Consider the following 230,686-nt stretch of genomic DNA (forward strand, 5'->3'; position numbering starts at 1 on the left):
TAGGATCGTAGTCGATGGCCTCGAGTTCGGTGATCTTGATCCATTTTTCTCGTGCAGCCCTGTTGAATTTGATCATGTAATCACGGTCCATAAACACGTTCGCGGTGCTCTCGCCTTCTAGGCGAGCATTGAGTTCAATCTTGAAAGCATTAATGTCGCCATGAAGCAGGGCGTCACGCATTTTGATTAACCATCGGTAATCAAACGATGACACGAGCAGATCATCAAACAGATCGAGAGCTTGTTTCTCCTCTACGGTCTTGCGGCCGAACTGCTCGCGAACTGCGCGGATGGACTGATCTCTATGACTGTGGAGCGCGCTAGTGAAAGATATGAGCGCTGAACGGATTCGCCGTCGGCGCTCGTCGAAAGCATCTTGATCGGACAGTGAAATTCGCCGACTAGTGACATCGGAAATTACTGCAATAAGCAAATCGCAGAATCTCTCATTTTCATCAGAAATGTGCTGGAGAAGTTCGCTGTCAATCATGCGGCGGAGGCGCTCGTGTGCCGTGCGATACTCTGCGTCTTCATCTGCAGTGAATGAGCAGAGCTTTTTGAAGATGATAGCAGCATCGATACCCGGATCGGAATATCCCAACATTGCTCCGTACGGGTCGGAGGCGGCAGCTGCGTCGTCGTCAGCGTCCTGTTTTATCTGTTGCTCTCCCTGTTCCTGTATCTTATTGAACACCGACAGAGAATTGGTGATTATTTCGCGAATCTCATCTTCTGTCGGGAGCTTTGTAGATAGCCAGTTGCGAGCGCGCTGAGCGACTTCTTGTAGTGCGGTGCGCATTGAGTTCTGGACGTCGTTTCTCGTCATTCGGTCGCGGGCGTCTGGTGTGTTCGCGTAGTCCATTGCCGCGGAGGCCAAGACCTCCGCTTGAGCCCGCATTGTCTCCAGCACAATGACCATGGCCGCGCTCTGAGGCGGTGGCGCGGTTTCCCTGGAGATTAGGTCCCGCCACGCGTCCATGAAGTGTTCGCAGAAGTCAAATGGGCTGTCGCCGTCGAATTCGTCTAACTTGGCGATCAGTCCGTCTAACTTTCGTATCCAGTCTTCCAAACTGGTCTTGGCTTCATCGTCTTCCGGTGGCACACTTCGACTCCTGTCATGCTCGAACTTCGCGGCCTCGTCGTGGACAGCCTGTAAGCATCGCACGTACGCAACTCATTGCGTCTGACATCTGATCCCGCGTGTCGCGCTGATGCGGCAGCTTGGGTAGCACGGGGGTGGCACTGTAATCGTTCGGATGACGCGAGGGAACGGCAATAGTCAATCTACCTGCGGCGATGCGGTGCCCCCAGTCGGACTCGAACCGACACTGTGCCGATTTTAAGTCGGCTGCCTCTGCCAATTGGGCTATGGGGGCGAAGGGTCCGCTCGACGACGGTCCCCACGGTGAGCATAGTCAGCCGCGGCAGCGTGTCCGAATTCGTCCGGCGTTGCCACCGACAGACGTCAACTCGACCGCCAGACCTCGATCGAGGTCTGGCAGTCGAGTCGACGTCTGGGAGTCAGCCGTCCTTGACCGGCCCAGTCGCCGGGGTGATCATGGGGCATGGACGCGGCAGCGGTGACCGGGGCACGCAATTGGGAGGCCGTCCGAGAACGGCATCCCGCCATCGTCGAGCGCCTCGAGGCGGGTCTGACGCAGGGTGATCCGCTCGCCGACACGGTGATCGTCGAGGCCAGAGAACGCGGAATCTCTTTCTCCACACTGGTCGCGCTCTTGGAAGAGCACACCTCCGCCGAGGAGGAGACCGATGTCGAACACCTCGAGATGCCCGCCTCGATGACGCATCTGTTGCAGGTCGCGAGCGCCCCACCTCCGTGGTTCGACCCGGCCTGGGCGGAGGCCGGCGCCCGCGCCTGGTGGCGGTTCGGCACGTTGCAGTCGTCGACGCTGTATCAGTCGCTGATCTACGGGTTCAAGGCGCAGGGATTCGTCCGTCCGCTGGTGGCCACCGGCCGGCTGGGATCGGGGACACGTGATCGAGTCGAGTCGACGGCCCGCTGGGTCGCCGAGGCGACCACGCCCGGATCGATGCTCCCGGGCCGTCCCGGTTGGGTTGCAACGCTTCGTATTCGGCTGCTACATGCCTACATCCGCGACGTCCTGCGGCACCCGCCCGGCGGCGATCCGACGGACGACGCCGGGGCCTGGGACGAAGGGGAGTGGGGCGCACCCATCAACCAGACGTATGCCGTGATGACCATCTCGTGCGGCTTCCTGGCTCTACCTCTCGTCGTCGCACGGGATTTCGGGATCCACTACAGCAGTGCGGAATGTGAGGCGATCACGCATCTGTGGCGCTGGATCGGCTGGGTCATCGGGGTCGACGACGACCTCCTGCCGCCGAGTTACGAGTCGTCGAGCGAATTGTTCCGTATCGCAGGCGAATTCGAGCTGCAGCCCGACGATTCGTCGAAGGTGCTGATCAAGGCGCTGCTTCGCGAGGGGTACGACCTTCCGCGCGTCGTGCACGGGGCCGCGCCGATTCCGGTGCCGGGGTTGCTGGTCTCCGCGGTGGATGCGATCACCAGACCCCTGCTCATGTCGTCGTTCTCGGCCATCAGCACCAGATGGGTCGAGCGCCCGGTCGCCCGGCGGATGGGTCTGCGCCGGACGCCGTTGCACCATCTCGTCGACGTCGCACGGCCCGCCGTCAGGCTGCGCGAGATCGCGCGGGCGACCGGACTGCTCGGATCGGGGTCGACGGTGATCGAGCGCGAACTGCGAACGGTCCGACGCGGACTCGGCATGCCGCACGTCCCTGAATCGTCCTTGACCGCCTAAATTACTGCTGATAACTTAACGCCGTAAAGTCGACCGACGCGACAGGGGTCCGCATGCTGGTCAGATTGACACGGCTGGTCATATCCATGCCCAAACGAGTGCTGCTGGGTGCACTCATCCTGCTGGTGGTGTGCGGCGCGTACGGCGCCACCGCGGCCGAACATCTGCTGGCCGGAGGGTACAGCGATCCGAACTCGGGGTCGGCGCGGGCGGAGAGAACGCTCGACGAGACGTTCAACCGCGGCGGGGTCCAGGTCGTGCTCAAACTGGACGGTCCCGACGGAGTCGACGTCTCCCGCGACCCGACGGCCCGGGCGGTCGGTGAGGACATCGTCGCCGACCTGAATCGCAATCAGTACGTGCAGGACCAGATTTTGTCGGTGTGGGCCAATCCGGCGCTCGACTCCGCGCTCGTCAGTCGCGACCGGACGTCGACGCTGATCATCGCCTCGCTCGACGGTGGCGAGGATTCGGCGCCGGGGCACGCCGAGGAGATCGCCGCGGCCCTGGCCGGTGACCGCGACGGGATCACCGTGCAGGTCGGCGGTCAAGGAATGGTCTTCGCACAGGTCAACGATCAGACCGCGTCCGATCTCCTCGTCGCCGAGGCCATCGCGATCCCGATCACGTTCATCGTGTTGATCTTCATCTTCGGCGGATTGCTCGCCGCGGCCGTCCCGGTCGGCATCGGCATCGTCTCGATCATCCTCACCTTCGCGCTGCTCCGGGCGATCGGATCGGTCACCGACGTCTCGGTCTTCGCGCTCAACCTCACCACCGCACTGGGTCTCGCGCTCGCGATCGACTACACGCTGCTGATCCTGACGCGCTACCGGGAAGAGGTCGGACACGGTCTGAGCCGGCCCGACGCGATCGTCCGGACCCTGGCCACGGCCGGGCGGACGGTCGCCTTCTCCGCGGTGACCGTCGCCCTGTCGCTCAGCGCGCTCGTGCTGTTCCCGCAGTACTTCCTGCGCAGCTTCGCCTTCGCGGGTCTCGGCGTCGTGGTCGTGGCCGCGGTGTCGGCGCTCGTGCTCACGCCGGCCGTGCTCATGCTCCTCGGTGATCGCATCGACGCGTTCGATGCCCGGAAGCCACTCCGGCGCCTGCTTCGGCTGCCGCCGGCGCGGCCCGTCGAACCCGAGGACACCTGGTGGTACCGGCTCGTCCAGTGGGTGCTGCGCCACGCCTTGCCGGTCGCCGCGGTCGTCACGGTTTTCCTACTGGTACTCGGTGCGCCGTTCCTGTCGATGAAACTGGGGTTCCCCGACGACCGGGTGCTCCCCGAGTCGGCGAGCGCCCACGCGATCCAGCAGGAGATCCGAGACGACTACGAGGACGACCTGTCCGCAGCGGTCACCGTCGTCGTGCGGGGGCCGGTGGACGATGCGGCCCTGGCCGACTACACCCGCGCCCTGTCGACGGTCGGAGATGTCAACTCCGTAGGGTCGTCGGCCGGGACGTTCGTCCGGGGTGCGCCGGCCGCGCCCGGCAGCCCGGACGACACCCGGGGCGACGTACACGTCCTGCAGGTGTCGACCGACCGCGACCCGATGAGTGAGTCGGGGATCGCCCAGCTCGACGAGCTGCGGGCGGTGCCACCGCCGGCGGGAACGGAGACCCTGTTCAGCGGGCTCGCCGCCGCCACCGACGACACCGTCGGGTCGATCTACGCGCATCTGCCCTGGGTGCTCGGCCTCATCGCGATCGCGACGTTCGTGCTGCTGTTCCTGTTCACCGGGAGCGTCGTGTTGCCGCTGAAGGCGCTCGTCCTCAACATCCTGTCGCTGTCGGCGACGTTCGGCGCGATGGTCTGGTTCTTCCAGGAGGGGCACCTCGGAGGTTTGGGGACCACCGCCACGGGCACCCTCAGCGCGACCATGCCGGTGCTGCTGTTCTGCGTGGCGTTCGGTCTGTCGATGGACTACGAGGTGTTCCTGTTGGGACGGATCCGCGAGGAGTGGTTGCGATCGGACCGGACGCGCGCGGCCAGCGACCACGCGGTGGCGCTGGGCTTGGCCCGGACCGGCCGGGTCATCACGGCCGCGGCCCTGCTGATGAGCATCGTCTTCGCCGCCATCGCGGCGTCGGAGGTGTCGTTCATGCGGATGTTCGGGGTCGGTCTCACCCTGGCGGTCCTGATGGACGCGACGATCATCCGCATGTTCCTCGTCCCCGCCTACATGCGGCTGGCCGGGCGGGCGAACTGGTGGGCGCCGGGTCCGCTGCGACGGCTACATGATCGGATCGGGTTGTCCGAGGAGGCTCCGGAGGTCGGGCGTCCCGAGAAAGCGGCGCCGGACACCGCGCCGACGAGGGTCTGACACCAAATACGTCATAACGGCGGACGAACAACGGCGGGACAGGTGCAGGAGTGCAGTGACGACACGTAGACGAGCGAGATCACCGCGCGGGTCCGGAGAGATCCTCGCGGAGGAGATCATCGAGGCCGCCGGTGAGTTGCTGGTCGAGAACGGCGACGACACCGCGATGTCGATTCGCGCGGTCGCCAACCGCGTGGGGGTCACACCGCCATCGATCTACCTGCACTTCGCCGACAAGGAAGCCCTGCTCGACGCCGTGTGCGCCCGCTACTTCGAGCGTCTCGACGACGAGATGGCCGCCGCATCGGAAGGCGTCGACGACGCCTTCGAACGAGCGCTGGGCCAGGGGATGGCCTATGTCCGCTTCGCCGTCGCCACGCCCGTGCTCTATCGCGTGGCGTTCGGCAAACCCACTCCCGAAGGGCATCCGTCGAAGGTCGACGAGGTACTCGCCGCCAGTGCGTACTCGCGGTTCGCCGGAACCGTCACCGAGCTGGCCGACGACGGGGTGTTCGATCACGCCGAGATCGCCGACATCGTTCTCGAGTTCTGGGCCGCCGCCCACGGGATCGCGTCGCTGATGCTCGCCAAACCGGGTCTCGCCTGGGGCGACGACTTCGCGCGTGCGGAAGCCATGCTCACCGCCATGTGCCTGGGCCGGGCCTCGCTCGCGACCGACGGCGGCATCGATCAGACCGCACTGGGCCGCCGGTTGAGATCGCTGCGCGACCGGGTGAACTGACCCGGTGGCGGGTGTCTGACGACAGAAGGGTCAAGAGTCGGTAAAGTCGACGTCGACTCGGTCGTTGCGAGCTCCCGTCAGGGAACTCTCAGAAACGGCCCGACGTTGAGACGGCATACATCCGTACCGATGAAGGAGCGCTTCGTGCGAGAAAGCAGCAATCCGGTGATGCGCGGCGTGGTCCGCGACAATCAATCCGGATACGCGGGTTTCGGGGCCGGCATGGCCGGCGCCGGCGCCGCGGCCAACCAGTTCGGTCAGGCCACTGACCCCTACACCCAGCCGGCACCGCCGGCCACTCGTCAGCTCACGATCGACGACGTCGTCACCAAGACCGCGATCACGCTCGGAGTGCTGACGCTGGCCGCCGCTGCCACGTACTTCGCGATCAGCAGCCGCGCCACCGAGGCCGCCCAGGCAGCTCTCGCCACCCCGCTGATGCTGGTCGGCGCCATCGCCGGTCTCGTGCTCGTCCTCGTGGCGAGCTTCGGTCGCAAGCAGGACAACCCGGCCATCGTGCTGGCCTACGCCGCGTTCGAGGGCATCTTCGTCGGTGCCATCTCGTTCGTGTTCGCGAACTGGGCGGTCGCCGGCGACACCTCCGCCGGTGCGCTGATCGGACAGGCCGTCCTCGGCACCTTCGGTGTGTTCTTCGGCATGCTGTTCGTGTACAAGGTCGGCGCCATCCGCGTGACGCCGCGCTTCACCCGCATGCTGTTCGCCGGCATGATCGGTGTCCTGGTCCTGATGCTCGGCAACCTGGTCATCGGTCTGTTCACCGGTGAGGCCGGAGTCCTGCGCGACGGTGGCCCGATCGCCATCATCTTCTCGCTGGTCTGCATCGCCCTCGCCGCGTTCAGCTTCCTGCTGGACTTCGACGCCGCGGATCGCCTGATCCGTGCCGGCGCACCCGACCGGGCCGCCTGGGGCGTGGCACTCGGCCTGACCGTCACCCTGGTCTGGCTGTACGTCGAGATCCTGCGTCTGCTGACCTACTTCAACTCCGACTAGCCAGTCATGTGACAGTGGCCCCGCACCTCGGCAGGTGCGGGGCCACTGTCGTGTCAGGGGTCGGTTGGCGACAAAGTGTGCCACCCGGGTGCGTTTGCGGGAACAACCCCATCACCGCGGTTCTACCGTGCGGACATGGTGTTCTTTATGATCCAGCTGGCGCTGATGATCATCGGCGCCGTCGTACACATACTGGTGGACCGATCGATGCGACGACGCACCGTCGGCCGCGCAGCCGAACTCGTGCTGCTCTGGATACTCGTCCCCGGCGGCGCATTCGGCATCCTCGCCGGGGTCGGCCACGTCGGCCCGAACGCCCCCGAGATCGCCGAGGGCATCGGGCCGGACTTCATCCCGTCCATGTTCCAGTGGGAGCTCGGGTGGAACGACATCGCCGTGGGCGTGCTCGGCGTGCTCTGCTACCGGGTGCGAAATCGTGGCGGATGGCTCGACGCCGCCGTGTGGGCACTGGCGATCAGCTACGGGGGAGACCTCGCCGGTCACATCTCGCAGTACTACATCCACGACAACACCGCGACGAACAACGTCTGGGCGATCCCCGCCGAGATCTACATCGTCGGTGCCGTCGTCATCGCCTGGTTCGTGTACCGACGAACGACCCCCCGCAGCGTCGCGGTCCAGGGACCGAACGCGGCGAGGGGTGTCGACGAGACGGAGACGGCTTCGCTCAGCTGAGGCGCTCCAGCAGTGATCAGCTGAGGCGCTCGAGGACCATGGCCATGCCCTGACCGCCACCCACGCACATCGACTCGATGCCGAAGGTCTTGTCGCGGGTCTGCAGGTTGTTGAGCAGGGTGGTCGTGATGCGGGCGCCTGTCATCCCGAACGGGTGACCCAGGGCGATGGCGCCACCCGACACGTTGAGTTTGTCGTGGTCGATGCCGAGATCACGGGCCGAACCGAGGACCTGCACGGCGAAGGCCTCGTTGATCTCGACGAGGTCGATGTCCGACAGGGACATCCCCGAGACCCGCAGCACCTTGCGGATCGCCTCGATCGGACCGAGCCCCATGATCTCCGGCGACAGGCCGGTGGCCGCGGTGGCGACAACGCGCGCCAGCGGGGTGAGGCCCAGTTCCTTCGCCTTGGTGTCGCTCATGATGACCAGCGCCGCGGCGCCGTCGTTGAGCGGGCACGCGTTGCCCGCGGTGATCGTGCCGTCCGGGCGGAAGACCGGCTTGAGCTGCGAGATCTTCTCGTAGGTCGTGCCCGCGCGGGGGCCGTCGTCGGTGGTGACCAGCGAGCCGTCGGGCAGGGTGACCGGGTCGATCTCCCGCTCGAAGAAACCGGACTTGATGGCTTCTTCGGCGCGGTTCTGGCTCAGCACGCCCCACTTGTCCTGGTCCTCGCGGGAGATGCCGGTGAACGAGGCGACGTTCTCGGCGGTCTGGCCCATCGCGATGTACACGTCCGGGATGACCCCGTCCTTGCGCGGATCGTGCCAGATGCCGGCGTCACCGGCGGCCGCCTTCTCGGTGCGGGCCATCGCGTCGTCGAACAGCGGGTTCTTGGAATTCGGTGCGCCGTCGGCGCCGCCGGAGATGCCGAAGCTCGACACGCTCTCGACACCACCGGAGATGAGGACGTCGGCCTCGCCGGCCTTGATGGCATGCAGCGCCATCCGGGTGGTCTGCAACGACGACGAGCAGTAGCGGTTCACCGTGACGCCGGGGATGTGGTCATGACCCAGCTCGACCGCGATGACCCGGGCGATGTTGTAACCGCCCTGTCCGCCGGGCTGGCCGATGCCCCAGTGGATGTCCTCGATCAGTGCCGGGTCGAGCTCCGGCACCTTGGCGAGCGCGGCTTCGACCATCTGGCGCGACAGTTCGTCGGGTCGGATGTCTTTGAGGGATCCCTTGGCGGCGCGGCCGATCGGGGAACGGGCGTGGGCGACGATGACGGCTTCAGGCATACCTCGAAACTACCGCACCAAGCATCTGCTTGGTCACGAGGTCGGTCAGCCCGGGTCGTGGCTGGTCACCGGTGTGTCAGACGTCTCCTGAGACGTGTGACGAACCGTGTTTCTTCGACGGCCTCGGACACCTTCGGCGGTTCGGGTAGCGGCGTCGGACCCCACTCGCCGATCGAGGCGAGCACCTCGGGCACCAGGATGTCGGCGGCGAGCTCATACCCCGCGGCCGACGGGTGGAATCGATCGGGCGACAGCATGTGCTCGGGGCGCGCGAGGAACTCCTCGGTCAGCAGGTCGGCCAATGGGACCGGCCGCCCCCCGGCGGCCCGGACCGCCGATCGCTGCGCCGCCGCCAGCGTGAGTCCCCAGCGTCGCAACACCATTCGCAGGGGCTGGGGGATCGCGGTCACCACGCCGAAATCCGGGCAGGTGCCGACGACGACCTTCGCGCCTTCGTCGACGAGTGCGTGGACGGCATCTCCGAGCCGGCGCGCCGACGGGAGCGGACTGTTGCGGGCGGTGACGTCGTTGGCGCCGACGAGGATGACGGCCACGTCGGGTCGCTCGTGATGGACGAACATCGCCTCGATCTGGGCCGCGAGCCCCTTCGACGTCGCGCCGACGATGGCCTTGTTGGCGTAGCGGACCACCCGATCGGTCTCCGCGGCCACGCGGCGGGCGATCTGGACTCCTGGCGTCTCGTCCGCGGTCTCGGCACCCAGTCCGGCCGCGGTCGAGTCCCCGAACACCACGAGATACAGGTCGTACACGGTGTCCCGGGTGAAACGTGCGCTGGTGCCGTCGGGGCGGTACACGCCGTCGCCGTCCGGGGCGTTGTCGGTACGGTGCGGGATCACCACGCGGGCCTCGGCGGCCTGACTGTTCAACAGGTTGTAGGCGGCCCAGCCGGCGCCGGCCGCGCCCGCGGTCGCAACCGCTGTCGCGCCGACGTCGCGCACGATCCTGGCGGGGACGATTCCTCGACGACTCGAACCGGACACGAGTGCCAGTTTAGGCGACTTCGACACGACTCCTCGCTGCGCTCGTCGTCGGCTCAGCCAGCGGTAGAACCGACTGCCGACGTCGGGCAGCGGCCGGGTGTCGCTGTTCGCGGTGGCTCTGGGACCATGGACACATGCGCATCGCCAATCACGTCGTCGACCTGGTGGGCAACACCCCGCTGGTCAAGCTGAACTCGGTGACCTCACCCGGATCGGGCCTGGTCGCCGCCAAGGTCGAGTACCTCAATCCCGGTGGCAGCAGCAAGGACCGCATCGCCGTGCGGATGATCGACGCGGCGGAGGCCTCGGGTGAACTGAAGCCGGGCGGGACCATCGTGGAACCGACGTCGGGAAACACCGGCGTCGGCCTGGCGCTCGTCGCCCAGCAGCGCGGCTACAAGTGCGTGTTCGTGTGCCCGGACAAGGTCGGCGAGGACAAGCGCAACGTCCTCCGCGCCTACGGTGCCGAGGTCGTGGTCTGCCCGACCGCGGTGGAGCCGTCCCACCCGGACAGCTATTACAGCGTCTCCGACCGCCTGGTCACCGAGATAGACGGTGCGTGGAAGCCGAACCAGTACGCGAACCCGGCCGGTCCGCAGAGTCACTACGAGACCACCGGTCCCGAGATCTGGGCCGACACCGACGGCAAGGTGACGCACTTCGTGGCCGGCGTCGGCACCGGCGGCACCATCACCGGCACCGGCCGGTACCTCAAGGAGGTGTCCGGCGGCTCGGTGAAGATCGTCGGCGTCGACCCCGAGGGGTCGGTGTACTCCGGCGGGACCGGGCGCCCCTACCTCGTCGAGGGTGTCGGGGAGGACTTCTGGCCGTCGGCCTACGACCCGGACATCCCCGACGAGATCATCGCGGTCTCCGACGCCGACTCGTTCGACATGACCCGGCGTCTCGCCCGCGAGGAAGGGCTGCTCGTCGGCGGCTCGTGCGGGATGGCGGTGGTCGCGGCCCTGCAGGTCGCCGAACGCGAGGGGCCCGACGCCGTCGTCGTCGTACTGCTGCCCGACGGTGGCCGCGGCTACATGGCGAAGATCTTCAACGACCAGTGGATGAGCAGCTACGGCTTCCTGCGCACCCCGCTCGACGCCAACACCAAGGAATCTCTCGTCGGGGATGTGTTGCGCGGCAAGACCGGCGCGCTGCCCGACCTCGTGCACACCCATCCGCAGGAGACCCTGCGCGACGCGATCGAGATCCTGCGCGAGTACGGCGTCTCGCAGATGCCGGTCGTCGGCGCCGAGCCGCCCGTGATGGCCGGTGAGGTCGCGGGTGCGGTCACCGAACGTGACCTCCTCAGCGCGGTCTTCGAAGGTCGTGCCAGCCTCGCCGACCCGGTGTCGGCACACATGGGGGAGCCGTTCCCGCTCATCGGTTCCGGCGAACCGGTGTCGGCGGCCACCAAAGCGCTCGGCGACTGTGACGCGCTGATGGTCGTCGAGGACGGCAAGCCCATCGGCGTGATTACGCGCCACGACCTGCTCGCCTTCGTGTCGAGCCACCCGATCGTCGGATAGGAGCATCACCGTGAGTGAACGACGCAGTGCCGCGGATTCGGTTCGCTGGCAAGGCTTCTCGACCCGCGCCATCCATGCCGGTTACGACCCGGATCCCCAGACGGGCGCGGTGAACGTCCCGATCTACGCCAGTTCGACCTTCGCCCAGGACGGTGTCGGCGGGCTGCGCGACGGCTTCGAGTACGCGCGCACCGGCAATCCGACCCGACGCGCCCTCGAGGCCAATCTCGCCGCTCTCGAGAGCGGCACCTACGGACGGGCTTTCGCCTCTGGCATGGCGGCCACCGACTGCCTGCTGCGCTCGACGCTGCGGCCGGGCGATCATCTGGTGATCCCGAACGACGCCTACGGCGGGACCTTCCGGCTCATCGACAAGGTGTTCAGCCAGTGGGGTATCACCTACTCGGTGGCCCCGGTCTCTGACGTCGCCGCGGTGCGCGACGCCATCCGGCCGGAGACCAAGCTGGTCTGGACCGAGACGCCGACCAACCCGCTGCTCAACGTCGGCGACATCGAGACCCTCGCCGCCGTCGCGCACGAGGTCGGCGCGAAGCTCGTGGTCGACAACACCTTCGCCTCGCCGTACCTGCAGCAGCCGCTCGTCCTGGGCGCCGACGTGGTGCTTCACTCCACGACCAAGTACCTGGGCGGGCATTCGGATGTCGTCGGCGGCGCACTGGTCACCGACAGCGAGGAGCTCGACGAGGCGTTCGCGTTCCTGCAGAACGGCGCCGGGGCGGTCCCCGGACCGTTCGACGGGTTCCTCACCCTGCGCGGCATCAAGACCCTCGGCGTCCGGATGGACCGGCACTGCGACAACGCGGAGAAGGTCGTCGACTACCTGAGCGGCCACGACAAGATCGACGCCGTCCTGTACCCGGGCTTGGAGAACCACCCGGGCCACGAGGTCGCGGGCACGCAGATGAAGCGCTACGGCGGCATGGTGTCGGTGCTGGTCAAGGGCGGGCTCGACGCCGCGAAGGAGTTCTGCGCCCGCACCGAGGTGTTCACGCTCGCCGAATCGCTCGGCGGCATCGAGTCGCTGATCGAACACCCCGGTGCGATGACGCACGCCTCGACGGCCGGATCGCTCCTCGAGGTCCCCGCCAACCTCGTCCGGCTCTCGGTCGGTATCGAGGACATCGACGACCTCCTCGGGGACCTGGAGAACGCGCTGCGCTGAGGAGTCGGGTGGGCGTCAGACCCGCGCCTCGAGGAGCAGGTTCGACGCAGTGGTCGCCGCGACACGCGCCGAGGTCAGACCGGCCGCCCGGAAGGTGTCGAGCAGTCGAGTGGGGCCGGCCTGGGCGCCCAGCGAGGTCGTGCCGTCGGCGATGCTGTGCGGTACGCAGAGGTATGAGCTACCCGAATAGAACAGCAGTGCAACGGGATTGGTCAGATTCTCGGCCAGTGTGTCGTGCGCCAGCGGTTCGACGGCGATCACCTGACCGCCGGGACGCAGTGACGACCGTGCGTGTGCGAGCGCACCCACCGGATCGCCGAAGTCGTGCAGGGCGTCGAAGATCATGATCGCGTCGTGGTCGCCGGCGTACGACTGGGCCGTGGCCACCTCGAAGCGGACCCGGTCGTCGACCCCGGCCGCATGGGCGGCTGCGGTGGCGCGCCGGACGGACTCCTCGTGGCTGTCTACGCCGACGAACGTGGAGTTCGGGAAGGCCTCGGCGAGCAGGATCGTGGGGACCCCGTACCCGCACCCGACGTCGAGAACGCGGATGCCGTCGGTGAGGCGCTGTCCGAGGCCGTCGATCGCCGGAACCCACTCGCTGAGCAACGACGCGCGGTAGATCGTGCCGTAGAACCGTTCGACGCCGGAGAACAGCCGGGAATCGTGGGCGTGCCAGGGCACGCCGTCGCCGGTCGCGTACGCATGCGCGAGCTGGTCGACCGAGGACCACACCGCGGCAGCGACCTCGAAGCCGGCCACGATCGCCGCCGGACTGTTGTCCTCGGCGAGCACCATCGCGTGCTCGGCGGGGAACACGAACACCTCTGGGCCATTCGCGGCGTCATCGCCGGCGTCGTGGAGCAGGACGTATCCGGCCGCGGCCTGCACGCACAACCATTCGTGCACATACCGTTCGGCGAGTCCCGAGCGTTCGGCGAGCTCGGCGCTCGTCGCCGAACCGAGTTGCGCCAGAGCCCGCCACAGTCCCAGGCGGTCGCCGAGGTAGGTGCTGATCGAGTGATAGGCATGGGTGAGATCGGCGCTCACCTGGCCGGCGAAGGCCTCGACCCGAGCGAAGTCGGTCGCGGTGCCGGAACCGGCGGCGTGTGTGGTGGTCATGGGATGAACCTCTCGTGTGCGATGTCGTAACCACGCCGGGCGGCGTGTGCACCGAGCGTGCGCCGGCGTCCTGTCGCGGCGCTGTCATGACCGGACCGTGACCCGCTGGGCGGTGAGCCGATGGTGACAGCCCCGTGACAGCGGGCTCGGAGACCGTCGACGCATGAGAACAACACAGATCAGCGACCTGGGCACCGTGATGTCCATCTGGGCTCACCCCGATGACGAGACCTACCTCGCCGGCGGCGTGATGGCCGCCGTCCGCGACGCGGGTGGGCGCGTGGTGTGCGTGACCGCGACCCGCGGCGAAGCGGCCGACGAGAATGCCACCGCCGCAGAGCGTTCGGAGCTCGCCCTGGTCCGGACCGGCGAGCTTGAGAAGGCTTTTATCGAGCTCGGCATCCAGGAGCACCACTGGTTGGACCTACCCGACGGTTCACTGGCGGCGATCGACGAGAGCGGCCCGGTCGGACGCATCACCGCCCTCCTCGACGACGTGTCACCCGACACCGTCCTGACCTTCGGTCCCGACGGCGTGACCGGGCACCCCGACCACCGCACCGTCAACCGGTGGGTCCGCCTCGCCGTCGACCGTTCGTCGACCTGCCCGCGAATCCTTCACCCGGTGGGCACCGGGCGGGGGATCGAGTTCGACCTCGCCCGTGAGTTCGACATGTGGGCGCTGGGCGGGCCGCGCCAGTGTCCGAAGGAGATGGTCGCGTTGCGAATCGATCTCGACGGGGCCGAACTGGACCGTAAGGTGCGAGCCCTGCTGGCTCAGCGCTCGCAGACCGCGGACCTGGCCGCGGCGATCGGCCTCGAGCGATATCGAACATGGGTGTCGGTGGAGACCTACGCTCATCCTGCATAGGCCGTCGGAGAACAGAGAGCGACGATCGGGATGGTGGTGCGCGAAACCGAAGACGGGCACGTGTCGCCCGCGGTCGAGGTCGGCCTGCTGGGTGCACTGAGGTTGCGGGTCGACGGTGCCGAGGTCGCGGTCCCCGGGGAACGACGACGCGCCCTGCTCGCGCTGTTGACCGTCGCCGGCCGGCACGGCATGGGTATCGGGCGGCTCGTCGACGCGCTGTGGGGCGACGATCTGCCGCGGGAACCGATTGCCGCACTGCACAATCTGGTGTCCCGGCTGCGACGCCATCTCGGCCGACACGCCGATCTGTTGGAACGACGCCCCGACGGCTACCGGCTCCGGGTGTCCGTCGTCGATGTGACGATCGTGCGCGACCTGCTCGCATCCGCCGCCGACACGCCCGATCCCGCCGAGCGTCTCCGTCTGACCGTCCGTGCCCGCGAACTCTGGCGCGGCGAGCCGCTCGGCGAGTTCGCCGGCATCCCGGACCTGGACACCGAACGCGTTGCGTTGGAGGACCTCCACAATCGGCTCGCCGACACCCACGTCGAAGCGCTGGTGGAGTGCCGCGACCCGAGCGCGACCGCGACAGCGAGGGCCGGTGTCGCGTCCGCGCCGCTCCGCGAGAGTTCGGCACGACTGCTCATCCGCGCACTCGCCGCCGACGGGCGTGTCGGCGACGCGATGGCGGTCGCGATGGAGTTCCGCGACCGGTTGCGCGAGCGGACGGGTCTCGATCCGAGCCCGGCCCTCGCGTCGCTCGAGCAGCGGGTGGCGGCGGGCTCCGAATACGGGCAGGCCGAGACGAATCCGGGGCCCGGCGTGACGTCGCGGCGTCGACCTGCTGCGCCGGCCGGGCCTCTGGTGGGGAGGGAGCGAGAACGCGCCGAGATCATCCGGCTGTTGTCGGCGCATCGGGTCGTGACCCTGACCGGTACGGGCGGCGTCGGCAAGACCAGTCTCGCGCTCGACGTCGCCGCCGACCCCGCGGTGTTCCCCGGGTACGGCGTTGCCGTCGTCAACCTCGCCGCGGTCGCGCGAGCCGACCGCGTCCTCCCGTCGGTGGTGTCCACCCTGGGTCTCGAGGTCGGGGTGGGTGCTTCCGTGGACGCGATCGCGCGCGCCGTCGACGGGTCGCTCCTGCTCGTCCTCGACAACTGCGAACATGTGTTGTCGTCCTGCCGCGAATTGGTCGCGGCGATCGTCGAACTGGCTCCTGCAGTGCGGATCCTGGCCACCTCCCGAGTCGTGCTCTCACTCTCCGCCGAGTACGTCCTGCGTCTGCAGCCCCTGACCTTTCCCACCCGCGTCGACGACGTCGACGCGGTCGTTCGGCAGCCTGCAGTGCGCGCGTTCGTCGAGCACGCGCTGCGACGCAATCCGACCTTCGCGGTGTCGAGTCGTGAGCTCACGGACCTCGTCGACGTCGTGCGCCGTGTCGACGGGCTCCCGCTCGGCATCGAGCTGGCGGCGCGTCAGGCCGCCGTGATGCCGATGTCGGCCGTGGCCCGAATGCTCGATGGTGCACTCGATCTCGCGACGGGAACCGGAGCCGACGACCAGCGGCGGCTGACGCTCCGCAGCAGCATCGACATGTCATTCCGACGGCTGAGCGTGGTCGATCAAGCCGTACTCGCCGCCCTCGCACCGTTTCCCGGCGGTGTGTCGCTGCGCACGTTCGAATCCGTCGCACTGAGCGTCGAAGCGGAGGTCGTCGGCGCAGCGGGCATCGGCACGCGAGGTGACGGCGGGCTCGACCCGGTGGAGACCCTGCACCGTCTGATCGACAGCTCGTTGCTCGTCGCCGACGCGTCGGGCGGCAGATACCGTCTCGTGCATCTCATCCGCACCCATCTGCTTGATCACCTCGACCGTGCGGGCGTGCTCGCCGCGGCCGAGGACCGGTTCCTCGACGAATGTGTCGCAACGGTGCGGGACATCGGCGACGAGTGGCTCGGCGTCGCGGAGTTCGAGGCGAATGAGCGTCTCCATGCCGAGATGGACAACCTGCGGTCGGCGCGGGACCTGGCACTGGCGCGCGGACGCGTCGACGTACTCGTGGCGATCACGACATCGCTGTCGCTGATCAGCACATGGCGCAACCTCAACGAATTGTGGACGTGGGCCGTCGAATCGGCGCGTTCGGCGTGGCTCGATGGTCATCCCGATCGCGCCGAGATGCTGTCCGCGGCGGCCGAGGCCGCGCGGCTCGTCGGCGAGTTCGACCTCGCCGTCGACTTCGCGACCTCCGCCCTACGTCCCGATGCCTCCGGGGCACCACCGGATCCGGATGCGCCCGCGTTGGTCGGCGCGCGGGCGGCCAGGGCGGCGGTCGCGCACTTCCGTGGCGACTTCGCGGTGGCGGTACGGGAATGGACCCGCTGCGGCACACACCCGTCCCTGGGGTCGGCGTTCCTCGCGTCTGCGGCGCTCGCCGCGTCGTACTCCGGTGACTCGAGCGGGGCTGCCCGGCTGTTGGCCGAGGCCCGGTCGACGCTGGACCCGTCGGCGGGGCCGTCGCAGCACGCCTTCCTTGACTACGTCCACGGCGAGCTGCTGTCCGCGCACGACCCGTCCAGCGCGCTCGCCCTCTACGAACGCGCCCACGAACGGGCCGCCGGCGTCGGGGCGACGTTCATCGTCGGGGTCGCTCGTGTCGGCGCGGCGGCGTGTCTCGTCCGCGTCGGCGATGTAGCGCGTGCCGCGGAGGCCTACGTCGTCCTGCTCGGGGCATGGCGCGACAGCGGTCAGCCGACGCAGCTGTGGACCACGGCGCGCGACGCCGCCGCACTGCTGCGCGTCCGGGGCCGGATCGACGTGGCCGACGTGCTCGTCGAGTGTGCCGATCTCGACCCCGCCGCGGCCTTCGACACACGCAGAGGTGCCGCGGACCGTGCTTTCGGGGACCTGGTGCACGCCGACAACACGGTCCACGCCGACACCGAAGTCGTGCTCGACCGGGCGATGCGCGAACTCCGAGAGATCAGGGAGTCGACGTCATCGGACGACCGCGGGAGCTCGGCGGCGCGATGACGTCTCCTCGGGTGGCTCCTGCAGGGCGGAGATGGCCGATACTGGTCGCATGCTGCTGACTGCCGACGACGTCGACCGCGCGACCGACGAGCTTGCGTCCGTGATCCGGCGGACCCCGACGATCGCGTCGCGGGTGGTGTCCGAGCGGAGCGGTGCGCAGGTGTGGCTCAAGTGCGAGAACCTGCAACGCACCGGATCTTTCAAGCCACGCGGCGCGTACCTGCGTATCTCGCGGTTGTCGGCGGGGGAACGTGCCCGTGGGGTCGTCGCGGCCAGTGCGGGCAATCATGCGCAGGGAGTCGCCTGGGCGGCATCGGAACTGGGGATCGCCTCACGGGTCTACATGCCGGTCGGAGCCGCGCTGCCGAAGATCGCCGCGACGAAAGCCTATGGCGCAGAGGTGGTGCTCGCCGGATCGACCGTCGACGAGGCGCTCGTCGAGGCGCAGCGTCATGCCGGTACGACGGGCGCGGCTCTGATCCACCCGTTCGATCATCTCGACATCGTTGCCGGACAGTCGACGGTCGGCGTCGAGATCCTGGAGCAGATCCCGGACGTGTCAACGATTCTCGTGCCACTCGGCGGCGGTGGGCTGCTCGCCGGCGTCGCCGCGGCGGCGCGTCTGCGACGACCGGAGGTCGAGGTGATCGGCGTGCAGGCGGCGCAGGCCGCGGCCTGGCCGACATCACTCGCCGAGGAGCGACCGACGCCGGTCGCGGCGATGAACACCATGGCCGACGGCATCGCCGTCGCGACACCCGGGAAGGTCCCGTTCGCGCACGTCTCCGAGTTCGTCGACCGGATCGTCACGGTCAGCGAGGAAGAGTTGAGCACCGCGCTGCTGCTCATGCTGGAGCGGGCGAAGCTGGTGGTCGAGCCTGCCGGGGCCGCGGCGGTGGCGGCGGCGGTGAGCGGTCGGCTCGCGCTGTCCGGGACCGTGTGCGTCGTGTTGTCCGGCGGCAACATCGACCCGCTGCTGCTGCGCCATGTGACGACCCACGGCCTGACCGCCGCCGGACGATTCCTGACCGTGACCGCGACCGTCTCCGACCGGCCCGGTGGACTGGTCGCACTGCTGGAACTGCTCCGCGACCTCGGCGCGAGTGTGCTCGACGTCGTCCATTCCCGCGTCGCCGACGATTTGTATCTCGGCGAGGTGCAGGTGACCGTCAGTGTCGAGACCCGCGGACACGACCACCAGCACGACGTCCGGCGGGCCCTCGCCGACGCGGGGTTCCTGCGGGACTGAGGGCGAACGTCGGCGCTAACCTGTCTGGGTGGCTGCCGACGGACCCGCCCTGATCGGTGTGCTGGGCCCGATCGCGGTCGGCGCGTGCCCGGTGGGCGCCGAGAGCCCCGATCGGCTCGTCGCGGTGCCGGGGCTGCGGGCCCGACGCCTGCTCGTGTCGCTCGCCCTCGCCGACGGGCGCGTGATCTCGGCGGACCGCCTCATCGACCACGTCTGGGCTGACGATCCGCCGCGTTCGCCGCACAGTGCGTTGCACACCCAGGTGTCCCGGCTGCGCAAGCTCCTGCCCGAGGGGGTTCTGGAGGGCACCGAGAACGGTTATCGACTGCGCAACAGCCGCACCGACCTCGACGTGGTCGACACGCTGCTCGCCGAAGGCGGCCGGGATGCCCACGACCGGGCCCGGCAGTGGTGGCGCGGCGTGCCCGGAGACGATCTCGGGGACGGGTCCCCGGTGACGGTGACACTGTCCGCACGCATTCGACGTACCCAGGACGCGCTCGACGGTGCGCAGCTGACGGCCTCGCTCGCCGAGGGTGACTTCGCGACCGCGCGATCCATCGCCGAACAACGCTGCGCGCGAGACCCGTTCGACGAGCCGGCACACACCGCCCTGATGCGGGCGCTCGCCGGGGAAGGCCGCGCCGCCGACGCGCTCGTGGTGTTCGACCGGCTCCGACGGCGGTTGTCGACCGAGCTGGGGACGGACCCGGGTACCGAGATGGCGCGGGTCCACGCCGAGATCCTCACCGCGACATCACCACCTGAGATCAGCGCGCCACGGCCGGTGCGTGCCGTCGGATTGCGCTCGCCCACCACCGAACTCATCGGACGCGGTGCCGACCTCGACGCCGTGGCGAGCATGCTCGACACCGGGCGCGTGGTGACCGTGCTCGGTCCCGGCGGCGTCGGCAAGACGCGGATCGCGACCGAGATCGGCCATCGGCTGCATGCGGCGGGCGCCCCGGTCTACTTCGTGTCGCTCGCCTCGGTGCGGTCCGGCGAGGACGTGATCCCGGCGATCGCCGCGACGCTCGGGGTCGGCGAATCCGATCTCTCCGCAACCGGCCGTCCCCGCATGACCCCCGGAGACCTGACCGCACGTCTCGAGGACGCGCTGCGCGAGCGGGCGTCGGTGGTGATCCTCGACAACTGCGAGCAGATCATCGGCGCGTGCGCCCGGATCGTCGCCGAACTCACCGCGGCCGTGCCCGGCGTCCGCGTCCTGTCCACCAGCCGAACGCCGCTGGCCATCGTCGGCGAGCAGGTGCATCAGCTACCCGTACTTGCGGCGGTGGACGTGAATTCATCTGCGGTGCAATTGTTCCGGACCCGCGCTCGGGCTGTGCGTCCCGACGCGGAGCTGCCCGCGGGGCGCGTCGTCGAGCTGTGCCGCCACCTCGACGGACTGCCGCTGGCCATCGAGCTGGCGGCGGCCCGGATCCGGACGATGACGGTCGAGGAGATCGCCGACCGCCTGGGGGAGAAGTTCGCGCTCCTGCGGTCCGCCGACCGCACGACGCCGGATCGCCATCGCACCCTCTACGCGGTGATCGAGTGGAGCTGGGAACTGCTCGACGACGCCGGCCGGGCAGCGCTGGTGCAGCTGTGCCGCTTTCCCGGTGGGTTCAGCCGATCGGCTGCCCGGGCGGTGACCGGGGCCTCCGGGACGGTTCTCGACGACACCCTCGAGAGTCTGACCAACCAGTCGCTGCTGTCGGTCGTGGAGACCGACGGTTCGGTCCGTTTCCGCATGCTGGAGATGGTTCGTGAGTTCGGCGAGACCCGGATGGCCGCCGACCTGGCGGCCCGGGTCGAGTCGCAAATGCGTGGCTGGGCCATCGAATTCGTTTCCCGTATGCGCGACCTGGCCGAGAACGGCGACCACCCCGCCGGTGCCGGCGGTTTGGCCCGGGAGGCCGACAACCTGACCTGGATTCTCCGGTCGGCCTGCGAGTCCGCGGTCGTGGCGCCCACCGACGACATCGTCGCGGTACTCACGACGCTGTACCCGGCACTGGCGTATCACTGGACGGTTCGTGGTCTGCACGGGGAGACGCGCGCGTGGGGCGCGCGGGTCCTGATGGCGTTACCGCGCCCACCCGCGGCACCCGACGACGCCCTGCGCGAGAACTGGCAGGTGACCGCCATCGTCGGTGCGGTGCACGGCATGATGACGGGCGAACTCCGAGTGCAGGCCACCGCCCGGTTCCTCTTGCGCTCGCTCCATCGTGCCCACCTCACATTCCACCGGGCGAGCGAGTTCCTGTCGGCCGTGGCGCTGGCCTCGACGTCGACGGGCGCGTACCGGATCATCTGCGAGGCGGCCGAGACCGCGGTCGACGACGAGGTCCGGGCACTGGCCCTGACGCTACGGTCACATCTCCGAGAGAATCGCGGGCTGGTCGGTCCGGCACTCCGGGACTCGACGGCTTCCGGCCGATGGCTCGCGGGCAGCCGCTACGCCTCGTGGTTCCAGGGCATGCGGCAGTCGAGCACGGGCGGTCTGTACGGACAGCAGGGCAGGTATTCCGAAGCCGCGGCGACCTATCGAGCCGGAATCGACTTGCTGGCACCACTGGGCGCCGTCGAAGACGTCCGCCAGATCAGGACCATGCTGGTCCTCACCTTGCTCGCCGGCGACTTCCCGGACGACGCGCGTCGCGAACTCCACGTGATCACCGACGACTGGGACCTCGAGGCCGAGGACCCACAGGGCAATCCGGAGGTGATCGGGCCCGCTCTGCTGGGTGTTGCCGAACTCGCCTTCGCAGACGGCGCGTCGAATCCGGAGGTGGCCGCGGGTTTTCTGCGCGCCGCACGGGTCATGCTGCGGGAACACCCCTTCGGCGTCGCCGACCCCGCGGTGCTCATGGTGGTGTCCGCCGCCGTCGCGGGCCTCGTCCGCAGCGGAGATGTCGACGCCGCGTGGGAGCTGGTTCCGGAAATGGTGAAGGGACTCGACGACATGACGTTCGGTCCGGGGTGGCAGGACCTGCCGCAGGCGGGCACGGTGGCATCGGCCTTCACCGTGCTGTGGAACGCCGGCCGCCCCACGGATTCCGTCGGCCGACGCCTCGTCGAGTTGGCGGTGAGTCTGCCCGGACGACGAGACTGCCCGTCGCTGGACTGGGCATGGCACTGGACACAGGAGCAGGCCGGAAAGGACGGGGTGGCGCGACACCCTGCGGTGCCGCGCCACGTGGCCGTCGAGGAGCTGCAGCGACTACTGCACGATCAGGCGTTTCGCATATAGGCCCGCACGGCGAGTGGTGCGAACACCGCGGTGATCACCGCGGCGCCGATCAGGGCCCACACGACGTGGATTCCGGCGTGACCGGAGTTCGTCAGTTCGCGGACCGCCGTGACCAGATGGCTGACCGGGTTGACGTTCACGAAGCCCTGCAGCCAACCGGGCATGCTGTCGACCGGGACGAAGGCATTCGACATGAAGGTCAGGGGGAACATGATCATCATCGAGATGCCCTGCACGGCTGATGCTTTGCTCATGAGGCAGCCCATGAGTGCGAAGATCCACGAGACCGCGAAGCTGCACACGATGATGAGTGCGGCCGAGGCGATGACACCGAGAACATCGGGGCGCCAGCCCATCAGCACGCCCATCACGACGGTCAGTACGGTGGCGATGGAGTAGCGGATGACGTCGGCGAGCAGGGCGCCGGCGAGTGGGCTGATCCGGGCGATCGGTAGCGAACGGAACCGGTCGAAGACGCCCTTGTCCATGTCCTCCCGCAACTGGGTGCCGGTGACGATGGAGGTCATGATCACGGTCTGCACGAGGATGCCCGGAATGATCACCGGGAGATAGGCTTCCACGTTGCCGCTGATCGCGCCGCCGAAGATGTAGGTGAACATCAGCGTGAAGATGATCGGCTGGAAGGTGACGTCGAAGAGCTGTTCGGGGTTGTGCCGGATCTTGAGCACACCGCGGTAGGCCATGCTGAAGGACTGCCGGAACGACTCGGCAAGGCTGATGGAGGTCTTGACCTGCGCGCGTGCGGCGCGGGTTGTGATCGAGGTCGACGGGGGATTGTCGAGGGTCGTGGTCATGAACGGGCCTCCTGGGTGGTGTCGGAAGAATCTGTGTCGGATGGCCGGTGCCCGGGTGCGCCGGTGTCGGCGTCGGATTCCGCGGGCCTACCGGTGATGGTGAGGAACACCTCGTCGAGGCTCGGCTTCTGCACGGTGATCTCTTCGACGCCGATCCCGTTCTCGCGCAGTGCGATCAGGACGTCGGGCACAAGCTCGGCCGAACTCAGCGGCACGGTCGTCCGCGCGGCCTCCGGACTCAACGTGGCCTTCTGCCCGAGGATCGACTCGGCGATCTCGCACACGCGGGGTGCGTCGGCACGGTCGGCCGCGACGAGCTGGAGTGTGCTGGCGCCGATCGAGTGCTTGAGTTCGTCAGCCGTGCCATCGGCGATGACGCGGCCGTGATCGATGACGGCGATCCGGTCGGCCAGCTGATCGGCCTCGTCGAGGTACTGGGTGGTGAGCAGGACTGTCGATCCGCCGGCGACGAGCCGGCGGATCGTGTCCCACATCTGGGCGCGGGTTCGCGGGTCGAGGCCGGTCGTCGGTTCGTCGAGGAACAGCAGCGGCGGGGTGTCGATCAGGCTGGCCGCGAGGTCGAGGCGCCGTCGCATACCGCCGGAGAAGTTCTTCAGCGGTCGAGCCGCGGCGTCGGTGAGGGCGAATGCTTCCAGCAACTCGTCTGCGCGCGAGCGGGCCGCGGTCCGTGAGAAGCCGAGCAGGCGGGCGAAGAGCACCAGGTTCTGGGTGGCGGTGAGGTCCTCGTCGACGGAGGCGTATTGACCGGTGACGCCGACGAGCGAGCGCACGGCGACCGCGTCGTCGACGACGTCGTAGCCGAACACGCGCGCCTCTCCGGCGTCCGGCCGCAGCAGGGTCGCCAGCATGCTGACGGTGGTCGTCTTTCCCGCACCGTTGGGGCCGAGGACGCCGTACACCGATCCGGTCGGCACGGCGAGGTCGACGCCGTTGACCGCGCGGGTCGAACCGAAGTGTTTGACGAGGCCGCGAGCGTCGATCGCGAGGTCGGTGCGGAGGGACCGGGCCGACCCGACGTCGGGCCGGGGAGTGGTTGTCGTTGTCATGCCGACAACTGTGGCGCCGTAGCCTGTCGTCGGGCTTGCGTCGGCTTACGTGGCGCTGTCGTTGGGGCGAAGTGTCCCGCAGAACGCTCCGGAGGGACGTTGAATCACCCTAGGTTCTGTGCCGCCTCCAATGTGGGCTGGTCCTCGGGGCCGAGGCCAGCGTAGTGAAGCGTTTCGAGCTCGGTCGGGGGGATCTGGCCGATACTCGAGTGCAGCCTGCTGTTGTTGTACCAGTCGACCCAACCAGCGGTCGCGAACTCGACGTCGGAGACTGTCTTGTACGGACCGGAGTGGAAGATCGTGGTCCGGATGCACTCGGTCTTGTACAAGCCGTTCACCGACTCGGCCAGCGCGTTGTCGTAGGCGTCCCCGACCGTTCCGATCGACGCGGCGATGTCTTCGAGTCGCAGACGTTCAGTCAGTGTAACCGATGTGTACTGACTTCCGGCATCTGAATGGTGAATCAGCTCAGCAGCTTTCACCGGATGCCCTTCCCGCTTGCGCTGCCACAGCGCCATCCGAAGCGGGACCGTCACCAGCTCGACTGTCTTCGATGTCGATGCGTGCCACGCCACGATTCGACGGGAGAACACGTCGATGATGAACACCACGTACACCCACCCGGCCCATGTCCGGCAGTAGGTGAAATCGGTCACCCAGACCCGGTTGGGTTCGGCGGCACTGAACTGTCGGTTCAGCAAATCCTCCGCGCGTACACCGTCAGCGGAGCGGACGGTCGTGCGGACCCCTTTGGATCTTCGAATTCCGTTGTGGCCTAGCATTTTCATTGCTCGATCAACAGCGCCGTAGGACACCCCAGGCAGTGTTGTGCGGTGCAGATGGGCGCGCATCTTCACCCGCCCGTAGAGGCCCTCGGGAGTCATCTTCCGTCGGCCGTCGTCATCGGTGCGCCAGACGACATTGCGCACCGCATCGACGACGTGAGCGTCGGAGACGGTACGAGCAGCAGGCATTCGTGTTCGCCATGCCCGGTAGGTTCGTGCGGCAACCATGCAGCCCTGCTCACGCAGGACCCGGCAGATCGACTCGACCGCAAAACCGTTGCTGCGCATCTGATCTATGAACGCCACGATCATCGGTTGCGGGGGTCGAGTTCCCCGCGAAGAAAGTTGTCGCCGCCTTCAGAATGGCAACGTCTTCTCGCAACTGCTTGTTCTCCGCCTTGAGACGCTTGATCTCGGCGGACTCCTTCGAGGTGGTCCCGGAGCGGGCGCCGGCATCGACCTGCGCCTGCACTGCCCACCTACGTACCGTCTCCCCGCCGACACCGACCTGCTTAGCGATCGCTTCGGCAGCGGCAGTCAACGACGTGTACTCGCCGCCGTGGGCCTCCAGCAACCGCAGAGCCCTCGAACGGACCTCTGGATCGATCTTTTTAGGCATGAGCTCATCCTTCCTGACTCAGAAGGAAGCGGCATCAAACCAGGGGTGATTCACGTCGCCGCCAACGGGCGACCGGCGTGGATTCGACGCGGCTGACACGAGGAGTTCTGTGGATGAGCGTCTGTGCTGTGGATTCTCGGTGCGGCTGCGATAGCGGGACGGATTACGTTGCCCGCTATGGGACGACGCACACACTCCGCCGAGGCGGCCTGGACACCACGGATTGCTCACCGCGTCCGTCACGAGCTCATGGATGACCTTCATGAGCAACGACGGAAGGCCTACCGGCGGCTGGACGAACTCGAGGCCGAAGCGAGTCTGCTGGCCGAAGATCTCAACGATGCGGACGATGGCTCGCTGCATCTCGATCCGGACGAGTACACCGACAGGGAGGCCGCACTCGAGGAGGCGGACCGACTCCTCAGGCTCATCAACTGGTGGTCTTCGTCCCTCGCGGTGACGGTGTTGCATCTCGCCGACGCGCCGGTGCACTGGGTCACTGCCCCGGCAGTAGAGCTGATCACAGGCGTGCGGAACGAGGAAGCCACCGCCGGGGATGGCGGTGTGGACACCCGCGTCCTACCAACATTGGGTAGCGCCGGTCTCGCCTTGTTCGAGAGGTCCGCCGGACGCCATCGTCCATCGAAGAGATGTCCGGGTCTCGACAATCGCGACGTCGGGATCGACGGCTTGTGCTGGTGGCGAGCAACACTCGGTGGGGAGAACTCGCCGCCCGTCGTGGACATGATCACGCTGCATGTGCTGACCCGCGACCGGAAGCTCTGCCGCTCTGCAGAGGTCGACGGGCGACGCCCGGCGGTCGTCGACGTGGATGCATTCACCGTGGCGGTCGAGCCTGCGTGGACGGGGAGCGCACAAGCGTCTCCATCGGTTCGCGTGCTGATGCGTCTCGCCGATGACCTGGTCCGGGGCACGCTGACTGCCTCGCCTATGCCGACGACGGGTCGAACTTCGGCGGCCGTCGCGGTGGTTGCCTGACAACCGGCCGGTGACTCACTTCGCAGGTTCGAGGTTCGCGAAATGCTTGAGGGTGTCGGCCTCGATGGTCTTGTAGACCGTCGACGACGCGGGACCGGAGAACGCGGTGACCACACGGGACGAGGTGGGCAACTCGAGCGCGAAGGTCCACTTGAGTCGGCAACCCATGTCGGCGGGCAAGATCTCCGTGGCCTCGCCGAAGCGTCGGATGCCGGGGACGTTCGCCCTCAGGACCCGGAAACCGTTGCGGTAGTGACCGTTCGCCGGGTCCTCGGTCCAGTCGAAGAAGTCCTCGTCGAGGGTCACGTAGCCGGGACCGAGGACCGCGCGGCGTTGCGTTCCCACACCGTACGGCGGCGGTGAGACGAACTCGATCTTCTTGATCGCGCGGCACCAGTCCAGCGTGTGCTGACGGGTGAACTCGGCCCACGCGCGCTCCGGCGCGACCGGCAGACGCACGTCGATGACGTGCCGCACCGGCGCATCGTCGAAGAAGTCGAGATCGAAGGACTCCAGCTCATGGGAACGTGCCATGGGTCACATTGAAGCACGGGCGTATGACCGGCGCGTCGGGCGTGCCTCGGTCCCGACGGTGCACGGTGATGCGGCTGGAGGTTCGTCCGTTCGGATGACACTGTGCGGCAACGGTTCTGTCGGACCCCGGTGCGACAGTGCGTGCAGATGCGGGACCGCTTCCCAGGTGCCGCACGGTAGATGAGGACATACGATGACCGACCCCCAGAACCAGAATCCCGACCCCAACGCGGGTCAGCAGCCGCCGTACGGCCAGCCGTATCAAGGGCAGCAGTACGGACAGCCGCCGCAACCCGGGGCTCCGCAACCCGGGGCTCCGCAGTACGGCGCTCCGCAGTACGGCGCTCCGCAGTACGGTGCTCCGCCGCAATCCGGGGCTCCGCAACCCGGGGCTCCGCAGTACGGCGCTCCGCCGCAGCCATACCCGAGCCCACCTGCGAAGAAGAAAAAGAAGTGGCCTTGGATCCTGGGGGCTCTCGTGGTCCTGCTGATCATCATTCTTGCCGCCACCTCCGGCGGAGGGGCGGAGGACACGGACACCACGGCTGATTCGGGTGTTTCGTCCGCCCCTCAGAAACCCACTGCGGCAGAAGATTCCGTGACTGACGAGGCCTCGACGCCGGCACAGGCTACGGAGCCGCAGCCACCCGCTGAGCAGGACCTGTCCTCTGAGCAGAAGAACGCCGTGTCGAAGGCGGAAGACTATCTGTCCCTGTCCGGATTCTCGAAGTCCGGCTTGATCAAGCAACTGGAGTTCGAGGGTTTCTCGAACGCGGATGCCACGGTGGCGGTGGACAAACTGGAGTCTGACGGAGACGTGAACTGGAATGAGCAGGCGGCCAAGAAGGCCGGCGAGTACCAAGCCGTGACACCCATGTCACGCCAGGGACTCGTCCAGCAGTTGGAGTTTGAAGGTTTCACGCCCGAACAGGCTGCATACGGGGCCGACAACGCTGATTCCTGAAGGTCAGGTCGACCGACACGGCGTGAGTCGTCGCAACCGGTGAACGTCAACTCGACTCCTGGACTTCGATCGAAGTCCAGGAGTCGAGTCGAGGTTCGCCGGTCGTGGGGTAAGCGACCCTCGCAAGCGGATCCGATATCGGCCCTGGTGCGTCCTAAAGTCATGACCTCTTTTCCCACCGACAGACACGGGCTGATTCGCCGCACGGCAACGCTGCGACTCGGCATCAACGACGACGCTGTGACAGCCGCCGTACGGCGCGGCGAACTGATTCGTCTTGCCCCGGGGGTCTGCGCACTGGCGGCCGACGAGGCGTCCGCCGAGGACCCGGGTGACCGTCTGTACCGACTGAGATCGATCGCGGTCGCGACGTCTGTTCGAGACTGTGACGCGTCGATCCTGAGTCACGACTCGGCGGCAGCCGTTCACGAGCTGCCGCTGCTGCACCCGGAACGCGAGGTCGTGCATCTGACGAAGAAGTCGAAGGTGGGCGGGTTCGGGCACGGGTTACGGATCGTCCATGCCGGGCCGGTGGCGCCCGACGAGGTGGTCGACATCGGCGGAATCAGGGTCACGTCTCGTGAGCGAACCGCCGTAGATGTTGCGATGTCCGGTGACTTCGCCCAAGCGCTGGCCGTGTTCGATCGCGCGCTAGCGTCCGGCGCCGACATCGCCACGATGACCCGTATCCTCGCGTCGCGGAACCGTTGGCGCGGTGCGGGGACCGCGCGTCGTGCCCTTGCGCATGCGGACGGTGCGTCGGAGAGTGTCGGGGAGTCGTGGAGCCGGGCGCAGATGATCGAGGCCGGGTTGCCGACTCCGCGACTGCAGCACACGTTCCAGACGGACGCCGGAGACGCGCGGACCGACTTCGACTGGGACGGAACACTTGTCGGTGAGTTCGACGGACTACAGAAGTACGGCCGACTGTTGCGCCAGGGTGAGAGCCCGCGCGATGCACTCATCCGGGAGAAGCGTCGGGAGGATGCGCTGCGCGCACAGGGGATCATGGTGATCCGATGGACGTGGGGAACGCTCGAGCGCGGCGGGCTCGCCAATCTGCTCCGGCCGTGGTTGGACAAACTGACCGCGGCTTGACCGATGAACCCCAACTCGACTCCTGGACTTCGATCGAAGTCCAGGAGTCGAGTCGAGGTTCGCCGGTCGGAGCACGACCGTCGTTGGCACGCCGTGTGTGGCCCCGTCTGATTGCCGGCGTGGTCGCGGTGTGCGGAATTGCGTTGGGAGTCAGTACGATCGGCATTCAAAGTGGCGTCGCTGTGACCGCTACCGGTTCGAGCCAGGTGTTCGAGCAGTCACCGACGACCGGGACTCCCGGTGCAGAGTCACTCGCGACCTGGGAGCAGACGAGCGCAGTGGCGAAGGCGAAGGAGTACCTCTCGATCATGGCGTTCTCGAGAGCGGGTCTGATCGATCAGCTGGAGTACGAAGGGTTCTCGACGGCCGACGCGACGTACGCCGTGACCGAGGTCGAGGCTCAGGGCGCCGTCGACTGGAACGAACAGGCGGCGCAGAAGGCCCGCGACTATCGTTCGATGACGGCGTTCTCGCGGCAGGGCTTGATCGAACAGCTCGAGTATGAGGGCTTCACGTCCACGCAGGCGACGTATGGGGTCGACCACGCGTAGGGCACGACCGATGAACCCCAACTCGACTCCTGGACTTCGATCGAAGTCCAGGAGTCGAGTTGAGGTTCGCCGGTCGCGCGACCGGCGGTAGCTCACGGACGAGAACCCCCGAAAACACGAAACCCGGGACGGTCATACCGTCCCGGGTTGTGTTCGTCGTCCGATCAGCCGTGGTAGGGCTCCGCGCTGACCAGGGTCACCTTGATGGTGGCACCGCTGGGCACGGAGTACTCGCGGGTCTCGCCGACCTTGGCGTCGATGAGGGCGGCACCGAGCGGGGAGCTCGGGGAGTAGGTCTCCAGGCCGCCCTGGCCGCTCTCCTCGCGGGTGGCGATGAGGAACGTCTCGGTGTCCTTCTCGTCACCGTCGTAGTAGACGGTCACGACGGAACCGGGCAGTGCGACGCCGGACTGGGTCGGCGCCTCGCCGACCTTCGCGTTGTTCAGCAGTTCCTGCAGCTGGCGGATACGCGCTTCCTGCTGGCCCTGCTCCTCGCGAGCGGCGTGGTAGCCACCGTTCTCCTTGAGGTCGCCTTCTTCGCGACGCTCGTTGATCTCGGCGGCGATGACCGGACGGTTGGCGATCAACGAATCGAGCTCGCTCTTGAGGCGGTCATGCGACTCTTGGGTCAGCCAGGTCACCTGGGTGTCGGTCATCGGTCACTCCTTTGTGTTGTCCGCGCCCCGGGCGACCGTTTACACCAGGGGCATATGGACTGCTGAAAATGCAGCAACACGACCCCTCGCGGAGCCGTGTATCCGTTCAGGGTACCAGGTGGTGAGACCTATGGCACATCGGTACTACCGCGCGACAGCGCGCCGAGAGCGTCCTGATACGTCGGTTCCATCCGTTTTAGCCATCCCACAACGAAATACGTCACAGGCATGAGGATGACCTCGACGAGTGTCTTCCACACGAACCCGACGATCGTGTAATTGATGAAATCTCCCCAGGTCGAGATACCCAGGGCGGTGGCGGCGATCGAACAGAAGACGATGGTGTCGGCCAACTGGCCGACAATCGTCGAACCCAGCAGGCGCGCCCAGAGGCGATTTTCCCCGGCGCGTTCCTTCATTTTCACCAGGACGAAGGAATTGAGGAATTCGCCCACGACGTAACCGGCCAATCCGGCGAGCAGGAATTGTGGGACGACCCCGGCAACCGTCTCGAAAGCCGCCTGGCCTTCGTAGAATTCGGCGGCCGGCAGGTGAATGGTCAACCAGAAACACAACGACGCGAGAATCAGGACCGCGAACCCGGCGAGGATCGTCCGGCGCATGGCACGGAACCCGTAGACCTCGCTGATCACGTCGCCCAGGACGTACGCGAGCGGGAACAGGAAGAAGGCGCCGTCGGTCACCAGGCCGTCCATCTGGATCGGCCCGAGATCGACCTGCAGCCATTCGTCGAACAGCACGACGCCCTTGGTGCCGGTGACGTTGCTGATGAGCATGACGCCGACGAAGACGGCGACCAGAAGGGGGAAGTAGCGGCTGCCGATGGAGGCGAAGGCGGCGCGCGGCGACGGCAGCTCGCTGCCGGTGGACGCGGTCACGAGGCCGAGGGCTTCAGGTAGGCGGGGACATCCAGGGTGCAGCCGAAGACCTCGCCGATGACCGGCGGTTTCGACGTCGTGATCTCGGTGCGGACGCCGATGCGATCTGCGGAGTCGGCGGGGACGAGGATCTCGCGCCGGCCGGTCTCGCTGCCGTCTCGGGAACGTCCGCGCACCACGCAGGCCGCCGGACGGTTCGGGTCGGACCGTTCGACGGTGAACTGCACCGCGACCGTCGAGTCGTCGAGGATCTCGTATCCGGTGGCCTCGCCGGTGACATCGGCCGTGGAGAACCGGTTGTAGCCGATCACCGCGAGCGCCACCCCGGCTGCGACGACCAGGATCGACAGGGCGATGAACCAGCGACGACGCCCAGAGGCGGTCTCCGAACGCTCCGGATAGGTGGCGCGCGGACCGCTGTGCGGTCGCGAGTTGTCGGGTGTCGCGCGCGGCGCGTCACCGGCGTCTGCGGCGCCCCCGTCCGAACTGTTCACGCGTCAATACCTACCATGGGAGGAGTAGCGATCCGAAGGTGAGGAACTGTGACCGAATCCCACGTCGGCGACCCCAAGTCGGGTGTGTTCCGGCTGATGGCGGTGCACGCGCACCCAGACGACGAGTCGAGCAAGGGTGCCGCCACGACCGCGAAGTATGCGGCCGAGGGCAACGAAGTGCTCGTCGTCACACTCACCGGCGGTGAGCGTGGCGACATCCTGAATCCGGCGATGGACCGCCCGGGCATCAAAGAGCGGATGACCGAGGTCCGTCGCGAGGAGATGGCCGAGGCCGCCGAGGCGCTCGGCGTCCGACAGACATGGCTCGGCTTCGTCGACTCGGGCCTCCCCGAGGGCGACCCGCTCCCGCCTGTTCCGGAGGGTTCCTTCGCCACGGTGCCGCTCGACGAGGCCACCGAGGCCTTGGTGCGTGTGGTCCGCGAGTTCCGCCCGCACGTGATCGTCACCTACGACGAGCACGGCGGATATCCGCATCCCGATCACATTCGCTGCCATGAGGTGTCGGTCGCGGCGTACGAGCAGTCCGGCGATCCGGACGCGTTCCCGGACGCCGGCGACCCGTGGACGGTGTCGAAGCTCTACTACACCCACGGGTTCATCCGGGACCGGATGGTCCTGTTCTCCGACGAGTTCGCGCGGCACGGCCAGGAGAGTCCGTTCGCCGAGTGGCTCAGCAAGTGGGACCCGAGCCGTGGCGATCTGATGGGCCGTGTGACGACCCAGGTCGAGTGCTCCAAGTACTTCCCGCAGCGTGACGACGCGCTGCGCGCCCACGCCACGCAGATCGATCCGAACGGGGTGTTCTTCGCGGTGCCGCTGGAGTGGCAACAACGCCTGTGGCCGACGGAGGAGTTCGAGCTCGCCCGGACCCGGGTCAAGACCGCGTTGCCGGAGACCGATCTCTTCGCCGGGATCGAGGCGTGATGGGCACCAGCACCGTCGTGAACGACACCCTGATGGTCCTGGCGCAGGAACCCCAGGGACCGGAGTTCGGCAAGGCCTCTCCGCTGGGCCTTCTTGTGATCCTGTTGCTGCTCGTCGGGACCGCGTTCCTCATCTGGTCGATGAACCGGCAGCTGAAGAAGCTGCCCGCGTCCTTCGACGCCGAACACCCGGAGGCCGACCAGGCCTTCGACGAGGGAACCGATTCGCCGGGCCCGGCCGGTTCGGACGCGGTCGCACCGAACCCGCCCGGGACCCCGGGTGCCACCAGTGCCGCTGGCACCGACGACCGGCGGCCCGCCGACACCTGAGTCGAGGCGTAGAAGTGGAGTCATGCGCATCTCCACTCTGATCGGGACGTCACTCGCGACCGCTGCGGCGGCAGCCATCGGCAGTGTGGTCACCAAGCCGGCGGTCGAGACCTGGTATCCGAAGCTGGCGAAACCGTCCTTCGTGCCGCCGAACTGGGCGTTTCCGCTCGCCTGGACCTCGCTCTACGCCGACCTCGCGGTGACCTCGGCGGTCACCCTCGACGACCTGGCCGACGACGGCGACCACGAACAACGGCAGCGGTATCTCGCGGCGCTCGGCGCCAACCTCGTGCTCAACGGCGGGTGGAGCTGGATCTACTTCGGCCGGGGCGCCCTGGGAACCGCGTCGGTCGCGGCCGCGGCGCTCACCGTGAGCAGTGCCGACCTCGCCCGGCGCACCGCACGGACGAACCGGACGGCAGGTGCCGCGCTGGCCGCCTACCCGGCGTGGTGCGCGTTCGCCACCGTGCTCTCCACGAGCACCTGGTGGCTCAATCGTGGCCGGCGGTCACCGGCGCATGCCTGAGCGTCGCGGCGAATCGATCCATCGCCCAGTCGATCTCGGATTCCGTGACCACGAGCGGCGGTGCGAGTCGCAGCGTCGAGCCGTGGGTGTCCTTGGCGAGGACATTGCGTTCGGACAGCCGCAGGCAGAAGTCCTTGCCGGTGCCGAGCGCGGGGTCGAGATCGATCCCTGCCCACAGGCCGAGGCCGCGCACCGCCACCACCCCGTTCCCGACGAAGTCGCGCAGTCGGGCGTGCAGATGATCGCCCAGTTCCGCCGCCCGTCGTTGCCAGGTCCCGTCGGCGAGCATGTCGACGACGGTGTGACCGACGGCCGCGGCGAGCGGGTTACCGCCGAAGGTCGATCCGTGCTGACCGGGATGCAGGACGCCGAGGACGTCGTGGTCGGCAACCACCGCCGACACCGGTAGGAGCCCGCCGCCGAGTGCCTTCCCCAGCAGGTAGACGTCGGGTTCGACGCCCCAGTGCTCTACTGCGAAGGTCCTACCGGTGCGGCCCAGACCGGACTGGATCTCGTCGGCGATGAACAGCACGCCGCGTTCGGAGCAGAGGGCCCGCGTGCCGGGCAGGTAGTCGTCGGGAGGCACGACGACGCCGGCTTCGCCTTGGACGGGTTCGAGCAGGACGGCCACCGTGTTCTCGTCGATCGCGGCATCGAGGGCAGCCAGGTCGCCGAACGGGACGCGAACGAATCCCGGTGTGTAGGGGCCGAATCCGGCGCGCGCCTCGGGGTCGTCGCTGAACGAGACGATCGTCGTCGTGCGGCCGTGGAAGTTCCCGGAGGCCACCACGATCGTGGCGCGGCCGTCGGGTACGCCTTTGACGTCGTAACCCCACTTGCGGGCGACCTTGATCCCGGATTCGACCGCCTCCGCACCTGTGTTCATCGGCAGGACCATGTCCTTGCCGCACAGGGAAGCCAGTGCGGCGCAGAACGGTTCGAGTCGATCGGACCGAAATGCGCGGCTGGTGAGGGTGACCCGCGCCAGCTGATCGAGTGCGGCGGCGACGATGCGTGGATGGCGGTGGCCGAAATTGACCGCGGAATAGGCCCCGAGACAGTCGAGGTGTCGACGGCCGTCGATGTCGGTGATCCAGGCCCCCTCGGCGGTGGCCACGGTCACCGGGATCGGCGAATAGTTGTGCGCCACATGAGGTTCGACGACGCCGAGCGGTGCGCCCGCGCTGGCGTGGGTGCCGGTGCCGGGGCTCGTCATCGTCATGAATCGAGGGTATCGTCGAGGTCTGGTGCAAACAATCGACGTCGATTGCGTCTGAACGCAACGGATCGCCGGTATGGAAGCGAAGGGGAGCGGTCTGTTGCGGACACTGGACGACCTCGACGAGAGCGTGCTCGCGCACCTCACCCGGGACGCCCGGGCGACCTACCAGCAGATCGGGCAGCAGGTGGGGTTGTCGGCCCCCGCGGTGAAACGACGCGTCGACCGCCTGGTCGCCGACGGCGTCATCCGGGGTTTCACCGCGGTCGTCGACCCGCACGCGATGCAGTGGACCACCGAGGCATACGTGTTGGTCTACTGCCGGGGCAACATCTCGCCCGACGAGTTGAAGGCGGCGTGGGAGCCCATACCGGAGGTCGTGGGCGCGGCGACGGTCACCGGTCAGGCCGACGCCGTCCTGCGCGTGATGGCCCGCGACGTACGGCACCTCGAGCAGGCGCTCGAACGCATCCGGCGGGCGGGCCCGGTGGATCGATCAGAGTCGATTCTCGTGCTCAGCGAGCTGATCGACCGGGGGCACCCGTGAAAATCGGGGTGTCGAAACCGTTGTGCTAGTGTGGTCGCCGTGATCAGCACCGTGCGCGCGTATTGGCGCTTTATCGAGGCTCCGGGTGGGGCCACGATGATGCGTTGACCTGACGCGCGCACGACACACCCGGAGCCCGAGCAGCGACCCCACGGTCGCTGCTCTTGTCATTTGAGCGGGGCTCCGACCACACCCAGGGCATGCCTCGTCACCACAACGACACGGGCATGACCTCGAAAGGCACACAACGTGACCACCTTGCCGGACCTCCCGATCCGATCCGACGACAACGCCGAATCGACCTCCGACCGCCGCATCCGGGCGTTCCGTCCGATCCCGTCGCCCGACACCGTGCGCAGCGAACTGCCCCTCTCGGCACGACGAGCAGTCGCCGTCCAGCGCGACCGGGACGAGATCGCCGACATCCTCGCCGGCCGCGATGACCGGCTGCTCGTCATCGTCGGGCCCTGTTCGGTCCACGATCCGATCGCCGCCATCGACTACGCCCGGCGCCTCGCGCCGCTGGCCGATGCCTACTCCGAGCGACTCAAGATCGTCATGCGCGTCTACTTCGAGAAGCCGCGCACCACCGTCGGGTGGAAGGGCCTGATCAACGACCCCGGGATGGACAACACCTTCGATGTCGAGCGTGGCCTGCGCACCGCCCGGTCGTTGCTGCTCGACATCATCGACCTCGGTCTGCCCGTCGGATGTGAGTTCCTCGAACCGACCAGCCCGCAGTACATCGCCGACGCGGTCGCGTGGGGTGCCATCGGCGCCCGCACCACCGAGTCCCAGGTCCACCGGCAGCTGGCGTCGGGCCTGTCGATGCCGATCGGCTTCAAGAACGGCACCGACGGCAACGTCCAGGTCGCCATCGACGGCGTGAAAGCCGCTGCGGCCGAACACGTCTTCTTCGGAGTCGACGACTTCGGCAACGGCGCCGTGGTGGAGACCGCAGGCAACGAGGACTGCCACATCATCCTGCGCGGCGGCACGCGCGGCCCGAACTTCGACGCGGAGTCGGTGTCGGCGGCCGCCGAGGCGCTCGCCGCGGCCGGCCTGCCCGCCCGGGTCATGATCGACTGCTCGCATGCCAATTCGGGCAAGGATCATGTCCGTCAGGCGGAGGTCGCCACCGAGATCGCGACGCGACTCCGGGCGGCGCGCGAGGCCGGTGAGCCCTCGAACGTCAGCGGCGTGATGCTGGAGAGCTTCCTCGAGCCCGGCGCGCAATCGACCGAGGCCACCCCGCTGGTGTACGGCAAGTCCGTCACCGACAAGTGCATGGGCTGGGAGGCCAGCGCCCAGGTCCTGGCGGCGCTCGCGCGGGGCTGACCCTTCGTGACGCGCCCTCCGCAAGCTCCGGGCGCTCCTCAGGGAGCAGGGGGCAGGGCGTTCTTTCGGATCAGGGAGCGGCGTCAGACGACGTCGACCTCAGACGTCGAGTCCGGGATCGTGATCAGTGCTCGACGACGCAGTGTTCCGCGGGGCGACCGTACCGACGGCGCCACGCGGAACTCGGCCTCCCACCGATCGGAGTGGATCCGGTTGAGCAGGTAGCCGCGTTGCGAGTTGCCGAACCGGACGTGGGGTGACGCTTCCTTGAGGCGGCGGTCGCCGTCGTCGCTGTCCTCCCCGTCCCCGCCGGAGGTGATCGACGTCGCGGCCAATTCGACGCCGCGCGTGGGCGATTCATCGGTGTAGGAGGTCCGGAGGTCGGCGACCACGCTGCGATGGATGTCGCCGGCGAGGGACACCAGATTGCGCACGCCCCGGTCGGCGGCGCCGCCGAGGATGCGGGAGCGCGAGGCCTCGTAGCCGCTCCACCCGTCCATGCTGACCGCCCGGGTCGAGCCGACGGTTCGGGCGAGGTCGGCCATCGGTACCTGCTGGGCGAGGACGTTCCACCGGTGCCGGGACGAGGCGAAACCGTCGAGCACCCATCGCTCCTGTTCGGCGCCGAGGATGGTGCGGGAGACGTCCGCGGTGCGCGCGTTCTGCCCGGTGTCGTTGTCCCCGTTGGCCTGATCGCTGCGGTGACTGCGGGTGTCGAGGAGGGTGAGGTCGACGAGATCGCCGAAACCGAGCCGCCGATGCGCGCGGATGACGGTTCCGTTCGGTCGGGCCGCCACCCGCACCGGCGTGTTCTCCCACCAGGCGCGCAGCGCGCGGGCGCGACGCAGCGCGAACGCGGTGAGTGGGGTGTGGTCCTCGGGAATCGCTGCGGCCCAGTTGTTGTCGACCTCATGATCGTCGAAGGTGATCACGAACGGTGCCATCGCGTGGGCGAGTTGGAGGTCGGGGTCGGACTTGTACAGCGCGTAGCGCTCGCGGTAGTCGTCGAGGTCGACTGCTTCCCGTGTTGCCGAGAGAGGAAGCACCGCATCGGGTCTCGCACCACCATGAACCGGGATCGGCTTCTCGTAGATGTAGTCACCGAGGTGGAGCACCACGTCGGGTGCATGCGCCGCCAGGTCGGCGTACGCATGGTAGTAGCCGTCGGACCAGTTCTGGCAGGACGCGACGGCGACCGTCATCTTCTCGACGCGTGCGAAAGATGCTGGTGCCGTTCGGGTCCGGCCGATCGTCGAGACCTCGCCGAGTGCCCGGAACCGATAGAAGTAGTCGGCGGCGGGCGCGAGACCGCGGACATCGACGTGCACGCTGTGCCCCCAGTCCGCGGTGGCGTGGACCGTACCCCGACGCACGATGCGGGTCATGGATTCGTCGGCGGCGATCTCCCAGTCGACTCGCACCGGGCGTGGTCCCATGCCGCCACCGGGCGCGAACGGGTTGCGCGACAATCGCGTCCACAGCACGACGCCGTCGGAGAGGGGGTCACCGGACGCCACCCCGAGTCCGAACACGCCGGCGGGGTGAGCCGGTGTGGGTAGGGCCGGCGAGGTGCCGCCGAGGAGGCCGGGTGTGAACGCGAGACCGGCGACGAGTGCCGACCAGGTGAGGAAGCGGCGTCGGGAAGTGCCGCCGCGGAGCGTGAGGTCGGGATGACAACGGATGGTCGACGGTGTGAGAAGGGCCGGTGATGCGTCGGCCGGGTTTCCCCGCATGGCCTCAGCCGACCAGGATCACCTGACCTGGGCTCCACCTGCAGACGGCGGGGACATGATGCGGAGGTGAAGTCTCCGACCTCCACGCGTACGTCCCCGCCGCCTGCCCGACGGGCTACCGCGAGTCGATCGACCCGCTCGACTCGCTCCCGGCGCCGGTGACGACGCCGACTCGCTTGCGACGGGCGCGGATTCCGAGTGCGGCGTCGACCACGAGGAAGCCGAGGAGGCTGAGTCCGAGCAACGGCACGAACCAGCCCACCACCGCGGCCACCACCACGATCGCGACCGCGCCGGCCACCGGCACCCGACGCAGTGCACCCCGTGCCGGTGGGCGACCCACCGCGACCGCGCCGCCACGCTTCGGCCGCCGTTGCCACCACATCTGATAGCCGCGGACGATCAGCACCACGAGCGCGATCGCCAGGAGCAGGAGAACCAGCTGGCTCACCCAGCCGAACAGGATGCCCATGTGCAGTGCGATGCCCCAGGTCGTGAGTTTCGCGGCGAGCGGCCAGTCGGCGAACCGCAGTTCGTCGACAATGGCACCGGTCTCGCCGTTCACGGTGACGGTGTCCTGGGCGAACTGCCAGGGCTGCCTGGTCTCGGCGACGGTAAGGCGGTGTCCGCATCGGTCGGGATCGAGACCTCCACCTGGCCGTCCACACCGGCGGCCCGAGCGGTGCCCAGCACCCGGTCGAGCTGCGCGATCGTCTGGCCGGACGTTTCCGGAACGCGCTGCTCGTGACCCGCGCCGCCGTGATCGCCGTGCCCGCTGTGATCACCCAGCCCGTCCGATCCGGACGTCGATCCGGACAGCGAGGTGTCGACCGTCGGGGTCGTCCAGCTCAGCGCCGTGCGCACATCGGAGACGTGCTCACCGGCGTACTTCGACCAAGTCAGACCGGTGGCCGACAAGAACACCAACCCCACCGCGATCCAGACGCCGATCACGCCGTGCCGGTTGCGGGTGCGGTTGCGTCCGGTCGCCGATCGGTCGAAGGCGACCAGGTCGGCGGCGCGTCGTTTTCGGCGCGCGCGATACGCGGAGATCCACAGCGTGAGGCCGGCCACGGCGATGACCCACAGCCAGGAGGCGGCGAGCTCGCTGTAGATCCGGCCGGGCTCGCCGAGATGGAGGTGACGGTGCAGTTCGCTGATCCAGGTGCGCATCGGCAACGCCGCGCTGCTGCCGTAGGACACCAGCTCTCCGTTCGATTCCAGGGTCACCGGATCGATGAACACGGCCTGGCGCTTCGACGCCCCGAGGGAGGGATCGTCGAACAGGACGCGGGTCGTGTCGCCGGCCTCGGCGGCCGGGCGCACCGCGGACAGGGTGAGGTCCGGCCGGAGCCGGGCCGCCGCCTCGACCTGTTCGGAGATCGGACGTGCGTCGCCGGTGCTGTCGGTGGAGAGTTGATCGCGGTAGACGACCTGTTCCAGCGACGGGGAGATCGCGTAGAGCCCGCCACTGACCGCCGCAACGATCAGGAACGGCGCGATGAAGATGCCTGCGTAGAAGTGCAAGCGGCGCAGCAGAGGTTGCCAGCTGTTCGGGGTCACCCGCCGGTCTGGTGCGGCGGCTGGTGGAGTGGGGTTGTCGTCGGATGCTTCGGGACGGGGGTCGGGCGGCCCGGTGGGTTCACCGGGGCGGGACAGGTTCGACAGGGACACGGTGGGCCTCTCATGCGGAAGACGGCGCGCGGCATCGACCGCGGTCAGGCGGGATGGCAGACGCGCACCGACCGGCCCGTCGGGTGACGGGTCGGCGGAGTAGGGAATCAGCGCGTGAGGGCCGGGGGTCCGCGGGTGTCGAGAGCGGCGATGGCGCGCAGGCGGGGCCGCGCGTCGTCGTGGGTCGCCCGCGGGGCGCGCAGGATCGCGTCGTCAGCGGGCGGGTCGAGGACGGCCCGGATGAGTGCGACGACCGCGGTCAGGACGCTGAGCAGGGCGGGTTCGACGACGTGGATGGCGGCGGCGGTGAGCAGAGTCGCCACCGCGTGGACGAACAGCATGGTCCCGCTCGGCGCGTGTGCAAGCGCACTCACACCGGCGTGGTGCGCCGACGAGGCATCGAGCGCGTTGAGGGACACGTGTGCGAGCACCTGTCCGGCCGCGAGGAGCCCGATCGTGCCGAGCCACCCGGGACGACGACGGGCCGTCGCGCCGATCGTCCAGCCGAGTACGGTGCACGCCGCGATCATGAACACCAGAGATGAGGTGGCGGGGAGAGAACCGGTCGCGAGCCCGTGCGCGGCCACCGCGGTGCTCGCCGACAGCGCGCCGACGACCCCACCGCGAAGGCGGTGGAGGGCGCGCACGTCCGGGTTCACGGAAGGAGCATAGCGACGGCGGTCATGCCCGAACCGCGCGCGGTCAGCGAACGGGCAGGTCAGCCCAACACCAGGAGCCAGGCGGCGACGTAGTGCAGCAGGGCCGCGACTGCGGTGCATGCATGGAACACCTCGTGATGACCGAAGGTCTCCGGCCAGGGGTCGGGCCAGCGTGCCGCATAGAGGACGCCACCGACGCTGTAGAAGACACCGCCGAGCGCGAGCAGGATCAGAACGGGCAGACCGGTCTCGCCGACGAGCGCCGGGGCGACGGCCACGATCACCCAGCCCAGCACGATGTAGAGGGTGACCCCGAGCCAGCGGGGTGCGCCGGGCCACGCGATCTTGAGGGTCGCACCGGCGGCTGCGCCGGCCCAGACGATGCCGAGGACCCACCAACTGGTCGGCGAGGGAAGCCCGAGGGCGCAGAACGGCGTGTAGGTGCCGGCGATGAACAGGAAGATCATCGCGTGGTCGGCACGTTTCATCCGGGTCCGCGCGCGGGCGGTCTTCCACGGAATCCGGTGGTAGCCGGCGCTGATCGCGAAGAGTCCGAGCACGGTGACCGCGTAGACGGCACACGGGACGACGGCGACGGGGTCGCCGACCGTGGCCGCGCCGATCACCAGAGCCAGCCCCGCGACCGCGGCCACATAGGCGGAGTAGTGGTGGATGACCCCGCGCAGTCGTGGGCGGACGTCAGCCGGCGGGTTCAGCAACGTGCTCACCGAACCTACGGTACCGTAACTTCGCGCGTCCACAGCGTCACCGGCAAGGCGCGATGCGACGCGTAAGGTGTCCTGCGTGACACGAGGCCGACACGACGCGGGAACGACGCGAGGATGAAGCTCCTGCCGGACCGGCTTCGACGACCCGTTCTCTCCGTCTACGAACGGCGGCTCATCCAGCTCCTCGACACCGAGCGCCTGCCGCGTCACGTGGCGATCATCTGCGACGGCAACCGGCGGTGGGCGCGTGAGGCTGGTTTCGAGGACGTCAGCCACGGACATCGCGTGGGTGCCCAGCGCATCGCGGACATGCTCGGCTGGTGCGCCGGCCTGGGCATCGAAGCCGTCACGATCTACCTGTTGTCGACCGAGAACCTCAACCGGTCGTCGGACGAGCTCGACGCACTCCTCGAGATCGTGCCGGACATCGTCGACGAGATCTCCGCGCCCGAGGGCGAGTGGCGGATCCGCATCGTCGGCACCCTCGACGCACTGCCCGAGCCGGTGGCCGGACGTCTGCGGGCGGCCGCCGACCGCACCGCCGAACGGCAGGGGATGAACGTCAACGTCGCCGTCGGATACGGCGGGCGCCAGGAGATCGTGGACGCGGTTCGCGCACTCCTGGAGGAGAAGGTGACCGCCGGGGCGACTGCGGCCGAGATGGTGGATGCGGTCACCGTGGAGGCGATCGACGCCAATCTCTACACCAAGGGTCAGCCCGACCCGGATCTCGTGATCCGGACCTCCGGAGAGCAGCGGCTGTCGGGATTCCTGTTGTGGCAGAGCGCCTATTCGGAGATCTGGTTCACCGACGCCTACTGGCCGGAGTTCCGTCGGGTGGACTTCCTGCGCGCCTTGCGCGACTACTCCGCGCGGAGCCGGCGGTTCGGCAAGTGACTCCGCCGGTGTCGATCCGCACCGGGTTCAGCGTGCGGCGGAGTCGGCCAGGAGCCCGGTCAATGCGGTGAGATCGGCGCCGAAGGTCGACGCCGCGGGAGTGCCGAAGCCGACGCCGATCCCGCCGGAGGGCAGCGGGTCGGCGTCGGGATGCCGGAACAGGGACTGTCCGGTCACCGCGATTCCGCGTTCGTAGGCCCGGTGGACGATGGTTCCCTCGTCGGCATGGTCGACGGGGATCAACGCGTGCAGTCCGGCGGCGATGCCGGGGAGTTCGAGTCCGATTCCGGCCAGGGCCGACACCAGCGCATCGCGCCGGGTCCGGTAGGCCTGACGGCTGCGCCGGATGTGCCGGTCGTAGGCTCCGGAACCGATCAGTTCGGCCAGCGTGAGCTGATCGACGATGCTCGCGTCGGCCTCACGGAAGCCTTTGCCGCGCAACACCGGTTCGACCAGGTGGGCGGGAGTGGCCAGCCAGCCCGCGCGTACCGCCGGCGACAGGCTCTTGCTCAGCGAGCCGGTGTGGACGACGACGTCGGGGCCGAGCGCCTGCAACGCACCGACCGGTTCGCGGTCGTAGCGGAACTCGCCGTCGTAGTCGTCCTCCACGATGACCGCGCCGGTCCGCCGCGCCCAGTCGACGACCTGCATCCGGCGCGCCGGCGAAAGAGCGACACCGGTGGGGAACTGGTGGCTGGGGGTCAGCACGACCGCGGCCGCCCCGGTGCGTTCGAGCTCGTCGATCACCATGCCGTCGGCGTCGATGCGCACCGGTACGACCCGCGCGCCGCCGCGCTCGAGGGCGTGCCGATGAAAGGGCAGACCGTGGCTCTCGACCGCGACGACACCACCGATCACCGTGCGCGCCAACAACTCCAGTGCCGACAGCACCGACGTCCCGAGAACGATCAGGTCCGGTGCGGTGCGGACGCCCCGCGTGCGGGCCAGGTAACCGGTGAGGGCGTTCCGCAGCTCGAGGCGCCCGCGGGGGTGAGCCGGTCCGAAGGCGTCGTCGGGGGTCTCGGTCAGGGCGCGTCGGGTGGCGCGGATCCAGTCGTTGCGCGGGAACATCCCGGCGCAGGGTCGTCCCAGCGAGAAGTCGTGACGCAGGGCCGGCAAGGCGGTGGACGCACCGGGATCGTCGATGGCCGGTGGCCGTGCCGCACCGTCGGCGACCCGGGTGGCCGAGCCCTGGCGCGCGGTCAGCCACCCTTCCGCGATCAGTTCGGAGTAGACCGCCGACACGGTGCCGCGAGCGAGACCGAGGTCCGCGGCGAGGGATCGGTACGGCGGCAATGCGGTGCCCGCGGGCAGCCGGTTGTCGAGGATGGCCGAGCGCAGCGCCTCGGTGAGGGCCCGGCGCAGGGTGGCACCGCGCCCGCGTGCACCCGCGCCCGGATCGGGCTGCAGATCGAGGAAAAGGTCCGCGCCCAGCCGCTCGGCTACTTCGGCCCAGGGATCCGCCATCGAATTGACCCGCTTTTCTGCCATCGGATTGGACCACTTTCTTGAGCTAATTGCGGCATAGCCTAAACCCACAACACAGAGCTGTCCGTCCTTGAGGAGGAACGAGATGAAGATCGTGGTCGTGGGTGCCAGCGGTGCGCTGGGAAGTCGGGTCGCCGACCTGCTCGTCGAGCGGGGCCACGAGGTGGTGCGCGCCAGCCGGGCGACCGGCGTCGACGCCTACACCGGAACGGGTCTGGCGGCGGCGTTCGACGGTGCCGACGCCGTCGTCGACTGCCTCAGTCTCCAGACGCTGAAGGCGAAGGAGGCGATCGAATTCTTCGAGACCACGGCGACCAAGATCGGCCGCGCCGCGACGACGGCAGGCGTCGCGCACGTCGTCGTGGTGTCGATCGTCAACGCCGGCGATCCGGCGGTCAACGCCAAATTCGGTTACTACCAGGGCAAAGCGGCACAGGAGGCCGCCTACGGCGAGGTCGTCGACCCCGCGGCACTCACCATCCTGGCGTCGGTGCAGTGGTTCGAGCTCGCCGAGCAGATGATGTCGTCGATGGGGTTCGGTCCGATCGCCGCGGTGCCCAGGATGCGGTGCGCCCCGGCCGCGGTCGCCGACGTGGCCGTGGCGGTCGCCGACGTGGTGACCGCGGGTCCGACCGGGAAGCGGACGATCGAGGTGAGCGGACCGGTGGAGATGGACCTGGTCGATGTGGCGAAAGCGGTTGCTGCGCAGACCGGCTCACCACGATGGATATTCGGCGTCCGGTTCGGGGGGCCGGCGATCCGCGGGGGCGGACTCGTGCCCGCCGATCCCGACGTCGTCACGTCGACGACGCTCGACGGGTGGCTGGCCGGTCGCGAGAGTGCGAATGCCGGGGAACGGCGATGAGCGCCGCCGCCCGGCCCGCGACGAGAATGTGGATACCGCAGGACAATCCGTCCGTGTACAAGGCCCTCGTGGCGCTGCAGCGGGCATCGTCGGCCGGCGTTGACCCAGAACTCGCCGAACTGATCGTCATCCGGGCCTCGCAACTCAACGGGTGCGCCTACTGCCTGCACATGCACACCTCCGATGCCCTCGCCAAGGACATCGACCCGCACAAACTGATGCTGATCGCCGCGTGGCGGGAGGCCGGATCGGCGTTCACCCCGGCCGAACGGGCGGCGCTGGCTCTCACCGAGAGCGTCACGCTGATCGGCGAGAACGGTGTCCCCGACGACGTGTTCGATTCCGCACGAGCCCATTTCGACGCCGCCGCGATGGGTCAGCTGGTCGCGTCGATCGTGATGATCAACGCGTGGAACCGCATCGCGCTGGCCGGCGGGTACCCGGCCGGACTCGACGAACGCCGGGCCGCGTCGTCGGTCAGAGCTTCCGCAGGCGCACCCGGTTGATGGAGTGGTCGTAGTCCTTGCGCAGCACCAGTGACGCCCGCGGCCGGGTGGGCAGGATGTTCTCGATCAGATTCGGACGGTTGATCGAGGTCCACAGATCCCGGGCCGCGGCGGTCGCCTGATCGTCGGTCAGCGACGCGTACGCGTGGAAGTGCGAGTCCGGGTTGGCGAACGAGGTGGTCCGCATCTGCAGGAAGCGCGAGATGTACCAGGATTCGATGTCGTCGATCTTGGCGTCGACGTAGATGGAGAAGTCGAACAGGTCCGAGACCATCAGCGTCGCTCCGGTCTGGAGCACGTTGAGGCCCTCGAGGATCAGGATGTCGGGCTGGCGCACATAGTGATAGACGTCGGGCACGATGTCGTAGGCGAGGTGCGAGTAGACCGGCGCGGCGACCTCGCGCGCACCCGACTTCACCTCGGTGACGAAGCGCAGAAGGGCCCGGCGATCGTAGGACTCGGGAAATCCCTTGCGGTGCAGAATGCCCCGACGCTGCATCTCCGCGGTGCGCAGCAGAAAACCGTCGGTGGTGATCAGGTCCACCTTCGGGTGGGACTCCCAGCGGGCGAGCAGGGCGGCGAGCACGCGGGCCGTCGTCGACTTCCCGACCGCCACACTGCCCGCGATCCCGATGACGAAGGGCACCTGCCGATTGGTCTGCCGCTCACCGAGGAAGGTCGAGGTCGCGGCGAACAACCGTTGCCGCGCAGCGACTTGCAGGTGGATCAGACGAGAGAGCGGCAGATACACGTCGGCGACCTCGTCGAGGTCGATCTGCTCACCGAGGCCGACGAGCTCGGCCAGTTCGTCCTCGTTGAGGACCAGGGGCATCGACTCGCGGAGTTCGCGCCACTGCCTCCGGTCGAGTTCCAGGTACAGACTGGGATCCCGATCGGTGGCGTTGCGGGCCATCAGGGCAGCTCCGCCGATGTCGGTTCCGCCGCTCCCTGAGTGATCATGCGTACAGCTTAGGGCGACGTGTGACAGCGTCGATCGGTAGCCTGCCGGTATGCCGTCCCCGACCGTCGCCGACGCCGACCACGCCTCGGACCCGCTGGTGGCCGAGTACCTCCGTCTCGGCCTCGCCTTCGATCGCCTCGAACGGGGCTTCGTCGACGCCTACACCGGTGATCCCGCGCTGAAGGCGGAGGTCGAGAACGCGCCCGCACCCGATCCCGCCCGGCTCGCCGACCGCGCGCGCGGGCTGCTCGCCGACCTGCCCGGCGCGCTCGACGCGGCGCGCGCCGAGTTCATCGGCGCCCACCTGCGCGCGCTGGAGTGCTCGGCGCGCAAGTTCGCCGGCGACGACGTCGGATTCATCGACGAGGTCCGCGCCTACTTCGACGTCGACATCGCGATGGCCGATCCGGACCGGTATCGGCAGGCGCACGCCGACCTGGCGGAGGCCCTCGGCGTCCCGGGCGCCACCGGCGACGAGCTCCGGGACATCTACGCCGCGCACCGGCGTGCCGACGAGATCCCACCCGAGCGGGTCGACGAGTGCGTCCGCGCGTTCAGCAGCGCGCTCCGCGAACGAGTACGGTCCGCATATCCGTTGCCGGACAACGAGATCGTCGAGTTCGAGGTCGTCACCGACAAGCCGTGGTCGGGATTCAACTACTACCTCGGCAACTATCGCTCACGCGTCGCCATCAACGCCGATCTCACGCAGTACATGTCCTCCCTGCCGGCCCTCATCGCGCACGAGGCATACCCCGGTCACCACACCGAGCACTGCCGTAAAGAGCAGTTGCTCGTCGGCGCGGGGCACGACGAGCAGTCGATCTTCCTGGTCAACACCCCACAGTGCCTGATGGCCGAGGGCCTCGCCGACCACGCGCTGGCCGCGATCGTCGGTCCCGAGTGGGGAACGTGGGCACAGGAGATCTACGCCGACCTCGGACTCCGCTTCGACGCCGGGCGGGCGATGGGCGTCGGACGCGCCACCGCCGGGCTCCTCGGCGTTCGTCAGGACGCCGCGCTGCTGCTGCACGACCGCCACGCCGACGCCGACACCGTCGCCGAACATCTCCGGCGCTGGCTTCTCGCACCCGAGGAACGGGCCCGACAGATGCTGCGATTCCTCACCTCGCCGCTCTGGCGCGCGTACATCAGCACCTACGTCGAGGGATACCGATTGCTCGAGGCGTGGCTCGAGCAGGCCGACGACCGCGCGGCCGCCTTCGGACGCCTGCTCGACGAACCACTCATCCCGGCGAGTCTGCGGCGCGAACTGCTGTAGACACTCGGCCCGCTCGCTTCGCTCCCGGCGCCTGGTACCTAGAATCGGGGTATGACCGCGAACCCGTCATCCCTGAACTCGATGTCCCTGGCCGAGCTCGACCCCGACGTCGCCGCCGCCATGAACGGTGAACTCAGCCGGCAGCGGGACACCCTCGAGATGATCGCCTCGGAGAACTTCGTGCCGCGTGCGGTGCTGCAGGCCCAGGGCAGCGTGCTGACCAACAAGTACGCCGAGGGATATCCGGGACGTCGCTACTACGGCGGGTGCGAGTACGTCGACGTCGTCGAGGACATCGCCCGCAACCGGGCGAAGGAGCTGTTCGGCGCCGACTTCGCCAACGTGCAACCGCATTCGGGCGCCCAGGCCAACGCCGCGGTGCTGCAGGCCCTGATGGCGCCGGGGGAGACCATGCTCGGTCTCGACCTCGCGCACGGCGGTCACCTCACCCACGGCATGCGCCTGAACTTCTCCGGCAAGCTCTACGAGAACGCCTTCTACGGCGTGAGCAAAGAGGACTTCCGCATCGACATGGACGAGGTGCGCAAGATCGCCCTCGACGTCAAACCGGAGGTCATCGTCGCCGGGTGGTCGGCCTACCCGCGCACGCTCGACTTCGAGGCGTTCCGCTCCGTCGCCGACGAGGTCGGCGCACACCTCTGGGTCGACATGGCCCACTTCGCCGGTCTCGTCGCCGCCGGCCTGCATCCGTCGCCGGTCCCGCATGCCGACGTCGTGTCCTCGACCGTGCACAAGACCCTCGGCGGCCCGCGTTCGGGGATCATCCTGGCCAAGCAGGAGTGGGCCAAGAAGCTGAACTCGGCGGTGTTCCCCGGTCAGCAGGGCGGGCCGCTCATGCACGCGATCGCCGGTAAGGCGGTGGCCCTGAAGATCGCCGCCACCGACGAATTCGCCGAGCGCCAGCGGCGCACCCTGTCCGGGGCGCGGCTCCTCGCCGAACGCCTCAACGGCTCGGATGTGGCCGGGGCCGGCGTCTCGGTCCTGACCGGCGGTACCGACGTCCACCTCGTGCTCGTCGATCTGCGGAACAGCGCCCTCGACGGCCAGCAGGCCGAGGATCTGCTGCATCAGGTCGGCATCACCGTCAACCGCAATGCGGTGCCGTTCGATCCGCGACCGCCGATGGTCACCTCGGGTCTACGTATCGGCACCCCGGCACTGGCCACCCGCGGCTTCGGCGACGAACAGTTCACCGAGGTCGCCGACATCATCGCCACCGCGCTCGCGGCCGGCGATGCCGCCGACGTCTCGGCCCTGCGCGGGCGCGTGTCCAAGCTCGCCCTCGACTTCCCGCTCTACGACGGTCTCGAGGAGTGGGGCCTGATGAGCCGGATCTGACCTGGATTGCCTGTCCCGGCGGCGCGTCCGTATCCTTTCAGCGATGAACGCCCTCACTGAAGACGACCTGATCATCGCGCTCGAGAAGGCTCTTCCCGAGATCGCCGAAGACCACCAGTCGGCCGCGGCTCCATGGAATCCGCACGACTGGGTGCCGTGGGACGACGGACGCAACTTCGGGTTCCTCGGCGGAGCGGATTTCGATCCGTCGGAGGCCTTCCTGTCAGATGAGGCACGTGCGGGACTGCTCGCCCTCCTGCTGACCAAGGACAACCTGCCGTCGTACCACCGGGTGCTGGCCAAGCACTTCCCGGCCTTCTCCGACTGGCGGCAGCTCGTGGGCGTGTGGACCGCCGAGGACAACCGCCACGCGATCGTCCTGCGCGACTACCTCGTCGTCCGGCGCGCGATCGATCCGGTGGACGCCGAGGAGCGCCGTCGCATCCACGTCACGCAGGGGTATCGGCAGACGCCGGAGCAGGTCGAGCCGCTCGGACCGCTCGACGTGCTCGCGCTGATGGCGGTCCACGAGAACCAGTGCGTCCACTTCATCAAGCGCCTGTCGGCGGTCGCCGGCGACGAGGCACTCGTGGAGATCCTGACGAAGATCTCCAACGACGACGCGGGCCAGGCCACCACCTTCGGCGCGTTCCTCAACGCCGGCATTGTCGCCGACCAGGACGCCACCGTCCTCGCCATCGACCGGGCGCTGGCCCTCGACGAGCCGATCGGCCACGACATCGCCGACTTCGACGCCGAGCGCGCACTCATCGCCGACTACGAGAACGCCGAGGTGAAGGCGGCCATCGCGGCGGCCCTGGCCGACGCGGTCAAGCTCGACACCGTCTCCGGTCTCGGTGAGGAGGCGGAGGCCGCGCGCACCCGCATCCTCGCGCGCACCGGCCGCTGACGACTCGCGCCCCAGTACGAACACGGCGCCACCGGGACGACGAAAGTCCTGGTGGCGCCGTGTTGCGTCTCCGGTGGAAACGATACGGCGGTTTACCCACAATTCACGCCGACACACCGGATTCCGGCGCGCCGCCAACGATTTTCGCGCGTACGTTGGCGAGTGACGGACCGCGGGGAAGCGGTTCGTTCGGGAGGTTCAATTCGTGGTTTGTGCGAGCAACGCGAGGGGGCCGGCCCCGGTCCTCGTCCACCTCGGCTGACGCCGGGACAACGGACAACTGGACCGGCCGGTCGACCAACACTGGTTTGTGCGGGAGCCGCACGAACGTAGGAGCCCCACGTGACCACACGCACCTACGTCCTCGATACCTCCGTGCTGCTGTCCGATCCCTGGGCGGTCATGCGTTTCGCCGAACACCACGTCGTGCTGCCACTGGTGGTCATCAGCGAACTCGAGGGCAAACGTCACCACCACGAACTCGGCTGGTTCGCGCGTGAGGCGCTGCGCATGCTCGACGACATGCGACTCGAACACGGCCGGCTCGACCTGCCGCTCGAGATCGGCGACGAGGGCGGCACCCTCCAGGTGGAGCTCAACCACACCGACCCCGCCGTACTGCCCGCCGGCTTCCGCACCGATTCGAACGACTCCCGGATCCTCGCCTGTGCACTGAACCTGCGCGCCGAGGGCAAGGACGTGACCCTGGTCTCGAAGGACACACCGCTGCGGGTGAAGGCCGGCGCGGTGGGCCTGGCCGCCGACGAGTACCACGCCCAGGATGTCGTGGTCTCGGGGTGGTCGGGCATGACCGAACTCGATGTCGTCACCGCCACGGTCGACACGTTGTTCGCCGAGGGCGTCGTCGACCTCGACGAGGCACGCGAACTGCCGTGTCACACCGGTGTTCGACTGCTCAGCGCCACGTCGAGTGCCCTGGGCCGGGTGAACGCGGACAAGCGGGTGCAACTGGTCCGCGGCGACCGCGAGGCCTTCGGACTGCACGGACGGTCGGCCGAGCAGCGGGTCGCCCTCGACCTGCTCCTCGACGAGAGCGTGGGAATCGTCTCGCTCGGCGGCAAGGCCGGTACCGGAAAATCGGCGCTCGCGCTTTGTGCGGGACTGGAAGCGGTCCTGGAACGGCGTACCCAGCGGAAGGTCGTCGTGTTCCGGCCGCTGTACGCAGTCGGCGGACAACAGCTCGGCTATTTGCCCGGTAGTGAGTCCGACAAGATGGGTCCGTGGGCGCAGGCGGTCTTCGACACGCTGGAGGGGCTCGCGTCGCCGGAGGTCATCGACGAGGTCTTGAGCCGCGGCATGCTGGAGGTGCTGCCCCTGACGCACATCCGCGGGCGGTCGCTGCACGATTCGTTCGTCATCGTCGACGAGGCGCAGTCGCTGGAGCGCAACGTGTTGCTCACCGTTCTGTCCCGCCTGGGATCGGGATCTCGCGTGGTGCTGACCCACGATGTCGCGCAACGTGACAATCTCCGCGTGGGCCGCCACGACGGCGTCGCCGCGGTCATCGAGAAGCTGAAGGGACACCCGCTCTTCGCGCACATCACGCTCACCCGCAGCGAGCGGTCGCCGATCGCCGCACTCGTGACCGAGATGCTCGAGGAGTTCGCGCCGTAGGGTCGGCGCCGACCTCTGGGTTCCAATTGCTCGGTGGCCGTAAGGATTTCGCCGCCGGAAACTCGAAGGCCGCGTCGACACCGGAAGGGAGTCGACGCGGCCCTCGTGTGTCAGATCAGGCGGTCGGCGGTTCGATCGGGGTGAAGTCGCGGAGCGAATTCAAGAGGTCGACGATGGCGGTGAGCAGTTCGACGTTCTCCAAGGATGTCATTGTTCTCCCTTAATCGAATGGCTATCCGTTTCGACGGCCGCCTTTATTCGACGCCGTCGTTCGCAACAGTAATGATCTGATAACAAACGCGCAAACAAAGTCCAAGAGAATTCGACCCATTTCTCAGATTGATTCGTCGAATGCGTTTTTGTACTGCATCTCGAATCATGGCAATTCTGTGTTTTCGTATCGAGAAATCGACCTCGACCGCGTGAATCCGGCTTCTGTCCATACGCCGACCGGCTCGTCGCCGACACCTGATCCGAACCGCACCGTGACCAGGGCGTGACTCATGGTCTCTTGCGCACTGTCAGACTGGCATGGTGCAGAAGTTACTGATGAGGCGAATGAGACTGTTGGGACTGTTGGTGATCGCGGTGCTCGCCGCGATTGTCGGCGGCGCCGGGCAGTCGGTCGCCGCCCCAGAGACAACTACACCCGAGACATCCACGCCGGGGACGTCCACACCTAGTCCGGGAACGACGCCCGGGTCGGGCATGCCGCTGCTCGACGGCATTCTCGACCAGCTCGCCGGTGGGACCGGGTCGGACGACGGCACCGGCGGTGCCGGTGCACCCGGGGCGGGTGGGCCGACGAGCCAGATGATCGTGGTGACCGCGCCGAAGGCGTCCGACACCACCGCCACCCTGACGGCCTTCGACCGGGGCGCCGACGGCAGTTGGAAACCCGTCATCGGCCCGACGAAGGCCTACCTCGGTTCGCTGGGCATGGGCGAGCCGAAGGACAACGTCCACCGGACCCCGCAGGGCACCTTCCCGCTCGACCAGGCCTTCGGCCGTGCGGAGAATCCCGGGACCAAGATGCCGTATCGCAAGGTCGACCAGCAGGACTGGTGGGACTCGAACATGAAGTCGCCGACCTACAACACGCACGTGCGTCAGCCGCAGAGCCCCGGTGGGGACAGTGAGAACCTCTACAACTCCGGTCCGGTCTACGACTACGCGGTCAACATCGCGCACAACCCGCAACGCACCCCGGGTCGGGCGTCGGCGATGTTCCTCCACGTGACGAACGGTGAACCGACGATGGGCTGCGTCGCGATCGAACGCGAGCTGATGAAACAGATCCTCGTGTGGCTCGATCCGGCCAAGAGCCCGAAGATCACCATCGGTGTCAACCAGGGTGCACCCGCGGGCGACGCGCCCGGAGCAACCCCTCAAACCGCTCCGGACACGACGCCGGGGACGACGCCTCCCACCACCTCGGGTGTTCCGGGTGCCGACGTCCTGACCGGTCTGCTCTCGCAGCTCGTCGGCGTGGTTCCGGCCCTCTTCGGGCTCGGCGGTCAGGCGGGCTGATCGGTGCGGGCCGGGCCGGGCGCGAACGTCGGACAAACTCATCCGGGCACATCGGCAGCCGGGGCACCACGTGGCCTCGGTGCTGATGTGCCACCCGTTGACCCGGGCGAGATCGTCCAGATCGGACTGGCGGAGCGGCGTACGGATCGCGAACGCGCGTCCGCAACTACCGCAGTGCCGGTCGGAGGGGGAAGTTCCGGTTTCCACGAATGCGGAAACAACTGTTATCTCGATGGACCTTCTCTGTCACTTGTTGGGGCGTCGGGCCGCACTCGTCCGAGAGCCCTCCCTGTCGGACGAGCGACCATTTCAGTGTCAGCTTATGTGACGTAGATCTCAAGAGTCGAATGACACATCGTTCGATCGACCCTCCGCGTGGCGCTTCAGCGTCGTCGGTCGCGGTTCGCGGTCTTCGCCGCGTACACCGCCGCTTGGGTCCGACGCTCCATGCCGAGCCTGCCGAGCAGTCGCGAGACGTAGTTCTTGACGGTCTTCTCGGCGAGATGCATCCGCGCGGCGATCTGCCGGTTGGTCAGGCCCTCGCCGAGAAGGGCCAGTAGCGTCCGATCCTGCTCGCTGAGTCCGTCGTCCGCCGGTTCCGCGGCGTCCTGCCGGGCGCGTAGCCGATCCATCAACGCCGCCGCGGCGCGGTTGTCGAGCAGAGACCGGCCGGCGCCCACCTCGGCGATCGCACGCGCCAGTTCCATCCCGGTGATGTCCTTGATGACGTATCCGCTGGCCCCGGCCAGGATGGCGTCCATCATCGCCTCGTCGTCGGTCAGTGAGGTCAGCATGAGGCAACGCAGGCCGTCCACCCTGCTGAGGAGCTCACGGCACAATTCGATGCCGTTGCCGTCCGGAAGCCGGACGTCGAGCACGGCGACATCCGGAGACACCGCGGGAATGCGCGCGAGCGCCTGCGCGACGCTGGCGGCCTCGCCGACGACCTCCACGTCGGAAACGGAGTCGAGCAACTCGACGAGTCCCCGTCGGACGATTTCGTGGTCGTCCACCAGGAAAACCCTGATCATGCCGTCTCCCTCCGGATCGGACACCTGAATCGGATTGTAGGACGGGCCGGACGAATTCGACGAATGTGTGCAGGCCTAATTAAAGGTCATCGCACGATCCAAAACCGGTGCGAAACCGCGTTCGAGCCCGAAGCGCAGCACCCGGAAATGAACCTGACTATGATCCGGTACATGGTTTCCGAATTCTCGGAACTGGATCCGAGATCGCTCGAATTGCAGAAAGCGCTGTCGCAGATGCGTTTGCGCGAACTGCTCGACGAGGTCTCCGACCGGATCAGCCAGATCGCCGACGTACGCGATCAGACCGACGGACTCCTGCAGGCGATGCTGGTCGTCAGTTCCGGACTCGATCTGGAAACCACCCTCGAATCGATCGTGGCGTCGGCGATCCGTCTCGTCGACGCCGAGTACGGGGCGCTGGGCGTGCTCGGGAGCGGGCATCATCTGTCCGCGTTCCTCTCCCAGGGCATCGACGCCGAGACCCGGGTACTCATCGGCGACCTGCCCACCGGCGGTGGCGTCCTCGGTCAGCTCATCGACCAGCCCGAGCTCCTGCGGTTGTCCGATTTGTCCGAGCACCCCGAATCGGTGGGTTTCCCCGCCAACCACCCGCCGATGACGAGTTTCCTGGGCACGCCGATCCGGGTCCGCGACGAGGTCTTCGGCAATCTCTATCTGACCGAGAAGAGGAATGGCGGCGTCTTCACCGAGGACGACGAGGTGGTCATCCAGGCGCTGGCGTCGGCTGCCGGGATCGCGATCGACAACGCCCGGCTCTACGCGCAGGCGCAGAACCAGCTGGCCTGGATCGAGGCCAACCGCGACGTGATGACCGAGTTGCTGACCGGCGCCGATCATCAAGACGTCCTCGAGCAGATCGCGCGGAAGGTGCTGACCCTGGCCGATGCCGACCTGGTCTTCATCGCCGAGCCCCACGACACCGAAGAGCCTGTGGAGCTGATCGACGAACTGGTGATCACGGTCGCCGAGGGAGAGGACGGACACGTCTTCCGCGGCCAGAGCATCCCCATCACCGGGTCGACCTCGGGGACGGCATTCGTCCAGCGCCGGCCCGTGCTCCGGAATCACCTGGAGTACGACGTCGGCGATTCGACGCGCTACGGGCCGGTCATGGCCGCGCCGCTGCGGACCGTCGATTCCACACGAGGCGTGTTGATCGCCATGCGGGCCGACGGGCGGGAGCCGTTCGCCCGGGATCTCCTCAGGCTGTGCGCCGACTTCGCCGACCAGGCCGCACTCGCGATGCAGCTGGCCACCGCGACGTTGCAGGCCCATCACATGCGCGTGCTCGAAGACCGTGAGCGCATCGCGCGCGACCTCCACGATCACGTGATCCAGCGGATCTTCGCCGAGGGGCTCAGCCTGCAGGCGACGCTGCAGCGCACCCACTCACCCGATATCCGCTCGCGGCTCACCCGCTCGATCAACAACCTCCAGGACATCGTCCAGGAGGTGCGCTCGACCATCTTCGACCTGCAGACCGAGGACATGACGGTCACGCGGTTGCGGCAGCGCGTGCAGGAGGTCATCGACCAGCAGATCGACGATCTGCCGATCCAGATGCACGTGCGGACCTCGGGTCCGCTGTCCGTGGTCGATCGCCCCTTGGCCGAGAACGTCGTCGCGGTGATACGCGAGGCGGTCAGCAACGTCGTGAAGCACGCCCGGGCCACGACGGTGACGGTGTCGATCACGGTCGCCGACGAGCTGGTCGTCGAGGTCATCGACAACGGCATCGGGCTGCCGGCGGACGTGACTCCGAGCGGTCTGGCCAACCTCGCGCTCCGGGCCGAGAAGGCCGGTGGGACGTTCACGACGACCCCGCCGCCGGGCGGCGGTCTCGCGCTGCGGTGGTCGGCGCAGCTCTAGTGGTGTGCCTCGGAAATAGGTGGCCGGTATCCGGTGGAGCGATCGGTGGCCTGGCAAGGCGGAGGAGGGAGGGATAGCGGAGCTATCTCGACCGACGACAACGCAGCCAGGCGCCGATCGAGCGCCGGAGGCCAGTCGCTTATTTCCGAGACACACCACTAGGGGGTGTCCGCTTCGGCCGGTAGTCGCCATGCCGACATGTGCTCGGTCAGCCAGGCGACCGATTGGAGTCCGGTGAGCACGCCGAAGAGCACGAGCAGCCACACGGACAATCCGATGACCGCGCAGACGGCGAATGCGGCGAGGAAAGCGACGAGAACGGCCGAGAGAGTGATGACGGTCCCCCTGGGAGAGCTTGCTCCGAACGGTGTGCGGAGAAAATGACCCTCACACCATCCACCGACGGCACGCCCGCCGGGAGGGGCCGAAGGTCACCGATCCGAGGGGCCAAGGAAACGTCGGGTCGTCGCCGCTGCCGCTGCTGATGCGCGGCGGGTCGTGCCGACTCAGGCGGGCCGACCCCGTTTGAGCTCGAAGCCGGTCACATGACGGGCATCGCCGTCCCGCGGCGCGGTCGCCATCTCGATCTGCGCCCGCGCCTGGTCGAGGACCGGGGTGTCCGGATCGAGGACGGAGAGGTAGCGGTCGTGGGCGGCCAGTGCGCGAACGGCCGTGTCGAGTTGTTCCTCGACCTCGACGCCGTGGGTCGCCGCCGGACCGTTCTCGAACAACCACGACGGCGGGGCTTCCAGGGCGTCGTAGGCCTCGACGACCGCCGCGGCGAACTCCATGTGGTCGCGCTGGTTGGGCATGCCCGGCGCCCACTCGGGCCCACCGAAGAGCGAGACGATCACCTGCGGCCGCACCCGTTCGACGGTCTCGGTGATCTTGTCCCGCAACTCCGGCACGTTGCGGATGTCACTGTCGGGGAACCCCCAGAACTCCACCTCGTCCACGCCGACGATCGACGCGGACGCGCGCTGCTCCGCTTCCCGCAGGGGGCCGCACTCGGCGGGTGGCAGACCTTCGATGCCCCGCTCGCCGCTGGAGGCCAGCGCGTAGACGACGCGGCGGCCCTCGCCGGTCCAGCGGGCGACGGCCGCCGACATCCCGTACTCGGGGTCGTCGGGGTGGGCGACGAGCACGAGCGCGGTCTGCCAGTCGGTGGGGAAGGGGAGCAGTTGCGCCGTCACGGTTGTCAGCGCTCCCGGTCGAGATTGGCCATCTTCAGCACGTCGAGCCGGGCGTCCAGTTCGTCCTCGGTCAGCTTGTCGCCGACCAGGCCGCGGTCGAGGACGGTCTCGCGGATGGTCTTGCCCTCCTTCAGCGCCTGCTTGGCGACGGCCGCTGCCTCCTCGTAGCCGATGGCGCTGTTGAGGGGGGTGACGATCGACGGCGAACTCTCCGCGAGCGTGCGCAACCGCTCGGTGTTGGCCTGCAGACCGGTAATACAGCGGTCGGCGAACAACCGCGAGACGTTCGCGAGCAGCTTCAGGGACTCGAGGACGTTGCGCGCCATCATCGGGATGTAGACGTTGAGTTCGAAGGCGCCGTTGCCGCCGCCCCAGGTGACTGCGGCGTCGTTGCCGATGACCTGCGCCGCCACCTGCGTGACAGCTTCGGGCAGAACGGGATTGACCTTGCCCGGCATGATGGAACTGCCCGGCTGCAGGTCGGGGAGCAGGATCTCGCCGAGCCCGGTGAGCGGACCCGAGCCCATCCAACGGACGTCGTTGGCGATCTTGGTCAGCGACACCGCGACGGTCTTCAACTGGCCGGAGAGTTCGACGAGCCCGTCACGGGCCGCCTGCGCCTCGAAGTTGTCCTTCGCGAGGGTGAGTGACTCGACGCCGGTGAGCGACACGAGTTCGGCGACCACCTTGGTGCCGAAGCCATCTGGCGCATTGAGGCCGGTGCCGACCGCGGTACCGCCGATGGGCAGTTCGCCGACGCGCGGGAGGGCGGCGGTGATGCGCTCGATGCCGGCCTCGACCTGACGCGCGTAACCGCCGAATTCCTGTCCGAGCGTGACCGGTACCGCGTCCATCAAATGCGTGCGCCCGCTCTTGACGACCTCACGCCATTCGGTTGCCTTGTCGGCCAACGTCTTCTGCAGATGTTCGAGCGCCGGGATCAGGTCGGTGACGGCGGCCTCGGTGGCGGCGACGTGCGTCGCCGTCGGGAAGGTGTCGTTGGACGACTGGGACATGTTGACGTGGTCGTTCGGATGCACCTCGACGCCGTTGGACTTGGCGATCGACGCGATGACCTCGTTGGTGTTCATGTTCGAGCTGGTGCCCGAACCGGTCTGGAACACGTCGATCGGGAACTGGTCGTCGTGGCGTCCGTCCGCGATCTCGGTGGCCGCGGCGACGATCGCGTCGGCCTTCTCCTTGTCGAGCAGACCGAGGTCGGCGTTGACGGTGGCGCAGGCCGCCTTCAGCAGTCCCATCGCCCGGATCTGGGTCCGTTCGAGGGGGCGTCCGCTGATCGGGAAGTTCTCCACGGCACGCTGCGTCTGTGCCCGCCACAGGGCGTCGACGGGTACCCGGACCTCGCCCATGGTGTCGTGCTCGATGCGGTATTGCTCGCCCTGCGCGTCGGTCTGTGTGTCCTCGGTCATCGGCGTGCCTACTCCTTCGATCGAATCCTTATGCCGCTCAGCGGGACGTTGACGGCCCCACTCGGGTCGGTGAAAAAGTCGTTGCCCTTGTCGTCAACGACGATGAAGGCGGGAAAATTCTCGACCTCGATCTTCCACACGGCCTCCATGCCGAGTTCGGGGTACTCGATGATCTCCTGGCTCTTGATGCAGTCGAGCGCGAGACGTGCCGCGGGCCCGCCGATGGAGCCGAGGTAGAAACCGCCGTGCGCGCCGCACGCCTCGGTGACCTGCTTGGATCGATTCCCCTTGGCCAGCATGACCATCGAGCCCCCGGCGGCCTGGAACTGCTCGACATAGCTGTCCATCCGGCCTGCCGTCGTCGGACCGAACGATCCGGAGGCCATGCCTTCGGGGGTCTTCGCCGGCCCGGCGTAGTAGACCGGGTGGTCGCGCAGGTAGTCGGGCATCGGCTCGCCGGCATCGAGGCGTTCCTTGATCTTGGCGTGGGCGATGTCGCGCGCGACGACCAGCGGTCCGGTCAGCGACAGGCGCGTCTTGACCGGATACTGCGAGAGTTGCGCGAGGATCTCCGGCATCGGGCGGTTGAGGTCGACCTCGACCACCTCGCCACCCGAGATGTCCTCGGCCACACCGGCTGCGGGCATGTAGCGGGCCGGATCGGTCTCGAGCTGCTCGAGGAACACGCCGTCGGCGGTGATCTTGCCGAGGGCCTGACGGTCGGCCGAGCAGGAGACCGCGATCGCCACCGGGCACGACGCACCGTGGCGGGGCAGCCGGACCACGCGCACATCGTGACAGAAGTACTTGCCGCCGAACTGCGCCCCGATGCCGAACGACTGGGTCAGCCGGAAGACCTCCTCCTCGAGCTCGAGATCGCGGAAACCGTGCGCCGACATCGAACCCTGCGTGGGCAGGTTGTCGAGGTAGTGCGCCGACGCGTACTTGGCGGTCTTGAGCGCGAATTCGGCTGAGGTGCCGCCGATCACGACGGCCAGGTGGTACGGCGGGCAGGCCGCGGTGCCCAGCGAGCGGATCTTCTCGTCGAGGAACTCCAGGATGCTCGTCGGGTTCAGGATCGCCTTCGTCTCCTGGAACAGGAACGACTTGTTGGCGCTGCCACCGCCCTTGGCCATGAACAGGAACTTGTACTCCGGACCCTTGGGCCCCTGCTCGGTGGCGTAGATCTCGACCTGGGCGGGCAGGTTCGAGCCGGTGTTCTTCTCCTCGTACGTCGTCAGCGGGGCGAGCTGCGAGTACCGCAGGTTGAGCTGCGTGTAGGCGTCGTAGACACCGCGGGAGATGGCCTCGGCGTCGTCGGTGCCGGTCAGGACCCCTTCGCTCTTCTTGCCCATCACGATGGCGGTGCCGGTGTCCTGGCACATCGGCAGCACGCCGCCGGCGGAGATGTTGACGTTCTTCAGCAGGTCAAGGGCGACGAACCGGTCGTTGCCCGAGGCCTCCGGGTCGTCGATGATCTTGCGCAACTGCGCGAGATGAGCCGGGCGGAGATAGTGGCTGATGTCGTGCATGGCCTCCGCGGTGAGCCTCCGGATGGCCTCCGGGTCGACCTTCAGGAAGGTCCGACCGTCGACGGAGAACGTGGACACACCCTCGGTCGTGATCAACCGGTACGGGGTCTCGTCGGCGCCGGTCGGGAGCAGATCGGAGTAGAGAAACTCGGGGGCTGAGGCTGGTTTACTCACGGACCGCATCGTATCGCCCACGACATCGGCCCCACGCCAGAGGTTGACTCGTGAAGTCACCGGTGTTGGTGTGGGGCCGATGTCGTGTCTCAGAGATCGATTCGGGAGTAGCCGCGAAGCTTGGCCGGCTTGTGGACGGCCTCGATGCGGCGGACGGTGCCGGACTTCGAGCGCATCACCAGCGACCGGGTCGTCGCGCCATTGGGCCGGTAGGTGACGCCGCGCAGCATGTCGCCGTTGGTGACCCCGGTGGCGCAGAAGAAGGCGTTCTCGCCGCTGACCAGGATGTCGTTGGTCAGCACCCGGTCCAGGTCGTGGCCGGCATCGATGGCCTTCTGACGCTCTTCGTCGTTGCGCGGCCACAGCTTGCCCTGGATCTCGCCGCCCATGCACTTCATCGCGACGGCGGTGATGATGCCCTCGGGAGTGCCACCGACGCCCATCAGCATGTCGACGGTGGAGTAGTCGTCGGCGGCGGCGACCGCACCGGCGACGTCACCATCGGAGATGAGGCGGATCTTGGCGCCGGCCTGCCGGATCTCACCGATGAGATCGGCATGACGAGGACGGTCGAGGACGATCACGGTCAGATCGGCGACGTCGATGCCCTTCGCCTTCGCGACCGAGTTGATGTTCCACTCGACGGACTCGTTGATGTTGATGGCGCCCTTGGCCTCGGGCCCGACAGCGATCTTGTCCATGTAGAAGACCGCCGACGGGTCGTACATCGTGCCGCGCTCGCTGACCGCGATCACCGAGATCGAGTTGGGGCGGCCCTCCGCCATCAGCGTGGTGCCGTCGATGGGATCCACGGCGACGTCACAGTCGGGGCCTTCGCCGTTGCCCACCTCTTCGCCGTTGTAGAGCATCGGCGCCTCGTCCTTCTCGCCCTCACCGATGACCACGACACCGCGCATCGACACCGACGACAACAGTTCGCGCATCGCGTCGACCGCCGCGCCGTCGCCGCCGTTCTTGTCGCCACGACCGACCCAACGACCGGCCGCGAGTGCAGCCGACTCGGTCACGCGGACCAACTCCATCGCGAGGTTGCGGTCCGGGGCCTGCTGGGTGCTGACGGTCATGGGCAATCGACTCCTCTGTTCGGCGCGGGTCGACTCCAGCGGCGCCGAGTGATGGTGGCGGTGGTCTCGACCACCATCCTTGCATGTCACACCGGGCATTCGGTCAGTGACCCTGCTGGTGGGATACTCGGCGCCATGGCTGACAAACCCCGCATTCTGAACAACGGCAAGGACATGTTCTGGTCGTTGGTCCCGTTGCTCGCGCTGTGTGCGCTGGTGGCGATCGCGTCGGGGAACTGCTCGATCGGGGCCTCCAAGGACGTGGCCGACAGCAAGCTACCGCCGTTCGACGTGGTCAGCGCATTGAACGCCGACGCCGCCCAGCTCCCGTTCCCGATCCGCCGCCCGCCGACGCCGGAGGGCTGGCGGCCCAACTCCGGTTCGTCGGACGCGATCGAGGGGCACCGGGTCAGCACGGTGGGATGGCTCAGCCGCGACGGCGCCTACGTCCAGCTCAGTCAGTCCGATGCGCCCGAGGACGTGTTCGTCCCCTACCTCGGCGGCGGCAGCGGGGGTGATTTCGCCGACATCTCCGGTACCGGTACACGCCAGGCGGGCGGGCGGCAGTGGGTGACCTACGAGACGTCGGAGGGCAAGCGGTTCTGGATCACGGACCTGGGCAAGGTACGCATCGCGGTCCTGTCGCGCGGCAGCGACGCCGACATCGAGACGATCGCGTCGTCGGTCGTCGCCCAGCAGCCGCTGCAATTGGGGTAGCGCACTACTCGTGAGAACCCGGCCCGCGGTTCCTAGCGTCTTCGGCAGGAGGCGCTCATGGATGGGGGATCGGGGTTCGGCTTGCACCTCGTGTGGGCCAGGCTCGTGCTCGTCGCGGTCCTCGTGCTGCTCGTGGTGACCGTTCCGGTGCAACAGGCGGGCGCCATCGATGCGCCGACCGACCCGCGATCCGGGGCCGCGACCGCATCCGGTCTTCCGTACATCGTCGGGCCGCCTCCGGATTCCGCTGTGGGGCGGCCGCTTTCCTCCTCATCGAGGGGTGGGGAGGATCGTCGGCCGGTCCTCGCGCGGGCCGGTGCGCGACCGACCGCCGAGCACACGCGCATCAGTGTTCTCGACCGCGAGGCGCTCACCCGGTTCGACTGATCGGTCTCAGTCGTCCTCGGGGTCATCGGGGTCGGAGCCGGTGCTGATGACCGCCTCGATGCGCTCGCGGGCACCGCGCAGGTGCTCCTCGCAGCGGGTCGCGAGGGCCTCGCCACGCTCCCAGAGCGCCAGCGAGGCGTCGAGGTCGAGTCCGCCGTGCTCGAGGGTGGTGACGATCTCGGCGAGTTCGTCGCGTGCTTCCTCGTAGCCGAGTTCCTCGATCGGAGTGGATGATTCGTCGGTGCTCACGCATTTCCTCCGTGTTCCGGCATGGTCGTGGGTTCGTCGACCCGGGCGGTTGCGGCGCCGTCGGCGACCCGGATGCGCAGGGGTGCACCCGGCGGCAGGTCCGCGAGCGTGCCGACCACTTGGGGCGGGTCGGTGTCGGTGCGCTGTACCACCGCGTAGCCGCGCGCCAGGGTCTGCGCGGGACCGAGTGTCGCCAGGCGCGCACCGAGATGGTCGGTACGTCGTTCCTCGGAGTCGATGTGGCGCAACACATCTCGGCGCAGGGCGCGGACCAGCTCGGCCACCTGCCCGGCTTCGGAGTCCACGAGCACCCCGGGTCGGGCGAGCACCGGCCGCGCCCGCAGCGCGGCGACGACGCCGGACTCGCGGCGCACCCAGTTGCGCAGGGCCTGCGCGCTGCGTCGACGCAGTTCCGCGATGCCCGCGAGTTCGGCCTCGACGTCGGGAACGACCCGCTTCGCCGCATCCGTCGGAGTGGCGGCGCGCAGATCCGCGACGAGATCGAGCAGTGGATTGTCGGGTTCGTGCCCGATCGCGCTGACGACCGGGGTCCGGCACCGCGACACCGCGCGCAGCAACGCCTCGTCGGAGAACGGGAGCAGGTCTTCGACGCTGCCCCCGCCGCGCGCGATGATGATGACGTCGACATCGGGGTGGGCATCGAGGTCGGCCAGGTGGGTCAGGATGCGGGCGACCGCCGTCGGCCCCTGCACGGGGGCCTCCCGGATGTCGAAGCGCACGTTCGACCATCGAGCGGTGGCGACACTCACGACGTCGTGCTGCGCTGCGCTCGCGCGGCCACTGATCAGGCCGACGGCGCGCGGCAGGAACGGCAGCGGCCGTTTGAGCCGTGAATCGAAGAGGCCCTCGGCGGCCATGAGCTGCCGCAGCCGTTCGATACGCAGCAACAGCTCGCCGATGCCCACGGCCCGGATCTCGCTGACCCGCAGCGACACCGTGCCGCGCCCGGTGTAGTAACTCGGCCGGCCAAGGACCACCACGGAGCTGCCGTCCGTCAGCGGGACCTCGGTGCGTGCCAGCAGGTCGGGGCTGCACGTCACCGAGATCGAGATGTCGGCAGCGGGATCGCGCAGGGTGAGGAACGCAGTGCGGGTCCCCGGCCGCCGGCTGATCTGGGTGACCTGTCCCTCGACCCAGATCTGTCCGAGCCGATGGATCCAGTCGGCGATCTTGGTGTTCACCGTCCGGACCGGCCAGGGATGCTCGGCCGAGTTCGGTGACGAGGAACGTCGCGGTGTGTCGCTCGTGTCGGCCCCGGTCACGCTTCGGTGGAGCGCTTGTTCTGCGCGGCGATCCGGTTCTCGAGCATCGTCACGAACGGCGCGCGGTCGCGGTGGGATTTCTCATAGTCGACGAGTGCGATCAGGTCCTCGACGGCGACCGACCGCAGGCGGGCCCGGAGTTGCGCGAGGGTGAGGGTGTCGTAGTCGATGAGCTCGACGATCTCGGGCCCCGAGCCGTCGGCGGAACCCACCGCCTCGGTGCCCGGCACCTCGGCCGCGACGACCTCGTCGGGGGTCGAGCTGTACAGCGCGAACCGCCCGGCATCGGCGCGCGGCGGTGCGGCGAGATCGGCGTCGGCGGCCGCCTCCTCGATCTCCTCGTCGATGGTCGTGGGCGACGGGGTCGTCGCGGCGGCCTTCGGCTTCTCGTCCTGCACAGACGTGTCGGTGACCGCCGCGGGCGCGACCGGGTCGGGACCCGCTGCGTCGTCCTCGTCGAAACGTGCCCACTCGGGCTGTTCGTCGGGCCGGTCGAAGAGCATCTCCAGGGCGGCGTCGCCTTTGATGGCCAGTTCGGCGATGTTCTGTTGCGCTCGCATACCGGCCTGGAGGGTCTGGCTGATGGCGGTCATCGGCAACGTGATGAGCAGCGCCGGGAGTTTGCGTGTCTCCTCGAGGGCGGTGACGATCAGACCTGCGGCTATCCGGGCGGGGTACGGTGCGCGATCCATGCCAACACTCTGCCATCACGGGCAACGCCGCGTAACCCGTACCCTGGGAAGCATGTCTGAGACGAAGCGTGTCCTGCTCGCCGAACCCCGCGGCTACTGCGCTGGTGTCGACCGTGCGGTGGAGACGGTCGAGCGTGCCCTGGACAAGCACGGCGCTCCGGTCTACGTGCGCAAGGAGATCGTGCACAACCGGCACGTCGTGGAGACCCTGGCCGAGCGCGGGGCGATCTTCGTCGGCGAGACCGACGAGGTGCCCGAGGGCGCGTTGGTCGTGTTCTCCGCGCACGGGGTGTCCCCGCTGGTGCACCAGACCGCCGCGGAGCGCAACCTGCGCACCATCGATGCCACGTGTCCGCTGGTCACGAAGGTCCATCAAGAGGCGAAGCGATTCGCGCGCGACGACTACGACATCCTCCTGATCGGCCATGAGGGCCACGAGGAAGTCGAGGGCACCGCCGGCGAGGCCCCACAGCACATCCAGCTCGTCGACGGTCCCGACAGCGTGGACGCGGTCGAGGTCCGTGACGAGTCGAAGCTCGTCTGGTTGTCGCAGACCACCCTGTCCGTCGACGAGACCATGGAGACGGTCCGTCGACTCCGCGAGAAGTTCCCGCTACTCAACGACCCGCCCAGCGACGACATCTGTTACGCCACCCAGAACCGGCAGGTCGCGGTCAAGGCGATGGCTCCCGAATGCGACCTGGTGATCGTCGTCGGATCGCAGAACTCCTCGAACTCGGTGCGCCTCGTCGAGGTGGCCCTGCAGGCCGGCGCGAAGGCCGGCCACCTGGTCGACTACGCCCGCGAGATCGACGACTCGTGGCTCGAGGGTGTGACGACGGTCGGCGTCACCTCCGGCGCGTCGGTGCCCGAGGTGCTGGTCCGCGGGGTTCTCGACTACCTCGCCGAACGCGGCTACGGCACGGTCGAGACGGTCAACACGGCCAACGAGACGCTGACCTTCGCGCTCCCGCGCGAGCTGCGCCCCGCACGTTCATCCAGCTGACCTCCGGCCACGATCCGGCCTCGGCTGCTCAGAACTCGTCCGGGTCGAGCTTGCGCACCCGCCGGTGGGGTAGTGCGATCGCGAGAACGGCGGCGATGACGATCGCCGCGACGGCGCTGCCGATGATCGCGACGTTGCGCGCGGAATCGTCCGGTGGCTGCGCCACGGGAGGTGCGGCGATGGGCGCCGAGGCCCGGTCCGGCTGCTGATCGGCCGGCACTTCGGCGGTCAGGGCGGCGACCGGATCGATGACACCGTGTCCGATCCGCTGATCGCGCCCGGTTCCCGGGGAATGGGCGGTGGCGATGATGCGGTCCATCACCTCGCGCGCGGTCAGATCCGGGAAGCGGGCCCGGATCAGCGCGGCGGTGCCCGCGACGTACGGCGCGGCGAAACTCGTGCCGATCAAGGGCACCGGCCCGCCGTCGCTCTGCTGGGCCGACGCCAGCCGGCTCGAACCGCGCTTGCTGTCCAGGCTCACGATGTCGGTGCCCGGCGCTGCGACGCTCACCCACGGGCCATGCAGGCTGAAATCGCTCGGTGAGCCGGTGTCGGCGTCCACCGAGCCGACCGTGAGGACGTACGGCGAGTACCAGGCGGGACTGGCGACGGTCGCGACCGACCGCCATCCGTCGGGGTCGTCGGCGGCGGGAGCCGGATTCTGGTTCTGGCAGGCGCCGTCGCGCGTCAGGTTGCCGGCTGCCACGACGACCACGACGTTCCGGTCGTAGGCGTGCCGGATGGCCGCACCGAGCGCCCGGTCGTCGACCGAATCCGCCGCCGACGCGCACGCCACCTCGGAGATGTTGATGACGGTGGCGCGTAGATCGACCGCGCGCACGATGGCGTGCGCCAGCGTCCGGACGGACCCGTAACCCGAGCCGACCACCGGTGCGGCGTAGTCCCGGGCGCGGTCGTTCTTCTTCTGGAAAGCGCTGCTGGACTGGCGGATCGCGATGATGGATGCCGCGGGCGCGACGCCGACGAACGCGTCGGCGGTGCTGGGCCGGGCGGCGATGATCCCGGCGACCAGGGTGCCGTGGGCGTCGCAGTCGTCGAGTCCGTTGCCGCCCGAGACGTAATCGCCACCGGCGACGACGCGACCGAGCCGAGGATGGGGCGTCACCCCGGTGTCGATGACGGCCACTCGCTGACCCTGTCCGCGACTGAACCGCCACGCCTCCGGGAGATTCATCATCGCCTGCGCCGCGGTCGGTTTCGTCACGGTGCGCGTCAGTTCCGGGATGTTGCACAGGTGCCGCTGCTCGGTCGGTTCGAGCGGGGCGACCGGGGCCGACCGGACGAGGGCGCCGGGATCGATCCGAGGCGGGGTCACCGCCGCGGCGGGCGTCGCCGAGGCCCCGACGGGTGCCGCGACGAGGGTCGCGACGAGGGTCGCGACGAGGGTCGTCGCGAATACTCCACTACCACGGACACGGTTGTCGCGCATCAGATCTCGCGGACCATTCGGTACAGGTCGAGCAGCCACAACAGCAGGGGCACGATGAGGGCGACGAGGATGTACTCGCCGATCTCGGCCCACCGACGCATCACGGGTGAGAAGTCCTGGTTCGGTGCGACGACCCCGAAGACGAGGGCGCCGATCACCACGAGGATGCCGAGGGCGAAACCGATCACCGGCCACTGGTCGTCGCCGAACGCGAGACCGGTGATCAGGGTGATCACCACGAGCGATCCGCCGATGACGAGGATTCCCGCCTGGAACAGGTCGCTGTGAGAGCGGCCCCGCAGACACAGCACGACGCCGATGATCGCGGCGTAGACGGCGTTGCGCCATTCGAACCCGGCGAGCGGGGCGGCGGTGAGCACGGCCGCGATGGCGGTGACGATCGTGAGCCCGCCGACGATTCCGGTCAGGTACGCGTTGGCGAGGTAGGAACGACGTTCCAGCGCATCGGCGTTGGGAAGGGCGGTCGCGCCGATCGCCCCGATGCCCTCGATGGCCGGTCGCGGTTCGATGTCCTTGACGTCGATGGCGGCACCCGCGGTCGGCACCGGGGGCAGCGGCAGTTTCGCGAGCAGGATCGTCGTGCGGGGAGCCAGACCGATGCACAGCAGACCGACCGCGGCGATGACGGCGGCGACATCGGCCACCGGCGCATCGATGAGGAGTCGCGCCCCACAACCGGTGGCGCCGAGCAGCGCCGCGCTGGTCACAGCGCTGTGTGCGGTCGCCCCGGCCGCGGTCATGCGATAACTGACGACCGCGGCGACGAGTGCGAACGCGAAGCCCAGGGTGAGGTGTGCGGCGCCGTATGACCCGGGCGTCACGATCATCCCGGTCACGAAGGCCATCGGTGCGGCACACAGGGACAGCACCGTCGAACTCTGCTCGTCGCGGTAGTAGCGGGACACGATCGTCGAGGCGGTGACGAATCCGACGACCGCCAGCCCGGACAACCCGGCGAACCACAGGGCGCCGGTGCCGGAGCGGACCGCGGCCAGGGACGCCGCCGCCGCGATCGCGGCGACGAGTGCCAGTGCGTAACCGACCTTCCGGGCGGACGCCGCGGTCCAGTCGACGAACTGCGATTCGTTCAATCGGGCGACAGCGTCGACCACATCGTCGAACAGCACCGGGGACTCCCCGGTTCGCGTGGAGGTCAACAGCAGCAGGTCGCCGTCACGGATACCCGACTCCGACAGCGACCGGTGCAGGGGCAGTGGGTCCTGTCCGACGAGCGCGAGCGTCCACTTGTTCTGCCGGTCGTGCGGTCGGCCGGGATTGCGGGCGTCGGCATCCGGGTCGTCGGGGTCCGACCTCGAGGGATTGCGCGATTCGATCTGGGCGACAAGGTCACCGATGAGTCCGGCGATGGGGATGCCGGCCGGCAGTCCGACGTCGAGCTGGGTGTTGCCGCCCAGCACGGACACCCGTACGAGTTGCGGCTCGACGGCCCCCTCACCCCGCCGGCGATCCCCGGTGTCCGCGTCGGCAGCGGTGGCCGGGTACCCCGGTGCGAATCCGTCCACAGACGACATCAGGTCAATCCTCCCCCTAGATTCAGCAGCTAACATAGCCAACCGCGGCGGGTTCGACCGCCCGGGGATACACAGCGCGACATGTCAGGGGGGACGTGTGGTCACGACGACGGAGGGCTTTGTGCGTCGCCCGCGCATCACGCCCCCACGCACGCCCGGAGGCGAGGTCAACATCCAGGCGCCGCCGGATGTGCCGCGGGTGGTGCCCGGCGGCCTCCTGATGAAACTGCTGCCGGTGGTGATGGTCGTCGCCGTCGTCGGCATGGTGGCACTGATGGTCGTCACCGGTGGGCGCAACATCCTGACCAACCCGCTGTTCATGATGTTCCCGCTGATGATGCTGATGTCGATGTTCGGCATGTTCGCCGCCGGCGGCCGTGGCGGGGGCAAACGCGCCGGAGAACTCAACGAGGAACGCAAGGACTACTTCCGCTATCTCGGCCAGCTGCGCGGCCAGGTCTTCGAGACCGTCGACAACCAGCGCGCAGCACGCACCTGGAGCCACCCGGACCCGCGTGCGCTGCTCGACGTGATCGGCAGCAGGCGCATGTGGGAACGCCGCCCCAGCGACGCCGACTTCGCCCATGTGCGCGTCGGGGTGGGTGTCCAGCGACTCGCCACGCGGCTCATGCCGCCGGAGACCGGGCCCCTCGAGGACATCGAGCCGGTGTCGATGGTGGCCCTTCGTCGGTTCGTGCGCACGCACTCCGCGGTGTACCGCCTGCCCACCTCGATCTCGCTGCGCGGCTTCCCCGCCATCAACATCGAGGGTGCGCGGCAGGAGACCCGCGAACTCATCCGGTCGATGGTCGTGGAGCTGTGTGCGTTCCACGGTCCCGATCACCTGCACATCGGCATCGTGACCGGCGATCCGGCGGGGGAGGCCTGGGACTGGGCGAAATGGCTTCCGCACGTGGGACATCCGACGCTGCGCGACGGCGTCGGGGCGATGCGGATGATCTACCCGACGCTGGCGGACCTCGAGAACTCGATGGCCGCGGACCTCCTCGAGCGCGGCCGGTTCAGCCGGTCGGCGCCGCCGAACGCCAACCGTGCACACCTCGTGGTGATCATCGACGACGGTTACGTCGCCGGCGACGAGCGGATCATCAACGACGCCGGCATGGAAGGCGTCACGATCCTCGACCTGACCGCGCCGCCGGACGGTCTCGCGGTGCGGCGCGGGCTGCAACTCGTCGTGCGCGGGGGCAAGGTCTCCGCACGCAGCGCCGCCGGCGTCGAGGAGTTCGCCGACATGGACTCGCTGACGATTCCCGAGGCGGAGGCGATCGCCCGGCGCATGGCGCGCTACCGGCTGGCCACCGCGGCGACGCTGGCCCACCTCGAGTCCGAGGCGACCTCGGCCGACCCCGGCCTGCCCGCGCTGCTGGGCATCGACGACGCCGCACGCTTCGATCCCTCGACGGCCTGGCGCGGTCGTACCGGCCGGGAGCGCCTGCGCGTGCCGATCGGTTACACGCCGACGGGCGCGCCCGTGGAGATCGACATCAAGGAGAGCGCGCACGGCGGCATGGGTCCGCACGGGCTGTGCATCGGCGCCACCGGATCGGGGAAGTCGGAGTTCCTGCGCACGCTGGTCCTGGCGATGCTGGCGACTCATTCGCCGTCGGAGCTGAATCTCGTGCTCGTGGACTTCAAGGGCGGTGCGACGTTCCTGGGCCTGGAATCCGCGCCGCACGTCGCCGCGATCATCACGAACCTCGAGCAGGAACTCTCGATGGTCGACCGGATGAAGGACGCGCTCTCGGGCGAGATGAACCGGCGCCAGGAGGTGTTGCGGGCGGCGGGCAACTACGCGAACGTCGCCGACTACGAGCGCGCCCGCGCCTCGGGGGTGCGCCTCGATCCGCTGCCGGCACTGTTCATCGTCGTCGACGAGTTCTCCGAACTGCTCTCGCAGAAGCCCGATTTCGCCGAACTGTTCGTCGCCATCGGTCGTCTGGGTCGCTCGCTGCACATCCATCTGCTGCTCGCCTCGCAGCGGCTGGAAGAAGGCAAACTCCGGGGCCTGGACTCGCACCTGTCGTATCGGATCGGCCTGAAGACGTTCTCCGCCAACGAGTCCCGCTCGGTTCTCGGTGTTCCCGACGCCTATCACCTGCCGAGCGTCCCGGGTTCGGCGTACCTCAAGTGCGATTCGGCGGACCCGATCAGGTTCAACACCTCCTACGTGTCGGGGGCCTACTACTCGCCGACGGTCACCGAGTCGGTCGATCCGACGACCACGGCGTCATCGCGTCGCGGAAACCTCAAGGTGTTCACCGCACTTCCGGTGCCGCTGGAGGAGGGCGCGTCGCGTTCGCTGCTCGATCAGGCCGAGAGCCTGCTCGACGAGGAACCGCCGGCACCCGAGGCGCCCACCGAGTTCGAGCCGGTCTCGGCGCAGGTGCCCACGCTCATGGAGACCATCGTCGAACGCATGGAGCACGCGGGCCCGCCGGCCCACCGCGTGTGGCTGCCGCCGCTGGACGACTCGCCCACCGTGGAACATCTTCTCGGCGAGCGGGACTGGTCCCACCCGGCGGTGCCGGGGCATCTCACGGTTCCGATCGGTGTCGTCGACCGGCCCTACGACCAGCGACGCGACCCGCTCGTCATCGACCTCGCGGGGGCCGCGGGCAACGTGGCGGTGGTCGGCGGTCCGCAGTCGGGCAAGTCGACGACGCTGCGCACGATCATCATGTCGGCCGCCGCGTCCCACACGCCCGAACAGGTGCAGTTCTACTGTCTGGACTTCGGCGGCGGCAGTCTGGCCGGTCTCGCCGGGCTCCCGCATGTCGGCTCGGTCGCCTCGCGCGGCGACATGGACGCGGTCCGCCGTACGGTCGCCGAGGTGGCGGCCGTGGTCCGGTCGCGCGAACTGCTGTTCACCCGGCTGGGCATCGAGTCGATGCGCGACTACCGGTCCCGCCGGGAAGCGTGGTTCCGGTCCGGCGTCACCTCGCCGGCGTCGGACCCGCTGGCGCAGGACCGGTTCGGCGACGTGTTCCTCGTCCTCGACGGCATGAACGTGCTGCGGACGGAACTGGAATCGCTCGAGGAACAGATCACCGCGATCGTGGCCCAGGGGTTGAGCTACGGCGTCCACGTCATGGTCACCGCATCCCGGTGGGCCGAGGTGCGCCCGGCGGTCCGCGATCTCATGGGTACCCGGATCGAGCTGCGGCTGGGCGACCCGATGGATTCCGACATGGGTCGTCGCGCCGCCGCGCTGGTCCCGCAGAACCGACCCGGCCGCGGCCTGACCGGGCAGGAGCTGCACATGCTGATCGCGCTGCCCCGGCTCGATTCGGTCAGCAGTGCCGAGTCGTTGCCCGCGGGGGTCGCCCAGTCGGTCGAGAAGCTCACCGCCGCCTATCCGGGCCGCTCGGCGATGGCCGTGCGCAAGCTGAGCACCGAGATCGGCTACGCATCGGTGCAGCGCGCGGTTGCCGCCGCCGGGCTGACGCTGGCACCCAATCAGGTGGCGATCGGTGTCGGTGAGCTCGAACTCGCCCCGGTGGTCCTCGATTTCACCGCCCAACCGCATTTCATGGCGTTCGCCGACGTCGAACACGGCAAGACCAACCTGCTGCGGACGATCGTCACCGGGCTGGTCGCGGGTGCCACACCCGAGCAGGTGCGCATCGTCTTCGTCGACTACCGCCGCACGATGCTGGGGATCATCGACGGCGATCATCTTGCCGGCTACGCGAGTTCGCCCGACCGCGCGGCGTCGATGATGACGGAGCTGGCGGCGTATCTGAAGAACCGGATGCCGCCCGAGGACGTGACGGTCCAGCAACTGCGGGACCGCACCTGGCTCGACGGCCAGCCCGAGGTGTACGTGGTGGTCGACGACTACGACATGGTCGTCACCTCGACCGGCAATCCGATGCTGCCGATCGTCGAACTGGCCTCCCATGCACGCGACATCGGGCTGCACATCGTGCTCGCCCGACGTTCCGGCGGCCTCGGTCGGGCGATGTTCGATCCGCTGATCGCGCGCCTCAAGGACCTGTCGTCGGACATCCTGCTGATGAGCGGCGACCGGGACGAGGGATTCATCACCGGCCGGTCGAGGCTGCAGACGCTGGTGCCCGGCCGCGGCGAACTGGTGTCGCGCGTCCGGCCGCAGGAGATGATCCAGGTCGCCCATCTCCCGATCGGCGACTAGGGGTGGGTCGGGCCGGATGACACAGCCGGGCGAGGTGCAACCGATCGGCGACGGGAACCGTCCGACGGTGGTCGATCTCGCGTTCGGGACGCCGCTGGTCCACGACCCGGAGCGCGGGCTGCGCCGGGTGGATCGCGATGTGCGGCCGCTGCTCGAGTCGGTGGACCAGATGAGTGTCGTGGCCGACGGTCGGCGCGAACACCTGCGCCAGGTGTGGCGACGGGTCTTCGCCGGCCTCGACTTGCCCGCGGGCCGACCCCTCGTCGTCGGGCACCCGAGCACCTGGGGACCCCGTCGGGCATCGGCCCTCGCCGACCTCGCCGACGGCCGCGCGCCGGTGGCTCTCCTACCGCGGGCGGTGCTCGTCGCGCGCAGTCACGCCGACCTCACCGTGCGACGGTGCGCCGTCGTCGAGACCACTCATCTCCCGCGGCCGCCCGCCGATCCCGGCCACCCGCGACCAGCGTGGTGGGACGTGCAGATCGTGGGGCGCGGTCCGGACGGCTGGGTGATCGAGCGCTCCGGGCTCATCCGTCCCGGTGCCGGCCGTGCGCCGCGCTCCTCGCCGAATGCGGACGGGCTCGACATCATCGACGACTCGGTCGAGGCGGTGTTCGTCGACGGGGACCGCCCGGACGAGGTGTCCGCGGCGATCGGCGTCATCGCCGGGCACGCGGTCGCGGGACGCGTGGTCGCCGTCGACCGCGAGCTCGTGGTCCGGCTCGGCCACCGCACCGGGGGTGCGGACGAGGACACGATGGCCCCGGCCCCTGATCCCGGGCCCCCGGACCCGCTCCCGGTCGGCGCCGCCCGGCGCCGGTCGGGGACGCTGCTCGCCGCGGCGGTGATGGCGATCCTGGTCGTGAGCGGCGCGATCGGGGTGGGACTCTGGCAGCGCGGCACCGCACCGGACGCGGCGTCGACGGAGGTCGGCCTCGGGCGTGCGACGCTGACGGTGCCCGGCGACTGGCGGCAGTCCGAACAGCGGACCCCGAGCGGTTCTGCCGACGACCCGTCGACCACTCGCGCGGTGTTCGTCGATCCCGACGACGGCCGGCGCATCATCGCCGTCCTCACCGAGGTGCGCGCCGGCTCGACCCGGGAATCGGTCGCGGGGAGCCTGCGCAACCGGATCGAGCAGCGCGGCGACGACGTCGTCACCGAGTTCTCCGCCGCCACCCGCTTCGGCGGGCGGGACGTGATCGGCTACCGCGAGTCACCGGCCTCGGGCGGCGCGATCCGCTGGTACGTCGTGGTCGACGACGGTCTGCAGGTCTCGATCGGCTGTCAGGCGGGTACCGCGGCCGAATCCGCCGACGACGAATGCGCGGCGGCGGTGCGGTCGGTCCGGGTGTCGCCGTCGTCGTGAGGCCGAGTCCGTTTTGACCCTGACCAGCGCGGTCGCGTAGCCTGGATCGCTGGTGCTCGGCGCCTGGCGCACAGCTGTGTGTCCAGGTCAGCGGAGGCCCGGGTCCCCACTGGTCGCCGGGAACAACCTCTGCCGTGCACCCGACCAGCATCCATTCGACAAGAGTTGAGGACAACTGTGCCTACCTACACCCCGAAGGCCGGTGACATCACGCGTACGTGGCATGTCATCGACGCCGAGAACGTGGTGCTCGGCCGGCTGGCCGTGCAGGTCGCGAACCTGCTTCGCGGCAAGCACAAGCCGACCTACGCCCCGCACATGGACGGCGGCGACTTCGTCGTCATCATCAACGCCGAAAAGGTCGCGCTGACCAGCAACAAGGCTGATCGCAAGCTGAACTACACCCACTCGGGGCACCCCGGTGGCCTGAAGTCCCGCACCACCACCGAGCTGCTCGCGACCTACCCCGAGCGGGTCATCGAGAAGGCCGTCAAGGGCATGCTGCCGTCGACCAAGCTCGGCCGCGCCATGGCCTCGAAGCTGAAGGTCTACGCCGGCCCGAACCATCCGCACGCGGCCCAGCGCCCCGTCCCCTTCGAGATCAAGCAGGTGGCCCAGTGAGCAACGAGAACATCAACGACGCCGTCGAGGCCGTCGACGAGGCTGCCGTCGAGGTCGTGGAGGCCGTCGAGGTCGCCGCTGACGACTACGACGCCGCTGTGGTCGAAGAGGTCCGCGAGCCGGTCGTCATCGACCGTCCGATCCAGACCGTCGGCCGCCGCAAGGAGGCCGTCGTCCGCGTTCGCCTGGCCCCGGGTTCCGGTGAGTTCACCCTCAACGGCCGGTCGCTGGAGGACTACTTCCCCAACAAGGTGCACCAGCAGCTGATCAAGGCCCCGCTGGTCACCGTCGAGCGCACCGAGTCGTTCGACATCTACGCCAAGCTCGTCGGCGGAGGCCCCTCGGGCCAGGCCGGCGCGCTGCGTCTCGCCATCGCGCGTGCGCTCATCGAGGTCACCCCGGAGGATCGTCCCGCCCTGAAGAAGGCCGGCTTCCTCACCCGTGACCCGCGTGCGGTCGAGCGCAAGAAGTACGGCCTCAAGAAGGCCCGCAAGGCGTCGCAGTACTCCAAGCGCTGATCTTGGCACGCCTTTTCGGAACCGACGGCGTCCGAGGCCTGGCCAACGACGAGCTCACCCCCGAGCTCGCGTTGCGCCTGGCCTCGGCCGCCGCGGTCGTTTTCGCAGAGAGTTCGGCGACCGAGTCGCACCGGCGTCCGCGCGCGGTCGTCGGACGTGATCCGCGCGCATCCGGCGAGATGCTGGAAGCCGCGGTGTGTGCGGGGCTCGCCGCCACCGGAGTCGACGCCATCTGCGTCGGCACCGTGCCGACCCCGGCGGTCGCCTTCCTGACCGCGGACTACCACGCCGACTTCGGCGTGATGATCTCCGCGTCGCACAACCCCATGCCCGACAACGGGATCAAGTTCTTCTCCGGCGGCGGGCACAAGCTCGACGACGCTGTCGAGGACCGCATCGAAGCGACCATGGACGGCGAGTTCATCCGCCCGATCGGGGCTGCGGTGGGCCGGATCGTCGCTGCGCCGGACGCCGGCGACCGCTACCGGCGCCACCTCGCACAGGCCGTCGACACCCGCCTCGACGGATTGACCGTGGTCGTCGACTGCGCGCACGGCGCGGCGTCGGAGCTCGCTCCGCAGGCCTACGCCGACGCCGGGGCGACGGTCATCGCGATCCACGCCGAGCCGGACGGCCTCAACATCAACGCCGACTGCGGGTCCACGCACATGGACAAGTTGCAGGCGGCCGTGCTCGAGCACGGAGCCGACCTCGGACTCGCTCACGACGGTGACGCAGACCGTTGTCTCGCAGTCGATTCCACGGGTCAGATCGTCGACGGCGATGCCATCATGGCCGTGCTGGCGACGTCCCTGAAAGACCAGGGCAAGCTCCACGACGATGTGCTCGTCGCGACCGTCATGAGCAATCTCGGACTGCACATCGCCATGCGCGAGGCCGGGATCACCGTGCACACCACCGGGGTCGGGGACCGGTACGTCCTCGAGGAACTGCGGCGGGGCGGTTATTCGATCGGCGGGGAACAGTCCGGTCACATCGTCGTCCCGGGTTCGGGCACGACGGGTGACGGCATCCTGACCGGGCTGATGCTGATGGCGCGGATGGCCGCCACGTCGACGCGGCTCGCCGACCTGGCCGGCATCGTGACGGTGCTGCCGCAGGAGCTCATCAACGTGCGCGTGGGCGACAAACACGCAGTGGCCCAATCACAATCGGTGAAAGAAGCGGTCGTGGCCGCCGAAGCCGAACTGGGGGAGACCGGTCGCGTCCTGCTGCGCCCGTCGGGAACCGAGCAGCTCGTCCGCGTGATGGTCGAAGCCGCGACCGCCGATCAGGCGCTGGCGGTGGCCGGCCGTCTGGCCGACGTCGTCCAGGGGGCCGGGGCATGACCGGTGGGGCACCGCGCGCGGTCCTGTTCGACTTCTCCGGCACCCTGTTCCGCTTCGAGGCGCGCGACGAGTGGTTCGCCGACCTGCGCGACGACACCGGTGCCGAGTTCGACCGCGACCGTCAGGCGGACATGATCCGGCGCATGGTCGCACCCGTCGGTCTGCCCGACGGCGTCGTCGGTGCCGACCAGGATGCCTGGGAACGTCGTGATCTCGACCCGGCGCTGCATCGGACCGGTTACCTGGCGTTGCTGCGCACGGTCGGGATGAGCAATGCCGACCACGCGAACGCTCTCTACAACCGGGTGCTCGACCCGTCCTCGTGGGTTCCGTTCGCCGACACCGTCGCGGTGCTGCAGAAGCTCGGTGCGGTAGGGGTTCCGGTCGGCATCGTCAGCAACATCGCCTTCGACCTGCGCAAGGTGCTGGCCCTGCACGGCGTCGAGGACCTCGTCGCCGCGTTCGCGCTGTCCTACGAGGTCGGGGCGATCAAACCCGACCCCCGGATCTTCCACGCCGCGCTCGATCCGCTGGGTGTGCCGGCCGACGAGGTGCTGATGGTCGGGGACAGCGAGACCGCCGACGGCGGGGCGCGCGCCCTCGGCTGCTCGTTCGCGCTGGTCCACGACGTCCCGGCCGCCGACCGGCCCACCGCTCTGCTCGACGCCGTGACCTCGCACGGCATCGAACTGCCCGACTGACCGCTCGCCTGATGGCGCACTGGCGCCTCGCCCCTCCGTACGCGACAATTCCCTGCGTGTCCGGAGAATTCCCGGGAACCGGCGGCCGCTGCCGTGCGTCCAAGAATGCAGGGCCGCTCGGAGGATGGCAGTGAACTGGCGGACGCGCGTCGGGGAGGGGTGACATGAACGGCGACGGTGCGGACGGTGTCGGGTCGCGCCCGATCTCGATGGACACCGCCCAGGTGTCCGCGGTGTCGGCGTACTACCGCAGGTCCTCGCTGGTGTTGTCGGCGGTCGCCGACGATCTGGCCGCACACGACTTCGGGACCTGGGCTCGGGAGTCGATCGCAGGAGACGAGAACACGGTCGCCTTCGGGCCGTCGGCCGCGGCGTACGCCGAGATGAGCGCGACCCTGTCGCGCCGGTTACGGGTGCAGGCCACGGCCGCTGCGGCGCTCGCGGACACTCTCCGCAACAGTGCGCTGACCATGGCGGACGGGGATCGGCGCGTGGCGGACGAGATCTCGCGAGCGCTGCCGCCCTCGGGGGTGGACGGCCGGTGAGGCGCGGCGCGGACTCGTTGTCGGTGCTGAGGTCCGACGCCCGGGGTGGCGTCGAGACGTTGATCGAACTCGTGGCGGCCGGGCGTCTGATGGGGGTCGCCGCCCCCGACGATGCCACCCTCCGCAACGGACTCCGCGTGGTCGACGGATTCGACATCGCGGCCTTGTCCGCGGACAGCCGCGCCCTGGTGTCGGCGCACCGGGCCGTGTCCGAACAACTCCACCATCTCCCCGAACAGCAGGTCCGCCTCGACGACGGTTGGAACAGCGAGTCCGCGACTGTCGCCCTCACGACGGTCATCGACCATCAGCGTCGCGCCGAATCGGACCTGCACATCCTGCGCACCCTCACCGACGCCACCTCGGCCGCGGCGTCGGGCATCGACCGCCTGCTGCGCACCTTCTATCTGACCGTCGCCCGGTTGTCGGCACCGACCGCGGCCGGGGTGCCGCCGGCGGAACTGCCGCAGGCGGTGCTCACCGGTCGCGTGCCGATCGGGGTGGCGGTCGAGGACATCTCGTCCCGGCTGGCCCTGTTCAGCACCTCGCTCGAGACGACGACCCGCGGGATCGCCGGAATCCTCGACCTCCTGAACCGGTCCGTCGACGGCATCGACGACGAGGCTTATCCGGTCGACGCCGGGCACCCGGGCGCCGTCCCGGTCGTGTCGCCGGGATCACCGTCCGCGGCGGCACCGGCGCAGACCGTCGCCGCGCCCGCACCGGGACCCCAGACCTGGATGGCCGAATCGACCACCGATGCCCGACCGGCGGAAACCGGGGCGGCGACCGCCGCGGCACGATCAGAGCCCCCGGTGTCGATGTCAGGTGTCGCCGCGTCCGAGCCCCCGGCGTCCGTACGGTCGTCGGAGCCCGACGAGTCGGCGCGCGCATCCCGCGACGACGGCGTCGACGTCCCGTTCCGGCTGGGCGGCGCCGAGGGACACGACGCGCCCGTCGCGTCGGGGCCGACGGCCTCGGCCACCGTCGAGGCGGCAACCGGGGCGGTCGCCGAAACCGAAGCCGCGGAACCGAATCGGTCGGAACAGAATCGGTCGGGGCCGGAACCGGAGGCATCGCCGGACCGATCGTCGGGTGATCTGGCGTTGGCGGGTGACCAGTGAACCTCGCCGACCAGATCGAGGCCCTCGCCCGCACCGCGACCGCCGGCGTCGCCGAGGCGTCACACGTGTTCTCCGCTCGACAGCGGGACCTCGAACTCGCGATGGACGAGCATGGCCGCAACGCGGTGCGGTCGGAGACGCAGCAACTCCGGGACGACCTCGAGAACGCCGCCGACGCCGCGGACGCCACCCCGGGCATCATGTTGCCGGCCGACGTGGCCGACGCCAGTCCCCATCTGCCGCCGCGCAACACATAGGCTGTCTGCTGTGCCAGGCAAGAAGCAGCAGAAGCCGACGCAGTCGCCCGCGAAGCTGATGAAGGCGCTCGCCCGACGCGGCCCCCATCGCGTGTTGCGCGGCGACCTCGGGATCGTCGGGACCCCGGGTGTCGTGTTCACTCCCGCCGAGGGCGAACGACTCCCCGCCATCGCGTTCGGGCACGGGTGGATGACGTCGGTCGAGCGCTACCGCGACCTGTGCCACCACCTCGCGTCCTGGGGCATCGTCGTCGCCGTCCCGGCGGGTCAGCGAGGCCTGCTCGCGTCCGACGACACGATGGCCGCCCAGCTCCGTTCAGCGCTGTCGATCGTGACCCGGGTCCCGCTCGGCTTCGGCGAGATCACCGTCGACCCGCGCAAGATCGGGTTCGCCGGCCACGGCTTCGGTGCCGCCGCAGCGGTATTGGCCGCGTCGGAAGGCGTGCTGCACGGTCAGCCGCAACCGTCGGCCCGGGGGGTGGTCGCACTGTTCCCTGCGCCGACGACTGCGCAACTCCTGCCCGCGGCCCGCCGGGTGAGTGCTCCGGGACTCATCGTGTCGGCGATCGGCGAACTCGACACCATCGACGGCAACGCCCTGCCCCTGGCACAGGCGTACGGGTCGGAGTCGGCCGCCGATCCCCGTCCCGGTGTGGTGCTGCGTACCCCGCCGGCCGCGACGTCCCGCGGGCTGATCGAGCACCGGTCGATCAAATCACTCCTCGGCGGCAACGGCGCCGACAAGAAGACGCACACCGCCGCACGCGCCCTGACCACGGGATTCCTGCTGCACACCCTCGACGACGACAGCCGGTACGAGGCCTTCGCCGACGCCGACACCGAGCTCGGCAAGGTGCCCGCGGTGGACCTCGACGATCCGCCGGAGATCCAGGACAAGATCGCCAAGTTGCTCGGCGCGAAAGAGCGCAAACGCCGCCGTGCGGCGAGTCCGGTGCCGTCCCGGGCCCCGAACGCGGTGGTGCCCGACACCATCGAGTGACGTCCGTGCCGCGGTACCCGGTGGCGGCCTGCTGTGACCCCCGCTCGGCACCCGACGCGCCGCGCTGCCGCTCGCGCGTCCGCAGGTACCCTGACTAGCTATGTGTGGAATCGTGGGATACGTGGGGCGGCGCGATGCCCTGGACATCGTCGTCGACGCGCTGCGGCGGATGGAATACCGCGGGTACGACTCGGCGGGCGTCGCGATCCTCGACGGCGAGGGAAGCACCGCGATCCAGAAGAAGGCACTCCGGCTGGAGAACCTCGAGAAGCAGATCGCCACGGTCGGGCGCGAGTCGCTGTCGGGCACGACCGGCATCGGACACACGCGGTGGGCCACACACGGCAAGCCGACCGATCGGAACGCGCATCCGCACGCCAGTGACGACGGCAAGCTCGCCGTCGTCCACAACGGCATCATCGAGAACTACGCCGAGCTACGTGCCGAACTCGAGGACGACGGCATCGAGTTCGTGTCCGAGACCGACACCGAGACCGCCGTGCACCTCGTGTCGAAGTACTACGCGTTCGGGCCGACCGCCGGCGACTTCGTGGCGAGCGCGTATGCGGCGCTGCGTCGCCTCGAAGGTGCGTTCACGCTCGTGTTCACCCATGCCGACCACGCGGACACCATCGTCGCCGCGCGGCGGTCGACCCCGCTCGTGGTGGGTGTCGGGCAGGGCGAGATGTTCCTCGCGTCGGACGTCACGGCCTTCATCGAACACACCCGGGACGCGGTCGAGCTCGGCCAGGACGAGGTCGTGGTGATCACCGCCGACTCGTACACGGTCACCGACTTCGACGAGAACGCCCGGGACGGCAAGCCGTTCCACATCGACTGGGATCTCGCGGCCGCGGAGAAGGGCGGCTACGACTTCTTCATGCTCAAGGAGATCGCCGAGCAGCCGCGCGCGATCGCCGACACCCTCCTCGGGCACCTGCAGAACGGTCGCATCGTGCTCGACGAGCAACGCCTGACCGACGACGATCTGCGCGACGTCGACAAGGTGTTCGTGGTGGCCTGCGGCACCGCCTACCACGCCGGGCTGCTGGCCAAGTACGCGATCGAGCACTGGACGCGCCTCCCGGTCGAGATCGAACTCGCCAGTGAGTTCCGCTACCGCGACCCGGTTCTCGACCGGTCGACCCTGGTGGTGGCCATCTCGCAGTCCGGTGAGACCGCCGACACGCTCGAGGCGGTCCGGCACGCGAAGGACCAGAAGGCACGCGTCCTCGCGATCTGCAACACCAACGGGGCACAGATCCCCCGGGAATCCGACGCGGTTCTCTACACCCACGCGGGCCCCGAGATCGGCGTCGCGTCGACGAAGTGCTTCCTCGCGCAGATCGTCGCCGCCTATCTCGTGGGGCTCGCGCTTGCGCAGGCACGCGGCACGAAGTACGCCGACGAGGTCGCCCGCGAGTTCGCGGCCATCGAGGCGATGACCGACTCGGTCGCGCAGGTGTTGGACACGATGGAGCCGGTCCGGGAGCTGGCGCGTTCGCTGGCGCACCACAACACGGTGCTGTTCATCGGCCGGCATGTCGGGTATCCGGTGGCGCTCGAGGGCGCTCTCAAACTCAAGGAACTCGCGTACATGCACGCCGAGGGGTTCGCGGCCGGCGAGCTCAAGCACGGGCCGATCGCGCTGATCGAGGACGGGCTCCCGGTGATCACGGTCATGCCCTCGCCGGACGGCCGCGCCGTGCTGCACTCGAAGATGGTCAGCAACATCCGCGAGATCCAGGCCCGCGGAGCCCGCACGATCGTCATCGCCGAGCCCGACGACGCGGCCGCCCGTGCCGTCGCCGACGAGTTCATCCCCATCCCGAAGACGCCGACGCTCCTGCAACCGCTGGTGTCGACCGTGCCGCTGCAGGTGTTCGCGGCGAGCGTCGCGCAGGCCCGTGGCTACGACGTCGACAAACCGCGGAACCTGGCCAAGTCGGTGACCGTCGAATAGCGGTTCCGCATGCCGATCCGGTACCTGACGGCCGATGAGGTCCGCGCCGCCGAGCGGGCGACGGGGAACCTGCTCAGCGACGGCGTGCTGATGCGCCGGGCGTCGCACGGCGTCGCCCGGGTGATCGCGGCAGAGCTGAGCCGGACCGGCGGATGTTATGGACGGTCGGTCGGGCTGGTCGTCGGTGCGGGGGACAACGGCGGCGACGCGCTGTTCGCCGGTGCCGAGCTGTGCCGCCGCGGCGTGCGGGTCGACGCGGTCCTGCTCGCCCCGGACCGCGCCCACGCCGCCGGGCTGCGGGCATTCCGCGCCGCCGGCGGACGGATCGGCGAGCGGCTACCCGACGGCCTCGAGGTGATCGTCGACGGCGTGGTCGGACTCGGTGGCCGGGGGCCGCTGCGGGCGAACGCCGCCGAGGTCTTCGCGGTGGTCGGTCCGGAAACCACCGTCGTCGCGGTCGACCTGCCGTCTGGCGTCGACGCCGACACCGGTGAGGTCCACGACCCGGCGGTGCGTGCCGACATCACCGTCACCTTCGGCTTCCGTCGCCGCGCGCACTTGCTCGCCGCCCCACAGTGCGGGCGGGTCGTCCTCGTCGACATCGGCCTCGGCGACCCCGCCGATTCGGCGCTCGCCACCTTGACCGACGACGAGATCGATTGGCCGACACCGGGTCCCGGGGACGACAAGTACACGCAGGGGGTGGTCGGGGTGATCGCCGGGTCGCATCGGTACCCCGGTGCGGCCGTCCTCGCCACCGGCGCGGCGGTGACCGCCACCTCGGGAATGACCCGGTTCGTCGGCTCCGCCCACGCCGAGGTGGTGGCGCAGTGGCCGGAGGTCGTCGCCACGCCCGACCTCGCCGGTGCCGGACGCGTGCAGGCGTGGGTCCTCGGCCCCGGCATGGGTACCGACGATGCGGCCGCGACGACCCTGCGTACCGTCCTGGACACCGATCTGCCGGTCCTGGCCGACGCCGACGCGCTCACCCTGATCGCCCGCGACCCCGGGCTCGTCGACGGGCGGACGGCACCGACGCTGCTGACCCCGCACGCCGGCGAATTCGCCCGCTTGACCGGTACCGAACTGGGCGCCGACCGTCTGACCGCCGTCTCCGGTCTCGCCGCGCGGTGGGGCGTCACGGTGCTGCTCAAGGGACGTATCACGCTGGTCGCCGACCCGACGGGTCACGTCCTGGGCAACGACGCCGTGTCGTCGTGGGCGGCGACCGCCGGGGCCGGCGACGTCCTGTCGGGGATCGCCGGGGCCCTGCTTGCCGCCGGGAGGTCGCCGCTGGTCGCCGGTGCGTCGGCCGCGCGCGTCCACGCCCGGGCGGCGCAGCTCGCGAGTGGCGGCGCGCCGATCGGGGCGTCGACGCTGCTGGGGGCGCTGCGGCCGGCGATCCGCGAGTTCACCACGCCGCCAGCACGAACGCGAGCGGGTACAGCGCCGTCAGCACGCTGAACGCGGTGACCGACGACAGCACGATCGCGTCGGCGATGACGCCCGGGCGCCGAAAGGCGCCGTGCCTGACCCGCTGGACGAATGACACGACGAGACCCGCGCAGGCGACGATCGTCATGAGTACTCCCACGCCGAAGGCGACGAGAGCCGCGACCCCGTACCCGTCGGCGGGTTCGCCCGCCATGGCGTGCCCGAGGGCGAGAAGGAAGAGCACCGCGGCCGTGGCGAACGCCACCCACCCGATCGTGTTGGCGGCCCACGACGTCAGCGATGCGCGCAGGCCCGGCCGACCGGGAGGCGCGGGCGGGACGACCGGGTCGACGGGCACGAAGCCGGCGGGCGTGAAGCCGGCGAGGTCGTGGGCTGGGCGCAGGCCGACCGGGGTGAGAACGGCGGGGTCCTGCGGATTCGAGTTCGTGTACATGGTGACTTCCGGTGGATGCGGCGGTTCGGGATCAGCGTCGGGGTCCACTCAACCGTCCTGCCCGACGCCGCGCATCGGTGTGACTACTCAGACCATCTCCGCAGAACGACGCGCACCTCACGCCGGAGGCAGCCGGGACGAGCCGCACCCGGCGATCTGGGACAATGGTCGACGATGACTTCCCCTGCTCTGACCGCGACCGTGGATCTCGGCGCGATCGCCCACAACGTCGGCGTGCTGCGCGCCGCTTCGGGCGCTGACGTGATGGCGGTCGTGAAGGCCGACGCCTACGGCCATGGCGCCCTGCCGGTGGCCCGCGCCGTGCTCGCGGCCGGCGCCGCCGAACTCGGGGTCGCGCACCTCACCGAGGCCGCCGCGCTCCGCGCCGCCGGCATCGACGCCCCGATCACCGCGTGGCTGCACACGCCGGGAGCCGACTTCGCCGGAGCGATCGTCGACGGCATCGACATCGCACTCTCGTCGATCTCCCAGCTCGACGCGGTGATTGCGGCGGCACACCGCACCGGTCGGTCGGCGGTCGTCACCGCGAAGGTGGACACCGGCCTCAATCGCAGCGGCGTCGCGGTGGACGAGTGGGCGGATTTCGCCGAGCGGGTGGCGAAGGCGCACGTCGACGGCTCGGTGACCCTGCGTGCGGCGATGTGCCACCTCGCGCGCGGCGACGAACCCGAGCACCCGCTGAACGACGCGCAGGCGCAGCGGCTCGACGCCGCGGTCGCCGACCTGGCCCGCCTCGGCGCTGCACCGCAGGTGGTCCACATCGCCAATTCGCCTGCGGCGCTGACCCGTCCGGATCTCGCCCGCGACCTGGTACGGCCGGGGATCGCCGTCTACGGCCGGACCCCGGTACCGGCACGCGGCGACTTCGGGCTGATCCCGGCGATGACCCTGACCGCGACCATCGCGCTCGTGAAGAAGGTCGCCGCTGGGCAGGGTGTGTCCTACAGCGAGACGTGGATCGCGCCGCGCGACACGGTGGTGGCCGTGGTCGCCGCGGGGTACGCCGACGGCGTGCCGCGACTGCTGTCGGGCCGGATCCGGGTCCGGATCGGCGAGCGGATGTTCGACGGGGTGGGCCGGATCTGCATGGATCAGCTGGTCGTCGACCTCGGACCCGACGGCGCGGGTGTCCGCGAGGGGGACCAGGCCGAACTGTTCGGCACCGGCGCCTCGGGCGGCCCCACCGCGAAGGACTGGGCGGACGCGATCGGCACCATCGACTACGAGATCGTCTCCCAGGTCGGGACGCGCGTGGTCCGTCGTTACCTCGGCGAGAGGCAGGTCGGGCTCGCCGCCGAGACAACGGCAACCACGAAGTCTATGGGGACCGGACAGTGAGCGAGGCAGCAGTGGTGGAATCCGACCGGGTCGGACTGCTGGCCGGGGTGGCGGGGGTCGCCGCCCTGGGCGGCATGGCAGCCGTCGGGGCAGCGCGCAACATCGCCCGCAAGAGCGTGGTGGGCCGTCCGGACCCGCACGCCGATGTCGATCTCACCGCGCTCTACCGCGAGCGGGGGACCACGGTCACCGCCGACGACGGGCTGGATCTCGCGGTGCGGATCGTCGACCTCGGGACGGTGTCGGAAGGCTCCGTGCCCGACCTCACGATCGTGTTCGTGCACGGCTTCAGCCTCCGGCTGTCGAGCTGGCATTTCCAGCGCGAGCAACTCGCCGCCGAGTGGCACGATCGCAACTACCGGCTGGTGTTCTTCGATCACCGGGGGCACGGGGAGAGCGACCCGGCCCCGACCGAGACCTGCACGATCGCGCAGCTGGCCGACGACGCGGCGGCGGTGATCCGTGCCACCGTACCCGTGGGACCCGTTGTCCTCGTGGGTCATTCGATGGGCGGGATGACGCTGATGGGGCTCGCGCGCCGGCACCCGGCATTGTTCTCATCGCACGGTCCGGTCGCCGGGGTGGCGCTGGTGGCGACGGCGTCGCGCGGTGTCACCGACGCCGGACTCGGTGAGGGACTGCGCAATCCGGTGGTGGATGCCTTCCGGATGAGTGTGCGCCGCGCGCCGCGACTGGTCCAGGCGGGCCGCGGACTGACCCGCGCCGCCCTCGAACCGGTGCTGGTCGCGGCGAGTTTCGGGCCGACGTTCTACAGCCCGGCCCTCGGCGCCGCGGTGGACACGATGATCCAGAGCACGCCGATCGAGACCATCGTGAACTTCTTGCACGCCTTGGAGATCCACGACGAGTCGACCGCCCTGCCGGTGGTCGCCCAGGTGCCGACCACGGTCGTGTGCGGAGACCGGGACCGGCTCACGCCGTTGCGCAATTCGGTCCGGATGTACTCCCAACTGGGCGCCGATTCCCGCCTGGTCGTCGCCAAGGGCGCCGGCCACATGGTCCAGATGGAGGAGCCCCGGCTCGTCAGCGACGCGATCGCCGAACTGGTGGATCGCGCGCGGATCGCTCTGCCGGCCCCTCGTCGGCGCTGGTGGAAGCGAGGCCGCCGATGAGCGGCGTGGGTCCCCGGGGTACGCGCGACCTCCGCGAGGTCGAGGACACCGAGGCCTTCGGCGCCGAGCTGGCGTCGACCCTGTCCGCAGGTGACGTGGTCATCCTCGACGGTCCGTTGGGCGCGGGAAAGACGGCGCTGGCCCGCGGGATCGGTGCCGGTCTCGGCGTCGAGGGGCGGGTGACCTCGCCGACGTTCATCATCGCCCGCGAGCACCGGCCGGGCCGGCCCGACCGCCCGGGGATGGTCCACGTCGACGCCTATCGGCTCGGCGGTACGGGATGCGGTTCCGGGATGCTCGACGAACTGGATGCCCTGGACCTGGACTCCGACCTGGACGAGGCGGTCGTCGTCGTCGAGTGGGGCGAAGGTGTGGCCGAGCGGCTCGCCGACCGGCATCTGGTCGTGCGGCTGCGACGGGACACCGAAACCGATGTGCGACACGCCGAGTGGGAGTGGGTGAGCGCGGAATGAGTCAGGGTCTGGTGCTGGCGGTCGACACCGCCACCGATTCGGTGGTGGCCGGAGTGGCCGAACTGCGCGACGGTGAGGTGCGCGTGCTGGCCGAACGGGTGGTCGCCGACCACCGGCGGCACGCCGAACTGCTCACCACCCTGGTCGCCGAGTGTCTTGCCGAATCCGGCACGGCCCGAACCGAACTGACCGCGGTTGTCGTCGGCTGCGGGCCCGGGCCGTTCACCGGACTCCGGGTGGGGATGGCGACCGGCGCCGCCTTCGCCGACGCGCTGGGGATACCGGCGTACGGCGTGTGCTCCCTCGATGCGCTTGCCGTCGACGCCGGTCCGGACGACGCAGGATCGCGAGCTCTGGTGGTGACCGACGCGCGCCGGCGCGAGGTCTACTGGGCGCTCTACGAGGGTGGCCGCCGTGTGCGCGGGCCCGAGGTGACCGCGCCCGGGGTGGTCGCCGAGGAGCTCGCCCCCGATGTCGCCGGGGGGCGGATCGGTGCGGTGGCGGGTTCGGCGGTCCACCTCGAACTCGCCGGCTGGACCGGTGATCCACCCGCGGCCGGCGTCCCGACCGTACGCGGGGTGGTCATGGCGGCCGCCGCCGACATCGTCGCGGGCGCCGAACCCGAACCCCTTGTGCCGCTGTATCTACGACGCCCCGACGCGGTCGAGCAGAAGGCCCGCCGGGCGGGTGTGGCGCGATGACCACACCGGAGCTGGTCATCGACGCGCTCACCTTCGGTGACATCCCGCGCTGCGCCGCGCTGGAACGGCGGATGTTCGCCGACGACTCGCCCTGGCCCGCCGCGGCTTTCCGCGCCGAACTCAACGCCCCGTACAACACCTATTTCGCGGCTCGGGAGCGCCTCGGCGCCGACGTCATCGGTTACGCCGGGATCTCCACGCTCGGGCAACCCGACGCCTGGGAGTGCGAGATCCACACCATCGCCGTCGATCCGGACCATCGGGGACGGGGAGTGGGCCGGGCGCTGCTCGAGGCCATGCTCGCCGTCGCGGACGAGAACGACGCCGCGGTGTTCCTGGAGGTACGCACCGACAACGAGGTGGCGATCGGGCTGTACTCACATCACGGGTTCAGCACCGCGGGTCTTCGCCGCAACTACTATCAGCCGTCCGGCGCGGATGCCTACACGATGTTGCGGCTCCCGGTGTCGGGCCGGCCGCTCGAACCGGAGGAGGGCCCGGCGTGATCGTTCTCGGTATCGAAAGCTCCTGCGACGAAACGGGTGTCGGCATCGTCCGGTGGACGCCGGGCGACGGCGACACACCCGGATTCGCGACGATGCTGGCCGACGAGGTCGCGTCGAGCGTGGACGAACACGCCCGGTTCGGCGGCGTGGTCCCCGAGATCGCCTCCCGAGCGCACCTGGAGGCGATCGTCCCCACGATGCGTCGGGCGCGGGAGGCGGCCGGGATCGACCGCCCCGACGCCATCGCGGTCACCATCGGGCCGGGACTCGCCGGCGCGTTGCTCGTCGGGGTGGCCGCGGCGAAGGCCTATGCACTCGCCTGGGACGTACCGCTGTACGCGATGAACCATCTCGGCGGGCACGTCGCGGTGGACACCCTCGAGCACGGACCGATGCCGGAGTGCGTCGCACTGCTGGTCTCCGGTGGACATACGCACCTGCTGCACGTCACCGATCTCGCCGAGCCCATCGTCGAACTGGGCACCACGGTCGACGACGCGGCCGGGGAGGCCTTCGACAAGGTCGCCCGCCTGCTCGATCTCGGTTTTCCCGGGGGGCCGGCGCTGGACCGCGTCGCCCGTGAGGGTGACCCGGGTGCGATCGCCTTCCCACGCGGTATGACCGGTCCCCGCGACTCGCGGCACGACTTCTCCTTCAGCGGACTCAAGACCGCGGTCGCACGGTATGTCGAGAAATGCGTGCGCGACGGTGTGGAGGTACCGGTGGCGGACGTCGCGGCCTCGTTCCAGGAGGCGGTGGCGGACGTGCTGACGATGAAGGCGGTCCGGGCCTGCGGTGACCTCGGGGTGGACACCCTGGTCCTCGGCGGCGGTGCCACCGCCAATTCGCGCATCCGATCGCTGGCGGAGGAACGATGCGCGGCGGCCGGGATCGACCTGCGGGTTCCGAAGCCGCGCCTGTGCACCGACAACGGCGTCATGATCGCGACGCTCGGCGCTCATGTGATCGGCGGGGGCGCGGCGCCCTCGCCGCTGACCGTGGCGTCGGACCCGGCGATGTCGGTGCGTGTCAGTCAGCTGTAGCGGACGGAGCCCGGCCGTCTTCGCGGGGAGCGAACACGGCCGGGTTTTTGCAGCCTCCACCCTTGAGTGCTGGCACTCGCATGTATAGAGTGCTAGATGGCGCTGACCGAAGCCTCGGACACCCGCGACGACGGGGTTTTGCAGGGCCGTGAACGTGCAGATTCTTTCTCAGTACGAAAGTTGAGGACTCACATCGTGGCGAGCGTGAACATCAAGCCGCTTGAGGACAAGATCCTGGTGCAGGCCGTCGAGGCCGAGACGACCACCGCGTCGGGCCTGGTCATCCCGGACTCCGCCAAGGAGAAGCCGCAGGAAGGCACCGTCATCGCCGTCGGCGAGGGTCGGGTCACCGAGCAGGGCAACCGCGTCCCCGTGGACGTCAAGGAAGGTGACACCGTCATCTACAGCAAGTACGGCGGCACCGAGATCAAGTACGCCGGCGAGGAGTACCTGATCCTCTCGGCGCGCGACGTCCTCGCCGTCATCGGCAAGTAGGACCGGCACCGAACTCCGGCCGAGTTAGACCCCGCGAGCCTTCATCGCGTCTCACATCGCCCCGGCGCCCCGTGCAGGGGTACCGGGGCGATGTGCGTTACGCCGACAGGCTCCCGTTGCAGAAAGTGATTCATGGCCAAGCAGATTGAATTCAACGAAACCGCGCGCCGGGCGCTCGAGCGAGGCATCGACCAGCTCGCCGACACCGTGAAGGTCACCCTCGGCCCGCGCGGACGGCACGTGGTCCTCGCCAAGGCGTTCGGCGGACCGAGTGTCACCAACGACGGCGTCACCATCGCGCGCGACATCGAGCTCGACGATCCGTTCGAGAACCTCGGCGCGCAATTGGTGAAGTCCGTCGCCACCAAGACCAACGACGTGGCGGGCGACGGCACCACCACCGCGACCGTGCTGGCACAGGCGATGGTCAAGGCCGGCCTGCGCAACGTCGCCGCCGGGTCCAACCCGATCGCTCTCGGGCAGGGCATCAGCAAGGCCGCCGATGCGCTGAGCGAGGCCCTGCTCGCCGCTGCGACCCCCGTCGCCGGTGAACAGGCCATCGCCCAGATCGCCACCGTGTCCTCCCGCGACGAGGAGATCGGCGAGATGGTCGGCAAGGCGATGACCGCGGTCGGCGCCGATGGTGTCGTGACCGTCGAGGAGAGCTCGGGGCTGAGCACCGACCTCGAGATCACCGAGGGCGTCCAGTTCGACAAGGGCTTCCTCTCGCCCTACTTCGTCACCGATCTCGACAGCCAGGAAGCGGTTCTCGAGGACGCGCTGGTCCTGCTCTACCGCGACAAGATCAGCTCCCTGCCGGACTTCCTGCCGCTGCTGGAGAAGGTCGTCGAAGCAGGCAAGTCGCTGCTGATCATCGCCGAGGATGTCGAGGGCGAGCCGCTGTCGACCCTCGTCGTGAACTCGATCCGCAAGACGATCCGCGCCGTCGCCGTCAAGGCGCCGTTCTTCGGCGACCGCCGCAAGGCCTTCCTCGAAGACCTCGCGATCGTCACCGGCGGAACCGTCGTCTCCTCCGACATCGGCCTGAGCCTGCCGACGGTCGGTCTCGACGTGCTCGGCTCGGTCCGTCGCGTCGTCGTCACCAAGGACGCCACCACCCTCGTCGAGGGTGCCGGCACCAAGGACGCGATCGCGGACCGTTCGGCGCAGCTGCGTCGGGAGATCGAGCAGTCCGACTCCGACTGGGACAAGGAGAAGCTCGCCGAGCGTCTGGCGAAGCTCTCCGGTGGTGTCGCGGTGATCCGCGTGGGTGCGGCCACCGAGACCGCGCTCAAGGAGCGCAAGCACCGCGTCGAGGACGCCGTCGCGGCGGCCAAGGCCGCCGTCGAGGAGGGGATCATCCCCGGTGGTGGCTCGGCCATCGTGCAGGCGTCGAAGAAGCTCGACGCCCTCGCCGAGTCCCTGACCGGTGACGAAGCCCTCGGCGTGCGGGTCGTCCGCGACTCCGCGCGGGCGCCGCTCTACTGGATCGCCGCGAACGCCGGACTCGACGGCGCGGTCGTGGTCGACAAGGTCGCCGGTGGGGCCGAGGGCTCGGGGTTCAACGCCGCGAGCCTGTCCTACGGCGACCTCGTCGCCGAAGGCATCATCGACCCGGTGAAGGTCACCCGGTCGGCGGTCGTCAACGCCGCGTCGGTGGCCCGCATGGTGCTGACCACCGAGACGGCGATTACCGATCAGCCGGCCGACGAACCGGCCGGTCACGCCGGACACGGGCACGCGCACTGACGTAACTCCGCGCAGTTCGACGAACACGAGAGCCGGGCATCCTCGCAGGGATGCCCGGCTCTCGGGGTCGTGGTCTGGTCGGGTTCGACGCCCCTGGCCTCAGCTGGCCATCCGGCGGCCGACGCCCCGCTTCATCAAGATGCTGCGCTCGGATTCGGACAGTCCGCCCCAGATGCCGTACGGCTCCGCCACCGCGAGTGCGTGCTCCCGGCATTGCGCGATGACCGGGCACTGGTGGCACATCTCTTTGGCGCGTCGCTCACGCTGCGCTCGGGCGCGGCCGCGTTCGCCGTCCGGATGGAAGAACATCGACGAGTCGACGCCGCGGCAGAGTCCTGACATCTGCCAGTCCCAGATGTCAGCGTTGGGGCCGGGGAGATGATTGGGCTGAGGCATGACAGCTACTCCTTGTCGTGGGCCGCACCGGGGTGCTTCGGTGGGAAACGTCGATTTCCTGCAACGCTGAACTCACATTAAGCGGGCCTGAGAAATTGCGTCAATAGCCCTGAAATGGGACAGGATTGCTGCGAAAGTCTCAGAAATGTTAACGGCGGGTTAGGTGATCGCGGTTGGATAGCACAGCGCGGATGCGTCGTTGCGGTACCCCCTGAACCGGGGCGACCGACCCGGTGTGACCTGCAATGATGGCTGCCTAGTCCAGGTCTCCGTCCAGCGCGTCGGACGTAGGGGTGTGGTGACGTCGATCGAACCGATTTACACGGCGGAAATCTTCCGATGATGCACCCGTGATCTGTCCAGAGAATTAACGTTGGGAATCGTTCGTTAAATTCATGCAAACCGAAAAAGATCGAGTGACCAAGAACACCTCCTCGACGCTCGACAAAGCCGTTGAGCTGCGTCGACACCCCTCGATGCGACCTTCGGTGGTCCCGCTGCTGTATGCGTGGGCCGCGGCGGTCTCCGTCGGCGGGGACGGGAACTACGCCCGCGCGCTCACCGAACTCGCGTCCCTCGAACGGGTCGCCGGTGTACGGGCGCGGGTATCCGCGCCCACCGACCCCCACCTCGCCGTGCTGTCGCTGTGTCAGAGCACGCGGGCCTCTCTGATCCGCCAGGCCGGGCGACACCACATCTCGCATGGGGTCGACGGTCGAGCCCTCCTCACCGTCGGCATCTCCGGCGCCCGGGCCGAGCCGGGTGCACCGGGCCCCGGGCCACGCGAGGTCTCGCTCATCCGAGCGGCGGTCGCGGACGGACTCGTCGGGCTCGCGGCCGACAATCTGGGTCTGCTGCGGTTCGATGCGTCCCGTCGGCTGCTCGACCGGGCGCGAACGGTCCTCGATCCCACGGACGAGCGGCCGGTCGGGGCGAACCCCGAACAGTGGTCCTGGCGGCCGGCGGACGCGGACTGGATGACGGCCACGCGCTGCCGCCTGCGCTGGGAATGGGTGAGCGCCGAACTCGGTCTGTACCGCGGTGACGTGGCGTCCGGGCTCGAACACGCCCGAGCGGGGGCACTGCTGGTGCGGGAGATGCACGACGCGGCGACTCCGGTCCCGGCCCGCCATCGAGTGAAGACCGCGTTGATTGCCGCGGCTGCCGCCGCGGGCGCGGGGGATCGGGGTGGCACCGCGAACGCGGCGCGGGACGTCGTCGCCGACGCTCGCGACGAGGCCCTCCTGCCCCTGGAGTGGGCGGCGATGAGCCTGCTGCTGGGCACCGGAGCCGCGTCCGGCGACGAGGCCGTTCACCACCGCCGGCTCCGCGCCACGCTGATCGGCAAGGGCATGGCGCTGATGCCGGACGGTTGATCGCTAAGGTGTGTTGGGGTCTGCCACGTCGTCGCCGCCGGAGACGTCGCCGGAACGCGCTCTCCAGCCGCGTCCGTGCCACGACGATCGCCACCGGCGGCGTCACCGTGCCGGGGCCCGGACCAGGACCGGCAATTAGACCGGTTGGCCGACTTGTAACACGGGGATTCCTACGCGCGATGAAGTTGACAGGTGGTGAGTTGAACGACGCCGTCCGGGCCGCGGGCCAAGGCGATCGGGCAGCTCTCACGTCAGTTCTCGAAAGCGTGCAGGAACCGATCTTGCGCTACTGCCGAGGACGCATCGGGGTAGGGGAACGGCATCTGTTCTCCGCCGACGACATCGCGCAGGAGGCATTGATGGCGGTGATGACCGCGTTGCCACGGTACCGTGACCAGGGCAAACCGTTCATGGCCTTCGTCTACGGCATCGCCTCGCACAAGGTCGCCGACGCCATGCGGGTGGCGGCACGGGTGAAGTCGGACCCGGTCGAGGAGATCCCCGAGGTCTCACACGTCACCGGGGGTCCCGAGCAGTTCGCGATCGATGCCGACGGCAGCAGGCGGATGAGAGCCCTGCTGGGCATCCTCCCCGAGAAGCAACGCGAGGTACTGGTCCTGCGGTTGATCGTCGGAATGTCGGCGGAGGAGACCGCGCAGGCGATCGGCAGCACCGCGGGAGCAGTACGAGTCGCCCAGCATCGAGCGCTGGCGAAATTGAAAGACGAGTTGAGACGGACAGGAGGTCACGATGAGCGGACAGTCTGATTGGCGTAGACGCCGTGTCGCCGGTGGTGACCAGCCGAATCGACCCGGTCAGCCGCCGGCGCACCGTCGCGCGCCCGGTTCGAGCGGCCCGGCGCCCGCCGGGCCCGGACCCCGCCCGGTTGACCCGTTCTCCTCGAACGCGGAGTCCGGACTCGACGCGTTCGATCTCTCCGCTTCCGACGACGCGCTCGACCTCTCCGAACTGAACTTCGACGAGAACTTCCTCGACGCGCTGACCCGGGATGTACCGGTGCCGACCCGCGACGCGGCCGAGTATCAGCTGGCCGAGATGCTGTCCGGCTGGCGGTCGGAGATCGTGTCCACCCCGGAGCCCGAGTTGCTGTCCGTCGACGACGTCGAGCGGGCCATCGGGACCAGCGAGCGCGCGAGTCGCGGCCGCCGCATGGTTCGTCACCTGCGCGTCGTCTCGGGTGCCGCCGCGATCGTCATCGTCGCCGCAGCCGGCCTGACCGTGCTCTCCGAGGGCTCGCAACCCGGCGACCCGCTGTGGGGCATCAAGCAGGTCGTGTTCGCCGAGGCCGCGTCGCAGACGCAGGCGGCACACGACGTCCGGAACAACCTCGAGCGTGCCGAGGCCGCGATCGCTGCCGGTGATCCGGGTGCGGCGGCCAGCCTGCTGGCCGAGGCGCAGGAGCGCATGGGTCCGATGGACAACGAGATGCGCGACGAGATGACGGACTGGATGAACCGCATCCGCGCGGGTGCGGGTCTGCCGACCGAGACCACCGATCCCGCACCGTCGACCGGTGCGGAACAGCCCGGGACGATCGACCCGACCCGACCCGATCTCCGGAGCTCCGAGGACGAGCCCGCGCCCGACGCGTCGAATCCGCCGGGTGGCGGGACGGATGAACCGACCACGCCGTCCGAGCAGACGAGCGAACCGCAGGAGCCGTCGTCGGTCCCGCCCTCGAGCGAGCCGACAGAACCGTCGACGCCGTCGTCGAGCACGAAGGTCACCCGTTTCCCGGCCGAGTTCCCCGAGATCCCGTGGACGCCGCCGCCGGGCGTGGACGCCGGTCGGCCGATCGGCTGACGCGACCGCACCATCGCCGGCCCGAACGGTCGGTGGAGATCATGAGCGAGGCCCCGCACCGGATCGGTGCGGGGCCTCGCTCATGTCGTTGCGCCGGAGAGTCGGCGACAGTTACCGCTGCGTCCGTGGAGGGTCAGCGCTCGTCGTCGAGATGACTACGGGCGTCGGCGTAACCGCGGCAGTAATCCCACGTGACGTAGGCGTCCGGACGGGGATCCACCGCGGGCTCGTGCGGCCGGACGGTGCCGTCGATGAGAAGCTGGATCAGGTTGGCGCGCAACATGTCCCAGTCGTGGTAGTGGTCCTCGCGGCAGTCCTCGCACACGACGACCAGGCCGCGTACACCGCGATTGGCCAGCAAGGCCTCGTAGAGTGCGAGATCGGCGAGATCTTCCTCGACCGCGAGCCGCTCGTTCTCGTCCAACGGGATACCCGGCTCCACGCTGTCCAATGCGGATGCGGGATCGCTGGGATCGTCGGCGAACGGATCCGGCGGGAGGCCGGGTGGCAGGTGGTCACGCACCACACCACCGTAGCCGATCCGCGGGTGCGCGCGCCGCAGGCGTTCACCGGTCGAGCGCACCTGTTGAGAGTGGGTCGGGCGACCTCATCGGCGCGAAGACTCCTGTGTGACGATCGCCGCAACAAGGGACTCGATACCATGGTCCGATGACTGCTGTTCGTACCGGTGGAGACGATCCCGGCAAGGTCGCGATGCTCGGCCTGACCTTCGACGACGTCCTGTTGCTGCCCTCGGCGTCGGACGTGATACCCAGCGAGGTCGACACCTCGTCGCGGGTGACCAAGAACGTGACGCTGCGGGTCCCGCTGGTGAGTTCGGCGATGGACACCGTGACCGAGTCCCGGATGGCGATCGCGATGGCGCGCGCCGGGGGTATGGGTGTCCTCCACCGCAATCTGTCGATCGAGGACCAGGCCGGTCAGGTCGAGACCGTCAAGCGGTCCGAGGCGGGCATGGTCACCGATCCGGTGACGTGCACCCCCACGCACACGCTCGCCGAGGTGGACGCCATGTGTGCGCGCTACCGCATCTCCGGCCTTCCGGTGGTCGACGACAAGGGTGAGCTCGTCGGCATCATCACCAACCGCGACATGCGGTTCGAGGTCGACCAGAGCCGTCCGGTCGCCGAGGTGATGACCAAGGCCCCGCTCATCACCGCCCAGGAGGGCGTCTCCGCAGAGGCCGCGCTGGGACTGCTCCGCCGGCACAAGATCGAGAAGCTGCCGATCGTCGACGGCAACGGTCGCCTGACCGGACTCATCACCGTCAAGGACTTCGTCAAGACCGAACAGCATCCGCTGGCGACCAAGGACTCCGACGGACGGTTGCTCGTCGGGGCGGCCGTCGGCACCGGTGACCCGCAGTGGGACCGGGCGATGGCGTTGGCCGACGCCGGGGCCGACGTGATCATCGTCGACACCGCCCACGCGCACAACCGGCTCGTGCTCGACATGGTGGCCAAGTTGAAGGCCGAGGTCGGCGATCGGGTGGATGTGGTCGGCGGCAACGTCGCGACCCGCGAGGCCGCGCAGGCCCTCGTCGACGCCGGCGCCGATGCGGTGAAGGTCGGCGTCGGACCGGGCTCGATCTGCACCACCCGCGTCGTGGCGGGTGTCGGTGCCCCGCAGATCACCGCCATCCTCGAAGCCGTGGCGGTCTGTCAGAAGGCGGGAGTGCCCGTGATCGCCGACGGTGGTCTGCAGTACTCCGGCGACATCGCCAAGGCCCTCGCGGCGGGGGCGTCGACCGCGATGCTCGGTTCGCTCCTCGCCGGCACCGCCGAGGCCCCCGGCGAGCTGGTCCTGGTCAACGGCAAGCAGTTCAAGAGCTACCGCGGCATGGGTTCGCTGGGTGCGATGCAGGGTCGCGGACAGGCGAAGTCGTACTCCAAGGACCGCTACTTCCAGGACGACGTCCTCAAAGAGGAGAAGCTGGTTCCCGAGGGCATCGAGGGACGGGTGCCGTTCCGCGGTCCGCTGTCGCAGGTGATACATCAGCTCGTCGGCGGCCTTCGTGCCGCGATGGGCTACACCGGCGCGTCGACGATCCCGGATCTGCAGACCGCGCGGTTCGTCCAGATCACCGCGGCCGGCCTGAAGGAATCCCACCCGCACGACATCACGCTGACCGCAGAGGCACCCAACTACTATTCCCGCTGAACTCCCCGAGGTCGTTCCCGCCGGACTCGTCCGGCGGGCCAGGCCGTAGGGTCGTTGTGCAGCTGAACTCCGCAGAAAGGCGCAGTGGTGCGTGACCTCGTCGAAATCGGCATGGGCCGGACAGCCCGACGGACCTACGAGCTGGGGGACATCAGCATCGTCCCGTCCCGTCGGACCCGTTCGTCCAAGGACGTCTCCACCGCATGGCAGATCGATGCCTACCGGTTCTCCTCGCCGATCCTGAGCCACCCGACGGATGCCCTGGTGTCGCCGTCGGTCGCGATCGAACTGGGCAAGCTCGGCGCGCTCGGCGTCCTGAACGGTGAGGGGCTGTGGGCCCGTCACCGCGATGTCGAGGCGAAGATCGCCGAACTCGTCGCCATCGCGGCGGAGGACCCGGATCCCTATGCGGCGGTTCGACACCTGCAGCAACTCCACTCGGCCCCGCTCGACAGCGGGTTGCTCGGCGAGGCCGTGGCCCAGGTCCGCGACGCGGGGGTCACCACGGCCGTCCGCGTCAGCCCGCAGCACGCACCCGAGCTGACCCCGGCGCTGCTGGCCGCCGGGGTGGAGATCCTGGTGGTGCACGGCACGATCATCTCGGCGGAGCACGTGGCGCAGGTCGATGCCGACGGCACGCAGCGGGAACCGCTGAACCTGAAGACCTTCATCGCCGATCTCGACGTACCGGTCATCGCGGGCGGCGTGCACGACCACCGCACCGCGCTGCACCTGATGCGGACGGGTGCCGCGGGCGTGATCGTCGGCTACGGTTCCGCCGCGGGAGCCACCACGACGGGCGAGGTGCTCGGCATCGGTGTGCCGATGGCCACCGCCATCGCCGACGCCGCCGCCGCGCGTCGCGACTACCTGGACGAGACCGGCGGTCGCTACGTCCACGTCATCGCCGACGGCGACATCCACAGCTCGGGCGACATCGTCAAGGCGATCGCCTGTGGAGCCGACGCCGCGGTCCTCGGAACCTCGCTCGCCGCAACGAGTTCCGCGCCGGGCAACGGGTGGTACTGGCCGTCGGCCGCTGCTCACCCCGACACCCCGCGCGGCGCCCTCCTGCAGGTCGCCGCGGGCGAGGACCGACCGAGTCTCGAGCGGGTCCTCTACGGCCCCTCCGACGACCCGTACGGCGAGCTGAACGTCGTCGGCGCACTGCGTCGGGCCATGGCGAAGGCCGGTTACTGCGACCTCAAGGAATTCCAGCGCGTGGGGTTGTCCGTCCGCGGCTGATAGTTAGGGTGACCTGGGTCTCTTTATGTGACAATGCGCGTTAGTATGTTCGGCATGGGATTCGACAAGTCGACAGAACACGCCACCGACTTCGACGTTCTGATCGTCGGCTCCGGGTTCGGCGGCAGCGTGAGTGCGTTGCGGCTCGTGGAGAAGGGGTACCGCGTCGGCGTGGTCGAGGCCGGTCGTCGGTTCGAGGATGAGGACTTCGCCAAGACCAGCTGGCGCCTCAACCGGTGGTTGTGGGCACCGAAGCTGGGCCTGTACGGCATCCAACGCATCCACGCCCTGAAGGACGTGATGATCCTCGCCGGGGCGGGCGTCGGCGGCGGCTCGCTCAACTACGCCAACACGCTCTACAAGCCCCCGACGCCGTTCTTCACCGATCCGCAGTGGAATCACATCACCGACTGGGAGGACGAGCTCAGCCCGTACTACGACCAGGCCCGGCGGATGCTCGGGGTGGTCACCAACCCGACGGTCACCGCGTCCGACCGCGTGGTCGCCGAAGTCGCCGCCGAGATGGGTGTCGGGGACACGGTGACCCCGACACCGGTCGGTGTGTTCTTCGGTGCGAAGACCGGTCTGTCCGGGGCGCCCGGCGAGACCGTCGCCGACCCGTACTTCGGCGGTGCGGGTCCGGCCCGAACCGCTTGCACCGAGTGCGGCGCGTGCATGACCGGATGCCGGGTGGGTGCCAAGAACACCCTGCTGAAGAACTATCTCGGCCTCGCGGAACGCCACGGCGCCACCATCATCGACCGGACCACGGTGGACTCGCTGCGGCAGCGCGCCGACGGTGTCTGGGAGGTGGGCACGCATCACTCGTCGTCGTGGGGTCCGCTCGGACGCCGTCGACACACGATCACGGCGGGCCAGGTCATCCTGGCGGCCGGCACGTTCAACACCCAACGACTGCTACACCACGCGAAACTCGGTACGCTGCCGCAGATCTCGGACGCGATGGGTCGGCTCACGCGCACCAACTCGGAGTCGATCCTGGGTGCGATGGGGTCGCGGATCGACCCGGAGAACGACTACTCGCGCGGCGTCGCGATCACTTCGTCGTTCTATCCCGAGCCGAACACGCACATCGAACCGGTGCGATACGGCAAGGGCTCCAACGCGATCGCGTACCTGCAGACCCTGCTCACCGACGGCGGGTCCCGGCGCAATCGGTTCGGGCAGTTCCTGCGTCAGGTCGCCCGCAACCCGTTCCTGCTGGTGCGGTTGCTCGTGGTGCGACAGTGGAGCGAGCGGACCGTGATCGCCCTGGTCATGCAGAACAACAACAACTCGCTGACCACCTTCGTGCGCAAGCGCGGACCGGTGCGGTACGTCACCAGCAAACAGGGCCACGGTGAGCCGAATCCGACGTGGATTCCCAAGGGCAACGAGGCAACTCGCCGTATCGCGGCGAAACTCGACGGCGGCGTCGCCGGCGGGACCTGGGGCGACATCGTCAACATGCCGCTCACCGCGCACTATCTCGGCGGGTGCGCGATCTCCGACGACCCGGACAACGGCGTCATCGATCCCTACCAGCGCGTGTGGAACTACCCGACGTTGCACATCGCGGACGGTGCGTCGGTGTCGGCGAACCTCGGCGTCAATCCGTCGCTGACGATCTGTGCGCAGGCGGAACGCGCGGCGGCACTGTGGCCGAACAAGGGCGAACAGGACCGGCGTCCTGTCCAGGGCGAGCCGTATCGCCGCATCGAGCCTGCGACGCCGACGTCCCCGGTGGTGCCGGCCGACGCACCCGGCGCCCTGCGGCTGCCGATCACCCCGGTCGTCCCGGCCACTCCACTGACGGCTCAACGGATCTCGTAGCGTCGGTGCGCCGATCACCCGCCCTGTGAGCACGTGACCCCGGTCGGCGGCGTCGGCGGGTAGTGTCGTCGTCCAGTGCCGAACGGGGGAGACGCATGTCGGGGACAGAACCGCTGACCGTGGTGTTGGCGGGCGGAAGTGGTTCGCTGGGAACGCATCTGGCGACCGATCTCGCCGCGCGTGGGCATCATCCGGTCATCCTGACGCGGAGGATCGATCCGTCGTCGCCGTTCGAACAGGTGGTCTGGGACGGCAGGACCCAGGGCAACTGGGCCGAAGCGCTGACCGCGAACCGTCCGACGGCGGTGGTCAACCTCGCGGGCAAGCTCGTGGATTGCCGCCCCAGCGCCGAGAACATCGCGGCACTGCGGGACAGCCGGGTCGACGCGACGCGCGCACTCGTCACCGCATCGCGCGAACGCACGACGCCGATCTCGTACTGGCTGCAGTCCAGCACGACCGCGATCTGGAGCGACGCGGGCGAACTGTGGTGCACCGAATCGACGCCGATCCCGGTGGGCCTCCCGCAGATGACCGGCGTCGCACGGCCCTGGGAGGAGGCGGTGGACGGCGCGAACACCGACCATCTGACCGTGCTGCGCACCTCGATCGTGCTCGATGCTGATTCGCCGGCCATCCGACGCCTCGTGGGGCTCACGAGGTTCGGGCTCGGCGGCCGGGTCGGCGACGGCCGGCAATGGTTCAGCTGGATTCACATCGACGACTGGCTCGCGATCGCCCGCGCGGCACTGCGGGTCGACGACGCGGTGACGCTGCCCGACGGTGTCGTCGTGGCGGCCAGTCCGCATCCGGTGCGCAACTCCGAACTCATGGCGATGCTGCGCGCGGAGATCGGACGGCCGCCTGCGCCGCCGACGCCCGCGTGGTTGCTCAAACTCGGTGCGGTGGTGCTGCGCACGGACCCGGCCCTCGGACTCACGGGGCGCCGTGCGCGGTCGGATGTGCTCGCGGACGCCGGGTTCGACTTCCGCTTCCCACGGCTCGAGGACGCACTCTCCGATCTGCTCTGAGAGGTCGCCTCAGTCCAGTCCGCGCGCGGTGAGGGTGTCGGCGAAACCGTCGGCGGTGCGCAGGGCGGCGAGGACGACCGGGGCGACGAGGATGCGTGGACCGGGCCGGAGCCCGCGCGCCTTGCGCGCCTCGTCGACTTCCCGCACCACCTCGACCATCAGCGGGATCGCCCGGATGGTCAGTGCCAGCGCGAGCGCGATGAGGTCCACGCGCACCCCGAGCCGTCTCAGGGGGCCGAGCGCACGGACGATCGTGTCGAGCATGTCCGTCGTGCGGGTGGTCAGCGAGACGGCCGCGGCGAGTGCGACCGACAGCGCGAGGACGCCGCAGACGATTACCGCCCGCCGCCAGTCGGTGAAGACGACCTGGAACGCGAAGATGAACAGCAGCAACCACATCAGTGGCCGCAGCTGCCGCCACGCCTCGCGCGGCCCGATCCCCGCCAGCGCGTAAACGACCGCGACCCCGGCCGTCGCGATGCCGAGGGCGGTGAGCGACCGGACCGTCAGCGACAGCACCAGGATCACCACGCCCATCGCGACGAACTTGACGCCCGCGGGCAGTCGGTGCAGCAGCGTGTTGCCGGGACGGTAGACGCCGAGGACGTTCACGACATCATCCCGCGGTAGGCGGCCAGCGCGGGCCGAGGTTCGTCGTCGACGACGACCCGCCCCTCGTCGACGACGATGACACGGTCGAAGTCGGCCAGGATGTCGAGATCGTGGCTGACGACGACGACTTGCTCGTCGAGGGTCGCGAACACGTCGGCGAGCATGCGGGTGTTGCGCAGGTCGAGCAGGGTGGTGGGTTCGTCGGCGACGATGATCGCGGGGTCGGTCACGAACACCGACGCCAGGGCGAGGAGCTGCTTCTGTCCGCCGGAGAGCCGCTGGGCGGGATGGTCCGCGTGGTCGGCGAGCCCGAACCGGGCGAGTACCTCGCCGGCGCGCTCGGCGCGCGCCGACTTGTCGAGATCGGTTCGGCGAAGCGACAGTTCGATGTCCTCGCGGACCGTCGGCATGATGATCTGACGGTCGGGGTCGGAGAAGATGAAGCCCACCCGGCGTCGGACCTCACGCTTGTTCTTCGCGACCGAGAGCCCGTCGACGATGACGGTCCCGGAATCGGGCACGACGAGCGCGTTGATCATCCGCGCCAGCGTCGACTTGCCGCTCCCGTTGGCGCCGACGATCCCGATCCGGTTCTCCGACAACGTCAGTGAGACCTCGCGCAGGACGACGCGGTCGCCGTAGGCGTGGGTGACGTCGGTGAACTCGATCATCGCCGGTGGGGTGGGGCGAGGGTCAGCCGGCCACGGTGCCGGATCGGCGCCCGCGCAACGGCTCGATGAGGCCCGGCCGGCCGCGGTGGACCTGGGCCGCGACCAGGGCCGCGATGACGCACTTGGCGATGTCGCCGGGGATGAACGACCCGTTGGTCGCGATGGCCGCCCACAGTGTCAGGTCGGTCCGCACCAGCAGGCCGAGCACCCCACACGCGTAGAGGACGACGATGCCGCCGAGCGCGTTGATGCCGATGCCCCACAACACGCGGTATTTTTCGGAGCCCGTCGAGATCATCATCGCGGTCAGCACCCCGATGACGATGACCGCCGGGAGGAACCCGATGAAGTATCCGGCTGTCGGGGAGGACAGCGCGGTGAGGCCGTTGCGTCCGCCCGAGAGGATCGGGAGTCCGGCGATCGCCAGCACCATGAAGATGACCACGGCCAGCGTGTCCTTCCTCGGGCCGAGGACCGCCCCGGCGAGGATGACCCCGAGCGACTGGAACGTGATCGGCACACCGCTGGTGCCGATGTTGATGGTCCCGGGCAGGCCGAGCGCGGCGATCAGCGCGGCGAACACGGCGGCCTGGGTGAGGTCGCCGATGCTCAGCGACCAGCGGTTGGGGGATTTCGGCGATGCAGTCATGTCGATTCCGGAGTATTTCACGCGGCGGCGGCGCAGCCGCACCCACCGGGCGGGGTGACCAGGTATCGACGCCGGTCCGCCCACTAGACTCGGCCCGGTGACAGACACTTCTTCTGCGAACTCGTCCTCTCCCGAGGACTTCCTCGAGGGCCCGCGGCCGGTGCTCGTCGTCGACTTCGGCGCGCAGTACGCGCAGCTGATCGCGCGTCGGGTGCGGGAAGCGCGGATCTACTCGGAGGTGATCTCGCACGAGGCGCCGATCGCGGAGATCCAGGAGAAGGATCCGGTCGCGATCATCCTGTCGGGCGGACCGTCGTCGGTGTACGCGGAGGACGCGCCGGACCTCGATCCCGCTCTCTTCGACCTCGACGTCCCGGTCTTCGGCATCTGCTACGGCTTCCAGGCGATGGCGGACAAGCTGGGCGGTGAGGTGGCCAACACCGGCGGGCGCGAGTTCGGCCGGACGACGTTCACGACCAACGGCGAAGGCGTTCTCCACCAGGGTCTCTCGGACACCCAGCCGGTCTGGATGAGCCACAACGACGCCGTCCAGTCCCCGCCGGAGGGGTTCACCGTCACCGGGTCGACGCCCGGCGCGCCGGTCGCATCCTTCGAGAACCTGAAGCGCCGGATGGCCGGTGTGCAGTACCACCCCGAGGTGCTGCACACGCCGCACGGCCAGCAGATCCTCACCCGTTTCCTGTACGAGATCGCCGGTCTCGAGGCCACCTGGACCGCGGCCAACATCGCCGACGCGCTGATCGACGCGGTCGCCGACCAGATCGGTGACGGGCGGGCCATCTGCGGGCTCTCCGGCGGCGTGGATTCCGCGGTGGCCGCCGCGCTGGTGCAGCGGGCCATCGGCGATCGTCTGACCTGTGTCTTCGTCGACCACGGTCTCCTGCGCGCCGGAGAACGCGAACAGGTACAGCACGATTTCGTCGGCGCGACCGGGGCGAAGCTGGTGACGGTCGACGCCGCCGACACATTCCTGCGTGAGCTGTCCGGCGTCAGCGACCCCGAGACCAAGCGCAAGATCATCGGCCGCGAGTTCATCCGGTCGTTCGAGGGTGCGGTCAGCGAGGTCCTCGGCGAGGAGGCCGAGGCGGGGGAGAAGGTCGACTTCCTCGTCCAGGGCACGTTGTACCCCGACGTCGTCGAGTCCGGCGGCGGCAGCGGCACCGCGAACATCAAGAGTCATCACAACGTCGGGGGTCTGCCCGACGACCTCGAGTTCAGTCTCGTGGAACCGCTGCGTCTGCTGTTCAAGGACGAGGTGCGTGCGGTCGGCCGCGAACTGGGGCTGCCCGAGGAGATCGTCGCCCGCCAGCCGTTCCCCGGGCCCGGCCTGGCGATCCGCATCGTCGGCGAGGTGACCGGCGACCGACTGGAGACGCTACGCAAGGCCGACCTGATCGCGCGCGAGGAACTGACCGCCGCCGGCCTCGACTCGCAGATCTGGCAGTGTCCGGTCGTGTTGCTGGCCGACGTGCGCAGTGTGGGCGTGCAGGGAGACGGCCGCACCTACGGCCACCCGATCGTGCTGCGCCCGGTGTCGAGCGAGGACGCGATGACCGCGGACTGGACGCGTGTGCCCTACGAGGTCCTCGAGATCATCTCCACCCGCATCACCAACGAGGTCGCCGAGGTCAACCGGGTGGTGCTCGACGTGACGAGCAAGCCGCCGGGCACCATCGAGTGGGAATGAGCTGACGAGAGCGGCCGGTGGCGTCTGCCACCGGCCGCTCTCGTCAGTGCGTGCCGGTTCTCAGCGCCGCGAACGCGTGCCGGACACGATCAGCACGAGTCCGACCAGCAGCCCGATCCCGACGACGACCCATCCGAGGTCGGCGGCGTCGGGCAGTGCCGGCCCGTCGGCGAGCCCCCACCCGGCCACCGCAAGGGCGGCGAGTCCGAGCAGCCCCAGACCGGGAGCGCGATGGGTGGCGCCACAACCTCGGTCGTCATCGGTGCCGGAAGCGTTCATCTCGGTGCTCATCGCAGGACCTCGACCTCTCCCAATCCGGTGCGGGCCTCGATCTGCAGGACCGGGCCATCGGTGCCGTCACGTCCGCCGTCGAGCCCGGTGGGGCAGTTGTAGTCGCCGACACCGGTCTGGCAGTCGGCACGCACGTTCATGGTCTCCGGCACGTGGACCGTGATCTTGCCGACCCCGCTCTCGAGTCGTACGGTCCGGTCGGCGGTGAGGTCGACCGCACGTAGGTCCAAGGCCATCTCACCGATGCCGAGTGAGTAATCGGCCTGGATGTCGTTCTCGGTCAACGGCTTCCACTCGCGGTCACCGACCCCGCCGGGCGGCAGCGGGCCGGACAGGCCGTTGACCCCGGAGATCACGGTGGTGACGATGACCGCGGCACCGAGAGAGACCGCGATGGGCGCCAGGCCCGTGCTGTGCTCGCCGGTGCGACGCTTGACGACGGCCGCGACGAGGAGTCCGGCTCCGATCACGGCGAGGGAGAGCGACAGGATGTGGGGGACGGTGAACCACTCGACACCCATCTGGTGCAGGCCCGCACCGATCGCACCCACGATGGTCGCCAGACCGACCACGATCAAGGTCAGCGGTGAGCGTCGGTGCCGACGGACGGCCGGTTCGGCCGGGCGGGTCGGCTCGGGCAGATCCCAGGCGAACCGCGCCGCTCCCAACGGATCCCACGCGGGTGGACTCGCCTCGAAGTCGGCATCGAGTTCTCGACTGCTCTGGGTCTGCACGTCGCTCGGCCCTCCGCTCCCTGAGGTGTGAGGAGCGTCAGCGCCCCTCTCTCCGCTCCCTGAGGTGTGAGGAGCGTTAGCGACGAGCCTCGAAGGGTCCTCCGACAGTTCAACTCCCGGCGCCGGGGTGGCCGGGTGTTCGGTGGCCGGATTCCCGCCGATCGCGGACGTGCCCGGTGCTTTGGTCATGGATACTCCTGGGGTCTGGGGGCCGTCCGTGGGGGTGACCGCGCCGGGGGCCGGGTGGCTCATCGCGCGCGGCACCCACCGTTCGAACTGCCCGGCCGCCGGCGGCGGGACGACGATGTCGGTGACCGCCGCGGTGTCGATGCTGGTACCGGCCGCTGGAGTCGGGGTCCGCAGGTACAGCAGGTACCAGCCGCCGAGCATCAGGATCGCGCCGACGAGCCCGCCCGAGCCCCAGGTGCGATTGGGGCCGAATGAGGTGACGATGACGATCGCGAGCACGACCAGCAGGATCACCTGCGGATTCCCCAGTCCGTGCATCGAGTTGTGCGACGCGGTGTGACCGGCCCGGGAGGAATCGACACGGAGCGCATCGGCCCGGGCGCGTCCGGCGCCCGGGAACGCGACCCAGGCCGCGAGATAGAGGATGAGTCCGCTGCCGCCGAAGAAGGCGGCCACCACGAACGCGACCTTCACCAGAGTCGGGTCGACGCGGTACCGGGCGGCGATGCCGGTACACACGCCGGCGATCGTCCGATCGTCGGGCCGATACGGACGGGTCGCCCACAGGCCCTGGATCTGCTGCTGGAACTCCTTGGTGTCCATGACGATCATCGTGCCGCCCGTCCGGCCCCGGACACATCGGGTGATCCCCTGAATTGTCCCCCGGAGAATCCCGAGGCCCGGGGGCTGCGGAGCGGACACACCCTGAGATCGCGGCGCATGAACCGGGGTTGACCCCGATGTCGCGAAGCCGATCGCATGGGACGATCGAGGAGTGAGTCGAATGGAGGTCGAGCCGGTCTCGAAACTGGTGCGCCGCGACGGCGGCCGCGTCGTCGCCGGTGTCGCCGGCGGATTGGCCGATCATCTCGGGGTCGAGGTCTTCCGCGTGCGGATCGTCTTCGTGGTCCTGGCCGCGCTGGCCGGCGCCGGGGTCGCCGCCTACGGGCTGCTGTGGTTCTTCTGCCCGCAGGGCGACGACACCACGTCACCGGCACCGGGAGAGCGTCGTCAATCCCTCGGTCTGGCGATGGTCGGGCTGGTGGCCATGGGCGTGGTCGGATTCGCGGCGTCGGGGACCCCGGCGGAGTACCTCATCCCGTTCGTCTTCATCGCGTTGGGCGCCGCCCTCGTGTGGCGCGAGTTCGACACATCCCCCAGGGCACCCCGCACACCGCTGCGGACCTGGACACGGTTGATCGGCGGGGTCGCGCTCGTCGTCGGTGGCCTCGTGGTCGTGGTGGTGGCCGGGGATCGCAGCTTCGGCGGTCTCAATTCCACGATCCTCGCGGTCGGGGCGACCCTGATCGGCGTCGTCCTGTTGACCGTGCCCCTGTGGATGCGGATGCTGCGCACCATCAACGAGGAGCGCTCGGCCCGCATTCGCAACGCCGAGCGCGAGGAGATCGCCTCGCATCTGCACGACTCGGTCCTGCAGACCCTGGCCCTGATCCAGAAGAAGGCGGGCCGCCCCGAGGAGGTGGCACGCCTGGCCCGGAGTCAGGAACGCGAGCTGCGGGCCTGGCTGTTCGGCGACCCGGCCACCGAACGCGGCTCGCTCGCGGCGGCACTGCGAAGTGTCGGCGCCGAGGTCGAGGACGCCTACGGTATCGAGGTGGAGATCATCACCGTCGGCGATCTCCGTCCGGACAACACCCGGGACGCCAAACGCTGGTCGGCTCTCGTCGGGGCCACCCGCGAGGCGCTGGTCAACGCCGCCAAGCACTCCGGTGAACGCACCGTGGACGTGTACGGCGAGATCACCGACGACGAGGTCGAGGTGTATGTCCGTGACCGGGGAATCGGTTTCGACCCCGACGCCGTCGACGACGACCGCCAGGGCATCTCCCGGTCGATCCGCGCACGTGTGGAGAGGATGGGCGGCCGCGTGCGGATCACGTCGACCCCCGGGCGCGGGACGAACGTGGGTCTGATGATGCCGCGTGGTGACGGGGGATCGGGATCAATCGACGAGAGAGCGGACGACACCCGACGCTCTGCCGAGGTGACCGTCGACGCGGTCGCCCCGACCGACAACAGGAAGGCACGATGACGCCGAGTTCCCCGAGTTCCGACCCGACCGGCCCCGATCCGGTGACCGTCTATCTCGTCGACGACCATGCGGTCTTCCGCTCCGGGGTCCGTGCCGAATTGGCCGACGAACCGGGCCTACGCGTCGTCGGCGAGGCGGGCACCGTACCCGAGGCGATCGACGGGATCGTCGCGGCGGCTCCGGATGTGGTCCTGCTCGACGTGCACATGCCGGCCGGCGGCGGGGTGGCGGTCCTGCGCGGGGTGCTCGATCGGCTCGGATCGAACGGAACGGGTTCGAATGCAACCGGTTCGAATGCCACGGGTTCGACACCGCCGGTCTTCCTGGCCCTGAGCGTGTCGGACGCGGCCGAGGACGTCATCGCCACCATCCGGGCCGGTGCCCGCGGTTACGTGACCAAGACGATCGCGGGCCCGGAACTCGCCGACGCGGTCCGCCGGGTCGCCGACGGCGACGCGGTGTTCAGCCCACGTCTCGCGGGCTTCGTCCTCGACTCGTTCACCGGGAAGTCCTCGGCACCCGAACCGCCGCTCGACCCGGAACTCGACTCGCTGACCAGGCGCGAACTGGAGGTGTTGCGCCTGCTGGCGCGCGGGTACACCTATCGGGAGATCGCCGACGAGCTGTTCATCTCGATCAAGACGGTCGAGACACATGCGTCGAACGTTTTGCGGAAGACCCAGCAGTCCAACCGCAATGCCCTCACCCGATGGGCGGCCACCCGTCACATCGGCTGACCGCAGCGGCGCCGGCTCAGCGCAACAGCGCGATCGCGAGTACGACGACGACCGCGAGCACGGCGAAGAACACGAAGATCGACACCGCCAGTGCCGTGCTCGACGTGCCCGGCGCCGGCGGACCGGGGGTCGGTTGCCGGGAACCGGACGAGTACTGCTGGGAGGCAGGCGGTCTCGGCGTCGACGACAGTGGTTGCGGCGTCGACATCAGGGTCGGGGACATACCGCGACGTGTGTCCGGCAGGTCGCGGGAGCCGCGGTCGGCGGACATCGTCGGGGCGTATGGGGGCAGCGTGGCCCCGGCCGGACGATGCGAACCGGTCGTCGACGACCGGCCGGCGCGCTGTGACCAGGCCGGCGTGCCCGCTCCCGGCCGGGTGATGAGGCCGGTCAGGACCTGGTCGCGGGTGCCTCGAGAACCGGCCGCGAACGAGGTGAGCATGTCTCGTGCCTGACTCATCGTCGGGCGTTTGGTCGGGCTCGGTTCCAGGAGGCGCAGCAGGATCGGCTCGAGCTCGGCGGCATTCTGCATGGGATTGATGCGTGCGCGTGCGACCTTGTGCAGCAGCGCGATCGAGTTGTCGTCGACACCGAAGGGCGGCTGACCCTCCACCATCGTGTAGACGGTCGCGCCCAGCGAGTAGACGTCCGAGGCCTCCTGCGGATCGGCGCCGCGCGCGACCTCGGGAGCGAAATACGCAGGCGTTCCGGTGATCACGCCGGTCTGGGTGAGAGTGACATCGTCCTTCGCCCGCGAGATCCCGAAGTCGGTGATCTTGACCAGGCCGGTCAGCCGTCCGCCCTCGGCGATGAGGATGTTGCCGGGCTTGATGTCGCGGTGCACGATCCCCGCGGCGTGGGCCTCGACCATCGCATCGGCGACCTGGGCGCCGATCTGGGCGGCCTCGGCGGGCGCGAGAGTCTTTGTGGCGTGCAAGATCTGGGCCACACTGCGGGAGGGTAGGTATTCCATGACCAGCCAGGGCTCGCCCCGGTCGAGGGCGACATCGTGCATGGCGATCGCATTGCGGTGGGAGAGCTTCGCGGCGATCCGTCCCTCCCGCATGGCCCGCTTGCGTACGTTGTCGGCGGAGTCCTCGGTGAGGCCTTCGGTGGAGACGACCTGCTTGACGGCGACGTCACGGTCGAGGAGCTGGTCGCGGGCGAGCCACACGGTTCCCATGCCGCCGCCGCCGATGCGCGACTTCAGACGGTACCGGCCGGCCACCAGGTACTGGGGACCCGGCGCATGGTGGGTTCCGGCGGTCGTCGACATACGGAGATGATAGCGGCGAGGTCGACGCCGCGGGCACCGCACTTGACAGCCATCTCGTACGTATGTTCGACTCCCATCATGCGATGGTCGGATCAGGCGGTCGAGGTCGACGACGGGTCGCTCCCGGGGCTGAGCCGCTCGGGTCTGGTGCGGTCGGTGCGTACGCCGGACTTCGAGGGTGTCACATTCCACGAGGTGTTGGCCAAGAGTGCGCTCAATCGCGTGCCAGAGGCCTCGCAGCTCCCGTTCCAGTTCACGGTCAACACCTTTCGCGGGTGCACGCATGCCTGCCGCTACTGTTTCGCCCGTCCGACGCACGAATATCTCGACCTCGACGCGGGCACCGATTTCGACACCCAGGTCGTGGTGAAGCTCAACGTCGCGGCGGTGCTGCGCAAGGAACTCAAACGCCGGTCGTGGACCCGGGAGACGGTGGCGCTGGGCACCAACACGGACCCGTATCAGCGTGCCGAGGGGCGGTACCGACTCATGCCGGGCGTGATCTCCGCGCTCGCCGAGTCCCGGACGCCGTTCTCCATTCTGACCAAGGGCACCTTGATCCGTCGGGATCTTCCGCTGTTGCGTCAGGCTGCGGGGGAGGTCTCGGTCAGTGTCGGGATCTCGCTGGCGATCCTCGATCAGGACCTGCAGAAGAAGATCGAACCGGGGACGCCGTCGCCCCAGGCGCGGCTGTCGGTGATCCGCGATCTCGCCGACGCCGGCATCGCGCCGCACGTGATGGTGGCCCCCGTCGTCCCGTACCTCACGGATTCGACCGCGCATCTCGACTCGTTGCTCGAGGCCCTCGCCGAGGCGGGCGCGTCTGGTGTGACCGCGTTCCCGATGCATCTGCGATCCTCGACCAAGCCGTGGTTCCTCGAGTGGCTGGCGGGGGAGCATCCGGCGCTCATCCGCCGGTACCGGGGGCTCTACGGGCGTGGCGCCTATGTCACCCCGGAGTACTCCTCGTGGCTGCGTGACCGGATGAAGCCGCTCGTGCACCGGCATGGCCTGGCCGGTTCCGGCGGTCTCCGGCAATCGGGTCCCGACTCGCCGGCGACGGTGGCCGCGCCCGAGCTGCAGCACGCCCTCACCCTGTTCTGACCCGTGCCGTCCTGACCGCGCCCCTGAGCTGGGCGGATTCGACGTGGATGCGAACATCCCTTGCTGCGCAACGGCTTTCGGCTCCAGTTGACGCTTGTCGGTGGTTGGTTCTACTCTCGAATGATCGAAACAGTGTTCGAATGATCGGCGGACGAGGGGCCTCCCTCGGGATCGTTCGGGACTGTGTCGAGAACCCTGATGGCGCGCACCTTCCCGGCTCGCTCGAGAACTACTCATGTCGACTGGAGGGTGCCGGAATGGATGTCTCTGCTGGTGTGGCCGTGACCGATGCCGTGACCGATACGGCGGCCGGTGGCCGGGCCGACGAGCTGGCGGGTCTGCGCCGGCGGATGGCGGCCATGTCCGGTCGGCCCGACCAGCGGGTGGTCGAGGTTCGAGACCGGTCGGTGGGTGTCCTCCCCGTGCCGGAATCGTTGTCGGACATCTTGCCGCACAACGGTATTCCGCGAGGGTCGGTGGCCCGGCTCGACGGCGCCCGTTCGGTGCTGATCGCGATGATCGCTTCGGTGACCCGTGCAGGTGGACAGGTGGGGATCGTCGGGTTGCCCCGGTTGAGTCTGCTGCCCGCGGCGGAGATGGGCGCCGACCTGTCCCGCATCGCCACCATCCCCGATCCCGGTCCCGACCCGGTCGAGGTGGCAGCGGTGCTGCTCGACGGTATGGACCTGGTGATCCTGGACCTGGGGAGCGGCGGCCAGGGGGCTCGCCCGCGGAACGAGATGGTGACCCCCTCGCGTGCCCGGGTGGTCATGGGACGCGTGCGCAAGCAGTCGTCGGTGCTGCTGGTGACCGGTGGCGCATGGCCGGGTGCGCAACTGGCCATCGAGGCCCGTGTCCTCACCTACCGGCACAGTCCGGTCCTGCCCGGCCGGTCTGCTCCCGCCTCCCGTGCGGCCGGTCTCGACTCCGCACGCAGCGGCTACGGCCGTATCGGCGGGATGCGGCTGCAGGTCACGGTGTCGGGCCGCGGCCGGCAATCCGAGAGCACCGAGGTCGAACTCCGGGCGACGGGCCACGGTGCCGATCGCACGGTCGAGATGGTCGCGGCGGCGACCGTCTCCCCGGTGCTCGCGGTGGCGAACTGATGCCCTCCGGAGAGCCGGGGTCCCGGCGTATCCTCGCGCTCTGGTGCCCGGACTGGCCGGCGATGGCCGCGGCGGCCGAGGCGGATCTGCCCCCGCTGCATCCGGTCGCGGTGCTGTCGGCGAATCGGGTGGTGGCCTGTTCGGCCTCGGCACGGGCCGCCGGTGTGCGGCGGGGGATGCGGAAGCGACAGGCGCAGGCGGCGTGCACGGAGATGACCGTGGTCGCCGCCGACGAGAACCGGGACGGACGGCTGTTCGAACAGGTGGTCGCCGCGGTCGCCGAGGTGATCCCCGCCCTCGAAGTGCTCCGGCCGGGTCTCCTGGTGATCGCCGGCGACCGTGCCGCCCGCTACTTCGGCGGGATGGAGGCCCTCGCGGAGGAGCTCGTCGACGTGGTGTCGGCGTGCGGCATCGAGTCGCAGGTCGGCATCGCCGACGAGATCTTCACCGCCGTCCTCGCCGCCCGGCACGGGCATCAGGTGGAGCCCGGGGGTGACCGGGAGTACCTCGCCGGCCGCCCCGTCGCCGACCTCGCCGTCGAACCCAGCATGAGCGATCCGTCCCGTGCCGATCTCGTGGAGTTGCTGCGCCGGTTGGGGATCGGCACGATCGGCGCCTTCGCCGACATGTCCGTCACCGACGTCGCCACCCGGTTCGCCCGGGATGCGGTCGTCGCGCACCGGCTGGCCAATGCGCTGCCGGGGCGTGTCCCGTCGTCACGTGGTGTGCCGGCCGAACTCGACGTCGACCACACCTGCGACCCGCCGGTCGACCGCATCGACGTCGCGGCGTTCATCGGTCGTACCCTCGCCGACGTGCTGCACCGGCGCCTGCGTGATGCCGCGGTGGCCTGCACGCGACTCACCATCATCGCGACCACCGAACGCGGACAACAGCATTCGCGGACCTGGCGATGTGCCCAACCGCTGACGCCGGAGACGACCGCGGATCGTATCCGATGGCAACTCGAGGGGTGGCTGACCGGCGCGGCGCGGCCCACTTCCCCGCGGGTCGAGCCGCGCGCAGCGAGGAGCAGTGCCCGACCCGACTCGCCGATCGTCCGCCTGCGGCTCGAACCGGTCGAGGTCGTCGAGGCCGGGGCCCTGCACTATCAGCTCACCGACGATCTCTCCCGTGGCGGGCTGGCCGGTGAACCGGATGTGGAGGAGCGCGCCCGGCGTTCGCTGGTGCGGATACAGGGGCTGCTGGGCGGGGATGCGGTCCGTATTCCCGTGCTGAGCGGTGGTCGCGGACCCGCCGAACGGATCACGATGGTCTCCCTGGGCGACGAGCCCGCTCCGCGCCGGGACCCGTCGGCGCCGTGGCCCGGGCGTCTACCGCAACCCAGTCCGACGGTGCTGGTGGAGACCGCGATCCACGTGCTCGATGCGGTGGGGCAACCGGTGAAGGTGACCGATCGCGGGGCCTTCACCGCCGAACCGGTGACCGTCGCACTGGCATCGTCCCGGGCACGCCGATCGAGTTGGGGCCTGTGCTGGTGGGCCGGACCCTGGCCGGTCGGGAGCACCGACCGGCCCGCCGGGGCGTCGGTGTCGGCCGGAACCACCGAGACCGGACTGATCGCCCGGGCGCAGGTGCTGCTCGACGATTCGCGTGCCCTGCTGCTGTGCTACCGCGCCGGGGAGTGGATCGTCGAGGGGGTTTACGAGTGACTGAGATCATCCAGTGATGTCATCAAGGCGATGGGCGGGATCACCTGGGCGCCACACCCGATGACCAACGACGTCGCGTGCACGACTGTTCCAGCACTCGAAATCTCCGGCAGCCTTGAGCGACGATTTGTGACGAGTTTGAAATTCGTCTGACCAGGCTCTTCGAAAGCGATTCGGATTATCGGTATTCGCGAGAATTTAGAGTAACGCCACATGCCGTGAACCGTTTGCGCCGCGTACGGTTCGGCCGATCAGGAGCACCGTGATGACACAGCCGCCCCCTCCATCTACGCCTCCCGGTTGGCATCGTGACCCTGGGGATCCGACCATGCTTCGGTGGTGGGACGGCAACCAATGGACTGACAACTGGGAGCTCGCTGACCAGCCGGCGAGGAAGAGATCGAGCGCAGCACTGCCACTCATCATCGGGGTCGGCCTTGTCGTCAGCGCGGTTGTTGTCGCGATCGTCATTGTCGTGGTGGGGGCTCTCGGGGCCACGAAATCTGACCCCCTCCCGGCAGCCAGTCCCGACACCACCAGTCGCCCGGTGAACACGTCAGCCGCGGCGGCTGCAAGTCGGTCTGCAGAGCTTGATCGCCTCAGGCTCACAAACAAGGCGTCATACCGGTCAGTATCCTCGCGCGACTGGCAGCTCGTCGCCAAGAACCCTGACGTTCACATCGGAGAGCTCTACATTGTCTACGGACGGGTGATGCAGGCCGACAGCGCGATGGGGGCATACCAGATTCGCGTCAACACCGACGGTCAGCAGATTGAGTCCTACGACTACGACATCAACACCGTCGTCGACGCCGGTCTCGGCTCGTTCGAAGAGGTCGTCGAGGATGACCTCGTCACCATGTGGGTGAGCGTGAAGGGGTCAGAAACTTACGACACGACGATGGGCGGATCGGTAACGGCACCGAAGGTGGCGGCCAACATCATCGAGGTGTACGGCAGCGCCGATTGACCCGGAGACCCGCACACACGCCGGCGGGACGAAACGCCCCGACCGAAAGCGTGCGCCGTCGCCTCGAAGATGCCAGTCTCGACGCATGGCGCGCACATGGTTGTCGGTGACCGTGGAACTGCTCGGTGGCCGGGGTACGGAGTTGTGGCCCTGGCCAGGGAGGGTTTTCGCGGTCGGTCCGGCGCACACCTTCAGGGATCTGGCCACCGCTGTCGACGGCGCGTTCGCCCGGTGGGATCGTTCCCATCAGTCACTGTTCACCCTCGACGACGGCAGGCTGGTCGCCGATGCCACCTTCGGCGCCGAGATCGCCGGTGGTATCGGCGGCCCGATCTCCGAACCCATCGACATCGCCACGGCCAAGGTCTCCAAGCTGGTGGCGACGGGCGCCGAGTTCCAGTACACCTTCGATCTCGGCGACGAGTGGACCCATCGGTGCGTCGTGGGGGATCTGAAGGTCGACCCGCTGGACGTGCTCGGCATCCAACCGAAGGCGCCCCTCCCGTACTTCGGCTGGGGCGACATCCCGGACCAGTACGGTCGCCGATCGGCAGATGGTGACGCCGAGACGCCACCACGCCCCACCGTTCCGCACCCGATGCTCATCGGCGAGTGGCCCGCACAGCGGGAGATCCGCGAGCTGGATCTGGGCGAGGTGCGCGGGTCGATCTACTCCGCCGATGCCGATCGTTTCCTGGATGCCGTCACCGGATGCGATCTGGACGACGCGCTCCAGCAGGTCGGCCCCGGGGTACCGATGGCGCTGCAGAAACGACGCGAGCGAGCCGAACCGGTGGCCGTCTCGGTGATCAATCGTCTGACCAGACGCGGGGAGCCCGGCGACGCCGAACTCGCCGAGGAACTGCTCACGATCCTGCGCGGGGAACCCGTACCGGGCCGGCCGGTCGCCGTGGATCTCGAGATGCTCAGCGACGAGATGGAAGGTGATCCGAACCGGTCGACCGGCGGACTCATCGACCTGGACACCGGCTTCGTGTACAACGACGAGATGCTCGAGCCGGGCGTGCTCGATGACGAGTTCGACGTCGAAGAGGACCCGGATCGCTGGCTGCGCTTCGACTGCATCGGTTCGCGCGACAGCTGGCGGGACATGGCGGATTTCGCGACGCGCATCTCCGATCCCGACCTGCGGAGCCGTCTGGAGCGTGCGATCGAGGGACGAGGTGCGTTCCGCAGGTTCCGGGACGTCGTCCACGAGGCGGGTATGAGTCAGCAGTGGTATGCGTTCTCCACCGATCGCAAGTTCGGACGGGCACGCAAGTTCCTGGTGCGTCAAGGAATTCGACCGACCTGACCTGCGCATTCTGACATCTGTCATGGGCCGGCATGCCGGAATGTCACCGCATTCCGATGATCGGCAGCACTACTGACCGCGTCCGGTCCCGGGCAGGGTCGAATACATGACGACGACACGAGAACACACCACACCCGGACCGATCCCGCTCGAGGACTTCTTCAGCCCGCCGCAGCGCGCCGGCGCGACGATCTCACCCGACGGCACCCGGATGGCGTTCCTCGCCCCGTGGCGTAATCGACTCAACGTCTGGGTGGAGGATCTCGAGCCGGGCAGCGAGCCGCGCTGTGTCACCGCGGACGAGACGCGCAGCGTCCGCAACTTCCGATGGACCGACGATCCGCGGTGGATCGTCTACCTCCAGGACACCGGAGGGGACGAGAACTGGCATCTGTTCCGCGTCGACCTCGACGCCGAGGATGCGGATTCGGTCGATCTCACCCCGTACCCCGGGGCGCGGGTCGTCAGCGCCGACGCTGTCGCCGGCCGGCCGGGAACCCTGACCCTCCTCATGAACGCGCGCGACCCGAGTGAGTTCGACCTCCACGAGATCGACATCGCGAGCGGCGAACTCACCACGGTGGCGCAGAGCCCGGGCGTGTCCGAGTCCTGGATGCGCGGACCCGGGGACGATCTGCTCCGCCTCTCCCAGACCGCCGGCACGAGTCTCGAGGTCGCCCGCCTCGACTCGGCCACCGGCGAGCTCATCCCGGTCATCTCGGTCGACGGAGACGACCATCCACTGGGCGTGGCGCCGCTGGAACCCACACCGGACCGGACCGGGCTCTGGGTGGGTTCCAGCGAGGGCGCCGACCTGACGCGCCTGATCCACGTCGATGTGCGAACGGGTGAGACCACCGAAGTCGACGCCCATCCCACGCTGGAGATCGACGGTGCCCGGCGCGCGGTGGCCGAGATGTCGTCGGCGCTGATCACCGACCGCGCCACCGGCGAACTCGTCGGCGTCCGCTACCTCGGCGAACGACAGGTCATCCATGCGCTGACGACGGACTTCGCCGAGGTGCTGAAGAACCTCGAAGCCCTCTCCGACGGCGATGTCGGCGAGCTGTCCTCCGACGAGAGCGGGGAGAAGTGGATCGTCAGCTTCACCCATGACCGCGACCCGGGGGTGACCTGGTTCTACGATCACGCCACCGGCGAGAGCCGTCGGCTCTACCGTCCGTTCCCGCACCTCGATCCCGAGGCGATGGCACCGATGGCACCGGTCACGATCTCGGCCCGGGACGGGCTCGATCTGCCGTCGTACCTGACCCTTCCGGTCGACACCGATCCGACCGGACTGCCCCTCGTGGTCCTGGTCCACGGCGGCCCGTGGTACCGCGATGCGTGGGGATACCAGCCGACGGTGCAGTTGCTCGCCAATCGTGGATATGCCGTGCTGCAGGTGAACTTTCGCGGTTCGGTCGGATACGGCCCGGCCCACACCCGCGCGGCGATCGGCGAGTTCGCGGGGAAGATGCACACCGACCTGCTCGATGCCGTCGACTGGGCCGTGGCGCAGGGCTACGTCGATCGTGACCGCGTCGCCATCATGGGTGGTTCGTACGGAGGGTACGCGGCACTCGTGGGTGCGTCGTTCACGCCGGACGTGTTCGCCGCGGCCGTCGACTACGTCGGTATCTCCGACCTCGAGAACTTCATGCGTACGCAGCCGTCGTTCCTCGGCAAGGAGTCCTTGGCCAACAACTGGCATCTCTACGTCGGCGATCCCGATGATCCCGAAAAGATCGCCGAGGTCCGCGCGCGGTCGCCGATCACCCGCGTCGACGACATCAAGCGACCGCTGCTGATCGCACAGGGTGCGAACGACGCCCGCGTCGTCAAGGCCGAATCCGACATCATCGTCGACGCGCTCCGGCAGCGGGAGGTCGACGTCGAGTATCTCGTCTTCGACGACGAGGGACATGGATTCGTCAATCCGGAGAACCAGATGACCTTCTATCGCGCGGTCGAGGGTTTCCTCGCCCGGCATCTCGGCGGACGGGAGCAGTCATGACCACGCACCGAACAGATGTCGACGAGCGTCGGCCGAAAACCCCCGACGCCCAGCAGGTCCTGATGGATCAGCTCGGCGGGATGTCGGGGATGATCTACTCCGCGATCCCGGTCGTGGTGTTCGTGATCGCCAATGCCACCACAAATCTGCCCATCGCCATCGGTGCCGCGATCGCTGTCGCCGTCCTCACCGCGGGCTTACGTCTCGCCCGGGATGAGCCCGTGGTGCAGGCGTCCGGCGGCATCATCGGAGTGGCCGCCGCCGGGGCGGTCGCCGCGGCCACCGGGTCGGCGGACGGTTATTTCCTGCTGGGGATCTGGTCCAACGGGATCGAGGCGCTCATCGTGCTGGTGACGGTGCTCGTGCGCCGACCGCTGACCGGCTTGCTGTGGAATCTGTTGCACGGCAACAAGTATTCGTGGCGTCACGACCGATCGGTGATGCGCGCGCACGATATCGCGACCCTCACCCTGACGGCCGTACTGGCATCGCGTTTCGGTGTGCAGCTGTGGTTCTACGAGACGCATGCCACCGGGATGCTCGCGACCGCGAAGATCGCGATGGGATTCCCGCTCTTCGCCGCGTTCATCGGGGTCGCGGTGTGGGCGTTCCGGCGGTCGACGCGACAGCTGGTCGAGTGACGCGCGTGTCAGATCCAGCCGAGTTCCCGTGCCTTGAGGGCGGCCTCGTAGCGGTTCGACGCGTCGAGCTTCGTCATCGCCGACGACAGATAGTTGCGCGTCGTGCCCGCGGAGAGATGTGCCCGACCGGCGATCTCCTCGACGGAGGCTCCGTCGAGAGCGAACTCCAGGACATCGGCCTCACGGGCGGTCAGCACCGAGTCGCCGGTGCTGATCGCCTCGGTGGCGAGGTCGGGATCGATGTACCGGCCACCGTGGTGGACCGTCGAGATCACCTGCGCCAGCGTGGCGGCGGGCGTGGTCTTCGGGAGAAAGCCCCGCACGCCCGCGGCCAGTGCACGTTTGAGGTAACCGGGCCGGCCGTGACTGGTGACGATGAGAACACCGGCATCGGGCGTGAGGGTGAGCAGCTCGACGGCGGTGTCGATGCCGTCCATGCCGGTCATCTGGAGATCGAGAACGGCCACCGCCACGGGCTCGCCGGCGGCGACGCGGGCGCGCCACAGGTCGACGAGCTGCTCACCTGACTCGACGTGGGCGACCACCTCGAGGTCTGCCTCGAGATCGAGCATCGTCGCCATCGCCGTGCGGACAAGTGTTTCGTCGTCGGCCATCAGGACCGGGATCATGATCTCTCCCAACGGACTTGCAGAATGAACTCGTCGTCGTGCGTGCTGGTGTCGAGTGTTGCGCCCACGGGCTCGAGTCGTTCGGCGAGACCGCGTAGGCCGGAGTGCGGTGACGGTGCGCGCGAGGCACCCACCGGGACACCGTCATTGCGCAACGACATACCGGTGGGGTGCAGCGTCAGCCACGCCGACGACGCGGACGAGTGCTTGACGATGTTGGTCGTACCCTCACGCACCACCCACGCCGCCACGTCGCGACAGCGATCGGGTACGTCGGCCGGGTCCCCGTCGACGACGAGTCCGCAACCGGCCGCCGACAGCAGCGACCGGGCGCCGGCGACCTCGCCGGCCAGGTCGATGTCGCGGTAACCGCGGACCAGCGCACGCATCTGTTCCATCGACTGGACGGCGAGTGCCTTGATCTCGTCGATCTCGGTCGCTGCGCGGTAGGTCACGGTCTCGCGATCGGAGTGGGGATTCGCGGCGGCGCGGAGCAGAGAACCGGCCAGTTCGCTCTTGACGGCGATCGCGGAGAACCCGCGTCCGACGACGTCGTGCAGATCACGTGAGAAGCGCAGTCGCTCCTCGGCGACACGGAGCCGGGCCTCGACCGCCTTGGCGCGTTCGAGGTCGTCGATCACGTGCAGGCCCCATTGGGTGGCGAGCGTGGTGCCGACCATGACCACGCCGATGACGAAGACGTAGAGCGCGAGTCGGACCGCGCCCGGCGCCGAACCCGACAGCAACGCACCCGATCCGAGGCTCAGTGCGGCCAACGACCACCAGCGGTGCCGGAGGAACGGCAGTACGGACAGAGCCACGAGGAAGGCGACATACATGCCGAGTGTGCCTGCCGCCTCGACGTCGAAGCGCGCGGCGGCCGTGTGCGAGATGACCACCGCGGTCGTCCAGACGGCCGCCATCGTCAGCGCGGCACCGACGAGCAGGCCCCGGCGCCATCGGGCGGTCGGCCCGACGGCGAAATCGGGCTGTGCCTCGAGAGCGACGACGGCGGCCGCCCCGGCGAGAAGGAGCCCGGCCGCCGACCATTCGGCGCGGGCCGAGACGCTCAGGACGACGGAGATGGCGACGACGACCGCTTGCAAGGTGCATCTGGTGTAGAGCCGGTACCGCTGCGGTCCCGACAGTTCCCGCCACGAGGCCGCCGTGCGCGCCACCACCGACCGTCGTACCCGCTGCTCCGGAGATGCCGAAGCGGTGCTGCCGACGCGATCACCGGAACGGTCCATGCGTCCAGTGTCGCAGGCCGGTCGACCAGTTCAGCTGTTGCGTCCGCGCGCGATGACCGGCCACCGGCTGTCCGAGCCGTCGATGGCCACCAGTTCGTCGACGAGATTGACCGCATTGCAGACGTGGTTCGGCACCACCCGGATCACGTCACCCAGGCGGGGAACCGGTGTCGACTCCGTCGGGAACTCCACCACGGCATGATGTTCGGACAGCTGCACGACGCGGGCCTCGGGGTGGTCGAGGAGCCGTCCGTGGCCGGTCGCCCAGGCTGCTCGGTCGGCACCGAGGATCTTGCTGCCCGCGTCGACGACGATCCGCCCCGGCTCACTCCGTACGACGGTTGCCACCGCGGTCAGCGCCACGTCGTCGAATCCGCAGGTGCCGATCTCGACCTGCTGGGCGTCGTTGAGGGGATACACGCCCGGTCGGATCTCGGTGAGCACACCCGCATGCGACGGGTCGCCGACGAAGTCGACGGTCGGCGTGGATCCGCCGCTGCGCACCCGGGGATCGATCCCCTGCGCTCGCAGACTCTGCGCTGCCGTACGAAGCGCCGCCACCTCCTGCTCCGCCGCTCGCCGGCGGGTGTCGCCGACGCCGTAACCGTGACCGGGGAAGGTGAACACGCCGACGATGTCGAGGCCGGCTGCCGCTCCCGCCGCCGCGACGTCACCGGCTTGCTCGGGAGCGGCCCCGGTCCGGTGCTGCCCGGAGTCGACCTCGACGACCACCTCGATGCGCTGCTCACCGAGCAAAGACCCGAGATGCCGTGCGCCCTCGACGGAATCGATACCCACCCGCAGGGACACTCGATCCGCGAGGGCGCGTAGTCGAGCGGCCTTCGTCGACGTCGCCCAGATCGGGTAGGCGATGAAGACGTCTGTGCAGGCGGTGATCTCGGCCGCGTCGGCGAACGCCTCGGCCTCGCCGATGGTCGCCACCGTCAGCCCCACGGCTCCGAGATCGAGCTGCATGCGGGCGATCTCGGCGCATTTGTGGGTCTTGGCGTGCGGACGGACGTCGACTCCGGTCGAGCGTGCACGGTCGGCGAGGGACGTGAGATTGTGGGTGAGACGGTCGACGTCGACCTCGAGATACGGGGTGTCGATCACGCGTCCGGCCCGTCGACGACCTGATCCGAACGGCCCAGCGCCGCGGCTGATTCGCCGAACACGAGGTACTCCTGATGCAGGATGCGGGTGGTCAGCCCGGGAGTGACCCGGTGCCCGATCTCGGCGACGAGTCCCACGAGCGAGTCGACGCGCTTGGGTCGGTCGACGATCGCGTGCAGGACGCGCGCGGCGGCACGATCGACGTTCCAGGTGCCGGGCTGATTGTCGTAGGCCTCGGTGGGGGCGATCATCCGCGTCTTCACCAGGGGGAGGCGGACATTGGAGAAGGTGACATGGTCGGAGACGGTTTCGGTACCGGTCACGTCGCTGAAGGCCTCCAGTGCGGCCTTCGACGCGGCATAGGCTCCGAACCGCGGTCCGCGCGACTGCACCGCGACCGACGTCACGTTCACCACGTGGCCCGCCTGTCGGGTGACCATGTGCGGCAGCAGTCCGAGGACGAGGTTCACCGCCCCGAAGTAGTTGACCGCCATCACCCGGTGGTAGTCATGTGACCGGTCGACCGAGTTGAGGGTTGCGCGCCGGATCGACCGCCCGGCGTTGTTGACCAGCACATCCACGTGACCGTGTGTGGCCAGGACGGTCTTGACGAGCGCGTTGACCGACTCCTCGTCGGTGATGTCGCACTGGTAGGAGGTCACCTGGCCGGGCGGGATGCCCTTCTTGCTCGTCGTCGAGTTCAATTCCTGCGTCGCCGAATCGAGTTCCTCGGCAGTGCGGGCGACGATCAGGACGTTGGCCCCACGGGCTACACACATCCGGGCGGTGGCCTTGCCGATACCGCTGGATCCGCCGGTGATCAGGATGTTCTTGCCGACGAGCGGTCCGCGCGGATCGGTGCGTCGGTTGCGTGACCGATCGAGATGTCGTGACCAGTAGGTCCACAGGCGCGGAGCGTATTCGGCGAAGTCGGGCACCGAGATGCCGAGGTCGCCCAGGACCGCGACGGTGGTGTCGGCGCGGAAGTCGACCGGCAGGGTCACCGCGTCGAGCAGTGCCCCGGGTATGCCCTGCTGGGCGGCGACGAGGTTGCGTCCGACGCGCGCAAGTCCCATGCCGGACAACGCCATCACGGGCTCGACCGCGGCACGTGGGATGGCATCGAAGCCGCGGGGGGCACCGAAGGCCGGTGCCAGTGCGTTGTACATCTCGGTGGTCGTGAGCGACTTCGGGTCACTGAGATGGAACACCAGTCCGCTGCGGGTGGGATTGACGCCGATGAGCGCGACCATCGCGGCGGCGACATAGTCGACGGGCACGATGTTCAGCGTGCCCAGGTCGGGCATCGGCAGTCGCAGCATCGAGGGCAATCGGCCCAGCATCCCCAGGTGGCCGAAGAAGTAGTAGGGGCCGTCGATCTTGTCCATCTCGCCGGTACGCGAATCGCCGACCACGACCGACGGACGGTAGACGCGCCAGCGGAGTCCCTCGCGTTCGCGGACGACGCGCTCGGCCTCGAACTTCGTGCGGTGATAGGGGGTCGGGAATCCTTGTCCGACTTCGAAGTCCATCTCGGTGAAGCGCCCGCGGTGGTCACCGGCCACGGCGATCGAGGAGACGTGATGGAACAGTGCATCGTGCGCGATGGCGAAGTCGGCGGCCCGGGAGGTCCCCACGACGTTGGCCGCGCGCTGCGACTCCGCGTCGGCTGCCATGTCGTAGATCGCGGCGAGGTGGATGACGTGATCGATGGCGGGGATCGCATCCGGGGCGATGCCGAGTCCCGGCGCGGTCAGATCGCCGACCACGGGCGTCACGCGGTCCCCGGCGTCGAGGTCGTCGAGCATGGCGACGAAGGCCGCCAGCGACGACTCGCGAACCAGAGCGTGGATCGTGGCGTCGGGAGCGACGGTGAGCAGACGGTCGAGAACGCGTCGTCCGATGAACCCGCTGCCCCCGGTGATGAAGTAGCTCGTCATGTGAGAGATCCCATCAGATGGGCGGGCCGGCGGCCCGCTGGCTGTCCGCGCCCCGCAGGCCGCGGATGTATCTGGTACTCAGGGTGACACCAACTTGCGGCGAAGGCAACGGTTCACCGAGGGGAAAGGTCATCGGTGTTGACCATTCGTGAGCAGTGCTCTCTAATAATGAGAGCACTGCTCACACAATGAAACGGACACACCATGTTCCCCGCTTCTCGCCCGGCATTGCTCGGACTCGCATCGCTCTCGTTCCTGCTGTACCCGCTCCTGCGGGGTTTCGGTCCCGAGACCGGACTTGCCGGCGCACGGCATCTCGGCTCCCCGGGCTGGGCGGCCGCGCACGGGGCGGCGATGATCGGATTCGTCGCACTGGCCGTCGCACTCCGTCTGGGCTCCCACGATCCGCGACGCCGGTCGACCGAGCTGATCGCTTGGCTCGCAACCTGTCTGCTCCTCCCGTACTACGGAGCAGAGACGTTCGCGCTCAACGCGATCGGGCAGTGGGTCGACTCGGGTGGCGATCCCACCGCGATGGCGATCGCCGACTCGTTCCGGATGTCGCCCGTTCCGCTCGTGACCTTCCTCGCCGGGTGGGTTCTGCTGGGGTGGGTGGCGATCCGACTGGTGCGGGACGACGGCCGCTCGGCGTCACCGGACCGGTGGGGCGTCCGCCTGACCGCGGTCGGGCTGCTGCTCTTCCTGCCGCAGTTCTTCGCGCCCGGGCCGGTCCGGATCGCACACGGGATCCTGCTCGCCGTCGGGCTCGCGATGTGGGCGTTCGCCGAGGCCCGACGCTCCGGCGACCTCAACGATCCGTCGACTGTGCGTCCGAATCCGTCGACCGTGCGTCCGAATCCGTCGACTGTGCGTCCGAATTCGTCGACTGGGCGCCCGATTTCGTCGACCGTGCGCCCCGGGAACCCGACCAGGCCGACCTCCGGAGCAGGCGGGCCCCGTTGAGGGCGACGAGCACGGTCGAACCCTCGTGGCCGGCGACGGCCAGGGGGAGGGGCAGGGTGCCGATCAGATCCCACGTCACGAGGGTGACGATCACGGTTGCCGCGATGCAGAGATTGGCGATCACGTAGCGGCGCGCGAGGCGTGACAACCGGATCAGCGCGGGGATCGCGGTGAGATCGTCGCGCACGATGATCGCGTCGGCGGTCTGGACCGCGAGATCCGCACCCCGACGCCCCAGTGCGATGCCGGTCCCGGCTGCCATCAGCGCCGGGGCGTCGTTGATCCCGTCGCCGACCACCAGCACGTGCCCGCCCGCCTCGCGCACGATCCGGACCTTGTCCTCGGGCAGCAGGTCCGCGTGTACCTCGTCGATGCCGGTCCGGTCCGCGACATCGGCCGCGACCGAGGGACGGTCACCGGTCAGCAGCAGGACGGTGCCCGACGTGACGTCGCCGATCTGGGCCACGGCTTCGGCCGCGTCGTCCCGAAGGCGATCGACGAGCTCGATCCGGCCGACCTCCAGGTCGTCGACGAGCACGCCGACCGCGGTGCCGGTCGAGGCTTCGAGGGTGCGCTCGACGGTGATCCGGCGGCCACCGACGGTCCCGGTCACGCCGCGGCCGGGGAGTGCCCGGAAATCGTCGACCGCTTCGACGTCCAGCCCACGGTCGACCGCGGCGGTCACGATCGCGCGTCCCAGCGGGTGTTCGCTGGGGTGCTCGACCGCCGCGGCGAGCGCGAGGATCGCCGACGGCTCGCGACCATCGAGTGACGTCACGTCGACGACCTGTGGGCGTCCCTCCGTCAGGGTGCCGGTCTTGTCGAAGGCGACGACGGAGGTCCGTCCGACCGACTCCATCACCGCGGCGGACTTGACCAGGACGCCGTGGCGACCGGCGTTGGCGATCGACGCAAGCAGCGGCGGCATCGTCGACAGGACGACGGCGCAGGGGGAGGCCACGATCATGAACACGATGGCGCGTAGCAGCGCCTCGTCGAATGTGTTGTCGAACAACAGGATCGGAACGCTCAGCACCAGGAGCGTGGCGACGACGACGATGACGGAGTATGTCTGCTCGACCTTCTCCAGGAAGAGCTGGGTGGGCGCTTTCGTCTCGGACGCCTCGGCGACGAGTGTCGCGATGCGGGCGATCACCGACTCCGACGCGGGACGGGCGACTTCGACGACCAGTGCGCCGGTGCCGTTGACGGTGCCGGACAGCACGTCGTCGCCCGCCGCACGCACGACGGGGATCGACTCGCCGGTCACCGCCTGCTGGTCGACCTCGCTCCGACCTCGGAGCACCAGCCCGTCGGCGCCGATGCGTTCGCCGGGACGGACGAGAATGTGTTGTCCCACTTCGAGATCACGGCAGTCGACCACGGTGGTCGAACCGTCGTCGTCGTAGCGGGTCGCCCGCTCGGGGGCCAGCTCGAGCAGGGCGGTCACCGAGTCCGCGGTGCGCTGGGTGACGATGACCTCCAATGCGCCCGAGGTCGCGAAGATGACGATCAGCAGCGCACCGTCGAAGACCTGCCCGATCGACGCGGCGGCGATGGCGGCGACGATCATCAGCAGATCGACGTCGAGTCGGCGGTGCCGCAGTTCCTCCAGACCGGACCGGGTCGGTTCCCATCCGCCGCTCAGGTAGCACGCGAGATATGCAGTCCACCAGGACCATTCGGGCGCCCCGCCAAGTTGGAGCAACCAACCCGCGAGGAAGAGGGTCAGCGCGATGCCTGCCCAGCGCACCTCGGGCAGCCGGAGCCCGGTCCGAATCATCGATCGTGGGGCGGTGGTCCCGCGTCCGGTTCCCGCTCTCGGCGCGGCGTCGCGCACTGCCGTGTCCATGCTGTCTCCCGTCTGCCGAGGCCACTGTCTCGACAGTAACAGTTCATATGAAGAGATTTTCATGTGAGGTGCGGCCGGTAGGATCTCGCTGCATGGGACACGGCATCGACGAGGGGATGCGGCCGGCTGCGCGGCTCGACCCGGAATCGGCCGCGCATGTCGCCACCACGCTGCAGGCGCTGGCAACCCCGAGCCGATTGCTCATCCTCACCGAGTTGCGCGCCGGTGCGCGTTCGGTCACCGATCTCGCCGATGCCGTCGGCATGGAGCAGTCCGCGGTCTCCCATCAGCTCCGGTTGCTCCGCAATCTCGGGCTGGTCACCGGCACGCGGTCCGGCCGGTCGATCACTTACAGCCTGTACGACAGTCATGTGGCCCAACTGCTCGACGAGGCCGTCTACCACAGCGAACATCTGCGCCTCGGGCTCGCCGAGCGTCCGCAATCGGCGGGTTGATCCGGTGGCAGTCGACCAACCGAAAGGCATCGCATGAGCAGTGATCGAGCGGCCACGACCGGGGAGCCGCTTCTGGTGGTCGAACAATCCGGACGGGTGCGGACGTTGGTCCTCAACCGCCGGAGGTCCGGAATGCGCTCAGTTCCGGCCTGATCGAGGCTCTCCGCTCGGAGTTGGCGAACGCCGGTCGTGCCGATGACGTCGACGTGGTCATCCTCACCGGTGCGGGCTCGGCATTCTGTGCCGGCCTGGATCTGGCCGAGTTGGGCTCGTCGACCGAGAGCGCTCGGCTACTCGATCATGCGGACGTACCTCTCGGGCATCCGTGGCGCCCGATCCCGAAGCCGATCATCGGCGCGGTCAACGGTGTCGCTGCCACGGGTGGCCTGGAGCTCGCCCTCGCGTGCGACGTGTTGATCGCGTCCGAACGCGCTCGCTTCGTCGACACTCATTCGGGTCGGGGTATTGCCGGGCTGGGGTCTGACGTCCCGATTGCCGGAGGCGGTCGCCCGGGGTTTCGCGCACCGCATGAGCCTGTCCGGCGAGTTCGTCGATGCGGCGACGGCGCTGCGCGTCGGTCTGGTCACCGAGGTGGTGGCTCCTGATCGGCTGATGGCCTCGGCGATGGACCTCGCGCTGTCCATCGCCGGAAGTGACCAACTCGCGGTGCGGACCATGCTCGAGTCGTATCGGCGTGCCGAGCAGCATGTCGTCGGTCCAGCGCTCGAGGCGGAAAATCGCACGTCGGTTGAGTGGATGGCAGGTTTCGACCCCGCTCGGGTGGCCGACCGTCGGTCCGGCATCGTCGAGCGGGGCCGGGCCAACAGCTGAATCAGCTGGGGAACCACTCCCGCTGTCGTATCGAACGGATGTTCGATAAGCTTGCTGGGTGGGCTGGGATCAAGGACCACCGACGTGGTCGGAGATGGAGCGGGTGCTCGCGGGTCGGGCGCCCGGCGGTGCCGACCGGCCCGGCACCGAATTCGGTCCCGATCTCAGTGAATGGGCGCCGTTCCCCGGCGACGGCGGCGACAGCCCGGCCTGGTCGCGCAAGCGCGGGGCATACCAGGCCGAGGACATCTCCCGTGGCTCCTCGGCGGTGCCCTACGCCGAACTCCATGCGCACAGTTCGTACAGCTTCCTCGACGGCGCGTCGATGCCGGAGGAGCTGGTCGAGGAGGCGCAACGACTCGGGCTCCGTGCGCTGGCCGTCACCGATCACGACGGGTTCTACGGCATCGTGCGATTTGCCGAGGCGGCAAGGGAATTCGACATGCCGACAGTCTTCGGTGCGGAGTTGTCGCTGGAGCCCGACGTCGCCCGAACCGGCCAGAACGACCCCCCAGGGGAGCATCTGCTGGTTCTCGCCCGGGACGGGGAGGGCTACCGCCGACTGTCGCGGACCATCGCCGACGCGCACATGGTCGCGGGGGAGAAGGGTTTGCTCCGCTACGACCGCGACGTCCTCGCCGATGCCGGCGGCGGACACTGGCTCATCCTCACCGGTTGCCGGAAGGGTGCTCTTCGTCGCGCCCTCGATCGTGGCGGCGTCCCGGCTGCCGAGCAGGCACTGCGGGAACTGATCGAGACCTACGGCCACCACAACGTCGTCGTCGAGCTGACCGCGCAGGGCATGGCCGACGACGACGAACGCAACGCGGTGCTCGCCGGCCTCGCCGCCGGGGCAGGCGTGCCGACCGTGGCCACCACCGGCGCCCACTTCGCCGCGCCCCGGCGCCGACGGCTGGCGATGGCGATGGCCGCCGTCCGGGCCCGCACCGACATCGACACCATCTCGGGGTGGATGCCCGGCGTTGCCGGATCACATCTGCGCAGCGGCGACGAGATGGCGCGGCTGCTGCCCGCACATCCCGATGCCATCGACAACGCGGTGGGCATCGCCGCGGACTGCGCATTCCACCTGGGCCTCATCGCACCGCAGTTGCCACCCTTCGACGTCCCCGACGGGTACACCGAGGCGAGTTGGTTGCGCGAACTCACCATGACCCGGGCACGCCGCCGGTACGGCACCCCCGCCGAACATCCGCAGGCCTACCGGCAGATCGAGCACGAACTCGCCATCATCGAGACGCTCTCGTTCCCCGGCTACTTCCTGGTGGTCGCCGACATCGTCGATTACTGCAAGGCCAACGACATCCTCTGCCAGGGCCGGGGGAGCGCGGCCAACTCGGCCGTCTGTTACGCCCTCGGCATCACCAACGTCGACCCGGTCGCCAACACGCTGCTCTTCGAACGGTTCCTGGCCCCCGAGCGCGACGGCCCGCCCGACATCGACATCGACATCGAATCCGACCGACGCGAGGAGGCCATCCAGTACGTCTACCGCCGCTACACCCGGGAGCGCAGCGCGCAGGTCGCCAACGTCATCACCTACCGGGGGAAGTCGGCGATCCGGGACATGGCCCGGGCGCTCGGGTACGCGCCCGGTCAGCAGGACGCCTGGGCCAAGATGCCTGACACCGCTCCCGCCGACGTCGCCGAACTCGCCGGCGAGATCCTCGGCATGCCAAGGCATCTGGGTATCCACTCCGGCGGCATGGTGATCTGCGACCGGCCGATCGCCGATGTCTGCCCCACGGAGTGGGCGCGGATGGAGAACCGCAGCGTGCTGCAGTGGGACAAGGACGACTGCGCCGCCATCGGACTGGTCAAGTTCGACATGCTGGGTCTCGGCATGCTCTCCGCCCTGCACTATGCGATCGACCTGGTCGCCGAACACAAGGGGATCGACGTCGACCTCGCCACCCTCGACCTCGCTGAACCCGCCGTGTACGAGATGCTCTGTCGCGCCGACTCGGTCGGCGTGTTCCAAGTGGAGTCCCGTGCTCAGATGGCCACCCTCCCGCGGCTGAAACCGCGCTGCTTCTACGATCTCGTCGTCGAGGTGGCCCTGATCCGGCCCGGCCCCATCCAGGGCGGCTCGGTGCATCCGTTCATCAAGCGGCGCAACGGAGAAGAGCCGGTGACGGTCGAGCATCCGTCGATGAGCAGGGCGCTCGAACGCACCCTGGGGGTGCCGCTGTTCCAGGAGCAGCTGATGCAGTTGGCCGTCGACGTGGCCGGGTTCGACGCCTCCGAGGCCGACCAGTTGCGCCGGGCGATGGGTTCCAAACGGTCGCCGGAGAAGATGGAACGCCTGCGGCAACGTTTCTACGAGGGCATGGAGAACCTGCACGGCATCACCGGGGACACCGCCGACCGCATCTTCGAGAAGATGGCCGCGTTCGCCAATTTCGGCTTCCCGGAGAGTCATTCGCAGAGCTTTGCGTCCCTGGTGTTCTACTCGTCGTGGTTCAAGCTGCATCACCCGGCGGCGTTCTGCGCCGCGCTGCTACGGGCGCAACCGATGGGTTTCTACTCACCGCAGACCCTGGTGGCCGACGCCCGACGGCACGGTGTCGCGGTCCATCGCCCCGACATCAATGCCTCACTCGCGCACGCCACTCTGGAGAACGAGGGTCTCGATGTCCGGTTGGGTCTCGACGGTGTACGCGGGGTCGGGGAGGAGGCGGCGCAGCGCATCGTCGACCGCCGGTCCGACGGTCTCTACCTCGACATCACCGATCTCTCCCGGCGCGCCCGGCTGACGACCAAGGAACTCGAGGGGCTCGCCGGTGCCGGCGCCTTCGACGGGTTCGGCCTCAGCCGGCGTCAGGCCCTGTGGGAGGCCGGGGCCGCCGCGACGGTGCGCGACGATCAGCTGGCCCTGGAATCGGCGCAGGCGACCCCCACCCTTCCGGGTCTCTCCGACGTCGAGCTGGCGGCCACCGACGCCTGGGCCACGGGGATCACCCCCACGTCGTATCCGACGCAGTTCCTGCGTCCCCGGCTCGACGCGATGGGAGTGCTGGCCGCCGATCGCCTGCTGTCGGTGCCCGACGGTTCGCGCGTGTTGGTCGGTGGCGCGGTGACCCATCGGCAGCGTCCCGCCACCGCGTCCGGGGTGACCTTCATCAACCTCGAGGACGAGACCGGGATGGTCAACGTGGTGTGTTCGGTCGGTTTGTGGGCGCGGTACCGTGTACTCGCTCAGACGGCACCCGCTCTGCTGATCCGCGGCCGGGTGCAGAACGCCGAAGGCGCTGTGACCGTCGTCGCAGATCGACTGCAGCGCATGGATCTTCGGGTAGGGAGCAGATCTCGGGACTGGCAGTAGTCCACCGCGGGGTACGCCGGGATGTTCGAGACGGATCGGTGTTCACGAAGAAGCAGGAAGAGCGATGCCGGGTCCCGAAGAGCAAGATCGCGCTCATCGGCGGTGCCACGGCACGCACCAAGCGCTACCGCGTCGGTTGATCAGACCGCGCCGGCGAAACCGTGCTGACGCCACGCCTCGTAGACGACGATGCTCGCGGCGTTGGCGAGGTTGTGGGAACGACGTCCGGCGAGCATCGGGATGCGGACCCGGTCGGTCACCTCGGGTTCGTCGAGGACCTCCGCCGGTAGCCCGGTCGGCTCGGGGCCGAACAGCAACACGTCGCCCGGCTGGTAGTCGACGTCGGTGTGGTAGCGCTCGGCATGGGCGGTGAACGCGAAGACCCGTTCCGGCTTCAGCGTCGTCCAGGCGGTCACCAGGTTCGGATGCACGGTGACATTGGCCATCTCGTGGTAGTCGAGTCCCGCGCGCTTCACCTGCGCGTCGGACATCGAGAACCCCAGCGGTTCGATGAGGTGCAGTTCGCACCCCGTGTTGGCGGCCAGCCGGATCGCGTTGCCGGTGTTCGGCGGGATGCACGGCTGGTAGAACATGATTCGGAACATGATGGTGCCAGCGTAGTCGGTGACGACCTTCGCAGATGCGCGCGATCGCGCCGGTCACACGGCGAGCGCGGTGTTGGCCCCGCAAAGCACGATGCACAGCGTCGAATCGGGTTGCGGCCGAACAGCTCCCGAGATCACACCGGCGACCGCGGTGGCGGTGCCGTGTTCGACGAGGATGCGGTGGGTGTCCCAGAGCATCCGTCGCGCCGCGATGATCTGCTCGTCGGTCACCAGGACGCTCACGACCGCCGGGTTCCCGGCGACGGCGTCCCAACAGAGCTCGCCGACGCTGGTGGCGCCGAGCGAGTCCGCGGCGATGCTCTCGAGCTCGACGGGTACGGGAGCTCTCGCGGCGAGGGCCTGATGCAGACACGACGCACCGAGTGGTTCGACGCCGACGATGCGATCGCCCGGGCGCAGCGTCGCCGTGAGGCCCGCCAGTAGCCCGCCCCCGCCCACACAGACGACGGTCGTGAGCGGTCCGGGCACGTCGTCGATGATCTCGAGGCCGATGGTGCCGGCGCCCGCGACGACATCGGGGAGATCGTAGGCGTGCAGCGCGAGCGCGCCGGTCTGCTCCGCCAGCGCGACGGCGGCGTCGGCGGCCTCGGAATAGCGACGTCCGATGAGGTGGACGCGCGCTCCCGCGGCGCGCAGCGCGTCGACCTTGACCGGCGGCGCGGTCTCGGGGATCACCACGGTGACCGGCACGCCGACGATCCGCGCGGCGACCGTCGCGCCGATCGCGGCGTTGCCGCCGGAGGCGACGAGCACGCCGGCGTCGGTCAGCAAACCCTGCTCACGGGCGTGCAGCGCGGCCCACAGACTGCCGCGCGGTTTGAAGGACCCGCCGAGCTGGGTGTACTCGAGTTTGAGAACCACCTCGACCGGCCCGTCGACGGTGCCGATGGTCGTGCGCAGCGCCGGGGTGCGTCGGAGATGGGGTGCGATCGCCGCGCGGGCGAGGACGACGTCGTTGCGCACCACGGTCACCGTTCCGACAGTAGCGCCGTGGAAGAATGTCGGCGTGACGGCGATACGACTCGATGGCAAGACCACGCGCGACGAGATCTTCGCAGATCTGGCCGAGCGGGTGGAGAAGCTCAGGCTGGCGGGCATCACGCCTGGTCTGGGTACCGTTCTGGTCGGCGACGATCCGGGTTCGCACTCCTATGTCAAGGGAAAGCACTCCGATTGCGCCCGGATCGGCGTTGCCTCCATCCGCAAGGACCTGCCGGCCGATGCCACCACCGACCAGCTCAACGCGGCGATCGACGAGCTCAACGCCGATCCGGCCTGCACGGGCTACATCGTGCAGCTGCCGCTGCCCAGGCATCTCGACGAGAACGCCGCCCTCGAGCGGATCGACCCGCTGAAAGACGCCGACGGACTCCACCCGATCAACCTCGGGCGGTTGGTGCTGGGCAAGGAGTCGACGCTGCCCTGCACCCCGCGCGGGGTCATCCACCTCCTGCGACGCTACGACGTCCCGCTGGCCGGCGCCCGGGTCACGGTGGTCGGGCGCGGGGTCACCATCGGCCGGCCCATCGGGCTCCTCCTGACCCGCCGGAGCGAGAACGCGACGGTCACCCTGTGCCATACCGGTACCACCGACCTGGCGTCGGAGATCGAGCGCGCCGACATCGTGATCGCCGCGGCCGGCGTGCCGCACCTCATCACCGCGGACATGGTGAAGCCCGGCGCCGCGGTGGTCGACGTGGGCGTCAGCCGTACGGACGAGGGTCGTCTCGCCGGCGACGTTCATCCCGATGTCTGGGAGGTCGCGGGCCACGTCTCGCCGAACCCCGGTGGTGTGGGTCCGCTGACGCGGGCGTTCCTGCTGGTCAATGTGGTCGAACGCGCTGAGCAGATGCTCGCCTCGGGGAGTGGCAGCGACGCGTGACCCGAGAGGAGCACCAGAGTGAGTCCGCTCACTCCGAGTCGCCCGGCACCGCGGACGCCCGTCCCGGACACCGGGGGCGTCGGGCCGCCGACTCCTCCCGGTTGCGGGCGGTGCTCGTCCAGCTCCCGTACCTGCTGGTGATGCTGGGTGTTCTGGCCGCCGCGCTGCTCGTGATGTTCGATCGCTGGAGACGTGGATCCTTCGTCTTCGGGGCGGCGCTGCTCGTCGGAGCCGTACTCCGTGCCTTCATCCCGTCGTCGCAGGCAGGTCTGTTGCAGGTCAGGGGCAAATCGTTCGACGTGACGGCGATGGCCACGGTCGGCGGTGTGATGCTGTGGCTGGCGGCGTCGATCGACTCTTTGGGCACGGATTGATTACAATAGAGACCTGAGCGTGACCTGGCGGACCAGTCATGCGCTCAACCAGGCAATTTTCCGCTGCTCTGCGCAGACACACCGACCGCTGGAGTTTGTATCACCGCATCACCAACCGACGGCACCGTGAATGAAGTGACGTCCATGGGCGTGTCAGCAGGGGCTGGCATGATCCACTACGTCCTCTTGACGCGTGACGATCTCGGTCGCAGTGTGGTCGATTCCCGCGTCATCGACGTGGATCCCACCGACGGCCTCGACTCCGCCGGCCGGGTCAACGCCGGGATCGACGTGATGCTCACCGCCGCCCGCGAGACCGGGACGCGAGTGGGCCCGATCGGGGTCGCCGCACGCACGGGGAGCCAGCGTCGGCAGTTGCGTTCACGGGGCAGCGGACCCCGGCGTCAGGTCCGTCTCGCCGGCGAGGACGAGGCCGTGCTGGCCTACCTGACCGACACCGGCGAGATCGACCGTTTCTCGTCGGCCGTCGTCGTCGACTGCGGCGACACCGGCATGTCGCTCTACACCGTCGATCCCCGCGAGGGTCGCATCGGCGACGCCGAGCACTCGACCGTCCTGAGCGGTCGCCGTCTCGACCGGTCCATCGTCGACCAGCTGACCGCCGACAATCCCGTCCTGAGCGACGCCACGCGGACGCGGGCGGAGCGCAGCGAGTTGCGCAGCGCGTGCCGGACCGCGAAAGAAGAGATCGCCTACGGCGGCGTCGCGGCCGCCGAGTCGGTCGTCGCGGTCTCGGCGAACACCGGTCGTGTGGCGCTGTCCGCGACCCAGGTCGAGCAGGCGATCGCGCCGATGATCGGTGATGCGAAAGAGGTGTTCGCCCGCTATGTCGCGGCCGTCAGGTCACGCGGCGTCAGACCGGACGCGGTGGTGTTCATCGGCGGACTCGCCAACCTCCCCGCGGTGCGCGCGATCGCGTCAGAGCATGAGCTCGAGGTCGTGAACCCGACGGCGCCGGAGCTGGTCGTGGCCACCGGCGCAGCCTTGCTGGCCCTCCAGAGTTATTCGGGCGCAGCGCGTCTGGCGTTCATCGGGGGCAAGCCGCAGCGCGAGTGGCTTTCGGCGACCCCGATTGCGGTCGCCGGGGCGGTCATCGCGGCCACGCTGATGACGATCTACGCGGTGAGCTCGTCGTTCGCCGACCGTCCGGCCGTCGAGCCGCAGCCGTCGGTGAGCAGTGTGCCCCCCGCGGCGGCGACCAGCGAGGAGGAGCCGCCGTCCACCCCGCGGCCCACCTCCCAGCCGATCACCCGAATCCCGGCCGAACCCGTCGAGCCCACAGTTGTCACTCCCGTTCCGACGCAACGGCCCGCGCCCGAGACCGGCTGGAACGACCCGCCGGCATGGGCGACCACGGAGTTGCCGCCGACGCGGCCCTCGACAAGTACCAGCACCCGCACCCTCTCGCCGTTCCCGTGGCCGGACCTGACCTTCCCGCCCGGTTCGACACCGACGATCCCGCCGGACCTGCTCCCTCCGGGTCTGCGCCCGCCGAGTGCGGCGCCCACTCCGCCGCCGCCCACGTACTCGACGTCGACGTTGCGCTCCGCGCCCAGCGCCCCGCCGCGCCCGAGCAGTACCCGCGCGACCGGGTCGACTCAGATTCCGGGTGTACCCGAGCCCGCGAAATCCGTTGACGGGGAGTCGCGCTCACCGGTGACTCCGGTACCTCGGTCCGGCAGCCCGGTCCCGTCGGTCCCGGCGCCGCGCTGACGAGACGCCGCCGACAGGTCCGTCAGGCGTCGCGACGCGCGAGTTCGACCGTGCGCTTGAGTAGATCGCTGATGGCATCGAACTCGGTCAGGAATCCGTCGTGGCCGGTCTCGGAGTTGACGACCTGAAGTCCGCCGACGCAGTTGCCCAGCTCGTCGGCGAGTTCGACCTGTAGCCGGATCGGGTAGAGACGATCGGAGTCGATCCCCCCGACGATCACCGGAACGCGGCAATTGTTGAGCGCCTTGGCGACTCCGCCGCGACCACGGCCGACGTCGTGGTGGTTGAGGACCTCGGTGAGGACGACGTAGCTGGCCGGGTCGAAGCGGGACATCAGCTTCGACGCCTGGTGGTCGAGATAGCTTTGCACGGCGTAGCGCCCGCCGGTCAGGGGATTCTCGTCGCCCTGGGCGTCGTTGCCGAAGCGGGAGTCGAGCTCCGGTTCGCTGCGGTACATGAGATGGGCGATCCGGCGCGCGATCCCCATGCCCTGCAACGGAATGCGGCCGGTGCCGTGGTAGTCGCCGCCGCACCAGTCCGGGTCGGCCTTGATCGCGGCGATCTGTGCGGACTGGATACCGATCTGATCCGCGGTCGCGCGGGCGCCGACGGCGAGCACGAGGGCGCTGCGGACGCGGTCGGGGTACTCGATGGCCCACTCGAGCGCGCGGGCGCCGCCCATCGAACCGCCGAGAACCGCACCGACGCTGCGGATTCCGAGGCGGTCCAGCAGTGCCACCTCGGCACGGACCTGGTCGAGCACGGTGATCTGCGGGAAGCGTGAGCCCCAGGGCCGACCGTCGGGTGCGATGGAGCCCGGACCCGTCGAGCCCTTGCATCCGCCCAGGACGTTGGCGGAGATGACGCACCATTCGTCGGTGTCGATGGCCTGTCCCGGGCCGATCAGCCCGTCCCACCATCCGGCCGAGTCGTGGTCGGCGTCGGCGGGTCCGGTGACGTGCGAGTCGCCGGTCAATGCGTGGAGCGTGAGGATGACGTTGTCGCGGGACGGTGACAACGTCCCCCAGCGCTGGAACGCCAGGGTGACGTCGTCGATCCGTGCTCCGCTGTCGAGAGGCAACGAGCCGATGGGGATGCCGACGAGTTCCCCGTCCGGGAGGGTCTCCCAGTCGGGCTGATCAGATGCTGTCGCATTCAGGTCGATACTCACCGACAAAGCTGCCTCACCTGTTTCACTTGGCCGCCGCGAATCCCTGTTCGAGGTCGGCCAAGATGTCGTCGATTCCCTCGATGCCCACGGCGAGCCGGACCAGTCCCGGGGCCACGCCCGCGGCGAGCTGCTCCTCGGGGGTGAGCTGGCTGTGGGTGGTCGAGGCGGGGTGGATGACCAGCGACCGCACATCGCCGATGTTGGCGACGTGGCTGTGCAGGCTGAGCGCGTCCACGAACTTCTTGCCGGCGTCCACTCCGCCCTGGATCTCGAAGGCGATGATCGCACCCTGACCCTTCGGGGCCAATTCCTGACCGCGCTTGTACCAGGGCGAGGACTCGAGACCCGCGTACGCCACGGACTCGACCTGCGGGTGTGCCTCGAGGAAGGCGGCGACCTTCTGCGCGTTGGCGACGTGGCGCTCGATGCGCAGACTCAGCGTCTCCAGGCCCTGTGCCAGAAGGAACGCGTTGAACGGGGAGATCGCCGCGCCGGTGTCGCGCAACCACTGCACACGTGCCTTGAGTGCGAACGCGGGCGCGCCCAGGTCGGCGAAGACGGCACCGTGGTAGCTCGGGTCCGGCGTGGTGAAACCGGGGAACAGATCCTTCCCGTCGCGCTGGACCCGCCAGTCGAACGTGCCGCCGTCGACGATGACGCCGCCGATCGCGGTGCCGTGACCGCCGATGTACTTCGTCGCCGAGTGCACGACGATGTCGGCGCCGTGGGCCAGCGGGCTGATCAGGTACGGGGTGGCGACGGTGTTGTCGATGATGAGGGGTACGCCGTTGCGGTGCGCGACCTCCGCGATCCCCGAGATGTCGAGGATCTCGTTGTTGGGGTTGGAGATCGACTCACCGAAGAACGCGCGGGTGTTGTCCTTGACGGCGGCCTGCCACGACGCCGGGTCCTCGGGGTCCTCGACGAAGCTCACCTCGACCCCGAGCTTGGGCAGTGTGTAGTGGAAGAGGTTGTACGTGCCGCCGTAGAGGCGGGGGCTGGACACCACGTGCCCGCCGGTCTCGACGGCGTTGAGGATCGCGTAGGTCTCGGCGGCCTGTCCCGACGCGACGAGCAGCGCGGCGACGCCGCCCTCGAGCGCGGCGATCCGCTGCTCGACGGCATCCTGCGTGGGATTCATGATGCGCGTGTAGATGTTGCCCGGTTCGGCGAGACCGAAGAGATTGGCCGCGTGCTGGGTGTCGTTGAAGACATACGACGTCGTCTGGTAGATCGGCAGCGCACGGGCGTTGGTCACCGCGTCCGCGGACTGCCCGACGTGGATCTGCTTCGTCTCGAAGCTCCAGTTCTCGCTGGGATCGTTGCTGTCGAGGGTGCCGTCAGGGACATCAGACATGGCGATTCATCACTTTCTACGGTCGGCAGGGCCAACTCGACCCTGTTGGGGTCCGACCTTCGGACCCGCGCTTGCCGGGGATCGCCACTGCGATCCCGCAACCCGGTCATCACCCGGAGCACCCCACCGCGGAAGGAGGGTTGCCGATCAGCCAGCCGGGGCTTCGCACTGATACTCATGACCTGGCGACAAGGATATAACACGGATGTGAGCGCCCGAGAACCGTCCCGGTCACGCCGCGCCCAACCCTTGAGAAGTGCACCGGAAGGGTGCCGGTGGCTGTCCTCCGACCGAGTGAAATCGGGTGTGGTCAGATACGAAACCGCTGGTCAAGATAGTTAGCGACGCTCAGCGTGCTGTCGGTTCCGCGATCGCGGATCTAGAGTTCGGGACAGCCCCGGCTGCACCGGAATGCTCCGCTCAGGTGGTCCGGGTTCGCACAGGAGCGCTCATGGCCGTGATGGCTCATCTCCGGACCCGACGCGTCGCTCTGTTGGCCGCCTCGATGTCGACGTTGTCGACCCTCGCCGCATTCGGCTTCACCGGGGTGGCGGCGGCGACAGCCGGCGGGCCCTCGTGCAGCGGTGCCGTCGTGGTGGTCGGGGGGACCGTCGACGCTGAGTCGCTATTGCTCGAGGGCGTCAAGGAGCGTTACCGCGAGCAGGGCTATGAGGTGATCAACGCGCCCTACCCGGCGACCATATGGCCGCTCGGAGCGACGGGGTACGACCGCAGTACCGAACAGGGGATCGCATCGACGGCGTCCGCGATCTCGTCGTATCGAGAAGCGTGCGGGTCCGAGGCGCCGGTGGTGGTGACGGGCTATTCGCAAGGGGCGCGCATCGCTGGAGACGTGCTCGCCGGTATCGGCAACGGCCGGAAGTTCGATGTCGCGAACACGCCCGACGATCCCAGCGACGACGTCGTGATCTCCGACGTCGGGGTGTCGGGCGAGCTGTATTCGGATCCGCGGCAGGCCGGTGACAAGACCGGGCGAGGTATCGAGTTGTCGCTGATCGGGATCATCCCGGGTCTGACCATGTCGGGGTCGCGTGGTGCCGACAGTACGGACGCCGGCTTCGGGACGGTCAGCGACCGGGTCGTGTCGGTGTGCATCGAGGGCGACCCGATCTGCGACCTGCCCGATCCCGTCTACGACCCGATCGGCGCCATCGACGGCATCCTCGGCTACCAGGTCAAGCATTTCCTGTATCCAGAGGAGATGTCGGGCAACCCGCTGCAGCCGGGATACACGTGGGCGAAACGTCCGGTCGAATGTGCGGACGGCGTCTGTATGGTCGCTGCGGACTCCGCACTCGCCGAACTCGTCCAGGGCTGGGCTCGCAACCTCGGCTACCAGGGCGCCATCGGCGATTTCTTGTCCGATCGACCGACCATCGGGCTTCCGTTCGGCATCGAACTGGCGAATCTGCAGCCGGTGGTCCGGCTGGTGCAGGGCTTGCTGCCGCCACTCCCACGTCTCGGGTACGGCGCATACCTACCCGACATCTTCGTCTTCGAGGACATCCTGCAGGGCATCGTCACCGCGACACCGGCTCGGTTCGTGCGCGGTGTCAGCGCCCTGGCTGCCAGCGTGCGCAGCATCGTCCTGCTGCCGGTCAACTTCGTCCGATACTGGGCGGGCGCGCTCATCGGGCCGGTGGCGTCGGAGGGCGGCGCCGTCACGATTCTCGCGGCGGACACGTCGCACCTGCGATCGTCCACGTTCGCGCGACTGGCGGCCGTACCCGACGAGTCCGTGGGGCCGGTCCGCGCTGAAGAAGTGGGCGGGTCCGGCCCCTCGTCCGAGCCGTCGGCGGCCCGGGCTGCCGAACCGGATGCCACCGACCCGTCACCGGCCGAGCAGCCCCCGGTGGGCGACACGACCGACACGTCCTCGGGTGCCGACACGGGCGACGATGCCGAGACCGATACGCCCGACGCGGACCCCGCGCCTGCCCCGCCTCGAGACGACGACTCGCCGGCCGTCACCGATCCCTCGGGAAGCGATGTCGAGACGTCTGGAACCGACGGTCACGGGGGAGAGGACGGCGAGAGGGCCGGCTCGTCCGACACGGCTTCGGACCCGGACGGGTCTTCCCCAGACCTGTCCGAGCCCGACAGCGATGGGGGCTCCGAAGCCGGCGACTGACACCCCGCGCGATGCTCAGGACACTGCGCTTGTGAATGAACTCACCACCGGCTGAGGAATCAGCGCTGACGGGCGCGGGTTGGCATCAACCGTGCCTGATGCTCTCTCGACGACCGAAGCCCCGGCCGACCCCTCACTGACGGGTCCGTCCACCGCCGGGGAACTCCGCAGCCCCGCGCGGGCCGAATCGGCCGAGGTGTCCCGCCGGGTGCGTCGGTGGACGATCCTCGCCCTTGCGCTGGGTGGATTCGGGATCGGGACGACCGAGTTCGTCGCCATGGGCCTCCTGCCCAACATCGCCGGATCTCTGGGTGTCTCGGAACCGACTGCCGGACATGTCATCTCGGCCTACGCGATGGGTGTGGTGGTGGGTGCGCCGCTGATCGCGGCGCTCACCGCGCGGATGTCCCGTCGGACGCTTCTGATCGGCTTGATGGTGGCGTTCACGGTCGGCAACCTCGCGACCGTCCTCGCACCGGATTACGGTTTGCTGCTGGTGGCGAGATTCGTCGCCGGCCTCCCGCACGGCGCCTACTTCGGTGTCGCGGCTCTGGTCGCCGCTCATCTGGCCGGCCCGCGCAACCGTGGCAAGGCCGTGGGACAGGTGATGCTCGGTCTGTCCGTCGCGAACGTCCTCGGCGTACCGGCGGCCGCCTGGCTCGGCGAGACGCTCGGCTGGCGGTCCGCGTTCGCGATCGTGGTCGTGATCGGAATCGCCACCGTCGTCGCGCTGATCCGGGTGCTTCCCACGCTCAGCGGGGTGAAGACCACCGACCCGCTCACCGAGCTCGGTGCACTCAAGCGGTCCCAGGTCTGGTTCACACTGGTCATCGGAACCGTCGGGTTCGGTGGGATGTTCGCGTTCTACACGTATCTCAACTCCGCGCTGACCACCGACACCGGGCTGTCGGTGTCGGTCGTGCCGTTCGCCCTGATGTTGTACGGACTGGGAATGGTGACCGGCAACTTCGTCGGCGGTTATGTCGCGGACCGCAGCGTGGCGGTGGCGATCCTCGGCGGACTCACCGCCACCGCACTCTCCCTCGGCGCTTTTGCGGTGCTGGCCGAGAATGCTTGGGCGGCATTGATCCTCACCTACCTCGTGGCGCTTACGGGATCGATGATGCTACCCGCGCTGCAGACCAGGCTGATGGATGTGGCGGCCGATGCACAGACCCTGGCCGCGGCCCTGAACCATTCCGCGCTCAACATCGCCAACGCGGCCGGAGCGCTGCTCGGTGGCGTGGTGGTCGGTGCCGGCTACGGATACCTGGCGCCGTCGGTGGTCGGGGTGATGCTCGCGGTGGCGGGTATCGCGGTCACCGTCGTGGCCCTGGCGACCGCGCGGCACCAGCCCGTCGGGTCCTGAACGAGCGCGGCCGTTCTACCTACGACGAGGGCCGACCGGATGAGTCCGGTCGGCCCTCGTGTCGTCGAGTCGGTGCAATCAGCCGTTCGTGGGCGGTGTGGCGATCGTCTTCGACAGGTAGAGCTGCTCGCCGAGCTTGTTGATCAGCTCGAGTTGCGTCTCGAGATAGTCGATGTGTTCCTCTTCGTCGGCGAGGATCTGCTCCAAGAGGTTGGCGCTGGTGATGTCGCCCTTGGACCGGCACATCGCGATTCCGGGGCGGAGTCGTTCCACCACCTCGACCTCGATCGACATGTCCGACTCGAACTGCTCCCGGATCGACTGCCCAATACGCAGCGGCAGCAGGCGCTGATAGTTGGGCAGGGCGTCGAGGAACAGGATGCGGTCGGTCAGGACCTCGGCGTGAGTCATCTCCTCGATCGACTCGGCCCGTGTCTTCGCGGCGATCTCGGTGAGACCCCAGCTCTGCTGCATCTTCGCGTGCAGGAAGTACTGGTTGATCGCGGTCAGCTCACTCGTGAGCTGTTCGTTGAGGAGGTCGATGACCTCGGGGTCGCCACGCATCTGTCCGCCTCCCATTTCCCGTGTATGTCCGTTCGAACCGTAACACGACAAAACCCCCCGCGCGTCGTCTCGCGCGAGGTTCGTCGGGTCGGAGGTCAGGTCATGCAGCGGTCGTCGCGGTTGACGCCCTTTCGCTCAGGATGGTGTGCAGTTCGTCCAGGCAGGTCCCGCAGCCTTCGCCCGCGCCGCAGCGGTCGCTGATCGCGTCGACCGTGTACGCGCCCGCATCGCAGTGCGCATGGACCTCGTCCACGGTGACGGCGCGGCATATGCAAACGAACATCTCGGAAACTCACCTTCGTGCCTGGATTAGGCAATGCTTACATATTTTAGGGTGTCCGCACAAGGGTTGCCTTACCTTTTATCGACGCTGTCCGAGTGGCGCGATCACGGCCGATGGGCTGTCGGACCGCCGCCGTAGGATGTGGCCCCGTGCCACTCACGATCTCCACGGTGAACGTCAACGGAATCCGCGCAGCGGTCAAACATCGATCGGAGGCCAACCGCGGCCTGCTGCCCTGGCTCGACACATCTGGACCGGATGTGGTCCTGCTGCAGGAGGTCCGCGCGAGCGAGGAACTCGCCCGCGACGCGCTGGCGCCGGTGCTCGACACCGGATGGCATCTGACGATGAGCGAGTCCTCGGTGAAGGGTCACGCGGGCGTCGGTGTGCTGACACGTAGCGCGCCGTCGGCGGTGCGCGTCGGATTCGGGAGCGCGGACTTCGACGACCTCGGCCGCTATCTCGAAGTCGACGTCGACACCGACCTGGGACCGCTGACCGCGGGAAGCCTGTACCTGCCGAAGGGTGCCGCGCTCTCCGACGCCGAGAAGGACATCGCCAAGCACGACGAGAAGGTCCGTTTCATGCGTGAGTTCGGCGCATACCTGGATCGGTTGGTCCGTCGACGCCGCCACGTCGTCGTGGGTGGCGACTGGAACATCGCGCCCGCCGAAGCCGACATCAAGAACTGGAAGGGTAATCTCAAGAGCCCCGGCTTCCTACCGCACGAACGGGCCTGGGTGGCCGACCTGCTCGCCGCCGGGTGGCGCGACGTCATGCGCGAACTCTTCCCCGACGACGCCGGGCCCTACTCGTGGTGGTCGTGGCGCGGTAAGGCCTTCGACAACGATTCCGGATGGCGGATCGACTATCAGCTCACCAACAAGATGCTGGCCGGCCGGGCGACCAAGGCTGAGGTGGAACGTGCGGCGGCCTACGACCTCCGCTGGTCCGACCACGCTCCGGTCACCGTGCGGTACGAGTGACCGGGTCTGACAAACTGGGCGTCATGACCAGCGACGTAGAGCGCACCGGAGAGCCCGCGGCCGAATCGATGCCGACCCGTCCGCGTGTGCTGTCCGGTATCCAGCCGACGAGTGAGTCCTTCCACCTCGGGAACTATCTCGGTGCGGTCCGGCAGTGGGTGGCCTTGCAGGACGACTTCGAGGCGTTCTACTTCATCCCGGACATGCACGCACTCACGGTGCCGTTCGACCCCAAGGTCCTCGCCGAACGCACCCGCCTGAGCGTCGCGCAATTGCTCGCCGTCGGTGTGGACCCCGAGCGGTCGACGATCTATGTGCAGTCCCACATCCCCGAGATCGCCCAGCTGACGTGGGTCCTGTCGTGCATCACCGGTTTCGGCGAGGCCAGCCGGATGACCCAGTTCAAGGACAAGTCGGCCAAGCAGGGCGTCGACGCGGCGGGCGTCGGCCTGTTCACCTACCCCATCCTGATGGCCGCGGACATCCTCGCCTTTCAGGTCGATCGAGTTCCGGTCGGGGAGGACCAGCGGCAGCATCTCGAACTCACCCGCGACCTCGCCCAGCGATTCAACTCCCGGTTCGGCAAGGTGCTGAAGGTGCCCCAGGCGCACATCGTCGCCGAGTTCGCCAAGATCTACGACCTGCAGAACCCGACGGCCAAGATGAGCAAATCCGCCGAGACCGACAAGGGTCTGATCAATCTGCTCGACGATCCGAAACGTTCGGCGAAGAAGATCCGGTCGGCTGTCACCGATACCGGTTCGGAGATCCGGTTCGATGTCGTCGATAAGCCTGGTGTCTCCAACCTGCTGACCATCCAGTCGGCCCTGTCCGGTGTCGGCGTCGACGATCTGGTCGCCAAATACGAGGGCAAGGGATACGGCGACCTGAAGGTCGACACCGCGGAGGTGCTGACCGAGTTCGTCACCCCGCTGCGCGGGCGGGTCGAGGAGTACCTGTCCGACCCGGCCGAACTCGACGCCATCCTGGCTCGGGGCGCGGCCCGCGCGCGTGCCATCGCCTCCGAGACGCTGGCGTCGGTCTATGACAAGGTGGGGTTCCTGGCGCCTGGCCGGTGAGACCGCATCCGCCGGACGCCGTCCCGCGATCCGACCAGGAAGGCGATCCATGACCTCCGCGCGCGACTCGGCGAGATCACCGGTGGACACGGCGAAATCGGCTGTGGACAACGGGATGACGACCGTCGACAAGGGCAAGTCGGCCTTCGCCGCGGCGCGGGAGAAGTGGCCCGCCGTCGAGCACCTGGTGCAGACCGTCGAACGCTACAACGACCGGCGCGGAAACGTGTATGCGGCGGCCATCAGCTTCAACGGCATCCTCGCGCTCGTCCCGATCATCATGGTGGTGTTCTCGGTCGCCGCGTTCGTGTTGGCGAATCAGCCACAGCTGCTCGAAGACCTGCAACAGGCGGTTGTCGACGCCGCGCCCGGCAAGATGGGCGAGCAGCTCAGTGAGGTCATCGATTCGGCGATCTCCTCCCGCGCCGCGGTCGGGATCGTCGGTCTGATCGGTGCCGCCTTCACCGGGATCGGGTGGATCTCCGGCGTCCGGGTGGCCTTCACCGAGATGTACGGGGGTCGCGTCGACCGCAACCCCGTGCTGTCGAAGGTGTGGGATCTCCTCACGTTCGCATTGCTGGGCATGGCCTTCGCCGTGACGATGGCGCTGACGACGCTGGGCAACAGCGGGCTCACCACCACGATGCTCTCCTGGGTGGGCCTCGACGACGCGTCATGGGCCCCGGTCGTGGTGCGGGCCGTCGCCATCGTCGTGTCGGTGTTCGCCAGCTGGCTGCTCTTCACCTTCGTGCTGGCGCGGCTACCGCTGGTGCCGCTGCCGATGACGCACGCCATGAAGGCCGGACTGGTCATCGCGATCGCGTTCGAGCTGATGAAATCCCTTGGCGGGCTGTATCTCCAGTCGGTCCTGGGCTCGCCGGCCGGGGTGGCGTTCGGTCCGATCTTCGGTGTGTTCGTCTTCGCGTACCTTGCGTCGCGGATCGTGTTGTATGCCACCGCGTGGTGCGCGACCGACCCCATCAACAGCAAGTACCAGGTGGTGGAAGAGCCGGACGCGGAACTGCACCGGCCGGTCCAGATTTCGCCGACGGTCGAGGTGAGCCCGGCGCCCCGGCCCGGCGCCCTCGCGGCCGCCGTCGGACTGGGCGCAGTCGCGGCCGCGCTGATCGGAGCCCTTCGGCGGCGTTGACCTCCGGCGCTGGTCGTCTGATCAGCGGCGTCCGGCGAGCTTCAACCCGATGAGCAGGAGGATGACCGCCGCGAGTGCGGCCACGAGCCCGATGAGGATCTGGACGGAGGTCGACGACGCCTGGTCGGAACCTGTTGCGACGGCGCGGTTCTCGGTCCGCGTCGGCGTTGGTGTCGAGGACGGTCCGGACGCGGCCGACGGCTCGACGAGGCGGCCCACCGAGATGGCGGGGTCGGTTCGGAATCCGTAGTCGAACATCGCCTTCGCCTGGTCCCAGTACAGATCCCCGTCGACGGACAGGCCGAACATCTGCACGATGATCACCGTCCGGCCGTCGCGTTCGGCGGCACCCACGAACGTCTTCCGTGCGTCGTCGGTGTAACCGGTCTTGCCGCCGAGCATTCCCGGATACCCATCGACGAGGAGGCGGTTGGTGCTGTACATGTCGTAGGGCGGATGATCTTTGTCGCCGGGCACATCTGGACGCCGCGGGTAGCCCGGGAAGCGGAACGTGGGCATCGCGATGATCTCGCGAAAGGTCGGCTCGGTCATCGCGGCCCGGAACAGCAGCGCCAGATCGTAGGGCGAGGAGGACATCCCGGCGGCGTCCAGTCCGGACGGGCTGGCAGCACGCGTGTCCGTCGCGCCCAGCTGCGCGGCCCGGTCATTCATCTTCTCGAGTGTCGCGTCGACACCGCCGAGCTGACGCGCGAGCGCACGCGCGCAGTCGTTGCCGGACACCAACAACAGTCCGGTGAGCACGTCGCGAACGGTGTAGACACCGCCGGGCCCCATGCCGCATGAGTCGCCTTCGGTGCTCCAGTCCTCGACGGTGGGCACGATCGGCGCCGCGAGGTCGAGTTCGTCGAGGACGACGAGTGCGAGCAGCACCTTGATCGTCGACGCGGGCCGGTAACGGCCGTGGGGATCCTTGGCGGCGATGACCTGTCCGGACTCGAGATCGGCGATCAACCAACCCGCGGAGGTCAGCCGTGGCGGAACGGGACCCGCCGACGGATCGGCGACGACCCCGCAACCGGCGAGATCGGCACCCCCGACGGCGGGAGAGGGAACCGGAAGGGGAGCGGGGGTCGTCGAACCCGGTGCGACGACCTCGGATTCGTCGACGGCCGGAGGCGTGGCGACTTTGTGCGGGCAGTGATCGGTGACCGGCGTGGTGATCGCCGGAGGCGGTACGGTCGGCAGCGGGACGGCCACGGCCGGCGCTGCGCGGAAGACGAGGCCGAGCACTCCGACGGTCAGTACGGCGACGAGCGCGCACGCGGTACGACGAGTCCACGTCGGGGTCATCGGCCGCACGTTACCAGCGGGGCCGTGCGCTGCCGACGACATCCTGCAACCAGCGCCGCATCACCGCTTCCGCCGTCGGCACGGTCACTTTCTCCGCGGCCGCGGCGTCGATCGGGAAGCGGTCGGTGGCCGACTCACCCAGGACCTCGGCCACCGCGGACCGTGATTCCGGGTGTGACAGCCATCCCCTGACGAGATCGCCGCCGGCTTCGAGGTGGAACTGCACTCCGTAGCAGTTGTCCACGCGGAACAACTGATTGACGCAGGCGTCGGAGTACGCGAGCAGGGTGGCCCCGGGTGGCAGGGTGAACGTGTCGAAATGCCACTGGACGGTGTCGATGTCGCGTGGTGCGGGTGCGGTGACCGCACCGCCCCACACCGGGTCGGCCATCCCTGCCTCGTTGAGACGCACCCGGCGTACACCGAGTTCCGGTGTGTCGCTCGTGTGCACCTCGCCACCGAGAGCCGCTGCCAGCATCTGTGCGCCCAGACAGACACCCCAGATGGGCACATCCCGTTCACGGGCTCGGCGGAGCAGGTCGATTTCGTCGGCGATCCACGGGATGCGGTCCGCGTCACCGACTCCCATCGCTCCGCCGAGAACGAGGATGGCGTCGAAATCCGCTGGGTCGACGGTCGCGGGTTCGCGCCAGATCCGCAGGGTGGTCGTCTCGGTGATCGCGTGCAGGGCGGGTCCGTAGGCGCCGGGTGGTTCGGACTCCGCGTGCCGGATCTCCAAGACCCGCAACCGCTCCCGCGGGCGTTCGACCGGCTGTGTTCTGGTGCTCATGACGAGTTCAAGAGTACGGTCTCGGTGGCGATTCCTCTCACCGACGCGGGGGCGGAACCCACGCCGGGTTGCGTCAACCGGAATGACATGAACTCGTGGGACGGGACCCGTGCGCGGTGTGGTCGGCGACCCGTTCACTGTCGACCGTGATCTCACACCGTGCGAACCGCCCGCCGGACTGGAACAGCGCGTCGACCGGTGCCTCGGCCGCGGCCCGCGTGTACACCAACGACGCCTTGAACTTGCCGTCTGGATCTCGTTGCGACAGCGGCACTTCGGACTGTGTGCGGAGTCTTCCGTCTGCGTCCGTCCACGCTGCGGCGCCGTTGTGCTCGTGGTCGGAGATCAGCGTGATCGTGATGCGTTGCGTGTCGGTGGTGGGCGCTGCCGCGGCCGGTGCGAACACCAGGAGGCACGCGAGGGCACTCACCGCGAGCGTCAGCAGCAGCCGGAACAGAAGGGCGCGGGCCATGAAGTACTCCGTTCGATGGGCGATCACCGGTCCGGCGACGGGCCGGGTTCCTCGGTACTCCTTCGACGCATCGGACGGCGTATCGGTTCCATCGGGCTGCTGAGTGGCAGCGAAGGCGAGGTCTTCCGGTCAGCTGATCGTCAGCGGCAGCGTGGTGAAACGACGGACGAGAACCCCGGGCTCCCACGCCGTCTGCGTCAGATCAACCCGGAAGTCAGTCGCGGAGCGCAGCAGATGCTCGACCGCGAGGCGCGCCTGCAATCGTGCCAGTGTCGCTCCGACACACAGGTGCAGGCCCTTGCCGAACGCCAGGTGCGACCGCCGCGCCGCCGGATCGAGATCGATCGCGCCGGGATAGTCGAAATGCGCGGGATCCCGATTGGCGGCACCCCACATCAGGAACACATGTGACCCCGCCGGCAATGCGGTGTCGCCCAGCGTCGTGTCGGCGACCACGTGCCGGAAATGCCCACGAAACGGGGTCTCGAGCCGAAGGGCCTCCTCCACGAACACCGGGATGAGCCCGGGGTCGCTGCGTAACCGTTCGACGACGTCGGGATGGCGGTCCAACAGCCAGACGGCACTGTTGAGCAGGCTCGTGGTCGACTCGGCCCCGGCGGCGACCAGTTGGAACAGGATCATCACCGCGGTCTCGTGATCGAGACCGCCCTCGGCGACGCGGCGTGCCACCTCGACCAGCGCGGTCGGCCCGCTCGCTTCGCTCCCGGCGCCGGTGTCATTGTGTGCGTTGCTCATCGCCGCCGACAGATAGGCCGTCAGCTCACCGACCGCCGCGGTTGCCGTCGTCAGCTGGTCCGGCGTGATGACGCCGTCGATCAGGACGTTCGTCGCGATCGCCCACCGGGTCAGCGTGGCACGGTCGGCGACCGGCAATCCGATCACCGCCGTGGCGACCTCCATCGGAATCCGTTGCGCGACAGCGCTCACCCAATCGATCCGGCCACCACGGAGATCGTCGGCCCATGCCTCCGTGATGTATCGACGAATGGTCGGTTCGAGCTCGCGGGTACGTGCCGGAGACACCGACCGCATGGCGAGCTTCCGATGATCGCGGTGCCTGGCCCCGTCGGCGGTGGCGAGGACGTGCATAGCGTCGCCCAGGCCGGCGACCGGAAACTCCGAGACCGTGCCGTCGCCGTGCCACACCATCGTGGCGGTCAGGTTCGACGAGAAGTCCTCCGGGCGTCGGACCGCGTCGGCGATCAGGTCCCAGGAGCCGACGGCGAAGAACGATGAATCCCCGATCCGCTGCACGGGCGAACCGGTGTGCAGACGCGAGTAGAAGGTCGTGGGATCGGCGGTGGTGTCCATGGAGTCCAGCGTGGGCGACCCCGGGCCGTCGATGCACGCATATCCCCGAAGTCGAGATCGGTGAGAAGTCACGACACCATCCGGTGTCTCAGGCTAGCCTCGTGAACAGCTGGAACGTCCTTCATCGACAGGATGGTTCGTCTCACCATGAGAACGGCGGAGCGATGGCCCGGGACTGGCTGGTCGACGGAGACCGGCACGATGCTGCACGCGAGCGTCTGATCGCGCACGCGGCGGCCCTCATCGCACGCCGTGGCCTCGACGGGTTCGACCTCGACGAGCTCGGTCGTCGGGCGCACTGTTCGAGGGCGACGATCTACCGCCATGCCGGCGGTCGGTCCGCGCTGATCGAGTCCGTGCTGGCCACCACGTCGGCACCGGTGCTCGCCGCCATCCGTGCGACCGTCGCGGATCTCACCGGGCCCGATCGCGCCCAGACGGCGATCATCGAGACCCTGCGCGCACTACGCGGCGACCGGGTCATCCGGCAGTTCCTCCGGCCCGACAACCTCATCGGCGCGACGCCAACCGTCCTGTCGTCCCCCGCGGTGCACGCGGTGGCCGCCGATCTGGTCGGCGTCGACCCCGATGATCCCGCGGATGCACGGTTCCTCATCCGTTCCGTTCTCGCCCTGCTGCTCTGGCCCGCCGAACCCGACGAGGAGGCGCGGAGCGCGGAATCGATCGTCGCCGGCATCTTCCGTCGGGACCCCGGCACCGACGACGACGGCCCGCACCCCTGAGGGTGCGGGCCGTTGCCGGGCTGCAGAGAAAGTTCGAATCGGCTAGCGCGAGAACATGAGTGCGCGCTTGACCTCCGAGATCGCCTGGGTGACCTGAATGCCACGCGGGCACGCGTCGGTGCAGTTGAACGTGGTGCGGCAACGCCACACACCGTCGACGTCGTTGAGGATGTCGAGACGCTCGACGGCCCCCTCGTCGCGGCTGTCGAAGATGAACCGGTGCGCGTTGACGATCGCGGCGGGACCGAAGTACGAACCCTCGGTCCAGAAGACCGGGCAGCTCGTCGTACAGCAGGCGCACAGGATGCACTTGGTGGTGTCGTCGAACCGGGCGCGGTCGGCCTGGCTCTGGATGCGTTCGCGGGTCGGCTCGTTGCCCGAGGTGATCAGGAACGGCTTGATCGCGCGGAACGCGTCGAAGAACGGTTCCATGTCGACCACGAGATCCTTCTCCACCGGCAGGCCGCGGATCGGCTCGATGGTGATCGTGATCTCCTTGGACTTGTCCTTCGGGAGCATGTCCTTCATCAGCAGCTTGCAGGCGAGACGGTTGACGCCGTTGATCCGCATCGCGTCCGACCCGCACACGCCGTGGGCGCAACTACGACGGAACGTGAGCGTCCCGTCCAGGTAGCCCTTCACGTACAGGAGCAGGTTGAGCAGGCGGTCGGTCGGCAGCGCCGGGACGCGGAAGCTCTCGAAGCCCTGGGCGTCGGGATTCTCCGGGTTGAAGCGGAAGATCTTGAGCGTCACCATGGTGGCCTCGTCGGGCACCGGAGGCAACGGCGGATCGTCGGAAGACGGTGCGGGCTTGTCCAGAACAGATGTCATCAGTACTTACGCTCCATCGGCTCGTAGCGGGTTTCCACGACCGGCTTGTACTCCAACTCGATGTCTGCAAGGAGGTCCGTGCCCTTTTTATAGGCCATGGTGTGCCGCTTGTAGTTGACGTCGTCACGATCCGGGTAGTCCTCGCGTGCGTGACCGCCGCGCGACTCCTTGCGGTTCAGGGCTCCGGCCACCGTCACCTCCGCCATCTCCAGCAGGAAGCCGAGTTCGATGGCCTCGAGGAGATCGCTGTTGAAGCGCTTGCCCTTGTCATGGACTCGAATGTGGGCGTAGCGCTCCTTGAACCGGTGGATGTCGGTCAGGGCCTGCTTGAGGGTCTCCTCGGTGCGGAACACCGAGGCGTTCGCGTCCATCGAGGCCTGCAGCTCGGTACGGATGTCGGCGACGCGCTCGTGTCCGTGGTCGCTGAGCAGCAGCTCGAGCCACGAGTCGACCATCTCGGTGGGCGTCTCGGGAAGCTCGGCGAACTCGGCCGAGTTCGCGTAGTCCGCGGCCGCGATCCCCGCGCGTCGTCCGAAGACGTTGATGTCGAGCAGTGAGTTGGTGCCCAGCCGGTTGGCTCCGTGGACCGACACGCACGCACACTCGCCGGCGGCGTACAGGCCGTGGACGACCTCGTCGTTGTTGCGCAGCACCTGACCGTTGATGTTGGTCGGTATGCCGCCCATGACGTAGTGACAGGTGGGGAACACCGGCACGTACTCGGTGACCGGGTCGACGCCGAGGTAGGTACGGGCGAACTCGGTGATGTCGGGGAGCTTCTCGTTGAGGACGTCCTCGCCGAGGTGGGTCACGTCGATGTAGACGTAGTCCTTGTTCGGCCCGGCGCCGCGACCTTCGAGTACCTCGAGCACCATCGACCGGGCCACGATGTCGCGCGGCGCGAGGTCCTTGATGGTGGGGGCGTAGCGCTCCATGAAACGCTCGCCGTCGGCGTTGCGCAGGATGCCGCCCTCACCGCGGACCGCCTCCGAGATGAGGATGCCGAGCCCCGCGAGACCCGTCGGATGGAACTGGTGGAACTCCATGTCCTCGAGGGGCAGGCCCTTGCGGAAGATGATGCCCATGCCGTCGCCGGTCAGCGTGTGCGCATTCGAGGTCGTCTTGTACATACGGCCCGAGCCGCCGGTGGCGAACACGATCGACTTGGCGTGGAAGACGTGGATCTCGCCGGTCGCGAGCTCGTAGGCGACGACACCGGTCGCGACCTGCTCGCCCTTCTCGTTCTCCGTGAGGCAGATGTCGAGGGCGTAGAACTCGTTGAAGAACTCGACGTCGTGCTTGACGCAGTTCTGGTAGAGCGTCTGCAGGATCATGTGGCCGGTGCGGTCGGCGGCGTAGCAGGCCCGCCGGACCGGGGACTTGCCGTGATCGCGGGTGTGGCCGCCGAAGCGTCGCTGATCGATCTTGCCCTCGGGCGTCCGGTTGAAGGGAAGGCCCATCTTCTCGAGATCGAGCACCGCGTCGATGGCCTCCTTGGCCATGATCTCGACGGCGTCCTGATCGGCGAGGTAGTCACCACCCTTGACGGTGTCGAAGGTGTGCCACTCCCAGTTGTCTTCCTCGACGTTGGCGAGTGCCGCACACATGCCGCCCTGGGCCGCGCCGGTGTGGCTGCGGGTCGGGTACAGCTTGGTCAGCACCGCGGTGCGAGCACGAGGGGCGGCTTCGATCGCCGCGCGCATGCCTGCGCCGCCGGCGCCCACGATGACGACGTCGTAGCGATGTTCCTGCATGTTGTGGGTCTCCTCTAGCCGACGCTGTTGACGTCGAAGGTCAGGAGGGCGTAGGTGCCCATCGTGAGGACGAGGATCATCGACACGGCGAGCAGCACGTTCAGCCAGAAACGGGTCGAGTCCTTGCGGGAGTAGTCGGCGATGACGGTGCGGACACCGTTGCCGCCGTGCAGCTGGGCCAGCCACAGCATGGTGAGGTCCCAGATCTGCCAGAAGGGTGAGCTCCAGCGCGCGGCGACGAACGAGGAGTCGATGCGGTGCACGCCGCCGTCCCAGGCCAGCATGATGAACATGTGCCCGATCGTCAGGACGACGAGCAGCAGCCCGGAGAACCGCATGAACAGCCACGCGTTCTTCTCGAAGTTGCCGCCCTTGGGCTTGCGGGGCGAGCGCGGGTTGTCCAGGCTCGCGGGACGGTCGTGCTGAGTACCGAGGGTCTTGGCGACACCGGTGGCTTCCGAGGTGGTCATCTCTGGTGTCTCCTACAGGTGGCTGAACATGATCTGCAGCAGGCGGACCGTGCCGGCACCGAAGACGATGACGAACAGGGTCATGGCCACCCACAGCATCTGTCGCTGGTACTTGGGTCCCTTGGACCAGAAGTCCACGAGGATCAGGCGCACACCGTTGAAGGCGTGGAACAGGACGCACGCGACCAGGGCGATCTCCATGAGACCGATGATCGGCGTCTTGTAGGTCTCGATGATCTCGTCGTACTGATTGGGGTCGACTCGGATGACCGCGGTGTCGAGCACGTGTACGAAGAGAAAGAAGAAGATCGTGACGCCGGTGATGCGGTGCAGGACCCACGACCACATGCCGGGATCGCCGCGATAAAGAGATCGTCTGCGCACCGGGTCGGGTGCGACTTCGGTCGAGGTGCTCATCGGGAAAGTGGCCTCCAACATCGTCGATGGACGCGTCGAATCGGCATGCTCCGACTCGACCATGGACCCATACGAAGAGACTCTAAACCCATGCACATTCCGGTGGTAAATTGCCCGAACCGATCTGGGCGACAAGACATTACGACTTAGGTTTGCCTTACCCAAGCTTTGCGGTGATGAAATCCGGATGAACGGCCGATGACGCCGGGCGACAGGAGATCCACGTGGTTACAGAAATCGATTGGGATGTGTTGCGGGACAAGGCCAGATCGATGATCGGTCGTGCCTACGCACCCTACTCCCGGTACCCGGTGGGCGCCGCCGGGATCACAGCCGAGGGCGGTGTCGTCGCCGGTTGCAATGTGGAAAATGTCTCATATGGCCTGGGTATCTGCGCCGAGGTCGCACTGGTCGCGGCCCTGGTGAACGACGGAGGCGGGGCGCTGCGGGCGGTCAGCGTCTGCGACGCCCGCGGGGCGGTTCTGATGCCGTGCGGACGGTGCCGACAGGTCCTGCTCGAACACGGCGGGCGCGAGCTCCTCGTCGACCACCCCGGTGGTCCCCGGATGCTCGCCGAGCTGCTTCCCGATGCCTTCGGACCCGACGATCTCGAGGCGGTCCGTTCATGACGGTCGACGCCCGGGAGATCATCCACGCGGTGTCGGTGATCGCCACCAAGCGGGGCGGACACGAACTCGCCGACGCACAGATCGCGTGGATGGTCGACGGCTACACCCGCGGCGAGGTGGCGCCGGAACAGATGTCGGCATTGCTGATGGCCATATATCTGCGCGGGATGAATCGCCGTGAGATCGCGTCCTGGACGCACGCGATGATCGACAGCGGGCGCCGGATGGACCTGTCCGGTCTGCAGCGGAACGGGCGGCCGCTGGCCACCGTGGACAAACACTCCACCGGCGGTGTCGGGGACAAGATCACCCTCCCGCTCACGCCGCTCGTCGCGTCGTTCGGCGTCGCGGTGCCGCAGCTGTCCGGTCGGGGGCTCGGTCACACCGGTGGGACGCTCGACAAGCTGGAGTCCATCCCGGGGTGGCGGGCCGAGGTGAGCACGTCCGACATGCTCGACCAGCTCGAGCGGGTCGGCGCGGTCATCTGTGCCGCAGGCGCCGACCTGGCACCCGCCGATCGCAAGCTCTACGCCCTGCGCGATGTCACGGGCACGGTCGAGTCCATTCCGCTGCTGGCGTCGTCGATCATGAGCAAGAAGATCGCCGAGGGCACCGGTGCGCTGGTCCTCGACGTCAAGACCGGGTCGGGTGCCTTCCTGCCCGACGAGGACGACGCGCGCGAACTGTCGTCGACCATGGTCGAACTCGGTCACGACGCCGGTGTCGACACCCGTGCGGTCATCACCGACATGGGCACACCGCTCGGACTCGCGATCGGCAACGCCGTTGAGGTGGCCGAGTCGGTGGAGGTACTCGCCGGCGGCGGACCCGCCGACGTCGTCGAACTGACCCTGGCTCTCGCCCGGGAGATGCTCGACGCCGCCGGGCTCGTCGACGCCGACCCCGCAACCCATCTCGCCGACGGCCGGGCGATGGACACGTGGCGGGCGATGATCGCGGCGCAAGGTGGCGACCCCGATGCGCCCCTGCCGACGGCGCGCCACCACGACACCGTGACCGCGTCGGGCGACGGCATCGTCACCGAGATGGACGCGCGCGCGGTCGGCGACGCCGCGTGGCGCCTCGGCGGCGGCCGATCGAAGCCGGGGGAGGCGGTCGCGGCAGAGGCGGGAGTGACCATCCATGCGAAGCCCGGTGATCGTGTCCGAGCCGGTCAACCGTTGTTCACCCTGCACACGCAGGATGAGGACCGGATCCCCGGCGCCCGCTCCTGCCTGGCCGGGGCGACGACCGTGGGGCCCGACTCCGCCGAACACGCGGGCGGCGCGCGCACCCGTCCACTGATCATCGACCGCGTTAGGTTTCCATCATGACGACGCTGACCCCGGCGAACATCTCCCTCGCCCCGAAGGTGCTCCTTCACGACCACCTCGACGGCGGACTCCGGCCCGCGACGGTCCTCGAGTTGGCCCACGAGGTGGGATACGACGGCCTCCCGGCGGATGAGAACGGCAGGCAGATCGATGACGCCGAGACGCTCGGGCAGTGGTTCCGACGTGCGGCCAACAGCGGCTCGCTCGAGCGCTATCTCGAGACCTTCTCGCATACCGTCGCGGTGATGCAGACCGTCGGCGGGTTGGAACGCGTCGCGCGCGAGTGCGTGGAGGACCTCGCCGCCGACGGGGTCGTGTACGCCGAGGTGCGTTATGCGCCCGAACAGCATCTCGAAGGTGGGCTGACCCTCGACGAGGTCGTCGAGGCGGTGCTGCGGGGCTTCGCCGAGGGCGAGGCGGTCGCGGCCGAGCGGGGCCGGACGATCACCGTGCGGTGCCTGGTCACCGCGATGCGCCACGCCGCCCGGTCACGCGAGATCGCCGAACTCGCGGTCCGCTACCGGGACCGGGGTGTCGTCGGTTTCGACATCGCCGGCGCCGAGGCGGGGCATCCGCCGACCCGCCATCTCGACGCCTTCGAATACATGCGGGCCAACTGTGCGCCCTTCACCATCCACGCCGGCGAGGCATTCGGGCTGCCGTCGATCCACGAGGCCATCGGCTTCTGCGGGACGGACCGGCTGGGTCACGGCGTCCGCGTCTTCGACGACATCGAACTCCCGGAGGGGGTCGATCTCGCGGCGCACTCGTTCGCGGGTGCGCGGCTGGGTCAGGTGGCGAACATCGTGCGGGACAAGCGGATTCCGCTGGAGCTGTGCCCGAGTTCGAATGTGCAGACCGGGGCGGTCGGTTCACTCGCCGAGCATCCGTTCAACGTGTTGGCGCGCCTACGGTTCCGGGTGACGGTGAACACCGACAACCGATTGATGTCCGACACCACCATGAGCAAGGAATTCGGCCTGCTCGCCGATCGGTTCGGCTATGGCTGGGCGGATTTCGAGCGGTTCACGGTGAACGCGATGAAGTCGGCGTTCATCCACTTCGACGAGCGGCTGGCGTTCATCGACGACGTGATCAAGCCCGGCTACGCGGTGCTGCTCGGCTGAGCAGCACCGTCGCGGCCGGTTACGGGCGGGAGGAGGGGACTGCGCCCGTCATCCCTTCTTGGTGAGCCGGGCCTCGAAGTCGTGCTCGAGCGCGCGCCACGCCTCGGCCTCGTTGTCGAACGGACCGCTGGGCGCCATGCGCTTGGGGTCGGGGTTGACGGTGTAGTCGACGAACCATCCCAGCGGAGTGGTGGTGCCGAGGGCCTCGGAGACCGTGTTGTCACCGGCGTAGTCGGCTGCGTCGGTGAAGAGTTCGACGGCGAGGTCGAGCTGGTCGCGATCCATTCGGCGGGGGCCGTCGGCGATGTCGTCGGCGAGACCCGGCAGGACGTAGACGTTGTCGTCGATGACGTCGAACTCGAGTGATCCGTTGGTCGCCTCGGTGCGGACCTCGTCGAACGTGGACAGGTCGGCGAGGTCGTGCGTGTTGTCGTCGGCGAGGAACCGCGAGAGCGAGCGCGCCGAGGTGAACACGAAGATCTTGCCCTTGGTGCCGAGGAACACCGGGTCGTCTCCGAGGTAACACCGCAGTGTCAGGTACTCGTTCGCGCTGGTGACGATCTTGATCGGGTCGATGCCGACCGACGCCCAGAAATCGTCGTCGTCGTAGTCGTCCTCGTCCTCCTCGTCCGTGTCCTCTTCGAGGTCATCGTCGTCGGCGGCGTCCGAGGACTCGGAGTCGGGGGCACCGACGATCTCGATGTCATCGTCGGTCGGCTCGTCCTCGTCCTCGGCGGACGCGGCGGCCTCGAGTTCGGCCTCGGCGGTCTCGACGGCCTTGGCGTCCACCTTCGGTGTGCTGATGACACCGTCGATGGCATCGAGCACGTCATCCCAGTGCTTGGCGATGAGCCGGCCGATGCGCACCCAGAGGTCGGTGCCCTCGCGGCCGTCGAAGTTGCGTGTGCCGGTGGTGACGGCGCCCAGGATCGGGTTGCCGTTGAAGAACTTGGTGACCGGTGTCAATTCGCAGACCTCACCGAGGATGCGGACGATCTCGAGTGCGTCTTCGAGTTCGGCGATGACCTCGGCGGTGGGGTCCTCCGCGGCGAGCTCGGGTACGCCGACGAGGTCGTAGCTGTGGCGCCCGTCGGGGACCAGTTCATCGGCCTGCAGGCCGACCACGGTCGACCACGCCGGGTGCTCGACGAGATCGTTGTCCTCGTTGGTGCGGATGAACGCGGCGAGCTCGGCGACAGAGGGCAGGACGTACAGGTCCTCGTCCAGTCCGAGGAAGGCCTCCCATTCATCGTCGCCCTCACGCCAGCGGGGTGCCCACAGGGTGAAGCTGTTTCCGTCGGTGAGTCCGAGCTCAATCGGGACGATGTCTCCGGCCATGGGGACACAGCCTAGCGATTGTCGGCGGCGGATCCAGTAGTGCCCCCACAGACGGTCGGTGGTGTGCCGACGACTTTTCGATGAACTCCTGACCCGCCCGCGGGTGCGACCATCGGCGCGGCTCTCATCGTGGACGGAAGAATCCTTCGAATGCCTGGTCGAGGTTCGAGGTGCGTACCGGCGAGACGCCCACGGGGTCACCGGCTTCGATCATTTGACCATTGCCGATGTACATCGCCACGTGGCCGGACCACACCGCGAGGTCTCCGGGCTGCAGCTGCGCCTGGGACACCTGATACCCGGCGGTGTCCTGCTCCTGGGCGAGGCGGGGGAGTTCGAGCCCGGCCTGCCGGTAAGCCCACTGTGTGAAGCCGCTGCAGTCGAATCCGTCGGGCGTCGTCCCGCCCCAGACATAGGGCACCCCGCGTTGACTCAGCGCGGCCCGCACCGCGGTCGCCGCGCGTTCGTTCGGAGCGTGGGCGACCGAGCCGTCGGGCAGCGTGATGGGGACGCCGCCGGGCGTGGGGACGGGCGACAGTCTGGCGGCGTCGCCGCCTGCGACTCCGACCATCTCGGCCGGCGCCGTGCGGCGGGCCAGGGCGGCCATCGCCTCGGTGTCGGAGCCGAGCTCGGCGCGAGCACGACCGATGATCTCCACGCCGCGGCTCAGATGCTCGACGGCGATCGGCAGGACCGCGAGAAGGACTGCCGGAGTGGCCAATCCGCCGGCGAGGCCACGGACATGCCGTTCCAGGGAGTCCACGAGGCCGTTCAGCGCGGTCGACGCCATGTGGACGGTACGGCCGGCGCTCTCGACGAGCCGGCCGAACTCGGCGGCGCATTCGGTGAGTTCGGTGAGTCGGCGCTGGTTCGCCGCGGTCGCGGCTGCGGCTCCGGCGGCCCCGGCTCCGTCCCACCGCGTGAGGACGGACTCGGCGGCCGACGTCGACCGCTGGCGCACCGACTCGACGGTGCCCGCTACGGTCCGGACCTGCTCGGCGGGGTTGCCCGGTGCCAGGATCCCGGTCCCCAGCGCGGCGATCAGTTGCCGCAGTGGCTCGATGAGGAGTTCGACGGGGATCACAGCGTCAGCTCACCGGCCGTCGCGATCCGGTCGGCGGCGGCGCAGTCGCAGTCGGCGTAGGACGTTGCGGCCGAGCTCGTCGTGAGTCCGACGCGTTCCTCGCGCGCCGTCGCGGCCTCGATGGTGCGACGGTGCAGGTCGAGGAACTCGACGACGGCGGTGAGGAACTCGATGCCGATGAGACCGAAGGTGATGGCGAGTTCGACCACGGCGGCGTCGTCGCTGCCGGTCCCGCCCTCGAGCATCTGGGCGTTCGTGCGGTGTGCGCCGGAGAACTCGTGCAGCGCAGACGAATCGGCGAACAGTCGGCCACCTGTGTCCGGGCCTGGCCGGGTGGGTGCGGGATAGGGATGGGGGGAGGACGGGCTCATGGGTTTTCGACGCGGCGCGGCCCCGTTGGGTTCCATCAAATTCTCGCGGCGACCCAGACCGGCGTGGTGGAGCTCGCCCAAGCGGCACGCGAGCGCCGGGGAGGAAATAGGGTGTCGGCATGGAGTCCCTGATCGTCGACCATCCCCTCGCAGCCGCGCGTCTGACCACGATGCGCGACGAGACCACCGACAACGCCGGATTCCGGGCTGCGCTGTCTGACCTCACCCAGATGCTGATCTACGAGGCGCTTGCCGGTGCGCCGCGCGCCGACGTCGCGATCAACACGCCGATGACCGCGCACACGGGATCGAGGCTGGCATCCCCGCCTCTCCTGGTCCCGGTCCTGCGGGCCGGACTCGGCATGGTCGAGCAGGCGCACGCGATGGTGCCCGAGGCGCATGTCGGTTTCGTGGGCCTCGCCCGCGACGAGGAGACCGCACAACCCGTGCCGTACCTGGAGTCGCTGCCGGAGGACCTGTCGGGACGGCCGGTGTTCGTCCTCGACCCCATGCTCGCCACCGGCGGCTCCATGCTCCACACCATCGAGTTGCTGGTCGCCCGCAACGCCACCGACATCACCGCCGTATGTGTCGTCGCCGCACCTGAAGGGGTTGCGGCGCTGGAGAATTCGGGACACCCGTGCCGGCTCGTCGTGGCTGCCGTGGACGACGGTCTCAACGAGGTCAACTACATCGTGCCCGGTCTCGGTGACGCGGGCGACCGGCAGTTCGGTCCGAGGTATTTGTGAGGGTCGGGACCACCCGAGCGAGCTCGTCGCGCCGCTTCTGACCGTTGGCTTGAACGCAGGGGATCGCTGAAACCGCATATCCAGCCGTCGATTCCGCTGACCGATTCGGGTCATTGAACTCGACTCGCCAGTGGCCGGACACCCAGGCGCGGCGGGGCATCCGGGTGTCTGCATCTCGGTGGGCGCCCAGTGCCGCGCCGGTGCGGCCGCGCGTTTGCGCCGAACCCCGCCTCCTCTGTCTCACGCCACACACGTTGCAAACACAGCCAAGCCATGGTCATCGACATCCACGCAATGATCACGGTCGCAGTAGCGAGGGGCCTCATGAGCCTGGCTCGACGACGATCAGTGACAGGGTCCGCCGACCTGGGAGCGCCACTTGTCGTGAGCGATCGCGGGGGCCGGGGCGGCGACATAGAAGCGCTGGATCGTGACGAATTATTCGCTTACAGAATGAAATCTGAAACGGGTGTGACTGAAGTTCACCGCTGTCAACGATCTACGCCAGTCAACGAGAATCAGCGCACAGTCGACGAAAAACGCTGCACAGTGGATAGTTTCGCTATTTCTGGGCCTGTGGAAACTCTTCGTGGTCGAACGCATGTTCCTGTACCTTGGAGTCATGTCAGAGCTAGCCACTCTCCTCGATCAACTCATCGGAACCACCCCGCCCACCAACGACCCAACCGGCAGAGCGACATTCGACGCCCTCGACACGTGGCGCCTGATCCGCAACCTTGCCGATCATCAAATCGCCACGAACGCAGCGCAACTCGATGCTCTCGGGGTCGCGCAGAAACCGGTAGCACCACCAAGAAGCTGCTGATCGAGTCAGGACATGCGCCGGCCTCCGCCCTCCGCACCATGCGGAGTGTCGACGCGCTGCCCAACCTGCCCGCTTTGGCGCGTCATGCCGCCGATGGGCGGCTGTCCGGCGAGATCGTCGATGCCATCGTCCGCGGCATGAACGAGATCGAGAAACGATGTGGTGAGGCGCTTTCCGACGACGATCGCTCCCGGTATGAGAGCGAGCTCGTCGCCTAGGCGCTGTCGGGCGCGACACCGACTGAAGTACTCAAGCACGCTCGAGCCATCAGCAACACACTCTGCGACGACTCTGACACCGGTGTACCGGCCACCGACGACCCATCGCTGAACGCGGTCAACGTGCACACCACCGACGACGGGCGCGTCGAGGTCCGCGCTGACCTCACCCAGTTGGTCGGCGAGAAGTTCCTGGCGATGATCGACGAACGGTCCTGTCCACGGCCCGAACCCGACGGCGCCGAGGATCGTCGCACCGCCGAGCAGCGTCGCGCCGACGCTTTCGAGTTGATCCTCGACCAAGCCGCGATCGGCGCGACCATCGATACCGTCGGAAGTCCACGCACGCAACTGATGCTGACCATCCCCGCCACCGGAGAACTCGCAACGCTGCCGTGGACCGGGACGGTCAGCCATGCCACCGCGAAACAGGTCTCCTGCGACGGATCCCTGACCGAGATCGTCCTCGACAGTGAGGGCGTACCGCTGCAGATGGGTCACACCCGTCGGTTGTATCCGGCGCACCTACGTAAGGCGGTGATCGTCCGCGACGCGTGTTGCGTCAAATGCGGTGCACCACCGTCACATACCCAGGTTCACCATATCAAGTCGTGGGCCGACGGTGGACCCACCGACCTCGACAACGGCTGTTTGCTGTGTCAGCGCTGCCATACGCAGGTCCACCACCACGGCTGGGACATCGTGATGGGATTCGACCGCCATCCCTGGCTCGTCCCACCCGCCAGTATCGACCCGCAACGCCGACCGCTACCCGCCTACAACCGGCGCACCATGCGCCTCGACGAGGCCGCCTGACCGGCCGTCCGACAACCACTTTCGCGTAGCACCTTCCGCACCCGGGCCATACCCGGGACCGCATCCGTCCTTTGACAACTCCACAGTGTCACCCCAGAGGCAACCGCCCCCCGTACGAGACCGGCCCGTCTCGACGCAGTGGATGGGAACTGTTGAGCGCTGAGCGAGCGTCCGGCTTTGTGTCAGCGCATTCCACCGGGTGATCTCGATATCGGCGTCGTCTGTGTTCCAAGCCAATTGGCGACGGCCCGAGCGGCGGGCGGCGACGTCGGACGCAACGGTCATCCCGTCACGCACGCTTCGCATTTCGGTGACCGGGCTGAGCCGAACCGCGGTCAGGGAGGTGCGGCGGGTCTCAGCCGGGCAGCGACCAGTACGCGAGCATCGGCTCCTCGGTGAGCACGGCGCCGCCGTCGACGATGGTGAGACTTGTCGGCGAGACGAGGTAACGCACCGAGCCGTTGCGCGCCTCGAAGGTGTCTCCGGTGCGGGTCGGGAACTGGAGTTCGATCCCGCCCTCGGGTGCGGCGCCCTTGTAGTACAAGCGGCCCGTCTGGGTGCCCACCTGGCAGATCACCACGCGCGACCGGGCGGTCTGTCCGACGGCCACGGCGGGGTCGTCGGCGGCGTTGCAGCGGGGACCGCTGGTGAATCCCTGCCAGTCCGCGCCGGCGACGGTGGGGGTCGGCCGGACCGGGGGCGGCGGCGTCGTGGTGGTGGTCGCGGTGGTGGGGGTCGTCGTCTCCGCGGGGCGGGTGACGGTACTCGTGAAGGTCGACGCCGACGGTTGTCCGCCGTCCGCGCTGTCGCGGTCCGCGGACTCGTCGTCCGCGGGGATCAGGAGCAGCGCCGCGAGGACGCCCACCACCACCAGCAGCACGCCCGCGCCGATCGCCACCAGCACCGCCGGCGACGACCACGGGGACCGAGGCGGGCCAGGTGGCACCGGGCCCTGCGGGTAACCGCCCGACGGATAGCCACCCTGGGGATAGCCGCCTGGACCGCTCGGTGGATAGGTCATCTCGCTCCTTCGGTTCGGCCGGCCGCGGTTCCGTTCGGTCCTACAGTTCGCCGATGATCCGGGCCAACAGCTCGCCCATCCGGGTTGCCGACGCGCGGCCGACCTCCAGGACCTCTGCGTGGCTCAGGTGTTCGCCGGTCATGCCGGCCGCGAGGTTGGTGACCAGGGAGATGCCGAGCACGTCGAGTCCGGCCGCGCGCGCCGCGATGGTCTCGTGCACGGTCGACATCCCGACCAGGTCCGCACCCATCGTCCGCAGCATCCGGATCTCGGCGGGGGTCTCGTAGTGCGGGCCGGGGAGCCCGGCGTAGACCCCCTCGGCGAGGCCCGGGTCGATGCCGCGCGCGATCTGTCGCAGCCGCGGTGAATAGGCGTCGACCAGGTCGACGAACTGGGCGCCGACCAACGGGGAGCGGGCCGTGAGATTCAGATGATCCGAGATGAGCACGGGTTGCCCGACCGACATGTCCTCGCGCAGACCGCCCGCCGCGTTGGTGAGCACGACGGTGTGGACACCGGCCGCGGCTGCGGTGCGGACCGGGTGGACCACGCGAGCGAGGTCGTGGCCCTCGTAGGCGTGAATACGTCCCAGCATCAACAGGACTCGTCGATCGCCGATCCGGACGGAGTGGACCACGCCGCCGTGGCCGGCGGCCTTGGGCGGGACGAATCCCGGGATCGACGCCATCGGCAACGAGCGGATGGGCCGCCCGAAGGCGTCGGCGGCGGGTGACCATCCCGACCCGAGGATGACGGCCACATCGTGTGTAGCGGCGTCGGTCTCGGCAGCGATCGTGGCCGCGGCGACGATGGCCGCGGCATCGGGGTCGGCGGTGGGCTCCATGCGCCAACCCTAAACCGTTCCCCGGCCCACACGGCCGCGCGTCGCACCGCGCCGACCGATCGGGTCGGTGGCGACGAGACCGGGAGCGATAAGGTCGGGACATGCCATTTCTGAACGGTGACGGGGAGGTCGTCGAGCTCCATCTCGGAGCGCGCGGTGAGGAGATCAGCGAGTCCAATCCGGAGAACCGCTTCCGGACCGACTGGTTGGACGAGGTCGATGCACTGCTGGACCAGGTGGTCGCCGACCCGACACGACCGCTGGTGATCACCGCCACCGGGAAGTTCTTCTCCAACGGCCTGGACACCGACCACATCTTCGCCGCTCCCGACCAGCTGCCCGGTTACCTCGACCGCGTGCACGCCCTGTACGCCAAGGTGCTCACCGTCCCCGTCCCGACGGTCAGCGCCGTCAACGGGCACGCCTTCGGCGCCGGCGCGATGCTCGCGTTGTGCACCGACCACGTCCTGATGCGCACCGAACGCGGTTTCTGGTCGCTGCCCGAGGCCGCTCTCACCATGCCGTTCACCCGTGGGATGGCGACGTTGCTGCGCACCCGACTGACCGATCGCACCGCCACCGAGGCGATGTACACCAGCCGGCGGTACGGCGCCGACGACGCGGTGCGTGCGGGAATCGTCGACGAGGCCGTGGACGCCGAGCTCCTCGTGAAGCGGGCCACCGAGATCGCGGCCGCCCGCTCCGCGACCGCCGGACCCAACCTGGCGCTGATCAAGCGCGGACTCCGTGGCCCCCTGCTCGACGACCTCGCACGTCAGACCCCGCCCGGAGTCTTCTGATGTCGGCCGCGGGAGCGGACTTCGCCGCGGCGGACGATCCCATCGACGCCTGGCTCGCCGAGCACGGCGGCGATCTCATCGCGTGGCGCCGGCAGATCCATGCGCATCCGGAACTGTCCCGGCAAGAGGTCCGCACCACCGAGCTGGTGATGAGCGAGCTCACCGCTGCCGGACTCACCCCGCGCCGGCTGCCGCTGGGCACCGGAGTGATGTGCGACCTCGGTCCCGCCGGTGAGCCCCGTATTGCGCTGCGCGCGGACATGGATGCCCTGCCGGTGACCGAACACACCGGCCTGCCGTTCACCTCGGCGGTGGAGGGCGCGTCGCACTCGTGCGGTCACGACGCGCACACGGCCATCCTGATCGGCGTCGCGAAGCTCCTCGCCGCGGCCGAACCACTTCCGGTCGGCGTGCGTCTGATCTTCCAGGCCGCCGAGGAGGTCATGCCCGGCGGAGCCCTCGACGCCATCGAGGCGGGCGTCACCACCGGTCTCGGCCGCATCTTCGCCCTGCACTGCGACCCGCGCCTGCCGGTCGGCACGGTCGGTCTGCGGTCGGGCCCGTTGACGTCCGCGGCCGACCACATCGATCTGCAACTGCACTCGGCCGGCGGGCACACGTCGCGGCCGCACCTCACCGGGGATCTCATCTACGCGATGGGCACGGTGATCACCGGCCTGCCCGGGGTGCTGTCGCGACGGATCGACCCGCGTTCGGGCACGGTGATGGTGTGGGGCGCGGCGAACGCCGGCAGCGCCGCCAACGCCATCCCGCAGGAAGGTCGCATGCGCGGCACGGTCCGCACCGGCGATCACGCCACCTGGGCCCAGCTCGAGCCGCTGGTCCGCAGCGTCGTCGGCGAGCTGCTGGCACCGCTCGGCGTGCGGTACGACCTCTCGTACTTCCGCGGGGTGCCGCCGGTCGTCAACGACGAGGTCGCGGTCGGGATGTTCGAACGGTCCGTCGCCGCGATCGGGTCCAAGGCGATCGCGGACACCCCGCAGTCACCCGGCGGCGAGGACTTCTCCTGGTATCTCGAACACGTCCCGGGAGCGATGGCCCGCCTCGGCGTGTGGGACGGATTCGGACCGCAGGTCGATCTGCACGCGCCCAACTTCGATCTCGACGAACGTGCCCTCGCCATCGGTGTGCGCGCGCTCGCCGGGATCGTGCTGAACGCGACCAGCGCCGCCGGCTAGGACACCTCGTTCTATTCCGCGGGCCCCGGTCCGGGTCCGACATTGCGCGACTCGCGCAACCGGAGGTCCTGCACATACTCCGCGGGTGCGCCGGCGATCTCCGCCGCCTCGGCCATGACGCCGAGGTAGCGCGCCGAGGGCAACCCGCCCTCGAAGGCGTCGAGGACGTACAACCAGGCCAGTACCGGGCCGTCGGCGGTGTCGACGCGGGCGCGGATCTTGCGGTGGATGCCGAGCTCGGAACCCTCCCACCGGTCGAGCAGATCCTCGTCCTCGGTGGTGACGTCGTAGAGAACCACGAACACCCGGGCGTCGGGGTCGTCGCGGTCCTCGGTGACCGTGGCCAGGGACCCCTCCCACCCGATGTCGCCGCCGCCGAACGTCAGACGCCAGCCGCGGAGCCATCCGGTGCCCGACATCGGGGAGTGCGGCGCGCGCTCGGCCATCTGCTCGGGATGCATGTTGGATCCATAGGCGGCGTAGATGGGCACGGATGGAGCCTAGATGGTCTCCGCCGAGTCCGGAAGGCGACACCGTGGCCCGGCCCCGGTGTGCGACCACGTTCACAACGACGGACCCGCCCGACTAGTTTGGTAGGCGGCGCGAACGGGGTCGACCGTCTCGCGCGACCCGAGGAGCGTGTCACCCCGCGTTCCCGTCGAGCCACGACACACAGCCGGGCGCAGCTTCCCCACGAAGGACGCGGCGAGCCGGCGTGGAGAACAGGAGTCACAGTGACCAGGATCGTCATCATCGGCGGCGGACCCGCGGGTTACGAGGCGGCGCTCGCGGCGGCCGCCTACGGGGCCGACATCACGGTGATCGATTCGGACGGGATCGGCGGTGCCTGCGTGTTGTGGGACTGCGTCCCGTCGAAGACGTTCATCGCGTCCACCGGCATCCGCACCGAGGTCCGTCGCGCCGTCGATCTGGGTATCAACATCAAGACCGACGACACCTCCGTCACATTGCCGCAGATCCACCAGCGGGTCCGCGACCTCGCGTTCGCCCAGTCCGCGGACATCCGCTCACGACTCATCAGCGAAGGCGTGACGCTCGTCTCCGGTACGGCCGTGCTCGACGAGCGGCAGGTCGGCGTCTCGACGCACACCGTCGTCGCGACGCTCGCCGACGGAACCACCGAACGCTACGACGGCGATGTGGTCCTGCTGGCGACCGGCGCGTCGCCCCGCGTGCTGCCCGACGCCCAGCCCGACGGCGAGCGCATCCTCACCTGGCGTCAGCTCTACGACCTCGAGGAGCTGCCCGAACACCTCGTCGTCATCGGTTCCGGCGTCACCGGCGCCGAGTTCGTCCACGCCTACACCGAACTGGGCGTCAAGGTGACGCTCGTGTCGAGCCGCGACCGGGTCCTCCCGCACGAGGACGAGGACGCCGCGCTGGTGCTCGAGGACGCACTCGCCGAACGCGGCGTCGAGCTGGTCAAGCACGCCCGCGCCGACAAGGTCGAGCGGCACGGCGATTCGGTCACCGCGCATCTGGCCGACGGCTCGACCGTGACCGGCAGTCACGTGCTGATGACCGTCGGTTCGGTCCCGAACACCACCGATCTCGGACTCGATCGTGCCGGGGTCGCGGTCGGCAAGGGCGGTTACATCGAGGTCGACCGGGTGTCCCGCACGTCGGTCGCGGGGATCTATGCGGCCGGCGACTGCACCGGGCTGTTTCCGCTGGCATCGGTGGCCGCCATGCAGGGCCGCATCGCGATGTACCACGCACTCGGCGAGGGCGTGAGCCCGATCAAGCTGAAAACCGTTGCGTCCGCGATCTTCACGCGTCCGGAGATCGCCACGGTGGGAGTGTCGCAGAACGCCATCGACACCGGTGAGTACCCGGCGCGCACCGTGATGCTGCCGTTGGCCACCAACCCGCGCGCCAAGATGAGCGGTCTGCGCCGGGGCTTCGTGAAGATCTTCTGCCGGCCGGCCACCGGTGTGGTCATCGGCGGCGTCGTGGTCGCACCGAACGCCTCCGAACTGATCCTGCCCATCGCCCTCGCGGTGCAGAACAAGCTCACCGTCGGCGACCTGGCCCAGACGTTCTCGGTGTACCCGTCGCTGACCGGGTCCATCACCGAGGCGGCGCGGCAGCTGGTTCGGCACGACGACCTGGACTGAGCGCCGCCCGCCCACTGTGCACAGCCGGTGCCGGTGTGCGCCGCCGGCTGCGTCGTCACGGTAGGGTCGGACGAATTCGTTCGTCCCGGCCGGCGACAAAGGGGGTGTCGTGAGCTCGCCGCAGCAGTCCTACAACACCTACGGCAGTCGCAACGACCGCGCGTTCGCTCGCGGTCGCACGCAGTGGGCGGGCATGAGCATCGATGAGATCCTCGACGTCCTGAGCACGATGGAACCCGGTCGTGCCGGCGGTGACGTCAACACGATCCTGCAGGCGATCGAGTCCGTCCGCCGCGCGGCCGAACGGATGCACGCGATGTTCGGCGACGGCATGCTCGGTCAGGCTTCCGACGCGGCGCTGGAGGCGGGCCGGTCGCTGTCGGCCGATCTGGCGACGACCTCGGAGACCGCCGGTCAGATCGGGGATGCGCTGGCCGGCGCGACGGGCATCCTCGGGTCGGCTCGCGGGCAGGAGGGACGGTTGCGTGAGCTGCAGCAGCACATCCGTGACAATCCCGAGGACGCGCCGGCGGTCCGGCACGAGGTCGACCGGGCGATGACGGGCGCCTACTCCTCGCCGATGATCGGGCTGCAGCGCTCCCTGCCGAACGACCCGTCCGGGGCGAACGGGGTGACCGCAGGACTCGGCGGCGGGCCGACCGCAGGCGGTTCCGGGGCCGCGGGCTCCGGGCCGGACGCTCCCCGCGGTCAGGCCGCCAACACCGTCGACGCCGGCGACTTCGGGCGTGCCACTCCGACTGCCGGGCCGGTGCCGGTCGCTGCGGGCGGTCCACCACCCGGTGGCGGCGGACCCGGTGCGTCGTCGACGCCGCCAGGGCCTGCGGGTCCGGGCGGCGGACCATCCGGTCGTGGCAACACCGACGGCCCCGACGGGTTGGTGCGTGGTGGTCGGGCGACGCCCGAGTCGACGACCCGCGGCGCCGCGGCTCCCGAAACGCACCGGTCGGGAGGCGCCGACGGGATCGGCGAGAACAGCGGATCCGGTTCCGGTGGCGGTGCGCCGGCGAGTGGAGGCGCCGGGGTCCCGGTCGCGATGCCCGCTCCCGGCTTGCTCCCACCCGCGTCGGCGCCGACGCCGACCCCGGTCGCCGGCGGCTCACCGACGCCGGCGACCCCCGCCACCGCCGGGCCGGTTGCCCAGCGCCCGACGGGGATGCCGCTCGCCGGGGCCCCGGGCGGCGGACGGCGGCCCGGCGCCGACGACGACAGCCACCGGGCAGCGCCGTACCTGCACACTCGGGAACACGGCGCGCAGCTCGTCGGCGACATGCCGCTCGTCGGTCCGCCCGTCATCGGCGACTGGATCCGGCAGGCATCCCCGGCGGTCGACGACGCCGCGCCGGCCGGGCCGGATCAGGCCTTGTCCCTGCGGCCCGCGGCACCCGGCGACGCCGTCTCCCGGACCCCCGTCGACGGTGCGGCGCAGGAGGTCTCGGACGACACCGATGCACCGTCGGGCGGTTCGGCCACGTCGAGACCGGAGACCGTGTGAACGCCGGGCTGAAGCGTGTCGACCGGTTACCGGGCGGCGTCGCCCGCCTCGTCGACTCGGTGCCCGACGAGGACCTCACGGCGTGTCTGCACCTGATCGTCGCGACCGTCCTGGACGTCACGGCGGTCTCGACGCCCGAGATCCGGGAGGCGATCAGCCAGTGGCGGCGGCAGGGCGGTGCGTCGACGGCCGGCATCGCACGTCTGCGGCTCGTCGCGGCACAGCACGACTTCGACGCCTTCGCGCATCAGCGTCGTGGCGACGTGGACGCCCAGCGCGACAGCTTCCGCCGCGCCCGCGCCGTCGACTGCCTGGTGGCCGCGATGTCGACGCCCGCCGCTGGTGAGTCGCTGCGCGATGCGCTCCGCGAATCAGCCTACGAGGCCGCCGCGGCACTGGGCGGCACGGCCGGTGTGGTCGCCATCCTCGCCGACCACGTGATGTGAGGCGGCGGCACCGTCGCGCCGGTCAGGTCAGGCCGAAGCTGTGCTCGACGGCTCGGTTCCATCCCGCGTAGAGGCGGTCGCGGTCGTCGGCGGCCATCCCGGGCTCCCACCGGCGGTCTTCGGCCCAGTTGGCGCGGATGTCGTCCTCGCTCTCCCAGAAACCGACGGCCAGGCCGGCCGCGTAGGCCGCGCCGAGGGCGGTCGTCTCGTTGACGACCGGCCGCACGACGGGTACGTCGAGGATGTCGGCCTGGAACTGCATGAGCAGTTCGTTCACGACCATTCCGCCGTCGACCTTCAACGTCGACAGTTCGACCCCGGAGTCGGCCTGCATCGCCTCGATGACCTCACGCGTCTGAAAGGCGCTGGCTTCCAGTGCGGCTCGGGCGATGTGGCCCTTGTCGGCGAACCGGGTGAGACCCACGATGACGCCGCGGGCATCGGGGCGCCAGCGCGGCGCGAAGAGTCCGGAGAACGCCGGGACGAAGTAGACGCCGCCGTTGTCGTCGACCCCGCCGGCCAGTTTCTCGACGTCAGATGCCTGCGGGATCAGGCCGAGGTTGTCGCGCAGCCACTGGATGAGCGAACCGGTCACCGCGATCGAGCCCTCGAGTGCGTATCGTGCGGGCTGCTCGCCGATGCGGTAGCAGACGGTGGTGAGCAGTCCGTGCTCGCTGAAGACCGGCTCGGTGCCGGTGTTGAGGAGCAGGAAGTTGCCGGTCCCGTAGGTGTTCTTGGCCTCGCCGGGTTCCAGGCAGGCCTGGCCGAAGGTCGCCGCCTGCTGGTCGCCGAGGATGCCCGCCAGGGGCACGCCGGGCAGCGGGCCGTTGCCGCGGAGCGCCCCGAAGTCGCCCGAGGAGCTTCGGATCTCGGGCAGCATGGCCATCGGTATGCCCATGTCGGCGCAGATCTCGGCATCCCACTGCTGGGTGCGCAGGTCCATCAGCATCGTCCGGGAGGCATTCGTGACGTCGGTGACGTGCTGACCCCCGTCCACGCCGCCGGTCATGTTCCACGCCATCCAGGAATCCATTGTGCCGAAGCACAACTCGCCGTTCTCGGCGCGTTCGCGGAGGCCGTCCACGGAGTCGAGCAGCCAGCGGGCCTTGGGGCCGGCGAAGTAGGTCGACAACGGCAGGCCGGAGCGATCGCGGAACCGGTCCATGCCGACATCTCCGGCCAGCTCGGTGCACAGATCATCGGTTCGCGTGTCCTGCCACACGATGGCGTTGTGCACCGGCTTGCCGGTGTCGCGCTCCCAGATCACGGTGGTCTCGCGCTGATTGGTGAGGCCGCAGGCGACGATGTCCTTCGCGGTCAGTTCGGCCGACGCGAGGGCAGCGGCGCCGACGCGGCGGGTGTTACGCCAGATCTCGGCGGCGTCGTGTTCCACCCAGCCCGCGCGCGGGAAGATCTGTTCGTGTTCGAGCTGTTCGGCGCCGACGACGCGACCCTCGTGATCGAAGATCATCGCCCGGGTCGAGGTGGTGCCCTGGTCGATTGCCGCCACGTATTTGCCTGACCTACCCACGCCGGACAGTGTCGCACGCTGTCGAGGCCACAGAGATCAATTAGGCTCAGCAACCATGAACACCGAGTTCAACGCGGACCGGCCCGCCGACATGGGGCCCCTCTACCGCGCCGAGGCGTGGCGGAGATTCGGGGAGGAACAGTTCGACGTGGTGGTCATCGGTGGCGGCGTGGTGGGTGTCGGTGCCGCACTCGACGCCGCGACACGCGGTCTGCGCGTCGCGCTGGTCGAGGCACGCGACATCGCCTCGGGCACATCGAGCCGGTCGTCGAAGATGTTCCACGGCGGCCTCCGCTATCTCGAGCAGCTCGAATTCGGCCTCGTGCGTGAGGCTCTACGCGAACGCGAGTTGTCGCTCCGGTTCCTCGCGCCACATCTGGTCAAGCCGTTGCCGTTCCTGTATCCGCTCACGCAACGCGTGTGGGAGCGGCCGTATGTCGGAGCCGGCATCTTCCTCTACGACCGGATGGGCGGCGCCAAGTCCGTTCCCGGACAGCGTCATGTCACCCGATCGGGTGCTCTGCGCGTGGCCCCGGCACTCAAGCGCAGCTCGCTCATCGGCGGGATCCGGTACTACGACACCGTCGTCGACGACGCGCGGCACAGCCTCACGGTCGCCCGCACAGCGGCCAATTACGGTGCGGTCATCCGGACCTCGACCCAGGTCACCGGATTTCTGCGCGAATCCGACCGGGTGCTCGGAGTCCGGGTGCGCGACACCGAGAACGGCGATGTGACCGAGATCCGTGCCCACTGCGTGATCAACGCCGCGGGCGTGTGGACCGACGAGGTGCAGGCACTGTCCAAGCAGCGCGGGCACTTCAAGGTCCGGGCCTCCAAGGGTGTGCACATCGTGGTGCCGCGCGACCGCATCGTCAGCGAGACGGCGATCATCCTGCGCACCGCCAACTCGGTGCTGTTCGTCATCCCGTGGGAGACGCACTGGATCATCGGCACCACCGACACCGACTGGAACCTCGACCTCGCGCATCCGGCCGCCACCCGCGCCGACATCGACTACATCCTCGAACGCGTCAACGAGGTCCTGGTCACCAAGCTCAACCACGACGACATCGAAGGCGTCTACGCCGGCCTCCGGCCGCTGTTGGCCGGGGAGGACGACGAGACCTCGAAGCTGTCCCGGGAACACGCGGTCGCGACCGTCGCGCCCGGGCTCGTGTCGATCGCCGGCGGCAAGTACACCACCTACCGGGTGATGGCCGCCGACGCCGTCGACGCGTGCGACGACTTCATCCCGACCCGGGTGGCGCCGTCGATCACCGAACGCGTCCCGCTGCTCGGGGCGGACGGTTACTTCGCGCTCATCAACCAGTGCGAGCACCTCGGACGCCGATTCGGGTTGCACCCGTACCGGATTCGCCGGTTGTTGAACCGCTACGGCTCGCTGATCGACGACGTGCTGTACTACGCCGACGGCGACAAGAGCCTGCTGCAACCGCTGGCCGCGGCGCCGCAGTATCTGCGCGTGGAGGTGGTGTACGCCGCGGTCGACGAGGCGGCGCTGCACCTCGAGGACGTCCTCGCCCGGCGGACCCGCATCGCCATCGAATACTCCCATCGTGGCGTCGACTGCGCCGACGAGGTCGCCGACCTGCTGGCGCCCCTGCTCGGCTGGACCACCGAGCAACGCGACTTCGAGGTGGCGACCTACGTCGCGCGCGTGGAGGCCGAGGTGGCCTCGCAGCAGCAACCCGACGACGACTCCGCCGACGCCCTGCGCGCCGCGGCCCCCGAGGCCCGGGCCGAGATCCTGGAGCCGGTGCCCGTTCCGAAGTGACGGTGGCTCCGGTCGAGTCGGGACGTTGGCCTCTGTCTCTGCCCCCTGATGCCGCGGCACGATCGGGGTGGGGGAAGAAGGAGACGAGATCATGGTCGACGAATCGGTTCGGGTGCTCACCCCCGACCAGGCCTGGGATCTGTTGGGAGTAGCCGAGCTCGGTCGGATCGCTCTGAGCGTCGACGGCCAGCCCGACATCTTTCCGGTGAACTTCCATGCGACCGACGGCCGCATCATGCTGCGGTCCGGCGAGGGCACGAAACTGTCGGAGCTGGCGGTGAATTCGCGAGTGGCGTTCGAGGCCGACGGACACACCGACGCCGACGGGTGGAGTGTGGTCGCCAAGGGGACGGCACGCATACTGGTGTCGCTCCGGGAGATCGAGGCGGCCGACCAGCTGCCGCTGCGCCCGTGGATCGCGACGATGAAATACAACTACGTGGAGATCACGGTCGACTCGATCACCGCCCGCCGCTTCGAGTTCGGGCCCGAGCCCGAGCGCTACCCCGTGTGAGGGGCCTCGGCCGGATCACACCTGGCACCGGGGACACCAATAGACGGATCGTTCGCCGCCCGGGGATTCGAGTTCGCCCCGCTTCACCGGGGTGGCGCAGCGCCGGCACAGCCGCCCGTGGCGTCCGTACACCCACATCCGCGCATTGGGCGATGTGTTGCCCGTGGTGGTGCGGGCCGATCGCAAGCGGTTCGCCCACAGCAGGCGTCGGCTGAGGTCCACGACCGGCCCGAGGTCGACCTCGCCGACCGGGCGGGTCGGCAGGACCCGCCGCAGGAAGCAGATCTCGCTGCGGAAGACGTTGCCGATTCCCGCGATCAGCCGCTGGTCGAGCAAGGCCGCACCGATCGTCGCGTCCGGGTCGGAACCGAGGCGTCGGATCGCCTCCTCGCGATCGAAGTCGTCGGCGAGCAGGTCGGGGCCGAGGTAGGCGAGCGCGGCGTCGGGGTCGGCGAGCAGTTCCAGTACGCCGAGGTCGAAACCGACCGCCTCATGGTCGGCGGTGCGCAGGACCGCGCGGGCCTGGTAGGCCGGGCGGCGCCACCGTTGCCCCCGCGGGTGCACGTGCCAGGCGCCCTCCATCTTCAGATGCGAGTGGATGCTGAGGGTGTCGCCGACACCCGGACCGCTCTCGGCGACGTCGATCAGCAGGTGCTTGCCCACCGATCGCACCGCGAGGACCTCGCGTCCGGAGAGGTCCGCGGTGGCCAGCGACGGGATGCGGAAGTCCGACGACTCCAGCACCCGTCCCGCGAGCCCCGCCCGCAGTCGTGCGGCGGCGGCGAAGACGGTGTCGCCCTCAGGCATGGTCCGCCTCAGGCATGATCACCGAAACGCAGGCGGATGCCACGCGGGGTCGTCGAGAATCCCGCTTCGACGAGCACCTTGCCGAAGTCGGTGGCGCGCACGGGTTCCGAGTCGATGTGGTCGATCGTCAGACGTGCGATCCGGCCACGCCGGACCAGTGCGACCAGCGCGCCCGCGGCCGACTCCAGCCGCGGGATCGAGTCGCTGAACGTCAGCAGCGTCTTGCCGCCGCGTTCGACGAAACACACCACGTCACCGTCGACGATCACCACGAGCGCCCCCGGTTTGCGGCCCGGGCGGTGACCGGCCTCGGTGTCGCGAGACGCCGGCCACTCGAGCGCCGCCCCGTAGGGATTGGCCGGGTCCGTCGCGGCCAGCACGGTTGCCTCGCGGGGCGCTTTGCGATCGGGCAGCGCATGCCGGCGCAATTCGTCGACCGTGGCCGGCGAGGCGAACTGCGCCCCGCCGAGGCCGTCGACGTAGTAGCCGCGACGAACATGTCCGTTGTCCTCGAAGACGGTGAGCGCCTTGTAGACCCGCGCGAAGCCGCCGGTCACCTCCTCCGAGACGACGCTGCCGCGCGTGATCACGCCGTATCGGGTCAGCAACTGATCGCAGAGGCCCTGCGTGGCGATGGTCGGCTCGGTGGACGGGTGGTCGAGGGCGAACCAGCGGCCACTCGCCGTCGGCGACACCGGGGGAGCGACGGAGTGTTCGGTGAGGTACCGGGCCGACAGGCGGCCGGCCCGGAGCCGGGGTGCGCGTCCGCGTGCCCGATGCGCGGGCGCCGAGCGCGGTGCGGACGGGCTGCGCCGCGGTTGCAGCAGGGCCCGGACGGGCGCGAAGCTGTCGTTGCTGACCCGCCCCGCCCACACGAGGTCCCACAGGGCGGTCTCGATGTCGGCGGCCGGCGTGGTGGTGCCGGTGCTGATGTCGGCGGCGATCTGAGGGAACCGCAGGGCACCACCGGGTTCGAGTGCGGCCGTGACCCCGTCGTGGACCGGGGTGGTGTCGATCTCGTCGGCGTCGGGCAGCGTCAGGACGGCGACGTCCGCGGGATGCAGCGCCACCCAGCCGTCGGAGTTCCCGATGCGACCGTGTCCGGACCAGATGACCTCACCGGCGCTGAGCAGTTCGTCGAGCATCGGCGCTGCGTAATCGGACACCCGGGCCGGCAGTACGAGGGACTCCCACGCGGACGCCGGCAGCGGGAACCCGGCCAGCTGGTCGATGACCGTCGCCACCCCGTCGACACCCCGGAGCTGGGTGCCCGACGACGCGTGCTGCCAGTCGAGGAGGAACCGGGTGAGGACGTCGGTACCGACGGGAGCCACCTCGGCGCGGCTCGCCGCCAGGGAACCGCGTCGGATCTGACCCAGCACGTCGGCGTGACACCATTGCCCGTCCCGGGGGCCGGTACCGGCATCGGGCAGGAAGTCACCCTCGACGACGCGTCGCTCCGATGCGAGACGGTTGAGGGTGTCGCGCACGACCCCGGTCGCGATACCCAGAGCCGCGGAGGCCTCGGGCACGGTGAACGGGCCATGGGTGCGGGCGTACCGGCCGATGAGGTCTCCGACGGGGTCGGGCACCTCCTCGAGATAGGCCGCCGGGATGCCGAGAGGTGCGGGCACCCCGAGAGCGTCACGGAGGCGGGCGGTGTCGTCGATGGCCGCCCACAGCGCACGTGCGTTGTGGTTGACCGAGATGATCTGCCCGACCCGGTGCAACTCGGTGAGCAGATCGGCGGCCGGCTCGTCGCCGCGATACCGGGCCGCGACCTCCTCGGTGGTGAGCGGGCCCAGCCATCGCAGCAGGTCGACGATGTCCTCGGCGTCGCGCGCCTGACGCTCGGGGGACAGGCGTTGGAGCCGGGCGATCACGTCGGCGATGACCGCCGGATCGAGGAGCTCGCGCAGGTCGACGCGCCCGAGCAACTGGGCCAGCAGGCTGGTGTCGAGGGAGAGGGCGGCCGCGCGGCGCTCGGCGAGCGGCGCGTCGTCGGCGTACATGAACGCACCCACGTACCCGAACAGCAGCGACGCGGCGAAGGGAGACGGGCTCTGGGTCTCGGTCTCCACCACCCGGATCCGGCGCGTGCGGATGCGGGTCAGCAGATCGAGCAGGGCGGGGAGGTCGTAGACGTCCTGCAGGCATTCGCGGACGGCTTCGAGCACGATCGGGAAGTCGGGGAATTTGGATGCGACAGAGAGCAGTTGGGCGCTGCGCTGGCGCTGTTGCCACAGCGGGGCGCGCCGGCCCGGATCCCGTCGCGGCAGGAGCAGGGCGCGCGCGGCGCATTCGCGGAAACGGGACGCGAACATCGACGAGTCGGCCAGACCGTCGGTCACGAGTTGCTCGACCTCGTCGGGGTCGAGGAGGAACACATCGGCTCCGGGAGGGGCGTCGTCGGTGTCGGGCATCCGCAGGATGATGCCGTCGTCGGAGGCGGTGGTGGCGCCCTCGATGCCGAGGGTCTCCAGCAGGCGCTGCGAGATGGCACTGGCCCAGGGGGCGTGTACACGTAAGCCGTAGGGGGAGTGGAGGATCACCCGCCAGTCGCCGAGCTCGTCGCGGAACCTCTCGACGACCAGCGTGCGGTCGGTGGGCAGGTGTCCGGTCGCCTCGCGCTGCTCGGCGATGAGTGTCGCGAGGTTGCTGCGGGCGTTGTCGGTGAGCCCGAGTCGGTCTGCCTGGTCGTCGAGCTTCCCGGGATCGGCGATCGACTGGGTGAAGGCGCCGATCGCGGCGCCCAGTTCGGCGGGGCGTCCGATCGCGTCACCGATCCAGAACGGCAACCGGCCCGGTTGACCGAACGCGGGGGAGACGAGTACGCGGTCGTGGGTGATGTCCTCGATCCGCCAACTGGTGGCGCCCAGCGCGAACACGTCGCCGACCCGGGACTCGTAGACCATCTCCTCGTCGAGTTCGCCTACGCGAGTGGCCTTCTCGCCGACCATGAACACGCCGAAGAGTCCGCGGTCGGGTATGGACCCGCCCGAGGTGACGGCGAGCCGCTGGGCGCCGCGCCGGCCGGTGATGACCCCGGCGTCGCGGTCCCAGTTCACCCGGGGGCGCAGTTCGGCGAACTCGTCGGACGGGAAGCGGCCCGCGATCAGGTCGAGGGTCGCGTCGAAGACGCCCCGGCCCAGTTCACGGTAGGGCGCCGCGCGCCGGACGACCTCGTACCAGTGATCGACCTCGAGGTCGTCGACCGCGGCCGCCGCGATGGTCTGCTGGGCGAGGATGTCGAGCGGATTCTGCGGGACCTTGATCTCCTCGATCGCGCCGTCGAGCATCCGGCCCACCGTCACCGTGCAGTGCAGCAGATCGGTGCGGTGCTTGGGGTAGAGGATGCCCTGGCTGATCTCGCCGACCTGGTGCCCGGCGCGGCCGATCCGCTGCAGTCCACTCGCCACCGACGGCGGGGACTCCACCTGGATGACGAGATCGACCGCACCCATGTCGATGCCGAGTTCGAGTGAGCTGGTGGCCACCACACACGAGAGGCGGCCTGCCTTCAGGTCGTCCTCGATCTGGGCGCGCTGCTCCTTGCTGACCGAGCCGTGATGGGCGCGGGCGAGAACCGGCTCGGCGCCGGAGCTCGCGCCGCTGCCCATCACGAACGCCGGGGCGCCGCCCGCGACCGACGGATTGCCGGTCGGTTCGGCAGGCTCGCCGTGGCGCTCGGCGTGGATCTCGTTGAGCCGAGCGGTGAGCTTCTCGGCGAGGCGTCGGGAGTTGGCGAAGACGATCGTGGCGCGGTTCGCCTCGATCTGGTCGACGATCGAGGCCTCGACGTACGGCCACAACGAGCCGGCAGTCGGCGAGAACGCGTCGTCCAGCGCCGCGGGGTCGGCATCGGACACCGGCGGCGGGATGTTGGCCATGTCCTCGACGGGGACGTCGACGCGCAGGTCGAATGTCTTGTCGGCCTTGGGTTTGACCACCTGGCACGGCGCGGCGCCGGACAGGAACCCCGCGACCACCTCGGGCGGGCGGACCGTCGCCGAGAGGCCGATCCGCTGGGCGGGTTTGTCCAGCAGTTCGTCGAGGCGCTCGAGGGTCAGCGCGAGATGGGTACCTCGTTTGGTCGCGGCGACCGCGTGGACCTCGTCGACGATGATCGCCTCCACGCCGGTGAGACTCTCCCGCGCGGCCGAGGTGAGCATCAGGTACAGCGACTCGGGGGTGGTGATGAGGATGTCGGGTGGGGTTTTGACCAGCGCACGCCGATCGGCGGCGGAGGTGTCGCCCGACCGCACGCCCACGGTGATGTTGGGCTCCGGAAGGTTCAGCTCCTGGGCCGCCCGGGTGATGCCGGTCAGCGGTGCGCGCAGGTTGCGCTCGACGTCGACGGCCAGCGCCTTCAACGGCGAGATGTAGACGACCTTGGTGCCCGCGGGACGATTGCCGGCGTCGGCGGCGAGCCGATCGAGAGCCCAGAGGAACGCGGCCAGGGTCTTCCCGGACCCGGTCGGTGCGATGACCAAGGTGTTCGCGCCGTCGGCGATGGAGGTCCAGGCGCCCTTCTGCGCAGCGGTGGGCGCGGTGAACGCACCCGAGAACCACCGCCGGGTGGGGGCGGTGAAGCGGTCGAGCACCGAGGGGCGGGGCATCTCTCCACTATGTCGCACGCGTACGACAGAACGCGGTATACAGTCTCCTCACGCCTGTACGGGGAATCCGGTGAGAGTCCGGAACGGTCGCGCCACTGTGAACGCAGCCCAGATCGACACGGTCGACGTGACGGGGCATGCGTGAGTCAGGATGCCGTGCCGGCGTGCACCACCCGTGAACTCTCCGACGCGAGATCGGCGAAAGGACCCACCATGACAGCTCCCCGTACCCAGTCAGCATCACCGGTCGCCCCGGCCCGTGCCCTGCCCGTACCGAACATCTCCGTCGCGAGCGCGGCGCTCTGGCTCAGCCTGACCGTGCTGCTCGCCGGGCTGGCGTACTACTTCCTCGGTTACGACCAGGGAGTCGTGTCGGTCTTCGGTTCCGACACCCATGTGCACGAGTTCGTGCACGACGCCCGCCATTTCCTCGGCTTCCCCTGCCACTGAGTCGACATGGAGAAGAAGTTCATCGGCGCCGGCCTGCTAGCAGGTCTGATCGCCGGCATCGTCTCGTTCGTGTTCGCACGGTTCTACCTCGAACCCGTCGTGGGCAAGGCCATCGACTACGAGAGCGCCCGCTCGGCGGCCGAGGAGGCCCTGGCCCATGCCGCCGAACCGGGTGGTCACACCCATGGTGAGGGCGGAGAGTTGTTCACCCGCGCGATGCAGGAGAACCTCGGCGCGGGGATCGGCAACGTCGTGTTCGCGGTCTGCATGGGTGCGTTCTTCGCGGTGGCGTTCACGGTCTTGTGGAGCCACGTCGGCAGCCGTCACCCGGCCACGGATCCCCGTGCGGTCGCGGGCGTGCTCGGCGGCATCGGTTTCGTCGCCGTCTTCGCTGTCCCGTTCTTCGCCTACCCGGCGAATCCACCTGCCGTCGGCGACGACGACACCATCGGTGAACGAACCGGTGCCTTCCTCACCATCACCGTGTCGTCGGTGATCCTCGCCATCGCGGCGGTGGTCCTGGCGTCGTGGTTGCGCCCGCGCATCGGTGGGTTGGTCTCGGCGGTCGCCGCCACGGTCGCGTATCTGGCCGGCATCGCGATCGTGCTCGCCTTCCTGCCGTCGTTCAGCGAGGTCCCCGGCCCGGTCCGCGACGGCGCCGGACAGGTCGTGTTCCCGGGCTTCCCCGGTGACGTGATCGGGGATTTCCGGGTGTATGCGATCGCCAACCAGGTCATTCTGTGGACGGTTCTCACCGTCTCGTTCGCACTGATCGTGGGGGCGATGGCCCGGTCGCGGGCGACTGACCGCGCTCGCGCGGTCTCCGCGCCGAACTGAGGCGGTCACCGCACGACATGCAGATCATCACCGCCGGGCGCACCGGCCCCAACCGGTCGGTGCGGTTCGGCGGTGACCCGGACCTCGATCCGCGGGGTCGACGCGACGTGCTCGCTCTGAGCGCGTCGCTCACGCGCCCGATCGACATCTGCGGCCCGGAGGCGGCGACCCGCGCCACCGCCGAGATACTCGGCGCGACAGGCGGCCTCATCGTCGACGACGCGCTGCGGACGCTCGATGTCGGTGCGTGGTCGGGCCTGTCCCCGGAGGAGATCGACCCCGTCGACCTCGGCGGGTGGTTCACCGACCCGGAGGCCCGCCCGCACGGGGGTGAGAGTGTCGCGCGGTTCGTCGACCGAGTCCATGCCTGGCGTGCCGGGCAGGCCGAGCACGGCGATGGCTACGTGGTGGTCGCGATGTCGGTGGCGCAGGCCCTGCTGTGCGTCGATGCGGACGGGTTCTTCGCGCGGGAGGTGCGTCCCGCCACCCTCTACACCTGCACCGATGCTCGGTAGGAACAGATCTGCGACGACGTACCTAGACATCGGCAGTGACTCCTGACACAGTTGGGAACGACAAAACTGAAACGTGTTCGCCCCTGCGCGGACACCGGTCTGGGAGTGTGACGATGTTCGAGTGGTCCGAAGAAGATCTGATGGTTCGGGACGCCCTGCGGGCGTTCATCGACAAGGAGATCCGGCCACATCTCGACGAACTCGAATCCGGCACGCTGCCGCCCTACGACATCACCCGCAAACTGCTGTCGAGCTTCGGTGTCGACGCGATGGCCAAGGACGCTCTCGAGAAGGAACTCGAGGCCGAGGCCAACGGGGAGAAGAAGAAGCCCTCGGGCGACGGCGGCGGTATGGGCGGCTCGATGTTCATGATGGTCAACATCGAGCTGGCGGGGGTCTGTCTCGGTCTCGTCGCATCCCTGGGCGTGAGCATGGGCCTGACCGCCTCGACCATCCGCGGCAAGGGCACGCTCGCCCAGAAGAAGCGGTGGCTGCCCGAACTGGTCACGATGGAGAAGGTCGGCGCCTGGGCGATCACCGAACCCGACTCCGGATCGGACGCGCTGGGCGGTATGAAGACGACGGTCCGTCGCGATGGTGACGACTACATCCTCAACGGGCAGAAGACCTTCATCACCAATGGCCCCTACGCCGACACCATCGTCGTGTTCGCCAAACTCGACGACGGCAGCGGCACCCCGATGCGGGACCGTAAGGTCCTGTCGTTCGTCCTCGACAAGGGGATGCCGGGACTGACCCAGGGCAAGCCGTTCAAGAAGATGGGCATGATGAGTTCGCCGACGGGCGAGCTGTTCTTCGACAACGTGCGCGTCGGCAAGGACCGCCTGCTGGGCGAGACCGAGGACACCGGTTCGGACGCGCGCGGATCCGAAGGCGCTAAGGCCGGTTTCACCGCGGAGCGGGTCGGGATCGCCGCCCTCTCGCTGGGCATCATCAACGAGGCGCAACGGCTTTCGATCGACTACGCGAAGAACCGCAAGCTGTGGGGCCAGGAGATCGCACAGTTCCAGCTCATCCAGCTCAAGCTGGCCGAGATGGAGGTCGCGCGCATCAACGTCCAGAACATGCTCTTCAGTGCCCTCGAGCGGGGCAAGGCGGGCAAGCCGCTGAGCTTGTCCGAGGCGTCGGCGATGAAGCTCTACTCGTCGAAGGCGGCCACCGACGTCGCGATGGAGGCGGTGCAGTTGTTCGGCGGCAACGGCTACATGGCCGAGTATCGCGTGGAGCAGCTTGCGCGCGACGCCAAGTCGCTGATGATCTACGCCGGCAGCAACGAGATCCAGGTGACCCACGTCGCCAAGGGGCTGCTGCGGGGCTGACGAACAGGCCCGGTCGTGTCGGACCATGCCGACACGATCGGGCCGGGTTCAGGCGACCTCGTCGGCCCGGACCTCGACCGTCTGCGGCGTGGTGCCGGGCGTCGGCGACACGAGCGTCAGGTGGTCCGGCTGTGCCAGGAAGTCCTCGATGTCGCGTCGAGCCGCTTTCTCGATCAACAACGGCACGAAGATCCTGACCTTGCAGTCGGCGAATCGTCCGTAGACGGCGTGCACACGTGCGTCGATGTCGTCGACAGCCATAACCGGAAACCGTGCGATCAGGCGTCGAATCACCTGTTCGACTTCGAGCATCTCCTCAACCCGAGCCATTGGGACATTCTGCGGGAAAACCTTTGCGGCTGCAGGCTCATCGGGGAAACGACTGGTCACGATCGAGCATGCGACGGTGTGCCCCGTACCTGCCACGACAATTGCGCGTCCTCTTCGTCGGTTACCGCGCGGATGCCTCGGACGTGGCACAGAATGACCAGTTAGTCATTCGGTCCAGCCACGGGAGCGTACGGCCATGCCTGATTTCTCATCGTCCTCGGGTGAACTCCGAGGCCCGGATCACGACGGCCCGTCGGGCCCGATGTCGGGCAAGAAGTACCGCAAGCATCTCGAACCGCTGCACGCCGAGTTGGTCGCCATGCAGGAATGGGTCCGTGCGACCGGGGCGAAGGTCTGCATCGTCTTCGAGGGCCGGGACACGGCGGGCAAAGGCGGAGTCATCAAGGCGATCACGGCCAGGGTGAGCCCGCGGGTCTTCCGCGTGGTCGCGCTGCCCGCGCCCACCGAACGGGAGAAGTCGCAGATGTACCTCCAGCGGTACATCCCGCATCTGCCCGCGGCCGGCGAGGTCGTCATCTTCGACCGCAGTTGGTACAACCGGGCCGGCATCGAACGAGTGCTCGGATTCTGCACGGAGAAGCAGGCACACCAGTTCCTGGAACAGGTGCCCACGGTGGAACGGTCGATGGTCGAGTCGGGGATCATCCTGCTCAAGTACTGGCTCGAGATCAGCGAGGAACAGCAGACCCTTCGCCTGCAGAGCCGGATCGACGATCCGCGGAAGATCTGGAAGCTCTCCGACATGGACCTCGCGTCCTACAGCCGCTGGTACGACTATTCGCGGGCCCGAGACGAGATGTTCCGGTTCACCGACACGGGCTGGGCGCCCTGGTATGTCGTCTCCACCGACGACAAGAAACGGGGTCGGTTGAATGTGATCGAGCACCTTCTCGGTCAGGTTCCCTACACGCCGCTCGAACGTCCCCGGATCGAACTGCCGAAGCGGCAGAAGGCCAAGGACTATCGGCCACCCGAGCAGGCCCTGCACTGGATCCCGACCCCGTATTGACGACCCGAAACCGAACCGCAGTCGAGTAGTCACGACACCGCCCGAGCCCGAGGCAGGAGAGTTGTATGGCCATCGCACGCCCGCCGTCGTCACCGGAACGTCGGGAGGACGACGCCCCCGCACCGGCCTGGCACGTCCAGGACGTCGAATCCGTCGTGTCGGCGCTCGAGTCCGACAGCACCGGTGGACTGTCGTCGGCCGAGATCGACGACCGACGGACGCGGTTCGGCGACAACGTGATCGCCGCGGAACCGGCCCCGTCGGTGGCTGCACTGGTGCTGCTGCAGCTCAAGGATCCGATGAACCTGATGCTGATCGCCGTGGTGATCGTCAGCCTGGTGATCGCGGAGGTCTCGACCGCGCTGGTGGTCGCCGCCCTGGTGGTGCTCAACCTGGTGCTGGGCACTCGGCAGGAGCTGAAGGCCCGGGCCAGCGTGGACGCCCTGGCGCGGATTCAGGTTCCGCAGGCCCGCGTGGTCCGGGGTGGAGTCCTGGTGGAAGTTCCCGCGGCGCAACTCGTTCCCGGGGACATCGTGCAGCTCGAAGCCGGCGACTTGGTGCCGGCCGACGGACGTCTGGTGCGGGCCGCCACGCTGGAGACGCAGGAGGCCGCGCTGACCGGCGAGAGCGCGCCGATCCCGAAGGACCCCGCCGCGCTCACCGATGTCGAGCTGGCCCTGGGTGACCGCAGCAACATGCTCTTCCAGAACACCTCGGTCACCCGCGGCACGGCGACGATGGTCGTCACCGAGACCGGGATGCGGACGCAGATGGGACAGATCGCGTCGATGCTGTCGGCGATCGCCCCACAGCGGTCACCCCTGCAGCGCGAGCTGGATTCACTCACCAAGATCCTGGGCGTGATCGCCTGGACCGCCGTGGCGATCATCGTGGTGATCGGGCTGGTGCGCGGACAAGACCTGGCGACGGTGATGCTGCTCGGTATCTCAATGGGCATCTCGGCGATACCCTCCGGTCTGCCCACTTTCGTCCAGGCGATGCTGGCCTTCGGGGCCCGGCAGCTCGCGGATGCGAAGGCGGTCGTCAAGAACCTCACCGACGTGGAGACGCTCGGCGCGACGAGTCTGATCAACTCGGACAAGACCGGGACGCTCACCATGAACCAGATGATGGTGCGCTCGTTGTACTTCCACGGTCAGTGGTTCGCCGTCGACGGTGAGGGCTACGGCAAGACCGGGAGCATCACCCAGGCGGCGGGCGAGCCGGTTCCCGACTTCACCATGCTCGCGTACGGACTGTGCCTCGACAGCGACGCCACCGTGTCGGACGCCGGCGCCGTCATCGGCGATCCGACCGAGGCGGCGCTGATCGTGCTGGCAGCCAAGATGGGGGTCGACGCGCCACTCACCCGCCAGACCTATCCCCGTCTCGCCGAGGTTCCATTCGACTCGGCCTACAAGTTCATGGCGACGTTCCACCGGCTGCCGGTGGACGGCACCGTCCGTTTCGTCGAGATGGTCAAGGGCGGTCCGGATGTCGTGCTGAACCGCTGCCGCTGGGCGTTCCGCCCCGGACGGGAGAGGGTGGAGCTGGCGGAGGTCCGGGCCGAGATCGAGGCGGCCAACGAGCAGATGTCGGCCGAGGGCCTACGTGTGCTGGCCTTCGCCGCGCGCGTGCTCGACGGCCGGGAGGACGAGGTGACCGCCGACCCGATGGCGTTCGTGGACGATCTCGTCTTCGTCGGGATGGTCGGGATCATCGACCCGTTGCGTGCCGAGGCCGTCGACGCCGTCCGGACGGCGCACGCCGCGGGGATCGATGTGCGGATGATCACGGGGGACCACACGGGAACCGCGTCGGCGATCGGTGCGCAGCTGGGACTCGGTCCCGGGGCCATCAGCGGTACCGAACTCGCCGCGATGTCCGACGAGGAACTCGCCGAGGCGCTTCCGCGGTTGCATGTGTTCGGGCGTGTCACGCCGTCGGACAAACTCCGGCTCGCCGACGTGATGCAGCGCCAGGGCGCGGTCGTCGCGATGACCGGCGACGCGGTCAACGACGCGGCCGCGCTGAAGAAGGCCGACATCGGGGTGGCGATGGGCTCGGGCAGCGAGGTCACCAAGCAGGCCGGCAAGCTGATCCTCACCGACGACAACTTCGGGACGTTGATCACCGCGATCCGGTTGGGGCGCAGCGTCTACGACAAGATCGTCGCCTACATCCGCTACCAGATGTCCAAGCTGTTCTCACTGGTGCTCCTGTTCCTGGTCGCGAGCATCTTCGACATCAACGAGGGCGTCGCGCTGGCGCCGCTGATGGTGGTCTTCCAGCACTTTTTCATCACCCTGTTCCCGGTGATCGTGATCATGCAGGACCCGCCGGCACCGGATCTGATGGCCAAACCACCACGGGACCCGAAACAGCCGATCACGAATCGCGCGTCGTTCGTGCAGTGGTTCGCCTACGGGGTCCTGCAGTTCGCGGTGACCTTCGTCGCGATGATGGTGGCGCCCGGTCCGATGAGCCCGACCGAACCGAACGTCCCGATGACCATGGGCTTCGTGGTGCTGTCCCTGGGTTCGGTGTTCGCCGGGTTGGTGATGCGGCGCGATCCGGAGTCGGGCCTCACACCGCCGATCGTCAACGCCGTGAAGATCCTGTCGATCCCGATCATCGTCACCGTGCTCGCGGTGGAGCTCGGATTTCTGCAAGACCTGCTGCAGACGACCTCGCTGACCGGCGGCCAGTGGCTCGCCTGCATCGGATGGTCGCTGATCATCCCCGTCGTGGTGGAGGCGGAGAAGTGGGTGCGACGTCGCCGGAGTCCGGCGGTGTCCGCGATCTCGGCCGTGGAAGCGGTGGCACCCCGGCGAGCTCTTCGCTGACCGAACGGGCGGCTACGAGGCCCGGTGTGGGTTCCACGCCAGGTACCACAACTGCAGCCAGTCCAGTTGTGGTGGCGCGACCCGGGTCTCGGGCCGGTGCCGGGGGACCCGTACGCGGAGCGCCCCGGGCGTGATGGTGCACCGCACCGGCGTCGTGAGCTGCAACGATTCACCGTCGACCCCGACCGGGATGACCTCGGCGTCGGCGTCGACGGTCACCTCGGTGGCGATGCGCTGGACGAGTCCGCGGTCGTGGGTGCGCCGCAGGAGGCCGACGGCCTGCCGGGTGTCGGACACCGAGACGGTGACGACCCCGAGCCGTCCCTCGTCGATGCGGGTGCGGCGACCGAGCCCGGCCACGTCGTTCGTGGCATAGGGGCCGTTGCTGACGAGGACGGCCTGGGGATCGGCGATGGTCTCGCTGCCGACGACGGCCCGCAGACCCGACCTCGTCCCTCTGCCCAGGAGGTCGGGAAGCATGCGTAACACCGTGCGTGTCTTGTCATCTCGATACTGCGGACTCTGGACCACCTCGGCGTAGATGCCGAACGACGCGTTGTTGACGAACGGCCGACCGTTGATGTGACAGAGGTCGACATGGAACTCGACGCCGTCGCGCAGCGCGTCGAGACACCGGGCGGGGTCCTGACGGTCGAGCCCGAGATCGAGCGCGAAATGGTTTCGGGTGCCGGCACTGATGACCAGGAAGGGTACGCCCGCCTCGGCCGCGACTCCGGCGACGAGGGCCTGGGTGCCGTCACCTCCCGCGACACCCAGCAGGTCGGCCCCGCGCGCCACCGCGTCCCGTGCCAATTGCTCCACGTCGATCTCCACCGGCCCGTCCAGCAATACGACCTCGGCGCCGAGGGATTCGGCCTTGCGCTGCAGATCGAATCGGACGACCTTCCCGCCACCCGAACGCGGGTTCATGATGATGAACGGGCGGTGGACGTCCGGCGCCGGGTGTTCGGGCATCAGGGAGTCGATGCGGGACGGCCGCAGCGCGCGCCGACCGCATCCGACCGCGGCGGCCGCCAGCAGCGCGGCAGCGATCACGACCCAGAGCTGTCGCTCGCGAAGGAGGAACACCACGAGAACCGCCACCGGCAGGACCGCGAGAGCGGCCGAGACGATGCGGAGGACACCACGGCTGATGAGGAACCAGTACACCGCGGCGACGATGACGACGGCACAGACACCACAGATCGCCAGGAGGCCCAGCAGGCGGAGGAGGCCGGCGGCGGCCACCGGGAGCAGGATCGCGGCGACGGTCAGCGCCATGGCCGCGCGCGCCCACCATCTGCGTGTCGTGGGCGGCGCGACCTCGGCGGCGACCGACGCCTGACTCATACCGTCTCGATGGCCGGCGTCGCCTCATCGGGCGTCTGCTGATCCGGCGGATCCGGCTCCTCGCTCCGGTCCTGGGCGGCCCAGTCCTTCGCCGGCCTGATCACGAGTTCGAGGATCAGGAGGGCGAGGAGTCCGAAGACGGCGATGAGGAGGACCACCAGACCGGTCGGATAGCTCCAGAAGACGAGCAGCAGCGCCGCGATGCCGATGATCGCGCTGCGCAACGCGATTCGCGCGCGGAACAGGCTCTCCTCGAAGGCATTCGGCGGCCGCGAGCGTCGTATCCGCTGCACCGAGTCGAGTCCGTGGCCGAATCCGCGCCGGACGGCCGTGGCCGAGGCGGACCCGCCCAGCAGGTAGGCCCCGACGGCGACCACGAGCCCGAGGACCGCCACGGCACGCAGCGCCAACCGCAGCGGATCGAGCACTGTGTCGATGGTGGCGGCCGCGGCATCCGGGGCGAGGATGTCGGGCGGCATCGCGTCGAGATAGAGCGCTCGGCCGATCAGCAACGCGATGGCGAGGACGAGCATGGCGAGGACGAGTGACAGTCCGGCGAGCGAGAGGGCCCGCAGACGCCGACCGCGGGGTGCGACGGCCACGGCGGCGAAGGCGAGCGCGATCGTCAGCCAGGGCAGGACGTCGGCGGCGGTGTCGAGTGCCGAGACGGCACGCTGGGCGCGGACCAGTTCGGGTGAGCGGAACAGGACGAACTGCTTGTCGACGGCGGGGATCTTCTCGGCGAAGGTGAAGCCGCGGTCGAGGAGGCGTGCCTTGACGTTGTCGATCACGGTGCCGAGCGAGATGCTGACGGTGCCGGAGTCGTCCACGGTCACCGACGACGGTCCGACGTCACCGGTCACGACCGCGACAAGGGCGGTGTGTGCGGCCCGATTCGCCTGCAGCCACAGGGATTCGAACTGATCGCTGGCGACGAACGACGACACGGTCTGTTGCACGAAGCCGCGGGCCTGGCCGGCCAGGACGGGAGCGAGACCCTCGACCGCCCGATCGACGCGTGGTGCGTTCTCGGTGGCCGGAACCGCGTCGGTCAGGGTCGTCAGCGCCGCCGCGGTGAGTCCCTCGACGTCGATGCGACTGAAGATCTCATCGGTGATCGTGTTCGAGATCTCGGCTTGCACTGCGGGATCCGAGGCGAGCGGAGCGACGGTGCTGACGTAGCGGTCGGTGTCGAGGATCTCGCCACGGACGAACCGCGAAGTCACCGAGGTGATGGCGAGTACGGCGACGAGGATGCACAGGACCGCGACGGCGAACCAGCGCCACCGGTTCCGCCGGGTCGGGTCGGGGGTCTTGGTGGCCGGCCCGGTGCCGGCCGCGTCGCGCAGGCGCGCGACCTCGGCTCGTAGTTGTTCGAGTTCGGCGCGCTCGGAGTCGGTGATGCCGACGCTCGGCTCCGCGCTCTGTCCGTTGGTGTCCGTGGTCATCTCGACGCCGCCCTTCCGGCCGCTGATCGTCTGGGGTTCCGGTGCTGACAGAACGCGCTCCACCGCCGAGGGGCGCCTCGACGGTGGAGCGTGGGTCGGGATCTAGCGGTATTCGGCCTTCGGCTGCCAGGTCGAGACGGCCCAGATGACCACGATGTCGAGAGCGATGATCAGGATCGACCACCAGGGGTAGTAGGGCAACCACAGGAAGTTGGCGATGATCGACAGGCCGGCGATCACGATCGCGGTGAACCGCGCCCAGGTCGCGCCGGTGACGAGTGCGACGCCGACGCCGGCCATCACGACCCCGAGGGCGATGTGAATCCAGCCCCACGTGGTGAAGTCGAGCTTGTAGACATACTCGACGCCGCGGACGAAGACCTCGTCTTCGGCGACCGCGGCGATGCCCTGGAAGAGTTGGATGACACCGAGGACGATGAGGATGATCGCGGCGCCGATGGAGGTCCCCGCGGCGATGTTCTGTGAGGTGGATGGACGGTTGTTCTCGTGGGTGGGTGCGGTGTGAGTCATGACGACGCCCTTCTCTGGACAACCTTGACTGTGGACTACCCGTACAGGGGGAGTGTCCTACGAGTCATGCCGCCCCGCAACCGTTTCGGCGAGAGCGGGCCCAGAATTGTGACCATGTGCCGGAACTCGATGCCGTTGCCGCGCAAACCGATGCGCATTGCTAACGAAAAAGGGTCAGGTCTCTTGCCGAGCGAGTCGCCAGATGCGGTCGCGTGACATCGGCGTCTCGACGGGCCGGCTCCCGAGTGCGCGACGGATGGCGTTCGCGAGCGCCGGCGCGACCGGGTTGTACGGTGACTCGCTCATCGATTTGGCGCCGAACGGGCCGAGTTCGTCGCTGGTCTCGGCGAAGTAGACCTCCGTGACGGGGATGTCGGCCATCTGCGGGACGCGGTACACCCGGAAGACGTTCGTGATCGGCCGTCCGCCGTCGTCGATCATGATCTCCTCGTAGAGCGCGGTGCCGATGCCTTGCGCGACACCACCTTCCACCTGGCCGCGACATTGCTCGGGGTTCATCACGGTGCCCGCGTCGGCCGCGTGCACCGATTGCAGGATGCGAACGGTGCCGGTCTCGGTGTCGACCGCGACGCGGAAGGCCTGCACGTTGAACGCGATGGACCGCATCTCCCCGCGTTCGGCGCCCGCGGCGACGGCGCGCGCTCCCGCGGGGTGCTCGACCCGGTTCGACGGATCGACAGCGCCGATGAGATCACCGAACCCGACGATCCGGCCGTCGACGAGCGCGCCCTCCACGCCGAGGCCGACCTGTGCCGGGTCCGTTCCGGTGAGCCGCGCCGCGGCGTCGACGAGGACGTCACGCAACGCGAGACATGCTGAGTGCAGCGCCTTCCCGGCCACGGTCGTGCCCGCCGAGGCGAACGCCCCGGTGTCGTGCACGACGGCATCGGTGTCGCCGTGCCACAGCGAGACCCGGTCCAGTCCGGTCGACAGCGCGGTGGCGACGATCTGGGCGTGGACCGTGGTCGTGCCGTTGCCGAACTCGGCGGTGCCCACGCCCACGTGGTACGTGCCGGCGGCGTCGACCGCGACGGTGACGTCGGCGAAGTGCCCGCGCGGGGCCATGGTGGCGATCGCGGCGATGGCCATGCCCTCGCCGACGTGCCAGCGATCTCCCGACGGTGCCTCGACCCCGTTGCCGGCGTGCAATGCACGCTCGGCCAGATCGAGACACTGGTCGAGTCCGTAACTGCCGTAGACCAGGTCGACCTCGGGATCGGCGCGTGCGATGAGGAGGGGATCGCCGTCGGCGACGGCGTTGCGGCGTCGGAACTCGAACGGGTCGATGCCGAGTTCGATCGCGAGTTCGTCCATCGCGCTCTCCACGGCGAAGACCACCTGGCCGAGGCCGTAACCGCGGAACGCGCCCGAGGGCGGGTTGTTGGTGTAGACGACCTCGGCGTCGAGCCGCTTCACCGGGCAGTTGTACACCGACACCGATTCGGCGCAGGCGTGGAACATCACGCCGATCGCGTGGTTGCCGTAGGCGCCGGTGTCCGACAACAGGTTCACCCGCAGGCCCGTCAGCCTGCCGTCCTCGTCGGCGCCGACGTCGACGGTGACCCGCATCGGGTGCCGGTACGTGGTCCGGGTCAGTTCGTCGGTGCGGGTCATCTCGTAGGCGCAGGGTTTGCCGGTGCGGAGCACGGCCAGGGCGACGAGGTCCTCGGTCAGCATCTCCTGCTTGCCGCCGAATCCACCGCCCACCCGGGCACTGAAGACCCGGATACGCTCCGGCGGCAGATCGAAGAGGAGCGCGAGCTCGTTGCGGACCAGGAACGGGACCTGGGTGCTGGTCCGGATGACGAGGCGCCCGTGTTCGTCGAACCACCCGATCGACCCGTGGGTCTCCAACTGGGCGTGCGAGACCCGCCCACTGGACCAGGTGCCGTGCACAGTCGCCGACGATGCGGCGAGTGCGGCGTCGACGTCACCGCCGAACCCCTCGTGAAAGGTGGCGATGACGTTCCGATGGGCCTCGGCGACCCGGTCGGCGGGAGTGCGATCGGGATGCAGCAGTGGGGCTCCGGGGCTTCTGGCCTCTTCCGGGTCGAAGACCGCGGGGAGCACTTCGTAGGTGACGTCGATGAGCGCCAGGGCCTGGTCGGCGACCGCTGGGGACGACGCGACCACCGCGGCGACCCGCTGACCGACGAATCGCACCACCGGGTCGAAGACGAGTGTGTCGTCGGGATCCTCGAGGCGGCTCTCGTGGCGTCCCGTGGAAAACCGCGGAGTGGAGACGTTTTCGTGGGTGAGGATCAGCTCGACGCCGGGTAGCGCGGCGGCGTCGGTGGTGTCGATGGCGGTGATCCGTGCGTGCGCGTGCGGCGAACCGAGTACGTGGATGTGCAACGTCCCGGGCGTGGGGACGTCGAAGGTGTACGGCTCGGTCCCGGTCACCACGCGCCGGGCGGCGAGCGGAGCGACCGACTCGCCCACGAGTGGCCGTTGCGCGGGCTCCGCGGGCGCAGCGGGGGACGCGGTGCCCGTGGCGGCCGCGGTGATCGCGTCCCGGATGGAGCGGTAACCGGTGCAGCGGCACAGGTTTCCCTTCATCCGCCGCGGCAGGTCGGGGAGATGCTCGGCGGTGACGGTGGAGGCGGTCACGATCATTCCCGCGGTGCAGAAACCGCACTGGAATCCGAAGTTGTCGACGAATGACTGCTGGACGGGGTGCAGGTCGTCGGGGGTGCCGAGCCCGGCCACCGTCGTCACCGACTTCCCGGCGGCGCGGTGAGCGGGATAGATGCAGGAGTGCACGGGTTGTCCGTCGACGAGCACCGAGCACGCCCCGCAGTCGCCGGCGTCGCAGCCCTTCTTGACCTCGTAGTGCGCGTGTTCGCGAAGAAGCATCCGAAGGCACTGTCCCGCAGCGGGTTCGGCGTCGAGCGACTCTCCGTTGACCTCGAATCTCATGCGCCGGCTCCGAATCCCATGTCCTTGATTCCGTTCGTCGCCGACGACAACTCCGTGCGGATCTCCTCGCCCAGCACCGCCGAGACGCCGCGGCGCCAGTCGGCCGAACCCAGTGCGTCGGTGTAATAGCCACTTGCCGCGACGATGTCGTCGTGCAGCGCGTCGCGGGTCGGTAACCCGTTGTAGCGCAGCACAGTCGGCCATTCGGTGGCCGCGGTGATCCCGAAGATGGCGGCGCCGTCGTCGTCGACCCGCCCGGTCACCACGGCCCCCGAGCGACCGAGCTCGGCGAGGGCGATCTTGCGCACGGCGGTGCGGGCGCGTAACGCGTGGGCGGGGAAGTCGATGGCGCGCAGGACTTCTCCCGGTGCGAGGAGGTTGATGCCGTTGCCGATGACCAGCTCGGCGACGGGTAGATCGCGGTCGGAGCCATCGGGACTCCACACGTGGGCGGTCGCGTCGAGCCCGACCGCCAGCGAGACCATCGACGCCGCGGCGTACGACCGGCAGATGTTGCCGCCGACGGTCGCCATGTTCCAGATCTTGAACGACGCCAGCAGTGCGTTCGCGCACTGCGCGAACATCGGGTGGGCCACGAAGCCGGGGCGCGGGGGGAGTGCGACGAGTTCGGCGATCGTGCAGGTGGCCGCGATCCGGAGACCACCTCCCGGGAGGTCTTCGACAGGTGCCCAACCCATCTCGCTCAGGTCGACGAGTCCCGTGGTCGCCGGCTGCGGCTCGGAGAACACCCAGGTGCCCCCGGCGACGATCTGTTCGCCGGGGGCGGGGAACGCCTCATCCCGCGTGCGCGCGAACCGGTAGTGGGAGACGGCGGTGAGGTCCATCAGCGTGCCCTGTCGAGGAGGCGGGATGCGGCGGTGGGTGGCTCCCACCGTACGAGGCCGATGCGCCCGTCGGAGCGGATCGCGGAGATCGACGTCGAGAGAAGCACGGCGTCACGCTACGTGCATCCGGTACGGTCCGCATCTCGTGGGCCGGCGACCCGGCCCGCAGGTGACCGGGTCGTCAGACCGGGGTCTCGGTGCTGCGGCCGTGCGCGGGAATCGCGAAGGCGACCACGGCGGCGATCGCACTCATGACGAGGGCGATCGCCGACGCCCACAGGTAGCCCTCGGCGGTCGGCACCTCGATCGCGGTGCCGTCGGCGACGGGAACCGAGATCATCGACCACGTCAGCAGCATGCCGACCGCGGCGGCGGCCGTCGAGGTGCCGATGATCCGCATGAGGGCGTTGACGCCGTTGGACTCGCCGGTCTGCTCCACGCTGACCGACTGCATGATGAGGGCCGGCATCGCCGAGTAGGCGATGCCGAGGCCCGCGCCGATGCAGCAGGCGATGACCATCATGTGGATCCAGGTGAGGTCCCACGGGCCGGCGATCCCGACGATGAATGTCACGTAGCCGATGCCGATGATGACCGCGCCCAGGGCGAGGGAGATACGGGCGCCGAAGACGGCGTTGATGCGACCGCTGATGTGTGAGAACACGAACATGACCAGACCGCTGGGCGCGAGGATGAGACTCGCGTGCACCATGTCGTACCCGAAGCCGTCCGGGCTGTTCGTCGGGGCCATCAGCAACTGGATCGGGATGAGTTGCATCGCGTAGAAGGCGAAACCGGTCGCGATCGAGGCCAGATTCGTCAACAGCAGCGGGCGCTTGCCCAGGATGCGGAGATCGATCAACGGACTGTCGCGACGGAGTTCGACGAGGACCCACACCCCCAGCGACACGAGGAAGCCGGCGAACAGACCGAGCGTCAGCGGAGCGGACCATCCCCACTCGGCGCCCTTGGACAACGGCAGCAGCAGGCAGACGAGGAGCACCGTCAGACCGAGGGCGCCGAGCGCGTCGAACCGTCCGCCGGAGGGCTTGGCGGTGGAGCGGACCGTGAGGGCCACGCCGACACCGGCCAGCGTCGCGGCACCCGCACACGACCAGAACAGGGCGTGCCAGCTCACGTGTTGGGCGATGAGGGCGGCGACCGGGAGCCCGAGCGCCCCGCCGATACCGAGTGAGGCGCTCATCGTTCCCACCGACGAGCCGAGGTGGCGGGGCGGGACGATGTCGCGCATGACGCTGATGCCGAGCGCGACGATGCCGAAACCCAGCCCCTGGAGGCCGCGGCCGATGATGAACAGCGGGAGCGACGTCGCGACCGCGCAGGCCACGGAACCCGCTGCGACGAAGCCGAGACTGACCAGGATGGCGAGGCGTTTGCCGTACATGTCGCCGATCCGCCCGCCGATGGGGGTGGCGACCGCGCCGAGCAGCAGCGTGATGGTGATCGCCCACGTGGTGTCGGAGGCGTCGGCGTCGAGCAGAGCGGGCAGCTGAGGGATCAGCGGCACGATGATCGTCTGCATCAGCGCGACGACGATGCCGGCGAGGCAGAGCACGGCCACCGCAAGTCGCGGGTGGGGCTTCTCGGCGGTGGGATCGGGGGGCGGGAGGTCCGGAGTGCTGTCCGTCGTCCCGTCGGCGTCGGTGCGGCTGGTCACGCCGACATCCCGCTGGTTCCGCTCATCGATTGTGCACACCTCCGAACGACCAGGTTATCCGGCGGGTCGCGGGTGCAGACGTTCGCACCCGGCGGGAAGCCCCGGCGTCCGGGCTAAGCGAGGTCTGCCAGGCCGACGGGACGGGGCCAGCGCGGGGTGAGTCCGTCGCCCGACGAGACGCCGCGGATGCGGCGCACCACCCAGGGGCCGAGAAAGGTGCGGGCCCACTCCGCGTTCTGTCGCCGCTGCTCCCGGCGGGTGGCGACCGCGGCGGCGGCCAGCGTCTCGGGCGTGATGTGGTGGTCGACGCCGAGCAGGTCGAGGACCCGGCCGGCCATCTGTGCGTGACCGAGCGGCGACATGTGCAGGCGATCGGCGTCCCACATGCGGTAGTCGTCGTAACCGGCCATCCGCCAGAAGTCGCAGATCAGTGCACCGTGCTTCTCGGCGACCGCCCGGACGAGCTCGTTGTAGATGGCGACCCGTCCACGCAGCATCCGGAACACCGGAGCCCATCCGGTGTCGTAGGCGGTGAAGACGACGACGGTGGCGCCCGTCGCGGTCAGGTCGCGCAGGGCCGCGTCGTACCGCGCGATCATCGCGTCGAGGTCGAGGGACGGGCGCATGAGATCGTTGCCGCCGGCGTAGATGGTGACCAGGTCGGGCTCCAGGGCGATCGCCGGGCCGATCTGCTGGGCGAGCACCTCGTCGAGCAACCGGCCGCGGATGGCCAGGTTCGCATAGCCGAAGTCCGCCCCGCCCTCGGCGGACGCCGCGGCGGCGAGTTGTTCGGCGACACGGTCGGCCCACCCGCGTACCCCGTTGGGTCGGGCCGGGTCCGGATCGCCGACTCCCTCGGTGAACGAGTCGCCCAAGGCGACGTAACGGGTGAAGCCCACGGCAACGCCTTCCGGTCGGATCGGAGTGGTTCCGACGACGCTAATCCCGTGCGCCGTCGGCCGACAAAGCGAGCCCGTGACAGAGCGATCGGTCGGCATTCCGACGGAGCGACCGATCGGCATTCGCGAATTTCCGACGCTGCGGATCTCTCATTGTCGAATCCTGCTGGAGAGTATTTCTCAACACTGCGGCAATGAGTGCCACGTACATTGCGCGGCAATTGTTTTCGATCACCTTTCCCGAGGCGTCACAGTGCCGTGCCGCCGCCTTTCCGACGCGGTGGACGGCGTCGGGGAGCACGGTTTCCGAGGGGGTCGAAGGCGGTGTGAGGGGGTGGCCGAACGGCCGGTCTCGGTGAGTAGGATCACGACGTGAACTGCCCGTGGAAACGGGTCGGCGTCGTCGGGACATTCGCGTCGATCCGTGCCCGCCGGGAGTTTGTTCGCGCGATCTCCACCGCGATTGTGCGAGTCGCTGAGCACGCGCCGGACCGGCGCAGGCGTGAGAGAAAGAGAACACCACGATGTTCGACAAGGTTCTGGTCGCCAACCGCGGCGAGATCGCCATCCGCGCATTCCGCGCCGCCTACGAACTGGGCGCGCGCACGGTCGCGATCTTCCCGTACGAGGATCGCAACTCGGTGCACCGGCTGAAGGCCGACGAATCCTACCAGATCGGGGTGCCGGGACATCCGGTGCGGGCCTACCTGTCGGTCGACGAGGTCGTCGGCGCGGCGGTCCGGTGTGGCGCCGATGCTATCTACCCCGGTTACGGATTCCTGTCGGAGAACCAGGGTCTCGCCGCCGCGTGCGCGGAGGCGGGCATCACCTTCGTGGGCCCGAGCGCCGACATCCTGGAGATGACCGGCAACAAGGCGACCGCGGTGGCCGCGGCGAAGGCGGCGGGGATCCCCGTGCTCGCGAGCTCGGAGCCGTCGTCGGATCTCGACGAGTTGCTCGCCGCGGCGGAGGACATGCAGTTCCCGGTCTTCGTCAAGGCGGTCGCGGGTGGCGGCGGGCGGGGGATGCGCCGCGTCGACGAGCGTGCCGACCTCGCCGAGGCCATCGCGGCCGCGTCGCGCGAGGCCGAGGCCGCGTTCGGCGACGCGACGGTGTTCCTGGAGCAGGCCGTGGTCAACCCGCGGCACATCGAGGTGCAGATCCTCGCGGACACCTACGGCAACGTCATCCACCTCTACGAGCGCGACTGCAGCCTGCAGCGCCGCCACCAGAAGGTGATCGAGCTCGCGCCCGCACCGAACCTCTCCGACGAGTTGCGCGAGCAGATCTGCTCGGACGCAGTGGCTTTCGCGCGATCGATCGGCTACTCGTGCGCGGGCACGGTGGAGTTCCTGCTCGACGAACAGGGTCGCCACGTGTTCATCGAGATGAACCCGCGTATCCAGGTCGAGCACACGGTGACCGAGGAGATCACCGACGTCGACCTCGTCAGCGCGCAGCTGCGCATCGCATCGGGGGAGTCGCTGGCGGATCTCGGACTGACCCAGGACACGATCCGCATCCGCGGTGCCGCGCTGCAGTGCCGGATCACCACCGAGGACCCCGCCAACGGCTTCCGGCCCGATGTCGGGCGCATCACCGCCTACCGTAGCCCCGGCGGTGCCGGCGTCCGGCTCGACGGCGGTGCGAACCTCGGCGCCGAGGTGAGTGGCCACTTCGACTCGATGCTCGTCAAACTGACTTGTCGCGGACGGGATTTCCCGACCGCGGTGCGGCGTGCGCGCCGCGCCGTGGCCGAGTTCCGAATCCGTGGCGTCGCGACCAACATCCCGTTCCTGCAGGCGGTGCTCGACGATCCTGATTTCCGCGCCGGGCGCGTCACGACCTCGTTCATCGACGAGCGTCCCGGTCTGCTGACCTCGCGTTCGTCAGCCGACCGCGGTACCAAGATCCTGTCGTACCTGGCCGACGTCACCGTGAACAAGCCGCACGGTGAGCGGCCCACCACGGTGTACCCGCGCGACAAGCTGCCCACCGTCGAGCGTTCGGTGCTCGCCTCGCCGCCGAACGGCTCGCGGCAGCGTCTGCTGGAGCTCGGACCCGAGGGGTTCGCGCGCGACCTGCGCGAGAACCCGCGGCTGGGCATCACCGACACGACGTTCCGCGATGCGCACCAATCGCTGCTCGCGACTCGCGTGCGCACCAACGGGCTGCTCAACGTGGCGCCGTACGTGGCCGCGCTGACCCCCGAACTGCTGTCCGTCGAGTGCTGGGGCGGGGCGACCTACGATGTGGCGCTTCGCTTCCTGAAGGAAGACCCGTGGGATCGGCTGGCGCAGTTGCGGGAGGCGATCCCCAACATCTGTCTGCAGATGCTGTTGCGCGGCGCCAACACGGTCGGTTACACGCCGTATCCCACCAAGGTGACGACCGCGTTCGTGTCCGAGGCGACCGACGTCGGCATCGACATCTTCCGGATCTTCGACGCGCTCAACAACATCGACGCGATGCGACCCGCGATCGACGCGGTCCGCGAGACCGGTACGGCGGTGGCCGAGGTGGCGATGAGCTACACCGGCGATCTGTCCGACCCGGGCGAGGACCTCTACACGCTCGACTACTACCTGCGGCTGGCCGAACAGATCGTGGAGGCGGGCGCGCACGTCCTGGCGATCAAGGACATGGCGGGTCTGCTGCGCGCTCCCGCGGCGACCACCCTGGTGTCGGCGCTGCGGCGTGAGTTCGATCTGCCGATCCACGTGCACACCCACGACACCCCGGGCGGACAGCTGGCGACCTACATGGCCGCGTGGCAGGCGGGGGCCGACGCGGTCGACGGCGCCAGTGCCGCGCTGGCGGGCACCACGAGCCAGCCGCCGCTGTCGGCGATCGTCGCCGCGACCGCCCACACCGAGCGGGACAGCGGCATCGACCTCGCGCGGGTGTGTGACCTCGAGCCGTACTGGGAGGCGCTGCGAAAGGTGTACTCGCCGTTCGAGTCCGGTCTCCCGGCGCCGACCGGGCGGGTCTACTCGCACGAGATCCCGGGCGGGCAGCTGTCGAACCTGCGGCAGCAGGCCATCTCCCTCGGGCTGGGCAACCGGTTCGAGGCCGTCGAGCAGGCGTACGCCGCCGCTGATTCGATGCTCGGCCGACTGGTCAAGGTGACCCCGTCGTCGAAGGTCGTCGGCGACCTCGCGCTCGCGCTGGTCGGCCGCGGCATCACCGCCTCGGACTTCGCGGCCGACCCGGCGTCCTACGACATCCCGGACTCGGTGATCGGCTTCCTGCGCGGCGAGCTGGGCGACCCACCCGGTGGCTGGCCCGAACCGCTGCGCACCCTCGCGCTGCAGGGCCGCGCGCCGGCCCCCGAGGTCACCCCACTGTCCGCCGACGACGAGGCCATCCTCGACAAGCCGGGTCGTGACCGTCAGGTCCGGCTCAACCACCTGCTCTTCCCCGGTCCGGCAAAGGAATTCGAGGAGCACTACGAGGCCTACGGTGACACGTCGAGGCTCTCGGCCAACCAGTTCTTCTACGGACTGCGCTACGGCGAGGAACACCGCGTCGAACTCGAACCCGGTGTCGATCTGCTCATCGGGCTGGAGGCGGTCAGCGAACCGGACGAGCAGGGCATGCGGACCGTCATGTGCGTCCTGAACGGTCAGCTGCGCCCGATCGCGGTGCGCGACCACTCCGTCGACTCGGCTGTCGCGTCGGCGGAGAAGGCGGACCGCTCCAACCCGCACCACATCGGTGCCCCGTTCGCGGGCGTCGTGTCGCTGTCGGTCGACGTCGGCGACGAGGTCGCCGTCGGCGCGACGATCGGCACCATCGAGGCGATGAAGATGGAGGCGGCGATCACCGCCCCGGTCGCGGGCACCGTGACCCGACTCGCCATCGGACAGGTGACGCAGGTCGCGCCGGGGGATCTGCTGATCGAGATCCGCTGAGCAGATCGGCGGCGGGGCGCCTGGCCCCGCCGCCGGTTCAGCTACCCCGGTACGTCGAGTAGGCGAAGGGGCTCAACAGGATCGGTACGTGGTGATGTCGCCCGGGATCGTCGATCTCGAAACAGACGTCGATCTCGGGATAGAAACCCTTGATGTCGTTGTCGGCAAACCAGTTACCGGTGTCGAAGACGAGGTGGTAGATCCCGGGGACGAGCGCCTCGGTGTTCACTGCGGTGATGCGACCGTCCGAATCAGTGCTGCCGCTGGACAATTCGGTCCCCGACGCATCCTGCAGGGACACCTCGAGGCCGACGGCGGGTGAACCCGACACCGCGTCGAGGACATGTGTGGACAGACCGGTCATCTCGGGATCCCTTCGTCGGCGGTGCGCTCGGTCGACAGCATACGGAGCAGGCGGGCGCGATTGATCTTCGCCAACTCCTCGCGCAGGACATGCCGTTCGGTGGCGGCGTCGTTGGTCATCCGCTGGTGGAGGAGGGCGAGGAGCTCGTCGGCGGGACGACCGTTCGCGAAGACCAGGTACACGTGCCCGAACCGCTCCTCGTAGGCCGCGTTGCCCTTCCTCAGGTCGGCGAGCACCGACGCCGCCGAACTCGCGACGCCGGCCTGCTCTCGCGCCGACGAGGCGTTGTCCGGCCGGTCTCCGATCCGGGGGTGCCCCGCGAGCGCCTCGTCGACGTCGTCTTCGGAGAGCTCCGCCAACGTGCGGTCGGCGGAGTCGAGCAGTGCGGGTACATCGTGAAACGGCCGCGCGCGCATCATGCGCTCGATCCAGGCCGTCGAGGCGCAGCACGACCGCAACGCCGCCCGGACCTCGGCATCGTCCATCTCGTCGAGAATCATGCTGCCCAGCGTAGGAGGCGCGCGCGTGGCCGTCGCGTGGAAGATGGAGCGATGACCGACGCCGCCGCGCCCCGACGAGCTCAGCGATCGCCGGGTCGGGTGCTCGGTGTGGTGCTCGCCGCCGGCGCGGGCACCCGGTACGGGATGCCGAAGATTCTGGCGGACGACGGTCGGTGGCTCGGACACGCGGTCGCGACGCTGCGCGACGGCGGATGCGCGGAGGTGGCGGTCGCCATGGGAGCGGCGGTCGTCGAACCGCCCCCGGGCGCCGGTGCGCTGGTCGTCGAGGACTGGGCCGACGGTGTCGGCGCCTCGGTGGCGGCGGCCCTGCGGTGGGCGATGGCACGACCGGATGCGGCGGGACTGGTGGTGCACGTGGTCGACACCCCGGACAGCGGCCCGGAGATCACCGCCCGGCTGCTCGATGCGGTCGGGTCTGATCGAGCCGCGTTGGCGCGAGCGGTCTTCGAGGGCCGGCCGGGACACCCGGTGTACATCGGTGCCGACCATTTCGGGCCCGCGTTGCGCGACATCGGTGGTGACGTCGGGGCGCAGGTCTACCTCCGCTCCCGGGCGGTCACACCCGTCGAATGTGGGGATCTGTCGACGGGCGAGGACATCGACGAGAGACGCTGACCTGCGGTGAGCGTGCCCATTTCGAGACCTTCTCGTCGCCGTTCCGGTGCACGGGGATCCCGCGTGGGACAAGCCTCCATGTCTAGGGTGCAGACATAGCCGGGTAACGGACCGCACTCTCTCGAAGCGGGTGATCGCCGTGGCGCACGATCGCCGTCGACGCCTCACCGCGATCATCGCCGCGCTGGTCCTGGGAACGGGGCTCGCGGCGTGCGCGGCCGGTCCCGATGTCGCCGACCCGGCGCCCCGGTCCGTCGAGGACGCGCATCTGCCGCCCGGTGTCGACACCACCTTCCGCTGGGCCGCCACCGGCGTCCTCGACCCGCAATCAGCCGAAGGCACCTTCGTCCGAGCCTTCACCGAGTCCTTCGAACTCGCGAATGCCGGCAGGTCCGTGCGGTGGGGTTATCCCGGGTTCGTCGAGGCCGCCCCGTCGAACATCGATCAGATGGTCACGGCCTATCCCACCGATTCGTCGACGGGTCGCGAGGTCGGCACCGCCTTCTACAGCGCGCTGCGCCGGGTCGATGACAACGGATGGGTGCGAATCGTGCTGTGCCGCCACGGATACCGATCCGTGCAGCGCGCCGGTGGGTGGACCGTCGGCTTCGACGCCCCGCGGCCGGTCGAGATCGACATCCGGCGGGTCGGGGACGATCCCGCGGCCGCGACACGCGGTGGTGAACGGACCCCGGGCGCCGATGTGTTCGGCGGGTGGTTCACCTCCCGCTACGACTTCGCGGCGCTGTATCCGACCCCGACAGCGGATCAGAAGTCCTGCGCGGCACTGACTCCGGCGGGGATGCCGCACTGGCTGCCGAATACCGCCACCGAACCGTGGCCGTCGCTGTCGCAGTCGCCGGGATGGTCGAGCTACCCCGGCGCAGCCTGATCCCGCACGGACTACTGGTCGGGCAACCCGTCGAGCAGGTCGTCGCAGTGCACCGGGAGATCGCGGACCCGCACCCCGGTGGCGTTGTGGATCGCGTTGACCACGGCCGCGGCGCTGCCCACGATGCCGATCTCGCCCGCACCGCGTGAACCCATCGGGGTGGCGTGCTCGTCGCGGTCGTCGAGACAGATCGCGTCGACGTCGGCGATGTCGGCGTGCACCGGGATGTGGTACTCGGCGAGGTCCTGGGTGACCACGTGCCCGAAGCGGTGATCGCGAACGCTCTCCTCGTGCAACGCCATCGAGATGCCGAAGGTCATCCCGCCGATGAGCTGCGAGCGGACGGTGCGGGGATTGATGGCACGCCCGATGGAGAACACCCCGAGCATGCGCGGGATCCGGATCTCGCCGGTGTCCACGTCGACGCGGACCTCGACGAAGTGCGCTCCGAACGAGGCCACCGTGAACTTCTCGAGATCGGGGTTGTCGGCTGCCTCCGCGCTGAGCTCGGCGCCCTCGGGCGGATCGTCGCCGAATCGCGCGCGGAACTGATGCGCGGCGGTGACGATCGCCGATCCCCAGGACGAGGTGCCCGACGAGCCGCCGGCGACGGTCGCGCTCGGCAGAGCGCTGTCGCCGATCTCGATGTCGACGACGTCGGTGGGCACCCCGAGCGCGTCGGCGGCGATGAGCAGCAGCGTCGTCCACGCGCCGGTGCCGATGTCGGTGGCGGCGATCCGCACCGAGTAGCGGCCGGACCGGTGGGTTATCGACGCCTCGTTCCCGGGCTGCACCATGTGGGGATAGGTCGATGATGCGACACCCAGTCCGATGAGGTGCCGGCCGTCGCGTCGGGACCCGGGTTCGGTGGAACGCCGGTCCCAGCCGAATCGGTCGGCGCCCTCGCGGAGACAGTCCAGGAGCCGCCTCGACGACCACGGGTTGCCCGTCTCGGGGTCCTCGGGCGGTTCGTTGCGCACGCGCAGCTCGATGGGGTCGATCCCGATCGCGTGTGCGAGTTCGTCCATCGCCACCTCGCCGGCGAACATCCCCGGCGCCTCGCCGGGCGCGCGCATCCAGAAGGGGACCGGAACGTCGAGCGGGACGACGTGGTGGTCGGTCCGGCGGTTCGCGACGGCATACATCGACCGGGAGGTGACCGCGGCCTGCTCGGCGAATTCCTTGACGTGCGCGCTGTGCGTGTGTGCTTCGTGAACCAGGGCGGTGAGGTGGCCGTCGCGGTCGGCGGCGAGTCGCAGCCGCGATCGTGTGGGCGCGCGGTGTCCGACGTAGGCGAACATGTGCTGCCGGGTCACGGCGAATTTCACCGCTCGCCCGGGCAGGCTCATCGCCGCGAATGCGGCCAGCACGTCGTGGGAATGCGGGGACCCCTTGGAGCCGAATCCGCCGCCCACGTGCGGCGCGACGACTCTCATCTGATCGGGTTCGAGTCCGAGCACCGGAGCCAGCGCGGACACCACGCCCTGCGTCGACTGGGTCGAGTCGTACAGCGTCAGCGTCGACTCGGCGGGCTGCCACGTCGCCACGACGGTGTGGGGCTCCATCGGGTTGTTGTGCTCTTCCGGCGTCGAGTACCACTCGTCGATCGTGACGACGCCGGACTCGCCACGTCCCCCGGTAGCCTCGTCGAGAACACGATCCGGGTCCCCGTCCAGCGAGGTCGGCTCGAACCCGCCGTTGACCTGCTCGGGCCGGTAGCTGTCGGGGTGGTCCACGCGGAACTCGGTGTCGTGATCGTCGTCGTCGTAGGTCACGATCACGGCCGCCGCGGCCTCCCGGGCAGTCTCGGGACTCTCCGCGACGACGGCGCCGATGAGCTGGCCGCGGTAGGCGATCTCCGGTGACTGCAGGATCGTCAGGTCACCGTTCGAGGTGTCTGCCAGCCGGGGTGCGTTCTCATGGGTGAGGACCAGGAGGACGCCGGACGTCGACTCGGCTGCGGCGGTGTCGAATCCGGTCACGCGGCCACGCGCGACAGCGGCGGTGATCGGCCACAGGTACACCGCGTCGGTGAGATGTTCGTACGCGTACGGCGCTGTGCCGCGGACCTTGTCGGCGCCGTCGATCCGGGCGTGGGAGGTGCCGATGGCGGTCATCGGGTGCTCAGTTCCCGCAGGGTGGCGACCAGGGTGCGTCGTGCGAGCGGCACCTTGAATTCGTTTCCGTCCAGACCGCGCGCGTCGCCGAGTTCGGCATCGGCCGCCGCGGCGAACAATTCGGTCGACGGACGCTGTCCGCGCACCACGGATTCGGCGCGTTCGGCGCGCCAGGGCTTGTGGGCGACACCGCCGAGTGCGATGCGTGCCTCACCGATCACGTCACCGTTCATGCTCAGCTCGGCGGCGACGGACACGAGCGCGAAGGCGTAGGAGGCGCGGTCACGGACCTTGCGATAGGTCGACGCCGAGTCGGGCGGCGGTGGCGGCACGTCGATGGCCACGATGACGTCGTGCGGTTCGAGGACCGTGTCCCGCTCCGGATGCTCCCCCGGAAGCCGGTACAGATCGAGGATGTCCACGACGCGCTCGCCGTCGGGACCCTGCACCACCACGCGTGCGTCGAGTGCGGTCAGGGCGACGGCCATGTCCGACGGGTGGGTCGCCACGCAGGCGTCGGACGCGCCCAGGATGGCGTGGTACCGGGTGTAGCCGCCGATGGCCGAGCAACCCGAGCCCGGCGTCCGCTTGTTGCACGGCGTCGTGACGTCCTGGAAGTACACGCACCGCGTGCGCTGCAGCAGGTTGCCCGCGTTGGTCGCGAGGTTGCGCAACTGTGGTGACGCCCCCGAGAGGAGAGCGCGCGCCAACACCGGGTAGCGGCGCCGGACCAGGGGGTGGGCGGCGGTGTCGGCGTTGCGCGCGGTGCCGCCCAGACGCAGCGAACCGTCCGGCCGCTCGATGATGTCGTCGAGCGGGAGGCGCGAGATGTCGAGCAGGGCAGGCGGATCGGCGACACCGAGCTTCATGTGGTCGACGAGGTTGGTGCCGCCGGCGATCAGCTTCGCACCGTCGTGGTCGCGCAGGAATGCGACAGCGCCGGCCACATCGGTCGCGCGGTCGTAGGTGAACGGGATCATCGATCGGCCACCTGTCGGATCGCGGCGAGAATGTTGGGGTAGGCCGCGCAGCGGCAGAGGTTGCCGCTCATCCGTTCCCGGATCTCGTCGTCGGCCAGACCGTTCGCGTCATCGGTGGCCGCGGGGTCGAGGTCCTCGGTGACGTGGCTCGGGTGGCCCTGTTTCGCCTCGTCGAGCATGCCGACCGCCGAGCACAGCTGGCCGGGGGTGCAGTAGCCGCACTGGAAGGCGTCCTCGTCGATGAACGCCTCCTGCATCTCGTGCAGGTCGTCGCCGTCACCGAGCCCCTCGGCGGTCACGATCTCGGTGCCCTCATAGGCCACCGCGAACGACAGGCAGCTGACGATCCGGCGACCGTCGACCAGCACAGTGCACGAGCCGCACTGCCCGTGGTCGCATCCCTTCTTGGGGGAGAAGATGCCCAGGCGGTCGCGGAGGCCGTCGAGCAGGGTCGTGCGCGTGTCCACGACGACGTCGCGGAGGGCACCGTTCACGGACAGCGAGATTCTGGCTTCCACATCGCGGGGCGTACCCGACGTCCCGGGCGGTAAACACCCGCCGCAGGCGCGGGAATGTCTGGAACAATCGGCCGGGTGGCCACCCCAAGACCCAGAGTTGTCGTCATCGGCGCCGGATTCGCGGGCATGCACTGTGTCCGCCGGCTCAAGAACGAGCCGGTCGACGTCACCGTCGTCGACCGCGGAACCAGTCACTTGTTCCAACCGCTGCTGTATCAGTGCGCCACCGGGCTGCTGTCGGAAGGCGCGATCTCCAGCCCGGTCCGTCATCTGACACGCAGGCACAAGAACCTCGACGTGGTGCTCGGCGAGGCATCGGACATCGACGTCGACGCCCGCGAGCTGACGGTCGATCGCATCGACGGATCGTCCTTTCGCCTGTCGTACGACCATCTGGTGGTCGCGGCCGGGATGCGCACCGCCTACCGCGGCAACGAGGACTTCGCCGCCCACGCACCGGGAATGAAGACCCTCGACGACGCGCTGTCCATCCGGCGCAAGATCATGGCCGCGTTCGAGATGGCCGAGACGGTCACCGACCCGGAGGAGCAGCGATCCTGGCTCACCTTCGCGGTGGCCGGCGGCGGGCCGACCGGAGTCGAGCTCGCGGGGCAGATCCGGGAGGTCGCGACGCTCGCGCTCGAGCGCGAGTTCGATGCGATCGATCCGGCGCAGGCGCGGGTGCTGCTCCTGCACGGCGGTGATCGGGTGTTGCCGTCGTTCTCCACCAAGCTGTCGGCCAGGGCCCAGCGCACACTCGACGAACTCGGGGTCGAGACCCACCTCGGCGTACACGTGACCGGTGTGGGGGAGGACCACGTCGAGACGACCCGCAAGGCCGACGGCGACAAGCAGACGTACCCCGCGCGGACGACGCTGTGGACGACCGGTGTCGAGGCCGTCCCGTTCGCCACCACGCTCGCCCGGGCGCTGGGAGCCGACCAGGACCGCGGCGGCCGGATACCGGTGGAAGCCGACCTGTCGGTCCCGGGTCACCCCGACGTCTTCGTGTGCGGTGACATGAGCGCTTACCGCGACCTCCCAGGGGTCGCCGAGGTGGCCATGCAGGGCGGCCGGCACGTCGGCGCGGTGATCGCCGAAACCGTTGCGGGACAAAGGGACCGGTCCCCGTTCAAGTACCGCGACCTCGGCACGGCGGCCTACATCGCGCGCCGGCACGCGATCGTGCAGTCGGGACCCCTGCAACTGTCGGGCTTCCTGGGCTGGGTCGCGTGGGGTGTCATCCACATCGCGTTCCTGGCGGGTGTGCGCAATCGGATGGGCACTGTGATGACTTGGGGCGCAACGCTGCTCACCGACAGTCGGCGAGAGCGCGCGATCACCTACGGCGACCCGGAGACGGCGCGGCAACCGTACGGGCAGTGACGGGGTTGATGCGGCCCGGGTTCCCGTCGAACGCTTGTCCGTGACCCCCTGGCCTGGTATCCAGAGTAGAACACGTTCTAATTCTGACCGGCGAGGAGTCCTCCATGCACACCCCGATCTGCGACGAGCTCGGTATCGAGTTCCCGATCTTCGCGTTCACCCACTGCCGCGACGTGGTGGTCGCGGTGAGCAAGGCGGGCGGATTCGGGGTGCTCGGCGCGGTCGGGTTCACCCCGGAGGAGCTCGAGATCGAGCTGAACTGGATCGACGAGCACATCGGCGACCGCCCCTACGGCGTCGACATCGTCATCCCGAACAAGTACGAGGGCATGGACTCGAACATGTCGGGTGACGAGCTCACCAAGATGCTGCAGTCGATGGTCCCGGCGGAGACCCTCGACTTCGGACGCAAGCTCCTGCGTGACCACGGTGTGCCGCTCAACGAGGACAGCGACAACTCCCTGCAGCTCCTGGGCTGGACCGAGGCGACGGCCACCCCGCAGGTCGAGATCGCGCTGCAGCATCCCAAGGTCACCCTGATCGCGAACGCGCTCGGGACGCCGCCCGCCGACATGATCGAGAAGATCCAGGCCGCGGGCCGCAAGGTGGCCGCGCTCTGCGGATCGCCGAAGCAGGCGCGCAAGCACGCCGACGCCGGTGTCGACATCATCATCGCCCAGGGTGGCGAAGGCGGCGGTCACTGCGGCGAGGTGGGTTCCATCGTGCTCTGGCCGCAGGTGGTCAAAGAGGTTGCGCCGGTGCCGGTTCTGGCTGCCGGGGGCATCGGCAGCGGTGAGCAGATCGCGGCGGCACTCGCGCTCGGTGCGCAGGGCGCGTGGAGCGGTTCGCAGTGGCTGATGGTCGAAGAGGCGGAGAACACCCCGGTCCAGCAGCAGACCTACATCGACGCCTCCAGTCGCGACACGGTGCGCAGCCGGTCGTTCACCGGCAAGCCGTGCCGCATGCTCCGCAACGACTGGACCGAGGCCTGGGAGGACCCGAACAATCCCGATCCGTTGGGAATGCCGTTGCAGTACATGGTCTCCGGCATGGCGGTGGCGGCGACGCACAAGCACCCCGACGAGAGCATCGACGTCGCCTTCAACCCCGTCGGGCAGGTCGTCGGGCAGTTCCGCAAGGTCGAGAAGACCTCTGCGGTGATCGAGCGGTGGGTGACCGAGTACATCGACGCCACGAGCAGCCTGGACTCGTTCGCTAACGCGAACGCCTAGCCGGGGCTAATTCGCGCGGCCTCGTTTCCGTCCCGCTTATTGGATTCAATCAGCGGGACGGAAACGGCGACGCGGGAGCCGGGGAGTGGCCGGCGCCGTCCTCGGCGATCGTCGCGAGGGGGAGAGTCACCTGGACGGTGGTGCCCGACGGTTCGTTCGGCAGGTACCGGATCGTCCCGCCGTGGCGTTCGACGATGTGCTCGGAGATGATGAGCCCGATTCCGGAACCGTCCTGCTTGGACGAGAACGCGCCGGAGGCGAGGCGATCGGTGGGCGCGCCCGTCATGCCGCGTCCCTGGTCACGGATCCACACGGAGGCCAGTCCGTCGGCCTCGCCGGTCTGGATCGTCAGTTCCTTCACCTCGGTTGTCGGACGGACGATCTCGTCGAGTGCGTTGACGCACAGGTTGATGATGACCTGTCCGATGAGCACGTTCTCGCCTTGGATCGGCAGGTCGCGGTCGGGGATCTCGGCGTACACGCGCACGCCCTGCTCGGCCGCGCGTAGCCGCACGAAGTACAGGCTCTCCTCGACGGTCTCGTTGAGATCCATGAGCGTCGAGGTGCTCTCGATGCGTCGTACGTAGCGGCGGACCGATGCCACGATGTCGGCGGCGCGGTGGAGTTGCTTCTCGATCTGGTCGATGCCGTAGGCGAGGCTGCGGGCGTCGACGGTCTCGGCGGAGACACGGGCCTTGAGTCCGCTCAGGTAGTTCGTCGACGCCGCGAGCGGCTGCCCGAGCTCGTGGGCCAGGATCATCGCCATGTCACCCATCGCGTGGTAACGGCTCAGATACTGGAGATTGGCCTCCTGGTAGGCGTTGCGGCGTTCCCATTCGACGCGGTCGGTCACGTCGCGCACGGTCAGGACCCGCGAGGAGATGCCGTCGTGGGCGACGATCTCGAGTTCGCCGGCCAGCCACACGGTGCTGCCGTCGTCCTTGATGATCTCCTGCTGGATCTCGACCGAACCCGCACCGTCCGTCAGCCGTTCGACGACGGGGTCACTGGTCAGCCGGGGCTCACACCGGCCGAGGTCTTCCAGATGGACGCCCGACAGCTCCGCGGGGGTGCGGCCGAACAGCTTGGCGGCCAGTGGGGAGATGTCGTCGATGCAGTTGTCGTCGTCGAGCACGACGATCCCGGCCGACGTGTGGGTCATGATGCGCTGCAACGACTCCGACACCCAGGTCAGTTCTTCCTGCAACTCGACCTCGTCGGAGATGTTGCGGAACTCGACCATCACGACCGGCCCGTCCTCGCAGCGCACCAGGGTCGCGCGGGCATCGGTGAGGAACTCGGTGCCGTCCTTGGCGCGGTACTTCCACTGTTTGCGGCTCGACCCGTGCACCACCGCGGACTGGAGCCATGCCACGCCGACCTCGCGGCGGTACTGACGCTCCTGGGCGCTCATGTGGTGTGCCTTGAGGGGCTTGAGTTCCTCCAGGGTGAACCCGAAGATCCGGCACGCGGCCGGGTTGGCCCACAGGATGTTCTTCGAACTCGCCTCGTGGATGAGGATGCCGGTGCCGGTGTGCAGGATCATCTGCTCGAAGTCCCGACGGGCGGGGAACATCGCCATCACCTCACCTTCGCCGAGTTCTCGTCTTCGCCCCCGCCACGATGCCATGCGGGTGAGGACACGCAAGTAAGGAATTGCTTACCCGCGGCGCGGGAAATCCCGATACCGCGTCGGGTCCCGCGTCCATAGTGTCGGACTCGAGATCGAGAGTCGATTCCGAACGGAGACAGTGATGACCGCGGAGAGCCTGACCGAACGGGTGTGTGCGGAACCGGCGGGGGCGGCGCGCGACGCCGCGTTCGACCACGCGCTCGACGTGCTCCGGGATCGTCGGGACGAGTTCAACTCGCAGCGCTACGTGCCCGCCGACTTCATCGCGTTGCTGAAGCGTGCCGGCATGTACCGGGCCTCGACGCCGGCGGCGTTCGGTGGCGAGCCGATGGCACCGTCGGATTTCATGTCGCTGGTCGAACGCATCTCCGCCGTCGACCCTGCCACCGGGTGGGTGTCCAGTTTCGGATCGTCGCTGGTCTACTTCGCCGCGCTGCCGGCCGAGACCCAGCAGAAGATCTACGCGTACGGTCCCGATGTCGCCTACGCGGGCGGGCTGTTCCCCATGCAGGAGGCACAGCGGGTCGACGGCGGCTACCTGTGCTCGGGGGTCTGGCAGTTCGCCAGCGGATGTCGCGGCGCCGACCTCCTCGGGATCGGTCTGGCCGGCGGACCCGAGACCGGCGGCAAACCGCTGACCGCGCTGGTCGATCCGGCCGAGGTCGAGATCGTCGACAACTGGGATGTCGCCGGGATGAAGGCGACCGGCTCCCATGCCATCCGCGCCGACCGCGTGTTCGTGCCCGAGGAGATGACCTTCGTGCGCGGCGGCGCTCCGCAGATCGACGAACCCCTGACCCGGTACCCCGCGCTGGCCTACGCCGCGCAGGTGCTGGCGGTGGTGACCCTCGGCGCGGCCCGGGGCGCCCTCGACTACGCGATCGAGGTCGGCGCGGCGCGGACCTCGATCACCGGAGGTGCCAGCAAGGGCAACCGGCCGGCGTACAAGAGCGGCCTGGCGGTCGCCGAGGCCGAATTGCGTTCGGCGCGAGCGTTCTTCTACGACAGCACCGACCGGGTGTGGGCCAAGGCCGTCGCGGGACAGCACATCTCGACCGACGATCAGGCCCTGTTGCGGTTGAGTGCCACCCACGCCGCGCACGTCGGGCGCAGCGTCGTGCTGCAGGTGTTCGACCTCGCCGGCACCGGGGCCATCTACGAGACCCATCCGCTGCAGCGGTTCCTGCAGGACGCGTTGGTGCCCGCGCAGCACGCGATGCTGCAGACCAACACCTACGAGGCCGCCGGTGCACTGCTTCTCGGCCTCGAGGCCGGAATCCCCAGCTTTCCCTGACCCACCCGTCATCCAGCCCAGACGTCACGACCGCGAGGAGACCATCACCCATGTCCGACGAACCGTTGCGCACGCTGTTCTGTGTCGGGAACAACCAGAACTTCTTCGACCTGCCCAAGGCCGACATCGGTCCGGTGTGGGAGGCCACGATGGAGTTCCTCACGAGTCTGAAGAACCTCGACGGCGTCGAGATCATCGGGACCTTCGACGACGACGCCCACATGGTCGGCCCGTCCGACGGCTGGCCGTGGACGTTCTACGTCCTCGCCGACGTGCGCGACCAGCCGACCGTCCGGGCGGCCTGCAACCTGTTGCGCACCATCATGGTCGGTGAACATGCGCTCTGGAAGTACTTCAAGGTCGAGGCGCGGATGGGACGAGCCCTCACCATCCGCGACGACGTCCCCTCATGAGCACCGCCTCCTGATCTCTCGCGCACCGACAGCCCCTCTCCGCGCCCCGGCGCGGTCGACACACGAAGGAACATCGATGACCACCATCGAGCGGCCGACCCGCGGCTTCGCGGACCTCGCCGAGAAGGACCGCGTCGCCGGTCAGCTGTACACCGATCCCGAGATCTTCGCCGAGGAGATGCGCAAGATCTTCTACCGCACCTGGGTGTGGGTCGCGCACGAGAGCGAGGTCCCCGAGGCGGGCTCGTTCAAGACCACCCAGGTCGGGGACCAACCGGTCATCGTGACCCGGGATCGCAAGGGCAACTTCAACACCCTGCTCAACCGGTGCCGGCATCGCGGGGCGACGGTGTGCGACCAGCGCAGCGGCAAGGCCAACGGCTTCACCTGCCCGTACCACAACTGGTCGTACACCCTCGACGGTCGACTGCGCGGCATCCCGTACCCGGACGGTTACGAGGGCGTCGTCGAGAAGAACGACTTCCCCCTGCAGAAGCTGCGCACCGAGAGCTATCTCGGCATGATCTTCGCGACGTTCAACACCGAGATCGAACCGCTCGAAGACCACCTGGGTGACGCGAAGATCTGGATGGAGCGATTCCTGAAGCAGTCCAACGGATTCCCCACCAAGGTCCTCGGCAGTCACAAGTTCCGGTTCAAGGGCAACTGGAAGATCCAGCTCGAGAACACCACCGACGGTTACCACTTCCCGATGGTGCACAAGTCGTGGATGGCCTCTGTCGACGCCGAGACCGCGAACATGATGTCTTTCATGGACGATCCGGCCGCCGAGACGCACGCGCTCGGCAACGGTCACAGCGTCGCGATCATGGCGGCCGCGCACGCGGACCTCGACATCGACGACGGTTCCGAGGAGGTGCAGCCGCGGTTCCAGCATCTCGTCGACGAACTCGCCGAGGCGGGGGAGAGTCCCGAACGCATCCGTCGCTACATGCGCTCGATGCACGGCTGCGGGTTCAACCTCAACATGTTCCCGAACATCGCCATGTCGTCGTCGTTCTTCCGGGTTCTCATCCCGATCAGCGTGGACGTGACCGAGGTGTGGCACATGGCGATCGGCATGGACGGTGGGCCGGAGAGCATCAACCGCGAGCGCCTCCGGATCCACGAGCACTTCCAGGGCCCCTTCGGCTTCGGCAGCCCCGACGACGCCGAAGGATGGGATCGCGTCCAGATCGGCGCCGGTGGCAACCCGAACATGCCGATCCTGGTCAACCGCGGGGAGAACCGCGAGTACACGACCGAAGAGGGTTGGCCCACATCGCATGTCACCGACGAGACGGGGATGCGCGAGTCCTACGCCATGTGGAAGAAGATGATGAGCGATGACTGAACTGCACAGTTTCAACGACCCGCGCGTCCTGCGCGCGATCGCGCTCGTGTGGAAGGAAGCCGAACTCCTCGACGCCAAGGACTACCCGGCGTGGGAGGCCCTCTACACCGATGACGCGCACTACGTCATCCCGATCGATCCCGACACCGACGATTTCGACTCGTCGCTGAACATGGTGTACGACGACCAGCGGATGCGGCGCCTGCGCGTCGAACGGATGATGCAGGGTTACGCACCGTCGGCGGTCGCCGCTGCCCGCACGGTCCGGGTCATCTCGCGGTTCACCGTGTCGGACGTCAGCGACGACACCGTCATCCTGCGGTCCGCGCAGATCCTCAACGCGTTCAAGCGCGATGCCTTCTCGACGATCGGCGCCGAGCTCACCCACACCATCAGCCTCGGTTCCGACGGTAACGACCGGATCAGTCTGAAGGTGGCCCGTCTCATCGACAGCGAGGACGCGGTCAGCGCCTCCGGTTACCTGGTGTGAGGACGGACCTGGAGATGAGTTCGACGAACAAGGGGATCGCGGTCGTCACCGGTGCCGCCGGCGGCATGGGTTCGCACATCGCCCGCCGGCTGCACCGGGACGGTCATCGCGTCCTGCTCACCGATATCGCCCTCGATCCGGCCCAGCGCATCGCCGAAGAACTCTCGCCCGACGGGTCGACCGCACGGGCGGCCGTCCTCGACGTGGCGCACCGGCAGGGTTTCGTCGACGCGCTGGCGCATGTGCAATCCGTCTGGGGCACACCGACGATCGTCGTGAACAACGCGGCATTGACCCAGGCGGCCGATCTCATGACGCTCGACGAGCCGGACTTCACCCGCGTGCTGAACACCAACGTCAACAGCATCTTCTTCGGCTGCCAGGTCTTCGGGGCCGCGATGGCCGACGAGGGGTACGGCCGCATCGTCAACATGGCGTCGCTGGCCGGTCAGAACGGCGGCACCGCCACCGGCGCGCACTATGCCACGTCCAAGGGCGCGATCCTGACGGTCACCAAGATCTTCGCCAAAGAACTTGCGGCCAAGGGTGTCACGGTCAACGCGATCGCGCCCGGGCCGCACGACCTGCCCGTCGTGAAGGCGACCGTGCCGCCGGAGAAACTCGACGCCGTGATCGCCGGCATCCCCGTCGGGAAGCTGGGCAGCCCCGAGTTCATCGGGGACATGGTCGGCCTGCTGACCGCCGAGAACGCCTTCTTCGTCACGGGTGCGTGCTGGGACGTCAACGGCGGGCTCTTCGTCCGCTGATCGCACCTCGAGAACTATTCGCCACCACCAGGAGCACCGCCATGGCCCTCACCGACGTCGTCGTCTCCGCGATCGTCCAGGAGACCCCGAGCATCAAGACCTTCTACCTGTCGAGGCCCGACGGCTCGACGATGGGGGAGTACACGCCCGGAGCGCACATCGATGTCGTCGGGCCGACCGCCATCACCCGCCAGTACTCGCTGTGCAGCCGGCCCGACGGCCGGGAGTCCTTCGCCGTGGCCGTCAAGCGCGAGGATCAGTCCCGAGGTGGTTCGGCCGCACTGCACGAACTGCGCGTCGGCGACCGGCTGCAGATCAGCGAGCCACGGAACCTGCTCGGGATCGATTCCACGGCAACGCATCACGTCCTGGTGGCGGCCGGCATCGGGATCACCCCGATGCTCAGCATGGCGCGCTACATGGACGTGCACGGGATCGGCTTCGAACTGCACTACTTCGCCCGGACGGTCGATGACGCGGCGTTCCTGCCGCTGTTGCGCGAACGCTGCCCGGAGAAGCTGCACGCGCATGTCGGCGTCGGTCGTGAGGCCCACGGACCGATCCTGACCGCCGCGCTGGAATCGGCGCCGCAGGGCTCGCATGTCTATGTCTGCGGCCCGGACGGGTTCATGACCAAGGTCCGGGAATTGGCCGAACAGTTCATCCCGGCCGACGCGGTCCACTTCGAGAACTTCCACGCCACCGATCAGCCGGATGCGTCGGAGAACACGTCCTTCGATGTCGAACTCGACGGCGAGACCTATCACGTCCCGGCCGACCGGAGCATCGTCGAGGTCCTCGAGGAGAACGGCTGCGACGTCGACACCTCGTGTCAGGAGGGCATCTGCGGTACGTGCATCATGCAGGTCCTCTCCGGTGATCCCGAGCACCGCGACAACGTGCTGACCAAGGCCGAGCGAGAGTCCGGAGAGGTGATGGCGGTCTGCGTCTCGCGGACCACCGGCGAGAAGATCGTGCTCGACTATTACTGACCCGAGCGCGCCGGCCACCCCTATCCGTTGCCCTAGGGGTTGGTCGGCACCTCGACGTCGAACCGCAGGATGTCCCGGACCAGCGTGCTGATGCTGTCGGCATCGGTCTTGCTCTTGATCCGGGCACGGTGCACGTCCACCGTCTTGACGCTCATGTCGAGGCGGCGGGCGATGTTCTGGCTGGGTAGACCTTCGACGACCAGCGCGAGGATCTCGCGTTCCCGCGGGGTCAACAGCGCGACCTTCGATTCCACCCACCGCTTCTGCGCGTGGGTGCGGAAGTGCTCGACCGCCTTCTCCATCCCCGCCTGGACCGCGTCGAGCAGCCGCTGCGGGTCGTAGGGCTTCTCCAGAAAGTCCATCGCGCCGGCCTGCAGGGTGGACACCGACATCCGGATGTCGCCGTGCGCGGAGACGAAGATGATGGCGACGTGCGGTGCGAACTCGTTGAGCTTCTCCTGCAGCCGCGGGCCGCTCATCGTCGGCATGCGGACGTCGAGCACGATGCACGCGGGGGTGTCCCCGGAGTACTGCGCGAGGAAGTCGTCGGCGCTGTTGCAGATCCGCGGCGAGATCCCGATGCTGCCGAGCAGCCAGTCGACCGATTCGCAGAGTTCCGGGTCGTCGTCGACGACGTACACCGTCGCGGTCGCATCCGATGCGGTCACGTCCACGCCGCGTCGGCCGTCCAGTAGTTCATCCCGACGGCACTCACCTGGTGGCGCCACTCCGACGTCCGGTTGAGCCAGGGTTCCTCGCGCCGGACCGACTCGTCGGCCGCCTCCGGGCCGTCGGCCTCGACGGTCCAGTGCACCCAGTTGACCTCCCGGCCGTACTCGTCGTGCACGAACAGGTCGACATGGTGCCAGCCGTAGTTGAAGGTGTCCTCGTAACACGTGAGGAACATCCGGTGGTGCGTCTCGGGACGGGGTTTGACTGTCATGCAGATCTTCTCTCTCGCAACCGGATCAGGCCGGGACGACCGGATGGGACCGGAGCTCGTTCTCGAGCACCGCGGCGACCTCGAACAGGGCCGACTCCCGCCCCGGCAAGCCGATCACCTGTAGTCCGAGGGGCATCCCGGAGTCCGTGGTCGCCCCCGGGACGACGACGACCGGGCAGCCGAGCAGCTGCCACGGTCGGCTCAGGACCGGCGACCCGGTCGCGTCGAGGCCGCTCGGTGCGGGGCCGGGTGCGGCGGGACCGACGATCACCGTGTGATCGCCGAGCGTCTCGGCCAGCAGATCCCGCGAGCGGTCGCGGCGGATGAGGGCGGCCGCGTGGTCCGCGGGCCGGACCGCGCGGCCGGCGTCGACGAGGTCGAGCAGCGCGGGGCTGAGCGCGGCCGCATGGTCCCGGACGACATCGTCCAGCGTCTCGGCCGCCTCATGGGACATGACGGTCACGTGGTCGTCGGCCAGGGTGCGGACATGATCGTCGTATTCGAGTGCGCGGGTCTCGACGTCGGCCCGCTCGAGCAGGTCCGGCAGCCGGTCGACCAGGTCCGCCATTGCCGGGTCAATCGGGTGCAGGTCGCTGCCGCCCCACACCACCACGGTCCGGACGGTGGAGCGACCGGGAACGATCGGCGAGCGGCCGGTGAAGGCGGTGTACACGTACTGCAGGTCGGCGATGTCGCGGGTGAGGATGCCCAGCGAGTCCAGCGACTCCGAGAGTCCGCTGACGCCGGACAGATCCGTCGAGCCGTGCGCGAGGACCATGCCCGCGGCGCCGCAGTAGGCGGCCGGCCGGGTCAACGAGCCGGCGGTCTGCGTACCCAGCGCCACCGGGATGACGCCAGCCCCGACGGCGGCGGCCGAACCGCTCGACGACCCGCCCGGCGTGTGCCCGGGGTGGTGCGGATTGCGCGTCGGCCCGGGCGAGAAGTAGCCGAACTCGGTCGTGACCGTCTTGCCCTGGATCACCGCGCCCAGATCGCGAAAACGACTGACACAGGGCGCATCCGACCCTGCCGGCGACGACGACGTGACGGGTGAACCGGCACGGGTCGGCAGACCCTCGACGTCGATGAGGTCCTTGACCCCGAGCGAGACGCCTCGCAGGGGCCGACGACCCGGTATCCCATCCTGCCGTCGTGCCTCGTCGACGACGGCCGGGGACAGCTCGACCCACGCGCGCAGATCGGTGTCGGTGCCGACGATCTCCTCACGGACCTGTTCCGCGAGAATCTCCGCCGACACCACCTTCTCGTGGACCGCGGTCGCCTGCTCACTGATGGGCTGTTTCCAGTAGGCCGAGCTCACCGTTCCTCCTTCATGTGCTGGGACCAGTCTGCCCTGTCGCGCATCGCGGCGACAGTAAAGATTTCCCTCGTATCCCCGTAGGGACGGGTGGCCATAACGTCGTTGCCAGCCCCCGACAGCCCGGCGTCTTCGCACCCGCCAGTCCAAGGAAACCCAATGAGCCTCAGAGAACCCGCGGTGACGACGCCGTCGTCCCCGACCGCCCCCGATCGACGAATCGACTTCGGCCGCATGTCGAGACGGGCCTGGATCGTCACCGGCTTGCTCGTGCTGTTCCAGATCATCGCCTTCGCCGACAAGGCGGTGCTCGGCCTGGTCTCGGCCGACGCGATGCCCGAACTCGGCTTGACCGCAACCGAATTCGGATTCATCGGCAGTGCCTTCTTCTTCCTGTACGCGATCGTCTCGGTCGTCACCGGGTTCCTGGCGTCGAAGATCTCGGTGAAGTGGATCCTGTTCGCGATGGGCGTCACCTGGGCGGTGCTGCAATTCCCGATGCTGCTCGGCGGCGGCGCCGCCATCCTGTTGGTGACGCGGATCATCCTCGGCGGCGCCGAGGGGCCCGCGACCGCCATGTCGCTCACCTCCGCGCACACCTGGTTCTCGCCCACCCGTCGTGCGCTGCCGTCGAACCTGATCGCCGCCGGCTCCACGCTGGGTCCTGTCTTCGCGGCGCCGCTGCTGGCCTGGGTCATCGCCGTGTGGGGTTGGCGCTGGGCGTTCGGTGTTCTGGGCATCATCGGCCTGGTGTGGGTGATCGCCTGGTGGGCGATCGGCGCGGACGGTCCCTACCGTCCCAAGAAGGCCTCGTCGCCGGACGAGCCGGCACTCGACACCGACGAGACGGTTCCCGATGCGAAGGAGGTCGCGACCTCCGCGGTCGACGAGCAGAAGCCGGTCAAGATCTGGCGTGCGCTGCTGAGCCTGGCGTTCATCTCCGCCGTGATCGGCGGGGCGTCGAACTTCTGGGTGCAGGGCTTCCTGACGACCTGGCTGCCCCAGTACCTGGGCACCGTGGTCGGGCTGTCGCTCGGTGAGGTCGGTGCGGTGACCACCGTGCCGTGGGTGGTCGGCGCGCTCGTCCTGCTCGGACTGGGTGCGCTCGGGCACCGGATGCTGCACCTGGGGAGTTCGGCACATCGGGCGATCGCCGTCCCGTTCGGCTGCGCCGCGGTCCTGGCCGGGTTGTGCTTCATCGCCATCCAGGCGTCGTCCGGGATCACCGCGGTTGCACTGCTGTGCCTCGCCGGTGGATGCAGCCTGGCGTTCCCGATGACCGCCACCGCGATCGGTTACGCGGTCGGCGCTCGGCAGCGACCGATCCTCATGGCCACCCTCGGCGGCGTGGCGTCGTTCGGCGCGGTCATCTCGCCGATCCTGGTCGGCTGGCTCATGACCGACGCGGGGTATGTGTCGCCGCCGAAGGGTGAGAAGCCCAGCGCGGAGATGGCCGACAACATGGCGGCCGGCGTGCACCAGGCGTTCACGATCACCGGCATCGTCCTGCTGGTCGGCGGCGCACTGTGCATCGCCTTCCTCCGGCCGGAGCGACTCGGTGCCATTCTGCAGAAGCGTTACGTCCAGGAGCCGGTCGAGGCCCGGTCCGCCTGAGTGCCCGACCACCGCGACGATTCGATCCCAGGAGAAGACATGTCCGACAACGTGATCAGTGCCATCGACCCAGGCATCTTCCGAAATGTGATGGGGCACTATCCCACCGGCGTGGTCGTGGTGACGGGACGCGGTGACGACGGCTCCGTGCTGGCCATGGTCGTCGGGACTTTCAGCTCGGTGTCGATGGACCCGCCGTTGGTGTCCTTCATGCCGATGAAGACCTCGCGCACCTTCGAGAAGATGCGGGCCTGCGAGTCACTGTGCATCAACATCCTCGGCGGTGAACAGGAGGACGTCGTCCTCACCATCGCGCAACGCTGGGAGGACAAGCTCGCGGGTATCGACTGGTTCCCCTCGCCGTCGGGCGATCCGGTTCTCGCGGATTCGGTGGCCTGGATCGACACCCGCATCAGCAACGTCGTCGAAGCGGGTGATCACTGGATAACGCTCTGTGAGGTGCGGGATCTGGCCGTGACCAACCCGGTATCGCCGCTGATCTTCTTCCAGGGTGGCTACGGCAGTTTCGTGTCGACGTCGCTGATGGCCCGGATGGACCACGAGATCCTGCCGACGATCCACGCCGCGCACGCGGCGCGCCCGCAGGTGGAGGCATTGGCGACGTCCGTCGGCTGCGAGGTGTCGGTCCTCACCGCGGTCAGCCGCGACGAGATGGCCGTCGTGTTGTCGGCCACCGCGCCGGGTGTCGACCGTGAGGAAGGTCTGGCGTACCGCATCCCGATGGTGCCGCCCATCGGGGACACGTACGTGTTCGACCAGGACGACGAGACCCGGGAGCGGTGGCTGGCGAAGCTCCGGCATGCCGACGATGATGTGCGACAGGTACATCGCGACCGTCTCGACTTCGTGCGGCGGCACGGTTACCTGGTGTCCTTTCTGCCCGATGCCTCATCGACTGCGTACGAGGAGATGCGAGAGGCGACGAAATCCTATGAGCGAGGGCGGTTGACGCCTTCGCAGGAACGCGAGATCTGCGAGTCCATCGGGAAGTCGGCCGTCGACTATCGCCTCCGCGAGGTGCGACCCGATCAGACCTACGACGTCGGTTCCGTCGTCCTGCCGATCCGGGACTCACGCGGCGGATACTCGATGACGCTCCGGTTGTCGCAGTTGCCGCTGGGCGTGAACGGCTCTGAGGTCGAGGCCTGGATCTCGGAGGCGCGTGCGGTGGTCGAGGTGCTCGGCCGATGAACGATGTCGATGCCAGGATCTCGGCGCTCGTCGCGCGGGTCGAGACCCTGGAGGCCGAAGCCGAGATCCGACGAATCCAGGCTCGATACATGTTCCTCTGCGATACTCCGTGTCCCGAACCCGGTCTCGCCGACGACGCCGAGCGCATCGAGCGCATCCTGGACCTCTACACCGACGACGCGGTGTGGGAGGGCGTCGGCGAGTACTACGACGGACAGTTCGGGCGCGCCGAGGGCAAGCAGGCCATCCGCGAACACTTCCAGCGCTTCTGGAGCGAGAAGCGGGACCCGGCACTGCTGCTCAACGCGCACTACCTGACGTCGGAGCAGATCCACGTCGACGGCGATGACGCCGAGGGACAGTGGATTCACATGCAACCGTGGCTCTTCGGCGACGGGACAGCGCTGTTGCGGTCGAGTCGGCTGAACAACGCCTTTCGCAAGGACGACGGCCGGTGGCGGATCACCCGTACCCGCACCGAGAACGTCTTCATCGCGCCGCTTCCCGACGGATTCGCCGAAAGCTACCCGTCGGGGTCGGTGTTGATGGGCTGAGGCGGGCGAGCGTGCGGCGTTCACGTCGGTCGGATCGCATGCGTTGCGACTGTGTTCGTAGGTCGGCGGCGATGTCGCGCAGCGACGCGCGCCGAGTCGCGCCGTAGACGAGCCCCGGCAGCGCGGTCATGGGGAGCATCGCCCATGGCGGTTGCGTCCGGTTGTAGATGTATCCGAGTGTCGCGGCGTACTCGGGTCGATCCCGGGCCCGGCGGTTGACCTCGTGCTCGAGCGGCGACGGTGGGGTGCCGGACGCCAGGAAGTTCGTCCACTGGTAGATCTCGACGCATTCGCGCTCGCGTCTGCTCGCCCAGGCCGCGGTGGCGGTGTCGACGGCATCGGGGTCGGGGTCACGGCTTCGCAGGATGGGTGCCAGTTCTTCGCCGAGCAGGCGGCCGTACCGGTAGGCATCCCGGATTCCTTTCGCGGTGACGGGATCTTTGAAGTGCCCGGCGTCGCGGGCAGCGCCCATCCCGGTCCGCTCGACCGGCGGAAGTAGGATTCGATGCCCGTGCACGACCGCACGCGTGAGGTCATCTCGGCGCCGTCGAGACGGCGTGCGAGTCCGGGTAGCGCGGCGACTCCCGCCAGGTAGGCATCGGTGACCCGGCGGCCACGGAACTCGCCGTCCATTCCGATCGGTGGCTGCAGCAGGCACAGCGTGTGGCCGCCGTCGCACGGGAACGCGGTCCCGAGGAGACCGCCGACACGCCATTGGGAAGCGATGTGGCGCAACTCGGTTCGTGGGTCCGTCCAGTACGCGAAATAGCAGGAACGGCCGCTCGGCGTGGAGACCAGCGGGATCTGGGCATTCGCCGCCCGCGCCACCATGCTCGTGCGCCCGTCCGCGCCTATCACCACGGGGGCGACCGCACGATGCTCATGTTCGTCCTCGTCGACGTAGACGACGCCCGCCGCGCGGCCGTCGGTCCAGATCAACGACGTCGCCCGGCACAGTTGCCGAAGGTCGGCGCCGGCGGCGACGGCGGTTCGCTGGAGGGCGGCGTCGAGGTGCGAACGACGTAGGCACATCGCGTAATCGATGCCCGAGACCGGCGAATACGTGGTCCGCCAGCCGATGTCATCGAGAGCGGCCTCGGCTGTCGGAAGTCGCGGCGCGCCGGCGTCCTCGACATCGGGCAGAGCGCCGAGCGTGTGGATCTCGGCCATGGTCGACGGCCACAGCAGATGAGTCGACAAGGTGTCGGACGGAAAACGTGCCGAATCAATGAGAAGAACGCGTAACCCACGGCTGGCCAGCGCGATTGCCGTTGCGGTGCCCGCGCATCGGGCACCGACGATGACGGCGTCGAATTTCTCGGTTCGCACGCTCATCGCGAACTTCATCCACCGGCTCGGTCGCGGACGGATGGAACGATAGCCGTTGCGTGTGTCTCTGCGCAGCGGTTTCACAGGACCGGCTCGAACCACAGCCACGCCGCGCCGGGTGCTTGCTACGAGTCGGGGCGCCTCGTCGTCTTCTACGTCGACGCTGCGGCTTCGTGCCGGTTTCGACGTTCCTGCCAGACGAACACGCCAAAGAAGGTCAACCAACCGACGATGACAAGTGTTGCGGCGATGTACGATTCGCTCTCAATCCACCCGCCGGCGGCGAGTCCGCCGAGCAAGCCGGCTACGGTTATCGCGATGTGTGCCCGAGTTATGTGTCCGATTCTACTGGGGCGGGGTCGTCCTTCGATGGGTTGCGACGGGCGATGCCGGACGGGACGGAACTCGAATGCGCAGCGGCTCCCTGTCATTGTCCTATCTCTGGCCCGCGGTTGATGCGGTCTGCGAGTTGATGTCGCACGGTCGAGCGCGTTCATCACTGGTTGCGTCCGGGGGGGCAACGGCGTGCCTGTCCTTGACGTCGCGGTGGTGAACGGCCGCGTCGCGAGGTCGACATTCGCCGCATGACTTCACCCACCGTGTCAGGGTGTTCCTGACCGGCGATAGGGGTAGCGGCGGTGTTCAGAACGGCGGTGGGTTGGCGTCGTTCCAGCGCTTCTCGGCGCGTTGCTGGCGTCGGAAGTCGTTGTCGCGTTGCGTGTTGAGTCTGTCGCGGGCGGGGTGATCGGGTGACCGTCTGGGGAAGAGTTTGTTGAACAGGTCGCGTCCGCTGAAGGCGTTGCCGACGAACATGTGCCCGGTGGGTGTGGTGAACCAGGCGGTCTGGAGTTCGTCTTGGTGGTCCTGCCAGCTGGTGAAGGTCTTGATTCGGTGATGGAACCGGCACAGCGGTTTGAGGTTGCGTGCATCGGTCGGGCCGCCGCGCCGCGGGTCGGCGTGGTCGAAGGGTTCGGTGTGGTCGAGATCGATCTGCCAGACCGGGGCGTTGCAGCCGGGGAAGGTGCAGCACAGTTCACCGGCACGCACCAGCGCCTGCAGCTTCTTCGACGGGGTGTACCGGGTTGTCGAACTGTCCGCGCCGGGAGGCGATACCGGTGGCGCGTCGGGCGCGGCGGGGGTCGGTGCGGGATGGATGTAGGTGCGTCGCGCTTCGGCGAGGAGTTCTCGCGCGGTCTCGGCGTCGATGATGCCGTGGCGGTCGAGGAAGGCGGGATCGTCGTCGAGACCGATCAGGGTCGACAGGTTCACCACGATGTGAAAGGTCGCGCGCGGTGCGGGCGAGTCCGACGGCGAGGCGGTCGGCACGGCCGGGTCATCGACCGCGGCGTCGGCGTCTGCGGCTGACGGGTCGACGACGGTGTCGGCCTCCACCATCTCAGCAGCTGGTGCAGGCGTCTCGCCGGTCTCCACTGTCGCTGCGTCGAGGTCTGGTGCTGTGTCGGGTTCGGTTGCGGTGGTGGCGCAGTCGTCGCAGAGGCACGTGATGGCGGCTTCACCCCGCGCGAGTGCTTTGAGGGCGTCGACTCGGCGATTGGCCAACTTTCGAGGGTCACCGGCGTGGACCGCGGTGGCCATCGCCGTCAGGCGGGCGTCGAACTCGGCGGCATCAGCATTGGGCAGCGTCCCGGAGATCCGGGACTGCCCGGGCGTGAAGCGATCAGGAGTGACGGTCACCTTGCGGTCGGACTTCACTCGCTCCTTGCGTCGGCGGATCGCGTCGGGTGCCCACTTGGCGACGATCGAATCGACCATGGCGGTGAACCGGGCCGTCGACATCGGTGCGCGGGCGAAGATCGCTTCGGCGAGATGGGCGTCGACGGTCTGCATCTCTTCGTCGTCGGTGATGAGATCGGTGCGCTTGAGAGCGATGAGGAAGCGGCGCTTGTCGATTCGACCGCACGCCAGTGCGTGCCCGGTGAAGGAGAGTCGGTAGCGCAGTGCGTCGCCGGCCTCGATGAGTTCTTTCGCCTCGGCCGGTGTCACGGTGAGGGTGGCACCGACTTCGGCGATGGCCTGTTCGAGACCGTTGGGCCCGAACTGCTCGTAGGGGTTCTCGCCCGCGGCCACTCGCGCGGACAGGTGCTCGAAGGCTTCGATGGAGTCGAGTTCGCCGCTGTGCGTCTCGGCGCGCCGCTGTGCGTAGTCCATCTCGCGTTCGTCGTGAATGAGGCTGGCAACGACCATCATTCGATGCGCGGACGCCGCCGCCAAGCCCGCGCAGTGATTCAGGACCTCGACGAGTTCGGATGCGGAGAGTTCATGGTCGGGACGAAAGCGCGGTTCGACCGACTCCTGTGACGAGTCCACCGCCGTGGATTCGGCCCCCGCCCCCGATGACATGACACCAGAGTACTCGAAAACATGTTCGAGTAAAGTGTTGATTTTCAACTTTGTCAGACTCTCGTCGAATGAAATCACGACGCACCGACAGGTCGGAGGGTGCTCACTGCCTACCGCAGTCGGGGTGCAGACTCCACAGAGCTGCTCACGGTGCCATCATGATGTGGCTACAATCGACAACTCGTAGTCCAGGGTCAGGCGGGAGGTAGAACGCAGCGTGACCACCATCGGCGATCCTCGCTTTGATGCAGGCATTCTCACCATGAGCGACGCGGCTCGTTATCTCGCCATCAGTCAGCAGACGTTCCACCGCTGGGCGAAAGGCTACGACCGCGGGGAGCCGCTCCTTCATGTGGTGGACGCGCCACAGCGAAAAGCGAACGTGTCCTTCATCGCCCTGACCGAGGCATACGTACTCGACGCCCTTCGCAGCGCAGGCGTTCACGTTCGCAAGATCCGTCCCGCGCTCGAGCAGCTGCGACGGGACTTCGGCCGTGACTACGTGCTGACAGCGCCGAATCTGGCCACAGACGGTGTTGATGTCCTGTGGGACTTCGCCAAGACCCGAGCCGGTGCCGGGCTCATCGAAGCGCGATCCGGGCAGAATGTCATCCGCGAGATCGTCCAGGACTACATCTCATATGTCAGTTGGGACGGTGAGCATCCGAACCGCCTACAACTACGCGAATGGGAGCCGGAGAAGGTCATCGTCGACCCAGACGTTGCGTTCGGGCAGCCGCGGTTCGGAGCATCAGGACCTCGCCTAGCGGACGTCGCTGCAATGCTGAAAGCCGGAGAGGACGGCGAGGTCGTTGCCGAGGAGTTCGACATCTCGAGATCCCAGGTTCGAACCGCCGCCCGCGTCCTCCTGGGCCGCACCGCCTGAGTTCTATCTGGACGAGAACATCGCCGGCAGGACCTTGCGGCGATCGATCGAAGAGCTCGGCTATATCGTCCATACTCCGGCTGCGGTGTACGGAACTCGCGCGGCAGCCGAGGGGACGCCGGATGAACGCTGGCTCCGTGATGTCGGCCGGAACGGGTGGGCGGCAATAGGTCGGGACACCACAATTCTCGTCACGCCTTCGGAATTGCAGGCCTACAAGCGCGCTCGCATCCACCTGTTCCTGTTTCACGGTCAGGCAACCAGGCAGTAGCTGATTGATGCCCTCCACGCGAACCTGCGCGACATGTGTACGCACTGCATGAGCGGCACCCCGTCCGTGTGGCGCGTCTTCGGAGGCCCGCGCCCGCGTCTCGAGCAGCTGATGTAGCGAGTTGTGCCTGGGTCGTGCGAACTCGCTGTCAGCGGTGTCCGTGTGGAAGGCCGATGCGGATCAGTCGTGGGTCTTGCGTGATCTCGCGTACCTCGAACGACGGGTCGATCTCCTCGGTGAAACGGTCGACGACCAGAGAACCGTTGCTGTCGAAACCGATTCGGTGGTGGGTCAGCCTGGTTGTGAACTTCCAGACGGCCATCTCCTCGATGTCGGTGGTGACCGAGTCTTCACACCGGACGCATTCGAGTGCTGTGTCGCTGTCCGGGTCGTCGGTGTGTTCGTCGCACGGCTCTCGGTCTGAGGTGACGAGATATCCGGGGGTCCACAGTGAGCCATCGGTCGGAGGCCATTCGACCGAGTACCACTCGCCAGGGGCGATGCCGTACGTGCTGATGGCCTCGTCCAGGACAGCTTTACGGTCGGCTTCGGTCCATACGACCTGGGGCGGAATCGCCACGTCTTCGATGGGATCGATTCCGGCGTAGTCGGCGGGATCGCCGAGCAGTTCGGTATCGGTGGCATCCTGCTGACTTGCCGGACCACCTGAGCGGTGCGAGTCGAGCGTCGCTGCTTCGGCTGTCGCCGCGTCGATCTCGGCTGCGAGATACGCAGCGGAGTTCATCCGCTCATGAACCGATTTCGCTGGGATCCGCGAGACGAGCTCGTCGATCACTGCCTGGTCGGCGGCGTACAGCACTTCGGAAACCTGGCGCAGAGCGGTTCTTCCATCCTGCACCGGAATTTCGGACGCCTTGGAGTCCCACGTTTTGGTGGCGATCTGATCGCGCCGGTCAAGCATGTCCGACACGAGCGAACTGATGTCGTCTGCGGACGTCGTGCCAGGTAGGAGCGACAGCTCCCGCAGATCGGAGATGACGCGAGTGAATCGGTCGCGTGCATCAGAGGACCAATCGATCCAGCGTTCAGTCATCGTCATCTCCCGGGGCGTTCTCTGCTGCGAACCTAGGTGCCATCATCTCCATCTGCTCGAACACCGTGGTGATGGCGGCCGGCTGCTTGTCCGGCGGGTATTTGTACTTGACCAGCAAGCGTTTGATGGAGGACCGCAGTTTCGCGCGCACGTCGTCGCGGACGGTCCAGTCGAATTTGGTGTCGCGCTGCATGATCCGGACCAGCTCGCGCGCAATCTGGGCGAGGACTTCGTCGCCCTGGAACTCGACCGCCGACTCGTTCTTCGCCACGGCGTCATAGAAGGCGAGCTCGTCCTCGCTCAGAGCGGGGGAGAAGCGTTCACCGCGGCTTCCCTCCGCCGCCACTTCTTTGGCTATCGCGATGAGCTCGGCGATGACTTCGGCGGAGGTGATCTGTTGGTTGGTGTAGCGCTTCATCAGATCGGTGATCCGCTCGGAGAAGTCACGCTGCCGAACTACGTTGTTCCGCGTTGCACGCGCAGATTCCTCGGTCAGGGTCGCGCGAAGCGCTTCGATCGCCAGATGCGGGTTGGTGGCGGCCTTGGCCTTGGTCTCGAAGTCGGCCCCGAGGTCGGACAACGACGGCTTGGGAAGTCCTGCCGCGTCGTAGATGTCGACGATCTCACCGCTCGCGGTGGAGCGCGCCACCAACGACGACAGCAGGCGTTTGATCTCCTCCGGAACCGGGCGACCTTCGGCCTGCCGGTCGGCGGCGTCGAACTTGCCCATCCAGACGCGGACTTCTTCGTAGAACTGGACCGTCGGCCGCAACTCGCCGAGCGACTTCTCTCCACCGGCCAGTGCCCAGGCTCTTGCGAGGTGGGCGGAGAGGGCGCGGTAGCGTCCGCCGAGAGTCTCCTCGCCGTCGGACACGACGTTGCCCGGGGTCTCGGGTGAACGCAGATACTCGGTCAGACCGACTGCCGCCTTCATCCACCCGCGGTCGGGGTCCTTGGCCTTGCTTCGCCAGTCGTATCCGGAGCACACGTCATCGAGTTGTACGAGCAGCTGCTGGGTGAGTGCGACCGCCTCGTCGATGTTCCGGCCGACCGGTTGTTGTGCCTGGTCGGTCTCGGTGTACTCGGCGAGTGCCTTGTGCAGGTTGTCGGCCAGGGGAGCGTACGCGACGAGCAGGCCGGACGGCTTTCCTCGAAAAGTCCGGTTCACACGCGCCAAGGTCTGCATGAGCAGGGCGCCCTTGAGTGGGCGGTCGAGATACAGCGTGTGCAATGGCGGCGCGTCGAACCCGGTGAGCATCATGTCCTTGACGATGACGATCTGCAGTTCGTCGTCGGGGTCTTTCAGCCGCTTCTGGATGATTTTGTTCTGCCCATCCCGCCGAACGTGTTTCGCGACCAGGCCCTGGTCCTTGGCGCTGCCGGAATAGACGACTTTGATGACTCCTCGGTCGACGGCGTCGTCGTGCCAGTCCGGACGGAGTGTGACGATCTCCTCGTAGAGTCGGGCGGCGATGTCGCGGGTTGCGGTGACGATGAACGCCTTGCCGGGGGTCGAGATGAAGGTTTTCATGGACGCCGATCGGCCGTCCCAGTGTTCGACGATGTTGCCAGCGAGTGCCTTGACGCGCTCGGGGGCGCCGTACACCGCGTTGATGACGGCCACGGACTTCTCGATCTGGGCGCGTTCAGCGTCGTCGAGGCCGCGGGTCGCCTCATCGGCGGCGCGGTCGAGATCGTCCTCGGTCACGTCCTCGGTGAGGCCGACCCGGATCAGTCGCGGCTCGAAGTAGACCGGCACGGTGGCGCCGTCGTCGACGGCCCGGGTTAGATCGTAGATGTCGATGTACGGACCGAAGACCTCTCGGGTGTTCCGCTCCGCGAACGAGATCGGGGTTCCAGTGAAGGCGATCAGCGTCGCGTGAGGAACCGCGTCGGCGAGGTGGCGGGCGTAGCCATCGAGGTCGTCGTAGTGACTGCGGTGCGCCTCGTCGACGACGACGATGACATTGCGACGATCGGTCAACAGCGGGTGGTCGGCGCCGGCCTCACGTTCGGCCTGCGTGCGGCTGAACTTCTGCAGGGTGGTGAAGTAGATGCCGCCGGTTGTCCGGTTGGACAGCTCGTCGCGGAGTTGTTCTCGCGACGTGACTTTCACCGGTGACTCGTCGAGTAGTTCGGACCGGTTGAAGGTCTCGAACAATTGGCCGTCGAGTTCACGTCGGTCGGTGACCACGACGATCGTCGGGTTCTTGAGCTTCGGCTGACGTGCCACGAGGTGGGCGTACAGCTCCATCTCCATGGACTTGCCCGACCCCTGGGTGTGCCACACGACGCCGGCTTTGCCGTTGCTCTCCGCAGCTGCGACGGTATTGCCGACGGCCTTGGTGACCGCGAAGTATTGGTGCGGCTTGGCGATTCGCTTCAGGTAGCCGTCGGCGCCGGCGTCGAAGGCGGTGAAGTTCCGCTGGATCTGCAGGAACCGTTCGGGATTGAAGACACCGTCGATCAGGTACTCGAGTTCGAGCCCCATCTTCTCGGGATCGGTCGGGTGGCCGGACGCGATGGGCTTACCGTCGTCGTCGACATTCCACGGTGCGAAGTGTTCGAGAGGTGTGAACGGGGTGCCGTACCGAGCCGTGATCACGTCGCTGATCACCGAGACCACCGCGAATCGGAACACCATCGGGAACTCGCGCAGGTAGGTCTGGAGCTGAGCGTGGGCGGACGCCAGGTCCGCCTGCGCCGAACCGGCTTGTTTGAGTTCGA

198 protein-coding genes, 1 tRNA gene, 4 pseudogenes and 2 riboswitches (2 of these 205 cut by a window edge) are annotated in these 230,686 nt (G+C 68.6%); of the genes and pseudogenes, 115 read left to right on the plus strand and 88 right to left on the minus strand.

Annotated elements, in window-relative coordinates:
- Both GR168_RS07525 and GR168_RS07530 read right to left on the minus strand, forming a co-directional pair.
- A protein-coding gene (locus GR168_RS07525) for a hypothetical protein (RefSeq protein WP_058250769.1) crosses the window boundary here: on the minus strand, positions 1-1,102 show its 5' portion. It extends 266 nt beyond the left edge of the window; the window shows 1,102 of its 1,368 coding nt (coding positions 1-1,102); the start codon lies at positions 1,100-1,102; its stop codon lies beyond the left edge, outside the window.
- A 200-nt stretch (positions 1,103-1,302) separates the two neighbouring features.
- Positions 1,303-1,376 (minus strand) — tRNA-Leu (locus tag GR168_RS07530).
- Positions 1,377-1,565: 189 nt separating this feature from the next.
- Between GR168_RS07530 and GR168_RS07535 the strand changes: the two genes are divergently transcribed.
- The 5 genes from GR168_RS07535 to GR168_RS07555 all read left to right on the plus strand — a co-directional run bounded on the left by GR168_RS07535 (position 1,566) and on the right by GR168_RS07555 (position 7,577).
- Positions 1,566-2,804, plus strand: a complete 1,239-nt coding sequence (locus GR168_RS07535; RefSeq protein WP_159370427.1) for an oxygenase MpaB family protein — start codon at positions 1,566-1,568, stop codon at positions 2,802-2,804.
- 53 nt (positions 2,805-2,857) lie between these two features.
- Positions 2,858-5,128, plus strand: coding sequence for an MMPL family transporter (locus GR168_RS07540; RefSeq protein WP_159370428.1), 2,271 nt, complete (start codon positions 2,858-2,860; stop codon positions 5,126-5,128).
- Positions 5,129-5,183: 55 nt separating this feature from the next.
- Positions 5,184-5,870, plus strand: coding sequence for a TetR/AcrR family transcriptional regulator (locus GR168_RS07545; protein ID WP_159370429.1), 687 nt, complete (start codon positions 5,184-5,186; stop codon positions 5,868-5,870).
- A 144-nt stretch (positions 5,871-6,014) separates the two neighbouring features.
- Positions 6,015-6,881, plus strand: a complete 867-nt coding sequence (locus GR168_RS07550; protein ID WP_159370430.1) for a Bax inhibitor-1/YccA family protein — start codon at positions 6,015-6,017, stop codon at positions 6,879-6,881.
- A 135-nt stretch (positions 6,882-7,016) separates the two neighbouring features.
- Positions 7,017-7,577, plus strand: coding sequence for a DUF6790 family protein (locus GR168_RS07555; protein ID WP_065629952.1), 561 nt, complete (start codon positions 7,017-7,019; stop codon positions 7,575-7,577).
- Positions 7,578-7,593: 16 nt separating this feature from the next.
- Here the strand turns inward: GR168_RS07555 and GR168_RS07560 are convergent, their stop codons facing one another.
- Complete coding sequence (locus GR168_RS07560; RefSeq protein WP_055474902.1) at positions 7,594-8,817, minus strand: acetyl-CoA C-acetyltransferase; 1,224 nt, start codon at positions 8,815-8,817, stop codon at positions 7,594-7,596.
- 65 nt (positions 8,818-8,882) lie between these two features.
- Positions 8,883-9,794, minus strand: a complete 912-nt coding sequence (locus GR168_RS07565) for an SGNH/GDSL hydrolase family protein (protein WP_203235937.1) — start codon at positions 9,792-9,794, stop codon at positions 8,883-8,885.
- Between the two features lie 158 nt (positions 9,795-9,952).
- Here GR168_RS07565 and GR168_RS07570 point away from each other — a divergent pair, with 158 nt between their 5' ends.
- Positions 9,953-11,347, plus strand: coding sequence for a cystathionine beta-synthase (locus GR168_RS07570; RefSeq protein ID WP_055474900.1), 1,395 nt, complete (start codon positions 9,953-9,955; stop codon positions 11,345-11,347).
- Between the two features lie 10 nt (positions 11,348-11,357).
- The gene (locus tag GR168_RS07575; RefSeq protein ID WP_159370431.1) at positions 11,358-12,530 is read left to right on the plus strand and encodes a cystathionine gamma-synthase; all 1,173 of its coding nucleotides are present in this window, start codon (positions 11,358-11,360) and stop codon (positions 12,528-12,530) included.
- Between the two features lie 15 nt (positions 12,531-12,545).
- Here GR168_RS07575 and GR168_RS07580 read toward each other — a convergent pair whose 3' ends face one another.
- Positions 12,546-13,652 carry a class I SAM-dependent methyltransferase gene (locus GR168_RS07580; protein ID WP_058250751.1) on the minus strand — a complete coding sequence of 369 codons (1,107 nt, stop codon included), beginning with the start codon at positions 13,650-13,652 and terminating at the stop codon, positions 12,546-12,548.
- Between the two features lie 163 nt (positions 13,653-13,815).
- On the opposite strand from GR168_RS07580, the gene GR168_RS07585 reads away from it, so the two are divergent.
- The 4 genes from GR168_RS07585 to GR168_RS07600 are packed head-to-tail and all read left to right on the plus strand — an operon-like array spanning position 13,816 to position 22,061.
- Positions 13,816-14,523 (plus strand): PIG-L family deacetylase, encoded by a 708-nt coding sequence (locus GR168_RS07585; protein WP_058250750.1) that lies wholly within the window; start codon positions 13,816-13,818, stop codon positions 14,521-14,523.
- Positions 14,524-14,553: 30 nt separating this feature from the next.
- On the plus strand, positions 14,554-17,556 hold the full coding sequence (locus GR168_RS07590; RefSeq protein WP_159370432.1) for a BTAD domain-containing putative transcriptional regulator: 3,003 nt from the start codon (positions 14,554-14,556) through the stop codon (positions 17,554-17,556).
- Between the two features lie 49 nt (positions 17,557-17,605).
- Positions 17,606-18,805 carry a threonine ammonia-lyase gene (ilvA, locus tag GR168_RS07595; protein WP_058250748.1) on the plus strand — a complete coding sequence of 400 codons (1,200 nt, stop codon included), beginning with the start codon at positions 17,606-17,608 and terminating at the stop codon, positions 18,803-18,805.
- 28 nt (positions 18,806-18,833) lie between these two features.
- Entirely contained in the window at positions 18,834-22,061 is a 3,228-nt protein-coding gene (locus GR168_RS07600) for a BTAD domain-containing putative transcriptional regulator (protein ID WP_078112088.1), read from the plus strand.
- On the opposite strand, the gene GR168_RS07605 is transcribed toward GR168_RS07600, so the two are convergent.
- The 3 genes from GR168_RS07605 to GR168_RS07615 form a co-directional block, all read right to left on the minus strand.
- Positions 22,043-22,876, minus strand: coding sequence for an ABC transporter permease (locus GR168_RS07605; protein ID WP_058250746.1), 834 nt, complete (start codon positions 22,874-22,876; stop codon positions 22,043-22,045). The two genes, GR168_RS07600 and GR168_RS07605, sit on opposite strands and share 19 nt — an antisense overlap.
- Positions 22,873-23,943, minus strand: coding sequence for an ATP-binding cassette domain-containing protein (locus tag GR168_RS07610; RefSeq protein WP_058250745.1), 1,071 nt, complete (start codon positions 23,941-23,943; stop codon positions 22,873-22,875). Before GR168_RS07610 ends, GR168_RS07605 begins: the two co-directional genes overlap by 4 nt.
- A gap of 104 nt (positions 23,944-24,047) precedes the next feature.
- A protein-coding gene (locus GR168_RS07615; protein WP_156354154.1) for an IS3 family transposase occupies positions 24,048-25,347 on the minus strand; the annotation gives its coding sequence in 2 pieces (ribosomal slippage) (positions 24,048-25,062 and positions 25,061-25,347; 1,302 coding nt in all).
- Positions 25,348-25,596: 249 nt separating this feature from the next.
- Between GR168_RS07615 and GR168_RS07620 the strand changes: the two genes are divergently transcribed.
- Positions 25,597-26,346 (plus strand): hypothetical protein, encoded by a 750-nt coding sequence (locus tag GR168_RS07620; protein ID WP_055474891.1) that lies wholly within the window; start codon positions 25,597-25,599, stop codon positions 26,344-26,346.
- 15 nt (positions 26,347-26,361) lie between these two features.
- Here GR168_RS07620 and GR168_RS07625 read toward each other — a convergent pair whose 3' ends face one another.
- Complete coding sequence (locus tag GR168_RS07625; protein WP_055474890.1) at positions 26,362-26,880, minus strand: hypothetical protein; 519 nt, start codon at positions 26,878-26,880, stop codon at positions 26,362-26,364.
- A 193-nt stretch (positions 26,881-27,073) separates the two neighbouring features.
- Between GR168_RS07625 and GR168_RS23890 the strand changes: the two genes are divergently transcribed.
- The 3 genes from GR168_RS23890 to GR168_RS07645 all read left to right on the plus strand — a co-directional run bounded on the left by GR168_RS23890 (position 27,074) and on the right by GR168_RS07645 (position 29,493).
- The gene (locus GR168_RS23890; RefSeq protein ID WP_084817203.1) at positions 27,074-27,844 is read left to right on the plus strand and encodes an Ltp family lipoprotein; all 771 of its coding nucleotides are present in this window, start codon (positions 27,074-27,076) and stop codon (positions 27,842-27,844) included.
- A gap of 162 nt (positions 27,845-28,006) precedes the next feature.
- Positions 28,007-28,942, plus strand: a complete 936-nt coding sequence (locus tag GR168_RS07640) for a type IV toxin-antitoxin system AbiEi family antitoxin domain-containing protein (RefSeq protein ID WP_068971446.1) — start codon at positions 28,007-28,009, stop codon at positions 28,940-28,942.
- Positions 28,943-29,061: 119 nt separating this feature from the next.
- A complete protein-coding gene (locus GR168_RS07645) occupies positions 29,062-29,493 on the plus strand; it encodes an Ltp family lipoprotein (RefSeq protein WP_238995045.1) in 432 nt (143 codons plus the stop codon).
- Between the two features lie 164 nt (positions 29,494-29,657).
- Here GR168_RS07645 and greA read toward each other — a convergent pair whose 3' ends face one another.
- The 3 genes from greA to GR168_RS07660 all read right to left on the minus strand — a co-directional run bounded on the left by greA (position 29,658) and on the right by GR168_RS07660 (position 31,542).
- Positions 29,658-30,149, minus strand: coding sequence for a transcription elongation factor GreA (gene greA / locus GR168_RS07650; protein WP_004020945.1), 492 nt, complete (start codon positions 30,147-30,149; stop codon positions 29,658-29,660).
- A 128-nt stretch (positions 30,150-30,277) separates the two neighbouring features.
- Entirely contained in the window at positions 30,278-31,048 is a 771-nt protein-coding gene (locus GR168_RS07655) for a queuosine precursor transporter (RefSeq protein WP_065629941.1), read from the minus strand.
- Entirely contained in the window at positions 31,045-31,542 is a 498-nt protein-coding gene (locus tag GR168_RS07660) for a DUF4307 domain-containing protein (RefSeq protein ID WP_159370434.1), read from the minus strand. The genes GR168_RS07655 and GR168_RS07660 overlap by 4 nt, the downstream gene beginning before the upstream one ends.
- Positions 31,543-31,590: 48 nt before the next feature.
- Between GR168_RS07660 and mca the strand changes: the two genes are divergently transcribed.
- From mca to GR168_RS07675, 3 genes are read left to right on the plus strand one after another with little or no spacing between them, the layout of a single operon-like run.
- Complete coding sequence (gene mca, locus GR168_RS07665; protein ID WP_159370435.1) at positions 31,591-32,487, plus strand: mycothiol conjugate amidase Mca; 897 nt, start codon at positions 31,591-31,593, stop codon at positions 32,485-32,487.
- Entirely contained in the window at positions 32,487-32,816 is a 330-nt protein-coding gene (locus GR168_RS07670; RefSeq protein WP_058250739.1) for a hypothetical protein, read from the plus strand. The genes mca and GR168_RS07670 overlap by 1 nt, the downstream gene beginning before the upstream one ends.
- A 22-nt stretch (positions 32,817-32,838) precedes the next feature.
- Entirely contained in the window at positions 32,839-33,342 is a 504-nt protein-coding gene (locus tag GR168_RS07675; protein WP_159370436.1) for a TspO/MBR family protein, read from the plus strand.
- Here GR168_RS07675 and rocD read toward each other — a convergent pair.
- Positions 33,308-34,564, minus strand: a complete 1,257-nt coding sequence (rocD, locus tag GR168_RS07680) for an ornithine--oxo-acid transaminase (protein WP_159370437.1) — start codon at positions 34,562-34,564, stop codon at positions 33,308-33,310. The genes GR168_RS07675 and rocD overlap by 35 nt on opposite strands.
- A gap of 97 nt (positions 34,565-34,661) precedes the next feature.
- Here rocD and GR168_RS07685 point away from each other — a divergent pair, with 97 nt between their 5' ends.
- Together GR168_RS07685 and GR168_RS07690 are read left to right on the plus strand one after the other, a co-directional pair.
- A complete protein-coding gene (locus tag GR168_RS07685) occupies positions 34,662-35,108 on the plus strand; it encodes an Lrp/AsnC family transcriptional regulator (protein ID WP_065629964.1) in 447 nt (148 codons plus the stop codon).
- A 249-nt stretch (positions 35,109-35,357) separates the two neighbouring features.
- On the plus strand, positions 35,358-36,446 hold the full coding sequence (locus GR168_RS07690) for a 3-deoxy-7-phosphoheptulonate synthase (protein WP_058250736.1): 1,089 nt from the start codon (positions 35,358-35,360) through the stop codon (positions 36,444-36,446).
- 83 nt (positions 36,447-36,529) lie between these two features.
- Here the strand turns inward: GR168_RS07690 and GR168_RS07695 are convergent, their stop codons facing one another.
- The 5 genes and pseudogenes from GR168_RS07695 to GR168_RS07710 all read right to left on the minus strand — a co-directional run bounded on the left by GR168_RS07695 (position 36,530) and on the right by GR168_RS07710 (position 41,240).
- Positions 36,530-38,179, minus strand: a complete 1,650-nt coding sequence (locus GR168_RS07695) for an alkaline phosphatase D family protein (RefSeq protein WP_159370438.1) — start codon at positions 38,177-38,179, stop codon at positions 36,530-36,532.
- A 115-nt stretch (positions 38,180-38,294) separates the two neighbouring features.
- Positions 38,295-38,807, minus strand: a pseudogene (locus tag GR168_RS24150) (PepSY domain-containing protein); the annotation flags it as partial.
- Positions 38,741-39,853 carry a PepSY domain-containing protein gene (locus GR168_RS07700; RefSeq protein WP_343213044.1) on the minus strand — a complete coding sequence of 371 codons (1,113 nt, stop codon included), beginning with the start codon at positions 39,851-39,853 and terminating at the stop codon, positions 38,741-38,743. The gene GR168_RS07700 and the pseudogene GR168_RS24150, both read right to left, overlap by 67 nt.
- 107 nt (positions 39,854-39,960) lie before the next feature.
- Positions 39,961-40,512 carry a hypothetical protein gene (locus tag GR168_RS07705; RefSeq protein WP_238995046.1) on the minus strand — a complete coding sequence of 184 codons (552 nt, stop codon included), beginning with the start codon at positions 40,510-40,512 and terminating at the stop codon, positions 39,961-39,963.
- Between the two features lie 59 nt (positions 40,513-40,571).
- Positions 40,572-41,240, minus strand: a complete 669-nt coding sequence (locus tag GR168_RS07710; RefSeq protein WP_068970146.1) for a hemolysin III family protein — start codon at positions 41,238-41,240, stop codon at positions 40,572-40,574.
- A 114-nt stretch (positions 41,241-41,354) separates the two neighbouring features.
- Here GR168_RS07710 and GR168_RS07715 point away from each other — a divergent pair, with 114 nt between their 5' ends.
- The gene (locus tag GR168_RS07715; RefSeq protein WP_159370439.1) at positions 41,355-42,137 is read left to right on the plus strand and encodes an isoprenyl transferase; all 783 of its coding nucleotides are present in this window, start codon (positions 41,355-41,357) and stop codon (positions 42,135-42,137) included.
- A 27-nt stretch (positions 42,138-42,164) separates the two neighbouring features.
- Here GR168_RS07715 and GR168_RS07720 read toward each other — a convergent pair whose 3' ends face one another.
- Positions 42,165-43,628 carry a PLP-dependent aminotransferase family protein gene (locus tag GR168_RS07720; RefSeq protein WP_058250732.1) on the minus strand — a complete coding sequence of 488 codons (1,464 nt, stop codon included), beginning with the start codon at positions 43,626-43,628 and terminating at the stop codon, positions 42,165-42,167.
- Positions 43,629-43,710: 82 nt separating this feature from the next.
- Here GR168_RS07720 and GR168_RS07725 point away from each other — a divergent pair, with 82 nt between their 5' ends.
- Together GR168_RS07725 and GR168_RS07730 are read left to right on the plus strand one after the other, a co-directional pair.
- Positions 43,711-44,490, plus strand: coding sequence for an SDR family oxidoreductase (locus GR168_RS07725; protein ID WP_159370440.1), 780 nt, complete (start codon positions 43,711-43,713; stop codon positions 44,488-44,490).
- Complete coding sequence (locus GR168_RS07730) at positions 44,487-44,996, plus strand: carboxymuconolactone decarboxylase family protein (RefSeq protein WP_238995047.1); 510 nt, start codon at positions 44,487-44,489, stop codon at positions 44,994-44,996. Before GR168_RS07725 ends, GR168_RS07730 begins: the two co-directional genes overlap by 4 nt.
- On the opposite strand, the gene coaA is transcribed toward GR168_RS07730, so the two are convergent.
- On the minus strand, positions 44,968-45,909 hold the full coding sequence (gene coaA, locus GR168_RS07735) for a type I pantothenate kinase (RefSeq protein ID WP_058250729.1): 942 nt from the start codon (positions 45,907-45,909) through the stop codon (positions 44,968-44,970). The two genes, GR168_RS07730 and coaA, sit on opposite strands and share 29 nt — an antisense overlap.
- Before the next feature lie 97 nt (positions 45,910-46,006).
- Between coaA and GR168_RS07740 the strand changes: the two genes are divergently transcribed.
- The 5 genes from GR168_RS07740 to GR168_RS07760 all read left to right on the plus strand — a co-directional run bounded on the left by GR168_RS07740 (position 46,007) and on the right by GR168_RS07760 (position 52,673).
- A complete protein-coding gene (locus GR168_RS07740) occupies positions 46,007-47,239 on the plus strand; it encodes a DUF885 domain-containing protein (protein ID WP_159370441.1) in 1,233 nt (410 codons plus the stop codon).
- A gap of 51 nt (positions 47,240-47,290) precedes the next feature.
- The gene (gene glyA / locus GR168_RS07745) at positions 47,291-48,598 is read left to right on the plus strand and encodes a serine hydroxymethyltransferase (RefSeq protein WP_159370442.1); all 1,308 of its coding nucleotides are present in this window, start codon (positions 47,291-47,293) and stop codon (positions 48,596-48,598) included.
- A gap of 43 nt (positions 48,599-48,641) precedes the next feature.
- Entirely contained in the window at positions 48,642-49,508 is an 867-nt protein-coding gene (locus tag GR168_RS07750; protein WP_159370443.1) for an acyl-ACP desaturase, read from the plus strand.
- Between the two features lie 342 nt (positions 49,509-49,850).
- Complete coding sequence (locus GR168_RS07755) at positions 49,851-51,143, plus strand: PhoH family protein (RefSeq protein WP_159370444.1); 1,293 nt, start codon at positions 49,851-49,853, stop codon at positions 51,141-51,143.
- Positions 51,144-51,701: 558 nt separating this feature from the next.
- Positions 51,702-52,673 (plus strand): L,D-transpeptidase family protein, encoded by a 972-nt coding sequence (locus GR168_RS07760; protein ID WP_159370445.1) that lies wholly within the window; start codon positions 51,702-51,704, stop codon positions 52,671-52,673.
- A gap of 383 nt (positions 52,674-53,056) precedes the next feature.
- On the opposite strand, the gene GR168_RS07765 is transcribed toward GR168_RS07760, so the two are convergent.
- Positions 53,057-53,704, minus strand: a complete 648-nt coding sequence (locus GR168_RS07765; protein WP_068970176.1) for a response regulator transcription factor — start codon at positions 53,702-53,704, stop codon at positions 53,057-53,059.
- A 171-nt stretch (positions 53,705-53,875) separates the two neighbouring features.
- Here GR168_RS07765 and GR168_RS07770 point away from each other — a divergent pair, with 171 nt between their 5' ends.
- A complete protein-coding gene (locus tag GR168_RS07770) occupies positions 53,876-55,594 on the plus strand; it encodes a GAF domain-containing protein (protein ID WP_159371868.1) in 1,719 nt (572 codons plus the stop codon).
- A 506-nt stretch (positions 55,595-56,100) separates the two neighbouring features.
- Here GR168_RS07770 and GR168_RS07775 read toward each other — a convergent pair.
- The 4 genes from GR168_RS07775 to glpX form a co-directional block, all read right to left on the minus strand.
- On the minus strand, positions 56,101-56,787 hold the full coding sequence (locus GR168_RS07775) for a PIG-L family deacetylase (RefSeq protein WP_159370446.1): 687 nt from the start codon (positions 56,785-56,787) through the stop codon (positions 56,101-56,103).
- 5 nt (positions 56,788-56,792) lie between these two features.
- Positions 56,793-58,217 carry a class II fumarate hydratase gene (locus GR168_RS07780; protein WP_159370447.1) on the minus strand — a complete coding sequence of 475 codons (1,425 nt, stop codon included), beginning with the start codon at positions 58,215-58,217 and terminating at the stop codon, positions 56,793-56,795.
- A gap of 8 nt (positions 58,218-58,225) precedes the next feature.
- The gene (locus GR168_RS07785; protein WP_159370448.1) at positions 58,226-59,923 is read right to left on the minus strand and encodes a fumarate hydratase; all 1,698 of its coding nucleotides are present in this window, start codon (positions 59,921-59,923) and stop codon (positions 58,226-58,228) included.
- 89 nt (positions 59,924-60,012) lie between these two features.
- Complete coding sequence (gene glpX, locus GR168_RS07790) at positions 60,013-61,008, minus strand: class II fructose-bisphosphatase (protein ID WP_159370449.1); 996 nt, start codon at positions 61,006-61,008, stop codon at positions 60,013-60,015.
- A 135-nt stretch (positions 61,009-61,143) separates the two neighbouring features.
- Between glpX and GR168_RS07795 the strand changes: the two genes are divergently transcribed.
- Positions 61,144-61,725: a DUF4245 domain-containing protein gene (locus tag GR168_RS07795; protein WP_159370450.1), complete on the plus strand. Its 582-nt coding sequence runs from the start codon at positions 61,144-61,146 to the stop codon at positions 61,723-61,725.
- Positions 61,726-61,782: 57 nt separating this feature from the next.
- A complete protein-coding gene (locus tag GR168_RS07800) occupies positions 61,783-62,112 on the plus strand; it encodes a hypothetical protein (RefSeq protein ID WP_058250719.1) in 330 nt (109 codons plus the stop codon).
- 6 nt (positions 62,113-62,118) lie between these two features.
- Here GR168_RS07800 and GR168_RS07805 read toward each other — a convergent pair whose 3' ends face one another.
- The 3 genes from GR168_RS07805 to GR168_RS07815 are packed head-to-tail and all read right to left on the minus strand — an operon-like array spanning position 62,119 to position 64,336.
- The gene (locus GR168_RS07805; protein WP_068970159.1) at positions 62,119-62,361 is read right to left on the minus strand and encodes an exodeoxyribonuclease VII small subunit; all 243 of its coding nucleotides are present in this window, start codon (positions 62,359-62,361) and stop codon (positions 62,119-62,121) included.
- Entirely contained in the window at positions 62,358-63,644 is a 1,287-nt protein-coding gene (xseA, locus tag GR168_RS07810; RefSeq protein ID WP_159370451.1) for an exodeoxyribonuclease VII large subunit, read from the minus strand. The genes GR168_RS07805 and xseA overlap by 4 nt, the downstream gene beginning before the upstream one ends.
- Positions 63,641-64,336, minus strand: coding sequence for a lipid droplet-associated protein (locus GR168_RS07815; protein WP_159370452.1), 696 nt, complete (start codon positions 64,334-64,336; stop codon positions 63,641-63,643). Before GR168_RS07815 ends, xseA begins: the two co-directional genes overlap by 4 nt.
- Before the next feature lie 52 nt (positions 64,337-64,388).
- On the opposite strand from GR168_RS07815, the gene GR168_RS07820 reads away from it, so the two are divergent.
- Positions 64,389-65,342, plus strand: a complete 954-nt coding sequence (locus GR168_RS07820; protein WP_159370453.1) for a 4-hydroxy-3-methylbut-2-enyl diphosphate reductase — start codon at positions 64,389-64,391, stop codon at positions 65,340-65,342.
- A gap of 28 nt (positions 65,343-65,370) precedes the next feature.
- Here GR168_RS07820 and mycP read toward each other — a convergent pair whose 3' ends face one another.
- The gene (gene mycP / locus GR168_RS07825) at positions 65,371-66,792 is read right to left on the minus strand and encodes a type VII secretion-associated serine protease mycosin (protein WP_159370454.1); all 1,422 of its coding nucleotides are present in this window, start codon (positions 66,790-66,792) and stop codon (positions 65,371-65,373) included.
- Entirely contained in the window at positions 66,792-68,345 is a 1,554-nt protein-coding gene (eccD, locus tag GR168_RS07830; protein ID WP_159370455.1) for a type VII secretion integral membrane protein EccD, read from the minus strand. Before eccD ends, mycP begins: the two co-directional genes overlap by 1 nt.
- 97 nt (positions 68,346-68,442) lie before the next feature.
- On the opposite strand from eccD, the gene eccCa reads away from it, so the two are divergent.
- The 12 genes from eccCa (at position 68,443) to GR168_RS07890 (ending at position 83,433) form a co-directional block, all read left to right on the plus strand.
- A complete protein-coding gene (gene eccCa / locus GR168_RS07835) occupies positions 68,443-72,522 on the plus strand; it encodes a type VII secretion protein EccCa (protein WP_159370456.1) in 4,080 nt (1,359 codons plus the stop codon).
- A 16-nt stretch (positions 72,523-72,538) separates the two neighbouring features.
- Entirely contained in the window at positions 72,539-73,891 is a 1,353-nt protein-coding gene (locus GR168_RS07840) for a type VII secretion-associated protein (protein ID WP_159370457.1), read from the plus strand.
- A 177-nt stretch (positions 73,892-74,068) separates the two neighbouring features.
- Positions 74,069-74,512 (plus strand): 50S ribosomal protein L13, encoded by a 444-nt coding sequence (rplM, locus tag GR168_RS07845; protein WP_058250710.1) that lies wholly within the window; start codon positions 74,069-74,071, stop codon positions 74,510-74,512.
- The gene (rpsI, locus tag GR168_RS07850; protein WP_065629913.1) at positions 74,509-75,030 is read left to right on the plus strand and encodes a 30S ribosomal protein S9; all 522 of its coding nucleotides are present in this window, start codon (positions 74,509-74,511) and stop codon (positions 75,028-75,030) included. Before rplM ends, rpsI begins: the two co-directional genes overlap by 4 nt.
- A 2-nt stretch (positions 75,031-75,032) precedes the next feature.
- Positions 75,033-76,379, plus strand: a complete 1,347-nt coding sequence (gene glmM / locus GR168_RS07855; RefSeq protein ID WP_065629912.1) for a phosphoglucosamine mutase — start codon at positions 75,033-75,035, stop codon at positions 76,377-76,379.
- The gene (locus GR168_RS07860) at positions 76,376-77,080 is read left to right on the plus strand and encodes an HAD family hydrolase (RefSeq protein WP_065629911.1); all 705 of its coding nucleotides are present in this window, start codon (positions 76,376-76,378) and stop codon (positions 77,078-77,080) included. Before glmM ends, GR168_RS07860 begins: the two co-directional genes overlap by 4 nt.
- A 164-nt stretch (positions 77,081-77,244) precedes the next feature.
- Entirely contained in the window at positions 77,245-77,625 is a 381-nt protein-coding gene (locus GR168_RS07865) for a hypothetical protein (protein WP_065629910.1), read from the plus strand.
- Positions 77,622-78,749, plus strand: a complete 1,128-nt coding sequence (locus tag GR168_RS07870) for a hypothetical protein (RefSeq protein ID WP_065629909.1) — start codon at positions 77,622-77,624, stop codon at positions 78,747-78,749. The genes GR168_RS07865 and GR168_RS07870 overlap by 4 nt, the downstream gene beginning before the upstream one ends.
- Positions 78,746-79,006: a hypothetical protein gene (locus GR168_RS07875; protein WP_065629908.1), complete on the plus strand. Its 261-nt coding sequence runs from the start codon at positions 78,746-78,748 to the stop codon at positions 79,004-79,006. The genes GR168_RS07870 and GR168_RS07875 overlap by 4 nt, the downstream gene beginning before the upstream one ends.
- A gap of 10 nt (positions 79,007-79,016) precedes the next feature.
- Positions 79,017-80,006, plus strand: coding sequence for an alpha/beta hydrolase (locus tag GR168_RS07880; protein ID WP_159370458.1), 990 nt, complete (start codon positions 79,017-79,019; stop codon positions 80,004-80,006).
- Positions 80,007-80,106: 100 nt separating this feature from the next.
- A complete protein-coding gene (gene glmS, locus GR168_RS07885; RefSeq protein WP_058250703.1) occupies positions 80,107-81,969 on the plus strand; it encodes a glutamine--fructose-6-phosphate transaminase (isomerizing) in 1,863 nt (620 codons plus the stop codon).
- 9 nt (positions 81,970-81,978) lie between these two features.
- Complete coding sequence (locus GR168_RS07890; protein WP_159370459.1) at positions 81,979-83,433, plus strand: NAD(P)H-hydrate dehydratase; 1,455 nt, start codon at positions 81,979-81,981, stop codon at positions 83,431-83,433.
- Here the strand turns inward: GR168_RS07890 and GR168_RS07895 are convergent.
- On the minus strand, positions 83,381-83,905 hold the full coding sequence (locus GR168_RS07895) for a hypothetical protein (protein WP_238995049.1): 525 nt from the start codon (positions 83,903-83,905) through the stop codon (positions 83,381-83,383). The two genes, GR168_RS07890 and GR168_RS07895, sit on opposite strands and share 53 nt — an antisense overlap.
- A gap of 126 nt (positions 83,906-84,031) precedes the next feature.
- Between GR168_RS07895 and alr the strand changes: the two genes are divergently transcribed.
- From alr to groL, 8 genes are all read left to right on the plus strand, one after another.
- Positions 84,032-85,216, plus strand: a complete 1,185-nt coding sequence (alr, locus tag GR168_RS07900) for an alanine racemase (RefSeq protein WP_159370460.1) — start codon at positions 84,032-84,034, stop codon at positions 85,214-85,216.
- On the plus strand, positions 85,213-86,349 hold the full coding sequence (locus tag GR168_RS07905; protein ID WP_159370461.1) for an alpha/beta hydrolase: 1,137 nt from the start codon (positions 85,213-85,215) through the stop codon (positions 86,347-86,349). The genes alr and GR168_RS07905 overlap by 4 nt, the downstream gene beginning before the upstream one ends.
- Positions 86,346-86,822: a tRNA (adenosine(37)-N6)-threonylcarbamoyltransferase complex ATPase subunit type 1 TsaE gene (gene tsaE, locus GR168_RS07910; RefSeq protein ID WP_159370462.1), complete on the plus strand. Its 477-nt coding sequence runs from the start codon at positions 86,346-86,348 to the stop codon at positions 86,820-86,822. Before GR168_RS07905 ends, tsaE begins: the two co-directional genes overlap by 4 nt.
- Positions 86,819-87,523 carry a tRNA (adenosine(37)-N6)-threonylcarbamoyltransferase complex dimerization subunit type 1 TsaB gene (gene tsaB, locus GR168_RS07915; RefSeq protein WP_159370463.1) on the plus strand — a complete coding sequence of 235 codons (705 nt, stop codon included), beginning with the start codon at positions 86,819-86,821 and terminating at the stop codon, positions 87,521-87,523. The genes tsaE and tsaB overlap by 4 nt, the downstream gene beginning before the upstream one ends.
- Entirely contained in the window at positions 87,520-88,029 is a 510-nt protein-coding gene (rimI, locus tag GR168_RS07920; protein ID WP_065629901.1) for a ribosomal protein S18-alanine N-acetyltransferase, read from the plus strand. The genes tsaB and rimI overlap by 4 nt, the downstream gene beginning before the upstream one ends.
- A complete protein-coding gene (gene tsaD, locus GR168_RS07925; protein ID WP_068970174.1) occupies positions 88,026-89,072 on the plus strand; it encodes a tRNA (adenosine(37)-N6)-threonylcarbamoyltransferase complex transferase subunit TsaD in 1,047 nt (348 codons plus the stop codon). The genes rimI and tsaD overlap by 4 nt, the downstream gene beginning before the upstream one ends.
- 195 nt (positions 89,073-89,267) lie before the next feature.
- Complete coding sequence (gene groES, locus GR168_RS07930) at positions 89,268-89,567, plus strand: co-chaperone GroES (protein ID WP_004019185.1); 300 nt, start codon at positions 89,268-89,270, stop codon at positions 89,565-89,567.
- A 132-nt stretch (positions 89,568-89,699) separates the two neighbouring features.
- Positions 89,700-91,316, plus strand: a complete 1,617-nt coding sequence (groL, locus tag GR168_RS07935) for a chaperonin GroEL (RefSeq protein WP_058250696.1) — start codon at positions 89,700-89,702, stop codon at positions 91,314-91,316.
- 99 nt (positions 91,317-91,415) lie between these two features.
- Here groL and GR168_RS07940 read toward each other — a convergent pair whose 3' ends face one another.
- Entirely contained in the window at positions 91,416-91,712 is a 297-nt protein-coding gene (locus GR168_RS07940; protein ID WP_010841865.1) for a WhiB family transcriptional regulator, read from the minus strand.
- Positions 91,713-92,128: 416 nt separating this feature from the next.
- Here GR168_RS07940 and GR168_RS07945 point away from each other — a divergent pair, with 416 nt between their 5' ends.
- From GR168_RS07945 to GR168_RS07955, 3 genes are all read left to right on the plus strand, one after another.
- Positions 92,129-93,088 carry a hypothetical protein gene (locus GR168_RS07945; protein ID WP_159370464.1) on the plus strand — a complete coding sequence of 320 codons (960 nt, stop codon included), beginning with the start codon at positions 92,129-92,131 and terminating at the stop codon, positions 93,086-93,088.
- A gap of 179 nt (positions 93,089-93,267) precedes the next feature.
- The gene (locus GR168_RS07950; protein ID WP_010841867.1) at positions 93,268-93,855 is read left to right on the plus strand and encodes a sigma-70 family RNA polymerase sigma factor; all 588 of its coding nucleotides are present in this window, start codon (positions 93,268-93,270) and stop codon (positions 93,853-93,855) included.
- Positions 93,839-94,912 (plus strand): anti-sigma-D factor RsdA, encoded by a 1,074-nt coding sequence (locus tag GR168_RS07955; RefSeq protein WP_159370465.1) that lies wholly within the window; start codon positions 93,839-93,841, stop codon positions 94,910-94,912. Before GR168_RS07950 ends, GR168_RS07955 begins: the two co-directional genes overlap by 17 nt.
- Before the next feature lie 133 nt (positions 94,913-95,045).
- Here the strand turns inward: GR168_RS07955 and GR168_RS07960 are convergent, their stop codons facing one another.
- The gene (locus tag GR168_RS07960; protein WP_058250883.1) at positions 95,046-95,435 is read right to left on the minus strand and encodes a DUF5319 domain-containing protein; all 390 of its coding nucleotides are present in this window, start codon (positions 95,433-95,435) and stop codon (positions 95,046-95,048) included.
- Positions 95,436-95,581: 146 nt separating this feature from the next.
- Here GR168_RS07960 and guaB point away from each other — a divergent pair, with 146 nt between their 5' ends.
- The 4 genes from guaB (at position 95,582) to GR168_RS07980 (ending at position 101,202) form a co-directional block, all read left to right on the plus strand.
- Positions 95,582-97,093 carry an IMP dehydrogenase gene (gene guaB / locus GR168_RS07965; protein ID WP_159370466.1) on the plus strand — a complete coding sequence of 504 codons (1,512 nt, stop codon included), beginning with the start codon at positions 95,582-95,584 and terminating at the stop codon, positions 97,091-97,093.
- An 87-nt stretch (positions 97,094-97,180) separates the two neighbouring features.
- Positions 97,181-98,338 (plus strand): GuaB3 family IMP dehydrogenase-related protein, encoded by a 1,158-nt coding sequence (locus GR168_RS07970; protein WP_058250882.1) that lies wholly within the window; start codon positions 97,181-97,183, stop codon positions 98,336-98,338.
- 54 nt (positions 98,339-98,392) lie between these two features.
- A complete protein-coding gene (locus tag GR168_RS07975; RefSeq protein WP_159370467.1) occupies positions 98,393-100,171 on the plus strand; it encodes a GMC family oxidoreductase in 1,779 nt (592 codons plus the stop codon).
- A 95-nt stretch (positions 100,172-100,266) separates the two neighbouring features.
- On the plus strand, positions 100,267-101,202 hold the full coding sequence (locus tag GR168_RS07980; protein ID WP_159370468.1) for a DUF1731 domain-containing protein: 936 nt from the start codon (positions 100,267-100,269) through the stop codon (positions 101,200-101,202).
- Positions 101,203-101,211: 9 nt separating this feature from the next.
- On the opposite strand, the gene GR168_RS07985 is transcribed toward GR168_RS07980, so the two are convergent.
- From GR168_RS07985 to GR168_RS07995, 3 genes are read right to left on the minus strand one after another with little or no spacing between them, the layout of a single operon-like run.
- Entirely contained in the window at positions 101,212-101,814 is a 603-nt protein-coding gene (locus GR168_RS07985; protein ID WP_058250690.1) for an energy-coupling factor transporter transmembrane protein EcfT, read from the minus strand.
- Entirely contained in the window at positions 101,811-102,485 is a 675-nt protein-coding gene (locus GR168_RS07990; protein WP_159370469.1) for an ABC transporter ATP-binding protein, read from the minus strand. The genes GR168_RS07985 and GR168_RS07990 overlap by 4 nt, the downstream gene beginning before the upstream one ends.
- 22 nt (positions 102,486-102,507) lie before the next feature.
- Entirely contained in the window at positions 102,508-103,134 is a 627-nt protein-coding gene (locus tag GR168_RS07995) for a biotin transporter BioY (protein ID WP_159370470.1), read from the minus strand.
- A 160-nt stretch (positions 103,135-103,294) separates the two neighbouring features.
- Here GR168_RS07995 and guaA point away from each other — a divergent pair, with 160 nt between their 5' ends.
- Complete coding sequence (gene guaA / locus GR168_RS08000) at positions 103,295-104,842, plus strand: glutamine-hydrolyzing GMP synthase (RefSeq protein WP_058250688.1); 1,548 nt, start codon at positions 103,295-103,297, stop codon at positions 104,840-104,842.
- Positions 104,843-104,902: 60 nt separating this feature from the next.
- On the opposite strand, the gene GR168_RS08005 is transcribed toward guaA, so the two are convergent.
- Complete coding sequence (locus GR168_RS08005) at positions 104,903-105,133, minus strand: hypothetical protein (protein ID WP_058250687.1); 231 nt, start codon at positions 105,131-105,133, stop codon at positions 104,903-104,905.
- Complete coding sequence (locus tag GR168_RS08010) at positions 105,130-106,668, minus strand: PspC domain-containing protein (protein WP_159370471.1); 1,539 nt, start codon at positions 106,666-106,668, stop codon at positions 105,130-105,132. The genes GR168_RS08005 and GR168_RS08010 overlap by 4 nt, the downstream gene beginning before the upstream one ends.
- Positions 106,669-106,840: 172 nt before the next feature.
- On the opposite strand from GR168_RS08010, the gene GR168_RS08015 reads away from it, so the two are divergent.
- Both GR168_RS08015 and GR168_RS08020 read left to right on the plus strand, forming a co-directional pair.
- Entirely contained in the window at positions 106,841-108,109 is a 1,269-nt protein-coding gene (locus tag GR168_RS08015) for an ATP-binding protein (protein ID WP_159371870.1), read from the plus strand.
- Complete coding sequence (locus tag GR168_RS08020; RefSeq protein ID WP_159370472.1) at positions 108,106-108,846, plus strand: response regulator transcription factor; 741 nt, start codon at positions 108,106-108,108, stop codon at positions 108,844-108,846. The genes GR168_RS08015 and GR168_RS08020 overlap by 4 nt, the downstream gene beginning before the upstream one ends.
- Positions 108,847-108,862: 16 nt before the next feature.
- Here the strand turns inward: GR168_RS08020 and GR168_RS08025 are convergent, their stop codons facing one another.
- Complete coding sequence (locus GR168_RS08025; RefSeq protein WP_159370473.1) at positions 108,863-110,122, minus strand: serine/threonine-protein kinase; 1,260 nt, start codon at positions 110,120-110,122, stop codon at positions 108,863-108,865.
- Positions 110,123-110,200: 78 nt separating this feature from the next.
- Between GR168_RS08025 and GR168_RS08030 the strand changes: the two genes are divergently transcribed.
- The 7 genes from GR168_RS08030 (at position 110,201) to GR168_RS08060 (ending at position 118,948) form a co-directional block, all read left to right on the plus strand.
- Positions 110,201-111,226 (plus strand): Rv2578c family radical SAM protein, encoded by a 1,026-nt coding sequence (locus GR168_RS08030; protein ID WP_068971742.1) that lies wholly within the window; start codon positions 110,201-110,203, stop codon positions 111,224-111,226.
- Positions 111,227-111,483: 257 nt separating this feature from the next.
- A complete protein-coding gene (locus tag GR168_RS08035; RefSeq protein ID WP_203235908.1) occupies positions 111,484-112,332 on the plus strand; it encodes a hypothetical protein in 849 nt (282 codons plus the stop codon).
- Positions 112,332-114,005 carry a DNA polymerase Y family protein gene (locus GR168_RS08040; protein ID WP_159370474.1) on the plus strand — a complete coding sequence of 558 codons (1,674 nt, stop codon included), beginning with the start codon at positions 112,332-112,334 and terminating at the stop codon, positions 114,003-114,005. The genes GR168_RS08035 and GR168_RS08040 overlap by 1 nt, the downstream gene beginning before the upstream one ends.
- 265 nt (positions 114,006-114,270) lie before the next feature.
- On the plus strand, positions 114,271-114,975 hold the full coding sequence (locus GR168_RS08045; RefSeq protein ID WP_159370475.1) for a DUF2510 domain-containing protein: 705 nt from the start codon (positions 114,271-114,273) through the stop codon (positions 114,973-114,975).
- Positions 114,976-115,060: 85 nt separating this feature from the next.
- Positions 115,061-116,290 (plus strand): UPF0158 family protein, encoded by a 1,230-nt coding sequence (locus GR168_RS08050; protein WP_159370476.1) that lies wholly within the window; start codon positions 115,061-115,063, stop codon positions 116,288-116,290.
- 106 nt (positions 116,291-116,396) lie between these two features.
- Positions 116,397-118,307 carry a S9 family peptidase gene (locus GR168_RS08055; RefSeq protein ID WP_159370477.1) on the plus strand — a complete coding sequence of 637 codons (1,911 nt, stop codon included), beginning with the start codon at positions 116,397-116,399 and terminating at the stop codon, positions 118,305-118,307.
- Positions 118,304-118,948, plus strand: coding sequence for a DUF3159 domain-containing protein (locus GR168_RS08060; RefSeq protein ID WP_159370478.1), 645 nt, complete (start codon positions 118,304-118,306; stop codon positions 118,946-118,948). The genes GR168_RS08055 and GR168_RS08060 overlap by 4 nt, the downstream gene beginning before the upstream one ends.
- Before the next feature lie 8 nt (positions 118,949-118,956).
- Here the strand turns inward: GR168_RS08060 and GR168_RS08065 are convergent, their stop codons facing one another.
- The 5 genes from GR168_RS08065 to GR168_RS08085 all read right to left on the minus strand — a co-directional run bounded on the left by GR168_RS08065 (position 118,957) and on the right by GR168_RS08085 (position 126,695).
- Entirely contained in the window at positions 118,957-119,577 is a 621-nt protein-coding gene (locus GR168_RS08065; RefSeq protein WP_159370479.1) for a response regulator transcription factor, read from the minus strand.
- Entirely contained in the window at positions 119,574-120,827 is a 1,254-nt protein-coding gene (locus tag GR168_RS08070; protein ID WP_159370480.1) for a histidine kinase, read from the minus strand. Before GR168_RS08070 ends, GR168_RS08065 begins: the two co-directional genes overlap by 4 nt.
- A 30-nt stretch (positions 120,828-120,857) precedes the next feature.
- Complete coding sequence (locus GR168_RS08075; RefSeq protein ID WP_159370481.1) at positions 120,858-121,940, minus strand: alanine racemase; 1,083 nt, start codon at positions 121,938-121,940, stop codon at positions 120,858-120,860.
- The gene (locus GR168_RS08080) at positions 121,937-123,880 is read right to left on the minus strand and encodes an SDR family oxidoreductase (protein ID WP_159370482.1); all 1,944 of its coding nucleotides are present in this window, start codon (positions 123,878-123,880) and stop codon (positions 121,937-121,939) included. The genes GR168_RS08075 and GR168_RS08080 overlap by 4 nt, the downstream gene beginning before the upstream one ends.
- An 808-nt stretch (positions 123,881-124,688) precedes the next feature.
- Positions 124,689-126,695 carry a heavy metal translocating P-type ATPase gene (locus GR168_RS08085; RefSeq protein WP_203235909.1) on the minus strand — a complete coding sequence of 669 codons (2,007 nt, stop codon included), beginning with the start codon at positions 126,693-126,695 and terminating at the stop codon, positions 124,689-124,691.
- A gap of 92 nt (positions 126,696-126,787) precedes the next feature.
- On the opposite strand from GR168_RS08085, the gene GR168_RS08090 reads away from it, so the two are divergent.
- From GR168_RS08090 to GR168_RS24235, 4 genes and pseudogenes are all read left to right on the plus strand, one after another.
- Positions 126,788-127,150, plus strand: coding sequence for a metalloregulator ArsR/SmtB family transcription factor (locus GR168_RS08090; protein ID WP_159370484.1), 363 nt, complete (start codon positions 126,788-126,790; stop codon positions 127,148-127,150).
- A 173-nt stretch (positions 127,151-127,323) separates the two neighbouring features.
- Positions 127,324-127,981 (plus strand): annotated as a pseudogene (locus tag GR168_RS08095) (enoyl-CoA hydratase).
- A gap of 58 nt (positions 127,982-128,039) precedes the next feature.
- Complete coding sequence (locus GR168_RS08100; protein WP_159370485.1) at positions 128,040-131,327, plus strand: error-prone DNA polymerase; 3,288 nt, start codon at positions 128,040-128,042, stop codon at positions 131,325-131,327.
- A gap of 71 nt (positions 131,328-131,398) precedes the next feature.
- A pseudogene (locus tag GR168_RS24235) lies at positions 131,399-131,467 on the plus strand (DUF167 domain-containing protein); the annotation flags it as partial.
- Here the strand turns inward: GR168_RS24235 and GR168_RS08110 are convergent.
- Both GR168_RS08110 and GR168_RS08115 read right to left on the minus strand, forming a co-directional pair.
- Positions 131,468-131,932, minus strand: a complete 465-nt coding sequence (locus tag GR168_RS08110) for a tRNA (cytidine(34)-2'-O)-methyltransferase (protein WP_058250672.1) — start codon at positions 131,930-131,932, stop codon at positions 131,468-131,470.
- A 54-nt stretch (positions 131,933-131,986) separates the two neighbouring features.
- Positions 131,987-132,925 carry a serine/threonine dehydratase gene (locus GR168_RS08115; protein WP_159370486.1) on the minus strand — a complete coding sequence of 313 codons (939 nt, stop codon included), beginning with the start codon at positions 132,923-132,925 and terminating at the stop codon, positions 131,987-131,989.
- A gap of 34 nt (positions 132,926-132,959) precedes the next feature.
- On the opposite strand from GR168_RS08115, the gene GR168_RS08120 reads away from it, so the two are divergent.
- The 3 genes from GR168_RS08120 to GR168_RS08130 all read left to right on the plus strand — a co-directional run bounded on the left by GR168_RS08120 (position 132,960) and on the right by GR168_RS08130 (position 135,943).
- A complete protein-coding gene (locus tag GR168_RS08120; protein ID WP_203235911.1) occupies positions 132,960-133,835 on the plus strand; it encodes a bifunctional methylenetetrahydrofolate dehydrogenase/methenyltetrahydrofolate cyclohydrolase in 876 nt (291 codons plus the stop codon).
- Positions 133,836-133,936: 101 nt separating this feature from the next.
- Complete coding sequence (locus GR168_RS08125) at positions 133,937-134,209, plus strand: DUF3017 domain-containing protein (protein ID WP_068971771.1); 273 nt, start codon at positions 133,937-133,939, stop codon at positions 134,207-134,209.
- 168 nt (positions 134,210-134,377) lie between these two features.
- Positions 134,378-135,943 (plus strand): Hsp70 family protein, encoded by a 1,566-nt coding sequence (locus GR168_RS08130; RefSeq protein ID WP_159370488.1) that lies wholly within the window; start codon positions 134,378-134,380, stop codon positions 135,941-135,943.
- 22 nt (positions 135,944-135,965) lie between these two features.
- Here GR168_RS08130 and GR168_RS08135 read toward each other — a convergent pair whose 3' ends face one another.
- A complete protein-coding gene (locus GR168_RS08135; RefSeq protein ID WP_058250670.1) occupies positions 135,966-137,120 on the minus strand; it encodes a homoserine O-acetyltransferase in 1,155 nt (384 codons plus the stop codon).
- Between the two features lie 16 nt (positions 137,121-137,136).
- Positions 137,137-138,471, minus strand: coding sequence for a bifunctional o-acetylhomoserine/o-acetylserine sulfhydrylase (locus GR168_RS08140; RefSeq protein WP_065630708.1), 1,335 nt, complete (start codon positions 138,469-138,471; stop codon positions 137,137-137,139).
- Between the two features lie 62 nt (positions 138,472-138,533).
- Positions 138,534-138,654, minus strand: a riboswitch (SAM riboswitch).
- Positions 138,655-138,922: 268 nt separating this feature from the next.
- Here GR168_RS08140 and GR168_RS08145 point away from each other — a divergent pair.
- Positions 138,923-140,623: a PE-PPE domain-containing protein gene (locus tag GR168_RS08145; protein WP_159370489.1), complete on the plus strand. Its 1,701-nt coding sequence runs from the start codon at positions 138,923-138,925 to the stop codon at positions 140,621-140,623.
- Between the two features lie 91 nt (positions 140,624-140,714).
- Positions 140,715-141,992: an MFS transporter gene (locus GR168_RS08150; RefSeq protein WP_058250668.1), complete on the plus strand. Its 1,278-nt coding sequence runs from the start codon at positions 140,715-140,717 to the stop codon at positions 141,990-141,992.
- 78 nt (positions 141,993-142,070) lie between these two features.
- Here GR168_RS08150 and bfr read toward each other — a convergent pair whose 3' ends face one another.
- Together bfr and GR168_RS08160 are read right to left on the minus strand one after the other, a co-directional pair.
- Positions 142,071-142,556 (minus strand): bacterioferritin, encoded by a 486-nt coding sequence (gene bfr, locus GR168_RS08155; RefSeq protein WP_058250877.1) that lies wholly within the window; start codon positions 142,554-142,556, stop codon positions 142,071-142,073.
- Between the two features lie 100 nt (positions 142,557-142,656).
- Positions 142,657-142,839, minus strand: coding sequence for a (2Fe-2S)-binding protein (locus GR168_RS08160; protein WP_058250667.1), 183 nt, complete (start codon positions 142,837-142,839; stop codon positions 142,657-142,659).
- 149 nt (positions 142,840-142,988) lie between these two features.
- On the opposite strand from GR168_RS08160, the gene GR168_RS08165 reads away from it, so the two are divergent.
- From GR168_RS08165 to GR168_RS08175, 3 genes are read left to right on the plus strand one after another with little or no spacing between them, the layout of a single operon-like run.
- Positions 142,989-143,825 (plus strand): exodeoxyribonuclease III, encoded by an 837-nt coding sequence (locus GR168_RS08165; protein WP_159370490.1) that lies wholly within the window; start codon positions 142,989-142,991, stop codon positions 143,823-143,825.
- 23 nt (positions 143,826-143,848) lie between these two features.
- Complete coding sequence (gene trpS / locus GR168_RS08170; protein WP_159370491.1) at positions 143,849-144,904, plus strand: tryptophan--tRNA ligase; 1,056 nt, start codon at positions 143,849-143,851, stop codon at positions 144,902-144,904.
- 49 nt (positions 144,905-144,953) lie between these two features.
- Positions 144,954-146,054 carry a YhjD/YihY/BrkB family envelope integrity protein gene (locus GR168_RS08175; RefSeq protein ID WP_159370492.1) on the plus strand — a complete coding sequence of 367 codons (1,101 nt, stop codon included), beginning with the start codon at positions 144,954-144,956 and terminating at the stop codon, positions 146,052-146,054.
- 21 nt (positions 146,055-146,075) lie between these two features.
- On the opposite strand, the gene GR168_RS08180 is transcribed toward GR168_RS08175, so the two are convergent.
- From GR168_RS08180 to GR168_RS08195, 4 genes are all read right to left on the minus strand, one after another.
- Positions 146,076-147,365, minus strand: coding sequence for a D-alanyl-D-alanine carboxypeptidase family protein (locus tag GR168_RS08180; RefSeq protein ID WP_159370493.1), 1,290 nt, complete (start codon positions 147,363-147,365; stop codon positions 146,076-146,078).
- A gap of 10 nt (positions 147,366-147,375) precedes the next feature.
- Positions 147,376-148,155 (minus strand): type 1 glutamine amidotransferase, encoded by a 780-nt coding sequence (locus GR168_RS08185; protein WP_159370494.1) that lies wholly within the window; start codon positions 148,153-148,155, stop codon positions 147,376-147,378.
- A gap of 73 nt (positions 148,156-148,228) precedes the next feature.
- Positions 148,229-148,627 (minus strand): hypothetical protein, encoded by a 399-nt coding sequence (locus tag GR168_RS08190; RefSeq protein ID WP_159370495.1) that lies wholly within the window; start codon positions 148,625-148,627, stop codon positions 148,229-148,231.
- 129 nt (positions 148,628-148,756) lie between these two features.
- Complete coding sequence (locus GR168_RS08195; protein ID WP_159370496.1) at positions 148,757-149,959, minus strand: cytochrome P450; 1,203 nt, start codon at positions 149,957-149,959, stop codon at positions 148,757-148,759.
- Positions 149,960-150,123: 164 nt separating this feature from the next.
- Between GR168_RS08195 and GR168_RS08200 the strand changes: the two genes are divergently transcribed.
- Positions 150,124-150,702, plus strand: a complete 579-nt coding sequence (locus GR168_RS08200) for a TetR family transcriptional regulator (RefSeq protein WP_058250662.1) — start codon at positions 150,124-150,126, stop codon at positions 150,700-150,702.
- A gap of 42 nt (positions 150,703-150,744) precedes the next feature.
- Here GR168_RS08200 and GR168_RS08205 read toward each other — a convergent pair whose 3' ends face one another.
- From GR168_RS08205 to sdhC, 4 genes are read right to left on the minus strand one after another with little or no spacing between them, the layout of a single operon-like run.
- On the minus strand, positions 150,745-151,533 hold the full coding sequence (locus tag GR168_RS08205; protein ID WP_058250661.1) for a succinate dehydrogenase iron-sulfur subunit: 789 nt from the start codon (positions 151,531-151,533) through the stop codon (positions 150,745-150,747).
- Entirely contained in the window at positions 151,533-153,287 is a 1,755-nt protein-coding gene (sdhA, locus tag GR168_RS08210; protein WP_159370497.1) for a succinate dehydrogenase flavoprotein subunit, read from the minus strand. The genes GR168_RS08205 and sdhA overlap by 1 nt, the downstream gene beginning before the upstream one ends.
- Positions 153,288-153,301: 14 nt before the next feature.
- Positions 153,302-153,757: a succinate dehydrogenase hydrophobic membrane anchor subunit gene (locus GR168_RS08215; RefSeq protein WP_058250659.1), complete on the minus strand. Its 456-nt coding sequence runs from the start codon at positions 153,755-153,757 to the stop codon at positions 153,302-153,304.
- A 12-nt stretch (positions 153,758-153,769) separates the two neighbouring features.
- Positions 153,770-154,174 (minus strand): succinate dehydrogenase, cytochrome b556 subunit, encoded by a 405-nt coding sequence (gene sdhC / locus GR168_RS08220; protein WP_058250873.1) that lies wholly within the window; start codon positions 154,172-154,174, stop codon positions 153,770-153,772.
- Positions 154,175-154,398: 224 nt separating this feature from the next.
- Between sdhC and GR168_RS08225 the strand changes: the two genes are divergently transcribed.
- The 3 genes from GR168_RS08225 to GR168_RS08235 are packed head-to-tail and all read left to right on the plus strand — an operon-like array spanning position 154,399 to position 157,264.
- Positions 154,399-154,803, plus strand: coding sequence for a cytidine deaminase (locus tag GR168_RS08225; RefSeq protein ID WP_058250658.1), 405 nt, complete (start codon positions 154,399-154,401; stop codon positions 154,801-154,803).
- Positions 154,800-156,137: a thymidine phosphorylase gene (locus tag GR168_RS08230; RefSeq protein WP_159370498.1), complete on the plus strand. Its 1,338-nt coding sequence runs from the start codon at positions 154,800-154,802 to the stop codon at positions 156,135-156,137. The genes GR168_RS08225 and GR168_RS08230 overlap by 4 nt, the downstream gene beginning before the upstream one ends.
- Entirely contained in the window at positions 156,134-157,264 is a 1,131-nt protein-coding gene (locus tag GR168_RS08235) for an adenosine deaminase (RefSeq protein ID WP_065630716.1), read from the plus strand. The genes GR168_RS08230 and GR168_RS08235 overlap by 4 nt, the downstream gene beginning before the upstream one ends.
- A gap of 48 nt (positions 157,265-157,312) precedes the next feature.
- Here the strand turns inward: GR168_RS08235 and GR168_RS08240 are convergent, their stop codons facing one another.
- The 3 genes from GR168_RS08240 to GR168_RS08250 form a co-directional block, all read right to left on the minus strand.
- Positions 157,313-158,602, minus strand: a complete 1,290-nt coding sequence (locus tag GR168_RS08240) for a primosomal protein (RefSeq protein WP_065630717.1) — start codon at positions 158,600-158,602, stop codon at positions 157,313-157,315.
- 124 nt (positions 158,603-158,726) lie between these two features.
- A complete protein-coding gene (locus tag GR168_RS08245) occupies positions 158,727-159,686 on the minus strand; it encodes a C40 family peptidase (protein ID WP_068971759.1) in 960 nt (319 codons plus the stop codon).
- Positions 159,683-160,057: a type VII secretion target gene (locus GR168_RS08250; protein WP_068971760.1), complete on the minus strand. Its 375-nt coding sequence runs from the start codon at positions 160,055-160,057 to the stop codon at positions 159,683-159,685. Before GR168_RS08250 ends, GR168_RS08245 begins: the two co-directional genes overlap by 4 nt.
- Before the next feature lie 119 nt (positions 160,058-160,176).
- Here GR168_RS08250 and upp point away from each other — a divergent pair, with 119 nt between their 5' ends.
- Positions 160,177-160,806: a uracil phosphoribosyltransferase gene (upp, locus tag GR168_RS08255; protein WP_068971761.1), complete on the plus strand. Its 630-nt coding sequence runs from the start codon at positions 160,177-160,179 to the stop codon at positions 160,804-160,806.
- A gap of 601 nt (positions 160,807-161,407) precedes the next feature.
- A pseudogene (locus GR168_RS08260) lies at positions 161,408-162,666 on the plus strand (DUF222 domain-containing protein).
- A 355-nt stretch (positions 162,667-163,021) separates the two neighbouring features.
- On the opposite strand, the gene GR168_RS08270 reads toward GR168_RS08260, so the two are convergent.
- Both GR168_RS08270 and GR168_RS08275 read right to left on the minus strand, forming a co-directional pair.
- The gene (locus GR168_RS08270) at positions 163,022-163,687 is read right to left on the minus strand and encodes a hypothetical protein (protein WP_159370499.1); all 666 of its coding nucleotides are present in this window, start codon (positions 163,685-163,687) and stop codon (positions 163,022-163,024) included.
- Between the two features lie 40 nt (positions 163,688-163,727).
- Positions 163,728-164,531, minus strand: a complete 804-nt coding sequence (locus GR168_RS08275; protein WP_058250650.1) for a purine-nucleoside phosphorylase — start codon at positions 164,529-164,531, stop codon at positions 163,728-163,730.
- Between the two features lie 101 nt (positions 164,532-164,632).
- Between GR168_RS08275 and GR168_RS08280 the strand changes: the two genes are divergently transcribed.
- Positions 164,633-165,331, plus strand: a complete 699-nt coding sequence (locus GR168_RS08280) for an enoyl-CoA hydratase/isomerase family protein (RefSeq protein WP_159370500.1) — start codon at positions 164,633-164,635, stop codon at positions 165,329-165,331.
- Positions 165,331-166,530, plus strand: coding sequence for an amidohydrolase (locus GR168_RS08285; RefSeq protein WP_159370501.1), 1,200 nt, complete (start codon positions 165,331-165,333; stop codon positions 166,528-166,530). Before GR168_RS08280 ends, GR168_RS08285 begins: the two co-directional genes overlap by 1 nt.
- Before the next feature lie 11 nt (positions 166,531-166,541).
- On the opposite strand, the gene GR168_RS08290 is transcribed toward GR168_RS08285, so the two are convergent.
- Positions 166,542-167,021, minus strand: a complete 480-nt coding sequence (locus GR168_RS08290) for a gamma-glutamylcyclotransferase (protein ID WP_004021668.1) — start codon at positions 167,019-167,021, stop codon at positions 166,542-166,544.
- A 243-nt stretch (positions 167,022-167,264) separates the two neighbouring features.
- On the opposite strand from GR168_RS08290, the gene GR168_RS08295 reads away from it, so the two are divergent.
- The 3 genes from GR168_RS08295 to GR168_RS08305 all read left to right on the plus strand — a co-directional run bounded on the left by GR168_RS08295 (position 167,265) and on the right by GR168_RS08305 (position 170,627).
- Complete coding sequence (locus GR168_RS08295; RefSeq protein ID WP_058250647.1) at positions 167,265-168,668, plus strand: NAD(P)H-quinone dehydrogenase; 1,404 nt, start codon at positions 167,265-167,267, stop codon at positions 168,666-168,668.
- 109 nt (positions 168,669-168,777) lie between these two features.
- Positions 168,778-170,181 carry a hypothetical protein gene (locus GR168_RS08300; RefSeq protein ID WP_159370502.1) on the plus strand — a complete coding sequence of 468 codons (1,404 nt, stop codon included), beginning with the start codon at positions 168,778-168,780 and terminating at the stop codon, positions 170,179-170,181.
- Complete coding sequence (locus tag GR168_RS08305) at positions 170,178-170,627, plus strand: hypothetical protein (RefSeq protein ID WP_223258846.1); 450 nt, start codon at positions 170,178-170,180, stop codon at positions 170,625-170,627. The genes GR168_RS08300 and GR168_RS08305 overlap by 4 nt, the downstream gene beginning before the upstream one ends.
- Before the next feature lie 22 nt (positions 170,628-170,649).
- On the opposite strand, the gene glpK is transcribed toward GR168_RS08305, so the two are convergent.
- A complete protein-coding gene (glpK, locus tag GR168_RS08310) occupies positions 170,650-172,137 on the minus strand; it encodes a glycerol kinase GlpK (RefSeq protein ID WP_159371872.1) in 1,488 nt (495 codons plus the stop codon).
- Positions 172,138-172,213: 76 nt separating this feature from the next.
- Here glpK and glpD point away from each other — a divergent pair, with 76 nt between their 5' ends.
- Both glpD and GR168_RS08320 read left to right on the plus strand, forming a co-directional pair.
- Positions 172,214-173,956, plus strand: coding sequence for a glycerol-3-phosphate dehydrogenase (gene glpD, locus GR168_RS08315; protein ID WP_065630729.1), 1,743 nt, complete (start codon positions 172,214-172,216; stop codon positions 173,954-173,956).
- Between the two features lie 91 nt (positions 173,957-174,047).
- A complete protein-coding gene (locus GR168_RS08320) occupies positions 174,048-174,470 on the plus strand; it encodes a pyridoxamine 5'-phosphate oxidase family protein (RefSeq protein ID WP_065630753.1) in 423 nt (140 codons plus the stop codon).
- A 15-nt stretch (positions 174,471-174,485) separates the two neighbouring features.
- Here GR168_RS08320 and GR168_RS08325 read toward each other — a convergent pair whose 3' ends face one another.
- Together GR168_RS08325 and GR168_RS08330 are read right to left on the minus strand one after the other, a co-directional pair.
- A complete protein-coding gene (locus GR168_RS08325) occupies positions 174,486-175,277 on the minus strand; it encodes a DNA-formamidopyrimidine glycosylase family protein (RefSeq protein WP_159370503.1) in 792 nt (263 codons plus the stop codon).
- Positions 175,278-175,285: 8 nt separating this feature from the next.
- Entirely contained in the window at positions 175,286-179,896 is a 4,611-nt protein-coding gene (locus tag GR168_RS08330) for an ATP-dependent helicase (protein WP_065630730.1), read from the minus strand.
- A gap of 17 nt (positions 179,897-179,913) precedes the next feature.
- A riboswitch (cobalamin riboswitch) is annotated at positions 179,914-180,074 on the plus strand.
- Positions 180,075-180,109: 35 nt separating this feature from the next.
- Here GR168_RS08330 and GR168_RS08335 point away from each other — a divergent pair.
- From GR168_RS08335 to GR168_RS08350, 4 genes are all read left to right on the plus strand, one after another.
- On the plus strand, positions 180,110-180,346 hold the full coding sequence (locus GR168_RS08335) for a CbtB-domain containing protein (protein WP_065630754.1): 237 nt from the start codon (positions 180,110-180,112) through the stop codon (positions 180,344-180,346).
- Positions 180,347-180,352: 6 nt separating this feature from the next.
- Entirely contained in the window at positions 180,353-181,183 is an 831-nt protein-coding gene (locus GR168_RS08340; protein ID WP_065630731.1) for a CbtA family protein, read from the plus strand.
- 17 nt (positions 181,184-181,200) lie between these two features.
- On the plus strand, positions 181,201-181,698 hold the full coding sequence (locus GR168_RS08345; RefSeq protein WP_159370504.1) for a histidine phosphatase family protein: 498 nt from the start codon (positions 181,201-181,203) through the stop codon (positions 181,696-181,698).
- Between the two features lie 113 nt (positions 181,699-181,811).
- Entirely contained in the window at positions 181,812-183,038 is a 1,227-nt protein-coding gene (locus GR168_RS08350; RefSeq protein ID WP_058250638.1) for an acyl-CoA dehydrogenase family protein, read from the plus strand.
- Positions 183,039-183,086: 48 nt separating this feature from the next.
- Here the strand turns inward: GR168_RS08350 and GR168_RS08355 are convergent, their stop codons facing one another.
- A complete protein-coding gene (locus GR168_RS08355; RefSeq protein ID WP_203235912.1) occupies positions 183,087-183,368 on the minus strand; it encodes a hypothetical protein in 282 nt (93 codons plus the stop codon).
- Positions 183,369-183,564: 196 nt separating this feature from the next.
- Between GR168_RS08355 and ppk2 the strand changes: the two genes are divergently transcribed.
- On the plus strand, positions 183,565-184,398 hold the full coding sequence (gene ppk2 / locus GR168_RS08360; RefSeq protein WP_238995051.1) for a polyphosphate kinase 2: 834 nt from the start codon (positions 183,565-183,567) through the stop codon (positions 184,396-184,398).
- Positions 184,399-184,463: 65 nt separating this feature from the next.
- A complete protein-coding gene (locus tag GR168_RS08365) occupies positions 184,464-187,244 on the plus strand; it encodes a cation-transporting P-type ATPase (RefSeq protein WP_159370505.1) in 2,781 nt (926 codons plus the stop codon).
- 12 nt (positions 187,245-187,256) lie between these two features.
- On the opposite strand, the gene GR168_RS08370 is transcribed toward GR168_RS08365, so the two are convergent.
- The 7 genes from GR168_RS08370 to GR168_RS08400 all read right to left on the minus strand — a co-directional run bounded on the left by GR168_RS08370 (position 187,257) and on the right by GR168_RS08400 (position 196,935).
- Positions 187,257-188,594 carry a diacylglycerol kinase family protein gene (locus GR168_RS08370; RefSeq protein WP_159370506.1) on the minus strand — a complete coding sequence of 446 codons (1,338 nt, stop codon included), beginning with the start codon at positions 188,592-188,594 and terminating at the stop codon, positions 187,257-187,259.
- Positions 188,591-190,042 carry a hypothetical protein gene (locus GR168_RS08375; RefSeq protein WP_203235913.1) on the minus strand — a complete coding sequence of 484 codons (1,452 nt, stop codon included), beginning with the start codon at positions 190,040-190,042 and terminating at the stop codon, positions 188,591-188,593. The genes GR168_RS08370 and GR168_RS08375 overlap by 4 nt, the downstream gene beginning before the upstream one ends.
- Before the next feature lie 102 nt (positions 190,043-190,144).
- Positions 190,145-190,573 (minus strand): hypothetical protein, encoded by a 429-nt coding sequence (locus tag GR168_RS08380; RefSeq protein ID WP_159370508.1) that lies wholly within the window; start codon positions 190,571-190,573, stop codon positions 190,145-190,147.
- A 174-nt stretch (positions 190,574-190,747) separates the two neighbouring features.
- Complete coding sequence (locus GR168_RS08385; RefSeq protein WP_159370509.1) at positions 190,748-193,513, minus strand: molybdopterin cofactor-binding domain-containing protein; 2,766 nt, start codon at positions 193,511-193,513, stop codon at positions 190,748-190,750.
- Complete coding sequence (locus GR168_RS08390; protein ID WP_159371873.1) at positions 193,510-194,358, minus strand: FAD binding domain-containing protein; 849 nt, start codon at positions 194,356-194,358, stop codon at positions 193,510-193,512. Before GR168_RS08390 ends, GR168_RS08385 begins: the two co-directional genes overlap by 4 nt.
- 181 nt (positions 194,359-194,539) lie before the next feature.
- On the minus strand, positions 194,540-196,036 hold the full coding sequence (locus GR168_RS08395) for an MFS transporter (RefSeq protein ID WP_159370510.1): 1,497 nt from the start codon (positions 196,034-196,036) through the stop codon (positions 194,540-194,542).
- Between the two features lie 113 nt (positions 196,037-196,149).
- Positions 196,150-196,935: an SGNH/GDSL hydrolase family protein gene (locus tag GR168_RS08400; protein ID WP_159370511.1), complete on the minus strand. Its 786-nt coding sequence runs from the start codon at positions 196,933-196,935 to the stop codon at positions 196,150-196,152.
- Between the two features lie 524 nt (positions 196,936-197,459).
- On the opposite strand from GR168_RS08400, the gene GR168_RS08405 reads away from it, so the two are divergent.
- A complete protein-coding gene (locus GR168_RS08405; protein ID WP_058250629.1) occupies positions 197,460-200,849 on the plus strand; it encodes a pyruvate carboxylase in 3,390 nt (1,129 codons plus the stop codon).
- A 37-nt stretch (positions 200,850-200,886) separates the two neighbouring features.
- On the opposite strand, the gene uraH is transcribed toward GR168_RS08405, so the two are convergent.
- Together uraH and uraD are read right to left on the minus strand one after the other, a co-directional pair.
- On the minus strand, positions 200,887-201,213 hold the full coding sequence (uraH, locus tag GR168_RS08410) for a hydroxyisourate hydrolase (protein ID WP_055475092.1): 327 nt from the start codon (positions 201,211-201,213) through the stop codon (positions 200,887-200,889).
- Positions 201,210-201,713 carry a 2-oxo-4-hydroxy-4-carboxy-5-ureidoimidazoline decarboxylase gene (uraD, locus tag GR168_RS08415; protein ID WP_101819060.1) on the minus strand — a complete coding sequence of 168 codons (504 nt, stop codon included), beginning with the start codon at positions 201,711-201,713 and terminating at the stop codon, positions 201,210-201,212. The genes uraH and uraD overlap by 4 nt, the downstream gene beginning before the upstream one ends.
- A gap of 51 nt (positions 201,714-201,764) precedes the next feature.
- Between uraD and GR168_RS08420 the strand changes: the two genes are divergently transcribed.
- Entirely contained in the window at positions 201,765-202,349 is a 585-nt protein-coding gene (locus GR168_RS08420) for an NTP transferase domain-containing protein (protein WP_159370512.1), read from the plus strand.
- Positions 202,350-202,479: 130 nt separating this feature from the next.
- The gene (locus GR168_RS08425) at positions 202,480-203,241 is read left to right on the plus strand and encodes a hypothetical protein (protein ID WP_159370513.1); all 762 of its coding nucleotides are present in this window, start codon (positions 202,480-202,482) and stop codon (positions 203,239-203,241) included.
- Positions 203,242-203,252: 11 nt separating this feature from the next.
- Here the strand turns inward: GR168_RS08425 and GR168_RS08430 are convergent, their stop codons facing one another.
- From GR168_RS08430 to GR168_RS08440, 3 genes are read right to left on the minus strand one after another with little or no spacing between them, the layout of a single operon-like run.
- On the minus strand, positions 203,253-205,358 hold the full coding sequence (locus GR168_RS08430) for a xanthine dehydrogenase family protein molybdopterin-binding subunit (protein WP_159370514.1): 2,106 nt from the start codon (positions 205,356-205,358) through the stop codon (positions 203,253-203,255).
- A complete protein-coding gene (locus GR168_RS08435) occupies positions 205,355-206,338 on the minus strand; it encodes a xanthine dehydrogenase family protein subunit M (RefSeq protein WP_101819056.1) in 984 nt (327 codons plus the stop codon). Before GR168_RS08435 ends, GR168_RS08430 begins: the two co-directional genes overlap by 4 nt.
- Entirely contained in the window at positions 206,335-206,856 is a 522-nt protein-coding gene (locus GR168_RS08440; protein WP_004021638.1) for a 2Fe-2S iron-sulfur cluster-binding protein, read from the minus strand. Before GR168_RS08440 ends, GR168_RS08435 begins: the two co-directional genes overlap by 4 nt.
- A gap of 75 nt (positions 206,857-206,931) precedes the next feature.
- Between GR168_RS08440 and GR168_RS08445 the strand changes: the two genes are divergently transcribed.
- Together GR168_RS08445 and GR168_RS08450 are read left to right on the plus strand one after the other, a co-directional pair.
- Entirely contained in the window at positions 206,932-208,242 is a 1,311-nt protein-coding gene (locus GR168_RS08445) for an NAD(P)/FAD-dependent oxidoreductase (RefSeq protein WP_159370515.1), read from the plus strand.
- Positions 208,243-208,346: 104 nt separating this feature from the next.
- Positions 208,347-209,474, plus strand: a complete 1,128-nt coding sequence (locus tag GR168_RS08450) for a nitronate monooxygenase family protein (protein ID WP_159370516.1) — start codon at positions 208,347-208,349, stop codon at positions 209,472-209,474.
- A gap of 49 nt (positions 209,475-209,523) precedes the next feature.
- Here the strand turns inward: GR168_RS08450 and GR168_RS08455 are convergent, their stop codons facing one another.
- The gene (locus tag GR168_RS08455; protein WP_159371874.1) at positions 209,524-211,050 is read right to left on the minus strand and encodes a PAS domain S-box protein; all 1,527 of its coding nucleotides are present in this window, start codon (positions 211,048-211,050) and stop codon (positions 209,524-209,526) included.
- A gap of 178 nt (positions 211,051-211,228) precedes the next feature.
- Between GR168_RS08455 and GR168_RS08460 the strand changes: the two genes are divergently transcribed.
- The 6 genes from GR168_RS08460 (at position 211,229) to GR168_RS08485 (ending at position 216,417) form a co-directional block, all read left to right on the plus strand.
- The gene (locus GR168_RS08460) at positions 211,229-212,401 is read left to right on the plus strand and encodes an acyl-CoA dehydrogenase family protein (RefSeq protein WP_203235914.1); all 1,173 of its coding nucleotides are present in this window, start codon (positions 211,229-211,231) and stop codon (positions 212,399-212,401) included.
- Between the two features lie 50 nt (positions 212,402-212,451).
- The gene (locus tag GR168_RS08465; protein WP_055475083.1) at positions 212,452-212,814 is read left to right on the plus strand and encodes a hypothetical protein; all 363 of its coding nucleotides are present in this window, start codon (positions 212,452-212,454) and stop codon (positions 212,812-212,814) included.
- Positions 212,815-212,890: 76 nt separating this feature from the next.
- Positions 212,891-214,168, plus strand: coding sequence for an aromatic ring-hydroxylating dioxygenase subunit alpha (locus GR168_RS08470; RefSeq protein ID WP_055475082.1), 1,278 nt, complete (start codon positions 212,891-212,893; stop codon positions 214,166-214,168).
- Complete coding sequence (locus tag GR168_RS08475) at positions 214,161-214,658, plus strand: aromatic-ring-hydroxylating dioxygenase subunit beta (protein WP_055475081.1); 498 nt, start codon at positions 214,161-214,163, stop codon at positions 214,656-214,658. The genes GR168_RS08470 and GR168_RS08475 overlap by 8 nt, the downstream gene beginning before the upstream one ends.
- Positions 214,659-214,672: 14 nt before the next feature.
- Positions 214,673-215,425, plus strand: a complete 753-nt coding sequence (locus tag GR168_RS08480; RefSeq protein ID WP_055475080.1) for an SDR family oxidoreductase — start codon at positions 214,673-214,675, stop codon at positions 215,423-215,425.
- 41 nt (positions 215,426-215,466) lie between these two features.
- Positions 215,467-216,417, plus strand: a complete 951-nt coding sequence (locus tag GR168_RS08485; RefSeq protein WP_159370518.1) for a PDR/VanB family oxidoreductase — start codon at positions 215,467-215,469, stop codon at positions 216,415-216,417.
- A gap of 32 nt (positions 216,418-216,449) precedes the next feature.
- Here GR168_RS08485 and GR168_RS08490 read toward each other — a convergent pair whose 3' ends face one another.
- From GR168_RS08490 to GR168_RS08500, 3 genes are read right to left on the minus strand one after another with little or no spacing between them, the layout of a single operon-like run.
- The gene (locus tag GR168_RS08490; RefSeq protein WP_159370519.1) at positions 216,450-217,091 is read right to left on the minus strand and encodes a response regulator; all 642 of its coding nucleotides are present in this window, start codon (positions 217,089-217,091) and stop codon (positions 216,450-216,452) included.
- Positions 217,082-217,360 (minus strand): hypothetical protein, encoded by a 279-nt coding sequence (locus tag GR168_RS08495; protein WP_058250617.1) that lies wholly within the window; start codon positions 217,358-217,360, stop codon positions 217,082-217,084. Before GR168_RS08495 ends, GR168_RS08490 begins: the two co-directional genes overlap by 10 nt.
- Positions 217,361-217,385: 25 nt before the next feature.
- Positions 217,386-218,681, minus strand: a complete 1,296-nt coding sequence (locus tag GR168_RS08500) for an amidase (RefSeq protein WP_159370520.1) — start codon at positions 218,679-218,681, stop codon at positions 217,386-217,388.
- A 156-nt stretch (positions 218,682-218,837) separates the two neighbouring features.
- Here GR168_RS08500 and GR168_RS08505 point away from each other — a divergent pair, with 156 nt between their 5' ends.
- The 3 genes from GR168_RS08505 to GR168_RS08515 are packed head-to-tail and all read left to right on the plus strand — an operon-like array spanning position 218,838 to position 222,058.
- On the plus strand, positions 218,838-220,292 hold the full coding sequence (locus GR168_RS08505; RefSeq protein ID WP_159370521.1) for an MFS transporter: 1,455 nt from the start codon (positions 218,838-218,840) through the stop codon (positions 220,290-220,292).
- 39 nt (positions 220,293-220,331) lie between these two features.
- Complete coding sequence (locus tag GR168_RS08510; protein ID WP_159370522.1) at positions 220,332-221,504, plus strand: flavin reductase family protein; 1,173 nt, start codon at positions 220,332-220,334, stop codon at positions 221,502-221,504.
- Complete coding sequence (locus GR168_RS08515) at positions 221,501-222,058, plus strand: nuclear transport factor 2 family protein (protein ID WP_159370523.1); 558 nt, start codon at positions 221,501-221,503, stop codon at positions 222,056-222,058. Before GR168_RS08510 ends, GR168_RS08515 begins: the two co-directional genes overlap by 4 nt.
- A 126-nt stretch (positions 222,059-222,184) precedes the next feature.
- Here the strand turns inward: GR168_RS08515 and GR168_RS08520 are convergent, their stop codons facing one another.
- Positions 222,185-223,393: an FAD-dependent monooxygenase gene (locus tag GR168_RS08520; RefSeq protein WP_238995052.1), complete on the minus strand. Its 1,209-nt coding sequence runs from the start codon at positions 223,391-223,393 to the stop codon at positions 222,185-222,187.
- A 636-nt stretch (positions 223,394-224,029) separates the two neighbouring features.
- Complete coding sequence (locus tag GR168_RS08525) at positions 224,030-225,748, minus strand: HNH endonuclease signature motif containing protein (RefSeq protein ID WP_159370524.1); 1,719 nt, start codon at positions 225,746-225,748, stop codon at positions 224,030-224,032.
- A 217-nt stretch (positions 225,749-225,965) separates the two neighbouring features.
- Between GR168_RS08525 and GR168_RS08530 the strand changes: the two genes are divergently transcribed.
- Positions 225,966-226,634 carry a DUF433 domain-containing protein gene (locus GR168_RS08530; protein ID WP_238995053.1) on the plus strand — a complete coding sequence of 223 codons (669 nt, stop codon included), beginning with the start codon at positions 225,966-225,968 and terminating at the stop codon, positions 226,632-226,634.
- A gap of 419 nt (positions 226,635-227,053) precedes the next feature.
- Here the strand turns inward: GR168_RS08530 and GR168_RS08540 are convergent, their stop codons facing one another.
- Both GR168_RS08540 and GR168_RS08545 read right to left on the minus strand, forming a co-directional pair.
- A complete protein-coding gene (locus GR168_RS08540) occupies positions 227,054-227,959 on the minus strand; it encodes a hypothetical protein (protein ID WP_159370526.1) in 906 nt (301 codons plus the stop codon).
- Positions 227,952-230,686, minus strand: the 3' portion of a protein-coding gene (locus GR168_RS08545) for a type I restriction endonuclease subunit R (RefSeq protein ID WP_159370527.1). It continues 466 nt past the right edge of the window; 2,735 of the gene's 3,201 nt are visible here — the last part of the coding sequence; its start codon lies beyond the right edge, outside the window — the gene reads right to left on this strand; it ends in the stop codon at positions 227,952-227,954. Before GR168_RS08545 ends, GR168_RS08540 begins: the two co-directional genes overlap by 8 nt.

The sequence above is a fragment of the Gordonia sp. JH63 genome (genome assembly GCF_009856645.1).
In the GTDB taxonomy this organism is placed as follows: domain Bacteria; phylum Actinomycetota; class Actinomycetes; order Mycobacteriales; family Mycobacteriaceae; genus Gordonia; species Gordonia hongkongensis.

Coding starts and splice junctions, on each gene's coding strand:
- rocD (WP_159370437.1), bottom strand. CDS start 34,564: ATGACGATGACGAGCCCCGGCACCGGCACCCACGCCAGCGCGGGCGCA.
- GR168_RS08005 (WP_058250687.1), bottom strand. CDS start 105,133: ATGAGCACCGAGATGAACGCTTCCGGCACCGATGACGACCGAGGTTGT.
- GR168_RS08130 (WP_159370488.1), top strand. CDS start 134,378: ATGATCCACTACGTCCTCTTGACGCGTGACGATCTCGGTCGCAGTGTG.
- GR168_RS08185 (WP_159370494.1), bottom strand. CDS start 148,155: ATGAGCACCAGAACACAGCCGGTCGAACGCCCGCGGGAGCGGTTGCGG.
- GR168_RS07540 (WP_159370428.1), top strand. CDS start 2,858: ATGCTGGTCAGATTGACACGGCTGGTCATATCCATGCCCAAACGAGTG.
- uraH (WP_055475092.1), bottom strand. CDS start 201,213: ATGACCGGTCTGTCCACACATGTCCTCGACGCGGTGTCGGGTTCACCC.
- GR168_RS08140 (WP_065630708.1), bottom strand. CDS start 138,471: ATGTCTGATGTCCCTGACGGCACCCTCGACAGCAACGATCCCAGCGAG.
- GR168_RS08325 (WP_159370503.1), bottom strand. CDS start 175,277: ATGCCTGAGGGCGACACCGTCTTCGCCGCCGCCGCACGACTGCGGGCG.
- GR168_RS08375 (WP_203235913.1), bottom strand. CDS start 190,042: ATGACCACGGACACCAACGGACAGAGCGCGGAGCCGAGCGTCGGCATC.
- GR168_RS08475 (WP_055475081.1), top strand. CDS start 214,161: ATGACTGAACTGCACAGTTTCAACGACCCGCGCGTCCTGCGCGCGATC.
- sdhC (WP_058250873.1), bottom strand. CDS start 154,174: ATGAGCACCTCGACCGAAGTCGCACCCGACCCGGTGCGCAGACGATCT.
- GR168_RS08175 (WP_159370492.1), top strand. CDS start 144,954: ATGACCTCCGCGCGCGACTCGGCGAGATCACCGGTGGACACGGCGAAA.
- GR168_RS08045 (WP_159370475.1), top strand. CDS start 114,271: ATGACACAGCCGCCCCCTCCATCTACGCCTCCCGGTTGGCATCGTGAC.
- GR168_RS07990 (WP_159370469.1), bottom strand. CDS start 102,485: ATGATCGAGTTCACCGACGTCACCCACGCCTACGGCGACCGCGTCGTC.
- GR168_RS08025 (WP_159370473.1), bottom strand. CDS start 110,122: ATGTCGACGACCGCCGGAACCCACCATGCGCCGGGTCCCCAGTACCTG.
- GR168_RS08470 (WP_055475082.1), top strand. CDS start 212,891: ATGACCACCATCGAGCGGCCGACCCGCGGCTTCGCGGACCTCGCCGAG.
- GR168_RS08365 (WP_159370505.1), top strand. CDS start 184,464: ATGGCCATCGCACGCCCGCCGTCGTCACCGGAACGTCGGGAGGACGAC.
- GR168_RS08525 (WP_159370524.1), bottom strand. CDS start 225,748: ATGTCATCGGGGGCGGGGGCCGAATCCACGGCGGTGGACTCGTCACAG.
- GR168_RS08020 (WP_159370472.1), top strand. CDS start 108,106: ATGACGCCGAGTTCCCCGAGTTCCGACCCGACCGGCCCCGATCCGGTG.
- GR168_RS07740 (WP_159370441.1), top strand. CDS start 46,007: ATGCCGTCCCCGACCGTCGCCGACGCCGACCACGCCTCGGACCCGCTG.
- GR168_RS07675 (WP_159370436.1), top strand. CDS start 32,839: ATGCGCATCTCCACTCTGATCGGGACGTCACTCGCGACCGCTGCGGCG.
- GR168_RS08540 (WP_159370526.1), bottom strand. CDS start 227,959: ATGACTGAACGCTGGATCGATTGGTCCTCTGATGCACGCGACCGATTC.
- GR168_RS08235 (WP_065630716.1), top strand. CDS start 156,134: ATGACGACGCTGACCCCGGCGAACATCTCCCTCGCCCCGAAGGTGCTC.
- GR168_RS08485 (WP_159370518.1), top strand. CDS start 215,467: ATGGCCCTCACCGACGTCGTCGTCTCCGCGATCGTCCAGGAGACCCCG.
- GR168_RS08495 (WP_058250617.1), bottom strand. CDS start 217,360: ATGACAGTCAAACCCCGTCCCGAGACGCACCACCGGATGTTCCTCACG.
- sdhA (WP_159370497.1), bottom strand. CDS start 153,287: ATGCAGGAACATCGCTACGACGTCGTCATCGTGGGCGCCGGCGGCGCA.
- GR168_RS07535 (WP_159370427.1), top strand. CDS start 1,566: ATGGACGCGGCAGCGGTGACCGGGGCACGCAATTGGGAGGCCGTCCGA.
- GR168_RS07890 (WP_159370459.1), top strand. CDS start 81,979: ATGCCGATCCGGTACCTGACGGCCGATGAGGTCCGCGCCGCCGAGCGG.
- GR168_RS07570 (WP_055474900.1), top strand. CDS start 9,953: ATGCGCATCGCCAATCACGTCGTCGACCTGGTGGGCAACACCCCGCTG.
- GR168_RS07605 (WP_058250746.1), bottom strand. CDS start 22,876: ATGACCACGACCCTCGACAATCCCCCGTCGACCTCGATCACAACCCGC.
- glmS (WP_058250703.1), top strand. CDS start 80,107: ATGTGTGGAATCGTGGGATACGTGGGGCGGCGCGATGCCCTGGACATC.
- GR168_RS08110 (WP_058250672.1), bottom strand. CDS start 131,932: ATGTTCCGAATCATGTTCTACCAGCCGTGCATCCCGCCGAACACCGGC.
- GR168_RS07980 (WP_159370468.1), top strand. CDS start 100,267: ATGTCGGGGACAGAACCGCTGACCGTGGTGTTGGCGGGCGGAAGTGGT.
- GR168_RS08320 (WP_065630753.1), top strand. CDS start 174,048: ATGGTCGACGAATCGGTTCGGGTGCTCACCCCCGACCAGGCCTGGGAT.
- GR168_RS08010 (WP_159370471.1), bottom strand. CDS start 106,668: ATGATCGTCATGGACACCAAGGAGTTCCAGCAGCAGATCCAGGGCCTG.
- GR168_RS07815 (WP_159370452.1), bottom strand. CDS start 64,336: ATGGATCGCGCACCGTACCCCGCCCGGATAGCCGCAGGTCTGATCGTC.
- GR168_RS08270 (WP_159370499.1), bottom strand. CDS start 163,687: ATGACCTATCCACCGAGCGGTCCAGGCGGCTATCCCCAGGGTGGCTAT.
- GR168_RS07770 (WP_159371868.1), top strand. CDS start 53,876: ATGGTTTCCGAATTCTCGGAACTGGATCCGAGATCGCTCGAATTGCAG.
- glpD (WP_065630729.1), top strand. CDS start 172,214: ATGAACACCGAGTTCAACGCGGACCGGCCCGCCGACATGGGGCCCCTC.
- GR168_RS07670 (WP_058250739.1), top strand. CDS start 32,487: ATGGGCACCAGCACCGTCGTGAACGACACCCTGATGGTCCTGGCGCAG.
- alr (WP_159370460.1), top strand. CDS start 84,032: ATGACTTCCCCTGCTCTGACCGCGACCGTGGATCTCGGCGCGATCGCC.
- GR168_RS08040 (WP_159370474.1), top strand. CDS start 112,332: ATGCCCTCCGGAGAGCCGGGGTCCCGGCGTATCCTCGCGCTCTGGTGC.
- GR168_RS07640 (WP_068971446.1), top strand. CDS start 28,007: ATGACCTCTTTTCCCACCGACAGACACGGGCTGATTCGCCGCACGGCA.
- GR168_RS08160 (WP_058250667.1), bottom strand. CDS start 142,839: ATGTTCGTTTGCATATGCCGCGCCGTCACCGTGGACGAGGTCCATGCG.
- GR168_RS07610 (WP_058250745.1), bottom strand. CDS start 23,943: ATGACAACGACAACCACTCCCCGGCCCGACGTCGGGTCGGCCCGGTCC.
- GR168_RS08430 (WP_159370514.1), bottom strand. CDS start 205,358: ATGACCGCCATCGGCACCTCCCACGCCCGGATCGACGGCGCCGACAAG.
- GR168_RS08090 (WP_159370484.1), top strand. CDS start 126,788: ATGGGACACGGCATCGACGAGGGGATGCGGCCGGCTGCGCGGCTCGAC.
- GR168_RS08240 (WP_065630717.1), bottom strand. CDS start 158,602: ATGGCCGGAGACATCGTCCCGATTGAGCTCGGACTCACCGACGGAAAC.
- GR168_RS08380 (WP_159370508.1), bottom strand. CDS start 190,573: ATGACTCACACCGCACCCACCCACGAGAACAACCGTCCATCCACCTCA.
- GR168_RS08055 (WP_159370477.1), top strand. CDS start 116,397: ATGACGACGACACGAGAACACACCACACCCGGACCGATCCCGCTCGAG.
- GR168_RS07955 (WP_159370465.1), top strand. CDS start 93,839: ATGAGCGGACAGTCTGATTGGCGTAGACGCCGTGTCGCCGGTGGTGAC.
- GR168_RS08460 (WP_203235914.1), top strand. CDS start 211,229: ATGACCGCGGAGAGCCTGACCGAACGGGTGTGTGCGGAACCGGCGGGG.
- GR168_RS07795 (WP_159370450.1), top strand. CDS start 61,144: ATGGCTGACAAACCCCGCATTCTGAACAACGGCAAGGACATGTTCTGG.
- trpS (WP_159370491.1), top strand. CDS start 143,849: ATGACCAGCGACGTAGAGCGCACCGGAGAGCCCGCGGCCGAATCGATG.
- GR168_RS07995 (WP_159370470.1), bottom strand. CDS start 103,134: ATGACTGCATCGCCGAAATCCCCCAACCGCTGGTCGCTGAGCATCGGC.
- GR168_RS08190 (WP_159370495.1), bottom strand. CDS start 148,627: ATGGCCCGCGCCCTTCTGTTCCGGCTGCTGCTGACGCTCGCGGTGAGT.
- GR168_RS08015 (WP_159371870.1), top strand. CDS start 106,841: ATGGAGGTCGAGCCGGTCTCGAAACTGGTGCGCCGCGACGGCGGCCGC.
- GR168_RS08215 (WP_058250659.1), bottom strand. CDS start 153,757: ATGACCACCTCGGAAGCCACCGGTGTCGCCAAGACCCTCGGTACTCAG.
- GR168_RS08030 (WP_068971742.1), top strand. CDS start 110,201: ATGCGATGGTCGGATCAGGCGGTCGAGGTCGACGACGGGTCGCTCCCG.
- GR168_RS07750 (WP_159370443.1), top strand. CDS start 48,642: ATGAACGCCCTCACTGAAGACGACCTGATCATCGCGCTCGAGAAGGCT.
- GR168_RS08435 (WP_101819056.1), bottom strand. CDS start 206,338: ATGATCCCGTTCACCTACGACCGCGCGACCGATGTGGCCGGCGCTGTC.
- GR168_RS08480 (WP_055475080.1), top strand. CDS start 214,673: ATGAGTTCGACGAACAAGGGGATCGCGGTCGTCACCGGTGCCGCCGGC.
- bfr (WP_058250877.1), bottom strand. CDS start 142,556: ATGCGTGGCGACCCCGAGGTCATCGACCTCCTCAACGAACAGCTCACG.
- GR168_RS08420 (WP_159370512.1), top strand. CDS start 201,765: ATGACCGACGCCGCCGCGCCCCGACGAGCTCAGCGATCGCCGGGTCGG.
- GR168_RS08180 (WP_159370493.1), bottom strand. CDS start 147,365: ATGACCCCGACGTGGACTCGTCGTACCGCGTGCGCGCTCGTCGCCGTA.
- GR168_RS08510 (WP_159370522.1), top strand. CDS start 220,332: ATGTCCGACAACGTGATCAGTGCCATCGACCCAGGCATCTTCCGAAAT.
- GR168_RS07580 (WP_058250751.1), bottom strand. CDS start 13,652: ATGACCACCACACACGCCGCCGGTTCCGGCACCGCGACCGACTTCGCT.
- GR168_RS08335 (WP_065630754.1), top strand. CDS start 180,110: ATGACAGCTCCCCGTACCCAGTCAGCATCACCGGTCGCCCCGGCCCGT.
- GR168_RS08050 (WP_159370476.1), top strand. CDS start 115,061: ATGGCGCGCACATGGTTGTCGGTGACCGTGGAACTGCTCGGTGGCCGG.
- GR168_RS08195 (WP_159370496.1), bottom strand. CDS start 149,959: ATGGACACCACCGCCGATCCCACGACCTTCTACTCGCGTCTGCACACC.
- GR168_RS07725 (WP_159370440.1), top strand. CDS start 43,711: ATGAAGATCGTGGTCGTGGGTGCCAGCGGTGCGCTGGGAAGTCGGGTC.
- GR168_RS23890 (WP_084817203.1), top strand. CDS start 27,074: ATGACCGACCCCCAGAACCAGAATCCCGACCCCAACGCGGGTCAGCAG.
- GR168_RS08230 (WP_159370498.1), top strand. CDS start 154,800: ATGACGGTCGACGCCCGGGAGATCATCCACGCGGTGTCGGTGATCGCC.
- rimI (WP_065629901.1), top strand. CDS start 87,520: ATGACCACACCGGAGCTGGTCATCGACGCGCTCACCTTCGGTGACATC.
- GR168_RS07765 (WP_068970176.1), bottom strand. CDS start 53,704: ATGATCAGGGTTTTCCTGGTGGACGACCACGAAATCGTCCGACGGGGA.
- GR168_RS08345 (WP_159370504.1), top strand. CDS start 181,201: ATGCAGATCATCACCGCCGGGCGCACCGGCCCCAACCGGTCGGTGCGG.
- GR168_RS08280 (WP_159370500.1), top strand. CDS start 164,633: ATGCCATTTCTGAACGGTGACGGGGAGGTCGTCGAGCTCCATCTCGGA.
- GR168_RS07820 (WP_159370453.1), top strand. CDS start 64,389: ATGTCTGAGACGAAGCGTGTCCTGCTCGCCGAACCCCGCGGCTACTGC.
- greA (WP_004020945.1), bottom strand. CDS start 30,149: ATGACCGACACCCAGGTGACCTGGCTGACCCAAGAGTCGCATGACCGC.
- GR168_RS08455 (WP_159371874.1), bottom strand. CDS start 211,050: ATGTTCCCCGCCCGTCGGGACTTCGAGCAGATGATCCTGCACACCGGC.
- GR168_RS07555 (WP_065629952.1), top strand. CDS start 7,017: ATGGTGTTCTTTATGATCCAGCTGGCGCTGATGATCATCGGCGCCGTC.
- GR168_RS07625 (WP_055474890.1), bottom strand. CDS start 26,880: ATGGCACGTTCCCATGAGCTGGAGTCCTTCGATCTCGACTTCTTCGAC.
- tsaB (WP_159370463.1), top strand. CDS start 86,819: ATGAGTCAGGGTCTGGTGCTGGCGGTCGACACCGCCACCGATTCGGTG.
- GR168_RS08205 (WP_058250661.1), bottom strand. CDS start 151,533: ATGACATCTGTTCTGGACAAGCCCGCACCGTCTTCCGACGATCCGCCG.
- GR168_RS07590 (WP_159370432.1), top strand. CDS start 14,554: ATGGTGGTGCGCGAAACCGAAGACGGGCACGTGTCGCCCGCGGTCGAG.
- GR168_RS08405 (WP_058250629.1), top strand. CDS start 197,460: ATGTTCGACAAGGTTCTGGTCGCCAACCGCGGCGAGATCGCCATCCGC.
- GR168_RS07800 (WP_058250719.1), top strand. CDS start 61,783: ATGGATGGGGGATCGGGGTTCGGCTTGCACCTCGTGTGGGCCAGGCTC.
- GR168_RS08515 (WP_159370523.1), top strand. CDS start 221,501: ATGAACGATGTCGATGCCAGGATCTCGGCGCTCGTCGCGCGGGTCGAG.
- GR168_RS08200 (WP_058250662.1), top strand. CDS start 150,124: ATGGCCCGGGACTGGCTGGTCGACGGAGACCGGCACGATGCTGCACGC.
- GR168_RS07585 (WP_058250750.1), top strand. CDS start 13,816: ATGAGAACAACACAGATCAGCGACCTGGGCACCGTGATGTCCATCTGG.
- GR168_RS07695 (WP_159370438.1), bottom strand. CDS start 38,179: ATGCGGGGAAACCCGGCCGACGCATCACCGGCCCTTCTCACACCGTCG.
- GR168_RS08450 (WP_159370516.1), top strand. CDS start 208,347: ATGCACACCCCGATCTGCGACGAGCTCGGTATCGAGTTCCCGATCTTC.
- GR168_RS07780 (WP_159370447.1), bottom strand. CDS start 58,217: ATGACCGAGGACACACAGACCGACGCGCAGGGCGAGCAATACCGCATC.
- GR168_RS08035 (WP_203235908.1), top strand. CDS start 111,484: ATGGATGTCTCTGCTGGTGTGGCCGTGACCGATGCCGTGACCGATACG.
- ppk2 (WP_238995051.1), top strand. CDS start 183,565: ATGCCTGATTTCTCATCGTCCTCGGGTGAACTCCGAGGCCCGGATCAC.
- GR168_RS07950 (WP_010841867.1), top strand. CDS start 93,268: ATGAAGTTGACAGGTGGTGAGTTGAACGACGCCGTCCGGGCCGCGGGC.
- upp (WP_068971761.1), top strand. CDS start 160,177: ATGGAGTCCCTGATCGTCGACCATCCCCTCGCAGCCGCGCGTCTGACC.
- GR168_RS08520 (WP_238995052.1), bottom strand. CDS start 223,393: ATGAGCGTGCGAACCGAGAAATTCGACGCCGTCATCGTCGGTGCCCGA.
- GR168_RS08390 (WP_159371873.1), bottom strand. CDS start 194,358: ATGGACCTCACCGCCGTCTCCCACTACCGGTTCGCGCGCACGCGGGAT.
- tsaE (WP_159370462.1), top strand. CDS start 86,346: ATGAGCGGCGTGGGTCCCCGGGGTACGCGCGACCTCCGCGAGGTCGAG.
- GR168_RS08250 (WP_068971760.1), bottom strand. CDS start 160,057: ATGAGCCCGTCCTCCCCCCATCCCTATCCCGCACCCACCCGGCCAGGC.
- GR168_RS07940 (WP_010841865.1), bottom strand. CDS start 91,712: ATGCCTCAGCCCAATCATCTCCCCGGCCCCAACGCTGACATCTGGGAC.
- glpX (WP_159370449.1), bottom strand. CDS start 61,008: ATGACCGTCAGCACCCAGCAGGCCCCGGACCGCAACCTCGCGATGGAG.
- GR168_RS08330 (WP_065630730.1), bottom strand. CDS start 179,896: ATGCCCCGCCCCTCGGTGCTCGACCGCTTCACCGCCCCCACCCGGCGG.
- GR168_RS08350 (WP_058250638.1), top strand. CDS start 181,812: ATGTTCGAGTGGTCCGAAGAAGATCTGATGGTTCGGGACGCCCTGCGG.
- GR168_RS08505 (WP_159370521.1), top strand. CDS start 218,838: ATGAGCCTCAGAGAACCCGCGGTGACGACGCCGTCGTCCCCGACCGCC.
- GR168_RS07840 (WP_159370457.1), top strand. CDS start 72,539: ATGACACAGCCGGGCGAGGTGCAACCGATCGGCGACGGGAACCGTCCG.
- GR168_RS07730 (WP_238995047.1), top strand. CDS start 44,487: ATGAGCGCCGCCGCCCGGCCCGCGACGAGAATGTGGATACCGCAGGAC.
- GR168_RS08370 (WP_159370506.1), bottom strand. CDS start 188,594: ATGAGTCAGGCGTCGGTCGCCGCCGAGGTCGCGCCGCCCACGACACGC.
- coaA (WP_058250729.1), bottom strand. CDS start 45,909: ATGGCCCGCAACGCCACCGATCGGGATCCCAGTCTGTACCTGGAACTC.
- GR168_RS08385 (WP_159370509.1), bottom strand. CDS start 193,513: ATGAGATTCGAGGTCAACGGAGAGTCGCTCGACGCCGAACCCGCTGCG.
- GR168_RS08065 (WP_159370479.1), bottom strand. CDS start 119,577: ATGATCCCGGTCCTGATGGCCGACGACGAAACACTTGTCCGCACGGCG.
- guaB (WP_159370466.1), top strand. CDS start 95,582: ATGACTGCTGTTCGTACCGGTGGAGACGATCCCGGCAAGGTCGCGATG.
- mycP (WP_159370454.1), bottom strand. CDS start 66,792: ATGCGCGACAACCGTGTCCGTGGTAGTGGAGTATTCGCGACGACCCTC.
- GR168_RS08465 (WP_055475083.1), top strand. CDS start 212,452: ATGTCCGACGAACCGTTGCGCACGCTGTTCTGTGTCGGGAACAACCAG.
- groL (WP_058250696.1), top strand. CDS start 89,700: ATGGCCAAGCAGATTGAATTCAACGAAACCGCGCGCCGGGCGCTCGAG.
- GR168_RS08070 (WP_159370480.1), bottom strand. CDS start 120,827: ATGGACCGTTCCGGTGATCGCGTCGGCAGCACCGCTTCGGCATCTCCG.
- GR168_RS07720 (WP_058250732.1), bottom strand. CDS start 43,628: ATGGCAGAAAAGCGGGTCAATTCGATGGCGGATCCCTGGGCCGAAGTA.
- GR168_RS08285 (WP_159370501.1), top strand. CDS start 165,331: ATGTCGGCCGCGGGAGCGGACTTCGCCGCGGCGGACGATCCCATCGAC.
- GR168_RS08355 (WP_203235912.1), bottom strand. CDS start 183,368: ATGGCTCGGGTTGAGGAGATGCTCGAAGTCGAACAGGTGATTCGACGC.
- uraD (WP_101819060.1), bottom strand. CDS start 201,713: ATGATTCTCGACGAGATGGACGATGCCGAGGTCCGGGCGGCGTTGCGG.
- GR168_RS07760 (WP_159370445.1), top strand. CDS start 51,702: ATGAGACTGTTGGGACTGTTGGTGATCGCGGTGCTCGCCGCGATTGTC.
- ilvA (WP_058250748.1), top strand. CDS start 17,606: ATGCTGCTGACTGCCGACGACGTCGACCGCGCGACCGACGAGCTTGCG.
- eccD (WP_159370455.1), bottom strand. CDS start 68,345: ATGTCGTCTGTGGACGGATTCGCACCGGGGTACCCGGCCACCGCTGCC.
- GR168_RS08145 (WP_159370489.1), top strand. CDS start 138,923: ATGGCCGTGATGGCTCATCTCCGGACCCGACGCGTCGCTCTGTTGGCC.
- GR168_RS07860 (WP_065629911.1), top strand. CDS start 76,376: ATGACCGGTGGGGCACCGCGCGCGGTCCTGTTCGACTTCTCCGGCACC.
- GR168_RS07620 (WP_055474891.1), top strand. CDS start 25,597: ATGGATGACCTTCATGAGCAACGACGGAAGGCCTACCGGCGGCTGGAC.
- GR168_RS07715 (WP_159370439.1), top strand. CDS start 41,355: ATGAAGCTCCTGCCGGACCGGCTTCGACGACCCGTTCTCTCCGTCTAC.
- GR168_RS08085 (WP_203235909.1), bottom strand. CDS start 126,695: ATGGACACGGCAGTGCGCGACGCCGCGCCGAGAGCGGGAACCGGACGC.
- GR168_RS08080 (WP_159370482.1), bottom strand. CDS start 123,880: ATGACGAGCTACTTCATCACCGGGGGCAGCGGGTTCATCGGACGACGC.
- GR168_RS07975 (WP_159370467.1), top strand. CDS start 98,393: ATGGGATTCGACAAGTCGACAGAACACGCCACCGACTTCGACGTTCTG.
- GR168_RS08340 (WP_065630731.1), top strand. CDS start 180,353: ATGGAGAAGAAGTTCATCGGCGCCGGCCTGCTAGCAGGTCTGATCGCC.
- GR168_RS08060 (WP_159370478.1), top strand. CDS start 118,304: ATGACCACGCACCGAACAGATGTCGACGAGCGTCGGCCGAAAACCCCC.
- GR168_RS08275 (WP_058250650.1), bottom strand. CDS start 164,531: ATGGAGCCCACCGCCGACCCCGATGCCGCGGCCATCGTCGCCGCGGCC.
- GR168_RS07560 (WP_055474902.1), bottom strand. CDS start 8,817: ATGCCTGAAGCCGTCATCGTCGCCCACGCCCGTTCCCCGATCGGCCGC.
- glyA (WP_159370442.1), top strand. CDS start 47,291: ATGACCGCGAACCCGTCATCCCTGAACTCGATGTCCCTGGCCGAGCTC.
- GR168_RS07865 (WP_065629910.1), top strand. CDS start 77,245: ATGAACGGCGACGGTGCGGACGGTGTCGGGTCGCGCCCGATCTCGATG.